Annotated in this window: 213 protein-coding genes, 4 tRNA genes, 3 pseudogenes and 1 riboswitch (2 of these 221 cut by a window edge); of the genes and pseudogenes, 84 read left to right on the top strand and 136 right to left on the bottom strand. The window is 60.6% G+C overall.

Going from position 1 to position 230686, the window contains the following annotated elements; translation table 11 throughout:
• The 28 genes and pseudogenes from ACIQAL_RS11195 to ACIQAL_RS11060 all read right to left on the bottom strand — a co-directional run.
• On the bottom strand, window positions 1–544 hold the 5' portion of the coding sequence (locus ACIQAL_RS11195; protein ID WP_401145329.1) for an SDR family oxidoreductase. It extends 221 nt beyond the left edge of the window; the window shows 544 of its 765 coding nt (coding positions 1–544); the start codon lies at window positions 542–544; its stop codon lies off the left edge, out of view.
• A gap of 24 nt (window positions 545–568) precedes the next feature.
• The gene (locus ACIQAL_RS11190) at window positions 569–1780 is read right to left on the bottom strand and encodes an O-succinylhomoserine sulfhydrylase (protein WP_166596784.1); all 1212 of its coding nucleotides are present in this window, start codon (window positions 1778–1780) and stop codon (window positions 569–571) included.
• 21 nt (window positions 1781–1801) lie between these two features.
• Window positions 1802–3310 carry an amidophosphoribosyltransferase gene (gene purF, locus ACIQAL_RS11185; RefSeq protein WP_166596783.1) on the bottom strand — a complete coding sequence of 503 codons (1509 nt, stop codon included), beginning with the start codon at window positions 3308–3310 and terminating at the stop codon, window positions 1802–1804.
• Between the two features lie 12 nt (window positions 3311–3322).
• A complete protein-coding gene (locus ACIQAL_RS11180) occupies window positions 3323–3910 on the bottom strand; it encodes a CvpA family protein (protein WP_401145191.1) in 588 nt (195 codons plus the stop codon).
• 253 nt (window positions 3911–4163) lie between these two features.
• The gene (locus ACIQAL_RS11175) at window positions 4164–4853 is read right to left on the bottom strand and encodes an SPOR domain-containing protein (RefSeq protein WP_401145189.1); all 690 of its coding nucleotides are present in this window, start codon (window positions 4851–4853) and stop codon (window positions 4164–4166) included.
• Window positions 4837–6143 (bottom strand): annotated as a pseudogene (folC, locus tag ACIQAL_RS11170) (bifunctional tetrahydrofolate synthase/dihydrofolate synthase). Before folC ends, ACIQAL_RS11175 begins: the two are co-directional and overlap by 17 nt.
• The gene (gene accD / locus ACIQAL_RS11165) at window positions 6140–7060 is read right to left on the bottom strand and encodes an acetyl-CoA carboxylase, carboxyltransferase subunit beta (RefSeq protein ID WP_166596779.1); all 921 of its coding nucleotides are present in this window, start codon (window positions 7058–7060) and stop codon (window positions 6140–6142) included. Before accD ends, folC begins: the two are co-directional and overlap by 4 nt.
• A 290-nt stretch (window positions 7061–7350) precedes the next feature.
• Window positions 7351–7971, bottom strand: a complete 621-nt coding sequence (locus ACIQAL_RS11160) for a phosphoribosylanthranilate isomerase (RefSeq protein WP_401145187.1) — start codon at window positions 7969–7971, stop codon at window positions 7351–7353.
• 59 nt (window positions 7972–8030) lie between these two features.
• Window positions 8031–8855, bottom strand: coding sequence for a tRNA pseudouridine(38-40) synthase TruA (gene truA / locus ACIQAL_RS11155; RefSeq protein ID WP_166596801.1), 825 nt, complete (start codon window positions 8853–8855; stop codon window positions 8031–8033).
• 303 nt (window positions 8856–9158) lie between these two features.
• Window positions 9159–11939, bottom strand: a complete 2781-nt coding sequence (locus ACIQAL_RS11150) for a FimV/HubP family polar landmark protein (RefSeq protein ID WP_401145185.1) — start codon at window positions 11937–11939, stop codon at window positions 9159–9161.
• Between the two features lie 117 nt (window positions 11940–12056).
• Window positions 12057–13067 carry an aspartate-semialdehyde dehydrogenase gene (locus ACIQAL_RS11145; RefSeq protein WP_401145183.1) on the bottom strand — a complete coding sequence of 337 codons (1011 nt, stop codon included), beginning with the start codon at window positions 13065–13067 and terminating at the stop codon, window positions 12057–12059.
• 87 nt (window positions 13068–13154) lie between these two features.
• Window positions 13155–13718 carry a DUF1285 domain-containing protein gene (locus ACIQAL_RS11140; RefSeq protein ID WP_401145181.1) on the bottom strand — a complete coding sequence of 188 codons (564 nt, stop codon included), beginning with the start codon at window positions 13716–13718 and terminating at the stop codon, window positions 13155–13157.
• Window positions 13719–13728: 10 nt separating this feature from the next.
• The gene (locus tag ACIQAL_RS11135; protein ID WP_401145179.1) at window positions 13729–14334 is read right to left on the bottom strand and encodes a DUF4823 domain-containing protein; all 606 of its coding nucleotides are present in this window, start codon (window positions 14332–14334) and stop codon (window positions 13729–13731) included.
• An 89-nt stretch (window positions 14335–14423) separates the two neighbouring features.
• Window positions 14424–15392, bottom strand: a complete 969-nt coding sequence (locus tag ACIQAL_RS11130; RefSeq protein ID WP_401145177.1) for a GTP 3',8-cyclase MoaA — start codon at window positions 15390–15392, stop codon at window positions 14424–14426.
• A 142-nt stretch (window positions 15393–15534) separates the two neighbouring features.
• Window positions 15535–16197 carry a TetR/AcrR family transcriptional regulator gene (locus ACIQAL_RS11125; protein ID WP_401145175.1) on the bottom strand — a complete coding sequence of 221 codons (663 nt, stop codon included), beginning with the start codon at window positions 16195–16197 and terminating at the stop codon, window positions 15535–15537.
• Between the two features lie 404 nt (window positions 16198–16601).
• On the bottom strand, window positions 16602–17390 hold the full coding sequence (locus ACIQAL_RS11120; RefSeq protein WP_401145173.1) for a TatD family hydrolase: 789 nt from the start codon (window positions 17388–17390) through the stop codon (window positions 16602–16604).
• 15 nt (window positions 17391–17405) lie between these two features.
• Window positions 17406–17762, bottom strand: coding sequence for a PilZ domain-containing protein (locus tag ACIQAL_RS11115; protein WP_037011754.1), 357 nt, complete (start codon window positions 17760–17762; stop codon window positions 17406–17408).
• Between the two features lie 42 nt (window positions 17763–17804).
• Window positions 17805–18791 carry a DNA polymerase III subunit delta' gene (locus ACIQAL_RS11110; protein WP_401145171.1) on the bottom strand — a complete coding sequence of 329 codons (987 nt, stop codon included), beginning with the start codon at window positions 18789–18791 and terminating at the stop codon, window positions 17805–17807.
• The gene (gene tmk, locus ACIQAL_RS11105; RefSeq protein WP_401145169.1) at window positions 18784–19428 is read right to left on the bottom strand and encodes a dTMP kinase; all 645 of its coding nucleotides are present in this window, start codon (window positions 19426–19428) and stop codon (window positions 18784–18786) included. The genes ACIQAL_RS11110 and tmk overlap by 8 nt, the downstream gene beginning before the upstream one ends.
• 19 nt (window positions 19429–19447) lie before the next feature.
• The gene (gene mltG, locus ACIQAL_RS11100; protein ID WP_401145167.1) at window positions 19448–20743 is read right to left on the bottom strand and encodes an endolytic transglycosylase MltG; all 1296 of its coding nucleotides are present in this window, start codon (window positions 20741–20743) and stop codon (window positions 19448–19450) included.
• A 3-nt stretch (window positions 20744–20746) separates the two neighbouring features.
• Window positions 20747–21562, bottom strand: a complete 816-nt coding sequence (pabC, locus tag ACIQAL_RS11095) for an aminodeoxychorismate lyase (protein ID WP_401145328.1) — start codon at window positions 21560–21562, stop codon at window positions 20747–20749.
• Window positions 21562–22806, bottom strand: coding sequence for a beta-ketoacyl-ACP synthase II (gene fabF, locus ACIQAL_RS11090; RefSeq protein ID WP_401145165.1), 1245 nt, complete (start codon window positions 22804–22806; stop codon window positions 21562–21564). Before fabF (ACIQAL_RS11090) ends, pabC begins: the two co-directional genes overlap by 1 nt.
• Before the next feature lie 107 nt (window positions 22807–22913).
• On the bottom strand, window positions 22914–23150 hold the full coding sequence (acpP, locus tag ACIQAL_RS11085) for an acyl carrier protein (RefSeq protein ID WP_401145163.1): 237 nt from the start codon (window positions 23148–23150) through the stop codon (window positions 22914–22916).
• 186 nt (window positions 23151–23336) lie between these two features.
• The gene (fabG, locus tag ACIQAL_RS11080; RefSeq protein ID WP_401145161.1) at window positions 23337–24074 is read right to left on the bottom strand and encodes a 3-oxoacyl-ACP reductase FabG; all 738 of its coding nucleotides are present in this window, start codon (window positions 24072–24074) and stop codon (window positions 23337–23339) included.
• 13 nt (window positions 24075–24087) lie between these two features.
• Complete coding sequence (fabD, locus tag ACIQAL_RS11075) at window positions 24088–25026, bottom strand: ACP S-malonyltransferase (RefSeq protein WP_341963323.1); 939 nt, start codon at window positions 25024–25026, stop codon at window positions 24088–24090.
• 118 nt (window positions 25027–25144) lie between these two features.
• Entirely contained in the window at window positions 25145–26152 is a 1008-nt protein-coding gene (gene plsX, locus ACIQAL_RS11070; protein ID WP_166596764.1) for a phosphate acyltransferase PlsX, read from the bottom strand.
• A gap of 4 nt (window positions 26153–26156) precedes the next feature.
• A complete protein-coding gene (gene rpmF / locus ACIQAL_RS11065; protein WP_003179396.1) occupies window positions 26157–26339 on the bottom strand; it encodes a 50S ribosomal protein L32 in 183 nt (60 codons plus the stop codon).
• Between the two features lie 13 nt (window positions 26340–26352).
• Window positions 26353–26880, bottom strand: coding sequence for a YceD family protein (locus ACIQAL_RS11060; protein WP_166596763.1), 528 nt, complete (start codon window positions 26878–26880; stop codon window positions 26353–26355).
• A gap of 106 nt (window positions 26881–26986) precedes the next feature.
• Here ACIQAL_RS11060 and ACIQAL_RS11055 point away from each other — a divergent pair.
• Window positions 26987–27564 (top strand): annotated as a pseudogene (locus ACIQAL_RS11055) (Maf family protein).
• Between the two features lie 60 nt (window positions 27565–27624).
• Here the strand turns inward: ACIQAL_RS11055 and sppA are convergent.
• From sppA to rluC, 3 genes are read right to left on the bottom strand one after another with little or no spacing between them, the layout of a single operon-like run.
• The gene (gene sppA / locus ACIQAL_RS11050) at window positions 27625–28617 is read right to left on the bottom strand and encodes a signal peptide peptidase SppA (protein WP_401145158.1); all 993 of its coding nucleotides are present in this window, start codon (window positions 28615–28617) and stop codon (window positions 27625–27627) included.
• A 6-nt stretch (window positions 28618–28623) separates the two neighbouring features.
• Window positions 28624–29301, bottom strand: coding sequence for an HAD-IA family hydrolase (locus tag ACIQAL_RS11045; protein WP_401145156.1), 678 nt, complete (start codon window positions 29299–29301; stop codon window positions 28624–28626).
• Window positions 29291–30250, bottom strand: a complete 960-nt coding sequence (gene rluC, locus ACIQAL_RS11040) for a 23S rRNA pseudouridine(955/2504/2580) synthase RluC (RefSeq protein ID WP_341963203.1) — start codon at window positions 30248–30250, stop codon at window positions 29291–29293. Before rluC ends, ACIQAL_RS11045 begins: the two co-directional genes overlap by 11 nt.
• 715 nt (window positions 30251–30965) lie before the next feature.
• On the opposite strand from rluC, the gene rne reads away from it, so the two are divergent.
• Window positions 30966–34211 (top strand): ribonuclease E, encoded by a 3246-nt coding sequence (gene rne, locus ACIQAL_RS11035; protein WP_401145154.1) that lies wholly within the window; start codon window positions 30966–30968, stop codon window positions 34209–34211.
• Window positions 34212–34326: 115 nt separating this feature from the next.
• On the opposite strand, the gene ACIQAL_RS11030 is transcribed toward rne, so the two are convergent.
• From ACIQAL_RS11030 to ACIQAL_RS10995, 8 genes are all read right to left on the bottom strand, one after another.
• Window positions 34327–34920 (bottom strand): nucleotidyltransferase family protein, encoded by a 594-nt coding sequence (locus ACIQAL_RS11030; protein ID WP_401145152.1) that lies wholly within the window; start codon window positions 34918–34920, stop codon window positions 34327–34329.
• 83 nt (window positions 34921–35003) lie between these two features.
• Entirely contained in the window at window positions 35004–36023 is a 1020-nt protein-coding gene (murB, locus tag ACIQAL_RS11025) for a UDP-N-acetylmuramate dehydrogenase (RefSeq protein WP_401145150.1), read from the bottom strand.
• A 37-nt stretch (window positions 36024–36060) separates the two neighbouring features.
• On the bottom strand, window positions 36061–36825 hold the full coding sequence (gene kdsB, locus ACIQAL_RS11020; protein ID WP_341963198.1) for a 3-deoxy-manno-octulosonate cytidylyltransferase: 765 nt from the start codon (window positions 36823–36825) through the stop codon (window positions 36061–36063).
• Complete coding sequence (locus tag ACIQAL_RS11015) at window positions 36822–37007, bottom strand: Trm112 family protein (protein WP_003174668.1); 186 nt, start codon at window positions 37005–37007, stop codon at window positions 36822–36824. The genes kdsB and ACIQAL_RS11015 overlap by 4 nt, the downstream gene beginning before the upstream one ends.
• A 17-nt stretch (window positions 37008–37024) precedes the next feature.
• Window positions 37025–38020 (bottom strand): tetraacyldisaccharide 4'-kinase, encoded by a 996-nt coding sequence (lpxK, locus tag ACIQAL_RS11010; RefSeq protein ID WP_401145148.1) that lies wholly within the window; start codon window positions 38018–38020, stop codon window positions 37025–37027.
• A complete protein-coding gene (locus tag ACIQAL_RS11005; protein ID WP_166596753.1) occupies window positions 38020–38451 on the bottom strand; it encodes a biopolymer transporter ExbD in 432 nt (143 codons plus the stop codon). The genes lpxK and ACIQAL_RS11005 overlap by 1 nt, the downstream gene beginning before the upstream one ends.
• Window positions 38448–39122: a MotA/TolQ/ExbB proton channel family protein gene (locus ACIQAL_RS11000; protein WP_166596752.1), complete on the bottom strand. Its 675-nt coding sequence runs from the start codon at window positions 39120–39122 to the stop codon at window positions 38448–38450. Before ACIQAL_RS11000 ends, ACIQAL_RS11005 begins: the two co-directional genes overlap by 4 nt.
• Before the next feature lie 93 nt (window positions 39123–39215).
• Window positions 39216–41432 (bottom strand): DNA internalization-related competence protein ComEC/Rec2, encoded by a 2217-nt coding sequence (locus ACIQAL_RS10995; RefSeq protein WP_401145145.1) that lies wholly within the window; start codon window positions 41430–41432, stop codon window positions 39216–39218.
• Between the two features lie 155 nt (window positions 41433–41587).
• On the opposite strand from ACIQAL_RS10995, the gene ACIQAL_RS10990 reads away from it, so the two are divergent.
• Window positions 41588–42103, top strand: a complete 516-nt coding sequence (locus ACIQAL_RS10990; protein ID WP_166596750.1) for a DUF2062 domain-containing protein — start codon at window positions 41588–41590, stop codon at window positions 42101–42103.
• 123 nt (window positions 42104–42226) lie between these two features.
• Here the strand turns inward: ACIQAL_RS10990 and ACIQAL_RS10985 are convergent, their stop codons facing one another.
• The 3 genes from ACIQAL_RS10985 to ACIQAL_RS10975 all read right to left on the bottom strand — a co-directional run bounded on the left by ACIQAL_RS10985 (window position 42227) and on the right by ACIQAL_RS10975 (window position 44758).
• Window positions 42227–43006: an ABC transporter permease gene (locus ACIQAL_RS10985; protein WP_166596749.1), complete on the bottom strand. Its 780-nt coding sequence runs from the start codon at window positions 43004–43006 to the stop codon at window positions 42227–42229.
• Entirely contained in the window at window positions 43003–43935 is a 933-nt protein-coding gene (locus ACIQAL_RS10980; protein WP_166596748.1) for an ABC transporter ATP-binding protein, read from the bottom strand. Before ACIQAL_RS10980 ends, ACIQAL_RS10985 begins: the two co-directional genes overlap by 4 nt.
• 199 nt (window positions 43936–44134) lie before the next feature.
• Window positions 44135–44758, bottom strand: coding sequence for a glutathione S-transferase family protein (locus tag ACIQAL_RS10975; RefSeq protein WP_401145142.1), 624 nt, complete (start codon window positions 44756–44758; stop codon window positions 44135–44137).
• Window positions 44759–45053: 295 nt separating this feature from the next.
• Here ACIQAL_RS10975 and ACIQAL_RS10970 point away from each other — a divergent pair, with 295 nt between their 5' ends.
• The 3 genes from ACIQAL_RS10970 (at window position 45054) to ACIQAL_RS10960 (ending at window position 48447) form a co-directional block, all read left to right on the top strand.
• Window positions 45054–47498: an acyl-CoA dehydrogenase gene (locus ACIQAL_RS10970; RefSeq protein ID WP_401145140.1), complete on the top strand. Its 2445-nt coding sequence runs from the start codon at window positions 45054–45056 to the stop codon at window positions 47496–47498.
• 225 nt (window positions 47499–47723) lie between these two features.
• Entirely contained in the window at window positions 47724–47927 is a 204-nt protein-coding gene (locus ACIQAL_RS10965) for a hypothetical protein (RefSeq protein ID WP_166596745.1), read from the top strand.
• Between the two features lie 109 nt (window positions 47928–48036).
• The gene (locus tag ACIQAL_RS10960; RefSeq protein WP_166596744.1) at window positions 48037–48447 is read left to right on the top strand and encodes a PA2817 family protein; all 411 of its coding nucleotides are present in this window, start codon (window positions 48037–48039) and stop codon (window positions 48445–48447) included.
• A gap of 156 nt (window positions 48448–48603) precedes the next feature.
• Here ACIQAL_RS10960 and ACIQAL_RS10955 read toward each other — a convergent pair whose 3' ends face one another.
• Window positions 48604–49620: an ABC transporter substrate-binding protein gene (locus ACIQAL_RS10955; RefSeq protein WP_401145137.1), complete on the bottom strand. Its 1017-nt coding sequence runs from the start codon at window positions 49618–49620 to the stop codon at window positions 48604–48606.
• A 279-nt stretch (window positions 49621–49899) separates the two neighbouring features.
• Between ACIQAL_RS10955 and ACIQAL_RS10950 the strand changes: the two genes are divergently transcribed.
• Complete coding sequence (locus ACIQAL_RS10950) at window positions 49900–50988, top strand: LLM class flavin-dependent oxidoreductase (protein ID WP_401145136.1); 1089 nt, start codon at window positions 49900–49902, stop codon at window positions 50986–50988.
• A gap of 225 nt (window positions 50989–51213) precedes the next feature.
• Here ACIQAL_RS10950 and ACIQAL_RS10945 read toward each other — a convergent pair whose 3' ends face one another.
• Together ACIQAL_RS10945 and ACIQAL_RS10940 are read right to left on the bottom strand one after the other, a co-directional pair.
• Complete coding sequence (locus tag ACIQAL_RS10945; protein ID WP_401145134.1) at window positions 51214–52014, bottom strand: class II aldolase/adducin family protein; 801 nt, start codon at window positions 52012–52014, stop codon at window positions 51214–51216.
• Window positions 52015–52138: 124 nt separating this feature from the next.
• Window positions 52139–53044 (bottom strand): LysR family transcriptional regulator, encoded by a 906-nt coding sequence (locus ACIQAL_RS10940; RefSeq protein WP_401145132.1) that lies wholly within the window; start codon window positions 53042–53044, stop codon window positions 52139–52141.
• Window positions 53045–53234: 190 nt separating this feature from the next.
• Between ACIQAL_RS10940 and ACIQAL_RS10935 the strand changes: the two genes are divergently transcribed.
• The 5 genes from ACIQAL_RS10935 (at window position 53235) to ACIQAL_RS10915 (ending at window position 59258) form a co-directional block, all read left to right on the top strand.
• Window positions 53235–53843 carry a cysteine dioxygenase gene (locus ACIQAL_RS10935; protein WP_166596739.1) on the top strand — a complete coding sequence of 203 codons (609 nt, stop codon included), beginning with the start codon at window positions 53235–53237 and terminating at the stop codon, window positions 53841–53843.
• Entirely contained in the window at window positions 53840–55420 is a 1581-nt protein-coding gene (locus tag ACIQAL_RS10930) for a rhodanese-related sulfurtransferase (RefSeq protein ID WP_401145129.1), read from the top strand. The genes ACIQAL_RS10935 and ACIQAL_RS10930 overlap by 4 nt, the downstream gene beginning before the upstream one ends.
• Window positions 55421–55679: 259 nt before the next feature.
• A complete protein-coding gene (locus ACIQAL_RS10925; protein WP_401145128.1) occupies window positions 55680–56690 on the top strand; it encodes an ABC transporter substrate-binding protein in 1011 nt (336 codons plus the stop codon).
• Between the two features lie 25 nt (window positions 56691–56715).
• Window positions 56716–58083 carry an LLM class flavin-dependent oxidoreductase gene (locus ACIQAL_RS10920; protein ID WP_401145126.1) on the top strand — a complete coding sequence of 456 codons (1368 nt, stop codon included), beginning with the start codon at window positions 56716–56718 and terminating at the stop codon, window positions 58081–58083.
• Window positions 58080–59258 carry an acyl-CoA dehydrogenase family protein gene (locus ACIQAL_RS10915; protein WP_401145124.1) on the top strand — a complete coding sequence of 393 codons (1179 nt, stop codon included), beginning with the start codon at window positions 58080–58082 and terminating at the stop codon, window positions 59256–59258. The genes ACIQAL_RS10920 and ACIQAL_RS10915 overlap by 4 nt, the downstream gene beginning before the upstream one ends.
• Before the next feature lie 296 nt (window positions 59259–59554).
• On the opposite strand, the gene ACIQAL_RS10910 is transcribed toward ACIQAL_RS10915, so the two are convergent.
• Complete coding sequence (locus tag ACIQAL_RS10910) at window positions 59555–61843, bottom strand: molybdopterin guanine dinucleotide-containing S/N-oxide reductase (protein WP_401145122.1); 2289 nt, start codon at window positions 61841–61843, stop codon at window positions 59555–59557.
• 49 nt (window positions 61844–61892) lie between these two features.
• Complete coding sequence (locus ACIQAL_RS10905; protein WP_401145326.1) at window positions 61893–62852, bottom strand: ABC transporter substrate-binding protein; 960 nt, start codon at window positions 62850–62852, stop codon at window positions 61893–61895.
• Between the two features lie 347 nt (window positions 62853–63199).
• On the opposite strand from ACIQAL_RS10905, the gene ACIQAL_RS10900 reads away from it, so the two are divergent.
• Complete coding sequence (locus ACIQAL_RS10900; protein ID WP_401145120.1) at window positions 63200–67288, top strand: DEAD/DEAH box helicase; 4089 nt, start codon at window positions 63200–63202, stop codon at window positions 67286–67288.
• 121 nt (window positions 67289–67409) lie between these two features.
• On the opposite strand, the gene ACIQAL_RS10895 is transcribed toward ACIQAL_RS10900, so the two are convergent.
• The 4 genes from ACIQAL_RS10895 to ACIQAL_RS10880 form a co-directional block, all read right to left on the bottom strand.
• Window positions 67410–67485: transfer RNA gene (locus ACIQAL_RS10895), tRNA-Gly, on the bottom strand.
• A gap of 4 nt (window positions 67486–67489) precedes the next feature.
• A tRNA-Glu gene (locus ACIQAL_RS10890) sits at window positions 67490–67565 on the bottom strand.
• Window positions 67566–67667: 102 nt separating this feature from the next.
• Window positions 67668–67743 (bottom strand) — tRNA-Gly (locus tag ACIQAL_RS10885).
• Between the two features lie 2 nt (window positions 67744–67745).
• Window positions 67746–67821, bottom strand: a tRNA-Glu gene (locus ACIQAL_RS10880).
• A gap of 265 nt (window positions 67822–68086) precedes the next feature.
• Here ACIQAL_RS10880 and ACIQAL_RS10875 point away from each other — a divergent pair.
• Window positions 68087–68860 (top strand): hypothetical protein, encoded by a 774-nt coding sequence (locus ACIQAL_RS10875; RefSeq protein WP_166596731.1) that lies wholly within the window; start codon window positions 68087–68089, stop codon window positions 68858–68860.
• A 229-nt stretch (window positions 68861–69089) separates the two neighbouring features.
• On the opposite strand, the gene ACIQAL_RS10870 is transcribed toward ACIQAL_RS10875, so the two are convergent.
• Entirely contained in the window at window positions 69090–69572 is a 483-nt protein-coding gene (locus ACIQAL_RS10870; RefSeq protein ID WP_341963141.1) for a GAF domain-containing protein, read from the bottom strand.
• Window positions 69569–70462, bottom strand: a complete 894-nt coding sequence (locus ACIQAL_RS10865; protein WP_401145118.1) for an ATP-binding protein — start codon at window positions 70460–70462, stop codon at window positions 69569–69571. Before ACIQAL_RS10865 ends, ACIQAL_RS10870 begins: the two co-directional genes overlap by 4 nt.
• Window positions 70463–70564: 102 nt before the next feature.
• On the opposite strand from ACIQAL_RS10865, the gene ACIQAL_RS10860 reads away from it, so the two are divergent.
• Entirely contained in the window at window positions 70565–72889 is a 2325-nt protein-coding gene (locus tag ACIQAL_RS10860) for an ATP-binding protein (RefSeq protein ID WP_401145117.1), read from the top strand.
• A gap of 42 nt (window positions 72890–72931) precedes the next feature.
• Here ACIQAL_RS10860 and ACIQAL_RS10855 read toward each other — a convergent pair whose 3' ends face one another.
• Both ACIQAL_RS10855 and msrB read right to left on the bottom strand, forming a co-directional pair.
• Entirely contained in the window at window positions 72932–73417 is a 486-nt protein-coding gene (locus ACIQAL_RS10855; protein WP_341963136.1) for a glutathione peroxidase, read from the bottom strand.
• A gap of 85 nt (window positions 73418–73502) precedes the next feature.
• Window positions 73503–73901, bottom strand: coding sequence for a peptide-methionine (R)-S-oxide reductase MsrB (gene msrB / locus ACIQAL_RS10850; protein WP_166596726.1), 399 nt, complete (start codon window positions 73899–73901; stop codon window positions 73503–73505).
• Between the two features lie 193 nt (window positions 73902–74094).
• On the opposite strand from msrB, the gene ACIQAL_RS10845 reads away from it, so the two are divergent.
• Together ACIQAL_RS10845 and htpX are read left to right on the top strand one after the other, a co-directional pair.
• Window positions 74095–75306, top strand: a complete 1212-nt coding sequence (locus tag ACIQAL_RS10845; RefSeq protein ID WP_166596725.1) for a pyridoxal phosphate-dependent aminotransferase — start codon at window positions 74095–74097, stop codon at window positions 75304–75306.
• A gap of 334 nt (window positions 75307–75640) precedes the next feature.
• On the top strand, window positions 75641–76528 hold the full coding sequence (htpX, locus tag ACIQAL_RS10840) for a protease HtpX (RefSeq protein WP_401145114.1): 888 nt from the start codon (window positions 75641–75643) through the stop codon (window positions 76526–76528).
• Between the two features lie 92 nt (window positions 76529–76620).
• On the opposite strand, the gene ACIQAL_RS10835 is transcribed toward htpX, so the two are convergent.
• Entirely contained in the window at window positions 76621–77277 is a 657-nt protein-coding gene (locus ACIQAL_RS10835) for a thiopurine S-methyltransferase (protein ID WP_401145113.1), read from the bottom strand.
• Window positions 77278–77383: 106 nt separating this feature from the next.
• Between ACIQAL_RS10835 and ACIQAL_RS10830 the strand changes: the two genes are divergently transcribed.
• The gene (locus ACIQAL_RS10830; RefSeq protein WP_401145112.1) at window positions 77384–78151 is read left to right on the top strand and encodes a DODA-type extradiol aromatic ring-opening family dioxygenase; all 768 of its coding nucleotides are present in this window, start codon (window positions 77384–77386) and stop codon (window positions 78149–78151) included.
• Between the two features lie 105 nt (window positions 78152–78256).
• On the opposite strand, the gene ACIQAL_RS10825 is transcribed toward ACIQAL_RS10830, so the two are convergent.
• Window positions 78257–79933 carry a DEAD/DEAH box helicase gene (locus tag ACIQAL_RS10825; RefSeq protein ID WP_166596721.1) on the bottom strand — a complete coding sequence of 559 codons (1677 nt, stop codon included), beginning with the start codon at window positions 79931–79933 and terminating at the stop codon, window positions 78257–78259.
• A gap of 416 nt (window positions 79934–80349) precedes the next feature.
• Here ACIQAL_RS10825 and ACIQAL_RS10820 point away from each other — a divergent pair, with 416 nt between their 5' ends.
• The gene (locus ACIQAL_RS10820; protein WP_401145109.1) at window positions 80350–81141 is read left to right on the top strand and encodes a crotonase/enoyl-CoA hydratase family protein; all 792 of its coding nucleotides are present in this window, start codon (window positions 80350–80352) and stop codon (window positions 81139–81141) included.
• 9 nt (window positions 81142–81150) lie between these two features.
• On the opposite strand, the gene ACIQAL_RS10815 is transcribed toward ACIQAL_RS10820, so the two are convergent.
• Window positions 81151–81906 (bottom strand): spermidine synthase, encoded by a 756-nt coding sequence (locus tag ACIQAL_RS10815; protein WP_401145107.1) that lies wholly within the window; start codon window positions 81904–81906, stop codon window positions 81151–81153.
• A gap of 125 nt (window positions 81907–82031) precedes the next feature.
• Here ACIQAL_RS10815 and ACIQAL_RS10810 point away from each other — a divergent pair, with 125 nt between their 5' ends.
• Entirely contained in the window at window positions 82032–83378 is a 1347-nt protein-coding gene (locus tag ACIQAL_RS10810) for a class II 3-deoxy-7-phosphoheptulonate synthase (RefSeq protein WP_166596718.1), read from the top strand.
• An 87-nt stretch (window positions 83379–83465) separates the two neighbouring features.
• Here the strand turns inward: ACIQAL_RS10810 and ACIQAL_RS10805 are convergent, their stop codons facing one another.
• Complete coding sequence (locus ACIQAL_RS10805; RefSeq protein ID WP_401145106.1) at window positions 83466–84713, bottom strand: winged helix-turn-helix domain-containing protein; 1248 nt, start codon at window positions 84711–84713, stop codon at window positions 83466–83468.
• Between the two features lie 50 nt (window positions 84714–84763).
• Window positions 84764–84997, bottom strand: a complete 234-nt coding sequence (locus ACIQAL_RS10800; protein ID WP_401145104.1) for a DUF1127 domain-containing protein — start codon at window positions 84995–84997, stop codon at window positions 84764–84766.
• A gap of 98 nt (window positions 84998–85095) precedes the next feature.
• Here ACIQAL_RS10800 and ACIQAL_RS10795 point away from each other — a divergent pair, with 98 nt between their 5' ends.
• Window positions 85096–85950 (top strand): LysR substrate-binding domain-containing protein, encoded by an 855-nt coding sequence (locus ACIQAL_RS10795; RefSeq protein WP_401145325.1) that lies wholly within the window; start codon window positions 85096–85098, stop codon window positions 85948–85950.
• A 9-nt stretch (window positions 85951–85959) separates the two neighbouring features.
• Here the strand turns inward: ACIQAL_RS10795 and ACIQAL_RS10790 are convergent, their stop codons facing one another.
• A complete protein-coding gene (locus ACIQAL_RS10790) occupies window positions 85960–86739 on the bottom strand; it encodes a sulfite exporter TauE/SafE family protein (RefSeq protein ID WP_401145102.1) in 780 nt (259 codons plus the stop codon).
• 207 nt (window positions 86740–86946) lie between these two features.
• Between ACIQAL_RS10790 and ACIQAL_RS10785 the strand changes: the two genes are divergently transcribed.
• From ACIQAL_RS10785 to ACIQAL_RS10775, 3 genes are all read left to right on the top strand, one after another.
• The gene (locus tag ACIQAL_RS10785) at window positions 86947–87420 is read left to right on the top strand and encodes a MarR family winged helix-turn-helix transcriptional regulator (protein ID WP_401145100.1); all 474 of its coding nucleotides are present in this window, start codon (window positions 86947–86949) and stop codon (window positions 87418–87420) included.
• A 349-nt stretch (window positions 87421–87769) separates the two neighbouring features.
• Window positions 87770–88189: an organic hydroperoxide resistance protein gene (locus ACIQAL_RS10780; protein ID WP_166596713.1), complete on the top strand. Its 420-nt coding sequence runs from the start codon at window positions 87770–87772 to the stop codon at window positions 88187–88189.
• Between the two features lie 26 nt (window positions 88190–88215).
• Complete coding sequence (locus tag ACIQAL_RS10775) at window positions 88216–89235, top strand: alpha/beta hydrolase (RefSeq protein ID WP_401145098.1); 1020 nt, start codon at window positions 88216–88218, stop codon at window positions 89233–89235.
• A 116-nt stretch (window positions 89236–89351) separates the two neighbouring features.
• Here the strand turns inward: ACIQAL_RS10775 and ACIQAL_RS10770 are convergent, their stop codons facing one another.
• Window positions 89352–89921 (bottom strand): elongation factor P, encoded by a 570-nt coding sequence (locus ACIQAL_RS10770; RefSeq protein ID WP_166596711.1) that lies wholly within the window; start codon window positions 89919–89921, stop codon window positions 89352–89354.
• Between the two features lie 87 nt (window positions 89922–90008).
• Window positions 90009–91142, bottom strand: coding sequence for an elongation factor P maturation arginine rhamnosyltransferase EarP (gene earP / locus ACIQAL_RS10765; RefSeq protein ID WP_401145095.1), 1134 nt, complete (start codon window positions 91140–91142; stop codon window positions 90009–90011).
• A 117-nt stretch (window positions 91143–91259) separates the two neighbouring features.
• On the opposite strand from earP, the gene ACIQAL_RS10760 reads away from it, so the two are divergent.
• The 6 genes from ACIQAL_RS10760 (at window position 91260) to dkgB (ending at window position 94890) form a co-directional block, all read left to right on the top strand.
• Window positions 91260–91655 (top strand): hypothetical protein, encoded by a 396-nt coding sequence (locus ACIQAL_RS10760; RefSeq protein ID WP_401145093.1) that lies wholly within the window; start codon window positions 91260–91262, stop codon window positions 91653–91655.
• A gap of 24 nt (window positions 91656–91679) precedes the next feature.
• Entirely contained in the window at window positions 91680–92162 is a 483-nt protein-coding gene (locus ACIQAL_RS10755; RefSeq protein WP_401145091.1) for a transcription elongation factor GreAB, read from the top strand.
• Between the two features lie 122 nt (window positions 92163–92284).
• Complete coding sequence (locus ACIQAL_RS10750) at window positions 92285–92491, top strand: hypothetical protein (protein ID WP_166596707.1); 207 nt, start codon at window positions 92285–92287, stop codon at window positions 92489–92491.
• An 89-nt stretch (window positions 92492–92580) separates the two neighbouring features.
• On the top strand, window positions 92581–93141 hold the full coding sequence (locus tag ACIQAL_RS10745) for a DUF1003 domain-containing protein (RefSeq protein WP_401145089.1): 561 nt from the start codon (window positions 92581–92583) through the stop codon (window positions 93139–93141).
• A 120-nt stretch (window positions 93142–93261) separates the two neighbouring features.
• Window positions 93262–93801 (top strand): PaaI family thioesterase, encoded by a 540-nt coding sequence (locus tag ACIQAL_RS10740; RefSeq protein WP_401145087.1) that lies wholly within the window; start codon window positions 93262–93264, stop codon window positions 93799–93801.
• A 285-nt stretch (window positions 93802–94086) separates the two neighbouring features.
• Complete coding sequence (dkgB, locus tag ACIQAL_RS10735; RefSeq protein WP_401145085.1) at window positions 94087–94890, top strand: 2,5-didehydrogluconate reductase DkgB; 804 nt, start codon at window positions 94087–94089, stop codon at window positions 94888–94890.
• A 57-nt stretch (window positions 94891–94947) separates the two neighbouring features.
• Here the strand turns inward: dkgB and ACIQAL_RS10730 are convergent, their stop codons facing one another.
• Window positions 94948–96153, bottom strand: a complete 1206-nt coding sequence (locus tag ACIQAL_RS10730; protein WP_401145083.1) for an NAD(P)/FAD-dependent oxidoreductase — start codon at window positions 96151–96153, stop codon at window positions 94948–94950.
• 364 nt (window positions 96154–96517) lie between these two features.
• Here ACIQAL_RS10730 and ACIQAL_RS10725 point away from each other — a divergent pair, with 364 nt between their 5' ends.
• The gene (locus ACIQAL_RS10725; protein ID WP_401145081.1) at window positions 96518–97075 is read left to right on the top strand and encodes an RrF2 family transcriptional regulator; all 558 of its coding nucleotides are present in this window, start codon (window positions 96518–96520) and stop codon (window positions 97073–97075) included.
• A 15-nt stretch (window positions 97076–97090) separates the two neighbouring features.
• Here ACIQAL_RS10725 and ACIQAL_RS10720 read toward each other — a convergent pair whose 3' ends face one another.
• Window positions 97091–97429 (bottom strand): DUF202 domain-containing protein, encoded by a 339-nt coding sequence (locus ACIQAL_RS10720; RefSeq protein ID WP_166596701.1) that lies wholly within the window; start codon window positions 97427–97429, stop codon window positions 97091–97093.
• A complete protein-coding gene (locus tag ACIQAL_RS10715; protein ID WP_401145079.1) occupies window positions 97426–97830 on the bottom strand; it encodes a YidH family protein in 405 nt (134 codons plus the stop codon). The genes ACIQAL_RS10720 and ACIQAL_RS10715 overlap by 4 nt, the downstream gene beginning before the upstream one ends.
• 379 nt (window positions 97831–98209) lie before the next feature.
• On the opposite strand from ACIQAL_RS10715, the gene ACIQAL_RS10710 reads away from it, so the two are divergent.
• Window positions 98210–99739 carry a diguanylate cyclase gene (locus tag ACIQAL_RS10710; protein ID WP_401145077.1) on the top strand — a complete coding sequence of 510 codons (1530 nt, stop codon included), beginning with the start codon at window positions 98210–98212 and terminating at the stop codon, window positions 99737–99739.
• Between the two features lie 33 nt (window positions 99740–99772).
• On the opposite strand, the gene ACIQAL_RS10705 is transcribed toward ACIQAL_RS10710, so the two are convergent.
• A complete protein-coding gene (locus tag ACIQAL_RS10705) occupies window positions 99773–100552 on the bottom strand; it encodes a DeoR/GlpR family DNA-binding transcription regulator (protein ID WP_401145075.1) in 780 nt (259 codons plus the stop codon).
• Window positions 100553–100753: 201 nt separating this feature from the next.
• Here ACIQAL_RS10705 and ACIQAL_RS10700 point away from each other — a divergent pair, with 201 nt between their 5' ends.
• Window positions 100754–101548, top strand: a complete 795-nt coding sequence (locus ACIQAL_RS10700; RefSeq protein ID WP_401145073.1) for an SDR family NAD(P)-dependent oxidoreductase — start codon at window positions 100754–100756, stop codon at window positions 101546–101548.
• A gap of 74 nt (window positions 101549–101622) precedes the next feature.
• On the opposite strand, the gene ACIQAL_RS10695 is transcribed toward ACIQAL_RS10700, so the two are convergent.
• The 6 genes from ACIQAL_RS10695 to ACIQAL_RS10670 form a co-directional block, all read right to left on the bottom strand.
• Complete coding sequence (locus ACIQAL_RS10695) at window positions 101623–101799, bottom strand: hypothetical protein (RefSeq protein WP_401145072.1); 177 nt, start codon at window positions 101797–101799, stop codon at window positions 101623–101625.
• Between the two features lie 112 nt (window positions 101800–101911).
• Window positions 101912–102853, bottom strand: a complete 942-nt coding sequence (locus ACIQAL_RS10690) for a diguanylate cyclase domain-containing protein (RefSeq protein ID WP_401145070.1) — start codon at window positions 102851–102853, stop codon at window positions 101912–101914.
• 162 nt (window positions 102854–103015) lie between these two features.
• A complete protein-coding gene (locus ACIQAL_RS10685; RefSeq protein WP_401145068.1) occupies window positions 103016–104305 on the bottom strand; it encodes a serine/threonine transporter in 1290 nt (429 codons plus the stop codon).
• Window positions 104306–104579: 274 nt separating this feature from the next.
• On the bottom strand, window positions 104580–105797 hold the full coding sequence (locus tag ACIQAL_RS10680) for an MFS transporter (RefSeq protein WP_401145066.1): 1218 nt from the start codon (window positions 105795–105797) through the stop codon (window positions 104580–104582).
• A 222-nt stretch (window positions 105798–106019) separates the two neighbouring features.
• Window positions 106020–107348 carry an ATP-binding protein gene (locus tag ACIQAL_RS10675; protein WP_401145064.1) on the bottom strand — a complete coding sequence of 443 codons (1329 nt, stop codon included), beginning with the start codon at window positions 107346–107348 and terminating at the stop codon, window positions 106020–106022.
• The gene (locus ACIQAL_RS10670; protein ID WP_401145062.1) at window positions 107345–108028 is read right to left on the bottom strand and encodes a response regulator; all 684 of its coding nucleotides are present in this window, start codon (window positions 108026–108028) and stop codon (window positions 107345–107347) included. Before ACIQAL_RS10670 ends, ACIQAL_RS10675 begins: the two co-directional genes overlap by 4 nt.
• Window positions 108029–108197: 169 nt before the next feature.
• Here ACIQAL_RS10670 and dsbD point away from each other — a divergent pair, with 169 nt between their 5' ends.
• From dsbD to ACIQAL_RS10650, 4 genes are all read left to right on the top strand, one after another.
• Window positions 108198–109934: a protein-disulfide reductase DsbD gene (gene dsbD / locus ACIQAL_RS10665; protein ID WP_401145061.1), complete on the top strand. Its 1737-nt coding sequence runs from the start codon at window positions 108198–108200 to the stop codon at window positions 109932–109934.
• Window positions 109934–110767 (top strand): prolipoprotein diacylglyceryl transferase family protein, encoded by an 834-nt coding sequence (locus ACIQAL_RS10660; protein ID WP_401145060.1) that lies wholly within the window; start codon window positions 109934–109936, stop codon window positions 110765–110767. The genes dsbD and ACIQAL_RS10660 overlap by 1 nt, the downstream gene beginning before the upstream one ends.
• Window positions 110764–111531, top strand: a complete 768-nt coding sequence (gene dsbG, locus ACIQAL_RS10655) for a thiol:disulfide interchange protein DsbG (RefSeq protein WP_371928572.1) — start codon at window positions 110764–110766, stop codon at window positions 111529–111531. The genes ACIQAL_RS10660 and dsbG overlap by 4 nt, the downstream gene beginning before the upstream one ends.
• A gap of 142 nt (window positions 111532–111673) precedes the next feature.
• On the top strand, window positions 111674–112240 hold the full coding sequence (locus tag ACIQAL_RS10650) for a TetR/AcrR family transcriptional regulator (protein WP_401145058.1): 567 nt from the start codon (window positions 111674–111676) through the stop codon (window positions 112238–112240).
• Between the two features lie 61 nt (window positions 112241–112301).
• On the opposite strand, the gene fabF (ACIQAL_RS10645) is transcribed toward ACIQAL_RS10650, so the two are convergent.
• From fabF (ACIQAL_RS10645) to mtnA, 17 genes and pseudogenes are all read right to left on the bottom strand, one after another.
• The gene (fabF, locus tag ACIQAL_RS10645; protein ID WP_401145056.1) at window positions 112302–113576 is read right to left on the bottom strand and encodes a beta-ketoacyl-ACP synthase II; all 1275 of its coding nucleotides are present in this window, start codon (window positions 113574–113576) and stop codon (window positions 112302–112304) included.
• 43 nt (window positions 113577–113619) lie between these two features.
• Window positions 113620–114426 carry an SDR family NAD(P)-dependent oxidoreductase gene (locus tag ACIQAL_RS10640; RefSeq protein ID WP_401145054.1) on the bottom strand — a complete coding sequence of 269 codons (807 nt, stop codon included), beginning with the start codon at window positions 114424–114426 and terminating at the stop codon, window positions 113620–113622.
• 183 nt (window positions 114427–114609) lie between these two features.
• The gene (locus ACIQAL_RS10635) at window positions 114610–114942 is read right to left on the bottom strand and encodes a ComEA family DNA-binding protein (protein WP_401145052.1); all 333 of its coding nucleotides are present in this window, start codon (window positions 114940–114942) and stop codon (window positions 114610–114612) included.
• A 187-nt stretch (window positions 114943–115129) separates the two neighbouring features.
• Window positions 115130–117124: a polysaccharide biosynthesis protein gene (locus ACIQAL_RS10630; RefSeq protein ID WP_401145050.1), complete on the bottom strand. Its 1995-nt coding sequence runs from the start codon at window positions 117122–117124 to the stop codon at window positions 115130–115132.
• A 103-nt stretch (window positions 117125–117227) separates the two neighbouring features.
• On the bottom strand, window positions 117228–118244 hold the full coding sequence (locus ACIQAL_RS10625) for a glycosyltransferase family 4 protein (RefSeq protein WP_401145049.1): 1017 nt from the start codon (window positions 118242–118244) through the stop codon (window positions 117228–117230).
• 114 nt (window positions 118245–118358) lie between these two features.
• Entirely contained in the window at window positions 118359–119732 is a 1374-nt protein-coding gene (locus ACIQAL_RS10620; RefSeq protein WP_401145047.1) for a phosphomannomutase, read from the bottom strand.
• 262 nt (window positions 119733–119994) lie between these two features.
• Window positions 119995–121437 (bottom strand): MBL fold metallo-hydrolase RNA specificity domain-containing protein, encoded by a 1443-nt coding sequence (locus ACIQAL_RS10615; RefSeq protein ID WP_401145045.1) that lies wholly within the window; start codon window positions 121435–121437, stop codon window positions 119995–119997.
• Between the two features lie 184 nt (window positions 121438–121621).
• A complete protein-coding gene (locus ACIQAL_RS10610; protein ID WP_401145043.1) occupies window positions 121622–121861 on the bottom strand; it encodes a lipopolysaccharide assembly protein LapA domain-containing protein in 240 nt (79 codons plus the stop codon).
• Between the two features lie 19 nt (window positions 121862–121880).
• On the bottom strand, window positions 121881–122180 hold the full coding sequence (gene ihfB, locus ACIQAL_RS10605; RefSeq protein ID WP_401145041.1) for an integration host factor subunit beta: 300 nt from the start codon (window positions 122178–122180) through the stop codon (window positions 121881–121883).
• Window positions 122181–122435: 255 nt separating this feature from the next.
• Window positions 122436–124121: pseudogene (gene rpsA, locus ACIQAL_RS10600) on the bottom strand (30S ribosomal protein S1).
• Window positions 124122–124242: 121 nt separating this feature from the next.
• Window positions 124243–124932 carry a (d)CMP kinase gene (gene cmk, locus ACIQAL_RS10595; RefSeq protein ID WP_401145039.1) on the bottom strand — a complete coding sequence of 230 codons (690 nt, stop codon included), beginning with the start codon at window positions 124930–124932 and terminating at the stop codon, window positions 124243–124245.
• Entirely contained in the window at window positions 124929–127136 is a 2208-nt protein-coding gene (locus tag ACIQAL_RS10590) for a bifunctional prephenate dehydrogenase/3-phosphoshikimate 1-carboxyvinyltransferase (protein ID WP_401145323.1), read from the bottom strand. Before ACIQAL_RS10590 ends, cmk begins: the two co-directional genes overlap by 4 nt.
• A 40-nt stretch (window positions 127137–127176) precedes the next feature.
• Window positions 127177–128289 carry a histidinol-phosphate transaminase gene (hisC, locus tag ACIQAL_RS10585; RefSeq protein WP_401145037.1) on the bottom strand — a complete coding sequence of 371 codons (1113 nt, stop codon included), beginning with the start codon at window positions 128287–128289 and terminating at the stop codon, window positions 127177–127179.
• Between the two features lie 138 nt (window positions 128290–128427).
• On the bottom strand, window positions 128428–129522 hold the full coding sequence (pheA, locus tag ACIQAL_RS10580) for a prephenate dehydratase (RefSeq protein ID WP_166596675.1): 1095 nt from the start codon (window positions 129520–129522) through the stop codon (window positions 128428–128430).
• Window positions 129522–130607 (bottom strand): 3-phosphoserine/phosphohydroxythreonine transaminase, encoded by a 1086-nt coding sequence (gene serC / locus ACIQAL_RS10575; protein ID WP_401145035.1) that lies wholly within the window; start codon window positions 130605–130607, stop codon window positions 129522–129524. Before serC ends, pheA begins: the two co-directional genes overlap by 1 nt.
• A gap of 108 nt (window positions 130608–130715) precedes the next feature.
• Window positions 130716–133529 (bottom strand): DNA gyrase subunit A, encoded by a 2814-nt coding sequence (gene gyrA / locus ACIQAL_RS10570; RefSeq protein ID WP_401145033.1) that lies wholly within the window; start codon window positions 133527–133529, stop codon window positions 130716–130718.
• A 305-nt stretch (window positions 133530–133834) separates the two neighbouring features.
• Window positions 133835–134911 carry an S-methyl-5-thioribose-1-phosphate isomerase gene (gene mtnA / locus ACIQAL_RS10565; protein WP_401145032.1) on the bottom strand — a complete coding sequence of 359 codons (1077 nt, stop codon included), beginning with the start codon at window positions 134909–134911 and terminating at the stop codon, window positions 133835–133837.
• A 228-nt stretch (window positions 134912–135139) separates the two neighbouring features.
• Between mtnA and ACIQAL_RS10560 the strand changes: the two genes are divergently transcribed.
• The 5 genes from ACIQAL_RS10560 to ACIQAL_RS10540 all read left to right on the top strand — a co-directional run bounded on the left by ACIQAL_RS10560 (window position 135140) and on the right by ACIQAL_RS10540 (window position 140217).
• Window positions 135140–136468, top strand: a complete 1329-nt coding sequence (locus ACIQAL_RS10560; RefSeq protein ID WP_401145030.1) for a TRZ/ATZ family hydrolase — start codon at window positions 135140–135142, stop codon at window positions 136466–136468.
• Window positions 136469–136549: 81 nt separating this feature from the next.
• Window positions 136550–137248 (top strand): bifunctional 2-polyprenyl-6-hydroxyphenol methylase/3-demethylubiquinol 3-O-methyltransferase UbiG, encoded by a 699-nt coding sequence (gene ubiG / locus ACIQAL_RS10555; RefSeq protein ID WP_166596670.1) that lies wholly within the window; start codon window positions 136550–136552, stop codon window positions 137246–137248.
• A 3-nt stretch (window positions 137249–137251) separates the two neighbouring features.
• Complete coding sequence (gene mupP, locus ACIQAL_RS10550) at window positions 137252–137923, top strand: N-acetylmuramic acid 6-phosphate phosphatase MupP (protein WP_401145028.1); 672 nt, start codon at window positions 137252–137254, stop codon at window positions 137921–137923.
• A gap of 251 nt (window positions 137924–138174) precedes the next feature.
• Window positions 138175–138921: a YciK family oxidoreductase gene (locus tag ACIQAL_RS10545; RefSeq protein ID WP_401145026.1), complete on the top strand. Its 747-nt coding sequence runs from the start codon at window positions 138175–138177 to the stop codon at window positions 138919–138921.
• A gap of 369 nt (window positions 138922–139290) precedes the next feature.
• Window positions 139291–140217 (top strand): GGDEF domain-containing protein, encoded by a 927-nt coding sequence (locus ACIQAL_RS10540; protein ID WP_401145024.1) that lies wholly within the window; start codon window positions 139291–139293, stop codon window positions 140215–140217.
• 6 nt (window positions 140218–140223) lie between these two features.
• On the opposite strand, the gene ACIQAL_RS10535 is transcribed toward ACIQAL_RS10540, so the two are convergent.
• The 7 genes from ACIQAL_RS10535 to ACIQAL_RS10505 all read right to left on the bottom strand — a co-directional run bounded on the left by ACIQAL_RS10535 (window position 140224) and on the right by ACIQAL_RS10505 (window position 148407).
• Window positions 140224–141021: an iron-containing redox enzyme family protein gene (locus ACIQAL_RS10535; RefSeq protein WP_166596666.1), complete on the bottom strand. Its 798-nt coding sequence runs from the start codon at window positions 141019–141021 to the stop codon at window positions 140224–140226.
• A gap of 36 nt (window positions 141022–141057) precedes the next feature.
• On the bottom strand, window positions 141058–143523 hold the full coding sequence (locus tag ACIQAL_RS10530; RefSeq protein WP_401145022.1) for an EAL domain-containing protein: 2466 nt from the start codon (window positions 143521–143523) through the stop codon (window positions 141058–141060).
• A 274-nt stretch (window positions 143524–143797) separates the two neighbouring features.
• Window positions 143798–145585, bottom strand: coding sequence for an ABC transporter ATP-binding protein (locus ACIQAL_RS10525; RefSeq protein WP_401145321.1), 1788 nt, complete (start codon window positions 145583–145585; stop codon window positions 143798–143800).
• Between the two features lie 43 nt (window positions 145586–145628).
• Entirely contained in the window at window positions 145629–146264 is a 636-nt protein-coding gene (locus tag ACIQAL_RS10520) for a DsbA family protein (RefSeq protein WP_401145020.1), read from the bottom strand.
• A 4-nt stretch (window positions 146265–146268) separates the two neighbouring features.
• The gene (locus ACIQAL_RS10515; protein ID WP_341963067.1) at window positions 146269–147240 is read right to left on the bottom strand and encodes a rhodanese-related sulfurtransferase; all 972 of its coding nucleotides are present in this window, start codon (window positions 147238–147240) and stop codon (window positions 146269–146271) included.
• 315 nt (window positions 147241–147555) lie between these two features.
• The gene (locus ACIQAL_RS10510; protein ID WP_166596663.1) at window positions 147556–147852 is read right to left on the bottom strand and encodes a BolA family transcriptional regulator; all 297 of its coding nucleotides are present in this window, start codon (window positions 147850–147852) and stop codon (window positions 147556–147558) included.
• A gap of 12 nt (window positions 147853–147864) precedes the next feature.
• Window positions 147865–148407 carry a DUF2059 domain-containing protein gene (locus ACIQAL_RS10505; RefSeq protein WP_166596662.1) on the bottom strand — a complete coding sequence of 181 codons (543 nt, stop codon included), beginning with the start codon at window positions 148405–148407 and terminating at the stop codon, window positions 147865–147867.
• A 263-nt stretch (window positions 148408–148670) separates the two neighbouring features.
• On the opposite strand from ACIQAL_RS10505, the gene ACIQAL_RS10500 reads away from it, so the two are divergent.
• The 3 genes from ACIQAL_RS10500 to ACIQAL_RS10490 all read left to right on the top strand — a co-directional run bounded on the left by ACIQAL_RS10500 (window position 148671) and on the right by ACIQAL_RS10490 (window position 151120).
• Entirely contained in the window at window positions 148671–150065 is a 1395-nt protein-coding gene (locus tag ACIQAL_RS10500) for a class II fumarate hydratase (protein ID WP_166596661.1), read from the top strand.
• Complete coding sequence (locus ACIQAL_RS10495) at window positions 150058–150672, top strand: NAD(P)H-dependent oxidoreductase (RefSeq protein ID WP_401145017.1); 615 nt, start codon at window positions 150058–150060, stop codon at window positions 150670–150672. Before ACIQAL_RS10500 ends, ACIQAL_RS10495 begins: the two co-directional genes overlap by 8 nt.
• A 226-nt stretch (window positions 150673–150898) precedes the next feature.
• Window positions 150899–151120 carry a DUF6316 family protein gene (locus ACIQAL_RS10490; protein ID WP_401145015.1) on the top strand — a complete coding sequence of 74 codons (222 nt, stop codon included), beginning with the start codon at window positions 150899–150901 and terminating at the stop codon, window positions 151118–151120.
• A 3-nt stretch (window positions 151121–151123) separates the two neighbouring features.
• On the opposite strand, the gene ACIQAL_RS10485 is transcribed toward ACIQAL_RS10490, so the two are convergent.
• Window positions 151124–151714, bottom strand: a complete 591-nt coding sequence (locus ACIQAL_RS10485; RefSeq protein WP_401145013.1) for a tRNA-uridine aminocarboxypropyltransferase — start codon at window positions 151712–151714, stop codon at window positions 151124–151126.
• A 12-nt stretch (window positions 151715–151726) separates the two neighbouring features.
• Entirely contained in the window at window positions 151727–152620 is an 894-nt protein-coding gene (locus ACIQAL_RS10480; RefSeq protein WP_166596657.1) for a LysR family transcriptional regulator, read from the bottom strand.
• A gap of 176 nt (window positions 152621–152796) precedes the next feature.
• On the opposite strand from ACIQAL_RS10480, the gene speB reads away from it, so the two are divergent.
• The 3 genes from speB (at window position 152797) to ACIQAL_RS10465 (ending at window position 155978) form a co-directional block, all read left to right on the top strand.
• Entirely contained in the window at window positions 152797–153747 is a 951-nt protein-coding gene (gene speB, locus ACIQAL_RS10475; RefSeq protein WP_401145010.1) for an agmatinase, read from the top strand.
• 258 nt (window positions 153748–154005) lie between these two features.
• Window positions 154006–155385 (top strand): sodium:solute symporter, encoded by a 1380-nt coding sequence (locus ACIQAL_RS10470; RefSeq protein ID WP_341963060.1) that lies wholly within the window; start codon window positions 154006–154008, stop codon window positions 155383–155385.
• A gap of 263 nt (window positions 155386–155648) precedes the next feature.
• The gene (locus tag ACIQAL_RS10465) at window positions 155649–155978 is read left to right on the top strand and encodes a hypothetical protein (protein WP_401145008.1); all 330 of its coding nucleotides are present in this window, start codon (window positions 155649–155651) and stop codon (window positions 155976–155978) included.
• Between the two features lie 91 nt (window positions 155979–156069).
• Here ACIQAL_RS10465 and ACIQAL_RS10460 read toward each other — a convergent pair whose 3' ends face one another.
• The 3 genes from ACIQAL_RS10460 to rmuC all read right to left on the bottom strand — a co-directional run bounded on the left by ACIQAL_RS10460 (window position 156070) and on the right by rmuC (window position 159654).
• Entirely contained in the window at window positions 156070–156195 is a 126-nt protein-coding gene (locus ACIQAL_RS10460; protein WP_256665300.1) for a PA1414 family protein, read from the bottom strand.
• Between the two features lie 191 nt (window positions 156196–156386).
• Window positions 156387–157838, bottom strand: a complete 1452-nt coding sequence (locus ACIQAL_RS10455; RefSeq protein WP_401145006.1) for an NCS1 family nucleobase:cation symporter-1 — start codon at window positions 157836–157838, stop codon at window positions 156387–156389.
• Window positions 157839–158289: 451 nt separating this feature from the next.
• Entirely contained in the window at window positions 158290–159654 is a 1365-nt protein-coding gene (gene rmuC / locus ACIQAL_RS10450; protein WP_401145319.1) for a DNA recombination protein RmuC, read from the bottom strand.
• Window positions 159655–160724: 1070 nt separating this feature from the next.
• Between rmuC and ACIQAL_RS10445 the strand changes: the two genes are divergently transcribed.
• From ACIQAL_RS10445 to ACIQAL_RS10435, 3 genes are all read left to right on the top strand, one after another.
• Complete coding sequence (locus tag ACIQAL_RS10445; protein ID WP_166596652.1) at window positions 160725–160949, top strand: hypothetical protein; 225 nt, start codon at window positions 160725–160727, stop codon at window positions 160947–160949.
• Between the two features lie 278 nt (window positions 160950–161227).
• Complete coding sequence (locus ACIQAL_RS10440) at window positions 161228–161719, top strand: hypothetical protein (protein ID WP_401145004.1); 492 nt, start codon at window positions 161228–161230, stop codon at window positions 161717–161719.
• Window positions 161720–161859: 140 nt separating this feature from the next.
• Window positions 161860–163158, top strand: coding sequence for an outer membrane protein transport protein (locus ACIQAL_RS10435; RefSeq protein WP_341963056.1), 1299 nt, complete (start codon window positions 161860–161862; stop codon window positions 163156–163158).
• A 379-nt stretch (window positions 163159–163537) separates the two neighbouring features.
• Here the strand turns inward: ACIQAL_RS10435 and ACIQAL_RS10430 are convergent, their stop codons facing one another.
• From ACIQAL_RS10430 to ACIQAL_RS10345, 18 genes are all read right to left on the bottom strand, one after another.
• A complete protein-coding gene (locus ACIQAL_RS10430; protein WP_166596649.1) occupies window positions 163538–164089 on the bottom strand; it encodes a glutathione peroxidase in 552 nt (183 codons plus the stop codon).
• Window positions 164090–164300: 211 nt separating this feature from the next.
• Window positions 164301–165509, bottom strand: coding sequence for an MFS transporter (locus tag ACIQAL_RS10425; protein ID WP_401145001.1), 1209 nt, complete (start codon window positions 165507–165509; stop codon window positions 164301–164303).
• A 141-nt stretch (window positions 165510–165650) separates the two neighbouring features.
• The gene (locus ACIQAL_RS10420; protein WP_401144999.1) at window positions 165651–166382 is read right to left on the bottom strand and encodes an adenosylcobinamide-GDP ribazoletransferase; all 732 of its coding nucleotides are present in this window, start codon (window positions 166380–166382) and stop codon (window positions 165651–165653) included.
• Window positions 166383–166955 carry an alpha-ribazole phosphatase family protein gene (gene cobC, locus ACIQAL_RS10415; protein WP_401144997.1) on the bottom strand — a complete coding sequence of 191 codons (573 nt, stop codon included), beginning with the start codon at window positions 166953–166955 and terminating at the stop codon, window positions 166383–166385.
• On the bottom strand, window positions 166952–168004 hold the full coding sequence (gene cobT, locus ACIQAL_RS10410; RefSeq protein WP_401144995.1) for a nicotinate-nucleotide--dimethylbenzimidazole phosphoribosyltransferase: 1053 nt from the start codon (window positions 168002–168004) through the stop codon (window positions 166952–166954). The genes cobC and cobT overlap by 4 nt, the downstream gene beginning before the upstream one ends.
• Window positions 168001–168522 (bottom strand): bifunctional adenosylcobinamide kinase/adenosylcobinamide-phosphate guanylyltransferase, encoded by a 522-nt coding sequence (gene cobU, locus ACIQAL_RS10405; RefSeq protein ID WP_401144993.1) that lies wholly within the window; start codon window positions 168520–168522, stop codon window positions 168001–168003. Before cobU ends, cobT begins: the two co-directional genes overlap by 4 nt.
• Window positions 168522–169988 (bottom strand): cobyric acid synthase, encoded by a 1467-nt coding sequence (locus tag ACIQAL_RS10400; protein ID WP_401145317.1) that lies wholly within the window; start codon window positions 169986–169988, stop codon window positions 168522–168524. The genes cobU and ACIQAL_RS10400 overlap by 1 nt, the downstream gene beginning before the upstream one ends.
• A gap of 8 nt (window positions 169989–169996) precedes the next feature.
• On the bottom strand, window positions 169997–171001 hold the full coding sequence (cobD, locus tag ACIQAL_RS10395) for a threonine-phosphate decarboxylase CobD (RefSeq protein ID WP_401144991.1): 1005 nt from the start codon (window positions 170999–171001) through the stop codon (window positions 169997–169999).
• On the bottom strand, window positions 170994–171902 hold the full coding sequence (gene cbiB, locus ACIQAL_RS10390; protein ID WP_401144989.1) for an adenosylcobinamide-phosphate synthase CbiB: 909 nt from the start codon (window positions 171900–171902) through the stop codon (window positions 170994–170996). The genes cobD and cbiB overlap by 8 nt, the downstream gene beginning before the upstream one ends.
• Window positions 171899–172549: a 5,6-dimethylbenzimidazole synthase gene (gene bluB, locus ACIQAL_RS10385; RefSeq protein ID WP_401144987.1), complete on the bottom strand. Its 651-nt coding sequence runs from the start codon at window positions 172547–172549 to the stop codon at window positions 171899–171901. Before bluB ends, cbiB begins: the two co-directional genes overlap by 4 nt.
• Before the next feature lie 190 nt (window positions 172550–172739).
• Entirely contained in the window at window positions 172740–174035 is a 1296-nt protein-coding gene (locus ACIQAL_RS10380; RefSeq protein ID WP_401144985.1) for a cobyrinate a,c-diamide synthase, read from the bottom strand.
• Window positions 174032–174643 (bottom strand): cob(I)yrinic acid a,c-diamide adenosyltransferase, encoded by a 612-nt coding sequence (gene cobO, locus ACIQAL_RS10375; protein ID WP_401144983.1) that lies wholly within the window; start codon window positions 174641–174643, stop codon window positions 174032–174034. The genes ACIQAL_RS10380 and cobO overlap by 4 nt, the downstream gene beginning before the upstream one ends.
• Before the next feature lie 106 nt (window positions 174644–174749).
• Window positions 174750–174957: riboswitch (cobalamin riboswitch) on the bottom strand.
• Window positions 174958–175318: 361 nt separating this feature from the next.
• A complete protein-coding gene (locus ACIQAL_RS10370) occupies window positions 175319–175858 on the bottom strand; it encodes a C40 family peptidase (RefSeq protein WP_166596637.1) in 540 nt (179 codons plus the stop codon).
• A 90-nt stretch (window positions 175859–175948) separates the two neighbouring features.
• Entirely contained in the window at window positions 175949–176635 is a 687-nt protein-coding gene (locus ACIQAL_RS10365) for a C40 family peptidase (protein WP_166596636.1), read from the bottom strand.
• A gap of 75 nt (window positions 176636–176710) precedes the next feature.
• Window positions 176711–177475: an NAD-dependent deacylase gene (locus ACIQAL_RS10360; RefSeq protein WP_401144980.1), complete on the bottom strand. Its 765-nt coding sequence runs from the start codon at window positions 177473–177475 to the stop codon at window positions 176711–176713.
• An 8-nt stretch (window positions 177476–177483) separates the two neighbouring features.
• On the bottom strand, window positions 177484–178188 hold the full coding sequence (hda, locus tag ACIQAL_RS10355; RefSeq protein WP_166596635.1) for a DnaA regulatory inactivator Hda: 705 nt from the start codon (window positions 178186–178188) through the stop codon (window positions 177484–177486).
• A 311-nt stretch (window positions 178189–178499) separates the two neighbouring features.
• Window positions 178500–179573 carry an AI-2E family transporter gene (locus ACIQAL_RS10350; RefSeq protein ID WP_166596634.1) on the bottom strand — a complete coding sequence of 358 codons (1074 nt, stop codon included), beginning with the start codon at window positions 179571–179573 and terminating at the stop codon, window positions 178500–178502.
• A gap of 54 nt (window positions 179574–179627) precedes the next feature.
• Window positions 179628–180698 (bottom strand): DUF2066 domain-containing protein, encoded by a 1071-nt coding sequence (locus ACIQAL_RS10345; RefSeq protein WP_401144977.1) that lies wholly within the window; start codon window positions 180696–180698, stop codon window positions 179628–179630.
• 314 nt (window positions 180699–181012) lie between these two features.
• Here ACIQAL_RS10345 and purM point away from each other — a divergent pair, with 314 nt between their 5' ends.
• From purM to ACIQAL_RS10315, 6 genes are all read left to right on the top strand, one after another.
• Window positions 181013–182071, top strand: coding sequence for a phosphoribosylformylglycinamidine cyclo-ligase (purM, locus tag ACIQAL_RS10340; protein ID WP_401144975.1), 1059 nt, complete (start codon window positions 181013–181015; stop codon window positions 182069–182071).
• Between the two features lie 38 nt (window positions 182072–182109).
• Window positions 182110–182781, top strand: coding sequence for a phosphoribosylglycinamide formyltransferase (purN, locus tag ACIQAL_RS10335; RefSeq protein WP_401145315.1), 672 nt, complete (start codon window positions 182110–182112; stop codon window positions 182779–182781).
• 14 nt (window positions 182782–182795) lie between these two features.
• A complete protein-coding gene (locus ACIQAL_RS10330) occupies window positions 182796–183512 on the top strand; it encodes a DUF3108 domain-containing protein (RefSeq protein ID WP_166596631.1) in 717 nt (238 codons plus the stop codon).
• A gap of 153 nt (window positions 183513–183665) precedes the next feature.
• Window positions 183666–185477, top strand: coding sequence for a di-heme-cytochrome C peroxidase (locus tag ACIQAL_RS10325; protein ID WP_401144973.1), 1812 nt, complete (start codon window positions 183666–183668; stop codon window positions 185475–185477).
• Window positions 185474–186640 (top strand): catalase family protein, encoded by a 1167-nt coding sequence (locus ACIQAL_RS10320; RefSeq protein WP_401144971.1) that lies wholly within the window; start codon window positions 185474–185476, stop codon window positions 186638–186640. The genes ACIQAL_RS10325 and ACIQAL_RS10320 overlap by 4 nt, the downstream gene beginning before the upstream one ends.
• Window positions 186641–186905: 265 nt before the next feature.
• On the top strand, window positions 186906–187094 hold the full coding sequence (locus tag ACIQAL_RS10315; protein ID WP_166596628.1) for a hypothetical protein: 189 nt from the start codon (window positions 186906–186908) through the stop codon (window positions 187092–187094).
• 343 nt (window positions 187095–187437) lie between these two features.
• On the opposite strand, the gene ACIQAL_RS10310 is transcribed toward ACIQAL_RS10315, so the two are convergent.
• From ACIQAL_RS10310 to ACIQAL_RS10280, 7 genes are all read right to left on the bottom strand, one after another.
• The gene (locus tag ACIQAL_RS10310; protein WP_341963026.1) at window positions 187438–187980 is read right to left on the bottom strand and encodes a DUF2058 domain-containing protein; all 543 of its coding nucleotides are present in this window, start codon (window positions 187978–187980) and stop codon (window positions 187438–187440) included.
• A gap of 26 nt (window positions 187981–188006) precedes the next feature.
• Window positions 188007–188840 (bottom strand): nucleoside triphosphate pyrophosphohydrolase, encoded by an 834-nt coding sequence (gene mazG / locus ACIQAL_RS10305; protein ID WP_401144969.1) that lies wholly within the window; start codon window positions 188838–188840, stop codon window positions 188007–188009.
• A gap of 92 nt (window positions 188841–188932) precedes the next feature.
• On the bottom strand, window positions 188933–191176 hold the full coding sequence (gene relA, locus ACIQAL_RS10300; protein ID WP_341963024.1) for a GTP diphosphokinase: 2244 nt from the start codon (window positions 191174–191176) through the stop codon (window positions 188933–188935).
• A 161-nt stretch (window positions 191177–191337) separates the two neighbouring features.
• Window positions 191338–192693 carry a 23S rRNA (uracil(1939)-C(5))-methyltransferase RlmD gene (gene rlmD / locus ACIQAL_RS10295; RefSeq protein ID WP_401144966.1) on the bottom strand — a complete coding sequence of 452 codons (1356 nt, stop codon included), beginning with the start codon at window positions 192691–192693 and terminating at the stop codon, window positions 191338–191340.
• A complete protein-coding gene (cysM, locus tag ACIQAL_RS10290) occupies window positions 192693–193595 on the bottom strand; it encodes a cysteine synthase CysM (RefSeq protein WP_166596623.1) in 903 nt (300 codons plus the stop codon). Before cysM ends, rlmD begins: the two co-directional genes overlap by 1 nt.
• Before the next feature lie 755 nt (window positions 193596–194350).
• On the bottom strand, window positions 194351–195730 hold the full coding sequence (locus ACIQAL_RS10285) for a histidine kinase sensor domain-containing protein (RefSeq protein WP_401144964.1): 1380 nt from the start codon (window positions 195728–195730) through the stop codon (window positions 194351–194353).
• Window positions 195723–196400 carry a response regulator transcription factor gene (locus tag ACIQAL_RS10280; protein ID WP_401144962.1) on the bottom strand — a complete coding sequence of 226 codons (678 nt, stop codon included), beginning with the start codon at window positions 196398–196400 and terminating at the stop codon, window positions 195723–195725. The genes ACIQAL_RS10285 and ACIQAL_RS10280 overlap by 8 nt, the downstream gene beginning before the upstream one ends.
• Between ACIQAL_RS10280 and ACIQAL_RS10275 the strand changes: the two genes are divergently transcribed.
• The 5 genes from ACIQAL_RS10275 to ACIQAL_RS10255 all read left to right on the top strand — a co-directional run bounded on the left by ACIQAL_RS10275 (window position 196380) and on the right by ACIQAL_RS10255 (window position 201550).
• A complete protein-coding gene (locus ACIQAL_RS10275) occupies window positions 196380–196523 on the top strand; it encodes a hypothetical protein (protein WP_401144960.1) in 144 nt (47 codons plus the stop codon). The two genes, ACIQAL_RS10280 and ACIQAL_RS10275, sit on opposite strands and share 21 nt — an antisense overlap.
• Before the next feature lie 169 nt (window positions 196524–196692).
• The gene (locus tag ACIQAL_RS10270) at window positions 196693–199446 is read left to right on the top strand and encodes an ATP-binding protein (protein ID WP_401144958.1); all 2754 of its coding nucleotides are present in this window, start codon (window positions 196693–196695) and stop codon (window positions 199444–199446) included.
• Between the two features lie 71 nt (window positions 199447–199517).
• On the top strand, window positions 199518–200501 hold the full coding sequence (locus ACIQAL_RS10265; RefSeq protein WP_401144956.1) for a 2-hydroxyacid dehydrogenase: 984 nt from the start codon (window positions 199518–199520) through the stop codon (window positions 200499–200501).
• 210 nt (window positions 200502–200711) lie between these two features.
• Window positions 200712–201149: a hypothetical protein gene (locus ACIQAL_RS10260; RefSeq protein ID WP_341963014.1), complete on the top strand. Its 438-nt coding sequence runs from the start codon at window positions 200712–200714 to the stop codon at window positions 201147–201149.
• Complete coding sequence (locus ACIQAL_RS10255) at window positions 201146–201550, top strand: META domain-containing protein (RefSeq protein WP_401144953.1); 405 nt, start codon at window positions 201146–201148, stop codon at window positions 201548–201550. Before ACIQAL_RS10260 ends, ACIQAL_RS10255 begins: the two co-directional genes overlap by 4 nt.
• A 275-nt stretch (window positions 201551–201825) precedes the next feature.
• Here ACIQAL_RS10255 and ACIQAL_RS10250 read toward each other — a convergent pair whose 3' ends face one another.
• Complete coding sequence (locus tag ACIQAL_RS10250) at window positions 201826–202293, bottom strand: TlpA disulfide reductase family protein (protein ID WP_166596616.1); 468 nt, start codon at window positions 202291–202293, stop codon at window positions 201826–201828.
• A 102-nt stretch (window positions 202294–202395) separates the two neighbouring features.
• Here ACIQAL_RS10250 and arsC point away from each other — a divergent pair, with 102 nt between their 5' ends.
• From arsC to ACIQAL_RS10165, 17 genes are all read left to right on the top strand, one after another.
• A complete protein-coding gene (gene arsC, locus ACIQAL_RS10245) occupies window positions 202396–202749 on the top strand; it encodes an arsenate reductase (glutaredoxin) (RefSeq protein ID WP_401144951.1) in 354 nt (117 codons plus the stop codon).
• The gene (gene wrbA, locus ACIQAL_RS10240) at window positions 202746–203351 is read left to right on the top strand and encodes an NAD(P)H:quinone oxidoreductase (protein ID WP_401144949.1); all 606 of its coding nucleotides are present in this window, start codon (window positions 202746–202748) and stop codon (window positions 203349–203351) included. Before arsC ends, wrbA begins: the two co-directional genes overlap by 4 nt.
• A complete protein-coding gene (locus ACIQAL_RS10235; RefSeq protein WP_401144947.1) occupies window positions 203344–203772 on the top strand; it encodes a DUF2069 domain-containing protein in 429 nt (142 codons plus the stop codon). The genes wrbA and ACIQAL_RS10235 overlap by 8 nt, the downstream gene beginning before the upstream one ends.
• Window positions 203773–203829: 57 nt before the next feature.
• Window positions 203830–204501 carry a DNA-3-methyladenine glycosylase I gene (locus ACIQAL_RS10230; protein ID WP_401144945.1) on the top strand — a complete coding sequence of 224 codons (672 nt, stop codon included), beginning with the start codon at window positions 203830–203832 and terminating at the stop codon, window positions 204499–204501.
• Window positions 204502–204593: 92 nt separating this feature from the next.
• Window positions 204594–205277 carry a GntR family transcriptional regulator gene (locus ACIQAL_RS10225; RefSeq protein ID WP_166596611.1) on the top strand — a complete coding sequence of 228 codons (684 nt, stop codon included), beginning with the start codon at window positions 204594–204596 and terminating at the stop codon, window positions 205275–205277.
• A gap of 268 nt (window positions 205278–205545) precedes the next feature.
• Window positions 205546–206496, top strand: a complete 951-nt coding sequence (locus ACIQAL_RS10220) for a 4-hydroxyproline epimerase (RefSeq protein ID WP_401144944.1) — start codon at window positions 205546–205548, stop codon at window positions 206494–206496.
• Window positions 206493–207638, top strand: a complete 1146-nt coding sequence (locus ACIQAL_RS10215; RefSeq protein ID WP_401144942.1) for an NAD(P)/FAD-dependent oxidoreductase — start codon at window positions 206493–206495, stop codon at window positions 207636–207638. Before ACIQAL_RS10220 ends, ACIQAL_RS10215 begins: the two co-directional genes overlap by 4 nt.
• Window positions 207631–207867, top strand: a complete 237-nt coding sequence (locus ACIQAL_RS10210) for a (2Fe-2S)-binding protein (RefSeq protein ID WP_401144940.1) — start codon at window positions 207631–207633, stop codon at window positions 207865–207867. The genes ACIQAL_RS10215 and ACIQAL_RS10210 overlap by 8 nt, the downstream gene beginning before the upstream one ends.
• The gene (locus ACIQAL_RS10205) at window positions 207864–209111 is read left to right on the top strand and encodes an FAD-dependent oxidoreductase (protein WP_401144938.1); all 1248 of its coding nucleotides are present in this window, start codon (window positions 207864–207866) and stop codon (window positions 209109–209111) included. The genes ACIQAL_RS10210 and ACIQAL_RS10205 overlap by 4 nt, the downstream gene beginning before the upstream one ends.
• Before the next feature lie 276 nt (window positions 209112–209387).
• Entirely contained in the window at window positions 209388–210137 is a 750-nt protein-coding gene (locus tag ACIQAL_RS10200; RefSeq protein ID WP_401145313.1) for a helix-turn-helix domain-containing protein, read from the top strand.
• 385 nt (window positions 210138–210522) lie between these two features.
• Window positions 210523–211341, top strand: a complete 819-nt coding sequence (locus ACIQAL_RS10195; protein WP_166596606.1) for a transporter substrate-binding domain-containing protein — start codon at window positions 210523–210525, stop codon at window positions 211339–211341.
• A 230-nt stretch (window positions 211342–211571) separates the two neighbouring features.
• The gene (locus ACIQAL_RS10190) at window positions 211572–213341 is read left to right on the top strand and encodes an aconitase X (protein WP_401144935.1); all 1770 of its coding nucleotides are present in this window, start codon (window positions 211572–211574) and stop codon (window positions 213339–213341) included.
• Window positions 213334–213999: an amino acid ABC transporter permease gene (locus ACIQAL_RS10185; RefSeq protein ID WP_166596604.1), complete on the top strand. Its 666-nt coding sequence runs from the start codon at window positions 213334–213336 to the stop codon at window positions 213997–213999. Before ACIQAL_RS10190 ends, ACIQAL_RS10185 begins: the two co-directional genes overlap by 8 nt.
• Before the next feature lie 10 nt (window positions 214000–214009).
• Window positions 214010–214660 (top strand): amino acid ABC transporter permease, encoded by a 651-nt coding sequence (locus ACIQAL_RS10180; RefSeq protein WP_401144933.1) that lies wholly within the window; start codon window positions 214010–214012, stop codon window positions 214658–214660.
• A complete protein-coding gene (locus ACIQAL_RS10175; RefSeq protein ID WP_166596602.1) occupies window positions 214653–215375 on the top strand; it encodes an amino acid ABC transporter ATP-binding protein in 723 nt (240 codons plus the stop codon). The genes ACIQAL_RS10180 and ACIQAL_RS10175 overlap by 8 nt, the downstream gene beginning before the upstream one ends.
• A gap of 183 nt (window positions 215376–215558) precedes the next feature.
• On the top strand, window positions 215559–216596 hold the full coding sequence (locus tag ACIQAL_RS10170; RefSeq protein ID WP_166596601.1) for a trans-3-hydroxy-L-proline dehydratase: 1038 nt from the start codon (window positions 215559–215561) through the stop codon (window positions 216594–216596).
• A gap of 99 nt (window positions 216597–216695) precedes the next feature.
• Complete coding sequence (locus tag ACIQAL_RS10165; protein WP_401144930.1) at window positions 216696–217613, top strand: dihydrodipicolinate synthase family protein; 918 nt, start codon at window positions 216696–216698, stop codon at window positions 217611–217613.
• A 136-nt stretch (window positions 217614–217749) separates the two neighbouring features.
• On the opposite strand, the gene ttcA is transcribed toward ACIQAL_RS10165, so the two are convergent.
• Window positions 217750–218574 carry a tRNA 2-thiocytidine(32) synthetase TtcA gene (gene ttcA, locus ACIQAL_RS10160; protein ID WP_166596599.1) on the bottom strand — a complete coding sequence of 275 codons (825 nt, stop codon included), beginning with the start codon at window positions 218572–218574 and terminating at the stop codon, window positions 217750–217752.
• A gap of 332 nt (window positions 218575–218906) precedes the next feature.
• On the opposite strand from ttcA, the gene ACIQAL_RS10155 reads away from it, so the two are divergent.
• The gene (locus ACIQAL_RS10155) at window positions 218907–219509 is read left to right on the top strand and encodes a Yip1 family protein (RefSeq protein ID WP_166596598.1); all 603 of its coding nucleotides are present in this window, start codon (window positions 218907–218909) and stop codon (window positions 219507–219509) included.
• A gap of 221 nt (window positions 219510–219730) precedes the next feature.
• Window positions 219731–220225: a SprT family zinc-dependent metalloprotease gene (locus ACIQAL_RS10150; RefSeq protein ID WP_341962992.1), complete on the top strand. Its 495-nt coding sequence runs from the start codon at window positions 219731–219733 to the stop codon at window positions 220223–220225.
• 3 nt (window positions 220226–220228) lie between these two features.
• On the opposite strand, the gene ACIQAL_RS10145 is transcribed toward ACIQAL_RS10150, so the two are convergent.
• On the bottom strand, window positions 220229–221410 hold the full coding sequence (locus ACIQAL_RS10145) for a CaiB/BaiF CoA transferase family protein (protein WP_401144928.1): 1182 nt from the start codon (window positions 221408–221410) through the stop codon (window positions 220229–220231).
• Between the two features lie 268 nt (window positions 221411–221678).
• Window positions 221679–223013, bottom strand: a complete 1335-nt coding sequence (locus tag ACIQAL_RS10140; protein ID WP_401144926.1) for a dicarboxylate/amino acid:cation symporter — start codon at window positions 223011–223013, stop codon at window positions 221679–221681.
• A gap of 345 nt (window positions 223014–223358) precedes the next feature.
• Between ACIQAL_RS10140 and ACIQAL_RS10135 the strand changes: the two genes are divergently transcribed.
• Window positions 223359–224357, top strand: coding sequence for an AraC family transcriptional regulator (locus ACIQAL_RS10135; RefSeq protein ID WP_401144924.1), 999 nt, complete (start codon window positions 223359–223361; stop codon window positions 224355–224357).
• A 175-nt stretch (window positions 224358–224532) separates the two neighbouring features.
• Here the strand turns inward: ACIQAL_RS10135 and ACIQAL_RS10130 are convergent, their stop codons facing one another.
• From ACIQAL_RS10130 to ACIQAL_RS10120, 3 genes are read right to left on the bottom strand one after another with little or no spacing between them, the layout of a single operon-like run.
• A complete protein-coding gene (locus ACIQAL_RS10130) occupies window positions 224533–225876 on the bottom strand; it encodes an ATP-binding protein (RefSeq protein ID WP_401144922.1) in 1344 nt (447 codons plus the stop codon).
• Window positions 225873–226550 carry a response regulator transcription factor gene (locus ACIQAL_RS10125; RefSeq protein ID WP_341962984.1) on the bottom strand — a complete coding sequence of 226 codons (678 nt, stop codon included), beginning with the start codon at window positions 226548–226550 and terminating at the stop codon, window positions 225873–225875. The genes ACIQAL_RS10130 and ACIQAL_RS10125 overlap by 4 nt, the downstream gene beginning before the upstream one ends.
• 57 nt (window positions 226551–226607) lie before the next feature.
• Window positions 226608–226862 carry a hypothetical protein gene (locus ACIQAL_RS10120; protein ID WP_401144920.1) on the bottom strand — a complete coding sequence of 85 codons (255 nt, stop codon included), beginning with the start codon at window positions 226860–226862 and terminating at the stop codon, window positions 226608–226610.
• Between the two features lie 224 nt (window positions 226863–227086).
• Here ACIQAL_RS10120 and ACIQAL_RS10115 point away from each other — a divergent pair, with 224 nt between their 5' ends.
• Window positions 227087–227893, top strand: coding sequence for a dienelactone hydrolase family protein (locus ACIQAL_RS10115; protein WP_401145311.1), 807 nt, complete (start codon window positions 227087–227089; stop codon window positions 227891–227893).
• A 161-nt stretch (window positions 227894–228054) separates the two neighbouring features.
• Window positions 228055–228810 (top strand): 4'-phosphopantetheinyl transferase, encoded by a 756-nt coding sequence (locus tag ACIQAL_RS10110; RefSeq protein ID WP_401144918.1) that lies wholly within the window; start codon window positions 228055–228057, stop codon window positions 228808–228810.
• A 180-nt stretch (window positions 228811–228990) separates the two neighbouring features.
• On the opposite strand, the gene fhuF is transcribed toward ACIQAL_RS10110, so the two are convergent.
• Window positions 228991–229722, bottom strand: a complete 732-nt coding sequence (fhuF, locus tag ACIQAL_RS10105) for a siderophore-iron reductase FhuF (RefSeq protein ID WP_401145309.1) — start codon at window positions 229720–229722, stop codon at window positions 228991–228993.
• Window positions 229680–230686, bottom strand: partial view of an ATP-binding protein gene (locus ACIQAL_RS10100; protein WP_401144917.1) — the 3' portion only. The gene runs 634 nt beyond the window's last position; 1007 of the gene's 1641 nt are visible here — the last part of the coding sequence; its start codon lies beyond the right edge, outside the window; its stop codon occupies window positions 229680–229682. Before ACIQAL_RS10100 ends, fhuF begins: the two co-directional genes overlap by 43 nt.

The following is a 230686-nucleotide window of genomic DNA, read 5'->3' as shown; positions in this document are numbered from 1 at the left end:
CATTGACCCGTACCTGTGGGCCAAGACTCATCGCCAGCGCATGAGTCAGCGCCAGCAGCCCGCCCTTGCTCGCGGCGTACGCCTCGGTGTCCGGCTGGGATTGTCGCGCCCGCGTTGAACTGAGGTTGACGATGCTGCCACCGTGGGCGCGCAAGTACGGGGCACAGTGCTTGGCGAGCAGCATAGGGCCCGTCAGGTTCACCGCCAGCACACGGTTCCAGTGGGCCAGATCGAGGCTTTCCAGCACCGTATTGCGAGGGTCGGCCACGGCCGCGTTGCAGACCAGCGCGTCCAGGCGACCAAACATGCCCAGTATTTCAGCGACGCCACTGGCGACCTGATCTTCGCTGGACACATCCATGCCGATGAACGACGCGTTTTCACCCAGCACACCCGCCACCGCGTCGCCGCGCTGCCGATCGACATCCGTCAGCACGACCTGCCAACCTTCAGTGATCAGCCAGGCGGCGATGCCCAACCCGATTCCCCGCGCGGCGCCGGTCACTAAGGCAACGCGGCCGTTGTGCACACCGACGGCTTCCACAACTAACTCATTCACAGGCATCACTCACAACGCGGCCAGGCCACGCGCCAGATCGGCTTTGAGGTCGGCCACATCTTCCAGACCCACCGCCACGCGGATCAGGCTGTCGCGAATGCCCGCCGCTTCACGCTCCGCCGGCGACAAACGGCCGTGGGACGTGGTGCTCGGGTGAGTGATCGTGGTTTTGGTGTCGCCCAGGTTGGCCGTGATCGAAATCAGACGCGTGGCATCGATGAAGCGCCAGGCGCCCTCTTTGCCGCCTTTGACTTCGAAGCTGACCACGGCGCCAAACGCCTTCTGCTGACGCTTGGCCAAGTCATGCTGCGGATGGCTTTCGAGACCGGCGTAATGCACCTTCTCGATACCGTCCTGCTGCTCCAGCCATTGCGCCAGTTCAAGGGCGCTCTGGCAGTGTGCACGCATCCGGATGTTCAGGGTTTCGAGGCCCTTGAGAAACAGCCAAGCGTTGAACGGGCTCAGGCTCGGGCCGGCAGTGCGCAGAAAGCCGACGACCTCTTTCATCTGCTCGCTGCGACCGACGACCACGCCCCCCATCGCACGGCCCTGGCCGTCGATGAATTTGGTGGCCGAATGCACCACCACGTCAGCCCCCATGCGCAGCGGCTGCTGCAAGGCCGGGGTGCAGAAGCAGTTGTCGACCACCAGCATCGCGCCTTTGGCATGCGCGATTTCAGCCAGTGCCGCGATGTCCACCAGCTCGGCAAGCGGGTTGGACGGCGACTCGACGAACAGCAATTTGGTGTTGGGCTTGATCGCCGCGTCCCAGCCGGACAACTCGGCCAGCGGAACGTAATCGACCTGCACGCCAAAGCGTTTGAAATACTTCTCGAACAGGCTGATGGTCGAACCGAACACGCTCTTCGACACCAGCACGTGATCGCCTGCGCTGCACAGACTCATTACGGTCGCGAGGATCGCCGACATGCCAGTGGACGTCGCCACCGCCTGCTCCCCCCCTTCGAGCGCCGCGATGCGCTCTTCGAAGGAGTGCACCGTCGGGTTGGTGTAGCGCGAATAGACGTTACCCGGCTGCTCGCCCGCAAACGTCGCGGCCGCATCGGCTGCCGTGCGGAACACGTAGCTGGAGGTGAAAAACAGTGGATCGCTGTGTTCGCTCTCCGGCGTACGGTGCTGACCAGCGCGTACGGCGAGGGTATCGAAACCCACGCCTTCCAGATCGCTGTCCAGTCGACCGGCATCCCATTGCTGAGTCATGCCGCCTACTCCTTGTCTGAATTAGTTGTTGTACAGATCGATGATCGCACTCACGGCCTGAGTCTTGACCTTCGAGGCGTCATTACGCGCCTGTTCGATCTTGTTCAGGTAATGCTCGTCAATGTCACCGGTCACGTACTTGCCGTCGAAGACCGAGCAATCGAAGTTGTCGATCTTGATCTTTTTGCTGCCACTCACGGCCTCGATCAGGTCCGTCAGGTCCTGATAGACCAGCCAGTCGGCACCGATGAGGTCGGCCACGTCCTGGGTGGAACGGTTGTGAGCGATCAGCTCGTGGGCACTCGGCATGTCGATGCCGTAGACGTTAGGGAAGCGCACGGCCGGGGCCGCGGAACAGAAATACACATTCTTGGCACCGGCTTCGCGGGCCATCTGGATGATCTGCTTGCAGGTGGTCCCGCGCACGATCGAGTCATCGACCAGCATGACGTTCTTGCCACGGAACTCCAGCTCGATGGCGTTGAGCTTCTGGCGTACGGATTTTTTCCGCGCCGCCTGGCCCGGCATGATGAAGGTACGGCCGATGTAACGGTTCTTGACGAAGCCTTCGCGGAATTTCACGCCCAGGTGGTTCGCCAACTCCAGCGCGGCGGTGCGGCTGGTGTCCGGAATCGGGATGACCACGTCGATGTCGTGCTCAGGGCGCTCGCGCAGGATCTTGTCAGCCAGCTTCTCGCCCATGCGCAGACGCGCCTTGTAGACCGAGATGCCGTCGATGATCGAGTCCGGACGCGCGAGATAGACATGTTCGAAAATGCACGGCGCGTATTTCGGATTGGTCGCGCACTGACGGGTGTGCAGCTTGCCGTCTTCGGTGATGTAAACCGCTTCGCCCGGAGCCAGGTCACGAATCAGGGTGAAACCCAGTACGTCCAGCGCAACGCTTTCCGAGGCGATCATGTACTCGACGCCTTCGTCGGTGTGACGCTGGCCGAACACGATCGGGCGGATGGCGTCCGGGTCGCGGAAACCGACGATGCCGTAACCGGTGATCATGGCCACGACCGCGTAGCCACCGCGGCAACGGTTATGCACGTCGGTGACGGCGGCGAAGATGTCTTCTTCGGTCGGCTGCAGCTTGCCGCGCACGGCCAGCTCGTGAGCGAAGACGTTGAGCAACACTTCCGAGTCAGAGTTGGTGTTCACGTGGCGCAGGTCGGATTCGTAAATCTCCTTGGCCAGTTGCTCGACGTTGGTCAGGTTACCGTTGTGCGCCAGGGTGATGCCGTACGGCGAGTTGACGTAGAACGGCTGGGCTTCGGCCGACGTCGAGCTGCCCGCGGTTGGATAACGTACGTGACCGATGCCCATGTGCCCGACCAGGCGCTGCATATGGCGCTGATGGAACACATCACGAACCAGACCGTTGTCCTTGCGCAGGAACAACCGGCCATCATGGCTGGTCACGATACCGGCAGCGTCCTGGCCGCGGTGCTGGAGGACGGTGAGCGCGTCATACAGCGCCTGATTGACGTTCGACTTGCCGACGATACCGACGATGCCACACATGCGACACAACCCCTACTTAGTGGAACTGGATTTACCGATCACATCCTGCGGCGTTACCGACGGCAGGAGTTGATCCTTGAACGGGATATCAACAGGTACGCTGATCCCGCTGGCGAGCCACTTGCTGGACATCCCGAGAATCAGGTTTTTCGACCAGTCAGCGACCATTACGAACTGCGGCAGCAATCGAGACTGCTGCCACCATTGATCCTGTTGCACCGGGCCCAGGCTCAACAGCCCGACCGCAACCACAACCAGCAGGCCTCCGCGCGCGGCGCCGAAGACCATGCCCAGAAAACGATCAGTCCCGGACAGGCCGGTGACGCGAATCAGTTCCCCGAGAAGAAAGTTGACCATGGCGCCGACCAAGAGTGTGGCGACGAAAAGAATGGTGCAGCCCGCAATCACGCGCGCCGAAGGTGTTTCGATGTAATTGACCAGATACTGGGCCAGCGAACCGCCAAACATCCAGGCTACGGCACCTGCGATGATCCAGGTCAACAAGGACAGTGCTTCTTTGACGAAGCCGCGCTTGAGACTGATCAAAGCGGAGATGGCGACAATCGCAATGATCGCCCAGTCAACCGGAGTAAATGACACGTTGCAGCCTACAGACTGATGAGGCGGCGCATTTTAGCAGAGCGCTCGCCCGGCGGTAAGCAGGGATTGTGGGTGGGGGGCAATTAAGACAAACGATTGGCTTGAAGCGCGGCGATGCCCACCTGCGCAACACAACAATCGCCCTGTCGCGGCATGACGTGCCGACGGTAGCATTTGCACGAACGCCACCGCGGCAACCCATGCTGCTACCGGTGAATATCAAACGGTAAAACCGCGTAGCGGAACCTTGATGCTATTTGTGCTCAGGCTGGAAGCGCACCACGATGCCCTTGAGCTTTTGCTGCTTGTCGAGCTGGTCGCGCAAGCGGTCAGCTTCGGCACGCTCGATCAACGGCCCGACGAAGACACGATTCACGCCATCCGACGTCCGGATGTACGCGTTGTAGCCTTGAGTGCGCAACGTTTTCTGCAGCGCGTCGGCGTTCGCCCGGTTCGACAGGCTGGCCACTTGGACAGCCCAGGTGATGGATAGACCGTTCGCATCGACACGGTTCGTGTCCTGAGCCAGCGCAGGGGGCGCGGCGGGTGCTGGAGCGGCTGCTTTTGCAGGGGCTGGCGCAGGTGCGGGCGCCGGAGCAGCCTGTTTGGCAGCAGGTGCGGGCTTGGATTGTGGCGCAGGCTTGGCTGGCGCAGGAGCAATCGGCATTGAAGGCGGCTGCGGATTGACCGGTTGCGTGGGCTGAGCCAATTCTTCGTCGCTTGGCACAGGCTCCTGCGGCAGCGGCTGCTGCTCGGGCACCGCCACCGGGTCAACTTTGATCTGCGCAGCGGCAGGCGCTTGAGGTGCCGACGGGGCGTCCACCTGAACATGGCGTGCTTCATCCTGACGCGAAAACAGCATCGGCAGAAAAATCACCGCAATGGCAATCAATACCAAGGCACCGACCATCCGCTGCTTGTACGCCTTATCCAGCAAAGCCATGTGTCACTTCCTCCGTGACGCGCCAGCAAGCCATTCCAGGGCCTCGGCTACGCAATAAAAAGACCCGAACAGAACGATTTCGTCGTCAGCCGTGGCGTGAGCGCACTGCGCTTCCAGCGCCTGCGCGACACTGGGGTAGGACGTCACGACTGCGCCAAGGTTCTGTAATGCCTCTGCAATCTCTTGTGCCGAGCGACTGCGCGGGGTTGGCAATGGCGCCACGGCCCAGCTGTCGAAACAGGCGGTCAGCTCGCTCAACACACCGTCCAGGTCCTTGTCGCTGAGCAGGCCGAATACCGCCAGACGCTTGCCCTTGACGGGACGCTGATTCAAACGCTGAGCGAGGAACACCGCTGCGTGCGGGTTGTGACCCACATCGAGCAGGACGTGCAGCGGCTTGCCCTGCCATTCGAACGAACGGCGATCAAGACGCCCCGTCACTCGCGTACTCGACAACGCTTGGCGAATCGACGCGTCGTGCCACGGCAAGCCCAGCAGCAGGTAAGCCTGCAACGCCAGTGCCGCGTTCTGCATCGGCAGATCGAGCAGCGGCAGATCGCGCAATTCAACGCGCTGGCCATCGGCACCCGTGCCGAACCAGTGCCAGCTCGATGCACCGAGGGTCAGATCGAAATCAGTGCCGCGCAGCGACAGCGGGCATTTCAAGGCGCTGGCTTGATCCAGCAATGGCTTAGGCGGGTCAATATCACCGCACAGCGCAGGACGACCTTCACGGAAAATGCCGGCCTTTTCGAACGCCACTGACTCACGGGTGTTACCGAGCCATTCGGCGTGATCGACGCCAATGCTGGTCACCAACGCCATGTCGGCGTCGATCAGGTTCACGGCATCCAGACGCCCACCCAGACCGACTTCAAGCACTACGGCGTCCAGCGCCGCCTGCTCAAACAGCCAGAACGCCGCGAGAGTGCCCATCTCGAAGTAGGTCAGAGATATATCGCCCCGCGCCTTCTCGATGACGTCGAATGCTTCACACAGCTGTTCGTCAGTGGCTTCGACGCCCTGCACCTGGACCCGCTCGTTGTAACGAACCAGGTGTGGCGAGCTGTAGACGCCCACCTTGAGGCCTTGTGCCTGAAGCAACGATGCCACGAACGCGCACGTCGATCCCTTGCCGTTGGTGCCCGTCACCGTGATGACACGCGGAGCGGGACGACGCAGGCCGATGTGCAGCGCCACCTGTCGCGACCGATCCAGACCCATGTCGATGGCCGACGGATGCAGTTGCTCCAGGTAGCTGAGCCAGTCGCTCAGAGAGCGTGCGGTCATATGTTGGCCGGTGCAGGGGGCACCACGATCGGCTCAAGTTTCGGCGCCACGAATTTAGGCGTCGGCAAACCCATCATTTGCGCCAGCAAGTTACCCAGACGCTGACGCAGCTCCTGACGGTGAACGATCATGTCGATCGCACCGTGATCCAGAAGGAATTCGCTGCGCTGGAAGCCTTCCGGCAGTTTTTCACGCACGGTCTGTTCAATGACGCGTGGACCGGCAAAGCCGATCAGGGCTTTCGGCTCGGCCACGATCACGTCGCCCAGCATCGCCAGACTGGCGGAAACGCCGCCGTAGACCGGGTCGGTCAGCACGGAAATGAACGGCAAGCCTTCTTCGCGCAGACGGGCCAGCACGGCAGAGGTCTTGGCCATCTGCATCAGGGAGATCAGCGCTTCCTGCATGCGGGCACCACCGGACGCCGCGAAGCAGATCATCGGGCAGCGTTTTTCCAATGCGTAGTTGGCAGCCTGCACGAAGCGCTCACCGACGATGGCGCCCATGGAGCCACCCATGAATGAGAATTCGAAGGCACTGCACACGACCGGCATGCCCAACAGGGTGCCGCTCATGGAAATCAGCGCGTCTTTTTCACCGGTCTGCTTTTGTGCAGCGGTCAGGCGGTCTTTGTACTTCTTGCTGTCGCGAAACTTCAGGCGGTCGACCGGCTCCAGGTCGGCACCGATCTCCTGACGGCCTTCGACGTCGAGGAAGATGTTCAGGCGCGCGCGGGCGTCGATACGCATGTGGTGGTTGCACTTCGGACAGACGTCAAGGGTCTTTTCCAGCTCTGGACGATAAAGCACCGCCTCGCAAGACGGACACTTGTGCCAGAGGCCCTCAGGTACCGAGCTTTTCTTGACCTCGGAACGCATGATCGAAGGGATCAGTTTGTCTACCAACCAGTTGCTCATGCTTTCTTTCTCCAGTACCGGTGGCCAGAACGCAGTGGCATCGAAGCCACGCGCATGCCTTTAAACTAAATTCGTGTGCAGTGCCGCGAAGTGTCCTGCAACGATCGGCGCCAACGCCTGACCTGCTGCCACGACACATTCGTCGACACTGCCCTCAACTGCTTACAGCGAAACGCTTGCACGTCTTCGCCCGTTCAATTTTGGCGACCCGCGAACCGTGGTCGCAGGGTAGTGGACGGCGACCGCCTGCCTGCCGTCACATCGGTGGCCATCACCACCGGAAAAAACGTTCAGGCCCCGTGGACCGCACTCATGAAGGCCCGGATCTTGTCGTGATCCTTGAGCCCCTTGGACTTTTCTACCCCGCCGCTGACGTCTACCGCGTAGGGACGAACCTGAGCAATCGCCTGCGACACATTGGCCGACGTCAATCCACCCGCCAGAATGATCGGTTTGCTCAACTGTTTTGGAATCAATGCCCAGTCGAAAGTTTCGCCCGTACCACCCGGCACGCCAGCCACAAACGTGTCGAGGAGGATACCGCTCGCCTTGTCGTACAGCGCGCAACTGGCGGCGATGTCGTCGCCAGCCTGGACCCGCAGGGCCTTGATCCACGGACGGTGGTAGCCCTCGCATTGTTCGGGGGTTTCATCGCCGTGGAATTGAATGAGGTCCAGGGGCACGACGTCGAGCAAGGCCTTGAGCGCCTCGCGTTCGGCGTTGACGACCAGCCCGACGGTACTCACGAATGGTGGCAATTGGGCGATGATCGCCTGCGCCTGCTCTGCCGTGACGGCCCGTGGACTCTTGGGGTAGAACACGAAGCCGATGGCATCGGCTCCCGCATCGACAGCGGCCAGCGCATCTTCTATGCAGGTAATCCCGCAGATCTTGCTGCGAACGGCTGACATGTAGTGAATACCTCAAGCCTTGCGAAAGTCACGGATGGTAGCAAATGCTGTTCCGGGCGTCAGCCGCCAAGTTCCGAGAAGCCTGTAAGAAAGTGCGGCCCGATGTAGCGTTCCGGCAACGGGAACTCGTCGCGGTATTCGACCTGAACCAGATAGAGGCCGAATGGGTGCGCCGTGACACCACCCGTACGCCGAATGCGACTTTCCAGCACTTCCTTCGCCCACTCGATGGGCCGTTCCCCTGCCCCGATAGTCATCAGCACGCCCGCGATATTGCGCACCATGTGGTGCAAAAACGCGTTGGCCCGAATGTCGATGACAATCATCTTGCCGTGACGCGTGACGCGCAGGTGGTGGAGTTGCTTGATCGGTGATTTGGCCTGGCATTGGCCGGCACGGAACGCGCTGAAATCGTGGGTACCCACGAGGTATTCCGCTGCCAGCGCCATGCGCTCGACGTCCAGCGGACGGTGGTTCCAAGTGATTTCCTGGCCCAGATGCGCGGGGCGAATCTGGTCGTTGTAGATCACGTAGCGATAGCGTCGGGCGATGGCTTTGAAGCGCGCGTGAAAGTGCGCAGGCATTTCCTTGGCCCACGTCACGCTGATGTCGTGAGGCAGGTTGATATTCGCGCCCATGGTCCAGGCTTTCATCGTGCGCACCGCCTGGGTGTCGAAGTGCACAACCTGGCCACAGGCGTGAACTCCGGCGTCGGTACGTCCGGCGCACATCAGGGAAACTGGCGAATCAGCGACTTTCGACAAGGCGTTTTCCAGGGTTTCCTGAACGGTCAGCACGCCGGTGGACTGGCGCTGCCAGCCGCTGTAGCGCGAACCTTTGTATTCCACGCCCAGTGCGATTCTGGAGAAACCTTCGTCGGCCATTTCGGAGGCCGCTGTTTCTGCCTCGGTGTCTGTAGTTGCCAAGTGCTTAAAGCCTGTCGATGTGCGCAAGGGCGGCCATTATACGGATGAAGGCAAAAGACGCCATTGGTGACCGACAAAGGCTGGGCAATCGCAGTCGTTGTAGGAGCGAATTCATTCGCGAGCGGGCCGTCTGGTCGACACATCTCTATCGCCGGGTAGATTTTTCGCGAATGAATTCGCTTCTACAGGTTTGTCCCCCCTTTATTGCCATAAACGAAAACGACCGCCGAAGCGGTCGTTGTCGATGCAGCGTGAAGGTTGTCAGACCAATCGCGACAGCATCTCGCGAGCTTCGGTCTTCTGGCCGTCGTCACCTTCAGCCACGACTTCATCGAGGATGTCACGGGCGCCATCGGCGTCGCCCATTTCGATGTAGGCGCGGGCCAGGTCCAGCTTGGTCGCCGCTTCATCGGTGCCTGACAGGAAGTCGAACTCCGGCTCGTCGTCCGCCAGCAGCGCGTCATCCTCGGTAAAGGTCGGCGCATCGTCGAACGGCTTGGCGATTGGCGGCTGTTCGAGACTGCTGGAAAGACGCTCAAGTTCAGCGTTGACGTCGTCGATCTCGGAGGCAAACGCTTCAGAAGCCTGATCGGTTTCGATCTCGTCCGCCAACGACAGGTCGAAGTCCGCGGGCAATTCGAGTTCGTCATCATGGCCCGGCTTGCTGGCGCCCAGATCGGCGGTGTCCTCGAACGGCGGCAAGTCGCTCAGTTCGTTGTCGAGACCCAACAGATAATCATCTTCGGCTTTGAGGGCGGGTTGGTCTTCCGACAGGTTAAGGTCGAAATCCGCCATGTTATCCGGTTCTGCCGCTTTCGCTTCAGTCTGTTCGCGCAGGATCGCGTCGAAATCCAGATCGTCCGCTGCCGCCCCACCAAACGGTGCGTCCAGGTCCAGATCATCAAGCCCGTTATCGGCATGAGGCGCGCTGTAATCTTTCACTTCGGCCGGAGAAGCGGCTTCCAGATCGTCCAGGCTGAGGTCGAACGCCGTGTCGAAATCGTCCGGTGGCTCAACGGCAGGTGCCGGAGTGGGTTCAGGCGCAGGCTCAGTTTCCGCCTTATCCGTCAGCAAATCCTCGACGTACCTGGCGTCCATTTCCGCAGCCAAAGCCGCCGCTGCTGCAACGCCTGCGGCCGCTGCGGCAGCCGCTGCCATGGCGGGATAGCGGGTCTTGAGCTGTTCGACTTCAGCGTGGTTCTTTCCCGTGGCCACCAGCTGCCGCTCTTGAGCGACGAAACCGGCCTGATTGTCCTGCTGAGCGTAGATTTCCATCAGTTTAAGACGCAGTTCGCTGCGCTGGGGGTCTTCTTTTATCGCCTCTTCCAGCAGTGCGGCGGCCTGGTTCGTACGGCCATAAGCGATGTGGATTTCCGCCTGGACCAGCACATCAGCCGGGCGCTCACGGGTCGGCTCGATGATGACGGCCGACAGAGGTGCCGGCTTTACCGCAGGCGGAGGCACCTCCAGACCCTCAAAACTGCTTTCAGGCATGTTCATGTCGGACGCAAAGTCGGACTCTTCGGCCAGCGCACGCGCCATTTGACGGTGTCTTTCAGCCTCAAGGATGGCGTTACGACGACGCACCAGCAGCAGGACCAGCAGCAACAAGACCAGAATGGCAGCACCACCGATCAACCCCATCAGCATCGGACTGGCGAGAATCTTGTCCAGCGAACTCTGGTTGTCGGGATTGACGGCATCAGGTGGCACCACCAACGGCTGATCAGGGGTTGCGCCAGTGACCTTGGCACCTTCGACCGGCAGCGCGTCTTCCGGCGCGATTTCATTCGGCGGCTTGCCAGCAGAATCCGGAGCAGCCGGTGGCGGCACGATCTGCGCAGGCATGGCCGGGTTCGCGGCGTTGTTCGGGTTGGTCACGCTGTTCGGGCTGACGGTGCCATTGGCATCGCTGGCCGGTGGCGGCGGAGGCACCGCAGCACCCGCCGCCTGCATCTTGGCCAGTTGATCGTTTTTCAGTTCGATCAAGCGCTGAAGCTTGTCGACCTGGCTTTGCAGATCACCCATCCGGCTTTTCAGCTCGGCGTTGTCGCGACGGGTGCTGTCCAGATTCTCCTGGGTCACCGCGAGTTTATTGCTCAGTTCGGCGTCGCCTGCCGCCCCTTTGGCGCCCGATTTGTTGCCCGAGACCAGGCTGAGGTTGTCCTTGGCGTCGATCTGCGCAGGGGCTGCACCGGCGCGGTCGCGACGGGTCGCATCCACTTGGCGGGCGCCAGTCGGTAAACGACGGCCTTCGCGCCAGGCGCGGTTCTGTTCCGCGACTTCGGCCACGGCACGCGGCTGCGGCGTGGCGGTGGCTTCCTGCGGCGACGGCAGGCGCAAGACCTGACCTTTCTTCAGCCGGTTGATGTTACCGGCGATGAAAGCATCGGGGTTCAACGCCTGAATCGCCAGCATGGTCTGTTGAACGGTGCCGCCATTGCGCACGCGCTCGGCGATCTCCCACAACGTGTCGTTGTTGGCGGTGGTGTATTGGGTATATTTCGGTTCTGGGGGCGCTGCCGGGGTTGGCGCTGGCGCCGGTGCAGGCGGTGTCTGGGTAACAGGGGCTTGAGCGGGAGCCGTCGCCGGAGCAGTTGAAGGCAGTTGAGCCGTGGCAGCGGCCGCCGCTTGCGGGGAGACCTTCGGCGGATCGAGCAACAAACTGTACTCGCGCAGCGCCCGGCCATTCGGCCAGAGCACTTGCACCAGGAATTTCACATAAGGGTCGCGGATGGGCTTGCTGGACGTGATGCGCAGAACGCTTTTGCCGCCCGGGGTCACGACGGGAGTGAACGTCAGGTCATCGAGCACTGCGGTTTTACCGACCCCCGCCTGGGCGAACTCGGCAGAGCTGGCCAGACTGGGCACCACCTGCGCTGAAGTGAGGTCCTGCACTTGCGTGAGTTCGATCTCGGCAAGCAGTGGCTGGTTCAGGCTCGACTTCACGGTCAAACCACCAAGGCCCAGCGCCTGCGCCATTCCGGATGACAACGCCGAGGCTGCAGCGATTGCTAAAACCAGTTTACGAACCTGAACCATAGCCCATCCCTTGTTTAAAATTTCCCCGGCGACCGAGAAGATAAAGCCTGCTAGGGCGTAGGGCGTTTCTACAACGCCACAGCTAGAATGATTCTTTGAATTGTTGGCAAGTATCTTTTACACAAGCTCTTTTATCAACAATTCAGCGACCTGCACAGCGTTCAGCGCTGCCCCCTTGCGCACATTGTCGGATGTAACCCAGAAGCTCAACTCGCACGCATCGTCGATACCGGCCCGCAAACGTCCTACATAGACAGCGTCCTGTCCCACCGCATCGCCCACTGGCGTCGGGTAATCGCCCGCATCCACGAGGTCGATTCCGTCCGCAGCATCCAGGGCAGACCCGACTGCAGCCAGATCGAACGCTGAAGCGGTCTGCACCGACACGCTCAGGCTGTCGCCAAAAAATACCGGCACTTGAATGCAGCTCGCGCCGACCTTGATTAAAGGCAGCGACAGCAGCTCACGCAACTCGTCGACCATACGTTTTTCCAGCGGGACGTGGCCTTGCGCATCCGGCACGCCGACCTGAGCGAGGACGTTGAACGCCATTTGCCGGTCAAACACGCGGGGTTCCAGCGGACGCACGTTGAGCAGCTCGGCGGTCTGGCGGGCCAGTTCGGTCACCCCTTCCCGCCCCAGACTGGACACTGCCATGCAGGCCGTCACGTTCACCCGACGGATGTCCAGGAGGTCCCGCAACGGCCCGAGCACCATCGCCAGCGCTGTTGCGCCGGGGCTTGGACACGCCACTTGAAAGGGTTTGGCCAGCCCGCTCAGCAACGCCCCGTTCACCTCGGGAATGAGATTCGGTGCTTGATCGACGGACAGGCCGCCCGACAGGTCGATCACCGAACAACCGGCCGCCGTCGCCCGGGGAGCGTAACTGCGAGTCACCGCAGGGCCCGCCGCAAAAAACACAAGATTCACTTTGCTGAAATCGAACGTGTCGACTTCGCGTACACGCACGTTCTTGCCTCGATACGCGACCGAACTGCCTGCCGACTCGACGCTGGCCAGCAAGTGCAGATCGCCCACAGGAAAGTCACGCTCTTCGAGAATCTGGACGATGGTTTCGCCGACAGTACCGGTGGCGCCGATCACGGCGATATCAAAGGACTGGCTCATGCAAAAACCTCAGAAAAATCGGGGGGCGGCACTTTAACCGCGAGAGGGACGCCAGGCAATTCGCCTGGCAAATACAACGCTGAACCGTCAGGGCTCCAGGCCTATCGTGAAGAACTCGCCATGGCTCCAGACGCCCAACCAGCGCTGTCCGTCAATGACGCGGGTAACCGCCAGGTCCACCAGTTGATAGAAGACGTTGCGATGGATCAGCGCCTCAAGATTGCTACGCACATGCACATAAGGCGCAGGTTCTTGAGTGACGGGGTCGATGCTGACCCGCAACGGGTGCTCGGCACTGGCGTCAATCACGTCATCGACCTGGGTGGTGAAACGCAAGATCTGTGACTCGCCCTCGCCTTCCACTTCCAGCAGGACAGCGACGAAGGGCGCATCGTCAACGGTGATACCGACTTTTTCTACGGGCGTGATCAGAAAGTAATCATCGCCGTCTCGCCGGATAATGGTGGAAAACAGCTTCACCATCGGCTTGCGGCCGATGGGCGTTCCCAGATAAAACCACGTGCCATCGCGGGCGATACGCATGTCGATATCACCGCAAAAATCCGGGTTCCACAGGTGTACAGGTGGCAAGCCTTTGCCGGTCTTGGGCAATTGCGCCAACAGGTCGTTGGCTTTTCCCGGACCACTCATACGCGACTCCTCAGCGGGCTTCGACGCCCAATAAGCTGCGAGCGTAATCCTCCATGGGTGGGCCTAGCAAATCTTCGGGCTTGGTGTCGTGCAGGGTGAGCAGGCCGCCACGGCTGTGAATGCGGGCGCTGTCGATCAGGTAACGGGTGTTGGTTTCAATCAGCATCAGTTGAATGACGCCGCTGTCGATGCCCAGACGGTCGAGGGCTTCCTGGTCGGACCACTCGTCAAAATTGCCGATACGGTCGTCTGCCTTGGCGAAACGGGTGTAGAGCAGATAATGCGCGCCTGCCGCGCGGGCTTCGTTCATGGCGTCGTCCAGTCCTTCAGGTGCGCGAGCGCGGCGGACCATCGGGAAGTATTCGATGAAGCCGTTGAACGCCTCTTCGGCAACGACGTTCGGGCGCGGGTACGCCCCACCCGGCGGGGCGAACGCACCTTGAGCGATATAAATGAAGGAGTCCGGTTGCAGGCGGAAATTGTTGATCCGCCGCGTCGAGCTGTGGTCCAGCAGACCCGCGTCGCTGAGCTCGTCATGGGCGCCCTGTGCCAGATCGCTGACGTGCATGCAGCCACTCAAGGCCAGGACAGCCAGCAGTAAAACCAGACTACGCATTGTTTCCTCCAAAGTCCGACGACGGAAAACCGGCGAATGGCCGGGTAATGCAGCTTTTGCGCCATGTCGAACAATTGGGGAAGGGCCCGTCAGCCGCCAATAATCTTCATCACCGTCGCGCCACCCGAAAACGCCACGGCCTGCTTGTCATCCAGCGCTTTGATCAACAGACGTTGCAGCGCAGGCAAGGCTTGATGGCGCGGCTTGTCCAGCAGATCACCCACGTAGTGCCGATTGCTGGAAGACAAGCAGCCATGCAGCCAGCCCGTGGACGAGAGCCGCAAGCGCGAACACGTCCGACAGAACGGCACGCTTTCGTTGGCAATCACGCCAAAATACCCCTTGCCCGGAATCCGGTAGCGCACGGCGGTCGCATCCACCGGCGCGTCCGCCTGCTGGTATTCGTGATGCGCGCCTATCAGCGACAGCAGCCGGTCCAGGCTGACGAATTGCCGATGGAAACCGTTGGCGTCGTTCGCCAGATGCCCCATGCGCATGAGCTCAATGAAGCGCAACTCGTAGCCGCGCTCAAGGCAGTAATCGAGCAGCGGGACGACCTGATCCAGATTACTGTCGAGCAAAGGGACCATGTTGACCTTGATCTGCAGCCCGGCCGCCCTCGCCTGCTCCATGCCCTCCAGCACGGTGGCCAGATCGCCGCCACGGGCAATGGCTCTGAACGCTGACGGGTCTAGCGTATCGAGGGACACGTTGATCCGGCGGATGCCCGCATCCAGCAGGATCGGCAGTTTGCGGGACAGCAACTGCGCATTAGTGGTCAGGCTGATGTCGGCCAGCCCCATGCGCCCCACCTGGCTCATGAAACGCTCGAAGCGAGGACTCACCAGTGGCTCACCCCCGGTGATGCGCAACCGCTCGATGCCCGCCGCTTCGATCAGGTATTCCACGCCCCGGATCATCGCCTCGGCAGACAGTTCATTGCGCGCAGCCACCAACCGCTTGCCGTCGGGCACGCAGTAGGTACAGGCGTAATTGCACGCAGACGTCAGACTGATTCGCAAATTGCGAAAACGTCGGCCTTGGCGATCAACGATCATGAAAGCTCCGAGAGGTTAGGCAGCGCGCAAAAGCTGACTCATAAATCAGCTTTTAGCAAGCGTCATTCCGGACAGAGACTGTCATGAAGCGAGCGAGCAACCGCAGGGTGCCCTCTGACCCGCTTCATCAAGGGAACATCACTCAGTTGCCGGGGACTTCCGGCTTGGGGTCGTGGCCGATTTCAGGGTCACGCTTGCGCTTGTTGCCCATGCGCACACCAATGTCCATCAGGAACTGGAAGAAGCCTTCCTGATCTTCCAGCACATTGCTCCAGAACGGCGAGTGATACAGCGCCACTGCGCCGTGCACCAAAGCCCAAGCGGCGCAGTAATGGAAATACGGCGGAACGTCTTCCAGCTTGCCTTCGGAAATGCGGCCTTTGATCAGCAGCGTCAAACGTTCGAAGTTCGAGGCACGGATCTTGTGCAGTTGGTCAACCATCTCAGGCACTTGATTGCCCTTGACCACTTTCTCTTCCAGACGGTCGAACAGGCGATAGCGCTGCGGATCACGCATGCGAAATTCGAAATACGCGCGGGACAATGCTTCCTTGTCCTTGTCGACGTCGGCGGAGTGCAGCAGTTCGTTCAAATCGCGCTCGTAGTCGAGCATCAGGCGCAGGTAAATTTCCGCCTTCGATTTGAAATGCTTGTAGATGGTGCCTTTGCCGATGCCCACGGCATCCGCGATCATCTCGACGGTAACGCTGTCTTCACCCTGTTCAAGAAACAGCTTTAACGCGATGTCGAGAATTTCCTGCTCACGGCGGCGAAACTCACGGACTTTACGAGGTTCTTTCTGCATAGGAAGAGACTGTCGGTTCAAAATCGAAGCCGCACATTATGCCTAATCGGTTTCAAATTGCACGGATCATCCGACGATGTTCATGTTCAAGACCGATTAAGCCGCAACAGCTGCGTTTTTGACCGGCTACGCCGCATCAGTCCTCGTTGCGAACGTTGGATGACGTGCTTTGCGGTATCAACAAACGGCTGGGTATTCCAAAACTGTTTAAAAAACGTACAGCCATGCGCTGGACGCCTGCGGAATATGACCAATACTTAACACGTCGGTGCGGCATCTCCCCCAAGTGCTGGCACCGGTAAAGACACCAATGGATAGCGTGTCTTTGTTTACTCCTAATGGTCTTAACCCGGATTCACCCCCCAGAACCCGGGTTTTTTTTGCCCGTCATTTAACACCGCGCCTCAGGCCGACCTCACCCGGGCCAGCGGGAACAGGCGCTTGAAATTGTCAGTGGTCTGCTCGGCGAAACGCTCGAAGCTCTCCCCTCTGAGCATCGCCAGAAACTCGGCCACTTCACGCACGTATTGCGGCAGGTTGGACTTGCCACGGTAGGGAATCGGCGCCAGATACGGCGAATCCGTTTCCACCAGCAGACGATCGGCCGGGACTTTGCTCGCCACATCCCGCAGCGCATCGGCATTGCGGAAGGTTACGATGCCTGACAGCGAAATGTAGAACCCGAGGTCCAGCGCGGCCTTCGCCATGTCCCAGTCTTCGGTGAAGCAATGCAGCACGCCCGCCTGAGGCAACGCGGCTTCACGCAGCAGTTCAAGCGTGTCAGACCGAGCGCCACGGGTGTGAACGATCACCGGTTTGCCTGTCCGGTTCGCAGCCTCTAAGTGCAAGCGGAAGGACGCTTGCTGCAGTTCGGCCGCTTCTGGCTCGTAGTGATAATCCAGGCCGGTTTCGCCAATCGCCACCACCCGGGGGTGATTCAACTCGCCGAGCAGCCACTCCAGCGCGAGGGCTTCGCCCGGTTTAACGTCCAACGGGTGAATGCCCACCGAACAGTCCACGTCGTCATAACGATCAGCCAGGGCTTTGACGTCGCTGGCGTTGTCGGCGCTGACACCGATACACAGAAAATGCCCGACACCCCGTCCGCGCGCCGCTTCCAGCGCATTATCGAGAGAGCCTGCGTGTTGGGTGAGATCGAGACGATCAAGGTGACAATGGGAATCTACGAGCATGGGAACCGGAACAATTTACATCGTGTGAGTGGGACGGTCGGATTTGAGGGCGCCGGCCAAGTAGTTTTCGATCATGTTGCGGGCGGTGTTGTCGCCGTCGTTGAACTGCACGCCAACGCCCGCCGCGCGGTTGCCCTGGGCGCCTTTGGGCGTGATCCAGGTAACTTTGCCCGCGACCGGGATTTTTTCAGGCTCGTCCATCAGGTTGAGCAGCATGAACACCTCATCTCCCAGCTTGTAGCTCTTGCTGGTGGGGATGAACAGGCCGCCATTCTTGATGAACGGCATGTAGGCGGCGTACAGGACAGACTTGTCCTTGATGGTCAGGGACAGGATGCCGTTACGTGGACCCGGGCTCAGGGGGACGCTCATCTCAACTTCCTCATGGGTACTGATGTCATGCAGATGGCCAGTCTACCCCTGTCCGGTCAGAGATGCCCACTGCACCAATAACGCTTCGAGCAACAAAACACGATTGAGGTTCGCTTTCGACAACACTTTCTGGCGCTGAAGCAGCACCCAGTCCTGCATCGCGAGGACTTTACCCTGTGGGGACTTCTGCGCCAGGTACTGCAACACCTTGCGCATGTCGGCCAGTCCCAGCCCGGTTTCGTCTTCGGTGAGCTGATAGCGCAGGATCAGGTTCGACCAGTCGCAGAACCAGTCGAAAAGCAGCAACAGCGGGACGTCTTTCCAGCCCTCAGCCAATTGCGTCGGCGATTGCTGGCCTTTAAGAAGCTTCTTGACCCCATCGACCACCAGTGCACGCTGTTCACGCACGCCTTGGGCCTGAAGACTGATGGCGGCCAGCGGCGAACCTGCGGCCAGGGTCAGCAGTTCGACCCGTTCTTCGTCGGTGCAGTCCGGCAACGCATCAGCCAGCCACGCGACACTCATCGCTTCGCTCGGCAACGGACAGGCCTGTTGCACGCAGCGGCTTTTGATCGTCGGCAACAGACGGCTCGGTTGATGACTGACGAGCAACAGCACGGTATCGCCGGACGGCTCTTCAAGGCTTTTCAGCAACGCGTTGGCGGCGTTGATGTTCATCGATTCGACCGGTTCGATCAGCACCACCTTGCGCCCGCCCATCTGCGCGGTTTGCACCACGAAGCTGACCAGATCGCGCACCTGATCGACCTTGATCGCCTTGTCCGCTTCTTCCGGCTCCAATACGTAATTGTCCGGATGGCTGCCGGCCGCGAGCAGCGAACAGGACTTACACTGCCCGCACGCTTCAAGCCCGGAGGGACGCTGACACATCAACAGATGCATCAGGCGCTCAGCCAGCGCCCGCTTACCAATACCAGCCGGACCATGCAGCAAATAGGCGTGGGCATGTTGAGTGCGTCCGGCCAGTTGCTGCCAGAGGTTTTGTTGCCAAGGATAGGCTTCAGCCATGCTGACGATCCGCCAGCCGCTTGAGCAGGTCCGGCACCAGTTCGTCGAGAGACGCTTGCACCTGATCCAGCGGCAGCGCGGCGTTCACCAGACGATAACGGTCAGGCGCTGCGGCAGCACGGTTCAGGTAGGTGCTGCGCACCGCGTCGAAAAACGCACGGCCTTCCTGCTCGAAACGATCCAGGCGACCACGGGCGGTGGCGCGGGCCAGACCGATTTCCACGGGCAGGTCGAACACCAGCGTCAGGTCCGGGCGCAACGCCCCTTGAACGAACGCTTCCAGCACGGCAATGCGCTCGACCGACAGGCCACGGCCGCCACCTTGATAGGCGTAGGTGGCATCGGTGAAACGATCACACAGGACCACCGCGCCCCGGGCCAGCGCCGGACGAATCACGCCTGCCAGGTGCTGCGCACGGGCCGCGAAGACCAGCAGCAGTTCAGTGTCGGCGTCCATGGTTTCGTCGCTGGGTGCCAGCAACAATTCACGAATACGCTCGGCCAACGGCGTGCCGCCGGGTTCACGGGTCAACACCACGTCGATACCGTGGCTGCGCAGGCGTTCGGCGAGGTGTTCACGGTTGGTGCTTTTGCCAGCACCCTCCGGGCCTTCCAGCGTAATAAACAAACCAGTCACAGGCAGTCCTTAATCAGAGTCATTGAGGGCGCGATTCGGCTTTATCGGCCTTGTCACTGGCCTCAGTCAGCGGCTGCGGTTTTTCAGCATTCGACGGTTCAGTCGTGGAAGGCTCAGCCCTCGACGACTCAGGCGTCGTAGTCTTTGAAGCGCCCTGCTCTGGTGGCTTCTCATCCGAAGCGGGCACTTGGGGCACCGGTGTCGGCACCGACTCCACCGCAGGCTTTTCTGTGGTCGGCACAGGATCGACGTCCGACGTTGGCACAATAGCCGGTGGCGACGCAGGCGCCGGGCTGGAGCGATAGTCCGCCCGACGTTTGATCTGGTATTCCTTGACCGCCGCATTATGGGCGTCGAGATCAGCCGAGAACACGTGACTGCCATCCCCTTTCGCAACGAAATACAGGCTGTTGCCGGCCACCGGATTCATCGCGGCATGAATGGCTTCACGCCCCACCATCGAAATAGGCGTCGGCGGCAGCCCCGAGACCACGTAGGTGTTGTAAGGCGTAGCCTCTTTCAAGAACGCCCGCGTGATCTTGCCGTTGTAACGTTCGCCCAGGCCGTAGATCACCGTAGGATCGGTCTGCAACAACATGCCCTGTTGCAAGCGACGCACGAACACCCCGGCGATCTGCCCGCGTTCCTGTGGCACGCCCGTTTCTTTTTCCACCAACGACGCCATGATCAACGCCTGATAAGGGTCGACATAAGGAACGTCGGCAGCGCGCTTGTCCCATTCCTCTTGCAGCACATCGTCGAGACGGTTGTATGCCTGCTTGAGCAACTCGACGTCGGTCATGCCGCGCACGTAGCGATAGGTGTCAGGAAAGAACCGGCCTTCCGGGAAGACGTTCGGATGGCCGATCTTGGTCATCAGTTCGCTGTCGCTCAGGTTAACGAGGGTTTGTTCCAGCTTGGGCTGCTTGGCCAATGCCGCGCGCACCTGACGGAAATTCCAGCCCTCGACCAGCGTCAGGCTGTATTGCACCACTTCGCCCTTCTGCCACAGCCCCAGCAGCGACTTGGCGTTCATGCCCGGGGTCATGCGGTATTCGCCGCTGTGCAGCGACTGGCCCGCGAGGTTGAAGCGCCAGTAAAGACGCAGCCAGAGCGCGTCCTTGAGAATGCCTTCGCTTTCCAGACGGTTGAGCACGCCGGTGGGCGACGCACCCGATGGCACGTCGAGCAGGCGCTCTTGCGTCAAATTCAACGGTTGTTGCAGCGCGTTGTTCTGCTGCCAGAAGGCCAGACCCAACAACAGCCCTGCCAGAACCACACCCGTTTCCAGCAAGACGAAAAATTTTCGGATCACGAATCAGATATCCAGAAGCCCGCGGACGAGGTTTTGCAGTTTACGGGTGACAGGGCCAACGGGCCAGTTCAGTTGCTCGAAGGCGCGCACTGGCCAGATGCCGTACACGCTGTTGCACACGAACACCTCATCGGCTTTTTGCAGGTCGGAAAGGCTCAGGTCCAAGGCACGCGCAGGGAGGTTGTTCTGCTCGGCCAAGGCCAGCAACTCTGCTCGCATGACTCCGGCCACGCCGCAGCGGGTCAGGTCCGGCGTCAACAGCACGCCGCCCTTGATCATGAACAGGTTGCTGTAGACAGCCTCGACGACACGGCCGGAGGTATCGCGCATCAGGCCTTCGGCGTGTTCGGCATCGTTCCACTCCGCGCGGGCCAGGACCTGCTCCAGACGATTGAGGTGCTTGAGCCCCGCCAACAGGGGTTGCTCAGCGAGGCGCGTGCGACAGCGAAACAACCGAATGCCGTGTTCAGCGTGAGCCGCAGGGTAGGCAGGCAACGCGCTGGATTGAAGCAGCCGCCGAGGTTGGGCACCTGAGGTCGGCGCATAGCCACGCAGACCGTCGCCACGGGTGACCATCAGCTTCATGACCCCTTCGTTCATCTGCGCCGCAAACGCCAGACACTCGCGTTCGATCAGCGGAAGATCGAGCGTCATGGCCAGGCGTTTGCCACCCCGCGCAAGACGCTCCAGATGCCGTTCGAAGAGCAGTGGCTGGCCCGCCTTGACCAGGATGGTCTCGAACAGGCCGTCGCCGTAGGCCAGGCCCCGATCCTTGACGGACAGGGCATCGGCCGGCACACCATCGATCCAGCTCGGGATCATTCCGCGAACCGACGGAACACCAGCGAGCCGTTGGTGCCGCCAAACCCGAATGAGTTGGACACCACGACATCGATCGGCATGCTGCGAGGCTCATGAGGCACGAAGTCCAGATCGCAACCTTCGCCCGGCTCATCGAGGTTGATGGTCGGAGGGGCCACCTGACCATTGATCGCCAGCACACTGAAGATCGCTTCAATGGCACCGGCTGCACCCAACAGGTGACCTGTCATGGATTTGGTCGAACTGACAGCCAGCTCACGGGCGTATTCGCCGAAAACCGATTTGATCGCACGAACTTCAGCCAGATCACCTGCCGGGGTCGAGGTGCCGTGGGCGTTGATGTACTGCACCTGATCGCGGCCGATTTTCGCATCACGCAACGCATTGGCGATGCAGCGGGCCGCGCCAGCCCCGTCTTCCGGGGGCGACGTCATGTGAAACGCGTCGCCGCTCATACCGAAACCGATCAGCTCTGCGTAGATGGTCGCGCCACGCGCCTTGGCGTGCTCCAGCTCTTCGAGCACCAATGCACCGGCACCGTCGGACAGCACGAAACCGTCACGGCCCTTGTCCCACGGACGGCTGGCACGGGTTGGTTCGTCATTGCGGGTCGACAGCGCGCGGGACGCGCCAAAGCCGCCCATGCCCAGACCGCAGGCCGCCATTTCTGCGCCGCCAGCGATCATCACGTCGGCTTCGTCGTACGCAATGTTGCGTGCCGCCATGCCGATGCAATGGGTGCTGGTGGTGCACGCCGTGGCGATGGCGTAGTTCGGCCCCTGCGCACCCAGATGGATCGACAGGAAACCGGAAATCATGTTGATGATCGAGCCCGGCACGAAGAACGGGGAAATCTTGCCCGGCCCCTGATCGTGCAGCAAACGGCTGGTGTTCTCGATGTTGGTCAGACCGCCGATACCGGAGCCCATAGCCACACCGATACGCTCGCGATTGGCGTCGGTGATTTCGATACCCGCGTTACGCACGGCCTGAAAGCTGGCCGCCAGACCGTATTGAATGAAGAGATCGAGACGCCGCGCCTCTTTGGGCGACAGGTAATCCTCGACCTTGAATCCTTTGACCGAACCGCCGAAGCGAGTCGTGTAAGCCGAAAGGTCCGTGTGTTCGATAAGGCCAATGCCACTCTGGCCAGCCAGAATGCCTTGCCAGGTACTGGGCACATCGTTGCCCAATGGCGTCAGCATACCCATACCGGTGACCACGACGCGTCTACGCGACACAGGACTCTCCTTTTTTCTATTGACGAAACGCTGCACTGTTTAAAGAAAAAACCGCACGCCAAAGGCAGTGCGGTTTTTCCCTGACAGCGAGCAACGATTACAAAGTCTTAAGCCTGATGGCTGGTGACGTAATCGATAGCAGCTTGAACAGTGGTGATCTTCTCGGCTTCTTCGTCAGGGATTTCGGTCTCGAATTCCTCTTCCAGAGCCATGACCAGCTCAACGGTGTCAAGGGAGTCGGCACCCAGGTCTTCAACGAAAGAAGCGGTGTTGGTGACTTCTTCTGCCTTGACGCCAAGTTGTTCGGCAACGATTTTCTTGACGCGCTCTTCGATGGTGCTCATACCGTGTGTTAACTCCTAGTGGACAAATTCGGGCAGCTGGCCGGTGGGTAAGTGTATAGAAGAGGTTTTGCGCATTTCAAGCTAAACGCAATTCCCGCTACGCCCATCGACCCTCTGCCCATTAATAGATTTCAGCTTTATAACGGATTTTAGACAGCCCGTATGACATTTTTTCGATACGGGAAGTCACATGTACATGCCGCCGTTAACGGGGATTGTAGCCCCGGTAACGTAGCCTGCACCTTCCGAGGCAAGAAAAGCGACCACGTGCGCGATCTCTTCGGCCTGCCCCAGTCGACCCAGTGGAATCTGGGTCGTCAGGGAATCACGTTGTGCTTCCGGCAACTCACGGGTCATGTCGGTATCGATGAAACCCGGCGTTACCGAGTTCACGGTCACTGCCCGCGAACCAACTTCACGCGCCAATGCGCGGCTGAAACCTTCCAGACCCGCTTTCGCGGCGGCGTAGTTTACTTGACCGGCGTTGCCCATGGCACCTACAACCGAACCAATGCTGATGATACGCCCCCAACGCGCCTTGGTCATACCACGCAGGACGCCCTTGGTCAGGCGGTACAGGCTGGTCAGGTTGGTGTTGATGACGTCATGCCACTCGTCATCTTTCATCCGCATCATCAGGTTGTCACGGGTGATACCGGCGTTATTGACCAGGATCAACGGTGCGCCAACGCGCTCGGTGATCTGTGCGAGAACGGCGCTGACCGACTCATCGCTACCGACGTCCAGTGCCAGGCCGAAACCTTCGATACCGTTTTCCTTGAAGTAGGCGGTAATTTTCTCGGCACCGGCTTCGGACGTCGCAGTACCAACCACGATGGCACCATTACGGCCCAGTTCCAGAGCGATAGCCTGGCCAATGCCACGGCTCGCGCCGGTGACCAGTGCAACTTTACCCTGACTCATGCAATTCTCCTTATCAGGCCAGCGCCGCACGGGTGGCGGCGAAAGCATCGGGGGTATTGAGGTTGGAAGTGTTGACGCCCTCGGCGCAACGCTTGTTCAGACCGGCCAGCACTTTGCCCGGACCGCATTCCACCAGTTGCAGCGCGCCATTGGCGGCCAGGGCCTGGATCGACTCGACCCAGCGAACCGGCTTGTACAACTGTTGCAGCAAATCGGTTTTCAGCGTTTCAAGGTCCGAAACCACGCTGGCGCTGACGTTTTGCACCAGCGGGATCTGCGGCGCCTGCCAGTCGATGGCGGCGATGGACTCCGCGAAACGCTCAGCCGCCGGACGCATCAGCTCACAGTGCGAAGGCACGCTGACGGGCAACGGCAGTGCGCGCTTGGCGCCCTTGGCCTTGCACACGTCAATGGCGCGATCAACGGCAGCCTTGGCTCCAGCGATCACCACTTGGCCCGGCGAGTTGAAATTCACGGCGCTGACCACATCCCCCTGGGCCGCTTCGGCACAGGCTGCGATGACGTCGGCGTCTTCAAGACCGAGAATGGCCGCCATGCCGCCCTGACCCGCAGGCACGGCTTCCTGCATCAACTGACCACGACGCTCCACCAGCTTGACCGCGTCAGCCAACGACAGGCTGCCTGCAGCGACCAAGGCGCTGTATTCACCCAAGCTGTGACCGGCGACGAACGCAGGACGCACGCCACCTTCGGCCAGCCACAGACGCCACAGGGCGATCGATGCGGTCAGGATGGCAGGCTGGGTTTTGTCGGTCTGATTGAGGCTTTCTTCCGGACCTTGTTGGGTCAGTGCCCAGAGGTCATAGCCCAATGCGTCGGAGGCTTCTTTGAACGTGTCCAGCACCAACGGGTACTGCGCGCCCAGCTCGGCGAGCATGCCGAGGGACTGCGAGCCCTGGCCCGGAAAGACGAATGCGACGGAAGCAGACATTAAAAAGCCCCTGATTATTGTCGTCTAAAAAAACGCTCGACCTGGCCGAACGCGAGAAAATTCAAAGTGTTACGACTGGCCAGTAGGATGACCCGCCAGTCACGAGGGTCACATTCTACTACAGCAATTCTTCCAGACGCCCATGGAGACGCTCCGGTAAATTCTCCTGAATTTCGATCAAGGCCCGCTGAATGGCGCTCTGGAAGCCCTGAACCCCTGCCGAGCCATGACTCTTCACTACAATCCCCTGCAAGCCGAGAAAACTGGCGCCGTTGTGCCGCGCCGGTGCCAGATCAGCCTTGAGCCGCTTGAGCAACGGCATCGCCAACGCACCCACGGCCTTCGACAGCACATTCTGTCGGAACAAGGTTTCAATTCGCTCACCGATCATGGTCGCCAGACCCTCGCTGGATTTCAGCAGGATATTGCCGACGAACCCGTCACAGACCACCACGTCCGCCTCACCGCGATACAGGCCGTCGCCCTCGATGAAGCCGATGTAATTGAGGCCCGGCGCGGCCTGCAACAGGCTCGACGCCAGCTTGACCTGCTGATTGCCCTTGATGTCTTCTGTGCCGACATTGAGGAGTGCGACCTTTGGCCGCGCCACGCCCAACGCTTCAGCAGCCACCGAGCCCATCACGGCGAACTGATACAGGTTCTCTGCGCTGCAATCGACGTTGGCGCCCAGATCGAGCAGCTGGCAGTAACCACGCTGCGTTGGAATGGCAGCGACCATGGCGGGACGATCAATGCCCGGCAGGGTCTTGAGGACAAAACGCGACAGCGCCATCAGGGCCCCAGTGTTGCCTGCGCTCACGCAGGCCTGCACCTTGTCCTCGGCCAACAGACGCAATGCGACACGCATGGAAGAATCAGGCTTGCCCCGCAACGCCAGAGACGGACGATCATCCATGGTGATGACTTCGCTGGCGTTCACGACGAGCAGGCGAGACCGATCGACACCAGAGTGGCGGGCGATGAGTTCTTCAAGAAGGGATTCTTGACCGACGAGGGTCAGGTGAAGCGAGGGTGTAGCGAGCAGGCAGGCAATACTGGCCTGAACAATGCTGCGGGGACCGAAGTCCCCGCCCATTGCGTCGATCGCGATGACCGGAGCGGACAAGAAATTACTCGTCAGCGCCCTTGTCGATCACTTTACGGCCACGGTATACGCCTTCTGGCGATACGTGGTGACGCAGGTGAACTTCACCGGTGGTTTTTTCTACAGACAGGGTGCTAGCCTCGAGAGCGTCGTGCGAACGGCGCATGTCACGGGCAGAGCGGGATTTTTTGTTCTGCTGAACAGCCATAATTGATTAACTCCTAAACGTTTGGGTCACGCTTTAACTGCGCCAATACACTGAACGGGTTGGACCGCGTTACCTCGTCCACGCTCGGTTCGGGCTCATCGGCGCCCGCCGGCTGCTGGCATTCTTTCGGATCATGAAGAGGCACGATGGGCAAGGCGAGCAGAAGCTCCTCCTCGATCAAGGCCTTCAGATCCAATGGATCTTCGCCGAGTTCCAGCACGTCATAGCCTTGCGGCAACGACTGGGTGTTTGCACCCTCCTTCACCACGGCGTAACTGCATTCGCTGTGGATCGGCAAGGTGACCAGCTCAAGACAACGCTGGCAAACCATTTTGACTTCAACGTCGATTTCGCTGTGGATAACCACGGCGCGTCGCTCGTCTTTTTCAAAAACGAATTTCGCCTGCACTGTACCGAGATTGTCAGCAAGCGGGTCGCAGAGTCTCTCCAAATCAGCCAGCAGCACTTCGCCCTGAAGGGTAGTGCCACGATCAGCTAATTTGCGTGGGTCAACGTGAGGTGGAATCGGGTCATTCAACATAGGCGCAGCATTCTAGGGATGACCCCGACGACTGTCAAAGGAAATTCAGGGCTGTTCGCAACCTGACCTGCTGATTACACTCGACTTTCACGTTTCGGAGAACCCCATGCTGCCTCTGCTCCTTGCCTCCAGCTCGCCTTATCGTCGGGAATTGCTCGAACGCCTGCGCCTGCCGTTCGTCTGGGCGTCGCCAGACATTGATGAAAGCCACCGCCCGCTGGAGCCGGCCTCCGAACTGGTGAAGCGCCTGGCCCGGGAAAAGCCATGGCCTTGGCCGCACAGTATCCGGATCACCTCATCATCGGCTCCGACCAGGTGGCCGTGCTGGACGAGCAGATACTGGGCAAACCTCACACCTTCGAACGCGCCCTGCAGCAGCTCAGCGACAGCAGCGGCAAAAGCGTGAGCTTCCTGACAGGCCTTGCGCTGTACAACAGCCAGACAGGCCAGTGCCAGGTCGATTGCGTGCCGTTCACCGTGCACATGCGCGACCTCGATCACGACCGCATCAGCCGCTACCTCCACGCCGAGCAACCCTACGATTGCGCGGGCAGCTTCAAGGCCGAAGGACTGGGCGTGAGCCTGTTCCGCAGCACCGAAGGCCCCGATGCCACCAGCTTGATCGGCCTTCCTTTAATAAGGCTGGTTGACATGTTGATGGCCGAGGGCGTGGCAATCCCGTAATTCTTTTTTGAATGCCACAAAAAACCCGACCAATGGCCGGGTTTTTCACACACAGCGAAATCAGCGCAGCGAGGGGCCTGCGAAACCTGCCCACATTGCGATCTGCTCGGCAACGCTGGAGCCCAGCTTCTTGGAGAAGCGGTCAAACGGTGATTCCTGAACGGTGTAATCCACCAGGTTTTTCTCGCCGATCACGTCGCGAGCGACTGAGCTGGCACTGCCTAGCCCATCGACCAACCCAAGACCCACCGCTTGTTCGCCAGTCCACACCAGGCCGGAAAACAGCTCGGGATGGTCTTTGTCTTTCAACCGATCACCTCGCCCTGCTTTCACGCTGGCAATGAACTGCTTGTGAGTCGTGTCCAGTACGGTCTGCCAGAACGCCGTTTCATCAGGCTTCGGCGCCTGGAACGGGTCAAGGAACGCCTTGTGCTCACCCGACGTGTACGTACGGCGGTCCACACCCAATTTCTCCATGGTGCCTACGAAACCGAAACCAGCCGCCGTCACACCGATGGAGCCCACGAGACTGGCCTTGTCCGCGTAAATCTGATCCGCCGCACTGGCGATGTAGTAAGCGCCCGAGGCGCCGAGGTCAGTGATCACCGCGTACACCTTGATGTCTGGCTTCTTGGCGCGCAGGCGGCGGATTTCATCGTAGATGTAACCCGATTGCACCGGACTGCCTCCCGGGCTGTTGATGCGCAGGATCACGCCCTTGGTCTTCTCATCGTCGAATGCCGCACGCAGACTGCCTACAATGTTGTCAGCACTGGCCGCTTCAGTGTCGGCGATCATGCCTTTCACTTCGATCAGCGCCGTGTGACTGCTACTGCGCGACGCGCTTTTGCCGAAGTTCATCAGCGGCGAGAACATGGCGAGCGCCACGAACAGATAAATAAAGGTCAGGGATTTGAAGAAGATCCCCCAGCGACGAGTGCGCCGATGCTCTTGAACGTTCGCCAGCAGCGTCTTTTCCAGCAGTTTCCAGCTCTTTGCATCACCTGCGTCGTCCCGCTCTTGCGAAGACGGTGATTTCCATTCATCCGACATACAGCTTTACCCCAACGAAGACTCAACAACACGCGCACCCAGCCAGGTACGCAACTCGGAAAAATGATTGATGGCCAGTCGCGGCTCGTATTGCAGCAGGGTATCCAGCGCCTGGGCGCCATACCCGACGGCGACCGAATCCATCCCGGCGTTGCGGGCCATCTGCAGGTCGAACGACGCATCGCCGACCATCAGCGCTTTTTCGGGCGCGACGCCACAGTGTTGCAGGATTTCGTTGAGCATCAGCGGGTCTGGCTTGCTGGCCGTTTCATCCGCCGCACGGGTGGCGTCGAAGTAGTCGAGCCAGCCATGGGCCTTGAGCACACGATCCAGCCCGCGTCGGGCCTTGCCGGTCGCGACTGCCATCCGGTAGCCCTCGGCCCGGAAGGCCTCCAGGGACTCACGCACACCCTCGAACAACGTCGAAGGCTCAACGTCCATGGCCATGTAACAGTCAGCGTAGTGCTGACGAAAATCGATCAGATCGTTGCCGGAAATGTCCGGGTACAACGTACGAATCGCTTCCGGCAAGCCCAGGCCGATGATGCCTTTGATGGCCAGATCGTCCCGCACCGGGCGCCCTGCCCGCAATGCGGCTTCGCGCATGGCGTCGACGATACGGCCAACGGAGTCGGACAGCGTGCCGTCCCAGTCAAAAATCAGCAGTTCGTAATCACGGCGCACTCAACAATCGCTCCACGGTCTTGGCCCACATTTCATCGACGGGCGCTTGCAGTTCCAGCTTGCCGCCATCGGGCAGCGGCACGACCAACGCGTAAGCATGCAAGAACAGACGCTTGCCGCCAAGGTCGCGAATCTCGCGGGTAAAGTCCTCGTCGCCGTACTTGCTGTCCCCAGCGATGCTGTGTCCGGCGTGCAGCGTGTGCACACGAATCTGGTGGGTACGCCCGGTGATCGGACGCGCCTCGACCATGGTCGCAAAGTCGCCGAAACGGCGCAGCACCTTGAACAGTGTCAGGGCCTCTTTGCCCTCTTCGTTCACTTCGACCATGCGCTCGCCGGAGCGTAGGTTGCTTTTAAGCAGCGGTGCACGCACCTGCTTCTGGGCCGTTGGCCAATTGCCACGGACCAGCGCCATATAGCGCTTATCCACGCCATCGCCACGCAACTGCTCATGCAAATGCCGCAACATGCTGCGTTTCTTCGCGATCATCAGCAAACCGGACGTGTCACGGTCCAGGCGGTGCACCAGCTCCAGCTCCTTGGCATCGGGACGCAACTGACGAAAGGCTTCGATGACTCCAAAACTCAGGCCACTGCCGCCATGGACCGCGATGCCAGCGGGCTTGTTGAGGACGATCAGGCCTTTGTCTTCATAAACGATGGCCGCTTCCAGGCGCTGTAACAGCCCCTGCGCCACAGGCACAGGTTCGTCGCGCTCAGGCACCCGAACGGGTGGAACGCGCACAATGTCGCCCGCCTGAAGCTTGTACTCGGGCTTGATCCGCCCCTTGTTCACGCGCACTTCGCCTTTGCGCAATATGCGGTAAATCAAGGTCTTGGGAACGCCCTTGAGGTACGTGATCAGAAAATTGTCGATGCGTTGACCGGCGTATTCCGGCGCAACCTCTACCAGCTGGACGCCGGGGGTTGGGGGGGTGATATTCGTCATGGCGCAAATCATAACAATTTTTTATGGATTTGAAGCACTTAATGATTGCTGCTATAGTCGCGAACGCCGCCAAAAGCGGCCTGGACAGCGGACAAACGGTATGACAACCGGCCCTGACCAACGCAATTCACGAGGGCGCGAGGCCGTCCTACGAGGCTTTCGGTGACAACGGAAGATCAGTGAGCGTAACGAGCGCAGGTGACATGAGGCCTGAAACAAGCCGGATCGCAGAGTGAAACACTCGCCATCGAGGCCCACGTTCAAGGCCAGTTCACAAAGTGCAGTCGCTGGCGATCGCTCCGGGCGAATGTGTCGGAAACCACGCCTTAATTTGAGCCATGAGGCGCGGACTTCCCATCGAAGTTCGCGTAAATGCAAACCCGCTGCGGATTCAGCGCGCGGCAGCACCCGAATTATCAGGGATACGTGTGGGGTGGAGACGCACAACCGTCGGACTGTGTAGCAAAAGGCTTTATAAAGACGCTTCATATCGTCCGCTACCGATGGTTGATTCCTCCTCCTGACAAAGCTTTTGCTGACAGGGTGTCATTTGTCACCACAGCAAGCAGGAAACGTCGTCGCGACGATGGCCCCTTTGGCCGGACATCGCTAGACACTGGAGTGTCCAAGCACTCCTGACGCGCCCTGACACCGACCGTGAGAAGTCGTGTGTGCCGAACGCCGTTTCCGGCAGCCCGGAAACCGACGGTACTACATGAAAAGAATGCTGATTAACGCGACTCAACCTGAAGAGTTGCGTGTTGCGCTGGTAGACGGCCAGCGCCTATACGACCTGGACATCGAATCCGGGGCCCGCGAACAGAAGAAGGCCAACATCTATAAAGGCCGGATCACGCGTATCGAACCGAGCCTTGAAGCGGCCTTCGTCGACTTCGGCTCCGAGCGTCACGGCTTCCTGCCGCTGAAAGAAATCTCCCGCGAATACTTCAAGAAGTCCCCGGAAGGCCGCGTCAACATCAAGGACGTCCTGAGCGAAGGCCAGGAAGTCATCGTTCAGGTCGAGAAAGAAGAGCGTGGCAACAAGGGCGCAGCCCTGACCACCTTCATCAGCCTGGCCGGTCGCTACCTGGTGCTGATGCCGAACAACCCGCGCGCCGGTGGCATCTCCCGCCGCATCGAAGGCGAAGAGCGCAACGAACTGCGTGAAGCGCTGAACGGCCTGGTCGCTCCTGCCGACATGGGTCTGATCGTTCGTACTGCCGGCCTGGGCCGCAGCAGCGAAGAAATGCAGTGGGACCTCGATTACCTGCTGCAATTGTGGACCGCCATCAAGGAAGCGTCCCTGGATCGCGCCGCGCCGTTCCTGATCTATCAGGAAAGCAACGTCATCATCCGCGCCATCCGCGATTACCTGCGCCAGGACATCGGTGAAGTCCTGATCGACAGCGTCGAAGCCCAGGAAGAAGCCCTGACCTTCATCCGCCAGGTGATGCCGCAGTACGCCAGCAAGATCAAGCTGTACGAAGACAGCGTTCCGCTGTTCAACCGTTTCCAGATCGAAAGCCAGATCGAGACCGCTTTCCAGCGCGTGGTCGAACTGCCTTCCGGTGGTTCCATCGTCATCGATCCAACCGAAGCCCTGGTGTCCATCGACATCAACTCGGCGCGCGCCACCAAAGGCAGCGACATCGAAGAAACCGCCTTGCAGACCAACCTTGAAGCGGCTGAGGAAATCGCCCGTCAACTGCGTCTGCGCGACATCGGTGGCCTGATCGTCATCGACTTCATCGACATGACCCCGGCCAAGAACCAGCGCGCCGTGGAAGAGAAAGTCCGCGAAAGCCTTGAAGCCGACCGCGCACGCGTTCAAGTGGGCCGTATCTCGCGCTTCGGCCTGCTGGAAATGTCCCGTCAGCGCCTGCGTCCATCCCTGGGCGAAAGCAGCGGCATCGTTTGCCCACGCTGCAACGGCACCGGCATCATCCGTGATGTTGAATCCCTGTCGCTGGCGATTCTGCGCCTGATCGAAGAAGAAGCCCTGAAAGACCGCACTGCCGAAGTGCGCGCTCAGGTGCCAATCCCGGTCGCCGCATTCCTGCTCAACGAAAAACGCAACTCGATCACCAAGATCGAATTGCGCACCCGCGCCCGCATCATCATTCTGCCGAACGATCATCTCGAAACGCCGCACTTCGAAGTGCAACGCCTGCGTGATGACAGCCCGGAAGCCCACAGCCTGCAGTCCAGCTACGAGATCGCCGCGGCCGCTGCCGAAGTGGAAGAAGTGCAGCCTACCGCCGCGACCCGCACCCTGGTTCGCCAGGAAGCTGCGGTCAAGACCGCACCGGCTCGCGCCAACGCGCCTGTGCCGACCGAAGTCGCTGCACCGGTTGCGCCAGCACCTGTCGCTCACGAGCCGAGCCTGTTCAAAGGTTTGGTGAAATCCCTGGTCAGCCTGTTCGCGACCAAGGAAGAGCCGGTTGCCCCAGCCGCCGTGGTTGAAAAACCCGCTGCCGAACGCCCTGCCCGCAACGAAGAGCGTCGCAACGGTCGTCAGCAGAGCCGCAGCCGCAACGGTCGCCGCGACGAAGAACGCAAGCCGCGTGAAGAACGTGCTCCGCGTGCCGAGCGCGAAGAACGCGCGCCTCGCGAAGAACGTGCCCCACGTGAAGAGCGTGCACCGCGTGAAGAACGCGCACCTCGCGAAGCCCGTGAAGACAGCGCTCCACGTGAAGAACGCGCACCGCGTGCTCCGCGCGAAGAACGTCAGCCACGTGCCCCGCGTGAAGACCGCAAGCCTCGTGAAGAGCGCGTGCGTGAACTGCGCGAGCCTCTGGATGCTGCCCCGGCCGTCAACGTGCCTCGCGAAGAGCGTCCTGAGCGCGCACCGCGTGAAGAGCGTCAGCCGCGCCCGCCGCGTGAAGAACGCAAGCCGCGTGAAGAGCAGACCGCTGCTGCCGAAGACGAAACCTTGCTGAACAATGAAGAGCAGCAGGACGACAACCAGGAACACGCCGAAGGCGATCGTCCTCGTCGTCGCTCCCGTGGCCAGCGTCGTCGCAGCAACCGTCGTGAGCGCCAACGTGATGCCAACGGCGATGTGATCGAAGGTTCGGAAGGCAACGAAGGCGAAGAAAACGCTGACGAAACCTCGAGCGAAGGCGTTCGTGGCGAAGGTAACCGTGCAGAAATCGCTGCAGGTCTGGCAGTGACTGCTGCCGTCGCTGAAACCGCGATCAGCGCCCACGCCGAAGCCGACGCACACCGCCAGGCTGAGCGTGCAACCGCTGCCGTTGAAACCCCGGCTGTTGAAGCAGCTCCAGTCGAGAAAGCCGACGTTGTCGAAGCACCTGCTGTTGAAGCGCCCGCCGTTGAAACACAGGCGTCGACCGCCAAGCGTTCGATCATGCCGGAAGTGGAAGTGGCTCAGTTCGATGCGTCCCTCAGCCCATTCGAGCGTCAGGTCAAAGCGGCAGCCGAACAGGTCGAACCACCTGTCGTAGCCGAAGCGCCAGCGGTCGATGAAGCGCCGGCTCCTGCGCCTGTCGCACAAGTGCAGGCACCGGTTGAAACGCCGAAAGCTGTTGAGCCGGTCGTAGAGAAGCCTGCTGTTGAAGCGCCCGCTGTCGAGGCTCCCGTAGCCGCGGCGCCTGTCGCGCCAGCACCGGTTGTCGAAGCACCCGCCGAAACGGCCGCGCCGGAAATCGTTGCCGCTCCTGTTGCTGCCGAGCCAGCGCCAGTTGCAGCCGAAAAGCCAGCACTGCCGCAAGCCAGCACGGGGCGCGCGCCGAACGATCCTCGCGAAGTTCGCCGTCGTCGTCTGGAAGCCGAGCGTCTGCAAAAGGAAGCCGAGGCTGACGCCGCTGCTGCCCCGCAAGTCGCAGAGCCCGCACCTGTCGAAGCGGCTGCTCCGGCCGTCGAGCACGTTGCCTCCACTCAGGAAGCCGTGACCGAGCACGCTGAAGCCGAAGAAAGCAAAGAGCCTAAACCGCTCTCGTAATCTTCACGAAACGAAAAAGCCCCACCTGTGAAAGCAGGTGGGGCTTTTTCATGCCTGCGTAATGGACAGGAACACGTTTGTCCGCGCTGGCGAGCCGTGCCGCCACAGGGCGGTATTACCCTTTGAAAACCAGTGCAGAGGGTACGTCGATATCCCACAACACGCCGGGATCAGTGACCACGACCTCATTCACCTTCGCGGCTTTGAACAACCGCTTCGCCCCCTTCTCCCCCGCCAATCCCATCAGCGATGACGCAAACCCGCGGCCGAACCCCACTGGGTGCCCGTACTGCCCTTGATGGACAGGCACGCTGATCATGTCGGGTTGCAACGAGTCAGCCACACGTTTGAGGGTATCCGGATGGATGAACGGCATGTCACCGAGCACGATAAGCCAGCCGCGATGATCGGGTTCCGCTGACACCGCAGCCGCGATGCTGTCGCCCATGCCGGGCGATTCCAGCACCACGACTTCGCCGCCGTGGCGCAAACCCAACTCCGCCACGCAGGAATATTGAGGACGGGTCAGCAGAACGATCTTGTCGACCACCCCGCTCAAATTTGTGAGCACATGCTCGATCACGCAACGCTCCACCCCCTCGCGTCCCATGCACTGCGCCAGAAGCTTATTGCGATGGGCGCCCGCCACCTCCCGATAGCGGGACCCCTGGCCGGCGGCAAGAACGATGGCGCACAGGGTTTCACTCATGCTAAGCCTCTGATCAGGGACGGTTCTGTTATCGGGGTGCAAGGGCCACGCCAGAACGGCCAGCCCTTTTTACAACGGTTGGTTCAGTACAGGTTGGGTTCCATTTCCAGCGACACCCCAAACCGTTCAAGAATATCGGCTTGAATGCGTTGCGCCAGGTGCAGAATATCCAAACCCGTCGCCGCACCATGATTGACCAGCACCAGCGATTGCAGGGCATGCACGCCCGCGTCGCCCTCGCGAAACCCTTTCCACCCGGCCTGTTCAATCAGCCACCCTGCCGCCAGTTTGACCTGACCGTCAGCCTGTGGATACGCCACCACACCAGGATGCGTTTCGCGAATGCGAGCCGCCAACTCGGCGGACACCAAAGGGTTCTTGAAGAAGCTGCCCGCGTTGCCGAGGGTTGCAGGGTCCGGCAGCTTCTCGCTGCGAATCGCGCTGATGGCCCGGCTGACGTGAATCGGCGTCGGGTTGGCGATGCCCTGCTCTTGCAAGCGCTGGCGCACCGGGCCGTATTCCAGGTGAAGGCGAGCGGCGAAGCTGAGGCGAAAGCGCACCCGCAGGATCAGCCACCGGCCGACCTGATGCTTGAAAACGCTGTCGCGGTAGCCAAACGCGCATTCCGACAAAGAAAACTCGCGGGTCTCGCCGGTTTCGCGATCCATGGCCACGAGGCTGTCGAAGACGTCTTTGAGCTCAACGCCGTAGGCGCCGATGTTCTGCATCGGGGCTGCGCCAACAGTGCCGGGGATCAGGCTGAGGTTTTCCAGCCCCGCCAGCCCTTGGGCCAGGGTCTCTTGCACGAAGGGGTGCCAAGGCTCCCCCGCTTCGGCCTCGACCGTCGCCCCGTCGCAATTCTCATGGGTGATGCGAATGCCCCGCGTCGCCATGCGCAGGACCAGTGCATCGATGTCACCGGTCAGCAGCAGGTTGCTCCCGCCGCCGATCACCAACAGTTCGATCTTGTGTTCTTTCGCGTACGCCAGCGCTTCACGGATGTCAGCGTCGGAGTGGGCCTCGACGAACAGCCGGGCCTTGACGTCAACGCCGAAGGTGTTGAACGGCTTGAGCGATACGTTGGATTGAATCAGCAAACCCATGAACGCACCTGCTCCTGATGACAGCGACTCATCACCCTCAACCCTCCAGCAAGCGCCGTACGCGCTCCAGATCTTCGGCGGTGTCAACGCCGGCTGGCGGTGCTTCCAGCGCATCGGCCACATGAATCCGCACGCCGTGCCACAAGGCACGCAGCTGTTCGAGGTTTTCGGTGTTTTCCAGCCAGCACGGGCCCCAGCTCACGAAGTCGTGAAGGAAACCGGCGCGATAAGCGTAGATGCCGATATGACGGCGGAACGGCACGCCCTCGGGCAGCGCGTCGCGGGTTTTGGCCAGTGCGTCACGGGCCCAGGGCAGCGGTGCGCGGCTGAACGTCAGGGCCAGGCCATTGATGTCCGAACTGACCTTGACCACGTTGGTGTTGAACAAAGCAGCCACGTCGTCGATGGGTTCTGCAAGCGTCGACATGCGCGCTTCGGGGTGCGACGCCAGATTGTCCGCGACCTGGTCGATCACCGCCGGGGGGATCATCGGTTCGTCGCCCTGCACGTTGACCACGATCGCGTCATTGGCCAACCCCAACAGCGAGGCGACCTCGGCCAGACGGTCGGTACCGGAATTGTGATCATCGCGGGTCATCAGCACTTCAGCGCCAAACGCTTCACAGGCTTCGACGATGCGCTGATCGTCCGTGGCCACCACGACACGCTGGGCACTGCTTTTGCGCGCTTGTTCCCAGACGTGCTGGATCATCGGCTTGCCCGCAATGGTTTTCAGCGGCTTGCCAGGAAAACGGCTGGAGCCGTAACGCGCAGGGATGACAACGGTGAACGCTGCAGTCATTTGTCCAGACGCTCGTCAGTGGTCAGGGTGCGCGCTTCGCTTTCCAGCATCACCGGGATGCCGTCGCGGATCGGGTAGGCCAGACCGGCGCCCTTGCTGATCAGCTCGGTTTTATCGGCGCTGAGCTTGAGCGGACCCTTGCAGATCGGGCAAGCGAGGATGTCGAGCAATTTGGTGTCCATAAGAAATCCTGAGCGAGTCATGGCAAAAGCCGGGTTAACTGCGAATCGAACCAACTGACGAAGGCCGGAGAAGGCACGGCTTCCACGGCCAGATACCACCAGTCGGGCGCCGCGAAAGAAGCACACTTCACGGCGTCTTTCTCGGTCATGACCAGTGGCAGGGCTGGCGTGAATGCCAAGGCCTCTGCACTGAACTCGGCATGATCGGCGAATGCATGGGGAACAGGCCGCCAGTGTAGTCCTTCGAGGGTGTTGAAGAAACGTTGCGGGTTGCCGATGCCCGCCACGGCGTGCACGGCCTGGCCGGGGGCAAAATGATCGACCGGCTGGGCGGCACCGGTCTTGAGGTTGACCAAAGCGGTGGGCTTCAAGGTAAAGGCGTAGCCGTCGTCACGGTCTACAAGCGCGCCGTTGTACAGCAGCGCGTCGACGCTTTGCAGCCGCTCGACCGGCTCACGCAACGGGCCCGCGGGCAGGCACCTGCGATTGCCGAGGCCCCGTGCGGCGTCGATCAGTACCAGTTCGAGGCTCCGAGCGAGGCGGTAATGTTGGAGGCCGTCATCGGACAGAATCAGGTCGAGGGGTTCGTCCGCCAGCAATGCACGCACGGCCTGCGAGCGGTTCGGGTCGATCATCAACGGCACGCCGGTGCGTTTGACGATCAGCAGCGGCTCGTCACCGGCCTGCGCAGCGTCTTGCCCGGCGCGAACCCGCCATGGAAAGCTCGGCGGCTTGGCGCCATAGCCGCGACTGACCACGCCCACGCGCAGCCCGCGCTGGCGACAGTGTTCGATCATCCACAGGATCAGCGGCGTCTTGCCGGTGCCACCTACAGTGATGTTGCCGACGACAATGACAGGCACTGGCGCCGTGTAGATGTCACCCTCGCCCGCCACGAACCGCGCACGCTTGCCATTGACCACGCGCCGATACAAGGCTTCCAGCGGTCGCAGTAGCGTCAGGGCCGGATGGCCCTTGTACCACGCATCAAGCAAGCGGTCGGTCAATGCCATCAGTTCGCCGATGCGGCCTCGACAGTGGTCATGCGCAAATGGGCGAAACCCAGCTTGCCCGCCGCGTCCATGGCCGTGATGACCGCCTGGTGCGGGGTTTTGCCATCGGCGCTGATGGACAACGGCAGGCTGGTGTCGCCACCGGATTCCTTCTGTAACGCGTCGATCAGCGTGTCCAGTTTGCTGTCGGCCAGCAGGGTGTTGTTCACCGAATAGACGCCGTCGGCGTTGATGGTGATGTCCACGTGCTTTTTATCCACATCGTCCGCCGAGGCGCCGGTGACGGCTTGGGGCAGGTCCACGCGCAATTGGGTCTCGCGGGTAAACGTGGTGGTGACCACGAAGAACAGCAACAGGATGAACACCACGTCGATCAGCGACACCAGGTTGATGTCGATGGTCTCCCGGGGTTTGCGGCGACGGAATTTCACTTCTTGCGGCCCTCGCCACGAGCGGCGGCCTTGAGGTCAGGCTTGGCATCGGTCAGGTCAACGTCGCGGTCGCCCTGCACCACTTCCACCAATTTGATGGCTTCCTGTTCCATGCCGACCACCAGTTCGTCCACACGGCTTTGCAGGTAGCGGTGGAAGAAGATCGTCGGAATCGCGACGGTCAGGCCGGACGCGGTGCAGATCAACGCCTTGGCGATACCACCCGCGAGCATGCCCGCGTTGCCGGTCATGCCGGTGCTGGTGAACGAGCTGAAAATGTCGATCATGCCGAGCACGGTGCCTAACAGACCCAGCAGCGGCGCCATGGCGGCGATGGTGCCGAGGGTCGCCAGATAACGTTCGAGTTCGTGAATGACCCGAGCGGCGGCCTCCTCGATGCACTCTTTCATGATCTCGCGACCGTGACGGGAGTTGGCCAGACCTGCGGCGAGGATTTCACCCAGCGGCGAATCGGCGCGCAGTTCCTTGAGCTTTTCGCTGCTCAGCTGTTTGTCCTGAATCCAGCGCCATACCTGACCGAGCAGATGCGGCGGCGTGATGCGGCTGGCGCGCAAGGTCCAAAGACGCTCGATGATGATTCCGACGGCGGCAATGGAACTCAAAATGATCGGTAGCATCATCCAGCCACCAGATTTGACCAGCTCCCACACAGCGACCACCCCCTGAAAAAAAGTGGCGCTACTCTAACATACGGTCGGCACATCGCATCGCTGACTGATCCTGTCCGATGAATAACCGGCTGATCACTCTCGCCAGAAACGTCGGACAGCCCGCTCGAAGTCCACCTCGCCGAAGGTCCCCAATTGCAGCGTGAGAGCCCCACGCTCCGCACTGTCATGGGTGTCGATCTTCAGCCAGCGGTAGCGCGACATCACCAACGGATGGGGATGGCCAAACGCATTATTGCGACCTCGGGAAATCAGCACACCGCGAGGCGAAACCGCCTGCAGAAAGCGTTTCGACGAAGACGTGCGGCTGCCATGATGAGGCGCTTGCAGCCAGTCGGCGCGAACGTCGAAACCGTGCTCCAGCATGGCGCGCTCGGCAGAGACGTCGATGTCACCGGTCAATAACAGCCGCTCGCCGTTCGCCTCAATGCTCAGGACGCAGGAACCCTGATTGCCCTCCCCGGCCTGCTCCCAGATCCAGGTGGCGAACGTCACGTTGTCCCACGTCCAGCTCTCGCCGTTCTGACAGCGCTCGACAGACAATTCGGGGGGCATGCGTTCGATGTCGCCGCCAAGCACTCTCGACACTGGCATGGCTTGATGGATGGCGGGCGCCCCACCCGCGTGATCGGCGTCGGCGTGGCTGAGGAGCATCAGGTCCAACTCGGCGATCCCGGCACGTCGAATGGCCGGAAGGACCACACGCTGACCGATGTCGAACTCGCCAAACCGCGGCCCGGCGTCATACAGCAGTGCATGGTTTTGCGTGCGCAGCAGGATCGCCAGGCCTTGGCCGACATCCAGCTGCGTCACTTCGACTTCGCCCAACGGGACGCTTTTCTGCGGCGCGAACACGCACAGCAGCAACATCGGCCAGCCCAGCGGGCGCAACGGCACGCCATTGGGCAGCAACAGCAGTAACGCACCCAACAGACTGAAGGGCCAGACCCAGAACGGCACGGCAGGCCCCGTCCACGCGGGTATGAGGTCGGCCATCGGGCTGAGCACCCGGAAGAGCCCCTCCATCGCGCCGCCCGCCAGCCAGAGCAAGCGCTCGCCAATCGGCGGAATCACCAGCAGAAACGTGCCGAACAGTGCCAAGGGCAGGATCAAAACACTGACCCACGGCACCGCGACCAGATTGACCAGCGGCCCGCTCAGGCTGACCGGCAGGTTCAGCGCCAGCAGCACCGGCAGCAGACCGAGCGCGATCAGCCACTGGGCGCGGGACCAACTGTGCAGCCAGTGCCAGGCGCCGAGGCGTCCACCGAAGATCAGGAGGAGAATTCCGACCGCCGCGAACGACAGCCAGAAGCCGGGGCGCAGACTGATCAGCGGCTCGGCGATCAACACGCCGTTGAGCGCGATCAGCATTGGCCAGGCCACGCCCAGATGCCGAAACCGCAGGCGCCAGAGCAGGACGAGTCCGAGCATGATGCAGGCCCGCTGCACCGGAACATCGAACCCGGCGAGAAAGCCGTAAATCAACGCACCACCCAAGGCAAGCGCACAAGCTGAGGGCAACCAAGGGATGAACCGTGGCCACAGCCCCCAACGTGCGAGCCCCGCCACCAGACCGTAAAGCAATCCCGCCAGAAGTCCGATGTGAGTACCCGAGATCACCAGCAAGTGCACGGTGCCGGTGTCTTGCAGCACTTGCCACTGTGCCGCGCTGAGGCCCGAATCGTCCCCCAACACCAACGCCGCCAGACCGCCCTCATGCCCTTGAGCATCGACCGCCAGCAAGCGCTGGCGAATACGATCCCGCCAGGGTTCTGCCGTGGCCGCGATCAACTCGCCGTCAACCACAGTACCCGTCGCCCCGATACGCTGGGCCAACAGCCAGGCCTCGTAGTCGAACGCGCCGGGGTTGGCCAGACCGCTGGGGCGTTTGAGCTTGACGGCCAACCGCCAGCGCTCGCCGCTGCGCACTTCTGGACCGCCGTACCACGCGACGCGCATGCGATCCGGCAATCGAGTGCGCCGCGAAACAGGGTCTTCCAGCTGAAATCGCACCACGCCGTCGGCGCTCTGAGGCAAACCGACGACAGTGCCTTCGAGCCACAACGTCTGGCCGTCGAGCCGTTCAGGCAAACGGTCGTTCAACGCAGACTGAGCAGAGACAGAGGCCCACGTCAGCCCGAACAGGAAAAAAGCCAGCGGATAGGTGCGAAATGGCAGCAGCATCAACGCCACCACCGGCATCGCCAGCATCAACCAGACCGGCGGTAATGCCGGTAAAAAACGCAGGACCAACAGTCCCAGTGCTAGCGCCACCATCCCTGTGCGCATGAGGCTTTCCCCTGTCGACCGATGAAATTCACCTTCATGACTTAGCGCACAGGGGGAGGCGCGCTTTTATTAATTGTCACAATGTCTGAATTTCCATACGTCACTATCCATGCATACTGGCCCGAATTTCTCGGCCAAGCCCCCGCATTTCCTGTATGCCACGCCACCTGATCAAGCGGTACATGCCCGATCCGAACAGCATCCGGGAACATAAATCCTTACGCTTTCTTGGCACCCTTCTCCACGACCCCAACCTCTGGCACCTCAATCGGCATTCCGTAGCGAGGGCGATGGGGATTGGTTTGTTTGCGGCGTTGATGCCGATGCCGTTGCAGATGCTGCTGGCGGCGTTTTTGGCAATCTGGCTACGCGCGAACATGCCGATTGCAGTGAGCCTGTGCTGGCTGACCAACCCGCTGACGATGCCGCCGGTGTTCTATGTCACGTACAAGATCGGCGCTCTGTTGCTGGGGCTGCCGCCGAGGCACTTTCCGGACGAGATGAGCTGGGACTGGATCAGCGGGCAGCTCACGACGCTGTGGCAACCGTTTCTGTTGGGATCGCTCGTGGCGGGCGTGGTGCTGGGCCTGGTGGGGTATTTCGGGACGATGGGGTATTGGCGGTGGTGGGTGGGACGGCAGTGGAAGCGGCGCGGGGCCAGGCGCGGATAGTCCGGGCGGCGCCGAATCTGTGGGAGCGAATTCATTCGCGAAAGGGCGACACATTCAATACATCCGTGTCGAATGTACCGCCGCATCGCGAATGAATTCGCTCCCACAGGTATTTCCGAGGGGTTACTGCCGCATCCCGCGCCCGCTCACCAGCAGGCGTGCGCAGCCGAGGTACAGGACGATGGTCGCCACGACCATGAACGCCAGCGCCACGCTGATTTTGATGTCTGACACGCCTAGAATCCCGAAACGGAAGGCGTTAACCATGTGCAGCACAGGGTTGGCGAGCGATACAGTCTGCCAGAACGGCGGCAGCAGGTTGATCGAGTAGAACACCCCGCCCAGATAGGTCAGCGGCGTCAGCACGAACGTCGGGATGATCGAGATGTCATCGAAGTTGCGCGCAAACACTGCGTTAATGAAGCCCAACAACGAGAAGATCGTCGCCGTCAGCACCACCACAATGATGGTCACACCCAGATGATGCACCTGCAGGTCGGTGAAGAACATCGAGAGGATCGTGACGATCACGCCCACCATCAACCCGCGCAACATACCGCCGAGGGTGTAGCCGATCAGAATGGTGTGCGGCGAGACCGGCGACACCATCAGTTCTTCCACCGAGCGCTGGAATTTCGCGCCGAAGAAGCTCGACACCACGTTGCCGTACGAGTTGGTGATCACCGACATCATGATCAGGCCCGGCACGATGTATTGCATGTAGGTGAAGCCACCCATGTCGCCGATCTGCCGACCGATCAGGTTGCCGAAGATCACGAAGTACAGAACCATGGTGATCGCTGGCGGCAGCAGGGTCTGCGGCCAGATCCGCATGAAGCGACGGACCTCACGATAGACGATGGTGTTCATGGCGATCAGGTTGGGGCGCAGCTCTGAACTCATACCGCCACCTTCGACAGATTTTTCTCGACCAGGCCCACGAACAGCTCCTCAAGGCGGTTGGTTTTATTGCGCAGGCTCAGCACCTGAACGTTTTGCAGCGCCAGTTGACCGAACAGCGCAGTGATGCCGACGGTTTTGTCCACCTGCACTTCAAGCGTGCGTTCATCCACCAGCCGCGACGGGTAGCCGGCAAGCTGCGGCGCTACGGCCATCGGGTCTTTGAGGTCCAGCAGGAACGTCTCGGCGTGCAACGTATTGAGCAGGGTTTTCATCCCGGTGTTTTCGATGATGGTGCCGTGATCGATGATGCCGATGTTGCGGCACAGCTGCTCAGCCTCTTCCAGGTAGTGCGTGGTGAGGATGATGGTGATGCCCTTCTCGTTCAGCTCGGTGAGAAAAGTCCACATCGAACGGCGCAGCTCGATGTCCACGCCCGCCGTCGGCTCGTCGAGAATCAGCAGGCGCGGTTCGTGAATCAGCGCGCGGGCGATCATCAAACGACGCTTCATGCCGCCGGACAGCGACCGCGACGGCACGTTGCGCTTGTCCCACAGCCCCAACTGGGTCAGGTACTGCTCGGCGCGTTCCTTGGCGATCTTCGGCGGGATGCCGTAGTAACCGGCCTGGGTCACGACGATGTCGAAAGTCTTCTCGAACTGGTTGAAGTTGAATTCCTGAGGCACCACACCGATCGAGCGCTTGAGCTGCGCCGGGTTGCGATCCAGGTCGTGGCCGAAGATGTTCACCGTGCCCGTGGTCTTGTTTACCAGGGTCGAGATGATTCCGATGGTGGTGGATTTGCCGGCACCGTTAGGGCCGAGCAATGCGAAGAAATCACCCTCGGCGACGTCCAGATCGATGCCCTTGAGGGCCTGGAAACCGTTGCCGTAGGTCTTGGTTAGCTGCCGGATGGACAGAGCTGAACTCATGACTGAAAACACACCAATAAAAGGAAAGAAAAGGAATAAATGATGACAAAAACCTGGCTGCCGGATCGTTCCGGGCCGCTGATACTGCGTTGCCGAAACAATCCGTTGCAAAGTGGAACGAGCGTCAATGTTGCTTGCCCACGCCGCGCAAGTACAGCGAGATCTATTGATAGTCGTTATTAATCTAACGCGGTAACGCTCACGTCAGCGCTGTCATCACAGCCTTACGAAACGCGGGACGTTGCTGTAAACGCTCGTACCAGGCTTTGAGGTGAGGCAGCCCTGCGCGTTCAATCGGCATTTCGAACCAGGCATAAATAAAGCTGCCCAGCGGAATATCGCCCATACCAAACGCGTCGCCCGACAGCCAGGGCTGGCGAGCGAGGGTTTCATCGACAATGCGCAGCAGGCCTTCGACGGTGCCTTTCGCAAGGTTGATCTGCGTCCAGTCCTGCTGATCGGCGGGCGTGCGCAACACGCCCCAGAACACGGTGCGGAATGGCCCGGCGAATGTCGACGTGGTCCAATCCATCCATTTGTCCGCTTGGGCGCGAGCCTTGGGATCGCTGGGGTGCAGCGCTGAATCCGGGGCGTATTGCGCGGTCAGGTAACGAACGATGGCGTTGGATTCCCACAACACAAAGTCACCGTCTTCGATCATGGGCACCACGCCGTTGGGGTTCTTCGCCAGGTAGTCCGGCTGATCATTGAGGCCGAACGCGCCGCCCGCACTGATCGCCTCGTACGCCAGCCCCAGTTCTTCTGCGGCCCACAAGGCTTTGCGGACGTTGGACGAGTTCTTCCTGCCCCAGATTTTCAGCATGGTTGTTGTTCTCCTGAGTGCTAAATGGCTGACGTTAGTGGCATATGCCTGCGGGCGCCAGTTTAAACCATCGGGCGGGGTGGGACGTTGATTTGGCTTTACCCCAAGGCAAAGCGCCTGAAATCCAGACCCCGGTAATGACCCCGCCAAGGGGGTATTCGAGCCACACCCTCACGCGCATCGGCCATGGCTCGAACTCCCCCGACGGCGCGGGGTCACTATCGATGCGCGGGCCAGAGCGGCTGCCCGCGATGTCGATGGCGCCCGATTTCGCCATCATCTCGGAGGGATTCTTATGCTGTTGTTGTGGATCGTGGTGCTGGTGATCGGCGTGGCCTGGCTGGCCCATCGACGTGTCGCCCCCTTCCCCGCCCTGGGTATCGTGGCGATTTATCTGCTGGTGATGGGATCGTTCAGTCATGCCCACGGCTGGATGATCATTCCATGGCTGCTGTGGCTGGCCGTCGCAGTGCCGTTGGCCCTGCCTGACCTGCGCCGCCAATACTTCAGCGCGCCGATGTTCGCCTGGTTTCAGAAAGTGCTGCCACCGATGTCGGAAACCGAACGCGATGCCATCGACGCGGGCACAGTCTGGTGGGACGGCGAATTGTTCAGCGGCCGTCCCAATTGGGACACGCTGCTGGCGTACCCGAAAAGCCAGCTGACCGAAGAAGAGCAGGCGTTCATCGACGGCCCCACTAACGAACTGTGCGCCATGGTCAGCGACTGGGAAATCGGTCAGGCCATGGACCTGCCACCTGAAGCCTGGGCCCACATCAAAGAACACGGCTTCTTTGCGCTGATCATCCCCAAAGAATATGGCGGCAAAGGCTTTTCGGCCTACGCCCATTCGCAAGTCGCGATGAAACTGGCGACCCGCAGCGGCGACCTGGCGTCCACCGTCATGGTCCCCAACTCCCTCGGCCCGGCCGAATTGCTGTTGCATTACGGCACCGACGAACAGCGCAACCATTACCTGCCGCGCCTGGCCCGTGGCGATGACATCCCCTGCTTCGCACTGACCGGCCCGCTGGCGGGTTCCGACGCGGGCGCGATGCCCGATACCGGCATTATCTGCAAGGGCCAGTGGCAGGGCGAAGAAGTCATCGGCCTGCGTCTGAACTGGGAAAAACGCTACATCACCCTCGGCCCCGTCGCGACCTTGCTCGGCTTGGCGTTCAAGGCGTTCGACCCTGAACACCTGCTCGGCGAAGAAGAGGATCTGGGCATCAGCCTGGCGTTGATTCCCACTGACACACCGGGCGTAAATATCGGTCGTCGCCACCTGCCGCTGGGCGCTGCCTTCATGAACGGCCCCAATTCAGGTAAGGACGTGTTCATCCCGCTCCAATACCTCATCGGCGGTCAGGACATGCTCGGCAAAGGCTGGATGATGCTGATGAATTGCCTGTCCGTGGGCCGTTCGATTTCCCTGCCTGCGGTCGGCACCGGTGCCGCGAAATACACCAGCCTGGTCACCGGCCAGTACACGCAGATCCGCGAGCAGTTCAACGTGCCCCTCGCCGCTTTTGAAGGTATTCAGGAAGCCCTGGCGCGCATCGGCGGCAACGCATGGCTGATGGACAGCGCGCGCATGCTGACGGCCAACGCCGTGGACTTGGGCGAGAAACCGTCGGTGTTGTCGGCGATCCTCAAATACCACCTGACCGAACGCGGTCGCGAGTGCATTACTCACGCCATGGACGTGCACGGCGGCAAAGGCATCATCATGGGGCCGAATAATTACCTGGGCCGGTCGTGGCAAGGCGCGCCGATCTTCATCACCGTGGAGGGCGCGAACATTCTGTCGCGCAACCTGATGATCTTCGGCCAGGGCGCCATTCGCTGCCATCCGTTCGTGTTGAAGGAAATGGCCCTCGCCGGACGTGAGGATCATGATCAGGCGGTGAAGGAATTCGACGGCCTGTTGATGCAACACATCGGCTTCGCCGTGCGCAACGCGGCCAGCACGCTGGTGCTTAATCTGGGTTTCGGCCATTTCGAAAGCATGCCGGGCGATCGCTTGAGTCAGGGCTATTTCCGCGCCCTCAATCGCCAGGCGGCTGCGTTCGCGATGTTGGCCGACCTGAGCATGATGCTGCTGGGGGGCGAACTGAAACGCCGGGAGCGGCTGTCGGCGCGACTCGGCGATGTGCTCAGCCACCTGTACTTGGCGTCGGCGGCCCTCAAGCGCTACCACGATCTGGATTACCCGGAAGCGCTGGCGCCCCTGTTTCGCTGGTCGATGGAAGAGGCGTTGGGCGAATCGGAGCGTGCGCTGGACGAACTGCTGAGCAACTTCCCGAACCGGATTCTGGGCGGATTATTGCGCGTGATCGTATTCCCGTTCGGGCGTCGTCACAAAGGCCCATCGGACGTGCTGGATGCGGAAGTCGCGGAGATTATCGGGCGCGCCAAAGGCGATCCGGCGCTGGAATCGGTGCTCGCCGGTTGTTATCGCCCGACTTCGGAGAGTGATCCAGTGGGGGCGCTGCAACATGCGGCTGACCTGCTGACTGACGCGAAATCGCTGCATGGGAAACTGCATCACGGGCTCAAGAGCGGTCAGGTGAAACCGGCGGGCGGTGAACATGTGATCGACGCGGCGTTGAACGCGGGCGTGTTGCAACCGGCAGAGGCCGAGAAGTTGCGGGCTGCGGAAGCGGCGCGCAGAAAGGTCATCGATGTGGATGATTTCGATAAGGAGGAACTGAAGGCTTCCGAAGGGAAAGTCCGCTAACCACGGTTCTCCCCTGTGGGAGCGAATTCATTCGCGATGCGGTGTCACATCCGACAGATATCCATCGGATGGACCACCCTCTCGCGAATGAATTCGCTCCCACAGGGTCTGCGTTCCTTCATTGATAAAGCATCAGTACTACGAATCCACCGCTCTAGCCTGCACATCTCCAAACCCTGTCCTACACTCCCCGGTAACAACAAGAAAACACCAAGGGGACGCATCATGATCGACCATCGCATGACTCATCGCTGCCTGCTTGCTGAAATCGCCTCGGGGGAGGACCTTCACAGCGGCAAACCCACCCAGACCCTGCAAACCCTTCTGCTCATCGGCTTCGTCACGCGCCAACCCAGCCCTGATCACACCTACGCCCATCTGGCCTTGACCGAGGCCGGGCATCGCTATCTCGCCGGTTTATGGCATTGAGGTAACCCACCTTTACGCGTCGACCACTGATCACCAGTCCTCCGGGGTATCGGTCACGGGTTCGGGGAACTATACTCCCGCGCCTGTTTTTGTCTCTGAGGACTTCATCATGGCCGACGCCAATCTCGACCGCACTCTCAACCTGCTGACGCACCTGCGCGGCATTCTGGTCGCGCTCGGTGAAGCCGAACAGGTGCCCGAAGAAAGTCATGCACTGTTCATCGAACGCTATGACGAATTGCTCGGCCTGCTGCCGGTTGAGCCGATCGAAAGCCAATACCTGGGCCAGGACCTGCTGTGCCAGGTGATCCAGCGCTACCCGCAAATCGCCCATCTGGTGCCACGCGACCTGCTCTGGTACTTCGGCGGCGACTGCCTGCACTTCATGCCCGACGACGAAATCGACCTGTACACCGCGCTGGAAGAACGCCGCTTCGAAGCCGAGGAGAACGAAGAACCGTTCGACTGGGATCAGGAAAAGCAATTGCTGGCGATGGGGCAAGAAGGGTCGCGGCACTGATCTGAGTGTTCGGTCGGCGCTGCTCTTTCAGGAAACGCCGATCTTTACTGTGGGAGCGAATTCATTCGCGAGAGGCCGGTACATCCGATGGAAATGCATCGTCTGGAAAACCGATCCGCGAATGAATTCGCGCCTACAGAGCTGAGCGTCAAACACCTACTTCAACAACACCCCATGGGCATTCGGAAACACCTCCCGGTCCACTAGCCCTGACACTTGCACCGCCTGCGGAAAGATCTTCTTCGCAACGAACAGATCATCGACGCCCTGCAACGCCGTCACATCCGACGCTTCCACCGGCTGCAAGGACTCAACGCCCCAACTCTGCAAACGCTGCGACACCGGCAACGGCACGTTGTTGGCCGTTGAAAATACCTGCGCGTACTGTTGCGGATTCGACTTGGCCCATTCGAACGCCTTGGCCAGTCGCTGGAGCACGTCATTCAGGGCCAGGCGCTTCACCTTGTCCGCCAGCGCCTTGTCCGAGGCGGTGATGAACGTCAGTCCGGTGTTGATACCCTCCCCGCTCAGCAACAGCCGCGCACCGTTTTCTTCCGCGAAGGCCTGATAGATGCCGAACGTCCCCCACGCGTCGATCTTGCCCGCATGGAACGCCGACAACGCATCGGTGGGCATGACGAACCCAATGTTGACGTCCGATTCCTTGACCCCGGCGTTTTCCAGGGCACGAATCAGCAGGTATTGAGAAATGCTGCCCCGCGCCGATGAAATCGACACGCTGCGGCCTTTCAGGTCGGCCACGGTTTTGATGTCCGAATCCGGCGGAACCAGAATCCCGATGCTGCGCGATTGGCCTCGACGCACGGCGACGATGCGCAGTGGCGTCCCCCCGGTAGCAGCGGCCAGCACGGGGGTGTCGCCCGCGGGTGCGAGGTCCACGGCCCCGGCGCGCAAGGCTTCGAACAGCGGCGCGGCGCCCTGGAAGTTGGCCCATTCCACTTGATACGGAACGCCGTCAAACGCCTTCGACGCCTCGACCACCGTGCGCAGCCCCTTGGCCTGATCCCCCAGAATCAGTTTGACCTTCGACCAATCCACCGCGTCCGACACCGCTGCCGGTTTGTTGCCTTCGTCACCACACCCCGCCAGCACGGCGCAGGACAACAGTAAAGCGAGCCCTCGACGGCCCAGATTCCAGCGGTTAAACCCCATTGAACGACATCCTTGCACGCCAGCTTCAAAAGAAAGCGAACTGAATGAGTCCGCCCGATGAGGGTCATCGTAAGCGCATAAAAAACCGGGGTGAAATGTCGATTGGCAATAAGCTAATGCTCAGCTTTTTTGATTTTTATAAAATGGGTAATGCATTATTTTTATAATTAGCTTAGCGCCAAATCGAATTTCACAGGGCTGACGCCTCCCCCTATGTTGCTGACTGGCCTCGCGCGATTGCACGCGCGCCCGTCTTTTCTAAAGGATAAGGAATCGCCCATGAGCGTCGAATTCATCGGTTACATCGCCACCCAGCCGTTCTCGGAAATTCACCCACGCAGCGGTCAGACCGTTCAGCCGGAGTACGTCGAAAAAGTCGCGCGCGCCCATGAAGACGCCGGGTTTGACCGAGCGCTGGTGGCTTATCACTCCAACAGCCCGGACAGCGCGTTCATTGCGTCCTACGCAGCCAGCGTGACCACCAAACTGAAATTTCTCATCGCCCACCGGCCAGGCTTTATCTCCCCCACCGTGGCAGCGCGACAATTCGCGACGCTGGACGTGTTCAACGGTGGCCGCACGGCGGTACACATCATCACGGGTGGCGACGATAAAGAGCTGCGCGCCGATGGCAGCTTCATTGGCAAGGATGAGCGTTACGCCCGCACTGACGAATATTTGAGTGTCGTGCGTCAGGAGTGGACAGCGGAAAAGCCCTTCGACCATCACGGTACGTATTACCAGTTCGAGGGGGCGCATTCGCTGGTCAAGTCGCCACAACAGCCACACATCCCGCTGTATTTCGGCGGCGCGTCCAAGGCGGCGATCGAAGTCGCGGGCAAGCACGCCGACGTGTACGCGCTGTGGGGAGAAACCTATGAGCAGGTCAGGGATATCGTCAAACAGGTCCGAGCCGAGGCGGCGAAGCACGGGCGGACGGTGCGTTTCAGCCTCTCGCTGAGGCCGATTCTGGCTGACACTGAAGAAAAAGCCTGGGCGCGGGCGGACAGCATTCTGGAACGGGCGAAGGCACAGGCTCAGGCGGCGGGCATTCAGCGCCGCGAACCGGCTAACGAAGGCTCTAAGCGTTTATTGGCGGCGGCTGCGCAAGGGGCGCGACTGGACAAACGCCTGTGGACCGGGATTGCCGGGCTGCTGGGCGCCAAGGGCAACTCGACCTCGCTGGTGGGCACCGCCGAACAAGTCGCCGAGGCGCTGCTCGATTATTACGACCTAGGGATTACCACCTTCCTGATTCGCGGGTTTGATCCGCTGGAAGACGCGATTGATTACGGCAAGAAGCTCATCCCGCTGACTCGGGCGCTGGTGGCCAAGCGGGAGCGGGAGAAGCAGGAAAAGGTGGCGTAACTGACGCGTCGTTGCTTTTGATTCTGCCCGAAGGGCGTAGGAGCATGCTTGCTCGCGATCTGCTGGGAACCAGCAGCAAAACCAGGCATCTCGGTTCTGTCAGGCAGACCGTATGCGCAGGATTTGCTGCCGCTGCGCGCCAGATCGCGAGCAAGCATGCTCCTACGCCCTCCGGGCAGAAGCGAGATCGCGATCTGACGGCCTACCTTCATTAGAATGCGCGCCTTACTCCTTATACGCCGTCCCTTGCCGATCCAGCTCGCGGATCAACGCGTTCCAGTGCCGGGCCACGCCGGGCCCGTTCCCGTCCTGGAATACCCTGGCCTGCTCCTCGACCTTCTTCACCACCTCTTCTGGCGGGAAAATCAGCTCGGCGTTGCCCGCAGCCTGCGCGGCAATCTGAATATTGCAGGCGTATTCCAGATTGTGCAGTTGCTTGAACGCGTGCTCGACGCTGATACCCGCTGTAAGCAAGCCGTGATTCCTCAGGATCATCACGCTCTTGTCGCCGAGATCCGCCACCAGCCGCTCGCGCTCGCCCAGGTCCTGAGCGATGCCCTCGTAGCCGTGATACGCCACGCGCCCGGAGAACGACAAGGCGTGCTGAGAGATCAGCAGTAGACCATTCTTTTGCGCTGATACCGCAATGCCGTCACGGGTGTGGGTATGCAACACCGCTTGCAGGTCCGGGCGAGCGGCGTGAATGGCGCTGTGGATCACGTAGCCTGCGTGGTTGATGCCGAGGCCTGTTGGGTCATCGACGATGGTGCCGTCGATGTCGACTTTCACCAGATTCGATGCGGTGATTTCGTCGAACAGCAAGCCGAAGGGATTGATCAGGAAATGCTCGTCAGGCCCTGGCACCCGTGCCGAGAAATGCGTGTAGATGTGATCGGTCCAGCGCTTGAGCGCCGCGATACGATAGGCCGCTGCGAGTTTGACCCGCACCTCCCACTCTTCGGGACTGACCCGATCCCGTACGCCGCTGGCGCTGGCTGGAACGGGCAAAGAACTGACATTGCTCATGCATGACTCCCTGTGGGTCTCGAGTAGACGTATCAAGGGAGCCTATGCGCGTTGGAAAATGTTTAAAAAGCACATTTTCTTCTAAGCTAATTATCAAGTTTTTTTATTTCTTTTCACGAAGCGCTCAGGCCGCTTCACGCGCCTCCTTCAAGGCTTCGGCCACCAGACTTCCGAACGAGGCCACCGGTGCCTGTAGATTCCCGAGGAAGCGCGGGTACATCAACCACAGGTGCATCACCGGTTTGAAGTCCTTGAGCGGCACGACCGCCAGTTGATCGTGGTGCGCGCTGCGCTCGAACAGAGGACGCGGCACCAGCCCCAACCCCATGCCATCGGCCACCAGCCCCAATTGCAGCTCAGTGCCGAACGTTTCCAGATTGACCTTGAGACCCAACCCCTGATCGGCCAGCGTGCGCTGCAACCCCGCACGAAAACCGCAACCGTCCGGATTGAGCACAAAGCCCTGGTCATAACAGTCGGCCAGCTTGATCGGCTTTTTCGGCTGACGCTCCTTGGCGCAGACTACTACCAGCTCCATCTTGCCGATGGATTCACCGATGATGCCTTCCGGGAAAATCTTGCCGGCAGGGAACAGCGCGGCGGCGGCATCCAGCTCACCTTTTTCGATCTTGCCGATCAGATGACTGCCCCAACCGGTGACGACCTGGGCGCGCAAATCGGGAAATTGTCCGCGCAAGTGTTTGAGGGCATCGAGCAGGACGACATCGCCAATGGTCTGCGGCACACCCAGCCGCAACAGGCCGCTGGGCGGGGTGTCGCTGGCGACGAGTTCACGCAACGAGTCCATTTCCCGCAGGATCGCCAGGCATTTCTGGTACACCTGCAAACCCATCGCCGTCGGCTTAAGCGGCTTGGTGTTACGGTCAAACAGCTCGACCCCAAGCGCCTGCTCGAAATTCTGCACCCGGCGCGTGATCGCAGGTTGCGTCAGGTCAAGCGACTCAGCCGCGTGGCTGATCGACTGACAGCGAATCACCGCCACGAAGGCATCGATATCATCAATTTTCATTCGGTTCGCACATGAAAAATAGGGACAAGATAGGCAAAAAGCATAATTCCAAACGCGACACATGGATAGCCCGACAACCTGCCCGGGGGTTATCAAATGCTTTTTCGTTATAACCTAATCATCAATAAATAGCATATTACACAGTCGCATTATGCTTATATTGGCTGACCGAACTTGCCGTGGAGCGCACATGACTCAACCCCGACACCCCGAACGCCTGCGGGAATTCATTGGCGCTCTGGCCGAACTGATCGACAGCAATCCCCGCGAGGGCGACCTGCTGCATCGTGGCGGAAAATTGCTGGGCCAACTGGTGCGTCACGACGACTGGTTGCCGGACGAATACGCGATTCCCGATCCGACCCGCTACCAACAGTTTCTGCTGCACGCCGACTCGCGCCAGCGCTTTTCCATCGTCAGTTTTGTCTGGGGGCCGGGTCAGACCACGCCCATTCACGACCACCGCGTCTGGGGCCTGATCGGCATGTTGCGCGGCGCAGAGTTCTCACAAGGCTTCGCCCGCAGCGCCGAGGGCCGACTGGAACAGGAAGGCCCGGCCATTCGCCTTGAACCCGGCCACGTCGAAGCGCTGTCCCCGCGCAGCAACGACATTCATCAGGTCAGCAACGCCTTCGACGATCAAGTGTCGATCAGCATTCACGTCTACGGCGCCAACATCGGCGCGGTGAAGCGTGCCGTCTATCAACCGGACGGCAGCGAAAAACTGTTCATTTCCGGCTATTCGAATGCCTATCTCCCGAACATCTGGGACCTGTCCAAAGAGAACCACGCCCAATGACTCAAAACACCCGATCATTTGCCGACATTCGCAACGCACTGCTGAATAAGGAAGAAGTCGCTCTGGTGGACGTGCGCGAAGAAGCGCCTTTTGCCGAAGCTCACCCCCTGTTCGCGGCGAACATCCCGCTGTCGAAACTGGAGCTGGAGGTGCTGTCGCGCATCCCGCGCCGCGACACCGCGATCACCCTGTATGACAACGGCGAGGGCCTGGTTCAGCCTGCCCTCACCCGCTTGTGGGATTTGGGCTACACCGACGTCAAGCTGCTGGAAGGCGGCTTGCAGGGCTGGCGCGACGCAGGCGGCGAACTGTTCATCGACGTCAATGTGCCGAGCAAAGCGTTTGGCGAACTGGTCGAACACCATCGTCACACGCCGTCTCTCGCCGCCGAGGAAGTGAAAGCCCTGCTCGACAGCAAAGCCGACGTGGTGGTGCTTGATGCCCGCCGCTATGACGAATACCAGACGATGAGCATTCCCACCGGCGTCAGCGTTCCGGGCGCCGAGCTGGTGCTGCGCGCCCGCGAACTGGCACCGGACCCGAAGACGCGCATCATCGTCAACTGCGCCGGGCGTACGCGCAGCATCATTGGCACGCAATCGCTGGTGAACGCAGGCTTGCCAAACCCGGTTTCAGCCCTGCGCAACGGCACGATCGGCTGGTTACTGGCGGGGCAAACCCTGGACCATGGTCAGTCGCGCCGCTTTGCCGAGGTCAGTGACAACACGCTGTCCGTCGCTCGCGAGGACGCCCGCAAGGTGGCCGACAAGGCGGGCGTGAAGCGCGGCAAACGCTCTGACCTGAACGCGTGGCAAACCGAAGCAGCTCGCACAACGTACCTGTTCGATGTCCGCACGCCAGAGGAATTTGAGGCTGGCCATTTACTGGGCGCACGCTCAACGCCGGGTGGCCAGTTGGTACAGGAAACCGATCATTACGCCAGCGTGCGGGGCGCAAGGATCGTGCTGGTCGACGACGACGGCGTCAGGGCCAACATGTCGGCGTCGTGGCTGGCTCAGCTGGGTTGGGAAGTGTTCGTGCTCGACGATCTGCGCCCTCAGGACTTCAGCGAGAAAGGCCCGTGGAACGCGCCGATCCCGACGCCGTGGCAGGTCGAAGAAATCACCCCCGACACCCTGCGCCAATGGCAGGCACACGGCAGCGTCGCCGTGCTGGATTTCACCGCCAGCGCCAATTATGTGAAGCAACACATTCCCGGCGCCTGGTGGACCTTGCGCGCCGACCTGTCCAGCGCGCTGCGCAAAATCCCCGCTACCGAGCAATACGTGCTGACCTGTGGCAGCAGCAAGCTGGCGCGGCTGGCGGTGCCGGAAGTCGAAGCGTTGACCGGCAAGCCCGTGTTTCTGCTCAGAGAAGGAACGGCCAGTTGGGTGAAGGCCGGCTTCGAGCTGGAGAGTGGCGAAACCCACCTCGCCTCCCCCCGCATCGACCGCTACCGCCGCCCCTATGAAGGCACCGACGCGCCGCGTGAAGCTATGCAAGCGTACCTGGATTGGGAATTCGGACTGGTGGAGCAATTGGGTCGGGATGGGACGCATGGGTTTAATGTGATTTGAACCGAGCTTCCCGATTTAAGACGCCTTGACGATCGTGCCCACTCAGAGCGTGGGTACGATCATGAGGGCGTATGTCCTTCAAACCATTAAATGCAATAAATTAATATTAAAAACCACCAAGATTAACCAAATACATAATTAGCATATAACTAAAAAATACTTCTAATGCGTTTCTTATAGGCTTAAGGTCATAACCCTAGAAGCCGACCCCTTTCCAGGCGGAGGCTCAAACTTTTTTCCGAGCCTGGAGACCCGCTTCATGTCCGCCCCTATCCTCAAGTCGCTGCGCCTCAAAAAGCTCCTGTTGGGCGCCCTGCTGACGCTGTCGTTCGGCCAATACAGCCAGGCTGCCGAAGCCCTGCAACCGCTCTTGGTTGCCAATCAGAAATCGGCATTGAAGGTGCTGCTGGAGGTCTCCGGCGAGCTGAAAGACGTGCCCTACGACATCAAATTCTCCGAATTCCCGTCCGCCTCGCCATTGGGTGAAGCGCTGAATGCGGGCGCGGTGGACGTGGGTGCACTGGGCGATGCGCCGTACGTCTTCGCACTCGGCGCAGGGGGGCCGTTGAAGGTGATCAGCATTACCCACGTCGACGGGCGCTACACCACGGCGTTGATCGTGCGTAACGACTCGCCAGTCAAATCCGTGGCTGACCTCAAGGGCAAGCGCATCGTCACCGGGCGCGGTTCGATCGGGCATTACCTGGCGATTCGCGCGCTCAACGAAGCGGGCCTGAAAACCAGCGACGTCAAATTTGTCTTCCTGCTGCCGAGCGAATCGCGACTGATCCTCGACAACGGCGACGCTGACGCATGGGCCACCTGGGCGCCGTACACCACGGTCGCCACCCAGAGCGGCGCGCGCATCCTGCCCAACGGCCCGGACCTGCTGACCAACCATTCCTACCTCGCCGCCACCAGCAAGGCGATCACCGAGAAACGCGCACAACTGGACGATTTCGTCGTGCGTCTGGACCGCGCCTACCGTTGGGTCAACGCCCATCCCAAGGAATACGCAGCCGCCCAGACCAAGGTCACCGGCCTGCCCGTCGAAGTGCATTTGGCCGTCAATCAAGACACCAAAATGGAGCGCGTCAGCATCGATGACAGCGTGATCAAGGGCCTGCAAAACACCGCCAACATCTATGAACGCGAAGGCATTCTGAATAAACACGTCGATGTCTCCAACGGCTTCGATCCTGGCTTCAACGCCATCCGCCTCGCCGCCGAGCAGGCTGCCGAGAAAACCGATTCCCAGGCTGCGCGCTAAGCGACCGACTCCAGGAGAGCACCTCATGAGCACACCCCGTCAACTCAAATTCGGCGCGATGGTCCACGGCGTCGGCCACGGCTGGGGCGAATGGCGTCACCCGGATGCGCAGGCCGATGCGAGCACTAACTTCCAGTGGTACAAGGGGCAGGCGCGACTGGCAGAAGACGCGAAATTCGACTTCGTGTTCATCGCCGACAGCCTGCACATTCACGAGAAATCCAGCCCCCATTACCTCAACCGTTTCGAGCCGCTGACCATCCTCTCGGCGCTGGCAGCGACCACCTCGAAAATCGGCCTGGTGGCAACCGTCACTGTCAGCTACACCGAGCCGTTTCAGGTGGCGCGGCAGTTCTCGTCGCTGGACCACATCAGCGGCGGTCGTGCAGGCTGGAACATCGTCACGTCGTGGCTCAGTGGCACGGCGGAAAACTTCAGCAAAAGCGAACACCCGCCCCACGCGGTGCGTTATCGCATCGCCAAAGAACACGTGTCGACGGTCAAGGGATTGTGGGACTCGTGGGAGGACGACGCCTTCACCCGCGACAAACAAACCGGAGAATTCTTCGACCGCGACAAGCTGCACCCGCTGAACCACAAGGGCGAGTTTTTCCAGGTCAAAGGCCCGCTGAATATCGCTCGCTCACGCCAAGGTCAGCCGGTGCTGTTTCAGGCGGGAACCTCGGAGGATGGCCGTAACTTCGCGGCGGAATATTCCGACGCAATCTTCGTCCATGCCGAGTCGTTCGAAGAATCAAAAGCCTACTACGCCGACCTCAAGCGTCGCGCCAAAGGCTTCGGTCGCAACCCTGATGACCTGTCGATCCTGCCCGGCATTCGCCCGATCGTTGGCCGCGATGCCGACGAGGTGGAGCGCCGCTATCAACAGGCCGTGGAACTGGTGAGCATCGAAGACGCCATCGTTGCGCTGGGTCGCCCGTTCAACGATCACGACTTCACGCAATACCCCTTGGACGCGCCGTTTCCCGACCTGGGCGACCTGGGCGCCAACAGCCAGAAAGGCGGTTCGGATCGCATCAAGCAACAGGCGCGGGAACATAACCTGACATTGCGCCAAGTGGCGCTGGATTTTTCCCGACCGCGTCGCGAGTTCGTCGGCACGCCGGAACAGGTCGCCGATCAGATTCAGCATTGGTTCGAGAACGGCGCCAGCGACGGCTTCATCATCAATTCGCTGCTGCCAGACGGCCTGAAATATTTCACCGAGCTGGTGATCCCCGTGCTGCAACAACGAGGCCTGCAACGCAGCGAGTACACAGGCTCAACCCTGCGCGAACATTTCGGGCTTGAGTTCCCGGTGAACCGCTACACGGCGGCGCGGGAAGACGCCTCGCAGCCGGTCTCGCGAGCCACCGCGCAGGCATCGACATGAACGCGGGGTTGAATCGCCAAGCCACGGTGACGGAGGTCGAGTCGGATGAAGCGTTCGTTGAACGCTTGCGCGGCATCACTCAGCGTCTGGCCGAAACCGCTGAGCATTACGACGACAGTGGTGAGTTTCCCCATGACAATTTTCGCCTGCTGCATGAGCACAACCTGCTCGGCCTGACCGTTCCTCAATCGCTGGGCGGCGGTGGCGCGGACCTCAAGCAGGCGCAACAGGTCATCAGTGCCGTGGCCCGCGGTGAACCGTCCACCGCGCTGATTCTGGTGATGCAATACCTGCAACATGCGCGACTGCAACTGACGCCCAACTGGCCGGAGCACTTGCGTCGGCACGTGGGGCTGGACGCGGTGAAAAACGGCGCGCTGCTCAATGCGCTGCGTGTCGAACCGGACCTCGGCTCACCCTCGCGCGGCGGTCTTCCAGCCACGACCGCTCACCGTACGGCAGAAGGCTGGCGCCTCAACGGGCGGAAGATTTACTCGACCGGCAGTCACGGCCTGACCTGGTTCAACGTGTGGGCGCGCAGTGACGACGACGATCCGCTGGTGGGCGTCTGGCTGGTGCGCAAGGACAGCCCCGGCGTGCGCATCGTCGAGGATTGGGACCATCTGGGCATGCGTGCCACGTGCAGTCATGAAGTGGTGTTCGAGGACGTGCTGGTGCCGCTGGATCAGGCAGTCAATGTGAGCCCTGCGCGCCTGGCACAACCGGAACTGGACGCCGCGGGTCTGCTGTGGATGTCCGTGCTGTTGTCATCGGTCTACGACGGCATTGCGCAATCGGCGCGGGACTGGCTGGTGGATTTTCTGGAGACCCGCACGCCGTCGAACCTCGGCGCCTCATTGTCGACCCTGCCCCGGTTTCAGGAAGCCGTGGGCCACATCGACACGCTGCTGTTCGCCAATCGAACCCTGATCGACGCCGCGACCCATGGCCTGACAGCTGCCAGCCACGCGCCGCAGATCAAATACCTGGTCACCGCCAACGCCATCCGCGCGGTGGAACTGGCCATCGAAGCCACCGGCAATCCCGGCCTGTCCCGCAGCAACCCGCTGCAACGGCACTACCGCAATGTCGTGTGCGGCCGGGTGCACACGCCACAGAATGATGTGGTGTTGCAGGGGGTCGGGAAAGCGGTGTTTGCGGGGAGAAAATTGTAGGCGCTGGCTTGCCTGCGATCAGCCCGGGGTCGCGCTCGACGGTAGCGGCAGTCCATTCGGTGTATGCGGATTGTCTGTCACAACGAGGCGTCTGATTTTGCTGCCGCTTCGCGACAGATCGCGAGCAAGCAACGCTCCCACGCCTTCGGCAGACGCAAATCGGGGTGGGCAACGCTTTTGATTCTGCCCGAAGAGCGTGGGAGTGCCGGGGTGGCGATCCCACGGCCCTCGGCCAGAATCAGAAGCCCGCGTGGGTATTAAAGCCTTCAACGGCGCACACGGCACCTGTCCGCCTTCTATCCCACCATCACCGGCGGCTCGAAGGCCGTGATTTCCGGCACCGCCCCCACCCATTTCTCGACCTCTACCGAGGCGGTCTGCGCCGCGCAGCCTTGTGACAGGCTCGACGACCCGATGTCTTCGGTCACGACATTGGGATTGCCGTGTTTTTCCAGGCATCGGGGCTGGGCCTTGTTCAGCGGGTCGTACCAGGCACCCGTGGCGATTTGCACCACGCCGGGCCGAATGTCGTCGGACACAATCACCCCCGCCAGAAACGCCCCACGTTCATTCCAGACCTTGACCACATCACCCTCGGAAATGCCGCGCGCCTGGGCATCCTGGCGATTGAGGGTCAGCGGTTCCCGCCCCTGCACTTTCGACGCCTGACTGTAGGCGCCATGGTCGTACTGGCTGTGCAGGCGGGTTTTCGGCTGGTTCGACAACAGGTGCAACGGGAACGTCTTGGGCGGCGTGTCGAGCCAGACCGGGTGGCCGGGACAATCGGCGTAGCCAAAGCCTGCAATCCGCTCGCTGAGGATTTCGATCCTGCCCGATGGCGTCGGCAATCGATTGACCACCGGGTCCTCCCGAAACGCCTGGAGCAGCACGGTATCGCTGGGCGGGTAATCGATCTCGAACAGCCCGTCGCGCCAGAACTGATCGTAATCCGGGAGCGCAATGCCAAAACTCTGGGCTCGCTGATGGGATTCGTCGTAGATGAAGCGCAGCCATTGACTTGCATCGCGCCCTTCGGTGAAGACGCTCTCGAAATCCAGAAGGCGGGAGAGGTCCGCCAGAATCGAATAATCGTCCCGCGATTCGCCCACCGGCTCGATGGCCTGCTTCATGGCGATCATGTAGCGGTCCGACGCCGCACTGCCAATGTCATCGCGCTCCAGCGCCGTCGTTGCGGGCAGCACGATGTCAGCGTATTTGGCCTGAGCGGTCCAGTATTGCTCGTGGACGATGATGGTTTCCGGACGCTCCCAGGCTTCCAGCAACCGGTTCAAATCCTGATGGTGATGGAAGATGTTGCCCCCGGCCCAGTACACCAGCCGAATATCGGGGTAATGCAGGCGCTGGCCGTTGTAGTCGAAGGGCGCGCCGGGGTTGAGCAGCATGTCAGTGACCCGCGCCACGGGAATGAAATCCTTCACCGGGTTCACGCCTTGAGAAAAGCGAGGACCGGAAAACGCCTTGCGCCCGCTGCCGGTGTTGTTCATGCAGCCGTAACCCAAGCCGAATCCCCCGCCCGGCAGGCCGATCTGCCCCAGCATCGCGGCGAGGGTCACGGTCATCCAGAAGGGCTGCTCGCCGTGCACCGAACGTTGCAGCGAATAGGCGATGTTGATCATCGTGCGTTTGCTGGCCATCTCTCGTGCCAGCGTGGTGATGCGCGACGCGGGAATGTCAGTCAGCGCGGCCGCCCACTCCGGGGTTTTGGCAATGCCGTCCACGCGGCCCTGGAGGTACTCGATGAAGCGTTCGTGCCCCACGGTGTAACGCTGTAAAAAGTCTTCGTGGTGCAGACCGTCGTCGACCAGCACCCAGCACAGCGCCATCATCAGCGCCGTGTCACTCCCTGGCCGAACAGCCAGCCACTCGTTGTGTTGAGGGCCGACCAGATCGTCTCGCAGCGGGCTGACGTTCACGAACCTCACCCCGGCCTCGGACATCCGCTGAATCCCGCCCTCGACCAAATGATCGCTGGCGCCACCGGGGCTGCATTGAGCGTTCTTGACCGGCAGCCCGCCAAAGGCCACGAACAGCTCGCAATGCTGCGCCAGGTTCTGCCAGGAGGTGTGCGCCGCCAGCAGCCAGTCCATGTTGCCAACGATGTGAGGCATCAGCACGCGACCGGCGCCGAGGCTGTAGCTGTCAACGCTGTACACGTAGCCGCCAAACCCATTGAGGAAGCGGTGCAGCTGGCTTTGCGCATGATGAAAACGTCCGGCGCTGCCCCAACCGTAGCTGCCACCGAAAATCGCCCGGTTGCCGTGCTCGCCCTTGACTCGGGAGAGCTCGCTGGCGACCAGTTCCAGCGCCGTTTCCCACGGCACTTCGACGAACCCTTCCTGCCCTCGCAAATGCGGACTGCGCAATGCCGGGTGATCGCCGAAGCGCTCCAGAAAACTGCGGCGTATCGCCGGGCGACGAATCCGTGTGGGCGAATCGATGGCCCCCGGAATCGAATCGCCGATGGGCGAAGGATCGGCATCCCACGACACCGGCTCCATCGCGTCGAGCCGTCCATTCACAACACGCGGGCGATAAGCGCCCCAATGCAACGATGTGAAACTCATGCCCCGAACACTCCCCCATCCTGCTCATCAAAAATCGCGTGTGGTGCCCTTAACGCTGCGCCTGCGTCGCCCCGGCCTCTGGCGTCCCGAGCACGGCACTGAACGAATCGTCGAATACATTGGCAGCCGGATACGATTTCGTCAGCCCCTCTTTGTTGAAGAAGTCGATGGTCTGCTGGGCCTGAGCGATGGATTGCGGCGAAATCGGCACCACGGTGGTCGCCGAACGCTCGAACCAGCCCCGCGCCACATCAGGATCGGCCTTGCTCAACGCCGCCCAGGCCGTGGCGTACGCATCGGTGTTCTGCTTGTTGGCCACCGACCAGGCGCGCGCTTTCTGCAAGCGCTGAATGAAGTCGGTGATCTGCGCACGTTTGTCCTTGATGGCTTTGTCATTGGCGACGATGAAACTCTGCGCCGGGATCAACGTATTGGCCGTTGCCAGCACGTGAGCGCCTTGTCGCTCCTGCTGGATGACGTAGGGGTCCCACGTGGCGATGGCGTCCACGGAACCGCCGTCCAAGGCGTGGGATGCGTCGAGCGCGCTCAGATAGCGATACTCCACGGCATCGCGCGCCACCCCGGCCTTGTCCAACGCGGTGAGCATCAACTGCTGGCTCCATGAACCTTTCCAGATCGCCAGACGCTTGCCTTTGAGGTCTGCCACCGATTTGATCGGCGAATCCTTGCCGACGACGATCGCCACGCCTTCCAGATTCTGCCGGGAAATGCCGATGACCTTGATCGGCGCCCCCAACGCGCCGAGAAACAGAACGGGCGCGTCGCCCAACAGGCCCACGTCCAGCGCGCCGACGTTCAAGGCCTCGGCCACCGGAGAACCGGCCGTGAATTGCTTCCACTCCAGCGAATACGGCAGGTCTTTCAGCACACCGGCTGCCTCCATGACGGTGCGGGCGCCGTAGCTCTGATCGCCAACGGTCAAGTCGGCGGCATGGGTAGACGCTATAAAAGCAGATAAGAGAAAGGCAGGTAACGCGTTGCGCAGCAGACGGGATTTGATCGACACGAGTGGCCTCCACAGGGTTCCATCAGAACCGGTTCATGAACATGAATACCGGTCCGCCTGTGCGGTCGCCGACTGATCGCCTCGGGCCAAGCGCGAAGCTCAGTGCGGCGGGATAGAACCATAACATCGCGCACAACATTAAATAAATTCATTATTGTTATAAGCAAATATGCCAATTCATCAACACACCTGCGATGCCCATGGAGACTTCCCTGAGCAGGCCTCAATGGATTGCTGATCGACAAGACTCTGCCAGTGATGAAAAATGTCGCTTTTGTCTCGGGACACGCTCTTCTCCCCCGACGACCCATCGCGTCACGAGGTCTTGCATGCCCACGCCCGTCATCACTCAGGAACACCTACCCGATTACTGCATGGCGATCCTCTTCGGGTTGGTGACGGCGTTTCCCGGCAAAGGCAGGACGTCGCTGCTCAAACTGGTGCGCGCAGTGGGCGTCCGCGATGCCGATGGCCATCTGATCGACGCCGACAGCCTGATGCCAATACTGGAATCCCTGGAGGATGCGGGTTGGGTCATGTTGGAGGAGCGGCACGAAGGACGCTATTACGCCGTCACCGCAGCGAAACGAAACCGGGTGTTGAGGAGCTTCCTGGAATCGCCGGACTACGGTCTCTGGATGCAGGAGATTTTCGACAGCCTGCCGCAGCTCAGTGCGTGGCAGACCCCTACCCGGTCACGAATCCTGCAAGATCTGTGGTTTCACCTGCTGGGCCACAACCTCGGAGGGCTGTCGGACTCACTCTCCGTGGCATCCCCCCTCTTCACCCTCGCCCAATCCCCGGCTGAACACCCGATGTATGCGCTGCAACGCGATCCGGACGGACTGCATGTGTTCGATGAGTTCAGCGAAGACATGCGACGCCTGCTATTGGAGGATCACCTCAGCCTGCTCAATTTCTATCTCGGCCCAGCGGGGCAAAGCTATTCGCTGGCACTGCGCGAGATGGAAGCCCGACCCCATCCGTCATTGGGGGTCGAGTTGGCACTGCAGGCGCTATGGCGCGGCGATTGGGACACCCTTGAATACGTCGAGATGGAAGAGACAGCGCTGCTGCAACACGTGATTCACCTGACGCTGCGAGGCCAGGTGAGCGACACGCTGGTTCTGCTGCGCGCCTGGCTGGCGGAAATGCGCAAAATCACCAAAAAGCGCAAGATTGATCTGCCACCTATCCTCAATGCGTTCTACTGCCTGACGCTCTTTGCAGAAAACGATCCCAAGCAACGCGCCTCGCTCAAGCAGGCCGTAGCGCTGGGCAACAAGGAACGATACGGTGAGGCCTACGAGGTTTTCCCCTACCTGATGGCCCAGCTCGCGGGAGAAAAATCCCCCCCACTCACGTCCTTCGCCCACATCACATTAAACGGGCTGGATGGCCTGCTGGTGGCCATCACGCTGTACTGGCTCGACTCGCCCCATGCGCGCACCGACGCCTGGCGCATCAAGCTGGAGGACTGCCGCGACGAGCTGCAACGCGATCAGTACCTGTGGCTCGCCGCTGAATTCGACGCGTTGATCGCCGTGCAATTCGGCACGCCCCGGCAATTCGCCGAGCTGCATCAGGCCGCTGGCCTGCGCCCACTCGTCACGCTTCTGCACCGCCAGGAAGCCTGGGAGCACGCCCTGAGTGCCCTGAGCCAGCTTCGCCCCGGCAAGACAACCGCAACACCTGCCGCCGATGAAAAAAACACGCGCCTGGCCTGGCACGTGCTTCTCGACGGCTATTGGGAAAAAGTCGAACCCCGGGAACAGAAGCGCAATGCCAAAGGGCAATGGAGCAGCGGGCGTGCTGTCTCGCTCAAACGTCTGGTGGAAGATGGCCCGGCCATGGACTTCCTTTCCGAGCAGGACCGTCAGACCATCGGCGTGATTCAGGTGAGCTATCAGTACAGCAACCCCGAATACGAACTCCCCGCGTCCAAGGCTTTGCCGCGACTGGTCGGCCACCCAGCGGTGTTCTGGCGAGACGCCCCCGACGTGCGCATCGACTTGCAGGCAGGCCAGGCGTCACTGCACCTGCACGCCAGCGCCGAGAAAATTCGCGTGCACCTTGAGCCCCTGGGTCTGCTTGAAGCGAGTGAAACCTTCGTCCAGAAGGAAACCACCACGCGCCTGCTGATTTACCCGATCAGCCGCGAGTTGCGGAAAATCGCTGAAATCGTCGGCGAGGGGCTGGTCGTGCCCGCGTCGGCCAAAGAACAGTTGATCGAAGTGGTAAGCGCCATCGCCCCGCTGCTGCCGATCCATTCGGACATGCCAGAGCTGACCGGGCACCTCGACCGCGAACCCGCCGACACCCGCCTGTACGCCCATCTGCTGCCATTGGCCGAAGGTTTGCGTCTGCAGTTGTTGGTACGCCCGCAGGCCGATGGCAGCTGGTTCCGCCCCGGCCAGGGCGCCGAGAACCTGCTCACCGAACGTGATGGCAAGCCTCTGCAAGTCTGCCGGGATCTGGCGGCTGAGCGACGCGCTCTGGAGCAGGTGCTGCTCGCGTGCCCGGGCCTCGCCAACGCCGACAGCGACGGCCAGGAATGGCAGCTGGATCAGCCGCAACACGCCCTGCAATTGTTGAGCGAGCTGCACGCGCTGGACGGCGAACACCTGCACTGCATCTGGCCGGAAGGCGAGCGGATGCGGATCAAGGCGCGATCAGGCCTGAAAAACCTCAATATCGGTCTGCGCCAGCAGGGTGACTGGTTCGTGGTACAGGGCAACATCACCCTTGATGACGGCCGCGTGCTTGAACTTCGTGAGCTGCTCAAGCTGATGGAAGCCAGCCCCGGCCGCTTCCTCAAGCTCAACGAGCGCGACTGGCTGGCCCTTGATGACAGCCTGCGAAAACGCCTCGATGAACTGGCGCACCTGGCTGACCGGGTCACCGATCAGGGCTTGCGCCTCAGCGCGCTGACCTCGCCCCTGTTGGCCGATCTGGCGCAGGAGGTCGGCCAGTTCGAAGCGGATGCAAGCTGGCAATCGCACCTTGAGCGGCTGCAATCCTTGCGCGAGTACCAGCCGCAAGTGCCTGGCACGCTGCAAGCCGAATTGCGCGACTATCAACACGACGGGTTTGTCTGGCTTTCACGTCTCGCCCACTGGGGCGTCGGCGCGTGTCTGGCGGACGACATGGGGTTGGGCAAAACCGTGCAGACCCTTGCGCTGTTGTTGCAGCGCGCCAGTCTCGGCCCCCAATTGGTGGTAGCGCCGACGTCGGTCACGCTCAACTGGCAGGCGGAAAGCCTGCGTTTCGCCCCCAGCCTTAACGTGCGGGTTTATCAACAGCAGCGCAGCCTGGCTGACTTGGGGCCGGGGGACCTGGTCATCGTCAGCTATGGATTGCTGCAACTCGACGCGGAACTGTTCACGGCTCAACGCTGGAGCAGTGTCGTGCTGGACGAAGCGCAAGCGATCAAGAACGCTCAAACCAAGCGTTCGCAATCCGTCATGACGCTGGAGTCCGATTTCCGCATGGTCGCCACCGGCACCCCATTGGAAAACCACCTCGGCGAGCTGTGGAACCTGTTCCGCTTCATCAATCCGGGGTTGCTTGGCAGCCAGGACAGCTTCGCCGCCCGCTTCGCCACCCCCATCGAACAGGGTGACGTCGGTGCGCGTCGGGCACTCAAGGCGCTGATCCAGCCGTTCATCCTCCGTCGCCTGAAAAGCCAGGTGCTCGAAGAGCTTCCGGCCCGCACCGAGATCACCTACAAGGTGCCGCTGTCCGACGAAGAAGCTCATCAATACGAAGCGTTGCGTCGACAGGCGGTGGATCACCTGTCCCGCCTTGATCCAAAGGCGGGTAAATCCATGCAGGTGCTGGCGGAAATCACCCGCCTGCGCCGCTTCTGCTGTCACCCGTCGCTGGTCCTGCCGGGCTCAACCTTGCAAAGCAGCAAGCTGGAAGCCTTCAAGGAAATCGTCGATGAGTTATTAGAGAACCGCCACAAGGCGCTGGTGTTCAGCCAGTTCGTCGACCACCTGAGCATCGTCCGCGCCTGGCTCGATCAGCAGGGCATCGCCTATCAATACCTCGACGGCTCCACCCCGCCCAAGGAACGGCAAAGCCGGGTTAACGCTTTTCAGGCAGGCGTCGGCGACATCTTTCTGATCAGCCTGAAAGCGGGCGGCAGCGGTTTGAACCTGACCGCGGCGGATTATGTGATCCACCTCGATCCTTGGTGGAACCCTGCTGTGGAAGACCAGGCCAGCGACCGCGCTCATCGCATGGGCCAACAACGCCCCGTGACGATCTACCGCCTGGTGACCGAAAACAGCATCGAAGAACAGATCGTCGGGCTGCACGGGCACAAGCGCGATCTGGCTGACAGTTTGCTGGACGGCGGGGAAATCAGCGCGAAGCTGGATGCAGATGCGCTGTTGGAATTGCTGAAAGGCTAGATGCAAGGGTGAGGGCTTCGGTTAGGCCCTCACCTTTTCAACGATCAGGGCTGACGACACAGCGCCCCAAAAAATGCGCATAAAAAAACGCCGCTCTGTTGAGCGGCGTTTTTTTTGAATTTGGAGCGGGAAACGAGACTCGAACTCGCGACCCCGACCTTGGCAAGGTCGTGCTCTACCAACTGAGCTATTCCCGCAATATGGCGTCCCCTAGGGGACTCGAACCCCTGTTACCGCCGTGAAAGGGCGGTGTCCTAGGCCACTAGACGAAGGGGACACTGCCTGAAACACCATGGTGTTGTGTTTCAGTTCCAGACTCACACCCGAAGATGCGTTCTGGTTTCACTCAACCTTGCCCTTAGGCAACGCTGCTTAAAATTGGAGCGGGAAACGAGACTCGAACTCGCGACCCCGACCTTGGCAAGGTCGTGCTCTACCAACTGAGCTATTCCCGCATTGGCGTCCCCTAGGGGACTCGAACCCCTGTTACCGCCGTGAAAGGGCGGTGTCCTAGGCCACTAGACGAAGGGGACACGCTACAACATTCACTCCCTGCTGCGCTTCGCTGTGTGCTTTACGCTGCAAGTGGCGCGCATTCTATGGATGGTTGGAAGGGTCGTCAACCCCTCTATGAAAATTTATTCAAATCAATGACTTCGCCCTCTATTTCAGTCAACCATGGCCGATAGCGGTGTAGGCGAAAGCGCTTCTATATAGAGTGGCGCGACCAGCGCCCTTTCCGTGCCAGTGCATAGCCACTACACTCGGCGCAAAATCAATTAGATCGAGGTTTGTACGGTGACACCACTGATTATCACCCTGATGGTTGTAGCAGGCATCGTACTCCTGGTCGCAATCGGCTATCTGAATCACGTCGCCGAGCAGAAAAAGGTCGAGCGCGCTCGAACCCTCGTCGAACTCAATGACCGCCTTCGCCGTTGCAGCGAGTTGTCCGAAACCTTCCCCGGTCAACTCATGAGCCCTGCGCTCAAGCTGCTGCTGGTGCGGCTTGAATTGAACGTGGTCAAGCGCCTGATTGCGCTGGAGCGACGCAATAATCCTGGCATTCAAGAGCACGAAAAAGAGCTGGAAGCGCTGATCGCCCAAGGCGACAACATCAAGATCAGCAACCCGACCAGCCCGATTCAGACCGAAGCCAAGGCCAAGGACGTGCGCTTTCTGCTGGAAGCGATGCACGGCCAGGTCACTCGCGCCGCCCACGACGGTTTTTTACAGACCGCCGAAGCCAAGCATTGGGTTCGCGAGATTCGCAGCATGCTGGTGCTGCTGCACATCGAGTTCTTCAACAACCTGGGGCAGCAGGCGCTGAATCAGGATCAGCCGGGTCAGGCGCGTCTGGCGTTCGAGCGTGGCGTGCAGTATCTGAAGAATCAGCCGGAACCGGCTCCGTGGAAAACCCATCTGCAAGCGATGGAGCGTCAATTGGCGCGGGTCAACGCGATGGTGCTGGACCAGATCGCACCGACCGAAGACGACAACAACGAGCTGACGGCGGGTTTGAAAGCGGACGAGGTCGACGCCGAATGGAAGAAGAAGGCCATCTACGACTGATGGCTTTCTCCGTGTCGTGAATGCATTCGCTGCCACTGAAGTCCGGCATTGGCTCGGGATGCTGGCCTGACGCTGGTTCAACTGTGGGAGCGAATTCATTGTGAGCGGCATTCCGACAAGAGGCCGGTACAGACGCTGCATATTTGGCGCCTGAACCACTGCATCGAGAATGAATTCGCTCCTACAGTGCCATTCGCGCCAAACCTCAGATAAAGCGCCGCACGCGATCTCAGCAGTCAGTCAATCTCAGAAAAATCGCCGCCAACGCTTCGATCCCTGCCTGATCTGCTTCGCTGAAACGCGCCAGGCTCGGACTGTCCAGGTCCAATACCCCGATCAAACGCCCCTCCTTGACCAATGGCACGACCAGTTCGCTGTTGGACGCGCTGTCACACGCGATGTGGCCTGGGAATTCGTGCACGTCGAGCACGCGTTGGGTCTCGCGAGTCGCTGCCGCAGTACCGCATACGCCCTTGCCGAACGGAATGCGCACACAGGCGATTTGCCCTTGAAATGGCCCCAACACCAGTTCTTCGTTGCGGTTGAGGTAGAAGCCGGCCCAGTTCAAATCTTCCAGCTGGGTATACAGAAACGCTGAAAACTGCGCGGCATTGGCGATGAAGTCGCGCTCGTCCGCCAACAGGGACTCCAGTTGTGCCGTGAGCAGGCGATAGCCGTCGAGGCCCTCGCCCGCTGCGTTCAAATCGATCATGGATGTTGCTCCAGCATTTTCAAACCCACCCAATAACGGGCGAACTGATAGGCGCAGCGGCCGTTGCGGTTGCCGCGACCGGTTGCCCAGCGCACGGCCAGAATGTCGAGTTCGTGATCGCGCTGCCACTGCAACCCGGCCTTGGCCGCCAGTTCACCGACCCAATGTTCCACTACGTCCAGGAAGTGCTCCTGAGTGAACGGGTAGAACGACAGCCACAGCCCGAAACGGTCGGACAGGGCAATCTTGTCTTCCACGGCTTCGCTCGGATGGATTTCGCCATCGTCGCCGCGCTGCCAGTGGGCGTTGTCGCTCTCTTTTTCCGGAACCAGGTGGCGGCGGTTGGAGGTGGCGTACAGCAGGACGTTATCGGGCGCCTGCTCCAACGAACCATCGAGTACGCTTTTGAGCACGCGATAATCGCCCTCGCCGGACTCGAACGACAGATCGTCGCAAAACAGCACGAAACGCTGCGGCAGCTTCTGTAATTGCTCGACCACTCGCGGCAAATCCCCGAGGTGATCCCGCTCGATCTCGATCAGTCGCAGACCGACCTTGGCGTGTTCGGCGAGCAAGGCGCGCACCAGCGACGATTTGCCTGTGCCCCGCGAACCCCACAGCAAAGCGTGGTTGGCAGGCAGGCCGTCGATAAACTGCTGGGTATTGCGGCCCAGTTGCTCGCGCTGCAGATCGACCCCGATCAGGTCGGACAGACGCATGTCTAGCGTCACGTCCAGCGGCATCAGATAACCGCTGCGCCCTTCGCGCACCCACCGTGCTGCAAGGGATGTTTCCCAATCCACCGGCTCACGAACGGCTGGCAAGAGCGGTTCAAGTCGCGCCAGAACCGATTCGGCGCGCTCCAGAAATGCGTTCAATCGAGAATCCACGATTTCTCCTTGATTTAACGGGTTAAAGGCGTTGTGCGATCAGCTATGCTTGGCCCGCAATGGACACAAGATGTGCACGTGCCCCATGGATCAAGCGCCCCTATGGATATTCGACTTACCCACCGACTGTCGTACAAACAGGTCCGTTTGACCGTCCTGCTCGGCTTTCTATTGGGAACGCTGTTCAGCCTGATACAAATTGCAATCGATTATGCCAGCGAAGACGCTTCTATCGATCGTGAAATTCGCTCGTTGCTGCAAATCAGCCACAACCCGGCGTCACGCATCGCCTACAACATCGACGCCGAACTCGCGCAAGAACTGACCCTCGGCCTGCTCCACTCCCCGGCCGTCATCAGTGCACGGTTGGTGGACAACAACAATGTGTTGCTGGCTTCGGTGACCAGGCCATTGGCAGAAAGCCCCTATCGCCTGATCAGCGACGGCCTGTTTGGCAAGAGCCGTGAGTTCGTGGATGTCCTTCACCTGGATCACATGCCGAACGAAGCCATTGGCGCCCTGTACCTGGATGTCGACACCTACGCGTTCGGCAGCCATTTCCTGCAACGGGCAGTCGTGACACTGCTCACCGGCTTTGTTCGCAGCCTGGTGTTCGCGGGCATTCTGATGGGGTTGTATTACCTGACGCTGACCAAGCCGCTGACCGGGGTCATCCGCGCCCTGTCCAGCCGCGACTCCCGCAGCCCCACACAAACGCCACTGCCCTGCCCGCCCGGCCATGAAAACGACGAAATCGGCGTGTTGGTGCAAGTGGCGAATCAGCAGTTCGAAAACGTGGCGAGTGAGTTCTGCCGTCGTCGAGACGCTGAGAACCGCTTGACCGAGCACCTCAACGAGCTGGAAAACGTGGTCTCCGCCCGCACCCAAGAGCTCAAGTCCAGCAACGCGCGCCTCAGCCAGTCCAACGAGGAGCTACAGCTTGCCCGCAGCACGGCACTGGACATGGCCCACGCCCGCTCGGCCTTTCTGGCGCACATGAGCCATGAGATCCGCACCCCGCTCAACGGTCTGCTGGGCATGCTGGCGTTGTCACTGGACGGCCCGCTCAGCGCGGAACAACGTCAGCAACTGTCCATCGCCCATGACTCGGGCAAGGTGCTGGTGGAGCTGCTCAACGACATCCTTGACCTGTCGAAATTCGACGCGGGCCAGTTAGAGCTGGAGCGCATCCCGTTCGATCTCGGCACCCTGATCGAAGACACCGCCAATCTGCTCTCGCAAAACGCAGCGCCCAGCGTTGAGCTGACATGCCTGATCGATCCCCGCTTCCCGGCGTTGGTCATGGGTGACCCGACACGCGTACGGCAGGTGGTTAGCAATCTGCTGTCCAACGCGCTGAAATTCACCCGTGCCGGGCGTGTGGACGTGCGCCTGAGTCAGCAGGGCGGCAAAGTGCGCATCGAAGTGTGCGACACCGGCATCGGCATCCCTCAGGACGCACAGGCGAAGATTTTCGAGCCATTCACCCAGGCCGAAGCCGCCATCACCCGCCAGTACGGCGGCACTGGGCTGGGGCTGACCCTGACCCACAATTTGTGTAAAGCGATGGACGGGCAACTGAACATCGAATCCACCCCCGGCGTCGGCAGCCGGTTCTACGCCGACCTGCCGCTACCGGCCCACACGCCAGCACCCGTGTGGCCCGCGCTGAAAGGCCATGTGGTGGTAGTCAGCGCCAAGGGCAGCGGCCTGACGGAGCTGCTGAGCCGGTTACTGCCAGAATGGGGCATTGATTACCGGCACTTTTCGGCGAACCACCCACAATCCAATGTACAGCCTGATCTGCTGATCACTGACTGCCCGGAATGCCTGGTGGGGATGCGCCCTGGAACGGGCATTCCGATTCTGCTGGTGACGGCGTATGGCAATTTCATGCCAGCTGATCAGGTCATCGCCCTGGCGCCACTGCATCAACAGGCGCGCCCCCTGTCGCGGCAGATCTTGCATCAAGCGTTGCGGCGAAGTCTGCACGTCGAGGACGTTTTGAACGGCGAACGTCTGCCCAGCTTGAAACCCGTGGCCCACCGTGCGCGCATTCTGTTGGTCGAAGACAACCCGGTGAACCAATTGGTCGCCAAAGGTATGTTGAGCAAGCTGGGGTGTGACGTGGTGGTCAGCAGCCACGGCGGCGAAGCGATACAACAACTCGAGCGCAGTCACTTCGATCTGGTGCTGATGGACTGCAACATGCCGGTGCTCGATGGCTACGAAGCGACACGCCTGATTCGCCAGAGCGGGAAATGGCCCGACCTGCCCATCATCGCCCTGACCGCCAACGCCATGCCCGAAGAGCGGGAGCATTGCCGGAACGCGGGGATGAATGACTATCTGGCCAAGCCGTTTCACAAGGAAGAGCTGGTAACCCTGCTGGATCAGTGGACAGCAGCTTCGACCGTCAAGCTTTGAGCCACAAGCTGATCAGCGCCAGGCTTGAGGCTCGCGGCTGCTTTATCTGAGCAGCGCCTCGATGTCCGACTTCAGCTCTTCCGGCTTGGTCAGCGGCGCGTAACGCTTGACCAGCTTGCCGTCGCGACCCACGAGAAACTTGGTGAAGTTCCACTTGATGCGCTCGGACCCCAACAGCCCGGGCGCCTGTTTCTTCAATTGCACGAACAGCGGATGAGCGTCGCTGCCGTTGACGTCGATCTTCTTGAACAGCGGAAAACTGACCCCGTAATTCAGCTCGCAAAACTCGGAAATCGCGCCTTCGTTGCCGGGTTCCTGTTTCCCGAACTGGTTGCAGGGGAAGCCCAGCACCACCAGCCCACGATCTTTATAGGTCTGCCACAGCTCTTCGAGCCCCTTGTATTGCGGAGTGAAGCCGCACTTGCTGGCGGTGTTCACGACCAGCACCGCCTTGCCTGCGTAATCGGCAAGGGTCTTTTGCTCGCCCTTGATCGTCTGCACCGGGATGTTCAGCAACTGTTCGCTCATGGCCGCGTCTCGAAAAGATCAAACCGCCAAATTAGCGCGCCAGTGGTTGGCGCGCCATTCAATTGTTCAGCGTGATATCACGGCATCAGGCAGCGCGGGGCACCAGGTCCAGGCATACCGAGTTGATGCAGTAGCGCAGCCCGGTCGGCGGCGGGCCGTCAGGAAAGACGTGGCCCAAGTGAGCGTCGCACTTGGCACACACCACTTCGGTGCGAATCATGCCGTGGCTCACGTCGCGCACTTCCACCACCGCGCTGCCTTCGAGCGGCGCGTAAAAACTCGGCCAGCCGCAGCCTGAATCGAACTTGGTGGTTGAGTCGAACAACGCTTCGTTGCAGCACACGCAGTGGTAGACGCCATCGGTCTTGGTGCTGTTGTATTTACCGGTGAACGGTCGCTCGGTGGCCTTCAGACGGCAGACCTGGTACTGCTCTGGGTCGAGCATCTGTTTCCATTCTTCGAGGGATTTTTCCAGCTTGTCCACGGGTACACCTCCACCATTCAAAAAGCCCGATCTGTGTCTTTTCCACGGGTCGGGTGGCACGTATGATTGCGCCTTCGTTGGACGCCAGTCTGTCACCGGCCTTCAAGGCATACAAATTCATTTTGATGGCGTCGTGCTCAGCGGTTCGCGCTCCTCTCTCACGACGAACCCTTTTATTGTCGGGATCAATCACATGCAGTTCAGCAAATCGAACAAGCTCGCCAACGTCTGCTACGACATTCGCGGGCCCGTGCTCAAGCACGCCAAACGCCTGGAAGAGGAAGGCCATCGCATCCTCAAGCTGAACATCGGCAACCCGGCGCCGTTTGGTTTCGAGGCGCCGGACGAAATCCTGCAAGACGTGATCCGCAACCTGCCGACCGCACAGGGCTACAGCGACTCCAAGGGCCTGTTCAGCGCGCGCAAGGCCGTGATGCAGTACTACCAGCAAAAGCAGGTCGAGGGTGTCGGTATCGAAGACATCTACCTGGGCAACGGCGTGTCCGAGCTGATCGTGATGTCGATGCAGGCACTGCTGAACAACGGTGACGAAGTGCTGGTGCCGGCCCCTGACTACCCGCTGTGGACCGCAGCGGTTGCCCTGTCCGGTGGCAGCCCCGTCCATTACCTCTGTGACGAGCAGGCCAACTGGTGGCCTGATCTGGACGACATCAAGGCCAAGATCACGCCGAACACCAAGGCGATGGTGATCATTAACCCGAACAACCCGACCGGCGCCGTCTATTCGAAAGAAGTGTTGCTGGGCATGCTGGAAATCGCTCGCCAGCACAACCTGGTGGTGTTCTCTGACGAAATCTACGACAAGATTCTGTACGACGACGCCGTGCACATCTGCACCGCGTCGCTGGCGCCGGATTTGCTGTGCCTGACCTTCAACGGCCTGTCGAAGTCCTATCGCGTGGCCGGTTTCCGCTCCGGCTGGATCGCCATTTCCGGTCCGAAGCACAACGCCCAGAGCTACATCGAAGGCATCGACATCCTGGCCAACATGCGACTGTGCGCCAACGTGCCGAGCCAGCATGCGATCCAGACCGCGTTGGGGGGCTATCAGAGCATCAACGACCTGATCCTGCCGCCAGGCCGCCTGCTGGAACAGCGCAACCGGACCTGGGAACTGCTCAATGACATTCCCGGCGTCAGCTGCGTGAAGCCGATGGGCGCGCTGTACGCGTTCCCGCGCATCGACCCGAAAGTCTGCCCGATCCACAACGACGAGAAGTTCGCGCTGGACCTGCTGCTGTCCGAGAAGCTGCTGATCGTTCAAGGCACGGCATTCAACTGGCCGTGGCCGGATCACTTCCGCGTGGTGACCTTGCCGCGTGTGGATGATCTGGAAGCGGCCATTGGCCGGATCGGTAATTTCCTCAAGACGTACAAGCAATAATTCACGCCTGTCGATCGTGTCCGCGCTCTGCGTGGGCACCATCGGCGTAACGTTGCGTTTGCAGGAGCCGGCTTGCTGGCGAACCGCAGTGTCAGTCACCCTTCGCGTAGCTGACCCACCCACGTTCGCCAGCAAGCCGGCTCCTACAGTCCCACACTCCGCTCCGACAAAGAACTGATCGCACTTCTGCGCACCCCCACGCCGATGGCCCATAATCAACCTGCCCACGCAAAACGACACAGTTTGAAATAGTCGCCCGGTTGAATACCCACCGACATCACCTTATATACCCCGCAACGCGTTACACATTCTTCACGAGGAGAAATTCCACACCATGATGCGCATCTTGCTGTTCTTGGCCACTAACCTTGCGGTCGTGCTGATTGCCAGCATCACCTTGAGCCTGTTTGGCTTCAATGGGTTCATGGCGGCCAACGGAATTGACCTCAACCTCAATCAGCTGCTTATTTTCTGCGCCGTTTTTGGTTTCGCTGGCTCGCTGTTCTCGCTGTTCATCTCCAAGTGGATGGCGAAGATGAGCACCGGGACCGAAATCATCACCCAACCCCGCACCCGCCATGAACAATGGCTGCTGCAAACCGTTGAACAACTGTCCCGCGACGCGGGTATCAAGATGCCGGAAGTCGGGATTTTTCCGGCCTACGAAGCGAACGCCTTCGCCACTGGCTGGAACAAGAACGATGCATTGGTCGCTGTCAGCCAGGGCTTGCTGGAGCGCTTTTCGCCCGACGAAGTGAAAGCCGTGCTGGCCCACGAAATCGGCCACGTCGCCAACGGTGACATGGTGACGCTGGCGCTGGTTCAAGGCGTGGTGAACACCTTCGTGATGTTCTTCGCGCGGATCATCGGCAACTTCGTCGATAAAGTGATCTTCAAGAACGAAGAAGGCCGTGGCATGGCGTTCTACATCGCGACCATCTTCGCCGAGATCGTCCTGGGCTTCCTGGCCAGCGCCATCGTCATGTGGTTCTCGCGCAAACGCGAATACCGGGCAGACGACGCCGGTGCTCGCCTCGCCGGAACAGGCGCGATGATCAGCGCTTTACAGCGCCTGCGTTCGGAACAAGGCGTGCCAGTACAGATGCCCGAAAGCCTGACGGCGTTCGGCATCAACGGCGGCTTGAAGCATGGCCTGGCGGGCCTGTTCATGAGCCACCCGGCCCTGGAGGACCGCATCGAGGCGTTGCGTCGTCGGGGTTGATACGGCGCACCGCAGGTACAAGAAAGGGCGACTTCGGTCGCCCTTTTCTTTTGCCATGAAAACCGGTCTACGGCCGACGCAGGCCTCCGTTGTTACCGACGAAACAGCCGGTAGGCGTACTCCATCAACCGCGTCGCGCCCGCCTGCTTGAACTTGGGGCTTTGCTCCAGCACGTCACCCTCGCCGACCATTTTCACTCGCCATTCCGGCGACAAAAGCTGCTGCACTTCATCTTCATCCACCGAAAACGGCGGGCCGTCGATCTGAGACTGATCGTAGTCCAGGGTGATCAGCAGACCGCGAGAGTCTTGGGCCATGAGGCGATTGATCTGCTCGACGTAACGCCAGCGCATGTCTGACGGCAGCGCAATGATAGCGGCTCGGTCGTACCACGCAGTGCAATGCCCGACGTCCTTCGGTTTGAGCGCGAAGAAATCACCGCACCAGATTTCGACGTTCTTGTGGGCGTAAACCTTGAACGCACCGCGGGTTTCGATCTCAGGTAAAAACCCGTTTTCACTGAACCAGGCCTGGACCGCCTTCTCGGAAAGCTCGGCACCGAGCACCTGCAGTCCTTGATCGGCCAACCAATTGATGTCGACGGTCTTCCCGCACAGCGGCACCAGAACGCGCTCGCCGGGCTTTACGTTCAGCTCGGGCCACAGCTTCACAAGATACGGATTCACCTCTGACTGATTGAAGCCAATCTGATTGATCGCCCAACGTTCATGCCAAAACTGCGGCTCCATAAATGCTCCTGATATTTCGATCAAACGGCACTAAAACTTATATTAGATTTAGATCAATGATCTGCCTGATCATGGCCACTATCTTATACGCTCAGGACGCCCGCACATGTTCCCTAGCCTGTTCATTTCTCATGGCTCCCCAATGCTTGCGCTGGAACCCGGCGAGAGTGGCCCGGCGTTGCAGCGTCTGGCGGCTTCCATGCCTCGACCAAAAGCTATCGTGATCGTTTCCGCGCACTGGGAAAGCAATGACTTGCGCGTCAATGGCAACCCACGGCCGGAAACCTGGCATGACTTCGGCGGTTTCCCCGCTGCGCTGTTTGCCGTGCAATACCCCGCGTCCGGCCATCCCGAGACAACGCAACGAGTGGTGGATTTATTGGCAGCCGCTGATTTACCTGCCGTTGTGGACAGCCGCCGCCCCTTTGACCACGGCGTCTGGGTGCCGCTGTCGCTGATGTACCCACAGGCCGACATTCCGGTCGTGCAGGTGTCGCTGCCAACGCGCATGGGGCCTGAGCTGCAGACTCGCGTCGGCAAAGCGCTGAGCCAATTGCGCGAAGAAGATGTGTTGGTGATCGGCTCGGGCAGCATCACCCACAACCTGCGTGAGCTGGACTGGCACGCCGGACCGGAAAGCGTCGAGCCATGGGCATTGACCTTCCGTGACTGGATGGTGGAAAAGCTGGCGGCCAATGATGAAAACGCCCTGCACGACTACCGCCGCCAGGCGCCGAATGCTGTGCGTAATCATCCGAGCGATGAGCATCTGCTGCCGCTTTATTTCGCCCGGGGTGCCGGAGGTGAGTTCAGCGCCGCGTATCAGGGCTTCACCATGGGCGCGTTGGGGATGGATATTTACCGATTTGGGTAATTAATTGCCCGCTCCTCATTGATCACGGCGCACGCCAAAACCCGGACAAAAAAATCCCCGAACCAGTCGGGGATTTTTTCGTTCAGACGATCAGCTCAACGCCAATCAGTCTTCGCGATAGCGACGCAGTTTCAGCTGCTTGCCCGCAACGCGGGTGTCTTTCAGCTTGGCCAGCAGACGCTCAAGGCCGTCTTCCGGCAGCTCGACGAGGCTGAAGCTGTCACGCACCTGGATGCGGCCGATGGCTTCGCGGGCCAGACCGCCTTCGTTGAGGATGGCGCCCAGCAGGTTTTTGGCAGCGATACCGTCACGCGCACCCAGCGCGGTACGGCAACGTGCACGGCCTTCAGCCAGTGGCATCGGCGCACGACGCTCGCGGTCACCACGATCAGGACGGTCGCCCGACGGACGATCGGCACGGTCGCCACGCGGTGCATTGTTCGGCACCAATGGACGCTCTTTCTCGATGGCAGCGAGGGTCAGCGCCTGGCCGTTGGTGGCCTTGCGCAGCAGTGCGGCAGCCAGGGCACGCGGAGTGCAACCGATGTCGGCAGTCAGACGGTCCAGCAGCTCGCCATGGCTGGCTTCGGCATCGGCCACAAGTGGCGCGAGGCTGTTGGTCAGTTTCTTGATGCGGGCATCGAGAACGGCTTGCGAGTCTGGCAGACGAACTTCGGCAACCTTCTGACCGGTCACACGCTCGATCACTTGCAGCATGCGGCGCTCACGCGGGGTCACCAGCAGCAGCGCACGGCCTTCGCGACCGGCACGACCGGTACGGCCGATACGGTGAACGTAGGATTCCGGATCGTACGGCATGTCGACGTTGAATACGTGAGTGATGCGCGGAACGTCCAGACCACGGGCAGCGACGTCGGTCGCGACAACGATGTCCAGGCGACCATCTTTCAGCGAATCGATGACGCGCTCACGCTGGTTCTGGGCGATGTCGCCGTTCAGCGCGGCAGCCTTGTAGCCTTTGGCTTCCAGAGCGCTCGCCAGGTCCAGAGTGGCCTGCTTGGTGCGGACGAACATGATCAGGGCGTCGAAATCTTCGACTTCCAGTAGGCTCAGCACGGCAGAGGTCTTCTGGTCAGCGTGAACCAGCAGGTGAGCCTGCTCGATCGCGGTGACGGTCTGGGTCTTGCTCTGGATCTTGACGTGTTTCGGGTCTTTCAGGTGACGCTCGGCGATCGCACGGATCGACTGCGGCAGGGTCGCCGAGAACAGCACGGTCTGGCGAGTTTCAGGCATGGCCTTGAAGATGACTTCGAGGTCGTCCATGAAGCCCAGCTTCAGCATTTCGTCAGCTTCGTCGAGCACCAGGTGGTTCACGGTCGCCAGGACTTTTTCGTCACGACGCAGGTGATCGCACAGGCGGCCCGGGGTAGCGACGACGATTTGCGCGCCGTTACGGATGGCTTTCAGCTGTGGGCCCATCGGCGCACCGCCGTAGACGGCCACGACGGTAACGCCTGGCATTTGCTTGGCGTAGGTTTCGAACGCGGTGGCGACTTGCAGGGCCAGTTCGCGGGTCGGCGCGAGGATCAGCGCTTGCGGCTCGCGTTTTGCCGGGTCGATGCGGTTCAGGATAGGCAGTGCGAAGGCCGCGGTTTTACCGGTACCTGTCTGCGCCTGACCGATCATGTCGTGACCGGCAAGGATAATCGGGATCGATTGCTGCTGAATGGCCGAAGGCTCTTCGTAGCCGGTAGCGATAACGGCTGCAACAATATTCGGATGAAGGTCGAGAGCGGCGAAGCCGCCGGTTTCCTGGGTCATGGGTCTGCCTCTGAGTGCATCCGCAAAGACCCATGCTTCAAAGCTGCGCGTGCCGTGTAAGACCCTAGAGTCACCCTGGCTGCTTTGTCGGCGGGGATTTGCGAAAACGTATTGATGAATGGATCGTCAAGGATAGTTCGTGTTGGAACCAGCCTGCGAAGAAGGCTTCGCAAACCCATACCGTGACGAGGGCCCTATGAAAGGCCGGCGCGCACTATACCGGAAATGCCAAAAAAAGTGAGTATTTTTTTCACACAAAGAAGTGCTTGCGTCCAACTGTCACAGGCTTTGCGCAAACCTGTGTCAGTGTCTATTTTTTTAAAGCCCGGTATTACTGGCGGCGGGGGCTTAAACGATTCACCTCATCAGTCAGGCAGCCCACCCTCCTCTTCTCCTCAGCCTGCAGGAATAGCGACATGACCTCTTCGATCAAAGGCCACGTCAGCCGGGAACAACGCGGCGCCATCATGCTCATCGGGCTCGACCGGGTGGCCAAGCGCAACGCCTTCGACATGGACATGCTCAATCAGCTCAGCCAGGCCTACGGTGAGTTCGAACGTAACGATCAGGCGCGGGTCGCCGTGGTGTTTGCCCATGGCGAGCACTTCACGGGCGGGCTGGACCTGGCGGACACCGGCGAAACACTGATGAACGGCTGGCAGTTGCCGGAAGGCGGCTACGACCCATGGGGCGTTTTCGCAGGGCCGCGCGTCACAAAACCGGTGATCGTCGCGGCGCAAGGCTACTGTTTCACGCTTGGCATCGAACTGATGCTGGCCGCCGACATCAACCTGTGCGCCAGCAACACCCGCTTTTCGCAGCTTGAAGTGCAGCGCGGCCTGTTCGCGTTTGGCGGCGCAACCTTGCGCATGCACCAGATCGCCGGGTGGGGCAATGCCATGCGCTGGCTGTTGACCGGCGATGAGTTCGACGCCCATGAAGCGTTGCGCATGGGGCTGGTGCAGGAAATCATGGCGTACGAGGATTTGCTGCCGTGTGCGCTGCATCTCGCAGGTCGCATCGCCGAACGCGCGCCGCTGGGGGTTCGTGCGACGTTGGCGTCGGCCCGTCAGGCGGTGCGTGAAGGGGAAGACGCGGCAGCCCGACAGTTGCCGACGCTGATGAAACAGGTGATGTCCAGCGAGGACGCCAAGGAGGGCCTGCGCGCTTTGATCGAGCGCAGGCCGGGGCATTTCACCGGGCAATGAACGCCTTGGTCAGGTCGCCGGGCGCACGGTCTTGATCAACGGCAACAGCGAGTAACCCAGTTGCGGCGCGAGGGTTTCGGCGCGCTCGACCAGCGCGTCCATGTCCAGCGTCTGGTCCAGATCAGAAGGCACGATGAGGATGACGTTGCCTTCTTTGACCGGCAACTCCCAGTAATGGCGGTGATACAGACCGCGCAACAACGCCGCCCCCAGCGGTTTGCCATCGTCCGAGGCCCACTGGTTGATGATCAGCCAGCCGCCCGGATTGAGGCGCTGTTGGCATTTTTCCAGAAAGCCCCACGCCAGATGCCCCACCGCCGGCCCTGTGTCGGTGTAGAGGTCGACGAAGATCAGGTCGGCGCTTTCAGCAGTGGGCAGCAATTCCAGCGCATCGCCAATACGGATATAGAGGCGCGGATCGTCCGCCAGCCCCATGTATTCCATGGCCAGGCGCGGCACATCCGGACGCAACTCGATGGCCTCGACGTCGTCCAGCGGCAGAAACTTGAGGCACGCCTGGGTCAGCGTGCCTGCGCCGAGGCCCATGAATAGCGCACTCTCTGGCGCTTCGTGGCACAACGCGCCGATCAGCATCGCGCGGGTGTAGTCATATTCCAGCCACGCAGGATCAGCCGTGAACGTGCAGCTTTGCTCGATGGCGTCGCCGAATTCCAGGAAGCGGTAATCCTCCACTTCCAGCACGCGAATCTTGCCGAAGTCATCGTGGACTTCCGCCAATACGCGCTCAACACGCTCCTCGGTCATTGCTGTTCTCTCGGTCAATCGAATTTGGCGCGCGGATTGTCGGCCAAGCGCACCCCGCAGGTCACGCAAATTATCGGGGCGAACTGCTAACATGACCGTCCGATTGCACTGACTTCGAGTTCACCATGAGCCAACCCTGGAGCCCCGACAGCTGGCGGAGCCTGCCTATCCAGCAACAACCCCAGTACCCCGACGCCGACCATGTTCGACGTGTCGAACAGTCGCTGGCCAGTTTCCCGCCGCTGGTGTTTGCCGGTGAAGCCCGCGAGTTGCGCCGTCAGTTCGCCGAGGTGACCCAGGGCCGTGCGTTTCTGTTGCAGGGTGGCGATTGCGCCGAGAGTTTCTTCGAATTCTCAGCGGCGAAGATCCGCGACACCTTCAAGGTGCTGCTGCAAATGGCGATCGTCATGACCTTCGCGGCCGGCTGCCCGGTGGTCAAGGTCGGGCGCATGGCGGGGCAATTCGCCAAGCCGCGTTCGTCAAATGACGAGACTGTCGATGGCGTGACACTGCCGGCGTACCGCGGCGATATCGTCAATGGCATCGGCTTCGACGAGAAGAGCCGCGTGCCGGACCCGGATCGTCTGTTGCAGGCCTATCACCAGTCCACCGCGACGCTGAACCTGCTGCGAGCGTTTGCTCAAGGTGGCTTCGCGGACTTGCACCAAGTGCACCAGTGGAACCTCGATTTCATCGCAGGCTCCGCGCTCTCGGACAAATACAGCCAGCTCGCCGACCGCATCGACGAGACCCTGGCGTTCATGCGCGCCTGCGGCATGGACACCTCGCCGCAACTGCGCGAAACCAGCTTCTTCACCGCCCACGAAGCGTTGCTGCTCAATTACGAAGAAGCCTTCGTTCGCCGTGACAGCCTGACTAACGACTTCTACGACTGCTCCGCGCACATGCTGTGGATCGGCGATCGCACGCGTCAGCTCGATGGCGCGCACGTGGAGTTTCTGCGTGGGGTGAAGAACCCGATTGGCGTGAAAGTCGGTCCGAGCATGAACACTGACGACCTGATCCGCCTGATCGACATCCTCAACCCGGACAACGACCCGGGTCGCTTGAACCTGATTGCGCGCATGGGCGCCAACAAGGTCGGCGATCACTTGCCAGGACTGATTCGGGCCGTCGAGCGCGAAGGCAAGCAGGTGCTGTGGAGCTCGGACCCGATGCACGGCAATACGATCAAGGCCAGCAGCGGCTACAAGACCCGCGACTTCGCGCAGATTCTGGGCGAGGTGAAGCAGTTCTTCCAGGTGCATCAGGCCGAAGGGACGTACGCGGGCGGGATTCACATCGAGATGACCGGGCAGAACGTCACCGAGTGCATCGGCGGCGCGCGTCCGATTACCGAGGATGGCTTGTCGGACCGTTACCACACCCATTGCGACCCGCGGATGAATGCGGATCAGTCGCTGGAGCTGGCGTTCTTGATTGCCGAGACGTTGAAGCAGGTTCGGCGGTAAATCGACCCAAGTGCCCTGCGCGCAGATTTGGCTGAGCGCAGAGTCATTGCGGGAGCCGGCGCCCGCCGCCGACATGGCGTCAATCCGTCAGACGCGTCGCAACCCCACGTCGACAAACGCCACACGCAGCCGCGCCGCACTGGCGCGGGGGCAGTTGATCAGCACTTCCGGCAGACCCAGCCAGTCGGCCAGTCGCCGCAGGTTAACGGCCAACGCGTGCATCCCCTCCTCGTCCAGCCCCGGTTCTTCCTCGTGAACGGCGTGCACGGCCAGCCTTCCTGCCGCCCGCTCCGCGCGCAAATCGATGCGAGCCGCGATGCGCTCGTCGTACAGGAAGGGCAGCACGTAATAGCCGTACACCCGCTTGTGTGCCGGGGTGTAGATTTCCAGCCGATAGTGGAAATCGAACAGGCGCTCGGTCCTGGCCCGCTCCCAGATCAGGGAATCGAAGGGTGATAGCAGCGCACTGGCCGTTATTTTTCGGGGAACGCTGAAATCCGGCAGGGCATAGGCAGGCTGTTTCCATCCCTTGACCTGAACCCGTTGAATCGCGCCCGCCTCCACCAGCTCGGCCAAGCCCTGCCTCGCCGGTAAGGGGTCTTGGCGGAAGTAATCGCGAATGTCTTTCTCAGTGCCCACACCCAACGCGTGAACCGCGTGCAGCAGCAAATCGCGCTGCGCGTCCGTTTCGGCCAGTTCGGGGTGGTTGATGATGGCTTCGGGCAATACCCGCTCCGGCAGATCGTAGAGACGCTCGAACCCTCGACGCCCGGCCACGGTGACTTCGCCCGCCGCGAACAGCCATTCCAGCGCAAGCTTCTCCTCGCTCCAGTCCCACCAGGGACCAGCCCGCTCCTGACGGGTATTGAGCGTGCCCGCTCCCAGTGCGCCCTGTTCGCGAACAGCCTGCAACACGCGGGCAATGGTCGCCTGCTCTTCCCGTCCAAACTTGGCCATGTGCTGGTAGATGCCCTCGCCTTGCGACGCCCGTTGCATGCGCCAGCGCATCAGCGGGTACAGCTCGACCGGCAACAGCGACGCCTCATGCCCCCAGTATTCGAACAGCTTTCGGTGTCGGCCCTGACTCCACGCGGCCTGATCCAGCAGTTTCTGCGGATAGTTACCCAAGCGGGAATACAGCGGCAGGTAGTGCGAGCGCACCAGCGCGTTGACTGAATCGATCTGCAGCACCCCAAGGCGCTCGATCAATCGGGTGACGTGGCGAGCCGTAATCGTCACGGGCGGCTGACGGCTATTGAAGCCTTGGGCTGCCAGTGCCAGACGACGGGCTTGTTTGATGGACAGGTGTTGCGAGATCGGCAGTTCTGCAGGCATTCAGGACCTCCTGGACGATCTGCAAAACTACCCGATCCCGCCCCGCTCTGTCAGTGCTTAAGTGGATCGTCCCAGAACGGTCTTTCGATTTCGACAAGGACATCGGCGCGCGACAGCCCAATGTCCTTGAGCGCGTCATCGCTCAAACTCGCCAGTTGAACCCGCTCATGATGCAGCTTGCGCCAGCGGGCGACGCGGGCCGCAACCGCATGCCAGGCGCGGTCCATCATGGAGTCGTGGGACAGGGTTTTCAGCACCAGTACATAACCTTTTTGACCTTTCATCGTCTTGCCCTCCAAGTGGGGATGGCGAGATTGTCTGCCCGGGCTTAAGATCAATCCAACGAATGTTTCTGATGCAGTGCATCTGGGAGATTGATGCAATGGCCACGTACCCGAGTATCGACAGCGAGCTGCTACGCACCTTTGTGGCTATCGCCGATCAGGGCGGTTTCACTAAGGCTGGCGAGGTCGTAAATCGCACGCAGTCGGCGGTCAGCATGCAGATGAAACGACTTGAAGATGACGTGGTTCAACGCCCGCTGTTCCAGAAAGACGGACGCGTGTTGAACCTCACGGCAGAAGGGCAAGTGCTGCTGGGCTATGCGCGACGCATCCTCAAACTGCACAGCGAGGTGTTCAACACACTGCGCGAACCGCACATGGTCGGCACCGTGAAAATCGGCACGCCCGACGATTACGTGATGCGGTTTTTGCCCGGCATTTTGTCGCGGTTCGCGCAGGCGTATCCGCTGATTCAGGTGGAAGTGCATTGCGAGTCATCGGCACAACTGCTGCAACGTCAGGACCTGGACCTGAGCATCGTCACGCGCGAGCCGGGGAAGGAAATCGGCCAGATTCTGCGTCAGGAGCGTTTTGTCTGGGCCGAAGCTGCGGGATTCTGCCCACACGAACGGTCGCCGATTCCCCTGGCGATGTTCAACAGCGACTGCTTCTGCCGGTTGTGGGCCTGTAACGCGCTGGATACGGTTGGCCGCGAATACCGGGTGGCGTACACCAGCGCCAGCCTCGCGGCGATCATGGCCGTGGTCAGCGCCGGGCTGGCAGTGACGGCTCAACTGGAAAGCCTGATCACCTCGGATTTGCGCGTGCTCGGCGAGGCCGAAGGGCTGCCGCAATTGCCCTCGGCAAGCATCGTCCTGTTACGCAATCCGAGCAATCCTTCGCCCATCACCGAATGCCTCGCCGATCACATCGCCGAGGGCTTCAAGCTGTGATTTTCGCGGCTACACCCGGAAGCACAGCATGATGGCGCAGATCACCAGGAACACGCAAAACAGCGAACGCAACAGACGCTCCGGCATGCTGTGCGCAAGGGCGACGCCCCAACTGATGCTGGCCAGACCGCCAATCGCCAGCGGTATCCCCATCAGCCAGTTCACATGACCGTGCAAGGCATAGGTGGTCATGGTGATCAGCGTCGCCGGGGCCGCCAGCGCCAGTGCCAAGCCTTGAGCAGCGACTTGTGTCGCGCCAAAGATACCGGTGAGGATCGGCGTTGCGATGACCCCGCCACCGACACCGAACATGCCCGCCGTCACACCCGAACCTACTCCTAGCACCCACAACCATTTGCTGTGACGCAACTCGGCGCCGGCGTCGCCTTTGCGCCAATACATCTGGATCAAGTTGAACAGGGTGAGCACGATGAGAAACCCGACAAAACCGACCCGCATGCTTTGGGCATCAATCTGCACGGCCCACAGCGACGTTAGCCAGGAAACCGTGAAGCTCGGGACGATCAGCATCATCGCGTTGCGCACCGAAATCCGGTTGCGCTGGTTGTAGCGCCACAACGCCAATAGTACGTTGGGCAGCACCATCAACAGCGCCGTGCCTTGGGCCAGTTGTTGGTCGAGGCCAAACAACACCCCCAAAGCAGGAATCGCCACCAGCCCGCCGCCGATCCCGAACAGACCGCCCAACGTGCCCATGGCCGCGCCCAACAACAGATACCACACCACATCAACGATCACACCCGGCCCTCTTTTCAGTCCTGCGCGCATGCTACGCAGTCAGGGGAATGGAGGAAATCCACAGACCGCCATTGGCGTCAACGAATCGTGATGAGTCGATTCACGAATCGTGTTTTAGACATGTCAGCGGCGTCCTTGATAGTCAAAGGCCTGATCAACGATTAGCCAATTTATCTGGTGCATTAAAGATCATGGCACTAAATTAGTGGGCATTGACGATCAACTGAGGATGTACCCATGAATGCCGACGATAGCGCCACCAAGGCGGGCGCTGGCAGTTGCGACGAGTTGCTGCTGGACAATCAGCTGTGTTTTGCCCTGTATTCCACATCGTTGATGATGACCAAGGTGTACAAACCACTGCTTCAGGAACTGAATCTCACTTATCCCCAGTACCTGGCGATGTTGGTGCTGTGGGAAAAGGACGGATTGACGGTCGGAGAAGTCAGCACGCGCCTGTTGACTGACCCTGGCTCCCTGACGCCACTGCTCAAACGCCTGGAAGTCGAAGGTTTGATCAGCCGTACCCGCAGCAAGGACGACGAACGCGTCGTGCTCTTGCACCTGACTGAACAGGGCAAAGCCTTGCACCAAAAGGCCCAGAGCATTCCTCACTGCATTCTTGCCGCAAGCGGCATCTCCGTGGAACAGCTGCAAGCATTGCAGCGAGATTTGCTGGGGTTGCGAGGGAATCTGCATCAGAGCCTCTGATCCCTTCTCATCTCACCTCAAAGGTCAGCCCGCGCTGGCCTTTTTTATTTCTGGGGATGGGGATGATGTGCCGAGTCTGGCTTTACGACCGCCGCTCCTCCCTTGACTCATTGCTTCGAGCAACCCGGTGAATGCCCAGGCGCCCGTATAAACGAAAGCTCACATCCAAAAATAAATTTCCTTATGAATCAATGAGTTGATCGAATTTTCGTCAATTATCAAAAATTCTCTGGAAATTTATCTTGCGCGCTAAACATTAGCGCAGTACATTTCATCTCACTTGCTTAGCGCACAAACATTTAGCGCAAAGCTAAACGACATAACCCAACGTCATCAGTGAGGAAATATCATGCAAACTCTCTATACCGCAGTCGCAACCGCAACCGGTGGCCGTGATGGCCGTGCCGTTTCCAGCGACAAGATTCTCGACGTGAAACTGGCCACTCCGAAAGAATTGGGCGGCGCTGGCGGTGAAGCCACCAACCCTGAGCAACTGTTCGCCGCCGGCTACTCGGCCTGCTTCATCGGCGCGCTGAAATTCGTCGCCGGCCAAAGCAAGCGCAGCATTCCAGCTGACGCCTCGATCACTGCTCATGTCGGCATCGGCCAGATTCCTGGCGGCTTCGGTCTGGACATTGACCTGCACATCAGCCTGCCAGGTCTGGAGCAAGCGGACGCCCAAGCGCTGGTCGACGCCGCTCACCAGGTCTGCCCTTACTCCAACGCCACCCGCGGCAACGTTGACGTCCGTCTGCACGTGACTGTCTAACTCATCCGCTCGCCAAGGAGAAAAACATGAACACGTTCGGCAAGATTCTGGCTGGCTCACTCCTCGCGCTGTCCATCGGTAACGCCTTCGCCGCCACCGACACCGGCGTCGAGCACAGCACCCAAGCGTTTCTCGATGCCCTGAATGCGGGGACGGGCAAACCGATGGAGCAACTGTCGCCCAAAGATGCGCGCGCCGTGCTGACCGGGGCTCAGGCAGGGGTCAAACTGACCCTGCCCAACGCTGATGTCAGCCAGAAGACCGTCACGGTTGACGGCCAGACCATCAGCCTGACCATCGTGCGTCCGGCGGGCGTCAAGGGCACCTTGCCTGTGTTCATGTACTTCCACGGCGGCGGCTGGGTGCTGGGCGACTACCCGACCCACGAGCGTCTGGTGCGTGACCTGGTCGAGGGTTCCGGTGCAGTGGCGGTGTTCGTCAACTACACCCCTTCGCCTGAGGCGCACTACCCGACGGCGATCAACCAGGCCTATGCGGCGACTAAATGGGTGGCCGAGCATGGCAAAGAGATCAACGTCGATGGCAAGCGTCTGGCCGTGGCAGGCAACAGCGTCGGTGGCAACATGGCGGCAGTCGTCAGTTTGATGGCGAAGGACAAGGGCACACCGGCGATTCGTTACCAAGTGCTGCTGTGGCCTGTGACCGACGCCAACTTCGATAACGGCTCTTATGAACAATTCGCCGAAGGCCACTTTCTCACCCGCAACATGATGAAGTGGTTCTGGGACAACTACACCACCGATCCGAAGCAACGCGCCGAAATCTACGCCTCTCCACTGCGGGCGACGACGGATCAATTGAAAGGCCTGCCGCCCGCGCTGGTGCAGACCGCTGGGGCCGACGTGCTGCGCGACGAAGGCGAAGCCTACGCCCGCAAACTGGATCAGGCAGGAGTGCCCGTCACGGCGGTGCGCTACAACGGCATGATTCACGACTACGGGTTGTTGAACGTCATCAGCCAAGTGCCGGAAGTGCGGTCTGCGATGTTGCAGGCTTCCCAAGAGCTGAAGACTCATCTGAAGTAGGCCGACCGGCTTCTGGAGGCAGGACCATGAATTGGTAAATGCGTGAAACCATCGCCCACAAAAAAGCCCGACTCGATGGTCGGGCTTTTTCGTGTCCAGCGTTACAAGTGCAATGCTTACTTAGCACGGCCTTTGTAGGAACCGCCTTCACGGGTATCGATCTCGATCTTGTCACCGATTTCGATGAAGTCAGCCACTTGCAGCTCAGTGCCGTTGGCCAGCTTGGCAGGCTTCATGACCTTGCCGGAAGTGTCGCCGCGAGCGGAACCTTCGGTGTAGTCAACGACGCGCACGATGGTGGTCGGCAGCTCTACGGAAACCAGACGCTCTTCGAAGAAGATCGCTTCGCAGACATCGGTCATGCCTTCTTCAACGAATGGCAGAACGGCTTCGATGTCTTCGGCGTTCAGCTCGTACATGGTGTAGTCAGTGGTGTCCATGAACGTGAAAGTGTCACCGCTGATGAAAGACAGGGTGGCTTCTTTACGGTCCAGGATCACGTCGTCCAGCTTGTCGTCGGCGCTGTAGACGGTTTCAGTCTTGTAGCCGGTCAGCAGGTTTTTCAGCTTGGTCTTCATGATTGCGCTGTTACGGCCCGACTTGGTGAATTCAGCTTTCTGAACCAGCCAAGGATCGTTGTCGATACGGATCACGGTGCCGGGTTTGAGCTCTTTGCCAGTTTTCATTACGTATATCCGAATTTGGATTGAAGTTCTTTCTAAGCCCTGTACGAAAAGCCACTTTTCGTACAGGGCTTACTACAAGGGCGCGTATCATAGCCAATTTCGGTAAAACCTTACCAGCGCAGTCGTCAGATCGTCCTGCAAGGCTCGTTCCAGACACCAGCGCTCGGCATGCGCCGCCAGTTCACTTCGGTGTTTTTCCAGCGCGGCCCAGCTGTGTGTCATGTCTTGTCCGGCACTCCAGTTGCGCCATACTTCGGTCAGCGCCTGCCCCGCTGCGTCGGACAACCCTGCCAGGTACAACTCCAGAAACGCATCGAGCTTGGCCCAATGGGCGTCATCGTCCTGCTCATAGATGTGCCAGATAAAGGGCCGCCCCGCCCACTGCGCCCGGACGAACGAATCCTCGCCGCGCACCACGTTGAAAGCGCAGCACCACAACAGCCGGTCGTAATCCTCCTGACGCACGAAGGGCAAGACCTGAATCGTCAGTTGATCGCGAACATGCAGCGCGCCCGCCCTGAGGCCCTCGACCCCCAACCAACCCTCGACGTCGCTGATGATCCGCCCTTCCGGCACCAGCAGATGCGTCGGATGCCGATCCTGAGCCAGGCAGGTCAGCCATGATCCCAACCCCGCATGCTCATAGGCAAACAGCGACATCAGCCGCGCGCCGGGTTGTGGATAAACGCCCAGATCGGCCAGAAACGCCTGTTGCGCCGTCGGGTTCTGCTCGAAGGCGTGGCGCCGTTCGATCAGTCCCGCCTCACGCAAAAGGCCTCCCGTGCTCTCCCTGAATCCGGGAAAGAAGAAGAACTTCTGAACGCCGCTCGATTGCAGCGACGGCAGGCCGTGACAGCCGGTGACCCATTCTTCGGCGCTGAGGTAGTCGAGGTTCAGCCACAGGGGACGCGGCTCGCGGGCTTTCATCGCATCGATCTGCGCAGGTGGCAGATGACAGCCGAAGGCTTCGATGACGACATCGGCCGGTTCGACCGACTGCCAGTCCTTGGGCCAGACATGCACGCTGACCCCGTCCCGCCATTGCTGGGGCGCCTCGGCATCGGCACCGGGGCACAGGCGTGCGAAGGCCGACAGGTCGTCGATCCACAGGCGCACATCCATGTCGTGTTCGGCGACCAACTGCCGCGCCAGGCGAAACGTCACGCCGACGTCGCCAAAGTTATCCACAACGGTACAGAAAATATCCCAAGAGGCTTTCATCCCGGCTCCTTGAGGATGTTCAAAAAAACGGATTGTCCTTTATAACGGTGCAGAATCGCCAGCCTTGGTCGTGCGACAATCGGCGGCATCGACCGTGTGCAAGTGGGGAAGTCTGCCATGTACGTCAATCACCGCGAACTGTCTGTCACGCTCCGCCCGTTGAAGCTCATTGTGTCCATCGCTGTCGGCATCTGGCTGGGTTTTCTGGCCGTTGCTCTCACGGCCTGGCTGATCTACAAAGCCCTGCCCGCCGAACAGACGCAGGCCGTCAACAATGCCGCTGCGCAACTGACGACCCCGTCTGCGGCCAAGCCCCAACCGCCAAGCGACAACCCGATGTTCGATCAATACCGACAGATCCTCCGCGACAGCGAAGTCCGCCAGGCCCAGGAAGCCGAACAGGCCGACCGGCAGCGCAGCTTCAATGGCCCCAAATGCCAGTTCTGGATGCAACAGAACCAGACCGCCCCCAGCGAAAAGAGCCGCGCGGCCATTTATCAGTTCTGCGGCTGACACCTGACGAGACACAGCAACGACATGAACAAGGAACAGGTCCTACACGGGATCATCGAGAAACTGACGGTCGATCTGGACGTCGCGATTCGTGCCGCACAAACCGCCTACGAAACCGCGACCCACGAAGAAAACATCGCCGAGAACAAGTACGACACGCTGGGCCTCGAAGCTTCGTACCTGGCCGCCGGGCAGGCGCGTCGGGTCGAAGAGATTCGCCAGGCGCTCGTCGCCTATCAAAAGCTGACGCTCAAACCATTCGAGGAAAAACGCGGGATTCAATCGGGCGACGTCGTCACCCTCGAATCGGCCAGCGGCGTCGAGCAGCACCTGTTTCTGGGGCCAGATGCGGCGGGCCTGAAGGTTCACGTCGAAGGCACACTGATCACCGTCATCACCCATCGTGCGCCTCTGGGGCAAAACCTGCTGGGCAAGTTCGACGGCGACGATCTCGACATCAACGTCAATGGCAGTCGTCAATCCTTCGAGATCACCCGCGTACTGTGATCCGTTGATCATTTGCAGGGTTGAAGGGTCTGACGTGTTGTGGGTATGGTGCGTTGTCGCACGACAAACGGTAAACCCGGAATATGGAACCGGGCACAAGGATTTAACCAAGGAGATATTTCATGACGAACGTCATTACCTTCCCTGACGCCCATGAACGTGATCGCCTCAAGTCCAGTGACCACAAAGGGTTGAGATACCTGAACAAGAAAGAGCGACAACTGATCGACTGCCTGCGCATGACCAGCCACGCGGGCCGTCAATATGTGTACGACTACGCGAACATCATGCACCGGTCCAAGCCGTTGTATCCCGACCAGGACGATTGAAGGGTCAGGGCGTTCAGCGCAGGTTCAGTACAAAGCCCGCGGGCGCGGGCCTATAGTGGGCATCTCTTTTTTGCCTGCGAGAACGCCCCATGCCTGTCGACGTGCCTGAACCCGCCGCTTCGAGCCCCGCCACCGAACCCAAGCCTGCAAAGGTCGATCATCTGCGCTTTCACAAAGCCCACGCGCATCTCGGGCCGACCTTTGGCAATGACGCCTTCGCGTTGAAAGCCGAGGCGTTCGCTCGGTTCTTCGGCACGCCGACGTTTCTGGGGGCGCAAACCCTCCTGGTCCTGTTGTGGGTGGGCGCCAACCTGAGCGGGCTGGTGAAGTTCGACGTTTACCCGTTCATCCTGCTCAACCTCGCCTTCAGCCTGCAATCGGCCTATGCCGCGCCTCTCATTTTGCTGGCTCAGACCCGTCAGGCTGCGCGTGACAAAGCCAGCGCCGACGCGGATGCCCAGCACCGTGAAGCTTTGGCCGTGGCCAATGAAGAACGCATGGCCCGCGCCACTCAAAACACTGCGCAGCTGCTGGAGTTGATGGAGCAGAACACCCGCCTGACCGAGATGACCAAGGCACTGACCGAGCGGGTCGAAGCCCTGACCGCCGATATGCACAAGCACTTCGTGAAACGAGACGGCAGCGTCTGACTGGCAGTTTCGGGCAGTGGCTGGACATTTATGATATTGCGGTCGTCATGGATGCGCGGGATTATGGTTGTAATTTTCCCTCATCCGACAACCCGTCGAATGCCTCCGGAGCGTACGCCCATGCACAGCACCCCTCGCGAAGAAACCCTGGCCCTCTGGCACGATCAGGAAGCCGCCATCCGCGCCCGCCTGGGCAAATCCGGCAGCATGAATCTCGCGGAGGTCGCGCAGCTTACGCCTCAGGAATTTTTCGACGGCATCGGCAACGGCGTTTACCCGCACCCACCCATCGGTGAACTGATGGATTTCGTACCCATCGAGTGGACACCCGGCACGTTCATTTTTCAGGGCACTCCCGGCCCGCAGCACTACAACCCGCTGGGCATCGTCCACGGCGGTTATGCCGCGACGCTGCTCGACTCCTGCATGGGTTGCTCGATTCACACGCAATTGAAGAAGGGTCAGGGTTACACGACGCTGGACCTGCGCATCAGTTACATCCGGGCGCTGACCAACAAGACCGGCCCGATTCGGGCTGAAGGCACGGTGGTGCACCTGGGCCGTTCGACGGCATTGGCCGAGGGCAAGATTTACGACGCTGACGGTCGCCTCTTCGCCACCGGGACCACCACCTGTTTGATCATGGACATGAATCGGTAGATCAGCGGCAACTCAGCCATTTTTCGCGAATGAATTCGCTCCCACCGAGATCGTGAATACCAGCGCAGGCGCGGTCGAAGCCGGACCTGTGGGAGCGAGTTCATTCGCGATGGCGTTTTTTCATTCACCTGTATTTGACTGAACCATCCCCCTCCGCGCCTGCTCTACCTTTCCAGCGCATTCATGCCGCCCACTCAAAACTCCCTTGCTCCGCCCCCGGTTTTTCCGCCGGGCCCGGACCGGGATACTGGGCCTTACTTTTCACCTTCGCACTGGAGACTTTTCATGACTGTTCCTGCATTTGGCCTCGGCACGTTTCGTTTGAAAGACCAGGTCGTCATGGACTCGGTGAGCAACGGCCTGGACCTGGGCTACCGCGTCATCGACACCGCGCAGATCTACGGCAACGAAGCCGAGGTCGGCACGGCCATTGCGCAAAGCGGCGTGCCCCGCGACGAGCTGTTCATCACCACCAAGATCTGGACCGACAACTACCCCGCCGACAAGCTGATCCCTAGCCTGAAAGAAAGTCTCGCCAAGCTGAAAACCGACCACGTTGACCTGACCCTGATTCACTGGCCTTCACCGGGCGGCAAGGTGTCGGTCGCCGAATTCATGGGGGCGTTGCTGGAAGCCAAGAAACAAGGCCTGACCCGCGAGATCGGCGTGTCCAATTTCACCGTCGCGTTGATGAAAGAAGCCATCGCAGCGGTCGGCGCCGAGCACATCGCCACCAATCAGGTGGAACTGCACCCGTACCTGCAAAACCGCATCGTGGCGGACTTCGCCAAACAGCACGGCATCAAGATCACGTCGTACATGACCCTGGCTTACGGAGAAGTGCTGAAAGACCCGGTCATCGAGGCGATTGCCAAGCGCAATAACGCCACGCCCGCTCAAGTGACGCTGGCGTGGGCCATGCAGTTGGGTTACGCGGTGATTCCCTCGTCCACCAAACGCGCCAATCTGGAGAGCAACCTGAAAGCGGTCGATCTGAAACTGAGCGATGAAGACATGGCCGAGATCGCCAAGCTGGATCGCGGCCATCGCCTGACCAGCCCGGGCAGCCTCGCGCCGCAGTGGGATTGACTGCCCTGCAACGCAAAAAAAAGGCGCCCAAGGCGCCTTTTTTTCGGGTCGGTTTTCTTATGCGACGACAGGAATCAAAGGGTCCGCCGCCGCCAGCGCTGCTTCACGCTCGGCAACAGGCGGGTAGATCCACACAGAGTTGATCTGCTGCTTCACCGTCTTGCCTTCCTGCTTCGTCAGTTTCACCTGACGATCCCAGCCCTCAGTGAACACCGCGCCCCAGGCGCCGAGGTCCAGACAGGTGACGTATTTGACCTGGCTGTAAGGGATCGGCGCCTCACCCAGCAGGTCCGCCGCAACGTTGTTGCCGGCCGAGCGCCCCAGCGCAATGGCGTGCTGACAGGTCATCAGCGCAAAATTTCCCGCGTCGTCCGTGGCGGCATAGGCGGTGTCGCCCGTGGCAAAAATGTCTGACTGACCGATTACCTTGAGATTGCGGTCCACGTGCAGGCGGCCGGAAGCATCGCGCTCGCCCGGAATCTGTTCGGTCAACGAACTGGCGCGCACACCAACAGTCCAGACCACGGTGCTGGCGTCGATACGACGACCGTCCGCCAAGGTCACGCCGTTGCTATCGACGGCGGCCACCGACGCATTCACCACCCACTCCACGCCCAGTGTTTCCGTCGCCTCGACGATGGACGGGCTGATGTTCTCGCCCAGCGCCGCACCCACTTTCTCACCGCGATCAACGATGATGACGCGAACGTTGGCATCGGCACCCAGAGCCGCCCGCAGACGCGCCGGCATTTCAGTGGCGGTTTCGATACCGGTGAAGCCGCCCCCTGCCACCACGACAGTGTTGCGTGTATCGGATTCGGGCTGCTTCGCCAGCGCTTTGATGTGCTGTTCCAGGCGAATCGCTTCGGCCATCGCATCGACGTCGAACGCGTGTTCAATGCCAGGAATCGACGCCGGACGCACGACACGGCTGCCCGCGGCCAGAACCAGTTTGTCGTAGTTGATCGAAAGTTTATCGCCGTTGGCACCGGTGTAGCTGACCGATTTGCCATTCACATCAAGGGTGTCGGCCGTGCCTTTGATGAACGTCACGCCCACTGCATCGAACAACGGCCCCAGCGGCGACTGCATCTGATGCACGTCCTGCTCGTAAAAACGGGGGCGCACACCGAGTACCGCTTCCGGCGCCAATACGGTCACTTCCACGTCGTTGCGGTCGTGCTTGTCCAGCAAACGCGTGGCGCTCAGCGCACTCCACATGCCACCAAAACCCGCACCGATAATCAGAATTCGCTTTTTCATTGTGTGCTCCAAAAAAAGTAACAAGCCGCTTTCAAGGTGGGTCGCAGTGGCCAAGGCAGGCAATCGCTCCACGGAGACCTGTGAAGGTTCGGATGAGTCGGAGTTTGCAGCCGCCTCAAAACAACTACGACTCTATTGATCGTAGTTGTTTTGAGCAAGCGGTATTTCTAGATCGAGGGACGTTATCTTGCCAAAATATTCAATAAAAACGTTATAAATTAGATATTTGACGAATATTACCGGCTGTCCACTTTGTCACGACCGAGCGAATACCGCCTGCCACCGGTCATCTGGAAGCGCTGTTTCTTGCAGTAATCCACGCAAATTGTTAGCTTCTGCACGATCAATTCAGTCGGAGATTCGAATGTCTCTTTACAGCGCCGGTGTCGAGTACGGTATTCACTGCCTGCTGTATCTGGTGGACGAACGTGGCGACAGCCGTGAGGCGAGCGTGCGTGACCTCGCCGAGTTGCAGGGCGTGCCGCAGGAATACCTGGCGAAAGTGTTCACCAAACTGGCGAAGGCCAAGTTGGTCGTCGCGACCGAGGGCGTGCGCGGAGGCTTCAAGCTGGGCCGTCCTTCAGATGAGATCACCCTGCTGGACATCGTGACGGCCATCGATGGGCGCAAGCTGATCTTCGATTGCCGTGACATCCGGGGCCGCTGCGCGGTGTTCGACGGCTGTGCGCCGAGTTGGGCAACAGAAGGCGTTTGCGGGATCAACGCGGCCATGCTGACGGCGCAAAAACGCATGGAGGAAGCGCTGGCGCAACAGACCATTCTCGACCTCGCGCGCCGCACAGGGCGCAAGGCGCCGCCTGGATTCGGCGGTCAGATCAACGATTGGCTCAGCGAGCGCAAGGAAAGCCGTGCAGCGGGCAGTGACAATCAGAACATTCCGGTGGTCGCGGTCGAAAAGTGATGCCCGGTCTAAACCTCATGCGAACCCGACCGCGTACAGCCCCATCGCACTGAGCACGATCACCGTGCCGCCCAGCACCACCACTTCTCGCAGCGGCGCGGGGATGCGCTCTTGTTTCAGGCCTTTGGCACTTTTGCGATAGCGGGCGTTGAGGGCGATCTGAATGAGCAGCGCCGCCATCAGCGAGAAGACGATGGGCATCAACGCGATCAGCCCGAAACGCGGTATCCAGCGCAGAAAAATCGTACACACCACCAGCAGGGTCATCAGCGTGCGACGCCACGCCAGCAATGTACGCTCTGGCTGTAACCCCGGATCGTCATGCCCCAGCGTCTGCGGCCCGCGACGGCTCACGACGCGCCATAAATGAGAAAGACGATCAGCCCCATCGCCACCAGCGCGCCCCCCAGCGAGAGGATCGGCACCAGCACCGGCAACGGCAGTGGTTTGCGCAGACGCATGGCCCGCTCAACCTTCAACCAGCGCAGGCACGCACTGGCACTGACCAGCAACGCCAACACCAGCAGCGACAACGCCACCGCACGGCGCAGGCCCGGCGTGAAGACCTCCCCGGTGAACGCTTCCACGGCGATGCCACCGGCAAGAAACGCCAGCGCGGTGCGAATCCACGCCAGAAAGGTGCGTTCGTTGGCGAGGGTGAAACGTGGATCGGGTTCGCAACCACCGCCCAGCAGGGATGCAGACAGGCGATCGCGATCAGGAGAAGGGGCTTTGCCGGAATCCGGAGAATTCATGTCGCACCGTGGTCGGGTAGATGCCGATGATCATACCGGTCATGACCCGCAAACGCCCGCATTGGCAGCGACATGAGGATGTCTGTGGCCGCAAGCGCTGCCGCGCGGTGGCAGCGGATTATTGAGCTGACATCAGGCTGAAAACAGACGCGGCGTGAGGGTGGGTCCAAAGGAGGAGATACTTACGAATGACTTCGCTGCTACAAGAGGCTTACTTTCCAGATAAATGACCTGGGCCTTACGATTTTTCCCTTCAAAATCCCTGACTTGTCCTACGCTACGTGTCAGACGGTCGCAGTTGCGAAACCGGGTGCGGCGAATAATGGAGCGTTCGTCACCAGGGTTTGTCTTAAATCGTAGACGTCAACGAGGGCGGGGCTTGAGACAAGTAGAAGGAACGGACTTCAACGCCAGGAATCGGCGTCTGAAGCGTATGCCTGTGCTGTGGCTGGCGGGATTTTTTACCGTACTGGTGTGTTTTTCGATCACCAGCATTACGTTGTGGCAGTTGCGCCAGACCCGTAATCATGAACTGGACATCGCGGACACCACGGCCGCCAATCTGTCACGCTCAATGGCGCAGCAGGCGGACGACACCTTCGATCAAGCCGACATTCCCGTGGCCGGCATCGTCGAACGGCTCAACTACGACGGTTTTGCGTCCGCCAAAAGCCCACGCATGCATGACTACCTGCGCGCCACTGCGGCCAGTGTCGAGCAGATTCAGGGTTTGTTCATCTACGACAAGGACGGCAACTGGGACGCGACGTCGCTGAATCACATGCCCGCCAACGCCAATAACGCCGACCGCGAGTATTTTCAGTTTCACAAATCCATCGACAGCAACCTGCCGCACATCGGGCAGGCCATTCGCAGCCGTACCACCGGCGACTGGATCATCCCGGTGTCCCGTCGCGTCAACGACGCGCAAGGTCAGTTCGCGGGCGTCGTGCTGGCCACCATTGAGCTGGCTTACTTCGAGCGCTTCTTTGATCGCTTCGACATCGGAAAACGCGGCGTCATCACCTTGACCACCGCTGACGGCACCGTGCTGGCCCGCCGCCCGACGCTGGAGAACCTTGGCAGCGTGTCGATTGCCGACGGCGAGCTGTTTCGCAAGTACCTGAAAGAGCATTACGAAGGCACCGCAACGGTCCGCTCGATCATTGACCATGAGCTGCGCCTGTACGGCTACAAGCGTCTGGACCGTTATCCATTGGTAGTGCTGGCGGGACTTTCGGAACAAGAGGTGCTTGAGGAGTGGCGGCAATACGCCTGGCGCTCATTGGCGATCATCATCTGTGTCGTGATCGCCAACCTGCTGTTCGGCGTGCTCCTGTTCCAACAGATTCGCTTTGGCCTCAACGCCGAATCCCAGCTGCGCATCGCCAGCCACTCGCTGGAAAAGTTGGCCTTGCAGGACGGCCTGACCGGTCTGGCCAACCGCCGCCACTTTCAGGAAATCCTCGGTCTGGAGTTCGTCGCCGGTCAGGCGAACCTGCACCCATTGAGCCTGATCATGATCGATATCGACTACTTCAAGAGCTACAACGACAACTATGGGCACGTGGCTGGCGACAAATGTATTGTCGCGGTGGCTGAATGCATACGCAGCAACCTGAACCGCACAGGGGACCTGGCGGTGCGCTACGGCGGTGAAGAAATGGCCGTGTTCCTGCCGTACAGCGATGCCCACGGCGCCTTTGCACTGGCGGAAAAAATTCGTCTGAGCGTGCTGGCCCGTGCCATCGAGCACAAAGGCAATCCCGATGGGGTCGTCAGCATCAGCCTCGGCGTCTACGGCTGCGCGGCCCATCAATGCCCGACCATGGAAGCGTTCGTCGAACGTGCTGACATCGCGCTTTACACTGCCAAGCATGAAGGCCGCAACCGGACCGTGATGGGCTGAAACCGTCAACGTTTCGATCAGTCTCCAAGGTCGTCAGCTTACCTGTGCGATCACGATCTGCGCGACCTTCCCGCGAAACAGCTGCAAACGGTCTTCCGGCGCATCCGCTTCGACCACCAATGCGCCGACGTCTTCGCAAGACGCCACTTGGTAATGCGCAATGCTCGCCAGCTTCGTGTTGATCACCGCCACCGCGACCTGACCGCTGCGCGCCACCACGGCCCGCTTGAACTCCGCCACCTCCATGTCAAACGCCGTCACGCCCTTCACCGCATCCAGCGCGCAGGCCCCGAGGAAGCACAGGTCAAAATTGAAATGGCTCAATTGCTGAATCGTGGTGAAGCCATACGCACTCCCCGCCACCGGACTCAAGCGCCCGCCCAGGAGAATGACCTCGACCTTCGGCAGCTTCATCAACTCGACGGCGATCAGCGGCGCGTTGGTGGTGATCGTCAGGGCCATGTTCGGGTCGATGGCCCGGGCAATGGCGAGATTGGTCGAACCGCCGTCGATGAACACATGCTGTCCAACTCCGATGAGGTTCGCAGCGGCGATGCCAAGTGCGCGCTTACGATTAGGCTCATGCTCGATCCGCGCCGTGATCGGTCCATCAGAAGCCAGCGAAATCGCACCGCCGTACACCCGTTTGCACAGCCCCGCCGCTGCCAGAGCCCCGAGGTCCCGACGAATCGAATGCTCGGAAACGTTGAACTCCGTCGCAAGGTCTACGGCAATCACGCGCCCTTGTGCAGCCAGGCGTTCAGTGATCTGACGCTGACGCTCGCCGGGGAAAACTTCGGGACTGGCAGACATAAAGGCCTCGACATCAAGCGGAATCGGTCATGAACGAGCAGGATCATGATTGCGGTTGGGGGTGGTGTCAAACCAGAGGTTGCCTATGCTCACAGGCCTGAGGAGGGCGTCAACGAAAACGCGATTGCCCGCGTGATCCCCCTGAACCCCTCTCGGTTTCAGCACTCCATCTTTCTTTCGACCTTAACGGAGACATCCCACATGAAAATCGATTTGACCGGCAAGACAGCCCTGGTAACCGGTTCGACGTTGGGCATCGGTTACGCCATTGCCAAGGGCCTGGCGGAGACAGGCGCCGAGGTGATCGTCAACGGACGCAAAAAAGACGCGGTGGATGCGACCGTGGCGCGCATCCAGAGCGAAGTGCCGGGTGCGAAATTGCGCGGGGTGGCGACGGACGTGGGCACGGCGGAGGGCTGCGAGGCCTTGGTGAAGGCGGTGCCGAAGGTGGACATTTTGATCAACAACGTCGGCATCTACGGTCCGCAGGATTTCTTCGACACCCCGGACGACGTGTGGCAACGCTTTTTCGATGTCAACGTGATGTCGGGGGTCCGTCTGTCTCGCGCCTATGCCGATGACATGGCAAAAAACGGCTGGGGCCGGATTGTGTTCATCTCCTCGGAGTCGGGCCTGAACATTCCGGCGGACATGATTCACTACGGTTTTACCAAAACCTCCAATCTGTCGATTTCACGCGGGCTGGCCAAGCGTCTGGCAGGCACGGGCGTCACGGTCAATGCCGTTTTGCCGGGTCCGACCCTTTCCGAAGGCGTTGCCGACATGCTGAAAGACGAAGTGAAAAAATCCGGCAAATCCCTGGAAGAATGCGCAGCTGATTTTGTAATGGCCCATCGTCCCAGCTCGATCATTCAGCGGGCGGCGACCATCGAAGAAGTGGCAAACATGGTGGTGTACGTGTCGTCGAAACAAGCGTCGGCCACCAGTGGCGCGGCCCTGCGTGTGGACGGAGGCGTTGTGGATACCATCGCCTGATCAGCGCTGAAACGTCGGTGACCAGGGGCGCACAACCGTGACACCCCTGGTCTTTCTCGGCGGTATCAAGGTGTCTATTCCTCCTCTTCTTCCTCGTCGTCCACTAACGTGAACCAGGGTTTCAGTTCGCTGAGCTCGAAGGTGTCTGACTCCGCTCTGGCTCGCCCGATGCGGGGAAAGTCAGTGGGTTTGAATGAAACGGACGAGTCCCGAAATTCCGCGCTCGCCGATACTACGGATTTGTCAGCCATGTTTGAGCCTCCCTGTCCAAAGATGCGCGTAAGAACGCCGGAAGACTATAGACCAGCCTTGCGAACCACTCGTCGATTCGCGACCCACCGGTCATAAAACACCGTCAGCGCCTCAAAACTCGCCGTATTCAGCGCGCATCCGACCGTTGCGCTTGACGTGGTACAGCAGCCCATCCACCTGTTCGATGAAGGACACCGCGCTGGCTTCAGCACCCGGCACCGTGGTGCCAACGCCCAGGCTCAGCGTCAGCAATGGCGAAACCTCTGATTTTTCATGGGCGATCTGCTGCTGACGGACCAATTGCATGCACTTGTCCGCCACCTTGCGTGCGGCCTCCTGATCGGTGTTCGGCAACAGCCAGACGAACTCTTCACCGCCGATGCGGGCAATGAAATCGCCGGGATTGTTGGCCGCCAGCGACAGCGTCTTGGCCACCGTGCGCAAGGCTTCATCACCCTTGATGTGCCCGTAACGGTCGTTGTACTGCTTGAAGTAATCGATATCCAGAATGATCAATGACAGTGGCTGACCGGTCTCTTGAGCACTGGCCCACTCGCGCTCCAGCACCGTGTCGAACATGCGTCGGTTGGCGATGCCGGTCAGGCCGTCTTGATAGGAAAACGCCTCCAGTTGCTTTTGCAGGCGCACCAGGTGCTCCTCGGTTTTCTTGCGCTCGCTGATGTCGAACATGAAGCCCACCAACGCCTCGACTTCGCCATTCTTGCGCACCACATGGACCACGTCGCGAATCCACACGTACTCGCCATCCTTGGTCAGCGCGCGGTAATCGGCCTCGTGATCGACGCCCGCCTTGGACTGCGAGACGCAGAAATTCACCACGTAATCGCGATCATCCGGGTGCATGCGTTCCACCCAGTCATTGATACCCACCCAACTGCCCTGCTCCCAGCCCAGCAATTGCTCGATCTGCGGACCGATATAGCTGAAGGTCATGCTCTGCCAGTCGATTCGCCATGGAATCGCCTTCGTCGACTCAAGCAGGGTTTTGTAGACATCGCTCTCAGTGCCAGACGGCGGAATTGAATCGCTCATGATCGGCCACGTGTGCAGGTTGAAAAGGTGGTGAGAGCATGTTGCCACTACGCCGTGTGCGCAATAGCCGACACAGGCGAGCGTCGGGATTTCGGATCATCGGCAGCGGACGGTCCACCAGCGGCGCCCGATGGGGCACTCGGACGCCGGAAAAAGACAAACCTAAGGCATCAACGAATAGACCAGCGCCGAAATCGACACCAGCCCCACCACCACGACAAACACGTTGGAGAGCTTGCCCGCGTATTGACGCATCGCTGGCACCTTGCGCACGGCGTACATCGGCATCAGGAACAGCAACGCCGCGATGACCGGCCCGCCCAGGGTTTCGATCATGCCGAGAATGCTCGGGTTGAGGGTCGCCACCAGCCAGCAGACCACCAGCATGAAACCAGCGGTCAGACGGTCCAGCGCACGAGGCGAAGGACGACGGCCGCTTTTGATCACCAGCCCCTTGAGGCCTTCACTGGCGCCGATGTAATGGCCCAGGAACGATTTGGTGATCGCCACGAACGCAATCAGCGGCGCAGCGAACGCGATGGTCGGGTTGCTGAAATGGTTCGCCAGGTAGGACAGGATCGACAGGTTCTGCGCCTTCGCCTCGCTCAGTTGCTCGGGCGACAGGGTCAAGACGCAACTGAACACGAAAAACAGCACCATGACCACCATCAGCCCGTGGGCGCGAGCGAGGATCTGCGAACTGCGCTGCTCGGCCTGTTCGCCGTATTGGCGCTTCTGATCCACGGCGAAGGCGGAAATGATCGGTGAATGGTTGAACGAGAACACCATCACCGGGATCGCCAGCCACAGCGTGTGCAGCAAAGCAGACGGCGCAGGCACGCTGGTCGCGGTGGTGAGGATGCCGCCGGTCCAGTGAGGAATCAGAAACACGGCGAGAAACAGCAGCGCGACGATGAACGGATAGACCATCAGGCTCATGGCCTTGACGATCAGTTGCTCGCCGCAACGCACCACGGCCAGCAGGCCAATGATCAGCACGAACGCCAGGACGGCCCTAGGCGGCGGCTGAACGTGCAATTGGTGTTCGAGAAAGCTGGTCACGGTGTTGGTCAGCGCCACGCTGTAGATCAGCAGGATCGGGAACACCGCGAAGAAATACAGCAGCGTGATCAGTGCACCAGCCTTCTTGCCGAAATGCTGCTCGACCACCTCGGTGATGTCGGCGCCTTCACGACCGGACAACACGAAGCGGGTCAAGCCGCGGTGCGCGTAGAACGTCATGGGGAACGCCAGCAACGCCAGGATCAGCAAGGGCCAGAAGCCGCCGATGCCTGCGTTGATCGGCAAAAACAGCGTGCCTGCACCGATGGCGGTGCCAAACAGCCCGAGCATCCAGGTGGTGTCCTGACGCGCCCATTTGGTCATGCCCGTGGTCGCGCCTACGGGCGCGGCGTCGAGGGTTCGCTCGACGCTGTTGGCCTGATCGTTCATCCGGTCGATTTCTCCGTTGCCGGTGATAGCTACAAGGTCAAAAGCGCGTCGAAAAGCTCGGCAGTCAGCGCCCCTGACCGGTTCTCTACAGGGAAAGGGGCGCGATTGTCCGGGATTAGGGAACAGAATCAAAGGGTTGTCGGAGGGATGGTCATGCTTTCAGAGATTTCTGACGGGTGAACGCGACGAAATTCCGCATTCGCTTTCATCCGTTTTGAGAATGCCCAGCCTTGGTGGCGTCGCAACTCACCATCCCTATAGATGCTACCGGGTCCTAATCAGCCTTGGGAACGGCAGACGAAAGGGAAGACGGCGTTGCCTCGCTCGGCACTTCCCCACCCGGTATTACACCCCGTGCAATCCTGCGCGCCGCCAGTTCCGAAAAGACCAGCGCAGCACCCACCAGGACCGCCGCGATGAGACTCAGGCTTTGCCCGCCAAACAGTTTGATCCCGGTCGCGCCTGCCAGGCCTGCGACGGTGGCGCCGAGGAAGGTCGCGGAGTTGTTCAACCCAATCACGATCGGCGCAATCGGCGGCGCGATGCCGATGATCCGGTGCTGCTGCGGAACCGAGATGCCCCAGCCACATGCGCCCCACAGCAGCACTGCCACGGTGGCGGTCCAGAGGTTGACGCCGGTCCATGGCAGCAGCAGGAAGTTCACCACGACCAACAGCAGCATCGTGTTCAACACCCTGCGCGAACCGATCCGGTCCACCAGTCGCCCGGTCAACAGGTTGGAGACGGTGCCCGCCACGCCCCACAGGACCAGCAAGCCACCGAGGATGATCGGGCTTCCTGAAATGGCCTGCTCGAACACCAGTGAAAAGTAGGTGTAGATCGTGAACACGCCACTGAAAAACAGCAGCGTTGTGAATAGGGTGAGACCGATGCGCGCGTCGGCCAACGGCGCGAGGCGCTGGGTCAGCGACACCGCGGGCAGCAGGGGAATGTCCGAGAGCAGGATGAGGACACCTACACCCGCCACGGCAGCGAGCGCCGCGACGAACAGCATGGTCAGGTGCCAGTCACCCAGGCCGCCGATGACTGCGCCAATGGGCGACCCCAGGGCCGTGGAGATTGTCATCCCCGCCACCAGAATCGAGATGGCAAACCCTCTGCGCTCTGGCGGCATAAGGGTGACGGCGGTGCTGGTCGCGGTGGGCGAAAACATCGCGCCGCCGAGACCGGCGAGCGCTCGGGTCGCCAGGGCAACCGTAAAGGTCGGGGCCATCGCCGTGCCGAGGTTGGCGATCACAAAAATCGCCAGTCCCGAGAGCAACAGTTGTTTGCGCGGTACCGAGGCCGCGAAGGTCGCGATCAGAGGCGCGAGCAAGGCATAGGTCAGGGCGTAGACAGTCATCATTTGCCCGGCGGCGGCGAGGCTGATGTCGAAACTGTGAGCAATTTGCGGCAGCACGCCGGCCACGACGAAGCTGTCGGTGCCGAGCGCGAACATGCCGAGGGCGAGAATCAAGAGTCGCTGATCCATGTTGAGGACGCCTATGGTCGAATGCGGAACGAAGCGGATCAGCGCCTGAGCGTTGAACCGTTTGAGGAGTGGACGACGACCAATGTAACGACGAGCCCCAACGCTCGGTATGACCAGAAATGTCACCTTTGGGATGAGTTGCGCCACGCACCAGCCCCTGCTGCACAGGGCACGAAAAAGGCGCCTGCAAGGGGCGCCTTATTCGGCTCTCATCAGGAAGGATCAGGCGCCGGACCGCCGCAATGGCACGCTCAATTCCACACGCAACCCGTCACTGCGGCTGTCGAATTTCAGCGAACAATCGCAGCGCTGAACGATGGCCTGCACGATGGCCAACCCGAGCCCCGCACCCGGGCTTTTGCCGTTGCGCCAAAAGCGCTGGGTCAGTTTGTCGAGGTCCGGCTCAGGAATCCCCGGCCCGTAATCCCGCACGCGGAAATGCGCATGACCGTTGAATGTTTCCACGCTCAATTCGACCCGTGCGCCTGCCTGGGTGTGGCGCAGGGCGTTGTCCAACAGGTTGCGCAATGCCGCCACGGCCAGCGCAGCCGGCATTTCGACCGGTGCTGTGGATAACTGCGACGGCAGGATCAGCTCGATGCGCGAGTCATCGCCATGGTTGGCGTCATGGATGGCCAGCCGCGCGACCTTTTCGGCATCGCACTGCACGCCATCGTCGAACGACAGACTGCCCTCGACCCGTGCCAGCAACAGGAGCTGTTCAAGGGTCCGGTGCATGCGGTCGGCGCCCTCTTCCGCATGAGCCAGCGACCTGTCGCGCTTTTCACCCTCGGTCATGCGCGCCACTTGCAGGTGGGTCTTGATGGCAGTCAGCGGGCTGCGCAGTTCGTGAGCCGCGTCCCCCGTCAGCCGGCGTTCGCGCTCTAGCGTCTGAGCAATGCGCTGGAACAGCTGGTTCTGGCTGACCAGCAAGGGCTGCAGTTCGCTGGGCAGATTGGGCACATCCAGCGGCTCCACGGAATCGGCGCTGTGTCGGTTCAGCGCATCCCGCATTCGGTTCAACGGCGCCAGCCCTCGGCCGATGCCGAACCAGACCAGAATCAGACTGCCGAACAGCGCCACCAGCACCGGCACCGAGGCCGCGAGCAGCACCGAATGGCCGAGGACATCCCGCTCGATCTGCCGGTCCGCCGTACTGACCCGCACGTTGCCGTGCATCATCGTGTACACGCGCCAATGCTCGCCGTTGATCATCTGATCGACGAAGCCGCTGGAGTCGGCTTTCAACGGCTCCGCAGGCGAACTTTCGGTGCGCGCCAGCACTTGGCCGCGCAACGAACTCAGCTGGCAGGCCATGCCATTGGGAATGCTCAACTCCCCGGCGCGCAGGGTTTTGCCATCGCCGTCGGTGGGCATCTGCATCTGTTCGAGCAGCCCGGCGACCATGCGCGCCGAGGCTTCTAGCCGCTGGTCGAGGGATTCCATCATCTGCATGCGCAAGTCGCGCAGCATCCACGCCGCCGCCAGCACCCAGATGACGATGAACGCCGAGCCCAGCGTCAGGCTGAGGCGGGTTCTCAAGCTCATCATCGTTGTGGCTCCGGCACGTCTCCAGCCGGCCCCAGCCGGTAGCCCAGGCCACGAACCGTTTCGATGATGCCGCCGCCGAGTTTGCGGCGCAGGTGGTGAATGTGCACGTTGAGAGCGTTGCTTTCGACTTCGTCGCCGAACCCGTACACGCAGTCCTTGAGCTGTTCGCTGGAGAGCACACGGCCATTGTTGTTGAGCAGGGCTTGAAGCAGCGCCTGCTCGCGGCGCGAGAGGTCCACTGGCTGACCGGCGAGGCGGGTTTCGCGGCTGCTGGGGTCGTAGGTCAACACACCGTGTTCGATGACATTGACACTGCGCCCGGCCATGCGCCGCACCAGCGTGTGCAGGCGCGCGCTCAGCTCGCGCAGGTCAAAGGGTTTGAGCAGGTAATCGTCGGCCCCGGCCTGAAGGCCATCAACGCGGTCGGTGACGGTGTCGCGTGCGGTAAGGATCAGCACGGGAATGTCGGTGCCCTGCTGGCGCAACTGGCGCAGCAATTTGAGGCCGTCTTCGTCGGGCAGACCAAGGTCCAGCACCATGACGTCGAAATGCGCCGCCGCCAGCATCGCCCGCGCTGCGGACGCCGTCGCCACCCGATCCACCGTCAGGCCTTGGGCATCCAGACCGGCCACTATACCGCTGGCAATCAGGTCGTCGTCTTCACAGAGCAGTACGTGCATGAGGCGGCCTCGAAAAAAGGCGATTGGAACAGGGTGGGATTAAGGGTGGATTATGCACGATCCCCGCCTGCGGCCAGAAGCGGGAAGGGATCGCGATCACGCCACCGTTAATCAGGCCTTAATCACCTCCCTTCACCCTCACGCCATCAATAATCGACCGAGGTTGGGCATGCGCAGGTTGTGGGTTCTGGTGCTTCTGTTAATTCCATTGTTGGCTCAGGCGCTACCGGGCGGGGATCTTTTCAACAAGAAGCCTGATTTTCTGCCGGTCGGACAGGCGTTCATGTTCAGCTCAGAACGCCTGCAATCCGGCGAAACCCGGCTGTTTTGGCAGATCGCCGACGGTTATTACCTCTACCAGAAACGCCTCAAATTCGACGGTCTGAAACCCGACCAGCAACCGACGCTCCCGACGGGCGAAGACCACAACGACGAGTATTTCGGCCAGCAACAGGTCTATCGACAAGGCCTGGAACTGGTCATCCCCGCGTCTGCCACCGGCCAAGTGAAAGTCGGCTGGCAAGGCTGTGCGGATGCAGGGTTGTGCTATCCGCCGCAAAGCCAGACGGTCGACCTGGGCGGCGGCAACGCCAATGTTGTCGACGGCCAGGCGCAGGATCAGGCGCTGGCCAGCACCCTTCAGGAACGCTCGCTGGGCTGGAGCCTGTTGATCTTCTTCGGGCTGGGCCTGCTGCTGGCGTTCACCCCTTGTTCCCTGCCGATGCTGCCCATCCTGGCGGGCGTGGTGGTGGGCAGCGGTGCCCGACCTCGCCGGGGCTTCGCATTGGCCGGAGTGTACGTGCTGAGCATGGCGCTGATCTACGCCGGGCTGGGGGTGGTCGCGGCGCTGCTCGGCGGCAATCTGCAATCGACCCTGCAACAGCCGTGGTTGCTGGGCAGCTTCGCCGGGCTGTTCGTTCTCTTGTCACTGCCCATGTTCGGTTTCTTCGAACTGCAACTGCCCGCTTTTTTGCGCGACCGGCTGGAAAACGCCGGGCGCCAGCGTCAGGGCGGCAGTCTGGTTGGCGCGGGGGTTTTGGGCGCGTTGTCAGGCTTGATGGTCGGTCCGTGCATGACGGCCCCACTCGCGGGCGCCTTGCTTTACATCGCGCAGAGCGGCAATGCCCTGCACGGCGCGCTGGTGCTGTTCGTGATGGGCTTGGGCATTGGTCTGCCGCTGCTGCTGATCGTCACCTTGGGCAATCGCTTCCTGCCGAAACCGGGGGCATGGATGGATCTGGTGAAAGGTGTGTTTGGCTTTTTGCTGCTCGGCACGGCGTTGATCATGATCCGTCCGCTGCTGTCGGAAAGCCTTTGGCTAGCGCTGTTTGGTGGCCTGCTGCTGATCGTTGCGTACAGCGCCATTGTGCAGACCCGGACGTTGAAACGCGCCGCGCTGATCGCCGCACCTGTCGGTCTGATACTGGGGCTGTGGGGCGCAATGATGTTGGTCGGCGCAGCCGGTGGCGGCGACGATCCGTGGCAGCCCTTGAAGGTTTACAGCGGGTCTCGGTCCGGCGGCAGCGCCGAACGTCACGACGCCTTCACCACCCTCAAAGACCCCGCCGCGCTCGACCGCGAGTTGGCGGACGCCAAGGCCAGCGGTCAATGGGTGCTGGTGGATTACTACGCCGACTGGTGCATCTCCTGCAAGATCATGGAGAAAACCGTGTTCGGCAAAGACGAGGTGATTCAAGCGTTGAGCGGCGTGCGCCTGCTGCGGCTGGACGTGACGGCCGACAACGACGCCAGCCGTGAATTGCTCCAGCGCTACCAGGTGCCCGGTCCGCCGACGCTGCTCTGGATCGGTCCCGATGGAATTGAACGCCGCGAACGACGCATCACCGGCGAAGTCGATGACAAAGCCTTCACCCGGCAATGGCAAGCCACGCGGGAGCACGGCTGATGCTGAGCGTCGCCCTCGGCCCTTTCGCACTGGCGATTGATCACCTGCTGTTGCTCGGCGCGTTGGCGCTGGCAACGCTGGTGGGCTGGCTCTTCGGACGCAGGCGGAAGGTGAATCCCGAGCGCGCGATCTTTGGCCTGTTCGTGGTCGGCGTGCTGGTCGCGCGGCTCGGTTTCGTGATTGCCTACTGGAGCCAATACCGGCGCCACCCCTTCAATATCATCGACATCCGTGATGGCGGGTTTCTGGTCTGGCCCGGGCTCGTGACGGTTCTGATCGGCACCGTGATCTGGGGCTGGAACCGGCCCGCCGTGCGAAAGCCGTTGGGGGCAGGCGTGGCGAGCGGCCTGCTGTTCTGGTGGCTGGCAGGATGGGGGATGAGCGTGTTGCACGCGGATGCCCGGCTGCCTGACATGGCCGTGCTCAACGCTGCGGGCCAGCCGGTGCACGTCCGGGATTTTCAGGGCAAGCCGCTGGTGGTCAACCTCTGGGCAACCTGGTGCCCGCCCTGTCGCCGCGAAATGCCCGTCTTGCAGGCCGCGCAACAGGCCAGCGCCGACGTGACTTTCCTGTTCATCAATCAGGGGGAAACGCCCCGCGACGTCGCGACTTTTTTCGCGAGCCAAGGTCTGCATCTGGACAACGTGTTGTTCGACGTCAACGGCCAATTGGCGGAGCACGTGGGATCAGCCGCCCTGCCGACCACCCTTTTCTATACCCCTGACGGACGCCTGTCGGGGACGCACATGGGCGAACTGTCCAGCGCCAGCCTCCGGCATTCTCTGGACGTCATCAGCGAACCACCGCCCTCTCTTTCAAGGAGCATTCAATGAGTTTCATGCGACTTTCCGTTTTGGCCGCCTCGGGCTTGATCGCGCTGCAAGGCGCTTGGGCACAGGCCGAAGAATTGCCCGCACCGATCAAGGCGCTGGAAGCCAAGGGCGCCACCATCAAAGGCACGTTCGATGCGCCGGGCGGGCTGAAAGGCTATGCCGCGCAGTACCAACAACAGGCCATGGCGTTCTACCTGACGTCCGATGGTAAACACGTACTGGCCGGGAACCTGTTCGATGAGAAAGGCGAAGACCTGAGCGAAGCGCCGCTGCAAAAACTGGTCTATGAGCCCATGACCAAGGAAATGTGGAGCCAGATGGAGAACAGCACCTGGATCGCCGATGGCGCCAAAACCGCGCCCAAGGTCATCTACCTGTTCAGCGACGCCAACTGTCCTTACTGCAACATGTTCTGGGAACAGGCGCGGCCATGGGTCAAATCCGGCAAGGTCCAGTTGCGCCACATCATGGTCGGCGTGATCCGCGAAGACAGCGCAGCCAAGGCCGCCACCCTCCTTGCCGACGCCAACCCTGAAACCGCACTGCAAAAACACGAGCAGGCAGGCCAGAGCAGCACCCTCAAAGCAATGTCCACGATTCCCAAGGACATTCAGGCCAAGCTCGACGCCAACATGAAGCTGATGACCGACCTCGGCCTGTCAGCGACCCCGTCGATTTTCTACAAGGACGCCGCCGGCCATCTGCAACAACAGCAAGGCGCGCCGCGGCCCGAAGTGCTGGCGAAGATGATGGGGCCGAAGTGAAACCAACGTTCTGACGCTGACCTTCTGAGTGTGACCTTCTGACCAATGGCAACCTGGCTCGAAAAGTGGATACTGCATCGGCGCACCATACGTGTAAAAATGTCGATCACCATTTCAAGAGCCAAAGCGGGAGGCTCGTTCAATGCGTTACGCCGAAGATCATAAAGCCCAGACCCATCAGCGCATCCTTCACGAAGCGGCTTCACGCTTTCGTCGTGACGGCATCGGCGCCACCGGTTTGCAGCCATTGATGAAGGCACTGGGCCTGACTCATGGTGGCTTTTATGCCCATTTCAAATCCAAGGACGATCTGGTCGAGAAAGCACTGCGGTGTGCCGTCGACCAATTGAATGAATCACGGGCCGCAAAGCTGGCGGGAGACGAATCCGCCGCAGCGTTCATCGACATGTACCTGGCACCCGAGCACCGGACTCAACCGGAAGAAGGCTGCCCGTTGACCACCATGTCGTCGGAACTGGGCCAGCGCGGCCAGCCGAGCGAGATCACCGACGAACTGATCCACCGCATGCTGTCCACCCTCGAAACCGGCATGCCGACCCAACAGGAGAGCAGCGGTAAAAGCGTGATGATCATGGCGGGTCTTGTTGGGGCGATGGTGCTCGCTCGCAGTGCAAAAGACCCGCAACTGGCCGAGCGCATCCTGCAAACCACCCGCGAGCAACTGAAGCAGCAAATCGCCGAAGCTTGAAATCGCCGAAGCCTGATATGAAAAAGCCCCTGACATGACCGTCAGGGGCTTTTTCGTTGCCTCAAGGATGCCAGCGTCGGAACAGCGCGCTGGCGTTCACCCCGCCAAAGCCGAACCCGTTCGACAATGCGTACTCGATCGCCATCGGGCGTGCCTCGCCGTGCACGATGTCGATCCCCGTGGCGGCTTCGTCCGGATTGTCCAGATTGAGCGTCATCGGGGCGATCTGGTCACGAATGGCCAACGCAGTGAAGATCGCTTCGATCCCGCCCGCTGCACCCAACAAGTGCCCGGTTGCGGATTTGGTAGAAGTGACCGCGATGCCATTTTGGTCGCCGAACAGCGCTTTGATCGCCGCCATTTCTCCTTTGTCACCCACCGGCGTGGAGGTGGCGTGCGCGTTGAGGTGCTGAATGTCTGACGGTTTGATGCCCGCCTGACGAATCGCCGCCTGCATCGCCCGACGCGCCCCGCTGCCATCTTCCGGACCTGCCGTCAGGTGATAGGCATCGGCGCTGGTGCCGTAACCCACCAGCTCGACGATGGGTTTCGCACCCCGGGCCAGCGCGTGCTCCAGGGTTTCGATCACGACGATGCCTGCGCCCTCGCCCATGACAAACCCGTCGCGATCACGATCAAAGGGGCGGGACGCACGCTCTGGCGTGTCGTTGAAGTCGCTCGACAACGCCCGCGCCGCCGCAAAGCCGCCCAGCGCCACGCGATCAACACAGGCTTCAGCGCCGCCACAGATGGCGACGTCGGCCTCACCCGCCAGAATCATCCGCGCCGCGTCGCCAATGGCTTGCACCCCAGCGGCACACGCCGTCACCGGTGCGCCCAACGGACCTTTGAAGCCGTGCTGAATCGACACATGCCCCGCGGCCAGGTTGACCAGAAACGACGGGATGGTGAACGGCGACAGTCGGCGCGGGCCACGGGCATCGGTGGTGCGTACGGCATCCGAAATGGACACGAAGCCGCCGATGCCGGAGCCGATGATCGTTGCCGTGCGCTCACGCTCCTCTTCTGTCGAAGGGGTCCAGCCTGCCTGCGCGACCGCTTCCTGAGCCGCCGCGAGGGCGAACAGAATGAAGCGGTCCATTTTCTTCTGTTCTTTGGGGGGCGCTGCCTTGTCGGCGTCGAACCCCGCCTCGGGGTCGTCAGCCAGCAGTGGCACGACGCCACCCACTTTGCCAGGTAAATCCGCCACGGTTTCGTCAGGCAACCGGACGATGCCGGAACGCCCTTCAAGCAATCGGCGCCATACAGCCTCGACCCCGGTGCCCAATGGCGTCACCAGTCCCATCCCCGTCACTACAATGCGACGTTCGCTCATGCGTTCACCTTTTCAGCTTTCAGTACGTAGACCCGACGCCCATTCAAGCGCCTGGCGTTTTGTAGCGCGCTGCCGCGTGCTGCAACGAAAGATTCGGACCCAGTGCCAAGCGCGCGTTGACGAAAGCATCCCAGTCGGCAGCGTTGGCCAGCGATGGAATGGTCACCAGCTCTTTCTGATCGAATCCGGTCAGGGCCGCGTCAACCATCTCGTTCACGTCCATCACCATCTCAGGGGGAAATGCGTTCAGATCCATGCCTGCGCGCTCCCAGATTTCGGTGCGCGTCGCCCCAGGCATGACGGCCTGGACCTGCACGCCCTTGTCGCCAATCTCAGCGTTCAACGACTGGGTCAGGCTCAGGACATAGGCCTTGCTGGCGGTGTACACGGCGTTGAAGCGTTCGGGGATCATCGGCACCACCGAGGCGATATTGACGATAGCGCCACGGCCACGCGCCAGGAAGCCAGCCGCTGCGGCCGACGCCAGGTGAGTCAGCGCCACGATATTGAGCTGAATAAGGCGATTGACCTCGTTCAGGTCGGCCTCTGCCAACGGACTGTTGGAGGCCACACCCGCATTGTTCAACAGCAGCGTGATCGAAGCGTCGTTGCGCAAGCGTTGCTCGACCGTGGAAATATCCGACGCGTCGGTGAGATCGGCCTTGAGCACTTCAACGTTGACGGACGTGGTTTTGCGCAGATCGGCGGCCAGCGCCTCAAGCCGTGTCTGATCCCGTGCGACCAACAACAGGTTGTATCCCCGTTTGGCCAACCGGTTCGCGTACGTGGCACCGATGCCTGAAGAAGCGCCGGTGATCAGGGCTGTACCTTGGGTGTGGGTCGTGCTCATGGGGTTTCTCCGTGGACAGTGAGAATAGCAACGAGCGCATATTACGCCCATAATTTAGAAAATTATATGTTGAACGACATTTTCAATGTCAACCCCTTGCCGCTCCGCCACAGAGACAAGCCCCGATCTACGGCAAAAAAAAAAGACCGATCAATGATCGGTCTTTTCCATGCCCTGCAGCGGTCAGTCGATGGCGAGCTTATCCCGGTTTTTGTCCAGCAATGCCTTGCCGATACCTTTGACTTCGATCAACTCATCGACCGATGTAAACGCGCCGTTTTCGTCACGATAGGCGACGATCGCCTCCGCCTTGGCTGCACCGATTCCTGACAGCGTTTTTTGCAGGGCTTCCGCAGAGGCGGTGTTGAGGTTGATACGCTCGCTCTGCTCCGAAGGTGCAGCAACCGCAGGCGCGGGGGTAGTGGGAGTTGCCGAAGTGGCGGGTGCCGCGTTGATGGCAACGGAAGTGCTGGCCAGCAGGCCGAACAGGAGGGACGACAGATAGGACATACGCATGATTAACGCTCCATGACATCGTGGGTGGGGAAACAGCATTCCTGAGCTGTTTTCCAAACCTAGACGATGGTCATGAAGGGTCAATGCGGGGATGAGTGACGGGATGTGTAACGCCCGCAAGCCTAAGCAATACGGGCGCTACAGCGATTAAGCAGAGGAAATCACAGCGTAAGCGGAAGTGTCGGACTCACGGCTCGTGACGGCGCTGTAGGTGAATCCAGTCGACGATTTCACCTTCCGGTGCGTAGCCGCTGACCGTATCGCCCAGGATCTGGCGCACCTTGTCGTAATCATCGTCATCCAGCGCCTTGAGCAGCAGCGTCAGGCTCTGCTTGAACGCATCCCACGACAGATGATCCTCTTGAGCGCTCATGATCATCGGGTGACTGGTCACCGCCACGTTGTCGCCGATCAACAGCTCCTCGTAAAGCTTCTCACCCGGACGCAGCCCGGTGAATTCGATGGAGATGTCGCCCTGAGGGTTCTTGTCTGAACGGATGCTGAGCCCCGACAGATGAACCATTTTCTCGGCCAGTTCGATGATTTTCACCGGCTCGCCCATGTCGAGCACAAACACGTCGCCGCCCTGCCCCATCGAACCCGCCTGAATCACCAATTGCGCGGCTTCTGGAATGGTCATGAAGTACCGGGTGATTTTCGGGTGCGTAACGGTCAGGGGACCGCCGGATTTGATCTGCGAGTGGAACAGCGGAATCACCGAGCCGGACGAGCCCAGCACGTTGCCGAAGCGCACCATGATGAATCGGGTCTTGTTCACCTGGTGCACGTTCGCCCGATCGCCGAACATCACCGGCGCTGTTTCGCGGCTCAATGCCTGCAAGATCAGCTCGGCCAGCCGCTTGGTGCTGCCCATGATGTTGGTGGGCCGCACGGCCTTGTCGGTGGAGATCAGCACAAAGTTGGAAACCCCCGCCTGCAACGCCGCCTGCGCCGCGTTCAGCGTCCCCACCACGTTGTTGATCACGCCTTCGGCAATATTGTGCTCGACCATTGGCACGTGTTTGTAGGCCGCAGCGTGGTAGACAGTGTCCACTTGCCAGGTCTTCATCACGTCCAGCAACTTGGCATGGTTACGCACGGAGCCAAGGATCGGCAGCACTTTGACCTTCAGGGACTCCCGCGCAATGCGTCGCTCCAGCTCCGAGAGGATCGTGTAGAGGTTGAACTCGCTGTGATCCAGCAGCAACAGCGTGGTGGGTTTGTGCAACACGATCTGACGGCACAGCTCCGAACCGATCGAGCCACCCGCCCCGGTCACCAGCACGCATTGATTCTTGATGCAGTGCTCCAGCAGGTCTTCCTGGGCAGGAACGGCATCGCGTCCCAACAGGTCAGCGATGTCGACTTCCTGAAGGTCATCGACTTTCACCCGGCCAGCGGCCAGATCGGAAAAATTCGGCACACTGCGCACGTGAAGCGGGAACCCTTCCAGAAACCCGAGGATTTCCCGACGACGCGCTCTGGCCGAGGACGGGATTGCCAGCAGTATCTCCTGCGCCCCGGTCACGTCGATCATTTGCTGGATGTGCTTAGGCTTGTACACCTGCAGCCCGGAAATCACCCGATTGGAGATGGAATCATCGTCGTCGATGAAGGCCACGGGACGCATTGAGCGGCCCATCCGAAGCGCCGCCACCAACTGGTTGCCTGCTGCGCCTGCGCCATAGATCGCGACTTTCGGCAATCCGTCGTCCCGCGTAGCGAAAGGCACATGCTGCACGGCGGAGAACCAGTCGCCCAAAAAATACTGACGCATTGCGAGGCGCAGGCCACCGATCATCACCAGGCTCAGCCACCAGTAGTTGAACATCACCGAGCGCGGCACGACGTGCTGATGGTTGCTGTAGAGATACACGACAACGCCCAGAATCAGCGCCGACAGGCTGACCGCCTTGATGATCGCCACCAGCGCGTCATTGCCGAAATAGCGCATGACCGCCCGGTACATGCCAATTCGGATGAACAAGGGAATGGCAATGACAGGCGCGCTAGCAAACAGCCAGGTGTGAATGGTCAGTGGATTGATCAGGTCGTCGATGCCGAGGCGGACCACGAAGGCCATCCACAGCGCGAACCAGACCAGGCAGACGTCTGTCGCGACCTGAATGATTCGTTTATAACGACGCGGCAACGCGAGCAACATGACGCGCAACTTTTCCATGAATCCCTCGATCACGAGTTCAATCTCCTATCGACCTGAAACATGGGTGCTTGATTCCAGCATTACGCAAGAAATACACCACCCCTGCCGCCCGACGGGGCATTCAGCTCCGTTCAAGTTGTCCTGCCCTGAACCCGATCGCCAGGATCACCAACGGGACATAGGCGACGATCAGGCCGGTCGCCCCATCGACACCGAAGTGGGTGACCGCAATGGCGACCGGCAAAAGCCAGAACAGGTTGATTACACCGACTGCGGACGTCACTGGAAGGTGCTTGCCATATTTGCGCGAGGCGAATTGGTAAGCATGACTTCGGTGAGCCTCATAGATCTTGTCTCCTCGGACGAGGCGACGGATGAGGGTAACTGTAGCGTCTACGATGAAAACCCCGAGAAGAATAAGCCATGCCCAGAGTAACTGCGAGGAAATCCACGCGGCCTGCAGTGACAGAACGCCCAATATGATGCCCAAAAAACCGCTTCCGGCATCCCCCATGAAGATTTTCGCAGGGGGAAAGTTCCAGATCAGGAAACCGAAAACCGCAGCTGCCAGCAGCAACGGTTGCCACGTCATCTCGGCATGGTCACCCAAGAGGTAGATCAGCGCGGCCCCCAGGCACACGCAGACCGCTTCGACACTGGCAATGCCATCGATGCCGTCCATGAAGTTATAGAGGTTCAGCAACCACACCAGAAAGAGCGCCGCCAGCCCATGGCCGATCCAACTCAACTCAAACGTTGCACCGAAAAAGGTCACCGGCGGCAGCCCGCCCAGCCAGCACAATGCCCAGATGGCGGCGAAAAAATGGCCCAGAAGACGCCAACGCGCAGCGACATGCCCGTGATCGTCCAGAAAACCAAGAGCTGCGATACCCAGACCAGCCCCCGCCATGGCCGCAAACGCCGCTGAACTCAGCACGCCTTCACCGAACAGCACCGCGAGCGCCACCAGGTAGCTCACGACAATGGCTACACCGCCGCCACGAGGCGTCGGGACGGTATGCGAGCTTCTCCCATTGGGAATATCCAGCAGGCTTTTATGCAATGCATAGCGCCGAAGCCAGTAGGTACACGCGAAAGAACAACCGATTACAGCGACCGCCAACCACCCATGATTCATTTTTGATCCGTTATAAAAAGGTCGACCGCCTGATTGCCGCTACCACTGTCATTTCAATAAAAAAACAGCGACGGCCCCGGATGCCGGGAGCATCAGGGCCACCACCGTGTTCGATCAGCCGCCGTTGAGCAGTTGCTCGATTTCCTTGACCTTGGCCTCGACCAGCTGTGGGTCGCGTCGGCTTTCGACGTTCAGGCGCAGCAGCGGCTCAGTGTTGGAGCCGCGCAGGTTAAAGCGCCATTCGGGGAATTCAAGGCTGATGCCATCCGTTTTGTCGATGTTCGAGCACATCGGGGTGTAATGGTCCAGCACTTTGCCGATTATGGCTTTGACGTCCGTCACCTTGTAGTTGATCTCGCCGCTGCACGGATAGGCGGCCATGCGTTCATCCACCAGTTGAGAGAACGTCTTGCCGGAAACGGACATCAGCGCCGTTACCAAGAGCCAAGGGATCATGCCGCTGTCGCAGTAGGCGAAGTCGCGGAAGTAGTGGTGCGCGCTCATCTCGCCGCCGTACACCGCGTCTTCCTTGCGCATGCGTTCTTTGATAAAGGCGTGACCGGTCTTGCACAGCACCGGCGTGCCACCCGCCAGATTGACCTGATCGATGGTGTTCCAGGTCAGGCGCGGGTCATGAATGATCTTCGAGCCTGGGTGCTGTTTGAGTAGCATTTCCGCGAGCAGACCGACCAGGTAGTAGCCTTCGACGAAACGGCCGCGCTCATCGAAGAAGAAGCAGCGGTCGAAGTCGCCATCCCACGCGAGTCCCAGGTCACACTTGTGTTCGAGCAAGGCATCACGGGTGATGCTGCGGTTTTCGGGCAGAAGCGGGTTGGGCACGCCATTGGGGAAATTGCCGTCGGGCTCGGCGTTGATGATCACCCATTCGAAGGGCAACTGCGATTTGATCGCTTGCAGCGCAGGGCCGACGGCGCCATTGCCAGGGTCCGCGAGGATTTTCAACGGACGCAATTCGGCGCCTTCGACATAGTTGAGCAGGTGCTTGATGTAAGCGCCTTTGTCGGGCCATGATTTGACGCTACCTGACTGTGCGGCGACCGTGCCGAGGTCGCCGGCGTCTACTCGCTGGCGAATGGCATCGAGGCCGGTGTCGCCACTGATCGGACGGGATTCGCCCTTGACCAGTTTCATGCCGTTGTAACCCTTGGGGTTATGACTGGCAGTGACCATCACCCCGCCATCTGCGGCGTAGTGGCTGGTCGCAAAATAGACTTCTTCGGTACCGCACAAGCCGATGTCAATCACGTCCGCGCCAGCGTCCAGGATGCCTTGGGTCAAGGCCTGGGCCAGCGCCGGACTTTCGAGACGCATGTCTCTGCCGACCACGATATTTTTGGCACCCAGTTCGACCACCATGGAGCGCCCAATCCGATAGGCGATGTCTGCGTCCAGATCATTGGGGACCTGGCCACGGATATCGTAGGCTTTGAAGCAACGGGTCTGAATAACGGGATAGTCGGGATTCATGTGTAAAAACCTATGCGACGAAAAAACCCGAAGGTTCCTCTGTTCAGTATGAAGCAGCCCATCCATCGGACTGCACGCTACCCTCGCGCACAACAGCTTGAGGCGAGGGTTAGGCAGTAAAAATCGAGTTTTGTTAATCACTGAGACGTAATTATCTTCGAAACGGAGAAAACCGTCTCGAATGATTTGATAAAGCCATCCCACGCCATCAAAACGATACAGGCCATTCAGTGACGGTGTGATGAGCGTCGCAAGACATGCATCACGTCACCACGGGACGATGCGAACGATGGGCACTGCCGGCTTCCAGCTTCTGCTTGAGCTTTTTTTTCGCCTCCGGCTCGCCGTGGACCAGCCGGATTTCGGACGGCAACACGTCCATGCCCATGACGAAGTCCACCAGACCTTTTTGGTCAGCATGGGCAGAGTAGCCACCGAGGTTTTCCACACCGGCCTTTATCTCATAACGTTGTTTGTCGAGCTCGACGTAGCCACCTTTTGGCCCATAAGCCTGAATGGCCGCCCCGGGGGTGCCCTTCGCCTGATACCCCGTGAACACTACGTTGTGGCGCGGATCACCCAGCATGACCTTGAGGTAATCAACGATTCGTCCACCCGCGCACATCCCGTGACCGGCAATGACAATCGCCGGCCGCCCTGTACTTGCCAGATAATTCACGGTTTGCAGATGCTGGGCGTGGCTGTTGATCGTGATCAACTGTTTGAAGCCGAGGGGCTTACGGCCGCTACCGAGCCGCACGACGGCTTCCTCATCCCACATGTCATCAAAGGACTGATACACCTGAGTCAATCGCTGAGCCAGCGGCGAATCGAGGATCACCGGCAATAGCGGCCAATTGACCGGCAGTGCTGTGTCCACCGAGGAGGATACCTCGCTCAGGCCCGATAACGCCTTGCGGTGCAGGATATCTTCAATTTCATACAGCAACTCTTGAGTCCGCCCCACACTGAATGCCGGGATCAGCACGGTGCCATGGTCTGCCAACGCCTTGTCAATGACGGCTTCAAGACGGACTTGCCGGGTGGCGCGGTCTTCATGCAGACGATCGCCGTAAGTGCTTTCCAGCACCAGCACGTCGGCGCACTCGGGAGATTGGGGATCGGGCAAAATCGGCGTGTGGGATGAACCCAGGTCTCCGGAAAACACCACACGCTGGCGACGCTGCTCAAGGGGGTAACTGACATCGCATTCGACATAGGCCGAACCCAGAATATGACCGGCGCGCTGTAAACGGATACGACAAGTGACTTCGGGGGTTTCAACAACGCTGAACCAAGTATCGAACGGAACCGCAACGACGCGTTCATTGATCAGCTTCAGGTAACGGTCGATCTGTTGCTTATCGCGACCCAATTCCAGCCTGAAGCCATCCTCAAGCACCAAAGGCAGCAATTTGGCAGAAGCCTCACTGCAAAGGATTGGCCCTTTGAAACCCGCTGCCAACAACTGGGGAATGCGGCCGACATGATCAGCGTGGACATGCGTCACGATCAGCAACTTCAGGGTCTCGACAGAAAATTCGACCGCCGCCGACATGCCGATACGTTCCCGGAAACCCGCTTCAAGACCTTGAAACAAACCGCAGTCAATCAACAGGCCATGAGCGGCATCCAGCTGCAATTGGTGACAGGAGCCTGTGACCCCCTCCCCTGCGCCGTGATGAATGATGTCTGGATAAATCATGAGCTTCCTTCCCTATCCGCTGGCTGAAAAGCGGCGCAGCTTAACCGTGCCGAATACAGGCTTCAGCCGTTAAGGTTTTGCGAGAGTTTTCGGAAGCATTCGGGAATACATTTCCTGACAGGAAATGTTAGTGCGTATGAAATACCGCACTCCTGGAAATTCAGGCGGCCCCAGGCCGCGATATTCAGGCCAAGCGTGACGATTTGGATTTCCGGCGAAGCCGTGTGGCCCACGCCAGAAAAGGACCGATCAGCATCCCCACCAAGAGCGCGAAGATCACCGGCACAGCCACCGACAGTTCAGGGGCCGCCCAGCCAAAAAACACCAACGCCACTGGCTGTTGGTTTTCAAGCATGAACACAACCGTCGCTGCCACGATCAGCAGCACGACGACAAAAAATATCAAACGTTTAAGATTTCGCATCGAGTATTCCCTCCAACGGCTATTGGAGTTCCTGTTCCTCGTCTTCGTTCACCCGGTCGCGCAGCTCTTTGCCCGGCTTGAAATGAGGAACGAACTTGCCGTCGAGGCTGACGGACTGCCCGGTCTTGGGGTTGCGACCCACGCGAGGCGCGCGGTAATGCAGGGAGAAACTGCCAAAGCCCCGTATCTCAATACGGTCGCCGGTGGCGAGGCACTGCGACATCTGCTCAAGCATGGTCTTGATGGCCAGCTCCACATCTTTGGATGAGAGCAGTCCTTGATGGGTGACAATTCGATCGATCAACTCCGACTTCGTCATATTTTTCCCTTCTTTTTCAAGCAGCTAGGTAAAGCGCTTTGAAGGTTTTAGCACGACCTAAGGTTTTTGAACAGCCCATGTTTCCACTTATGTGAACAGCGTTTCCAGGCAAGAGGCCATTATCCAGTCCAGGCCTTGTCAATCCGGGGCTTGGCGGAATACACCCATTGGCGCTTCGAGGGGCTGTTCCCCCATAAACCATCGCCCACAAAAAAGGGCGACCGAAGTCGCCCTTTTTCAATGGTCAGACAGAACTCAGTTCTGTTTTTCCATTTGAGCACGCAGCAGGTCACCCAGAGTGGTAGGACCTGTGTTCTCAGCGGTTTCAGGCTTGCTACGCAGGCTCTGAATCGCTTCTTTCTCGTCTTCAACGTCTTTCGACTTGATGGACAAGCTGATTACGCGGCTCTTGCGGTCGACGCTGATGATCTTGGCTTCGATCTCTTCGCCTTCCTTCAGAACGTTACGCGCGTCTTCAACGCGGTCACGGCTGATTTCGGAAGCTTTCAGAGTGGCTTCGATGTCGTCGGCCAGAGTGATGATGGCGCCTTTGGCGTCAACTTCTTTAACGGTACCGCGAACGATAGCGCCTTTGTCATTGACAGTGACGTACTCGGAGAACGGATCGCTTTCCAGTTGCTTGATACCCAGCGAGATGCGCTCACGCTCAGGATCAACCGACAGGATCACGGTGTCGAGCTCGTCGCCCTTCTTGAAGCGACGCACGGCTTCTTCGCCCACTTCGTTCCAGGAGATGTCGGACAGGTGAACCAGACCGTCGATGCCGCCGTCCAGACCAATGAAGATACCGAAATCGGTGATCGACTTGATGGTGCCGGAGATCTTGTCGCCCTTGTTGAACTGGCCAGAGAAATCTTCCCATGGGTTAGATTTTCACTGCTTGATGCCCAGGGAGATACGACGACGCTCTTCGTCGATGTCCAGAACCATGACTTCCACTTCGTCGCCGACTTGTACGACTTTCGAAGGGTGGATGTTCTTGTTGGTCCAGTCCATTTCGGAAACGTGTACCAGGCCTTCCACGCCTTCTTCCAGCTCTGCGAAGCAGCCGTAGTCGGTCAGGTTGGTAACGCGTGCAGTGACGCGAGTGCCTTCTGGGTAACGTGCCTTGATAGCAACCCATGGGTCTTCACCCAGTTGCTTCAGGCCCAGGGAAACACGATTGCGTTCACGATCGTACTTCAGGACTTTTACATCGATCTCATCGCCAACGTTGACGATTTCCGATGGATGCTTGATGCGCTTCCAGGCCATGTCGGTGATGTGCAGCAGGCCATCGACGCCACCCAGATCGACGAATGCGCCGTAATCGGTGAGGTTCTTGACGATACCTTTGACTTGCTGACCTTCCTGCAGGGATTCCAGCAGAGCTTCGCGCTCGGCGCTGTTCTCGGCTTCCAGGACACTGCGACGGGAAACGACAACGTTGTTGCGCTTCTGGTCCAGCTTGATGACCTTGAATTCCAGCTCTTTGCCTTCCAGGTGCGTGGTGTCGCGCACTGGACGGACGTCAACCAGAGAACCTGGCAGGAACGCACGGATGCCGTTAACGTCGACAGTGAAGCCGCCTTTAACCTTACCGTTGATAACGCCCTTGACCACTTCTTCAGCTGCGAAAGCGGCTTCCAGAACGATCCAGCACTCAGCACGCTTGGCTTTTTCGCGGGACAGTTTGGTTTCGCCAAAGCCGTCTTCGACCGCGTCCAGCGCAACATGTACTTCGTCACCGACCTTGATGGTCAGTTCGCCAGCATCGTTGTAGAACTGCTCGAGCGGGATGACGCCCTCGGACTTCAGGCCAGCGTGTACGGTAACCCAGTCGCCGTCGATGTCGACAACGATACCGGTGATGATCGCACCCGGCTGAAGATTGAGGGTTTTCAGGCTTTCTTCAAAGAGTTCTGCAAAGCTTTCGCTCATTTTAATTCCTGTTGATAAAGGCGAAGAATCCGCCTATCTGCCACGCTCCAGACAACGTGGGTTTCGTTCATATGAAAGGAAGCCTGCGGGACTGTGACTGGTCTCCCACATGGCTCCTTGGTCATCCAGCGAGATCGCGAAGCGCGACTTCACTCAGGATGCGTTCCAGCACCTGCTCGATGGACAATTCGGTGGAATCCAGCTGGATGGCGTCATGCGCCGGTTTGAGCGGGGCTACCGCTCGCTGGGTGTCGCGCTCGTCGCGGACACGTATCTCATCTAGCAGACTCGACAGACTAACATCGTCCCCTTTCGCCTTCAACTGCAAATATCGGCGACGGGCACGCTCTTCGGCACTGGCCGTCAGGAAAATCTTCAGCGGCGCGGCGGGAAAGACCACCGTGCCCATGTCGCGGCCATCGGCGATCAGGCCCGGAAACTCCTGAAACGCACGCTGGCGCTGGAGCAGCGCTTCACGCACCGCTGGCAGCGAGGCCACCTGCGAGGCGCCACTGCCGATCTGCTCGTTGCGGATGGCCAAGGTCACTTCTTCGCCTTCGAGAATGATGCGCTGACCGTGATCGTCCGTCGCGGCCTCGAATTGCACGTCCAGGTGCGCAGCCAGCAGCTTGAGTGCCTCTTCGTTGGTCAAATCGACCCCATGATTGCGGGCCGCAAATGCCAGCAGACGATACAGCGCGCCTGAATCCAGCAAGCACCAACCCAGACGTTTGGCCAGCAGACCGGCTACTGTTCCTTTTCCGGAACCGCTTGGTCCGTCGATCGTAATGACCGGAGCTTGAGCTTTCACGATTGCCCCTCTTGCGCTACACGAATACCCACCTGGCCGCAGAGCGCCAGGAAATTGGGGAAAGACGTCGCCACATTGGCGCAGTCCCGGATACGAATCGGGGCTGACGCGCGCAACGACGCGATACTGAAAGCCATGGCAATACGATGATCACCATGACCGTTGACTTCACCGCCGCCGATCTTGCTGCCTTCAATAATGAGGCCATCGGCGGTCGGTTCAACCCTCACGCCCAAGGCGGCGAGACCCTCGGCCATGACCTGGATGCGGTCGGATTCCTTGACGCGCAATTCTTGCGCACCTCGCAATACGGTTCGCCCTGTGGCGCACGCAGCGGCGACGAAGATCACGGGAAACTCGTCGATGGCCAGCGGCACCAGCGCCTCGGGAATCACGATGCCCTTGAGCGCAGCGTGACGCACGCGCAGATCAGCCACGGGTTCGCCACCCACTTCGCGCAGGTTCTGCACGGAAATGTCCGCGCCCATCAAGCGGAGGATGTCGATCACGCCAGTCCGTGTCGGATTGACGCCCACGTGTTCGAGCAACAGGTCAGAGCCTTCGGCGATCGACGCAGCGACCAGGAAAAACGCCGCCGAGGAAATGTCGGCGGGCACTTCGATGCGCGTCGCCTTGAGCGTGCTGCCCGCTTCGACCGACGCGGTCGCGCCATTGCCCGCGACTGGGTACCCGAAACCACGCAGCATACGCTCAGTGTGGTCGCGGGTGGGCGCAGGCTCAGTGACGGTTGTCGTGCCGTTGGCGTACAAACCGGCCAGCAGCAGGCAGGATTTGACCTGCGCGCTGGCCATCGGCATCACGTAAGAAATACCTTTCAACGACTGGCCGCCGCGAATGGTCAGCGGCGGGCGACCGTCGGCGGCGGTGTCGATCACGGCCCCCATTTCCCGCAACGGTTCGGCCACTCGCCCCATCGGGCGCTTGGACAACGACACGTCGCCCGTCAGCACGCTGTCGAAACGCTGCGCCGCCAGCAAGCCGGAAAGCAGGCGCATCGAGGTGCCGGAATTGCCGAGATAGATAGGACCCGGCGCAGGCTTCAGCCCGTTGAGGCCGACACCGTGAATGGTCAAACGCCCATGGTGCGGGCCTTCAATGACCACACCCATGTCGCGGAAGGCCTGTAACGTGGCCAGCGCGTCTTCACCTTCCAGAAAGCCTTCGACTTCCGTGGTGCCTTCGGCGAGGGAACCCAGCATGATTGCGCGGTGGGAAATCGATTTGTCGCCCGGCACACGGATCTGGCCACGCACGCTGCCGCCCGGCTGAGCCACAAACGTCAGGTCATCCGCAGCCACTTTCTCGACATAAGCACGGCGTGCGAGGATTTTGCCGAAATGTTCGCGGGCCACGCGAGCACGGGTGAATACGCCGAGCAGTTGATGGCCGTCGCCCGCATCCACGGCGTCTCGCAATGCATCGAGGTCATGACGGAAAGTGTCCAGGGTGCGCAGCACGGCCTCGCGGTTGGCGAGGAAGATGTCGTGCCACATGACCGGATCGCTGCCCGCGATTCGGGTGAAGTCTCGGAAGCCGCCCGCTGCGTAGCGGAAGATTTCCAGGTTTTCGTTGCGCTTGGCCAGCGAATCCACGAGACCAAAGGCCAGCAAATGTGGCAGATGGCTGGTCGCCGCGAGGACTTCGTCGTGCCGCTCGACCTGCATGTGCTCAACGTCGGCCCCCAACGCCGACCACATCCGGTCAACGAGCGCCAACGCAGCGGGATCGGTTTCAGGCAGCGGGGTGAGGATGACCTTGTGCCGACGGAACAGCTGAGCGTTCGAGGCCTCGACACCGCTCTGCTCGGAGCCGGCAATCGGGTGGCCCGGCACAAAACGCGCAGGCATCGCACCGAACACCTCGCAAGCGGCGCGCACGACATTGCCTTTGGCGCTGCCCACGTCGGTCAGCACGGCATCACCGAGGTCGAGGGTCGCGAGCACGCCCAGCAGTTTTTCCATCGCCAGTATCGGCACGGCCAATTGGATGACATCGGCACCGACGCAGGCGGCAGCAAGATTGTCTTCACAGCGATCAACGACACCCAGTTCGACGGCCAGCTTGCGCGATTGAGGGTCGAGATCGACGCCTACTACCTCGCGACACAGGCCGCTTTCTTTCAAACCTTTGGCGAACGACCCCCCGATCAAACCGAGCCCGACCACCACCAGGCGGCCGATCATAGGCGCAGTCGATTGCACTGCCGTGACATCCGACATGACATCAACCACGCGCCAGAACCTTGCTCAAGGCTTCAAGGAAGCGGGCGTTCTCGGCGGGCAGACCAATGCTGACGCGCAGATGGTTGGGCATGCCGTAACCCGCCACCGGACGCACGATCACGCCCTCGCGCAGCAGCCCCTCATAAACGGAGCCCGCTTCACGGCCCAGATCGACGGCGATGAAGTTGGCCTTGGACGGAATCCAGCCCAGGCCCATTTGGCGCAGAGCTTCTTCCAGTTGCTGCATGCCGGCTTCATTCAGGCGACGACTTTCTGCAACGAACGCCACATCGTCCAGCGCGGCACAGGCTCCGACCAGCGCGAGGCTGTTGACGTTGAACGGCTGACGAACACGGTTCAATACGTCGGCCACGACCGGCGAAGACAGGCCGTAGCCCACACGCAAAGACGCCAGGCCGTAAGCCTTGGAAAAAGTCCGCGAGACCAGCAGGTTCGGGTAGTCGGCCAGGAAACTCAGGCCGTCCGGCAACTCAGTGCCTGAGGCGTACTCGATGTAGGCCTCGTCCAGCACCACTAGCACGTCTTTGGGCACGGCAGCGAGAAAATCGGCCAGCGCCTGCGGGCCAAACCAGGTGCCGGTCGGGTTGTTCGGGTTAGCGATGAAGACCACTCGGGTATTGCTGTCGATGGCGGCGAGCATGGCCGGGAGGTCATGCCCCCAATCCTTGGCTTTTGCCACGCGAGCATCGGCGCCGACGGCCTGGGTGACAATCGGGTAGATCGCGAAGGCGTGTTCGCTGAACACCGCGTTCAGGCCGGGAGCCAGATAGGCACGGGCAACGATTTCGAGGATGTCGTTAGAGCCGTTGCCCAGCGTTACTTGATTGGGTTTGACGCCGCAACGCTCGGCCAACAACTGCTTGAGGTCAAAGCCGTTGCCATCGGGGTAACGGGTCAGCTCGGCCAGCGCTTCACGAATCGCTGTCAGCGCTTTCGGACTGCCGCCCAGCGGGTTTTCGTTACTGGCCAGTTTGATGATGCGAGCCGGATCGATATCCAGTTCACGCGCCAGTTCGTCCACCGGCTTGCCGGGAACGTAAGGCGATAGTTTTTGCACACCGGCCTGCGCCAGCGCGAGGAAGTCGCCGCTCATTTACCGCATTACCTCTTAGTAAAACAACAATCGCGCAGTCTCAGGCCGAGGCAACCCGGCGCAGAGACGGTGGCGATTTCAAGTCCGTCACCGCCGACAAGCCGGGCTGCTACAGAAATCGTGTGCGATCAGCGCCGCTTAGAGAACGGCTTTCGGATAGGAACCCAGCACCTTGAGCGCCACGGCTTCCTGGCTGATCCGCTCCAATACCGCCTTTATCAGCGGGTCCCGGTGATGGCCGACGAAATCGATGAAGAACACGTAGGTCCATTTACCGCTGCGCGAAGGCCGGGTCTCGATGCGGGTCAGGTCGATGCCGTTCTCATGGAAAGGCACCAGCAACTCATGCAGCGCACCCGGCTTGTTGCTCATCGACACGATGATCGACGTCTTGTCGTCGCCGGTTGGCGGCACTTCCTGGTTGCCGATCATCAGGAAGCGCGTCGAGTTGTCCGGGCGGTCTTCGATCTTCTCGGCGATGCGCGTGAGGTTGTACAGGCCCGCAGACATGTCACCCGCGATGGCTGCGGAATTCCACTCGCCCTTCACGCGCTTGGCAGCTTCGGCGTTGCTGGAAACCGCGACACGCTCGACGTTCGGGTAATGCGCGTCCAGCCACTTGCGGCACTGGGCCAGCGACTGAGCGTGGGAATAAATGCGGCTGATGCTGTCGGTCTTGGTGTTTTCGCCCACCAGCAAGTGATGGTGAATGCGCAACTCGACTTCGCCACAGATGACCATGTCGTGTTCGAGGAAGCTGTCCAGCGTGTGGTTGACCGCGCCTTCGGTGGAGTTTTCCACTGGGACCACACCGAAGTTGACTGCACCGGCGGCCACTTCGCGGAACACTTCGTCGATAGCGGCCATCGGCTTGCTGATCACGGCATGGCCGAAGTGTTTCAGCGCCGCCGCCTGCGTGAACGTGCCTTCAGGGCCGAGATACGCGACCTTGAGCGGCTGTTCCAGCGCCAGGCAGGACGACATGATTTCGCGAAACAGCCGCGCCATCTCTTCATTGCTCAGCGGGCCACGGTTGCGCTCCATGACGCGCTTCAACACGGCAGCTTCACGCTCGGGGCGGTAGAACACCGGCTCCTCGCCTTCTGCCAGGCTGGCCATTTTCACACGCGCCACTTCCTGCGCGCAGCGAGCACGTTCGCTGATCAGCTCCAGAACCTTTTCGTCCAAGCTGTCGATGCGGACGCGCAGCGCCTTGAGTTCTTGTTCAGACATCAGCCGTGTTCCTTCTCGAATTCAGCCATGTAGGCCACCAGCGCTTCGACGGCGTTCAGGCCCAGGGCGTTGTAGATCGAGGCGCGCATGCCGCCCACCGAACGGTGACCCTTGAGGTTGAGCAGCGCACGCTCTTCGGCACCGGCCAGAAACGCCTTGTCCAGACGCTCGTCCGCCAGACGGAACGGCACATTCATCCACGAACGGGCGTTGTGGCTGATCGGGTTGGTGTAGAAGTCGCTGGCATCGATGAAACCGTACAGACGGTCTTTCTTCGCCCGGTTGCGCTTCTCCATCGCATCAACACCGCCCTGCTCTTTCAGCCACTCGAAGACGAGGCCCGACAGGTACCAGGAATAGGTGGCCGGGGTGTTGTACATTGAGCCGTTGTCGGCGGATATCTTGTAATCGAGCATCGTCGGGCAACTGCTGCGGGCTCGACCCAGCAGGTCTTCGCGAACGATCACCACCACCAGGCCGCTCGGGCCGATGTTTTTCTGGGCACCGGCGTAGATCAGGCCGAACTGCGAGACGTCGATCGGGCGCGACAGGATGTCCGAAGACATGTCGACCACCAGCGGAACGTCGCCAGTCTCAGGCACCCAGTCAAACTGCAGGCCGCCAATGGTTTCGTTGGAAGCATAGTGAACATAAGCGGCGTTTTTGGTCAGGTTCCATTCGTTCTGGCCAGGAATCGCCAAGTAGTCGAATGGCTTGGCGCTGGCCGCGACATTGACATTACCGAAGCGACGGGCTTCTTCAATGGCCTTTTTCGACCAGATGCCGGTTTCGATGTAATCGGCCGTGCCGTTTTCCGGCAGCAGGTTCAGCGGAATCTCAGCGAATTGCTGGCTCGCGCCACCTTGCAGGAAGAGGATTTTGTAGTTGGAGGGGACGGACAGCAGCTCGCGCAGGTCTTGCTCAGCCTTTTCGGCGATGGCGGTGTAGTCGTCGCTGCGATGACTCATCTCCATCACTGACAAGCCCTTGCCGTGCCAATCCAGCATTTCAGCCTGGGCGCGCTGCAGAACAGCATCAGGAAGCGCGGCAGGGCCGGCGCAGAAGTTAAAGGCTCGCTTGCTCATATCCACTCTCGTCAACTCGTAGAATTCGAAACGGCCTGGCCACCAGGCTTGCGCAAGGGCTGGCCAAAGCCAAGAGGGCCCTGCAAGGGCCCTCAAGTACAACGTCTATCAGTCCTGCGGTTCTTCGTCGGAAGCAGCATCGGCTTGCAGATCGCTGGCCGATTCGTCAGCGTCGGCCTCGGACAGATCGACAATCTCGCCGTCCAGCACGCTGCCGTTCAACGCTTCGCCTTCCAGCTCTTCGCCTTCGAGCTCTTCACCTTCGACTTCGGACGGCTCCTGAACACGCTCCAGGCCGACCAGTTTCTCGTCTTTCGCCAGTTTGATCAGGGTCACGCCCTGAGTGTTACGGCCCAGACTCGACACTTCGTCGACACGGGTGCGAACCAGGGTGCCCTGATCGGAGATCAGCATGATCTCTTCGCCGTCCTGCACCTGAACCGCGCCGACCAGACGGCCGTTACGCTCGTTGCTGACCATGGCGATAACGCCCTGACCGCCACGCTTGTATTCAGGGAACTCAGTGATTGCCGTGCGCTTGCCGTAGCCACGTTCGGAGGCGGTGAGAATCTCGCTGCCTTCTTCCGGGATCAGCATGGAAATCAGCTTCTGCCCTTCGGCCAGACGCATGCCACGCACACCGCGTGCCGTACGGCCCATGGCGCGAACGTCGGATTCCTTGAAGCGGGTGACCTTGCCGCCGTCGGAGAACAGCATGATTTCCTGCTCGCCGTCGGTGATGGCTGCGGAAATCAGGATGTCGCCTTCGTCCAGCTCCAGCGCGATCAGACCGACGCTGCGCTGACGGCTGAACGCCACCAGCGGGGTCTTCTTGACCGTACCGTTGGCGGTGGACATGAAGATGAACGGAGCCTTCTTCTTGTCTGCGGCCTTGATACGCGCCTTACGCTCTTCTTCGGTCTCGTTGCTGTTCTCGATGTCTTCGACATCGGTTTCCACGCCTTCGGCCTCTTCTTCGTCAGCCTGCTTGCGCATGGCCTCCAGATCGACCGGCAGCATGGTGGTGATGTATTCGCCTTCGCTCAACGGCAGCAGGTTGACCAGCGGACGACCACGGGCCGCGCGGGACGCTTCCGGAATCTCGTAGGTCTTGAGCCAGTACACCTTGCCTTTGCTAGAGAACATCAGCAGCGTGGTGTGGCTGTTGGCGACCAGCAGGTGAGCAATGTAGTCCTCATCCTTGACGCCGGTAGCCGATTTGCCTTTGCCGCCGCGACGCTGAGCCTGATAGACGGCCAGCGGTTGAGTCTTCGCATAACCGCCGTGGGAGATGGTCACGACGCGCTCTTCTTCCGGAATCATGTCGCCCAGGGTCAGGTCCAGACGCGCATCGAGAATCTCGGTGCGGCGGACATCGCCGTATTCGGCACGGATCAGTTCCAGCTCTTCGCGGATGACTTCCATCAGGCGCGTGGAGCTGTTGAGGATGCGGATCAGCTCGCCGATCTGGGTCAGGATTTCCTGATACTCGGTCAGCAGTTTTTCGTGTTCCAGACCGGTCAGACGGTGCAGACGCAGTTCCAGAATCGCCTGTGCCTGTTCCGGCGACAGGAAATACTTGCCGTCACGCAGACCGTATTGCGGGTCGAGGTTTTCCGGGCGGGACGATTCGGCGCCTGCGCGCTCGACCATCTCGACCACGGCGCTCGATTCCCACGGCGTGTTGATCAGGCCTTCCTTCGCTTCGGCGGGGGTCGGCGACGCCTTGATCAGTTCGATGACCGGGTCGATGTTCGACAGGGCAACGGCCTGGCCTTCGAGGATGTGACCACGCTCACGGGCCTTGCGCAGTTCGAACACCGTGCGACGGGTGACGACTTCGCGGCGGTGACGAATGAAGGCTTCCAGCAGGTCCTTGAGGTTCAGAATCCGTGGGCGGCCGTCGATCAGCGCAACGATGTTGATGCCGAACACACTTTGCAGCTGGGTCTGGGCGTAGAGGTTGTTGAGGATGACCTCAGGCACTTCGCCGCGACGCAGTTCGATGACCACGCGCATGCCGTCCTTGTCGGACTCATCGCGCAGCTCGGTGATGCCTTCGAGTTTCTTCTCTTTCACCAGCTCGGCGATCTTCTCGATCAGACGCGCCTTGTTCAGCTGATACGGCAGCTCGGTGATGACGATCTGCTGGCGACCGCCGACCTTGTCGATGTCTTCGACGAGGGAGCGGGCGCGCATGTAAATGCGGCCACGACCGGTCTTGTAGGCTTCGACGATACCCGCACGGCCGTTGATGATCCCCGCCGTCGGGAAGTCAGGGCCGGGAATGTACTGCATCAGTTCGTCAACGGTCAGGTCGCCGTTGTCGATCAGCGCCAGGCAACCGTCGATGACTTCACCGAGGTTGTGCGGCGGAATGTTGGTCGCCATGCCCACGGCAATACCGCTGGAGCCGTTGACCAGCAGATTGGGAATACGGGTCGGCATGACCGCCGGGATCTGCTCGGTGCCGTCGTAGTTGGGCACCCAGTCGACGGTTTCCTTGTGCAGGTCCGCCAGCAGTTCGTGGGCCAGCTTGGTCATACGCACTTCGGTGTATCGCATGGCCGCGGCGTTGTCGCCGTCCACCGAACCGAAGTTGCCCTGACCGTCTACCAGCAGGTAGCGCAGGGAGAAAGGCTGGGCCATACGTACGATGGTGTCGTAGACCGCAGTGTCACCGTGAGGGTGATACTTACCGATGACGTCACCGACCACACGGGCGGATTTCTTGTACGGCTTGTTCCAGTCGTTACCCAGTTCGCTCATTGCGTACAGTACACGCCGGTGCACGGGCTTCAAGCCGTCGCGCGCATCGGGCAGAGCTCGTCCGACGATGACGCTCATCGCGTAGTCGAGGTAGGACTGCTTCAGCTCGTCTTCGATATTGACCGGTAGGATTTCTTTGGCCAGTTCGCCCATGAGAAGCTCGATTCCTTTTTCTGGTGAAACCTCGCACATCCATCCGGGATGAACGAAGCTCGCCGCCGCCGGCGATTGCCTGGCGACGACTTACGACAAATCAGCGAGTTAAGCCATGGATTTGCGCAGTGAAGGGGGCCGCAATGCGCCCCCTTGGAAACCGCCGGATGTTACCACAAACGTCGTCGGACACGCAGCATTTGAGCGCTCTGCAAACACGCCATTTCGCCATCAGCGGCCTGAGAAGCGCTCACAGGCCCCTTTAGCGCTGACCCGGCTGGCCGGTAGCGCCTGCGACAAAGTGATCAATGCAAGCGTTTACGGCACATCAGCTGGGCCATTTTTGCTGTGTCAGGACGTTCGACGATGCCTTTTTCAGTCACGATGGCGTCGATCAGGTCCGCAGGCGTCACGTCGAACACCGGATTGAACGCGTCGACCTCGGCGCCGAGGCGCTGGCCGCCTACGTTCAGAATCTCGCTGCCGTCGCGCTCCTCGAGGGGAATGTCTTCACCGGTGGCGAGGTTCAAGTCGATGGTCGAACTCGGCGCGACCACCATGAAACGCACGCCATGGTGCATTGCCGCGACGGCCAATTGATAGGTGCCGATCTTGTTCGCGACATCCCCGTTGGCGGTGATGCGGTCGGCGCCGACGATGACCCAGGTCAGGCCCTTGGTTTTCATCAAGTGCGCGGCAGCCGAATCGACGGTCACGGTCACCGGGATGCCTTCATTGGCCAGCTCCCAGGCGGTCAGGCGAGAGCCTTGCAGCCATGGGCGGGTTTCGTCGGCGTACACGCGCTCGATCATGCCTTCTATATAGGCAGCGCGAATCACGCCGAGGGCCGTGCCGAATCCGCCCGTCGCCAGCGCGCCGGCGTTGCAGTGGGTCAGCACGGTTTGTAGGTTGCCCTGATGCTTGCGAATCAGGTCCACGCCGAGCTGCGCCATGGTCAGGTTGGCTTCACGGTCGCTGAGGTGAATCGCTACCGCCTCGGCTTCCATGGCCGGACGCGGGTCGTCGCCCTCTTTGATCCGATACAAGCGCTCGCGCATGCGGTTCAGCGCCCAGAACAGATTGACAGCCGTGGGTCGGGCGTTGACCAATAGATCGAAATCCTCTTCCAGCGCCATTTGCCAGTGGCCGCCCCGGGCGTAGCGCTCGAACACACCAAGAACCAGGCCATAGGCCGCCGCGATGCCGATGGCGGGCGCGCCGCGCACGACCATACTGCGGATGGCTTCGGCGACCCCTTCAGCGGTGTGATACGCCAGCCAGGTCTGCTCAAAGGGCAGGACGCGCTGGTCCAGCAGGTACAGCGTGCCATCCCGCCACTCGATGGCCTTGACCTTTTCTGCGGCCAGTAACTGATCGCGCATTGCACACCCCACATGATGAATTTTGAAGACCAGGGCGCTCAGAACATTCGAATCATTGCGGTGATCGAACCTTGGCTTTCGCGAGCTCGCTCGCTCCCACAATTTGTTTCGGATGCCAGAAATCAAAAGGCCAGCAGCTGAAAAAGCCGCCGATTATAGCGAGCCGCCCGCCAAGACGCTCGGGTATACTTCGCCGTCCCTGTATTGCGCCACTGGAAGCCCGTCCCCATGCCTGATTCCGCTGCCCCGCTCGACCTCTTGCTCCTGCCGGACTGGCTGGTGCCGGTCGAACCCGCTGGCGTCGTGTTGCAAAAACACGGAATCGGCATTCGTGACGGCCTCATCGCGTATATCGGCCCCAAGGCCGAAGCCTTGCGGCAAAACGCCCGGGAAGTGCGCGAGCTGCCCGGCATGCTGCTCAGCCCCGGTCTGATCAACGCCCACGGCCATGCGGCGATGACCCTCTTCCGCGGGCTGGCCGATGACCTGCCGCTGATGACCTGGCTGCAGGACCACATCTGGCCAGCCGAAGGCAAGTGGGTCGACGAAGACTTCGTGCGCGATGGCACCGACATCGCCATCGCCGAGCAGCTCAAGGGCGGCATCACATGCTTCTCTGACATGTATTTCTTCCCGAAAGTCGCCGCCGAACGCGTGCACAACAGTGGCATTCGCGCACAGATCACAGTGCCGGTGCTGGATTTCCCGATACCCGGTGCCCGCAATCCCGATGAAGCGCTGCACATCGGCATCGAACTGTTCAACGACATGGCCCATCACGACCGCATCCGCATCGCCATGGGGCCGCACGCGCCCTACACCGTCAGCGATGAAAACCTGGAAAAAATCCGGGTCATCGCCGACGAACTCGACGCTGCCATTCACATGCACGTTCATGAAACCGCCTTTGAAGTGAGCGAGGCTGTTCAACAATGCAATGAGCGGCCATTGGCGCGGCTGCATCGCCTGGGCCTGCTGGGCCCGCGTTTTCAAGCCGTGCACATGACCCAGATCAGCGATGACGACCTGGCCATGCTGGTAGAAACCAATTCCAGCGTGATTCACTGCCCCGAGTCGAACATGAAGCTGGCCAGTGGCTTTTGTCCGGTCGAGCGGCTATGGCAAGCGGGCGTCAACGTGGCGATCGGCACCGATGGCGCGGCCAGCAATAACGATCTGGATTTGCTCAGCGAAACCCGCACTGCCGCGTTGCTGGCCAAGGCCGTCGCCGGTTCCCCCACCGCGCTGGACGCCCACAGGGCGCTGCGAATGGCGACATTGAACGGCGCGCGCGCCCTGGGCATCGAAGACCAGACCGGGTCGCTGCAACTCGGCAAGGCAGCGGACATGACCGCGTTTGACCTGTCGGGTCTGGCGCAGCAGCCGGTGTACGACCCGGTGTCCCAGTTGATCTACGCCAGTGGGCGGGATTGCGTGACCCACGTGTGGGTCGGCGGCAAACAATTGCTGCAAGACAAGCGCCTGACACGCATGGATGAAGACGCGCTGATCAGGACCGCCAAGGCCTGGGGCAACCTCATCGCCGCCAAGGGCTGACGACGGGCGCACACCTTTTTTCACGATCAGGGCCACGCGCCGTGATCGGACACCGAATTTCACGTTTTAGAGGGATCACACATGAGCAACGTCGACCACGCCGAAATCGCCAAATTTGAAGCGCTGGCCCATCGCTGGTGGGACCGCAACAGTGAGTTCAAGCCACTGCACGACATCAACCCGCTACGGGTGAACTGGATCGACGAGCGCGTCAGTCTGGCGGGCAAGAAGGTGCTGGACGTCGGTTGTGGCGGCGGCATTCTCAGCGAGGCGATGGCCCTGCGCGGCGCCACGGTGACCGGCATCGACATGGGCGAAGCGCCGCTGGCAGTTGCCCAGTTGCATCAGCTGGAATCCGGCGTCAGCGTCGAATACCGCCAGATCACTGCCGAAGCCCTGGCTGAAGAAATGCCCGAGCAATTCGATGTCGTGACCTGTCTCGAAATGCTGGAGCACGTGCCCGATCCGTCCTCGGTGATTCGCGCCTGCTACAAGATGGTCAAGCCGGGCGGCCAGGTGTTTTTCTCCACCATCAACCGCAATCCGAAGGCGTACCTGTTCGCGATCATCGGCGCGGAATACATCATGAACCTGCTGCCTCGCGGCACCCATGACTTCAAGAAATTCATCCGCCCTTCCGAATTGGGCGCATGGAGCCGTCAGGCAGGTCTGGAGGTGAAGGACATCATTGGCCTGACGTACAACCCGCTGACGAAGCACTACAAACTGGCTTCGGACGTCGACGTCAATTACATGATCCAGACGCTGAAGGGGGCTTGAGTCATGCGCCTCAGAGCGGTTCTCTTCGACATGGACGGCACGCTGCTCGACACCGCACCGGACTTCATCGCGATTTGTCAGGCGATGCTCGCCGAGCGTGGATTCCCCCCGGTGAAAGACAAGCTGATTCGTGATGAAATCTCGGGCGGCGCCAAGGCCATGGTCGCGGCGGCGTTTGCGATGTCGCCGAATGAGCCGGAATTCGAGGCGCTGCGCCTGGAGTTTCTGGAGCGCTATCAGAAGGATTGCGCCGTCCACAGCCGGTTGTTCGACGGCATGGCCGAATTGTTGGCCGACATCGAAAAAGCCAAGCTGATCTGGGGCGTGGTGACCAACAAACCGGTGCGTTTCGCGCAGCCGATCATGGATCAGTTGGGGCTCAGCGGACGCTCTGCGGTGCTGATCTGCCCGGACCACGTGACCAAGAGCAAGCCGGACCCCGAGCCGTTGCTGCTGGCCTGCAAGATGCTCGATCTGGACCCGGCGAGCGTGCTGTTCGTGGGCGATGATTTACGCGACATCGAGTCGGGCCGCGACGCGGGCACCAAAACGGCGGCTGTGCGCTACGGCTATATTCATCCCCACGACAACCCCGACCACTGGGGCGCGGACGTGGTGGTGGATCACCCGCTGGAATTGCGGCGGGTGCTGGACAATGCGCTGTGCAGTTGCTGAGGGCTTTCAGTGGCGTAGGCCGCTTCTGATTCTGCCCGAAGGGCGTGGGAGCAAGCTTGCTCGCGATCTGCCGGGGTCGCGCTCGACCGCAGCAGTCGTAAAACCTGACACCTCGGTTGTATCAGATGTACTGCATCCGCCGGTTTTGCTGCCGCTTCGCGCCAGATCGCGAGCAAGCTTGCTCCTACGCCTTCGGCAGAAGCAGACTGCGGCGCCCCACACTTCAAGGACATACCCAAAGCGAGGCTCCCATGTTCAATTACTCCGCCCGCCCCGAGCTGCTCAAGGAACGCATCATTCTGGTGACCGGCGCGGGCCGTGGCATCGGGGCTGCTGCCGCGAAAACCTATGCGGCCCACGGTGCGACGGTGCTGCTGCTGGGCAAGACCGAAGCGAACCTGACCGCTATTTACGATGAGATCGAAGCCGCAGGCCATCCTCAACCTGCCGTGATTCCCTTCGATCTGGAAACCGCCCTGCCCCATCAGTACGACGAACTGGCGGCGATGATCGAAACCGAATTCGGACGCCTCGACGGCCTGCTGCACAACGCGTCTATCATTGGCCCGCGCACGCCCATCGAACTGCTGTCCGGCGAGCACTTCATGCGGGTGATGCACATCAACGTCAACGCGATGTTCATGCTCACGGCCGCGCTGCTGCCCTTGCTCAAACTGTCTCAAGATGCCTCGGTGGTGTTCACCTCCAGCAGCGTCGGGCGCAAGGGCCGTGCGTATTGGGGCGCCTATGGCGTATCGAAATTCGCCACCGAAGGGTTGATGCAGACCCTGGCTGACGAGCTGGAAGACGTGGCCTCGGTGCGCGCCAACAGCATCAACCCCGGCGGCACCCGCACCGACATGCGCGCACAGGCCTATCCTGCGGAAAACCCGCTGAACAACCCGACGCCTGAAGAGATCATGCCGGTGTACCTGTACCTGATGGGGCCGGACAGTTCGGGGATCAATGGCCAGGCGTTCGATGCGCAGACCAAATAGCCATCAGCTACAGGCTGCGGCCCCCTGTGGGAGCGAATTCATTCGCGAAAAATAGACCAGGCGATAGAGATGCTTCGCCTGGCCTACCCTTCGCGAATGAATTCGCTCCCACAGAAAGTCCCGATGCCAACCTGAGTCCGCGCGGTCGGCTCGTTGCCAACCCTCCTCTCGGCGGTTTTCCGTCGCCTCTTTGTAGTCCCTCGGCCTGTGATCCGGTACGTTAGTCAATTCCAAGGCGCGAGTGAGCTGTCCATCAGCCCTCCTTGACGCTAACCGTCTGATTTCTATGATGATCCGACCGAACGTTCGAATTGGCATGACTTTCGCTCTGTCAACGTCAGGCCCGAAGAGAGGCGCAGGAGCGAAAACATGAGTTTTCCAACAAGAACCAATGCCATCGATTTTGACAGTGCAAGGCTGCAACGCTTTGGGTTCGCTCACGCGCAGACGCCAGCGCAGCCGCTTCTGGACTATGACCAGCTGCAACGTCGCCTCGCCCTGCAACTGCAGACCAGCCTCGAAGCAGACAAGATTCTCTCGATGTTTTTTCACAACGTGAGCCAAGTCATCCCCCTCGACGCGCTCATCTACAAGCACCTGGGCACGGACCTGCGTCTGGAGTTCGGTGAGCGGGCACGGCACAACGCCAACTACCGCATGACGTATGAAGGCGAGCAGATGGGCGAGTTGGCGTTTCAGCGGGATCAACGTTTCAGCGAAGACGAACTGGCTCAGCTTGAATCCCTGCTGACCAGCCTGCTGTACCCGCTGCGTAACGCTCTGCTGTATCGCAGCGCCAGCCTGAGTGCGCTGCGCGACCCGCTGACGGGCGCGGGCAACCGGATTGCCATGGAGCAATCCCTGACCCGGGAAATCGAAATTGCCCGACGTCAGCAACAGCCGCTGTCGGTGCTGATGCTGGACATCGATCATTTCAAAGGCATCAACGACACCCATGGCCATGCCACGGGCGATGAAGTCCTGAGAGCGGTCGCGGATGCGATCAAGGACCGCCTGCGCAACATCGATCAAGTGTTCAGATTTGGCGGGGAAGAATTTCTGATCGTGCTGACCAATACCGGTCGTGAGTCAGCCGCACTGGTAGGCGAACGCCTGCGTCATGCGGCACTGCAACTCACGTACCCGGTCAACGGAAGCCCGGTGGAACTGACCGTCAGCCTGGGCTGCTCGACGCTGCTGCCGGGGGAATCCACCGACAGCCTGGTGCGTCGCGCTGACACGGCCCTGTACGCTGCAAAGCGCCAAGGCCGCAATCGCCTCGAAATGGCTGGCTGATCAGGCTCAGGCGCGAACAGCGAATCGGCGATCGAACGCAGGGGCTTTCGCTTCCTGCGGCCGTTCCAACACCATGCACCGTTCCAGGAACAGGTACATGTACTCATAACTCTTGCAGATCGCCATCCTGAGGTCCGCCTGCAATTGCTCGCTGGGGTGATTGCCGGCCAGCGTACAAATGATTTCCAGGGCTTCCCAAGGGTGGGAATCGTCATATTGAGCGTGCATTTTCAGCCACTTCATCGCGCGCTTTCGCAACTCCGGCGGGAACAAATCTGCGTATGTCTCTTGTGAGCATACGACAGCAGACCACTCACCGGTCGCGCCTTCGATGGCATAGTTAGTCGCTGCGATCGCGACGACCAGCGGCTCCGACGAACAGCTGTGCCAGCACCAGTGATTCAGTGCGTGCAACTCCGACGGAACGCGCTGCGCTTGCAGGTCCTCCAGCGTGACCCCATGGGCCGCGCTCCAATTTACCCAGTAATCGGCATGATTGAGTTCAACCCGAATATTGCGCATCAACCAGCGACGCGCCATGTCTTCGCCGGGATGACGGGCGAAACGGGTTTTGGTCAGGTTATGCGCCATGTAAACCGCAAACTGTTCAACGACAGGCCATCCGCCAATCAGATACTGGCGCATGGTCTTCGAACTCAGCTGACCATCTCGCATACGTTGATAAAGTTCATGCCCTACCACGCGTGCCTTGGCGTCACTGCAATCCTCGATCAATTGCTGTGCCCAAGCGGGGTAACTGCTGGCATCCATCAGCGGACCGGTTCTAATGAACATATCGATCACTGTGTAGCTCCTTATGTTTGTGTTGCATCGGGTTATTCAGCGAAATGTCCCGGGTGCGCTGAATAACATTGGGGTCTGCCTCGCGGGCCGTGCGTGCAGACATTCACAGGTGAATAATTGCGGTCGCTCGATAACGTACCCCTGAGCGTAGTCCACACCGATTTCCAATAACGCCTGCTCTATCTGGGGGCTTTCGACGAACTCAGCGATCGTCTGTTTGCCCATCACGTGCCCGATATGGTTGATCACTTCCACCATCGCCCGGTTGACCGGATCGTCGAGCATGTCTTTTACGAAACTGCCATCAATCTTCAAGAAATCCACAGGCAAGTGTTTCAAGTAAGCGAATGACGACATGCCTGCACAGAAGTCATCCAGAGAAAAACGGCATCCCAGACTTTTGAGTTCGTTAATGAACCGAATAGCACTGCCCAAATTAGCGATCGCACTGGTTTCGGTGATTTCGAAACAGATAAGTTCAGGAGGAATTGCGTAGATTTGGAACTGCTGTCGCAAATATTCGAGGAAGGCGTCATCGCCGATACTGGTGCCGGACAAGTTGATTGCACAGACCGCCATCGGGCCCTTGCGGTGATTGTCATTCAAACACTCGGAGATGATCTTGAAAACGTTCTGCACCACCCAGCGATCCAGGGTCGTCATCATGCCGTAGCGCTCGGCAGCAGGGATGAAATTGTCGGGCAGGATCAGGCGACCGGATTCGTCGCGCAACCGTAGCAGGATCTCTACGTGGCCATTGCCATGGGCCGCCTCTCGACTTAACGGCGCGATTTCCTGCGAGTACAGGCAGAAACGGTTGTCGTCCAGTGCCATGTGCAGGCGTTGAATCCAGGCCATTTCACCAAAGCGCGTGGAAAGCTCCGAATCGTCGTCGTGATACACCTGCACCCGGTTCCGGCCTTTTTCCTTGGCCATGTAGCACGCCATGTCGGCGGAGCGCAGCGAGGCTTCCAGGGTCGTAGGCGTGTCGGAAATGTGCACCATCCCCACGCTCACGGTGGTCACGAACGGACGCCCCTTCCACACGAAGTGCAGGCTTTCCACGGTCTGACGCAGGCCTTCGGCGATCCGCTCCGCCGCGTCGGGCGCGCAATGTTCCAGCAGAATGCCGAACTCGTCACCGCCCAGCCGCGCCAACGTGTCGCCTTCGCGAATCCCCTGTTGCAGCAATGCGCAGATGTGCCTGAGCAATTCGTCGCCCGCTGCGTGGCCGCTGGTATCGTTGACCAGCTTGAACTGATCCAGATCGAGGAACATCACGGCATGATTGCCCGGATGATGCCCGAGACCGCTTAACGCCAGTTCAAGCCGGTATTCGAACTCGCGGCGGTTGGCCAGGCCGGTCAACGCATCATGGGTCGCTTGCCACGAGAGATTGGCGATGTATTGCCGCTCTTGGGTCATGTCGTGCAAGACCAACACGGCGCCGCTGACCTTCCCTTCGGTGCGGATCGGCGAGCCCACCAGCGCGACCGAGACCGTGCTGCCGTCCAGACGCTGGATCAGCTTGGCGTTTTCGCTGCCGCCCCCCAATTTGCCGCTGAGAATGTGGTCGATAAGGGTCGCGCTCTCCTTCTGATCGTTCTCATCGATCAGGTTGAACAGCGCGGCGAGCGGAAGACCGGTGGCCTGCCCGGTCTTCCAGTGCGTCATTTGTTCGGCAGCGGGGTTCATGTAGGCAATGGACCCGTCGACGTCGGTGGTGATGACGCCGTCGCCAATGGACTCCAGCGTGATTTGCGCCCGCTCCTTCTCGGTTTGCAGAGCAAGGGCAAACGCGTGGCGTTGTTCCAGCAACTTATGAGTGCGAAGGAGCGCGAGCAGAATCAGGAAAATCGCGGTAGTCAGGTTGACCACCACCAGAATCCGCAAGATGACCCGCGAACCTTCTCCGAGGGCATCGCTGAACGCCATCGCGGCAGGGGTGACGCCCTCGTTGATGGCGTTGATCCGGTGTCGCCACTCCATCACGTCAGCGTTGGTGGCACTGCCATCGACAATGCGCCCGTGCATCTCGCGAGCGACTTCGTCCAACTGCACCAGATAGCTGTCGCCGATCTTCCACAGGTCGATGGCTTTTTCCAGGTAGCTGAAATGGCGGAAATTCAGGTAGAGCCAGATGATGCCCTGAGCGTCGTCGGGATGGTTACCACCCTGCAGAATCCCCGCGTTGGCGCGGGCAATGTCCGGTTCGGGTTGATCCATCGCGACCCGCAGGTCGTGGCCGCCCTGGGGAATGGCGATGGCTTTCTGGTATTTCTGGTAATTGAGTTCGTCGCGGCTATTGGCGTAGAGGTTCAGGTAATAAATGGCGTCCTTTTGCCCTTTGGACCAGAGACTCTCTCCACCCACGTAGCTGCGCACCGCCGACATCATATAAAGGCTGACGCAACCCAAGAGCGCCTGTAACAGCACCACAGCGATAAATGGCCAAACGATGCCCAGAAGACGGGGCTTCTCGAGAATCCGCTTTTGCTTCATGGTGTCCCTTTCATCAGCACTGCCAGATACTCACTTCCCCGGCCCAGGCGCCTGCCTGAAGCTCAAGAGACTCGGCTAATTTTCCACGATGCAGCGGTCAACTCTCACCCCTTCAAGATAGCCGCTTAAACAGCAATCGGAGAAGCGAGAGACGTAAATATGACGCTTTTCACATTTTCATTGAACACAGCGCTCAAGCGTAGCCCAAGAATTGACGTGTTCCAGTGGCGATACGCCATTTGAGACAACATGTGTGAAAAACCGACCAGCTGTATCAGAGCTGTTGCAGGTGCCCATACAGCCGTGCATAGAGGCCGCCATCGGCAATGAGCTGCTGATGATCGCCGTCTTCAGCGATTCGACCACCGTCGAAGACTAATACTCGATCGGCTTGCTTAACGGCAGACAGACGGTGGGCAATGATGAGCGTCGTACGACCGCTGAGAAAGCGGTTCAGGGCTTGATGAAGGTTGTACTCGGTCGCCGCGTCCAACGCTGAGGTGGCTTCGTCGAGAATGACAACCTTGGGGTCGGCCAGCACCATGCGAGCAATGGCCAGTCGCTGCCGTTGCCCACCGGACAGCCGCACACCCGAACGTCCCACGACGCTGTCCAGCCCGAGCGGCAAGGCACGAATCGTGGCGTCCAGTTGCGCGATTCCCAGCGCTTGCCAACAGGCCTCGTCCGTGCGCTCGCGGCCCATTGCGAGGTTGGCGCGGACCGTATCGTTGAACAGCGCCGGGTGTTGCAGCACGATGGCGACGTTTTCCCGCACCGTTTCCAGGCCAATGTCTTCGAGGCGTGCGCCGCCAAAGCGGATGGTCCCGGATTGCGGACTGTAAAGCCCCAGCAACAGCTGCACCAGCGTGCTTTTGCCTCCACCACTTGCGCCGACGATGGCGACTTTTTCGCCAGGCTGGATGGACAGGTCGAGTTGGTCCAGCACGCGCTCTTCGTTGTAGCCAAAGCACACACCGTGAACATCGATACTGACGGTGTCGCGCCCCGCGAACGGGTTCACACCGCCCTCGTACTGCGGCTCGTCGGCGCGGGCGAGCAATTCGTTGATCCGGGTCAGCGCGCCGCCTGCGGCGTAAAACGCGTATTGCAGGTTCAGCAGTTGCTCGACCGGACCGATCATGAACCACAGGTAGCTGAACACCGCGAGCATGTGGCCGATCGACAGGTCGGAAAACAGCACGGTGAGCATCGCGGCGGCGCGAAAAATGTCAATGCCGAACTGAAACAACAGCCCGCTGGCACGGCTCGACGCATCGCTTTTCCACTGCGACGCCACGGCGTAGTCCCGCACTTCCCGGGCGCGCCCACCAAGCAGGCCGAGGAAATAGCCCTGGCGATTGCCCGCTCGGATCTCCTGAATGGCATCGAGGGTTTCGGTCAGCGCCTGAGTGAACCGCGAGGTGCTGTCATTTTCCAGCTTCTTGAGGTGTTTGACGCGCTTGCCCAGTTTGACCGTGGCGAAAATCACCAACGGATTGAACAACAGAATCAACAAGGCCAGTTGCCAGTGCATCCACACCAAAATCGCGGCGGTACCGGTCAACGTGAGCATGGCGACGAGGAATTTGCTCAGGGTTTCGCCAACGAACTTGTCCAGCGTGTCCAGGTCGGTCACCAAGTGCGCCGTCACCGTGCCGCTGCCCAGGCTTTCGTATTCGCCGAGGGAAATCCGCTTCAAACGTTCGATGAGGCGAATGCGAATGCGATAGACGATGTCCTTGGCCAGCCCGGCGAACGAGCGCGCCTGAATCACGTTGAACACCAGCGCCCCGAGCCGCAGGCACAGCGTGGCGACCAGCATCAGCCCGATGTAACCCACCGGTTTGTGCAGGCTGTCCGGCAGGAAGCGCTGCATGAACAGCAACGCGGCATCGCCCTTGCCCAGCAGGACTTCGTCCACCAGCAACGGCAGCAAGAGAGGGATCGGCACCGAACACAGCACCGCCAGGACGGCTACGCCATTGGCGATCCACAAGGCCTTCTTGTGATGCAGCGCCAGTGCGCGGATCTGCGCCCAATCAAGCCGATCCACTTTGGCCAGTGGGTTCTCGGCGTTGGGGAGCGGGCGTTCTATCTCGACGTCATCACGCACGGGTGGCGCGCTCCAGCCAACGGCTGAGCAATGGCGCCAGTGTCTCCAGAGGTTGATAGCCGTTGGTCAGCAACGCGAGCTGGCCGTCACGCTCGGCCAGCAGGGTGGGGAACCCAGCGATGCCGAGGTCTTGTACCCATGAGAAATCCGAGGCCGTCGCGGCGTGCTGTTCGGCGCTGTCGAAGGCCTCGGCGAATTCGATGCGGGGCAGCCCGGCGTTTTCAGCCAGCTCGGCCAGCACCGAAGCGCTGGTCGTGTCGCGGCCTTGCAGGTAGAACGCCTGCTGAATTTCCTTCACCAGTTTCCATGCGATGTCCGGCGCCAGGCTGCGCGCCGAGACGATGGCGCGACAGGCCGGCTCGGTGTCGTAGATGAACCCGTCCGGCAAGGCATCTTCGAATTTGAAGGTTTGGCCCGTGGTGTCCTGCACCGCATGCCAGTGTTCGAGAATGTAACGCCTGGTGGTCGGTTCAAGGGCCGCGCCGCTGCCGGTGCGCAAACCGCCCACCACCAGATGCAACGGCACCCCGGCCGCACTCGCCTGCTCGACCAATGCTTCGGCAACCGGGGCAAAGCCCCAGCACCACGAGCACATCGGGTCCATTACATAAAGCAGGCGGGTGTTCATGAGATCAGGCCTCGTTCGTGTGCGTTTCGTCAGGCTGCGCGTCCAGCAGACGGTAGTTGCGGCCGATCGGGTGCGGCTGATTGCGCGCCTTCGCCAGCTCGATCTGCTTCTGCCGGTCGATGGCGCTGCGGCGGGTCTTCTCGCTCAGCGTGTCCCAGCAATGCGGGCAGCTGACACCGGGCGAGTAGTGCTCGCTGGCGCGGTCTTCGGCGCTGATCGGGGTGCGGCAGGCATGGCACTGATCGTAGTCACCTTCGGTCAGGTCATGGCGCACGGTCACGCGATTGTCGAACACGAAGCAGTCGCCGCGCCACTGACTTTCTTCCTGCGGGACTTCTTCGAGGTATTTGAGGATACCGCCCTTGAGGTGATAAACCTCTTCGAAGCCCTCGCCGAGCATGTAGCTGGAGGCCTTTTCACAGCGAATGCCGCCGGTGCAGAACATCGCGACCTTCTTGTGCTTCGAAGGATCGAAGTTGGCCTTGATGTACTCCGGGAACTCGCGAAAGCTCGTGGTCTTCGGGTCGATGGCGCCTTCGAAGGTGCCGATGGACACTTCGTAGTCGTTGCGGGTGTCGATCAGCAGCACTTCCGGGTCGGCGATCAGCGCATTCCAGTCCTGCGGCTCGACATAGGTGCCCACGGCCTTGTTCGGGTCGACGCCTTCGACGCCCAGGGTCACGATCTCTTTCTTGAGCTTGACCTTGGTGCGGTAGAACGGCTGCTCGTCGCAGTACGACTCTTTATGGTCGATGTCGATCATGCGCGGGTCGTTCTTGAGCCAGGCCAGCAGGCCGTCGATGCCCTCACGGCTGCCGGAAACCGTGCCGTTGATGCCTTCTTCGGCAATCAGCAGGGTGCCCTTGATGCCGTTATCGACCATGGCGTTAAGCAGGGGCTCACGCAGTTCGACGTAGTCCGAGAGGGTGACGAATTTGTACAGCGCCGCGACGACGATGGGTGCGGTTTGGGTCATGTTGCGTCTCCAGGTGGTGACCCTCGCAAAGGGCCTACCGGATAAAAAATTCAGATGAACACGTGCCGACCGGGCAACGCGGCGCGGATTCTAGCAAAAATCAGAGGTCAGCAGACAGGGCGGGTGATCGGTGGGGAATTGATGCAGGTCAATGGCAAGGATATCGGCACACCGCAGATCCCCTGTGGGAGCGAATTCATTCGCGAATCGGTGGGGAGGACGATGCGGCTCTATCGCCTGGACTGATTTTCGCGAATGAATTCGCTCCTACAGGGGTGCGCATTCATCCACGAAAACGGCAGGGAGTCAGTTGACTCAGTCATGCCCCCCGGCACAGGTCGGCGACGCAGGCGCAGCGCCGATTTTCGCCCACTCTTCCGGGGTATAAGTGTGCAGCGCCAGGGCATGGAACTCACCCATCAGGCCACCGAGCAGGCCGTAGACCTTCTGGTGGCGCTTGACGGCGTTGAGGCCAGCGAACTGCTCGCTGACCACCACCGCCTTGTAGTGAGTGTCCGTGCCGCGACTGTGCATGTGGCTTTCATTGAGCACCTGGAGGTACTCGGGCTGAAAGACCGTCAACGCGGATTCGATTCGCTGTTGCATGCTCATGTCAGGCTTCGCTTATGGCTTCTTGGCAGGGGCTGCCGGGGCGGTACCCTTGCCGGCTGCACCGGCTGGCACCAGTTCCTTGGTCATGGACTCCAGCAGACCGGTCACCACAGGGACGGCCGGTTGCAGCTTGTCCTGAGTCATCTGGAACGATTGCTGGCTGATCTGTGGCATCTTGGCCTGGACTTTCTTGCCCAGCGGCGACTGATAGAAGGCCACCAGATCTTTCAGCTCTTGCTCGCTGAAGTTGTCGGTGTAGAGCTTGACCATGTCAGGCTGCAGCTTGTCCCAGCCAATGGCCTTGTCCAGCGCGGCGTTGGCCTGGGCCTGGTATTTTTCCAGCACGGCTTTCTTGGAATCTGGCGCTTTGGTTTCGGCGAAACGCTGGGCGAACATTTGCTGCGCTTGCATGTAGATCGGCGCACCCAACTGATCGGCGTGAGCCAGTTTGAGGAACGCAACAGCACTGGCCTCGTGGCTGGCGGTGGCAGCAAGAGCCTGGCCGCTGGCACATACCAGAGCGACCGCAGCACAGATGGCGCGAAGACGGGTCATCGAGTTTCCTTATCTAGCAGGCGAGGCTGAACCCCAAGGCCGCACATTCTGCGCCCCTTTCCGTGCTGCGCTCAACCCCCGGCGCTACGAGCGGTCGAATCAGCTCCGCACGACAATCGAAGGCAGCAAAGGTTTCACACGACCCCGCTCGCCCTTTTGTCGCACACTGGCCACTCTTGTCCTTGCCGCGCAGCCGTTAGCGGGAACCGAACCGGGCTGCGGGGTACTAAACTGCGCTATTTCGATCTTAAGGAGTGAGTCCAGTGAGCCGTACCGAAACCGATAGCATAGGTCCGATCGAAGTCCCTGAAGACGCTTACTGGGGGGCGCAAACCCAACGTTCGCTGATCAATTTCGCCATTGGTCAGGAGCGCATGCCATTGCCGGTCCTGCACGCGTTGGCGCTGATCAAGAAAGCCGCTGCGCGGGTCAATGACCGCAATGGCGACTTGCCCGCCGACATCGCCCGCCTCATCGAACAGTCCGCCGACGAAGTGCTGGGCGGCAAGCTGGACGACCAGTTCCCGCTGGTGGTGTGGCAGACCGGCAGCGGCACGCAGAGCAACATGAACGTCAACGAAGTGATCGCCGGGCGCGCCAACGAGCTGTCCGGCAAGGGTCGCGGCGGCAAGTCGCCGGTGCACCCCAACGATCACGTCAACCGCTCGCAAAGCTCCAACGACTGCTTCCCGACGGCCATGCACATCGCCGCCGCGCAAGCCGTCAAAGAGCAGTTGCTGCCCGCGATTGCCGAGCTGTCTGCAGGCATCGCCGAGCAGTCCTCGCGCCACATGAAGCTGGTGAAAACCGGTCGCACCCACATGATGGACGCCACGCCGATCACCTTCGGCCAGGAACTGTCGGCCTACGTCGCGCAGTTGGAGTACGCGGAAAAAAGCATTCGCGCCGCCCTCCCCGCTGTCTGTGAATTGGCGCAAGGCGGCACCGCCGTCGGCACGGGCCTGAACTCGCCCCATGGCTTCGCTGAAGCCGTGGCCGCTGAATTGGCAGCGTTGTCGGGCCTGCCATTCGTGACGGCACCGAACAAGTTCGCTGCACTGGCGGGGCATGAGCCACTGACGGCCCTCTCTGGCGCGCTGAAAACCCTCGCCGTGACGCTGATGAAAATCGCCAACGACCTGCGCCTGCTCGGTTCCGGCCCGCGCGCCGGTCTGGCCGAGGTCAAGCTGCCCGCCAATGAACCGGGCAGTTCGATCATGCCGGGCAAGGTCAATCCGACCCAGTGCGAAGCGCTGTCGATGCTGGCCTGTCAGGTCATGGGCAACGACACCACCATCTCGTTCGCGGCGAGTCAGGGTCACCTGCAATTGAACGTGTTCAAGCCGGTGATCATCCACAACCTGCTGCAATCGATCCGCCTGCTGGGCGATGGCTGCCGCAATTTCAACGAGCATTGCATCGCGGGCATGGAGCCGGACGCGGGCAAGATGGCTGAGCACCTGGAACGCGGCCTGATGCTGGTGACGGCGCTGAATCCGCACATCGGCTACGACAAATCGGCGCAGATCGCCAAGAAGGCGTACAGCGAAGGTTTGACCTTGCGCGAAGCAGCCTTGCAGTTGGGGTTCCTCACCGACGCCGAGTTCGACGCGTGGGTACGTCCCGAGAAGATGCTGGAGGCCGGCAGCAATGGCTGAGCCGATCAGCGGCGCCACGCCACTGGAAGGCTATGGCAAACGCATCCTGATGGTCATCGGCTCGCCGAAGACCGTCAGCCTCTGCCACGCCCTGGGCGACGCATACGCTCAGGGCGCACGCAGCCAAGGCCACGTGGTGCGGGTACTGAAGCTGGAAGAACTGGACTTCGACCCGACGCTGCACAACGGTTATGCATCCAGCCAGACTCTGGAACACGACCTGCTGGAAGCCCAGCGCGAGATTCACTGGGCGCAGCATCTGGTGTTCGTCTACCCGGTCTGGTGGGGCGGGCTGCCGAGCCTGCTGAGCGGCTTCTTCGAGCGCGTGTTCATGCCCGGTTTCGCGTTCAAAGCCCACGGCCGTCATCACCCGTCCAACGAACTGCTCAAGGGCCGAACCGCAGAAATGCTGGTGACGCTGGACACGCCTTCGCGGTACTTCCGCTGGGTGTTCAAGGCGCCTGCCCATCGTCAGATCAAGCACGCGATTCTGGAATTCTGCGGGATCAAGACCACGCGTTTGACTGAGTTTTCGCCGGTCAGGACGGCCACGGAAGAACAGCGCCAGCAGTGGATTCATCAGGCCGAGGCGTTAGGTAAGCGCTGAGGGTGTTTTTGGGGTGGGTCAATGGATTCGTCAGTTGACTGATCCGACGCTTTCGCGATAGGTCAGCAACGCATTCCCAGCTGACCCGCCGCATGTTTTGGAGTAAAGTATCGAACGTTCAGCCAACCTTTCCGTCTCACGCTGTGGAAACGTCATTTGGCTGTCGTACCCCCAGGTTTAGCCGTCCTGAATCGTTTCCGAACAGACTCCCAGACCGGAGAAGGCTATGTTGAGCAAGCGTGAGCAAGACCCCGAGACCGCCGTGCGTTTCCGCAGCGACCGCGTCTCCCGCGTCAACGGCATGTATTTCTTCAGTACCCGCGAAAATACCCTTGAAGGCCCCTTTTTCACCAAGGAAGACGCCGAGCGGGAAACCGACGCCTATATCCGGCGCATGCAGGCCGGGCACCTGTCTTCGTCCGAGCCACCAACGTCGTTGAACGGCTGACGGTCAGCTGTGATTGCGGCGAAAGGTCTCATCGCCCATCGCCGCGATCTGTCCTTCGATCAAAGCCTCGAACGGCCGCAACAACGCCGCAAATGAACAATCCGGCTCCAGCGTGTGCAGGGCGTGTGTGATCGCTTCCAGCGTCGACAACGCATCCGGCCCCGGCGCCTTGCGCAAGCGGTAACGGGATGACGGCATGTTTTCCAGCGTGACCCTCGGCAGCGCCGCCAACAGCGGGTTCAAATGCAGCAACTTGCGGGCCTTGCGCCATGTGCCGTCGGGCACCACCAGCAGCGTAGGCGACGAATCCGAAGTCTGGGCCGTGAGCGCCACAGCCTCTTCGCCGGGAAATAACAGCCGGGCCTGATAACCCGGCACGTTCAGCAGGTCCGCCAACCCTTCGAACACCTCCCCCACCACCAACTGCGCATTGCTCAGTCCCAACGCTGCCAGCCGCGCCGTGTTCAGCGCGTGATTGACCTCACTGGGATGTTGCAAAATCAGCACGCGAGTGCGGCTGTCCAGACGGGGAATCAACGCGCAGAGGCAATGATCTTGCGGGCGATGACAGCGGTCGCAACGGGCACGGGACATGTTCGGGCCCTCCTAGAGCGGGTTGAGCTGGGCTTTGAGCAGGTCACGGAACGTCTGAATCAACGGCTCGCGACTGCGGCCCCGACGCAGGATCATCGAGAACGGCGCCTGATAGCCAAATGTGGCAGGCAACAGCACGCGCAAGTGTTCAGAATCGACCCAGGATTGTGCGTAATGCTCGGGTAAATAGCCGATGTACGCACCGGAAAGCACCAGAATAAGCTGGGCTTCCATACTCTCCACGGTCGCAGCGCTGTGCTTGAAGCCGTGCCGTGCCAGTTCCGCCTGACTCCAATAACCACGACCGACCATGCGCTGCTGGGTAATCACCGGCTCCGGAATGCGCCGCTCGTTGAACAGCGGATGCCGATTGCTGCAATACAGCCAATGCTGTTCGCGGTACAGCGGCTGATACAGCAAGCCGTTCATGCGGGTGGAAAACGAGCCGATCGCCAAATCCAGCCGGTTGTCCAGGACCCCCAATTGCAGCTCGTAAGGGCTCATGACCGAGAGGTGCAAATGCACCGCCGGATGTTCTTCGCTGTACGCCCCGATCACTTCGGCGAACGGCAACGCCCGGTCGCTGACGGTGGAGTCCAGCACCCCCAGATTCAGCGTCCCGCGCAGTTCGCCTTTGAGTGCGGCTGCGTAGAGTTCAAAGCCTTCTAGCTCTCCTAGCAAGCGCAGGGTTTCCTGATGAAACAGCTCGCCCTTGCTGGTCAGGCTGAACCCACCACGGCCGCGGTGGCACAGCACGATACCCAGCGTCGACTCCAGCTGACTCATGTAAGTGCTGATCGCGGAGGTCGACAGGTTCAATTCTTGCTGCGCACTGGCGAAGCCCTGATGGCGGACCACGCAGGTGAAGATACGCAGCAGTTTCAGATCGGGTAATGCGCTGGCCATGAGGGGTCCGGAAAAATCAGAGTGCCTGTCATGGGCGGCAGCTTAACCTGATTTTCTGGATACTTCAGAAATCTCTGAACTAAGTATTTTGCCTCAGCGATTGTTCACCAGGCCCCCGGTTCGCAGAATCCGCCCAGTGCTAACCACTATTAATCACCCACCGATGAGGCAATCCCGTGGACAAGATTTTCCACCAACCACTGGGCGGCAACGAAATGCCGCGCTTCGCCGGCATCGCCACCATGATGCGTCTGCCCCACCTGCAAACGGCCGCTGGCCTCGATGCCGCCTTCATTGGCGTGCCGCTGGACATCGGCACCTCGCTGCGGGCAGGCACCCGTTTCGGACCTCGTGAAATCCGCGCTGAATCGGTGATGATTCGCCCCTACAACATGGCCACGGGGGCAGCGCCTTTCGATTCGCTGTCGGTTGCCGACATCGGCGACGTCGCCATCAACACCTTTAACCTGCTGGACGCGGTGCGCATCATCGAAGAGGCCTACGACGGGTTCCTCGAACACGGCATCATTCCGCTGACCCTGGGCGGTGACCACACCATCACCCTGCCGATCCTGCGTGCCATTCATAAAAAGCACGGCAAGGTCGGTCTGGTGCACATCGACGCCCACGCGGACGTCAACGATCACATGTTCGGCGAGAAGATTGCCCACGGCACCACCTTCCGCCGCGCGGTGGAAGAAGGCTTGCTGGACTGCGACCGCGTGGTGCAGATCGGCTTGCGTGCACAGGGCTACACCGCCGAAGACTTCAACTGGAGCCGCAAACAAGGATTCCGCGTGGTGCAGGCCGAAGAGTGCTGGCACAAGTCGCTGGCGCCGCTGATGGCCGAAGTGCGCGAGAAAGTGGGCGGCGGTCCGGTGTACCTGAGCTTCGACATCGACGGCATCGACCCGGCGTGGGCGCCAGGCACCGGCACCCCTGAAATTGGCGGCCTGACCACCATTCAGGCCATCGAAATCATCCGCGGGTGCCAAGGGCTGGATCTGATCGGCTGCGACCTGGTGGAAGTTTCGCCACCGTACGACACCACCGGCAACACCTCGCTGCTGGGGGCCAACCTGCTGTACGAAATGTTGTGCGTGCTGCCGGGGGTTGTTCACCGGTAACGCTCGGAGTTTGCCTTTTGCTGGGGCTGGCGAAACCCGGGCCCCTCTGCAGGAGCGAATTCATTCGCGAAGAACAGTACAGACGATGGAGATGCATTGTCCGCACAGGCCTCTCGCGAATGAATTCGCTCCTACAGGTCCAGCGCATACCCCACGTTCTTATTTCAACTGAATAACAAACTCACCCGCTGACTGCCTGCGTCACTTCAGCCGGATGATTCGCGACTCACTATAAAAACAATGATCGGAGACACCTCCATGGCTTTAGATATTTTCGTCGTGCTGATTTACGCGGCCGGCATGCTGGTACTGGGCTGGTACGGCATGCGCAAGGCCAAGACCCACGAAGACTACCTCGTTGCCGGACGCAACCTTGGCCCTAGCTTGTACATGGGCACCATGGCGGCCACCGTGCTGGGCGGCGCCTCTACTGTCGGCACCGTACGTCTTGGCTACGTCCACGGCATTTCCGGGTTCTGGCTCTGTGCCGCGCTGGGCGTCGGCATCATCGCGCTGAACCTCTTCCTCGCCAAACCACTGCTCAAACTGCGCATCTTCACCGTTACCCAGATCCTCGAAAAACGCTACAACCCCATGGCCCGCCAAGCCAGCGCCGTGATCATGCTCGCCTACGCGCTGATGATTGGCGTGACCTCGATTCTCGCCATTGGCACGGTCATGCAAGTGCTGTTCGACCTGCCGTTCTGGGTCTCGGTGATTTTGGGCGGCGGCGTGGTCGTGGTGTACTCCACCATCGGCGGCATGTGGTCGCTGACCCTCACCGACATCGTGCAATTCGTGATCAAGACCGTAGGCCTGATGTTCATCCTGCTGCCGATCTGCCTGTACCGAGTCGGTGGCTGGGACGAACTGGTCGCCAAGCTGCCCGCGTCGAGCTTCAGCTGGACCACCATCGGCTGGGACACGATCATCACCTACTTCCTGATCTACTTCTTCGGCATCCTGATCGGCCAAGACATCTGGCAACGCGTGTTCACCGCACGCACCGAGAAAGTCGCCAAGTACGCGGGCTCCGTTGCAGGGGTGTACTGCATCGTCTACGGCCTGGTCTGCGCACTGATCGGCATGGCGGCTCACGTGTTGCTGCCGGACCTGGCAAACGTCAACACGGCGTTTGCCGCCATCGTCAAAGCCTCATTGCCGGACGGTATTCGCGGCTTGGTGATCGCCGCTGCACTGGCTGCGATGATGTCCACCGCCAGCGCTGGCCTGCTCGCCGCATCAACCACATTGACCGAGGACCTGCTGCCGAAACTGCGAGGCGGCAAGCAATCGAGCCTGGGCATCAACCGCCTTTTTACGGCCTTGACCGGCCTCGTCGTGTTGGCCATCGCGCTGGTGGTGAACGACGTGATCAGCGCGCTGACCCTGGCCTACAACCTGTTGGTGGGCGGCATGCTGATCCCGCTGATCGGCGCCATCTATTGGAAGCGCGCCACCACGGCGGGCGCCATCACCAGCATGAGCCTGGGCTTCATCACTGCGCTGGCGTTCATGCTCAAAGATGGTCTGGACGCCAACACCCCGATCTACTACAGCCTGGCGGTTGGCCTGGTGAGTTTCGTGGTCGTCAGCCTTGTATCGCCTCGCTCCGTAGCCGTGGCACGGGCGGTCTGACTGGAATAGCTCCAGACGTAACGTTACTGAAACAGATCAAGGGCGCCCTCGGGCGTCCTTTTTTATGGGCCGTTACACAATTTCATCTCGAACCCGCCAGTCGACTCGGCGAAATCTGGGCTAGCCTTAGCCAAGACAGCACTGGAGGCAATGTGCCTAAACGGGGTCATATCAAGGAGCGAAGCACGATCAGCTGTCAGGCCGCAAACCTCTGTGAATGAAGTCGGGGTTAGTTCGAACACATCTAGGCAGAGGACTCCCCTATGACGCGCAGCGAAGTCGAGCAGCACATTTTCGATACACTCGGGAAAATCCTCGTCGACAAATCAGTCATTCAGGAACAGCCCGCCCCCTTGATGAGCGAGCTCTTCCTTGATGACGAGGACTTCAACACTTTTTTCACAGATCTCCATACCGATTTCGATATCAATCTCCCCTCTCAAATCAAATCCGACCTTTCCCACCTGCCTGACAACTCGGACTACCGGCAACTGACATTGCAAGGGCTTGTCGATTTGATTCTCGTGAAGATGGAAGACGGAAGCCGCATGGATCGGGCACGTAGCAATGGGGAGAACGGCGACAGGCTCTGAATCGAAAGGCGCAGAACGCCAAAGCGGGCTATCGAGTGATAGCACCGCCGTTTCAGGGATGGGTCAATCGAAGGTGACGAAGGCCGAAGGCTTAGCGGCGCGGGCGGCGACGCTGGTCATCGTCGGTGCGAACGGGAATGGGCTGTAGCTTCGGCCGTTCGATCAAACCGAGAGCAACGCCTACATCGTGAAGCCATTCTTGCAATTTGCTGTTCATATAACGCCCCCTTCAGGGAAATGCCGGCAGCCAACTTCTGGTCCGCTTACCGCAGATCATAGTGCTAAGTCGCACTTTACGCCTGCTACGGAGTGTCGCGGCAGGAAATTTTCGCTTTCTTTACGTTGAGACATTTCAAAGCGGCCATCCCCAGCCTTCACCCGACCAACGGCACTCCCTCAAGCGCCCGATCAGTTGGCCACGGCAGGCGTCAGTGCAGCGGATTCATGGGCCTGAGTGCGCCGGGCGAAGACAAAGAACAACGCCCCACCCAAGAAACATCCGGTAAACCATGCAAAGTTCGCCATCGGTTGCAAGGCCGGTACGAAAGTGATCGCAATGCCCACCAAGGTCGCCAGAACAAGCGCCTTGACCGCCGTGTAATTCACGCCTCCGGTGTACCAGTAGCGACCGCTGGGGCCGTCGTTGAACAGCGAATCCACGTCGATCTGCTGTTTTTTGATCAGGTAATAGTCCACCAGCAGGATGCCGAACAAGGGGCCGATAAAGGCCGCCAGTACATCCAGGGTGTAATGGATCACGGCCGGGTTGTTGAAGAGGTTCCACGGCGTAATGAAGATCGAGGCAACAGCGGCGATCATCCCACCCACACGCCAACTGATCTTGCTCGGGGCGACGTTGGCGAAATCAAAAGCCGGGGAGACGAAGTTAGCGACGATGTTTATGCCGATGGTCGCCGTCACGAATGCAAAGGCCCCCAAGAGCACGGCCACGCTGTTGTCGATGCGGGCAACAGTGGCAATCGGGTCATGCAGCATCTCACCGAACACCGGCAAGGTGCCGGACACAATGACGACTGTGACCAGAGAGAACGCGAGAAAATTAACCGGAAGGCCCCAGAAATTGCCGCGACGCACCTCGGACATGCTTCGGCAGTAGCGACTGAAATCACCGAAATTTAGCGTAGGACCGGAAAAGTACGACACCACCAGCGCAGTGGCCATGATCACTTGGGCTATCGCGTCCCAGCCGGTCAGGGACTTTTCGGACAGCGTAAAACTGATGTTGGCCCAACCGGCTTTCCAGACGATCCAGCCCGCCAGCAGGAACATCACGGCGTAGACCACCGGCCCTGCCCAATCGATGAACCGTCGAATCGAATCCATGCCGGTCCAGAACACCGCAGCCTGTACCAGCCAGAGCGCGAGGAAACCGAACCAGCCGAGGTAGGACAACCCAGCGAAATGCGGTTCCGCATAGACCGACATCTGTGGGAAAAATCGCAGAACCACGATGATCAACGCACTGGAGGCCAGGTAAGTCTGTACGCCGTACCACGCCACGGCGATCAGGCCGCGAATCACCGCCGGGATATTCGCGCCGAAAACGCCGAACGCCAACCGACAGATCACCGGATAAGGCACTGCCGCCTGCTGGCTCGGTTTGGCCAGCAGGTTGGCAATCACTTGAATGATGCAGATCCCCAAGAGCAGCGCGATCAGTACCTGCCAACTCGCCAGCCCCAATGCAAAGAGGCTTGCAGCGAACACGTAACCGCCCACGCTGTGCACGTCACTCATCCAGAACGCAAAAATGTTGTACCACGTCCACTTCTGCGGCACGGGTCCCAGGTCTTGGTTATACAGGCGGGGGCTGTAGCCCTTGGGCATTGGCTCGGTCATCGCATATCTCCCTGAGAGAACAGGCTGGCTCCCGAGGCAGAGAGGTGGAAGACACTGCGTACGGGAGCAAGCACGGGTTGTATACGAACCAATAGGCAGAATGCGTGCCATTGCAATTTTCTCGCGTGCAGAATGACGCTAAATGGCGGTTTTATAAGGGATGAAAGTGGGAGTAGTAGCAGTGAGACAGTATTCTTCAGCAGACCCTGCGCGCCCGCTGACAGTGCAGCATTGCTTGATCAAGGTGCGTTTTTCAGCGTGAAGGGTCGCCAACAAACTATATGTATACAAAATTCAGATCTATTGTCCTCTACAATTCTTGATTACCAGCGCCACTGATCTGTGGGAGCGAATTCATTCGCGAAAAATCGTCCATGCAATAGAGAAGCATCGCCTACTCCGGCCATTCGCGAATGAATTCGCTCCCACAGCTGTTCAGCATCGCCTCACATCACTCCGGCAACTGCACGACACCATCTTCATCGGTGAGCGCTCGCTCCAGCAGATCAGCCGGCAGGTTTTTGCTCGCCCTCGCTCCCAGCAATTTGAGCTGCTCGCTGCGACTGACGAGGTTGCCGCGCCCTTCGACCAGCTTGTTGCGCGCGGCGCCATACGCCTTGTCCAGCTGTTGCAAACGACTGCCGACTTCGTCGAGATCCTGAATAAAGAGCACGAACTTGTCGTACAGCCATCCTGCCCGCTCGGCAATTTCCCGAGCATTCTGGCTCTGACGCTCCTGCTTCCACAGGCTGTCGATCACGCGCAGCGTAGCCAGCAATGTTGTCGGGCTGACGATCACGATGTTGCGGTCAAACGCCTCTTGAAACATCGTGGGTTCTGCCTGCAACGCTGCCGAAAACGCCGCCTCGATAGGCACGAAGAGTAAAACGAAATCCAGACTGTGCAGACCTTCGAGGCGTTTGTAATCCTTGCCCGACAAGCCCTTCACATGGTTGCGCAACGAAAGCACATGCTGCTTGAGTGCGACCTGACCGATCACTTCATCGTCGGCCGACACGTACTGCTGATACGCCGTCAGGCTGACTTTGGCGTCCACCACCACCTGCTTGTCGCCGGGCAGCATGATCAACACATCAGGCTGGAACCGTTCGCCATCCGGCCCCTTGAGACTGACTTGAGTCTGGTACTCGCGGCCTTTTTCAAGCCCGGCATGTTCCAGTACTCGCTCCAGAATCAGCTCGCCCCAGTTGCCCTGGATTTTCTGCCCTTTCAGCGCACGCGTCAGGTTGGTGGCCTCGTCGCTCAAGCGCTGGTTCAGCAGCTGGAGGCGCTCCAGCTCCTTGCCCAGCGAGAAACGCTCGCGGGCTTCCTGTTGATAGCTTTCTTCCACGCGCTTTTCGAAGGACTGGATGCGTTCCTTGAGTGGGTTGAGCAACTGGCCCAATTGCTGTTGGCTGGTCTCGGCGAAACGTTGCTCACGCTCGTCGAAGATTTTGCCCGCCAGTTCAGCAAACTGCGCCCTCAATTCATCGCGAGAACCTTGCAAGTCGTTCAGGCGCTGCTGATGACCTTCCTGCTGCTCGCGCAACTCGGCGCTCAGCGACGCACATTGCGCGTCCAGCCGACGCAGTTCTGCTTCTTTAAGCGTGCGCTCATGACCCCATCCTTCCTGAGCCAACCGCGCCGCATCGTGCTGCTGCCGCAGCAATTCCACTTCACGCCGCAATGCGGCCAGATCGGCCTGCTTCACCGTATTGGCCTGACCCAGGTCGCTGATTTCGTCTCGGCAGGCATCAAGCTGGGCATTAAGACCGTCATGTGCCATCTGCGCATTGCTCAAGCGCTCGTCGAGCAGCGCAACCTCCGCTTCGCGCAAGGTGTTCCGACGTTGCAACTGCCACGCCAATGCCAGCAACGGTACCGCCGCTGCCCCCAACCCCAGCAACAGGCTGGTGAGGTCCAAAGCCATAAACATTTCCCGACTCCACAATCGATGCTGGCGGCATTATGCGCACAAGCGGCGCTGTCGTCAGATCAGGATCAAGGGTTCGATGAGGCGTGTGGTCGCCACATTGTGAATTCGCAGAGCCGCGGGCTAGAGCAAGCGCTTGGGACAATCCACAGAACCTGTGGATAACTCAGTGGACAACACCCCCTGAACCCCCGCAAACGTAGGCAGAATGGGGCCTGCGTTCAAACTGACGATTTTTTCACCAATGAAAAAAAGCGATGATTTTCATTGACTTAATAATTCGATACATGAAATCAAGCTGTTAGGGCCGATTGTGACAGTGAGATGGCAGCTAACCGATCTAATGTGCACAAGTCAATTTCCAATCGCTATATAGCCACCCCGAAAACATGCCTAAGCGTGTAGGATCGGTCTGAAAAGAGGCAGACGGCCAGCATTCAGCCCCTTCCTCACCGCTGAACCTGCGCTGAACCGAATTTGCGTTCTCCGGACCAGACTTGCTTTGTCTCCCGGCATCGGATAGCATTGCTGCCGTTAGTACCAAGCTGCAAGTCAATTCTGATCGAACAAATCCCTCAATCCACATTTGCCAAACTGCAGATGGACTGAAAAAAGGGATCGATCACCTCGATGGTTTCCAGACATGAACTCGCACAGCCTGCCGAACGATCGGAGGTGTGGAGAAGCAATCATGGCCTGCTCAAACCAGCCTGCAAATTGATCAGGATCTTCACCCCGAGCATCGAACCTTTGCTCCTGTTGTGTCGCCTGCCCTCCGAAGTACCTACCAGTCAGCCCAGCGCCACATGATAACCGCGCTTCCACTGGCTGCTTTTGTTCCAGACAGGTTCTGCGCCCTGCCTTGACTCGCTTTCGAGCACCGGCCCGCGTTTACTGGAACGTTTTTATTTTGCACGCCTCTTATTGCGTGTCGATTCAGGAAACACCATTACATGACTACTCATATCCAGACTCAGGATGCCATCCGCACCCTCACCAATGCCTTTGCTCCGATGGACTGCCTGATCATGGCCGCCCGCAAAGGCTGCTTCAGCTTCACCATCGTCAACGAACACGGCATCGCCCGTCACAGCGAACGTCTTTACCCGGATCAGTACTCCAGCGCCGAACCGCTGCAAGCCGTGATCGACCGTACACGTCAGGCTCTGATCGCCTGATACCGTTCGTCGGGTAAAAACACCCCCGCCAAGCCTCACCCCTAAAACGGTGGGGCTTTTTTGTGCCTGTTTTTCATATGAAAAAGCCGCTGTGTTCATTGCCAGATGAAATATGCACAGCGTTACAGATCGGGAAATATTTTAAAAACAGTCTTTTACACCGCAAATATGAGACTACGCTTCAACTCAAGCGGTCTGAGCCGCTTCCGGTGGGCCCGGATTCCATCTCCGCTGCCAAGCGTCAGGGTCCGCCGGCTCATTAACCTCCCGAGGGTGTTATGGGAATCGCCGCCAGTGAATTGCGCCGTTATGTGATCCGCCCCACGCTGATCTATCTCGGTCGCCAGCATCCAGGAGCAGAAGCCTTTCTGCTCGCCGTCGCCGCCAGCCAGTCCGCACTGGGCGCAGAGCTGGACACCCAGCGTGGACACGGACTTTACGGCATTTCCGACGCTCGCCACTACCAGCTCTGGGATGGCTACCTGGCGAAAGACCCCGATCTCGCCAGCCTGGTCAGAGGCCTCGCAAGCCAACATGCATTTCTCACCGGACCGGATCTGGAGCTCACCGTCAACCTTCGATACTCCACGGCCATTGCCTGGATGATGGTTGAGGCCAGCCGACTCACCCTGCCTGCCGAAACCGATGTGAAGGGAATGGCGCGTATTTGGCGCAGGATATTTCAGCCTCAGGGCCGTTTGCAGGATTTCACGACGGCCTGGCAAACCACGGTTCGCCCTTTATATCAGGGCGAACCAGCCATTTTGTGACCCAGCGGTTTCGCTGGAGATCGCAGCACGTTTACTCGGATTGTCCTACAAAAACTGCTCTAACTCGGGTGATCCAGCCTATAGCGCGCTATGAAAAATATTGGTAATTTCCGCGCGGTGATCAACAAGGAGTTCTAACAATGAAAAAAACAATGATCAAATCCAGCCTCAGTCTCGCCATTACTCTTGCCTCCACCCAAGTTTTCGCATCCGGTTTTGCCCTGAACGAACAAAGCATCAGCGGCATGGGGACCGGCTTTGCGGGCCGTTCCTCGTCCGTCGACGACGCTAGCATCGTTTATGGCAACCCGGCCGGCATGTCGCGGCTCAAGGGCCAACAAGTCACCGTCGGTGTCGCCGCCATTGATGCGTCGACCGACATCAAGGACGTCAGCGGTCGCAGCTCCGGTACCAATAAAGGCGACATGGTGCCGTTCACCGCAGTTCCCATGGGTTTCTACGTCAACCCTGTGGATGATCACTGGGCATTCGGCCTGGGCGTCTACGCCCCGTTCGGCCTGGTGACCGACTACGAAAGCAGCTTCCAGGGCCGTAACTTCGGCAGCAAGAGCATCGTGAAGGTCGTGACCTTCCAGCCGACCATCAGCTATGCCTTCAACGATAAAGTGTCGATCGGTTTCGGCCCGACCATCAACCGCATCTCCGGTGCGTTGGAGTCCAATCCGAACCTGAGCGGCGTGACCGCGCCAATCACCGGTCGTCCTGCGGGCGACGGTCGCGTGCAGGTCAAGGGCGATGACGTGGGCTACGGCTTCAACGCCGGTATCCTGGTCCAGGCCACCGACACCACCACGCTCGGTCTGACCTACCACTCGAAAGTGACCTACAAACTGGAAGGCCACACTGAGGTGACGCCAGGCGCTGGCGTACCGCCTGCCCTGCTGAGCGCAGGTCGTTATGACGCCAAACTGAGCCTGGACACCCCTGAGTCGGTGGACTTCTCGGTCACGCAGAAAATGAACGATGCGTGGAAGCTCTACGCCGGTGCGACCTGGACCCGCTGGAGCCGTCTGCAAGACATCACCGTCAAGAACTCGGGCGTGAGTGGTGGTGCACTGGCACCTCGCCTGTTCGGCACCATTACTGAAGAGCAGAACTGGCATGACACCTGGGCTTACGCCATCGGCACGTCGTACCAGTTGAACAAGGCATGGGTGCTGCGTACGGGCCTGACCTTCGATCAGTCGCCAACCAACAACGACAACCGTTCTCCGCGTATCCCGACGGGTGATCGGACCATCTTCAGCCTGGGTGCCGGTTACAGCCCTACCGACAACATCACGATCGATGTCGCCTACTCGTATTTGAAAGAAGAGCCTGTGAAGGTGCGTGACGTCAGCCCGCTGGGTCAGACGTACAACGCCAAATACGAAAACAGCGCCAACGGCTTCGGCCTGGGCCTGACTTACCGCTTCTGATGCAGTTGGCGGGACAAGTCGATCACCTGTCCGCCATACAGAAAACCCCGCAGCCAGCGATGGATGCGGGGTTTTTCGTTCAGGGGTGCCGCGGTCACTCGGAAAAATAGGCTAGCAGCACGGCGTGTCGCGAAGGGCCATCTTCGCGGTGGATGCCATGTGCGAACCTGCACCCGTGCACGGACCCCACTGTGGGAGCGAATTCATTCGCGAAGGGCCGATACATTCGGCGCATCTCCATCGCCTGAACGTCATTCGCGAATAAATTCGCTCCCACAGGGATTCGGCGGCGTGCCGGAAATCGGGGAACGACGCGGTGCTGCTTCAAAGCAGGACCGGGATCAGCGTCAACCAACGCATCCACACACAGCCTCAAACCTCACGGTTTCGAAGCAATCGCCTTTTCCACAGCCGAAATAAGCTCAGGATCATCCGGTTTGGTCATGCTGGAAAAACTCGCCACCACGTTCCCCTTCCGGTCCACCACGTACTTGTAGAAATTCCACTTCGGCGCATTGCTCTGTTCCGCCAGCACCTTGAACAGGTTGATCGCATCCGAACCCCGCACCGGCTGCGGTTCGGTCATGGTGAAGGTCACGCCGTAATTCACGTAACAGACTTTGGCGGTCTCGGCGGCGTTATCCGACTCTTGCTTGAAGTCATCCGACGGCACGCCCAACACTTCCAATCCCTGCCCCTTGAACCGTTGATTCAGCGCCTCCAGCCCTTTGAACTGCGGCGCGAAGCCACAAAAACTCGCGGTGTTCACCACCAGCATCGGCTTGCCCGCGAACTGTTTGCACAGGTCGATATCCTGCTTGGCTCGCAGCTTCGGCAGCTCGCCCTGTAATAAAGGAGGGCAATCAGCGGCCATGGCGACACCGCCCATGGCGAGCAGAAGAACAGGAAGGGAAATCCAGCGAAGGTTCATGTCGGCATCCATTCAAGGCAGAGAGTCGGGCGTTAGAAACCACACGCTACTCTCTGTCGTCATCGATGCCTAGGGACGACCAAGAACGCCCAGGCTCAGCAGGTCATACCCAATTGCAGAGCGCCCAGCCCAACGCTGTGCCAGCCCCACCAGGCCAGCGCCAGCAGCGTCGCTACAATGGCAACGCCCGCCAGCCAGGGCGTCAACCGGGTCACAGTGCCACCGGCTGGAGCTGCAGGCGCGCCACGGGCCGCTCGCGTACCGGCCAGTTGAGGGCGGCCGCCATCAGGCTCAACGCAATCGAGACGTGCCAGATCATGTCATAACTCCCGGTATGGTCATACACCACGCCCCCCAGCCAGCCGCCCAAAAAGGCGCCCAACTGGTGGAAGAGGAACACGATACCGCCGAGCATCGACAGGTTACGCACGCCGAACAGCGTGGCGACGGTGCCATTGGTCAACGGAACTGTGGACAGCCAGAGCAGCCCCATCGCCATGCCGAACAGGTAAGCGGTGGTCTGGGTCAGTGGCGCCCAGAGGAACAGCACAATCACCACCGCCCGCAGCAGGTACAGCGCCGTCAGCAGTCGCGGCTTGGACATCCGCCCGCCCAACCAACCCGCGACGTAGGTGCCGAACACGTTAAACAACCCGATCAAGGCCAGCACGGTGGTGCCCACGGTGGCGGGCAAATGCTGGTCCACGAGATACGCAGGGAGGTGAACGCCGATGAACACCACTTGAAACCCGCAGACGAAGAAACCGAACGCCAGCAGCCAGAAGCCCGAATGCGTGCAGGCCTCTCGCAAGGCCTCCTTCAAGGTTTGCTCACCCGCGACGACGGGAGCGGGTTTGTCCTTGAGCATCGCCACCAACGGCAGGATGAACGCCACCAGCAAGCCCAACGCGACCAGCGCCATGGACCAGCCCAGCCAGCCGATCAACCCCAGGGTGCCGGGCAGCATGGCGAACTGCCCGAATGAACCCGCCGCGCTGGCGAGGCCCATGCCCATACTGCGCTGTTCGGGTGGCAAAGCGCGCCCGACCACCCCGAGGATGACCGAAAAGGTCGTGCCTGAGAGCCCGATGCCGATCAGCAATCCTGCACTCAGAGACAGTGTCGCCGGTGAATCGGCCATGCTCATCAACCCGAGCCCCACGGCATACAGCACGCCACCCACCAGTACGACTTTGGCAGCACCGAAGCGATCAGCCAGCGCGCCAGTGAAGGGTTGAGCCAGTCCCCAGATCAGGTTTTGCAGGGCAATGGCAAAGGCAAAAACTTCGCGCCCCCAGCCGAACTCCGCGCTCATGGGAGGCAGGAACAGCCCGAAGCCATGACGCGTACCCATTGAGAGGGCCAAAATCAGGGCACTGCCCAACAAGACCCAGCCGCTGGTACGCCAGATAGATGTCATTTTTGCTCTCCGAACAGGCGAACGCAAAATTAGATGCATATGCCATTAATTAGACACGGCACGCTACTCGGGAGCATCAAGGGTGTCAATCGAGGTGACGGAAACGGATAAGACCGGTTCGCTGGACGGTCGTATTTTGGTTCAGCGCAACGCCAACGTTACGACCACCAGCGTCTCCAGCAGCTCCAGCAACGCCCCGGCGGTATCGCCCGTGCTGCCGCCCAGCCGCTGGATCATCAATCGACGAAGCCCAAAAAACCCGACCGTCGCGAGCAGTACCGACCACAACCCGGCCCAGCCCGCCACCAGTACACAGGCCAGCGTCGTCAACGCCAGCACTTGCGCCCCAAGACGACGCGGGAGGTGATCCGCCAGCGCCTGGCCCAATCCCCCCGCTCGCACGTAAGGCGTAGTGAGGAACAGGCCCAGCATCGAAGCTCGTCCGATGACGGGGGCCAACAGCAGGCCAACGCTGTGGTGCTGCTCGACCAGCGCCAGTACGGCGGTGAATTTCAGCAGCAGCACGATCACCAGTGTGACCACGGCAATCGGCCCACTGCGAGGGTCTTTCATGATGGTCAGGGTGCGTTCGCGGTCGCCGAAACCGCCGAGCCACGCATCGGCGCTGTCCGCCAGCCCGTCCAGGTGCAGGCCGCCGCTGAGCAGCACCCACACGGCCAGTAGCAAGGCGGCGTGAAGCAGAAGAGGAGCGCCGTCGAGCAGTAAGTTCAGGCCCATCAGGATCGAGCCGAACAGCACGCCCACCAGTGGATAAAACAGCAGCGATCGCCCCAACGCTTGAGGCGCGGGCATGCCCGGCAGGCGAATGGGCAGACTGCTGAGAAATTGCAGGGCGATCCAGAACGGCAGCATTTACACCTCCGTCAGCGCGCCATCCGCGTCGACATTGACCCCGATCAGGTCGCCATGACCGACGACCACCTGCAGCAACTGTTTACGGGGCAAACCGCGAGCCTGGGCCAGCAACAGGCGCATCACCCCGCCATGGCTGATCAGCAGAATCCGCTCGCCCTCGTAAGCCCCATGAAGACGTCGGACCGCGCCATGCACACGCTGGGAAAACCTCGACACTGGCTCGCCATTGGGCGGCGTGAAGGTGTAGGGGTTTTCCCAGAAGCGACCCAGCCCTTCGGCGTCGGTCTCCATCAGTTGCGCGGTGCTCACGCCTTCCCAGTCGCCAAAATGCAGCTCTTGTAGATCGGGTTCGAGTTGCAGCGGCAAGGACAAGCGCACCGACAGCTCTTCTGCAAAGCGTGCACAGCGCTGTAACGGGGAGCTGACAATTTGGTCCCACTCGCCACGCAGTGCCACGGCATCACGCATCTGCTGCCAGCCAGTCGGGGTCAAGGCGTCATCCAGACTGCCGCGCAAGCCGCCACCCTGTTCGGTTTCGCCATGACGCAGCAGGTCCAGGCGCAACGTCATGCCGGGCGATCCGCCACTGCGGCTTCAGCGAACGTCGCCATGCCGTTGTGCAGCTCGCACGCCAGACGCAACAGCGGGACCGCCAACGCAGCACCACTGCCCTCGCCCAGCCGCAGGCCCAGTTCCAGCAAAGGCTCGGCCTGCAAGGTCTCCAGCACATGGCGATGACCCGGCTCAGCGCCGCGATGGGCGAAGAACAGCCATTCGCGGCACGACGGGTTCAAGCGCACGGCCACCAACGCCGCCACGGTGCAGATAAAGCCGTCCACCAGCGCGGCAATACCCTCTTGAGCGCAGGCCAGGTACGCGCCGACCAACGCGGCCACTTCGAAACCACCCAGCGCACGCAAGCTGCCCAGCGCATCGCCGGAATGTCCCGCATGCCGTTGCAGCGCCTGTTCGATGACATGAGCTTTATGGTTGATGCCTTGCGCGTCCAACCCGGTACCTGGCCCTACCAACAGCGGCGCGGGGCAGTTCAGCAACGAGCAGGCGACTGCGCTCGCGGCCGTGGTGTTGCCGATGCCCATCTCACCGCCGATGAACAGCTCAGTGCCAACGGCTTTGGCGCGCAACACGCTGTCACGCCCGCCTGCCAACGCACCTTCCAGCTGTTCCTGAGTCATCGCCTCGGCCTTGGCGAAATTGGCGGTGCCCGCGCCAAGGTTCAGGTGACGCACACCCGGCAGGTTCAGCGGCGAGACGGTGCCGAGATCGACCACATCCAGCTGTGCCGAAAGCTGTTTCGCCAAGACGCTGATCGCCGCGCCGCCCATGATGAAGTTGTGCAGCATCTGCCCGGTGACTTCCTGGGGATAAGCCGACACCCCTTCCGCGACGACGCCATGATCGCCTGCGAAGATCGCGATCCAGACCTTATCCAGCGTGGGTTTGACCTGGGCTTGCAGACCGGCCAGTTGCACGGCGACCGCTTCCAGCTGGCCCAGCGAGCCAGTCGGTTTAGTCAGTTGCTGCTGCCGGGCCAACGCCTGCTCACGGCTGGCTTGATCGACTTCTCGGGACGGCGCGAGCCACCAGGCATTGCTCATAGCGGGGTTCCTTTCAGGGTCATGGGCAGTCCGGCGACGGTAAACACCACACGCTGGCACCGTTCGGCCAGCGCCTGATGCAGCCAGCCGGCTTCATCGACATAACGACGGGTCAGCTCACCGAGGGGCACGACGCCCAGCCCGGTTTCGTTGCTGACAAAAATGATATCGCCCGGCAGTTGCGCCAGGCAGTCGAGTAGGACGTCGCGCTCCTTCGCCAGTCGCTGCGGATCGTCCAGCATCAGCAGATTGGTCAGCCACAGGGTCAGGCAGTCCACCAACAGGCAGGTGCCCTCCCCTGCGTTTTCTTTCAGTACGCGGGCCAGCTCAAGCGGTTCTTCGACCAGCCCCCACGTGTCCGGGCGACGTGCGCGGTGCGACGCCACCCGTTGATTCATCTCGCCGTCCAGCGGCTGGCTGGTGGCGATGTACACGACATCGAGGCCACTGTCGCTGGCCAGCTTTTCCGCCAGCCGACTCTTGCCGGAACGCGCACCGCCGAGGATCAGTTGCAACATCAAACAGGTTCCAGTCCGCAGAGTTGGCGCAGCAGTTTGCCGTCCAGGTGTTTCTCAACCAGATCGGCCAACCGCTCGATGTCGCGCTCGCGCAGACCGTGATAATCGACCGGCTGTACGTTCTGCACGCCGGCCCAGCGCAGCAAGGCGCTGCTGGACGCCGGGTTTTCGAACAAACCGTGCAAATAGGTGCCGAGCACTTGGCCATCGGCGCTTTGCGCGCCATCGCATCGGCCGTCGCTGAGCTGCACCAATGGGCGCTCAAGCGCGGGCCCGGTGGTCACGCCCGCATGAATTTCATAGCCGCTGACCTCGGCGTCTTCCAGGGTCAAACGCCCGGTGACGTTGCGCAGCTGCTTTTCCTTTTCCAGCACGGTGCTCAGGGCGAGCAGGCCGAGACCGGGGCTAGACCCTGCCGCGCCTTCCAGCCCCAGCGGGTCATGCAGCGCTTCGCCGAGCATTTGCAAACCGCCGCAAATCCCCAGCACTTTGCCGCCGTAGCGCAGATGCCGGGCGATGGCCGTGTCCCAACCGTTGTTGCGCAGGTAGGTCAGGTCGCTGCGCACGCTCTTCGAACCCGGCAGGATGATCAGGTCGGCGGGGGGAATCGCTTGACCCGGCCCGACGAATTGCAGATTGACCTGCGGGTGTAGACGCAGCGGGTCGAAATCGGTGTGATTACTGATGCGCGGCAGCACCGGCACGACGACGTTAAGCACCTGTTCGGCCTTGTCGGTCTGACGCTGATCGAGGCCGTCTTCGGCCTCCAGATGCAGGTCCATGACATACGGCAGAACGCCCACCACCGGTTTGCCGGTGCGCTGTTCAAGCCAGTCCAGACCCGGTTGCAGCAAGGCGATGTCGCCCCGGAAACGGTTGATGATGAAACCCTTCACCCGCGACTGTTCGCTGGGGGACAACAATTCCAGGGTGCCCACCAAGTGCGCGAAAACACCACCGCGATTAATATCGGCCACCAGCAATACCGGGCAATCCACAGCCTCGGCAAAGCCCATGTTGGCAATGTCGCCCGCCCGCAGATTGATTTCCGCTGGCGAACCCGCGCCTTCGACCATGACCACCGGCCAGCCTTCGCTCAACCGTTTATGAGAGGCCAGCACCGCCTGCATGGCGATGGCTTTGTAATCGTGATACGCCACAGCATTCATGGTAGTCACCGCGCGCCCGTGGATGATCACCTGCGCGCCGGTGTCGCTGTTGGGTTTGAGCAAGACCGGGTTCATGTCGGTGTGGGGTTCGAGGCCACAGGCTTGGGCCTGAACGGCTTGTGCCCGACCAATCTCACCGCCGTCGGCGGTCACGGCGCTGTTAAGCGCCATGTTTTGCGGTTTGAACGGCACCGTGCGCACGCCCTGGCGGGTCAGCCAGCGGCACAACGCGGTCACCAGCGTGCTTTTCCCGGCGTCCGACGTGGTGCCTTGCACCATGAGGGTTTTGCCGGCCATCGGATGATTCATGCACGCTCCCCGGAAAATTCACTCAACGCCCGCTCAAGTCGCTGCCAATCCGCTTCATCCCGAGGCAGACCAAAACGCAGGCTGCTGTGAGCCGGGCTGTTGTTGAGGAAGATCCGCAGCAGAATCCCGCGTTGGGCGCAGAACTCGTGCAGCTCAACAGCCAGCGGCGTCACCAGCCACTGGAACAACGCGCAGCCCCCTTGAGGGGCGAAGCCGTGCCGGGTCAACAGCTCGACCAGACGTTCGCTGGCTTTTGCCGTGCGTGCTCGTTGCACACGATGACCTTCAACATCGTCAAAGCAGGCCTTGCCCAAAACGCGTGTAGGACCGCTCACCGACCAAGGTCCGATCTGTTTGGCCAGGACTTTGAGAAAACGCGACTCGGCCAGTACGAAACCCAGGCGCACGCCTGCCAGACCGAAGAATTTCCCAAACGAGCGCAGCACGATCAGACCGGGGCGTTGGGTTTCGGCGGCGAGGCTTAAGTGGGGTGTGTTGTCCATGAACGCTTCGTCCACCACCAGCCAGCCGCCGCGTTGCGCCAGCCGCGCATGCCATTCCAGCAAGCGTTCCTGGGTCAGGCTCAGGCCTGTGGGGTTGTTCGGGTTGACCACCACCAGCACGTCGAGGACGTCGATGAAGCGATCAACCTCATGTTCCAGCACTTCGCGCACCAGAAATCCGTTGCTGCGCCAGGCCTCGGCGTGTTCGGCGTAACACGGCGACAGCACGCCGACCTTGCCCGCCTGACGCAAACGCGGCAGCGCCTGAATCGCGGCTTGGGAACCGGCCACGGGAAGCAGATCCGGCACGCCGTAATAAGCACAGGCGGCCGCTTCGAGGCCGTCATCGGTTTCAGGCAAACGCGCCCACGCTGAATCCGGGATCGGCGGAATCGGCCAGGACCAAGGTGAAATCCCGCTGGACAGGTCGAGCCAGTCGGCCTCGTCGATGCCGTATTTCTGTACCGCACCCCGCAACCGACCGCCGTGTTCAAGCATAGAATTCAGTCCCCAGACACAACATCAGCAACCACAGCCAGACGCCACGCTGCACCAGTTGCCAGCCTCGATCAATGGAATTCGCATCGGCCGGTGCACCTTCGCCTAACTGCGGACGCTGGTGCAGCTCGCCATGGTAAATCGCCGCGCCGCCCAGTTCGACGCCCAAGGCACCGGCACCTGCCGCCATGACGGGACCTGCGTTCGGGCTGTCCCATTTGGGGGCCTGCGTCCGCCAGCAGCGCAACGCCAGTCGGGTTTTGCCGAGCACTGCGTAGGTCAACGCCACCAGACGCGCGGGAATGTAATTGAGCAGGTCGTCAATCTTTGCCGCCGCCCAACCGAAACGTTCGAAGCGTTCGTTACGATAGCCCCACATCGCGTCGAGGGTATTGCTCAGGCGATAGAGGATCACGCCGGGCGCGCCCAGCACGACGAACCAGAAGATCGCGGCAAACACGGCGTCGCTGCCGTTTTCCAGCACCGATTCGGTGGCGGCGCGGGCGACCTCGGTGGCGTCCAGTTCAGAAGTCTGGCGACTGACGAGGAAACCCACGCGACGCCGCGCTTCTTCCAGGTCATCGCTGCGCAAGGCCTGCGCCACCGGCGCCACATGTTCGCCCAGGCTGCGCAGGCCAAGGGCACAGTACAGCGCGGCGACTTCCACCAGCCAGCCGATATAAGGCAGCCAACTGAGGAAGGTCACCAACAGGGTCAGCGGGATGACCGCGATGAACCACGCCGTGACGCCATGGCTGCGCCAGCCGCGACCGCCGCCGTTGAAACGTTGCTCGATGCGCTCGGCATATCGGCCGAAGGCCACCAGCGGGTGGTTTCGTTTTGGCTCGCCCAGCAGCGCATCCAGCGCGACCCCGGCGACGCTCAACAACGCCACGCTCATGCGCTCACTCCCCATGTGTTTTCGTAGACCAACTCTTGCAGCGGACGCGCCTGCGCCCACCCCTCCAATACCAGCATCGGCGCCGGGTAAAATTCCTTGACCGGGCCCAGACACAGGATCGCCAAAGGTTTTGAACCGGTTGGCATCTCCAGCAGGTCGGCCAGCGCCTGAGGTTCGAATAATGAGACCCAGCCCATGCCCAACCCTTCGGCCCGGGCCGCGAGCCACAGGTTTTGAATCGCACAGGACAACGACGCCATGTCCATCTCCGGCAACGTGCGACGGCCGAAAATGTGCTTCTCGCGATCGTCCATCAAGGCCGCGACCAGCACTTCGGCGCAGTCGTTGATGCCTTCGACCTTGAGTTTCATGAAGTCGTCGGAGCGCTCGCCCAAGGCTTCAGCGGTGCGGATGCGCTCTTCTTCAACTTGGGCCTGAATCTGGCGGCGCAGCTGACGGTCACTGATCCGTATGAAGCGCCACGGCTGCATCAGACCGACGCTTGGCGCGTGGTGTGCCGCCTCCAGCAGACGCGCCAGCAACTCCGGTGCCACGGCGCCACCGGTGAAATGCCGCATGTCCCGGCGTTCGGCAATGGCCCGGTAGACCGCCGCACGTTCGGCGTCGCTGAAGGCATGACCAGTCACGAGCGCACCTCGCCATGGCTGACCATACGTGCACCTGCTGTGGGAGCGGATTTATTCGCGATGCGCAGGCACAGCCGATAGAAAGGCTTCGGATGTACCGCCCTCTCGCGAATGAATTCGCTCCTACAGGAAACTGCGTTCCCACGGGAAAATCGGGTCAGTCCTGCGATGGAGAACACCGGCAGACACGTCATGGCAAAAACAGCGCCGCCATCGCCTGTGGGTTGGAAGGGAAATAGAAGTGCACGTACGACGCCGTCATCCGCCCTTCCCGGTACACCGCTTCCGCGCCGCGTCCGCCGTTGGGGCTGACGCCACGGGCAATCGGGGTCAGTTCGGTGCTGGTCAGCGAATGATGATAGGTATGCCCACGCAAGGTCCCTTCCGGCAATTCGACCGATTGCAGGGCCAGGGCCGCCAGACGTTTCTGCATCACCGCCTCGCCGTCCAACAGGCCCACCAGTTCGGCGCGTTGACCGTCTACGTCGGTCAGGGCGTTCAGCAGATAAAGCATGCCGCCGCACTCCGCGAGCAACGGTTTGCCGGCGGCGTGGTGAGCGCGAATGGCGTCGAGCATCAAGCGGTTCTGGCCGAGCGCCACGTGATGCAGCTCCGGATAACCACCGGGCAGGTACAGGCTGTCTGCGTCTGGCAACTGGCTGTCGCGGATCGGTGAGAAAAACAGCAGTTCCGCACCCATCGCCCGCAACAGGTCGAGGCTGGCGCCGTAGGTGAAGGCGAACGCTTCATCAAGGGCGACGGCGATGCGCACGTCGGCCAACAGCGGTTCGGCGAGCAGGGTATCGGGCGCTTCAAACGTCACGGCGGGCGGCAAGGTCGAATCGCAGGTGCTTGCCAATGCATTGGCGGCCGCGTCGAGGCGCACGTCCAGGTCGTTCAGTTCGCTCGCCTGAACCAGCCCCAGATGGCGGCTCGGCAGTTCGATGCCGGTTTCCCGCGACAACGCGCCATACCAGCGCAAGCCTTCAGTCAGGCTGCCTTCGAGCAACTGGGCATGACGCACGGTGCCGACGCGGTTGGCCAGCACGCCCGCGAAGGGCAGGTCCGGTTGATAGCGCGCGAGGCCCAACGCCAGCGCCCCGAAGGTTTGTGCCATGGCCGTACCGTCGATCACGCCCAGCACCGGCACACCAAAACGCCGCGCCAGATCCGCGCTGGAAGGTGTGCCGTCGAACAGCCCCATCACGCCCTCGATCAGGATCAGGTCGGCATCGGCGGCGGCTTCCCACAGCAGGCGTCGGCTCTCATCCTCGCCCACCATCCACATGTCCAGCTGGTACACGGGGTTGCCGCTGGCGCGTTCGAGAATCATCGGGTCGAGAAAATCCGGACCGCATTTGAACACTCGAACGTTACGACCCTGATTGCGATGCAGACGGGCTAACGCCGCTGTCACAGTGGTTTTGCCCTGGCCAGACGCAGGTGCCGCGATCAGGACCGCAGGGCATTGACGAGCCTCACTCACAGCTCAATGCCCTTCTGCGCCTTGATGCCCGCCTGAAATGCGTGCTTGACCACGCCAATCTCCGACACCGTGTCAGACAGGTCGATCAATTCCTGCTTCGCGCCACGGCCGGTGACGACCACGTGCTGCATCGGCGGACGCGCCTGGAGGTCGCTCAACACCTGTTCCAGATCGAGGTAGCCGTGTTTGAGGGCGATGTTCAGTTCGTCGAGGATCACCAGGCCGATCTCGGGATCACGCAGGAGTTCTCGGGTCACGACCCACGCCGCCTCGGCCGCCGCGATATCACGCTGACGGTCTTGGGTCTCCCACGTGAAGCCCTCGCCCATGACGTGATAGCGCACTTGTTCGGGGAAACGGCGGAAGAACAGCTCTTCGCCCGTGGCATTGCGGCCTTTGATGAACTGCACCACGCCGCACTGCATGCCGTGGCCCATGGCCCGCGCCAGCATGCCGAACGCCGAACTGCTCTTGCCCTTGCCGTTGCCGGTCAGGACCAGCAACAGGCCGCATTCATTGGGGGCGCTGGCAATGCGCTCGTCCATCACCGCCTTTTTGCGCAGCATGCGCGCCAGGTGGCGTTCGTCACGTTCGGGGGATTCGCTCATCTCAGCTCTCCGCTTGAGGGCAGGTGTGGCAAACGGAGGGCACGGACAAAGGCTGACAGCAGGCACCGGACAAACGCCGAGCCTGCGCAGAGCATCGCCCTCCGTGATGCTGTTGAATGGATCAGGCCGGTCTCCGGACTCATGAGCGAAACAGGGGCGGCGCGCCTTCCCATGTTCATCGAACACAGTGGCATCGTGCGCAGCCTTGACTCATTTACCGTTGCGGAGGCAGCGCCGGAATTGATCGCAAAGGCGTTCGCACCGGCTTCCCTGTTTCACCCTTTTTAGCGGGCACCTGAAACAATCGGCGAAGGTTAGAGGGTTGACTACCGAGCGTCAATCGAAGCGGCGCAATGGATAGGCGCGCCAATCTCAAAAGCACAGCGGATCTACTTCTGCCGAAGGCGTAGGAGCGCTGCTTGCTCGCGATCTGCCGGGAACCGGCAGCAAAACCGGATACCCCTGTGTGTCAGGCACACCGGGGAGGCAGGATTCGCTGCCGCTTCGCGCCAGATCGCGAGCAAGCAGCGCTCCTACGCCTTCGGCAGAAGCCTGACCGCATCGCACCACGCTGCACTGCATGCTCGCAGGGGAATGAGCACGAATGTCAGAGGAGAAATGTCGAGTCAGGTGTTTGCTGCGCAACAGCCACGCAGCAAACCACAGGGAAAAGGATCAGTTGCTGCGGGCGAGATTCGACGGCTGGATCACACGTTTGGCGTTCAGCCAGGCTTTCTGCCAGTACGGCTTGTCGAGGCTGTCGAGCTTGACGGTGCCGCCGGTGGCAGGCGCATGAACGAAACGGCCTTCACCGACATAGATCCCGGCATGGCTCACGTTCGAGCCGCCGCCCGTGGCGAAGAACACCAGGTCGCCAGTCTGCAACTGGCTGCGGTCGATGTCCGGGCCACGCAGGGTAATCATCTCGCGGGTCGAGCGCGGCAGGGTGATGCCAGCGGCGTCGTGATAGACGTAGCCAATCAGGCCGCTGCAGTCGAAGCCAGAATCAGGCGTATTGCCGCCCCAACGATACGGCGTGCCAACAAGGCCGATGGCACGTAACAGCACGTCATCCGCAACGGGAGAATTGAATTGAGGGGGAGCAGCGATCACAGGCCGATAGGCGACCTTGGGGGGAGATGGCGGCGGAGTGCTGGAACAAGCGGCTAGCAATGCAGCCAGTGAAGCAACAGCCAGGCGAACCGTAATCGACATAAACACAACAACCTTCCTAGGATGCGGCTTACTCTGCCGGAGGCCGGAACCTTGCGCAATCAGGGTTTCCCCTAACTGCGCGGCCCGTATTTAACGGTGTTGGCGCTTGATTGTAGTCGAGGTCATGGCGGTCGTGGTTTCTGGAACCTGGGAAGGTGCCATGGCCAGCGCGCGCTTGGCTTCGATGAACGTACGGGCCCAGTAAGCATCGTCAAGACTGTCGACGCGCACACCGCCACTGCGACGGCTGCTGGAGTGGATGAACTGGTCATCGCCCAAATAGATGCCGGCATGGCTGACGCGGCCGCGGCCTGCGGTGCTGAAGAACAGCAGGTCGCCAGGCTTCAGGTCGTTACGCTTGACCAGAGGAGCATCGATATTGATCATTTCGCGGGAAGAACGCGGCAGGCTCATGCCCGCCTCTTCGCGGAACAGGTAGCCAATAAAACCGCTGCAATCGAAGCCGGACGTGGTCGAGGTGCCGCCGAAACGGTAGCGAGTCCCGATCAACGATTTGCCACGCTCCAGAATGCTGTCAGCCAGGACCGGCAACTGATACGGCTTATTGTCGGAGAACTGGGCCAATTCGTCTTCGGTGGCGATTTCATCATCCAGTACGGAAGAGGAGTAATCGGCACGCTTGGCGGTTTGTGCGGTGGCAGAGTCCCGGAATTGCGGGTTCTGCGACTGTTGTTGCGACGCTGGCATCTGGGCCGCGCAGCCGAACAGCAGCGTTACGAGTGCGAGAGGCACGAGGGGTGCGAAGCGATTCAGCATGGGCACGACCGTGGCGGATGTGTAAAGAAGCCGAGACTATGCCCTCAATCGTCATCATTTGCAAATTCAATCGAATCAAATGTGACTTACCAGGTCCTCCATCACATCTAAGGCTCTACACCTCAGAAATGCATCCGTGTGAATGGAGTGATCGGTCGACGAGGGGTTGATCTCGGCGGTAAAGCCTCCTGCCACCCGCGTGCGAAACATCGGCTCGTGGATATAAGGGAAGCTGGCAGTGGTTCCGATGCTGAGCACAGCGTCAAAGCCTTTTGCCATCTCTTCGTACAGCACATTCAATGCCAGCTCTGGCAACATTTCCTCAAACAAGACGACCGGCGGTCTCAGTACGCCATGGCACTGCGTGCATAAAGGGGGCAAGGGCCGTTGCAGGTGCTCGCTCAACTGTGGGTCTTCAGCGCCACAGGACTGGCAATAGAGCGGCGCCAGTTGGCCGTGAATCTCGATCAACCGCTCCGGTGGACTCCCCGCCGCACGGTGATAGCCGTCAACGTTTTGCGTCAGTACCCAACATTCCGGTTTGCGCCGCTGCAACTCAGCGATGGCGTAATGCGCCGCATTGGGCTGTCCACCGAGGCACGCGCTGCCTAATTGGGCAATGTATTTCCAGCACAGGGCGGGGTCGCGACGTAGCATCGGGCCGGACAGCGCCATTTCAATGGGCAGCCCGTCGTCGGTGTGACCGTTGTAAAGGCCGCCCACACCGCGATAAGTCGGCAGACCGGAATCCGCCGACAGCCCGGCACCGGTGATGATCAAAATACGCTTGGCATGACGCAGAGCCGCTGCGGTCTGCAGGACCAGCGCCGGATCGACCACCGGCGGATTCACCAACCCAAGGTCTCTTTAAGGAAAGGAATGGTCAGCTTGCGCTGGGCCTGCAAGGACGCCTGATCGAGTTCTTCGAGCAGATCGAACAGCGCACTCATGCTGCGCTTGCCCCGGGTGAGGATGAAATGCCCGACTTCATCCGTCAGGTGCAAGCCACGGCGGGAAGCGCGCAATTGCAGGGCACGGAGCTTTTCTTCGTCGGACAGCAGGCGCATCTGGAACACCAGCGCCATGGTCAGCCGCGACTTCAGGTCGGCCAGCTTGACCGGCAACTCGCGAGGGGAGCACGACGCGGCGATCAGCAGACGGCGGCCGCTGTCACGCAAGCGGTTGAATAGATGAAACAGCGCTTCTTCCCATTCAGGCTTGCCGACGACGGCCTGAATGTCGTCGAGACACACCAGCTCATATTGCTCAAGGTGATCGAACAGCTCGACGCCTTCATCGATGACTTCAGCCATGGGCAGGTAAACAGCAGGTTCGCCCATCTGTTCGAAACGCAGGCAGGCCGCTTGCAACAGATGAGTGCGCCCTACCCCGTGCTTGCCCCATAAATAGATGAGGCTTTCAGTCCACCCGGCCTCGGCTTCGCACAGGCGCTCGACGTAGCCGAGTGCAGCGGCATTGGCGCCTGGATAGTAATTGATGAAGGTGGCGTCATCACGCAGACGCACACTCAGGGGCAGCTGAACTGGTTTCATGCTGGCTGAACGGCTCGATGAAGAACCGCCAAGGGGCCTCTGTGTAAAGTGTGCAAAGTTTATACCCGCAGGACGGGCCGCACAATGCGCCAGAGGGCGTGCAAAATCAAAGGCTTGCGTCTATCCCGGGCCAGGCCGCGGATTATGCGGGGTCATCGGATATAAAAAGCTGCGCTCTGGATATCCGGGTGACGAACCCTGTTGGGGCGAATTCATTCGGGATGAGGCCGTAAAGGCAACCTCTCTCGCGGCGCCTGTCCCCTCCTTCGGGCATGAATTCGCTCCTACAGATCCGTCAACGCTGCGACTTCCTACAAATCCGGATCTTCCATCCCGCCGTAGATATCCGACTCTTTATACAAATCGTGCACATGCCGCACCAGCACCATGATCACCGCCGCCACCGGCAGGGCCAGCAGGATGCCGGTGAAACCGAACAGTTCGCCACCGGCCAGGATCGCGAAGATAACCGCCACGGGATGAAGGCCGATCCGGTCACCCACCAGCAACGGCGTCAGCACCATCCCTTCCAGCGCCTGACCGACCATGAACACCGCGACAATCCCCAGCATCGGGTACAGATCACCGCCGAACTGGAAGAAACCCGCCAGAATCGCCGAGCCGATGCCGATCACGAAGCCCATATAAGGCACGATGGCTGCCAGACCCGCGATTACCCCGATCAACAGACCAAGCTCAAGGCCAACCAGCATCAGGCCCGCCGCGTAAATCACCCCAAGCGCCACCATCACCAGCAGCTGACCGCGAATGAACGCGCCCAGCACTTCATGGCACTCATCGGCCAGCGCCACGATCTTCTTCTCGCGATGACGGGGGAGCAGGCTGCGCACCTTCGCCATCATCACGTCCCAATCACGCAATAAATAGAAGCAGACCACCGGGATCAGCACCAGATTGGTCAACCAGCCGATCAGCGCCAGGGTCGACGTCGTGGCTTGGGCCAGAATGATTCCGACGATGTCGCCGGTCTGCCCCATGTGTTCGGAGATCGCCGCCTTGACCTTGTCGAATTTCCAGAACCCGTCCGCCAGCCCCAATTTCGCCTGAGTCCACGGCAGCGCGGTGTGCTGCAACCAGTCGAGTATCTGCGGCGCCAGTTCGTACAAGCGGTACAGCTGCTTGGCGAGCATCGGCACCAGCACCAACAACAGCCCCATGAAAATGAGGGTGAAGAATACGAAGACCGTCACCACACTCCAGGTGCGTGAGAATTTCAGTTTTTCCAGCCGATCCGCCAGGGGATCGCCCATGTACGCCAGCAGCAATGCCACCAGGAACGGCGTGAGGATGGCGTGCAGCAGCCAGACAAACAGGCACAGCAGGACAACCCCGCCCAGCCAAAACCAACGACGCGTATCAGTCATTACCGCCCCTCAACCCAAAATAAAATGCTTCACGCAACGCCGTTATGAACCCGCTCACCAGCGGAAGTGCAGTGTTTGTGTGGCGACAGGCGCGGGGACCGGCGCAGGTGCACCCGGCGCAGCACCGGCTGCAGGCAATTGTCCGGCATCGACCGGCGCTGCAGCGACCTCACCCACGGGCACCTCCTGCAACTTCGCCAGGGACAATTGCGAGCGCAGCTGGTCGGTGCTGCCGCTGACGTCGAACGTCACCCGATCCGCGTCCACCGATTTGAGGCGGCCACCAAACGGTTCCAGCAAACGGCTCAATTGCGCGTAACGCTCCAGAGTCATGCCCTGCACTTCCAGCGCCATGCTGGACGACGCACCCGGTTTGACCACGAAACGCGGCGCCAGACGCTGACTCACCGACAACAGCACGGCGTCGGCCAATTCGGCGGAACTGGCGCCGCTGGCGCTGCCCTGCTCCATCTTGTCGCCCAGCCACAGGTGCCATTTGCCCTGCCACTGGCCGCCATTTTCCTGTGCGTGAACGGCAAGAATGGCGTCAGAGCCATAACGCTCGGACGCCTGCTTCAGCGGCGCGACGTCATTGCCATCCAGGGTTTTTGCGTTGCCGATGCCCTGTTCGCCCAGGTCCGCCAGCGGCAGACGCAACGGCAAACCCCGGTGCTGGGCAGCGCGACGCAACGGTTCTGCACTTGGCTGGCCGTCACCGACCAGATTGGCGCCATCGGTGGCGTCGTTCAGCCACCAGGCCATGATCACCGGGCGGTTCGAACCCCATAACGACAAGCCGGCCTGACGCAATGCCCGGTCAGTACTCGCCGGATCGAAATCCACCTGCAACGACTCCGGCGGTCCTGCGTCGTAGCCGTACTGGCTGATGATCTGCTGCGGGTCCTTGCGCACGTCCGCAAGGCCTGCCCCTTGAGCGGCCTTCGGGTCACCGGTCAACCGAATGACCAGGGTTTCCAGTGCAGCCTGGGTCGCACGGGTTTTCTCATCGGGGCTCTGCCCGCTGACCGGCTCGCGCACCTGATAGAGATTGTTCACCGTCTCGGCCAGGGCCGGGAGGCTCATGAGGGACAGACAACCTGCGAACAGGCAGTTTTTAAGGCGCATAAGAATTCCCACGAAACGAATATCGCAGCCTGATAAATAGCTGCATGAACATGACTGGCTCGACTGAGACCGCACGGCGGTCCGAATCGCTCACTCTGGAGACGAACTTACACCTTTTAGGGCGACCGACGAACGGCTAAACCCTGAACGAACGGGTTATTTTTTCTTCATCCATGGCCCTGCCCGTCGGCCCAAGGATGGCCGCTTGAGCCCAACCCTGATAAAATCGCGCGCCTTCGCAGACCGGCGATGACACGGCCACGCGCCGCACCCACCTCGGTCGTTACCCCGAATCCCCCCTAAAGGCCTGGATCATGAGCAAGCAACCCTCCCTGAGCTACAAAGACGCCGGTGTAGACATCGACGCCGGTGAAGCATTGGTCGAACGCATCAAGAGCGTCGCCAAGCGCACCAAGCGCCCGGAAGTGATGGGCGGCCTGGGTGGCTTCGGCGCGCTGTGCGAAATCCCGGCCGGCTACAAACAGCCGGTCCTGGTCAGCGGCACTGACGGCGTCGGCACCAAGCTGCGCCTGGCCCTGAACCTGAACAAACACGACAGCATCGGCATCGACCTGGTCGCCATGTGCGTCAACGACCTCGTCGTCTGCGGCGCAGAGCCGCTGTTCTTCCTCGACTACTACGCCACCGGCAAACTGAACGTCGACACCGCCGCTCAGGTCGTGACCGGCATCGGCGCAGGCTGCGAATTGGCGGGTTGCTCGCTGGTCGGCGGCGAGACCGCTGAAATGCCTGGCATGTACGAAGGCGAAGACTACGACCTGGCCGGTTTCTGCGTCGGCGTCGTGGAAAAATCCGAAATCATCGATGGCTCGAAAGTCATCGCGGGCGACGCCCTGATCGCCCTGCCGTCTTCCGGCCCGCACTCCAACGGCTACTCGCTGATCCGCAAGATCATCGAAGTCTCCGGCGCCGACATCGAAACCATCCAGCTGGACGGCAAACCGCTGACCGACCTGCTGATGGCACCGACCCGCATCTACGTCAAGCAACTGCTCAAGCTGATCAAGGACACCGGCGCGGTCAAGGCCATGGCCCACATCACCGGCGGCGGTCTGCTGGACAACATCCCGCGTGTCCTGCCAGAAGGCGCACAGGCCGTGGTTGACGTGGCGAGCTGGACTCGCCCTGCCGTGTTCGACTGGCTGCAAGAGAAAGGCAACGTCGACGAGCACGAGATGCACCGCGTCCTGAACTGCGGCGTCGGCATGGTCATCTGTGTGGCGCAGGAACACGTCGAAGCCTCGCTGAACGCCCTGCGTGAAGCCGGCGAGCAGCCATGGGTCATCGGCCAGATCGGCGTCGCGGCCGAAGGTGCTGCACAAGTCGAGCTGAAAAACGTCAAGGCACATTGATGTCCGACGTGGCGATGCCGGAAGCGTTGAAGCCTGACATGCCTCAACCCTGCGATGTGGTGGTGCTGCTGTCCGGCACTGGCGGTAACCTGCAAGCGATGATCGACCGCTTTCAGGACGGTTCGAGCCCGGCTCGCATTCGCGCGGTGATTTCCAACCGCGCCGATGCCTACGGGCTTGAGCGCGCGAAGAACGCGGGCATCGACACCCGCGTTCTCGATCACAAAGCCTACGAAGGTCGCGAGGCCTTCGACGCGGCGCTGATCGAACTGATCGATTCGTTCTCGCCGAAACTGGTGGTACTGGCCGGTTTCATGCGCATTCTCACCCCGGGTTTCGTGCGTCACTACCACGGCCGGCTGCTGAACATACATCCGTCACTGCTTCCCCTGTATAAAGGCTTGCACACCCATCAACGGGCGCTCGAAGCGGGCGATGCCGAACATGGGTGCAGCGTGCACTTCGTCACTGAGGAACTCGATGGGGGGCCTCTGGTCGTACAGGCTGTTGTTTCGGTAGAGTTGCACGACACGCCTGCCACGCTGGCACAACGGGTTCACGCTCGGGAACACCTGATTTACCCATTGGCTATCCGCTGGTTCGCTGAAGGCCGTCTGGCCCTGAGCGAACAGGGAGCGACCCTCGACGGTCGGCCATTGGGCTCAAGCGGCCATTTGATTCCGGCCATTCAATGTGGCCCCTCACTGTAAAGACGGGAGAAATTATGCGTCGCGCTTTGCTCTTCGCCCTCGCTCTGTTCGCAATTCCTGCGGTCAACGCGGCAGACCTTCAACCTTTCGCCGCCAGCTACACTGCTGATTTCAAACAGCTCCCGGTCGGCGGCGGCAGCGCCACCCGCAGCCTGGAAAAAAACGCCAACGGCACCTGGACCCTGAGCTTCAAGGCCTCGATGATGATCGCGAGCCTGACGGAGGTCAGCACCCTCAAGGTGGACAAGGATCAACTGCTGCCACAGACCTACCACTTCGAACGTGGCGGTTTGGGCAAGAGCAAAACGGTTGACCTGGTGTTCGACTGGCCCACCAAGTTCATCACCGGCACCGACCGTAACGACGCGGTGAAAATCCCGCTGAACACCGGTGTTCTGGACAAGTCCACCTATCAACTCGCCCTGCAGCACGACGTGGCAGCGGGCAAGAAGAGCATGACCTATCAGGTTGTCGACGGTGACGAAGTCGATGCCTACGATTTCCGCGTGCTGGGCACCGAGAAGGTGGCCACCAAGGTCGGTTCGGTCGATGCCATCAAGGTCGAGCGCGTGCGTGACCCGACGCAGAACAAGCGCACCACCGTGATGTGGTTTGCCAAGGATTACGACTATTTGCTGGTGCGTCTGCAGCAGGTCGAGACCGACGGCAAGGAATACAACATCATGCTGCAGGACGGCACGGTGAACGGTAAGTCGGTCAAGGGCAGCTGATTTTTCGCTCCTGCCATTGACCTCGAAAAGCCCGCTGACATCAGCGGGCTTTTTATTGCATGCTCGACCGTCGGGGGTTAAAGCGTCGCGTCACTTGCCATGGGATTGGCGTGATGTCATAAGGACACCAAAAAACGGACAAGGATGGTTATCTTGCGCATATTTCGCCGTGCATTGCTGCTGTTGCTCGCCGTGGTCGTGCTGATCCTGGCGGTGGTGATTTATTACATCATCAACCCGAAACTGCCTGAATACACGCCTGTCGAGCAGGTGCAGTATCAACAGCAGTGGGACGACAGCGATCGTCAGACCTATTACTTCACCCCTCAGGGGACGCAAGTCAAAGGGCTGCACTACAACTGGTTCACGGCGTTGGAGATGCCATTCTCCGAAGACCGCTTCGCCGCGCCCGAGCACCTCGCCCGTTTCGGGTTCCTGGTCGATCCCAAGCAGGTCGCCACCGCGCTGAACCCCGGCAACCTGCCCGTCGGTTTCACCCGCCATCAGAACCCTGACCATACCGTCGAGTACCTGGACATCACCTGCTCCGCGTGCCACACCGGCGAATTGCATTTCAAGGGGCAGGCCCTGCGCATCGATGGGGGCAGCGCGCAGCATGTCTTGCCGTCCAGCGTGCCCACCCTGCGCGGTGGCAGTTTCGGCCAGGCGCTGGTGGCCAGCCTCGTGGCGACTTATTACAACCCATGGAAATTCGAACGTTTCGCCCGCCGCGTGCTGGGCGATCGCTACGATGCCTCCCACAACCAGTTGCGTGACGAGTTCAAGCAGTCTCTGAACACCTTCGCCAGCACTGCGTGGAACGACACCCATCGTGGCCTCTACCCCACCGAAGAAGGGCCGGGACGCACCGATGCCTTCGGTCGCATCGCCAACGCCACCTTCGGCGACGCCATTTCCCCCGACAACTACCGCATCGCCAATGCCCCCGTGGACTATCCGCACCTGTGGGACATCTGGACCTTCGACTGGGTGCAGTGGAACGGCTCGGCTAAACAGCCAATGGCGCGCAACGTCGGGGAATCCCTCGGTGTTGGCGCGACCCTGACGTTCTTCGACGCTGCAGGCCAGCCGCTCAAGGTGGCTGACCGCTACCCTTCCAGCGTCCGGGTGCGCGACCTCGACACCATCGAACGAGCCTTGCAGCGCCTGAAGCCACCGGTCTGGCCGGAACCGCTGTTCGGCCCGGTGAACAAGCCGCTGGCCGCGCAGGGCCGCGCCTTGTTTGCCGAAAACTGCGCAGGCTGCCACGTCCCGCCCCACAGCGTGGTGGATGGCCGCACGGTGCAATACCTGAACATGATCCCGGTGATGGAAGTCGGCACCGACCCGAACACGGCCAATAACATCGCCGACAACCACTACGACGTGAGCGCGCTGAAGTGGACTCAGGACGAACTTGACCACCTCACCAACGTTCATCTCGTCCCTAAACAGACGACCCCTCTGGACACGCACAACGTCACCTCGGCCAAGGCGTTGGCGTACATCACTGCTTACGTCGAAAACAACGCCTACAACGCGGCCAATGTCCCCGTCGCCGATCGCCCTGCCATGGACGGATTCGGCCTGCCCATCGCGGTTCAGGAATTGCGCGCGTACAAAGCCCGACCACTGGACGGGATCTGGGCCACCCCGCCCTTCCTGCACAACGGCTCGGTGCCGACGATCTATCAGCTGCTCTCGCCTCAGGACGAGCGCAGCACGACCTTCTACAAAGGCACCTTCAACTACGACCCCTTGCACCTGGGCTTCGAAACCGCTGCCTTTAAAAACGCCTTTCTGTTCGACACGAAAATCTCCGGCAACCACAACAGCGGTCACGAATTCCGCGACGGCAAGCGGGGCAACGGCGTGATCGGACGCGGCTTGCTTCCTCAAGAGCGCTGGGCGTTGGTGGAATACCTGAAAGTGCTGGGCGGACCGCTGGAGCAACAATTGCCATGATCACTCGACATCGCGACACGCAACACACCTGGCTCGGACGGCTCTGGCTGCGTCTGGGTTCATTTCTGGGCAAGACCCTGCTGTGGCTCATCGGGCTGGGCCTGTTGGGCTGGGCGGTATCAAGCGTCTGGTTCGCCTGGCAGCACCGTGGCCCGGTACCCGTGGAAGAACAGATTCCGCCCGGTGAAGCGGCCATGAGCCAAGGCATCATTCAGACGGCGGTGCGCATCGTCGACCAGCACCGCGAACCCACTCGCTACCTGCGCGACGCCCATGCCAAGGCCCACGGCTGTGTGAAGGCCGACGTGACTGTCCTCAAAGACCTCGACCCGGCCTTGCGCCAAGGGGTGTTCGCCGAGCCGGGCAAAACCTGGCAAGCGGTCATGCGCCTGTCCAACGGCAACGCCTATCCCCAGTTCGACAGCATTCGGGATGCGCGGGGCATGGCGCTCAAACTGCTGGATGTGCCAGGCAAACAATTGCTGGCAGACCAACAAAGCCGAGCGGAACAGGACTTCGTGATGTTCAGCCACCCGAACTTCTTCGTCAGCGACGTGGCCGAATACGCACAGAACATCGGGGCCCAGGCCGACGGCCAGAAAGTCCTGGCGTTCTTCCCCAGCCTTGACCCACGAAGCTGGCAAGTGCGGCACCTGTTCATCGCGTTGGCAACGCTGTCGCCTGCCCCCGCCAGCCCGACGGAGACTACGTATTACTCGGTCTCCCCTTACAAGTTCGGCACCGCCAACGCCAAGTTCCGGGTCGCGCCGGACCCGCAAAGCTGCCCGCCGTACACCCTGCCCAAACAGAACCGGGACCTGCCGAACTTCTTGCGCACGGCCTTGAATCAGCAGTTGTCCACCGACCGCGTCCCCGCGTGTTTCGTGTTGCAGATTCAGCGACAGAATCCGCAAACGTTCATGCCGATCGAAGACACCAGCATCGAATGGAAGGAAAGCGATGCCCCGTTCGACACCGTGGCGAAGGTCAGGGTCGCGCCTCAGGATTTCGATACACCCGAGCAAAACCTGGCGTGCGACAACCAGTCCTTCAACCCGTGGTTTGGCGTAGAAGCGCACCGCCCCATTGGCGGCATCAACCGTCTGCGCAAAGCGGTGTATGAAGCCGTCAGCGACTACCGCCACAGCCGTAACGCGCCTTAGGAAAATAGAGGCTTGGGGATCGAGGCATAGCGCCGGTTTCGTGGCGTATTTTGTTCCCCAGGCCTTTATGAAAGATTCTTCATGCCCCTCAACCAAGTGCGACAAAACGCCGCACACCCTTCAAAAACAGCCATTTGCATCACTGTTACGGAATCAGCAAATAACTCTTGCAGAAATCGGTCGTTTACTTAGCAAGCTACCCAATTCTATAAAGGAACCACTGCGACGTCCTGCCGCAGATTTCAAAGAGTCAGGAGTTTCCGATATGACTGTAACTGTAAGTGAACGCGACGACGCCCACATTTCCCACGAAAGCATCGCTGACGGCATCCAGATCTTCGAAGTGCGCCAACAAGATCAACTGGTAGGCCTGTTCCATCACGAATCGGACGCCCAGCGTTACGCATCAGAGCTTGCAGAACAAGAAGCCAAGAAAATGGCAAGCAACACGTAGTCCAGGCAACACGTCACTACTGAATCGCATCAAAACAAAACCCGCCGAGGCGGGTTTTGTCGTTTTACAGCGATATTCAGCAAACCCCGATCGCCCCTGTGGGAGCGAATTCATTCGCGAAGCGGGCGCACAGATGACACACCTCTATCGCCTGATCCATCTTTCGCGAATGAATTCGCTCCCACAGGGAATGTGCGAACACATCAGACATATGTATGGCGCGGAACCTGTGGGAGCGAATTCATTCGCGATTCGGTGTGACAGTCACGAAGCTACGTCGGATGTACTGGCCTCTCGCGAATGAATTCGCTCCAATGGGGTTCACCGTTTACAGGTGTCCGAGTTACCACATCAGATCGTCAGGGATTTTGTACGCCGCGTACGGGTCGTCGCCATCCGGCTCTTCCGTCGGCTCGCTGAGCAGCACGATACGGCGTGGGTCGCGCTCCTGCACTTTCAGCGCGGCCTCGCGAGGGATGACTTCATAGGTGCCGCCGTGGTGAACGATGGCCAGCGAACCGTTGCTCAGCTTGCTGCGCATCAGTGAGTTGACCGACAGGCGCTTGACCTTCTTGTCATCGACGAAGTTGTAGTAATCCTCGGTGGTCAGCTTCGGCAGACGGGTCGCCTCGATTAGCTGCTTGACCTGCGCGGTACGGGCCTTCTGCTCAGCCTTTTCCTGCTGCTGGCGATTCAGCTCCTGATCGCGCCTGGCCTTTTCGGCCATGGCGTCCTGGGCGGCGCGCTGGGCGGCATCGTCGGCAACGGCCTGGCCCTTGTGCACCAGACGTTGCTCTTTCTGCTTGTTCTTGGCGACCTGTTTGGCCTGCTTCTCGTTGACCAGACCTGCCTTGAGCAACTGGTCACGAAGGGAAATACCCGCCATTTATCTTCTCTCTCTCAATGATCGACTCAACCGCAGTTGGGCGTGTTCTTTTCCTGGCGCTTGGCTTCGCCCCAGAGCGCATCCATTTCTTCAAGGCTGCAATCTACGATGGGGCGGCCGGTCTCGCGCAAGGCGTGTTCGATAAAACGAAAGCGCCGCTCGAACTTGCCGTTGGCGGCGCGCAGTGCATTTTCCGGATCGACCTTGAGATGGCGTGCCAGGTTGACCACCACGAACAGCAAATCGCCGATTTCCTCGTGGATGCCTGCCTGATCGTTGTCGGCCATGGCTTCAAGGACTTCCTGCAGTTCCTCGCGCACCTTGTCGACCACCGGCAGCGCTTCGGGCCAGTCGAAACCGACCTGCGACGCGCGCTTCTGCAATTTGGCAGCGCGGGACAAGGCAGGCAAAACATTCGGCACGTCGTCGAGCAACGACAACTGCTCCGGGGCCTGGGCCTTTTCGGCGCGTTCCTCGGCCTTGATCTCTTCCCAGCGGTGCTTCACCTGGTCTTCACTCAGGCGTGGCGTTTCCAGCGGGGCGTACAAATCCCCGGTGGGGAATACGTGAGGGTGACGGCGAATCAGCTTGCGGGTGATGCCATCAACCACGCCGTCGAATTCGAACCGCCCTTCTTCCCGTGCCAGTTGGCAGTAGTACACCACCTGAAACAGCAGATCGCCCAACTCGCCGCGCAGGTCATCGAAGTCACCGCGCTCGATGGCGTCGGCCACTTCATAGGCCTCTTCGAGGGTGTGCGGCACGATGGTCGCGTAATTCTGCTTCACATCCCATGGGCAGCCGTATTGCGGATCGCGCAGGCGGGCCATCAGGTTCAGCAGATCATCCAAGGTATACATTCAAAAAATCTCTTCACTCTTAGCGGCAAGCCGCAAGCCGCAAGCTGTACACAGACAACTTGCAGCTTGCAGCTCAAAACTCACCGCTGCTGCTAGGGCGTGCGATTACGCCGCGTCTCGATGATGTTCGGCAGCTGCGAAATCCGCCCCAACAGGCGACCCAGCGCATCCAGCCCCGGAATTTCGATGGTCAGCGACATCAGCGCGGTGTTGTCTTCCTTGTTCGAGCGGGTGTTCACCGCCAAAACGTTGATGCGCTCGTTGAGCAGCACCTGAGAGACGTCTCGCAACAGGCCGGACCGGTCGTAGGCGCGGATGATGATGTCCACCGGGTAGGTGAGGACCGGCACCGGCCCCCAACTGACCTGAATGATCCGCTCAGGCTCGCGCCCGCCCAGTTGCAACACCGAGGCGCAGTCCTGACGGTGAATGCTCACGCCACGGCCTTGAGTGATGTAACCGACGATGGCGTCGCCCGGCAACGGCTGGCAGCAGCCGGCCATTTGCGTCATCAGGTTGCCGACGCCCTGAATCTGAATGTCGCCGCGCTTGCCCGGCTTGTAACCGGTGGCCTTGCGCGGAATCAGCTCCAGTTGCTCGTTGCCCCGCTCCGGCTCGACCAGTTGCTGCGCCAGATTCATCAATTGCGCCAGACGCAGGTCGCCCGCACCGAGCGCGGCGAACATGTCTTCAGCGATCTTCATGTTGGCCTTTTCGGCCAGCTTGTCGAAGTCCACCTGCGGCAACGCCAGACGCGCCAGTTCGCGCTCCAGCAACACCTTGCCCGCCGCGACGTTCTGGTCGCGCGCCTGCAGTTTGAACCAGTGAACGATCTTCGCCCGTGCCCGCGAGGTCGTGATGTAACCGAGGTTCGAGTTCAGCCAGTCGCGGCTCGGGACCCCGTGCTTGCTGGTAATGATCTCGACCTGCTCGCCGGTTTGCAGGCTGTAGTTGAGCGGCACGATGCGCCCGTTGATCTTGGCGCCCCGGCAGTTGTGGCCAATTTCGGTGTGCACGCGATAAGCGAAGTCCAGCGGTGTCGCGCCCTTCGGCAGGTCAATGGCGTGACCGTCCGGGGTGAACACGTACACCCGGTCCGGCTCGATATCGACGCGAAGTTGCTCGGCCAGACCGCCGATGTCGCCCAGCTCTTCATGCCACTCCAGGACCTGACGCAGCCACGAGATTTTCTCTTCGTAGTGGTTGGAGCCGGACTTGACGTCAGTGCCCTTGTACTTCCAGTGCGCGCAAACGCCCAGTTCGGCCTCTTCGTGCATGGCGTGGGTGCGGATCTGTACTTCCAGCACTTTGCCTTCCGGGCCGATCACGGCGGTGTGCAGGGAGCGATAGCCGTTTTCCTTGGGGTTGGCGATGTAATCGTCGAACTCTTTGGGGATGTGTCGCCACAGGGTGTGGACGATGCCCAGCGCGGTGTAGCAGTCGCGCATTTCCGGGACCAGCACGCGTACGGCGCGAACGTCGTAGATCTGGCTGAATTCCAGACCCTTGCGCTGCATTTTGCGCCAGATCGAATAGATGTGTTTGGCCCGGCCACTGATGTCGGCCTTGACCCCGGTAGCCAGCAGTTCGTTTTCCAGCTGCGACATGACGTCGGTGATGAAGCGTTCGCGATCCAGGCGGCGCTCATGCAGCAGTTTGGCGATCTGCTTGTACTGTTCCGGCTCCAGATAGCGGAAGGACAGGTCCTCCAGCTCCCACTTGATGTGACCGATACCCAGTCGATGTGCCAGCGGTGCATAAATGTCGAAGACTTCCCGGGCGACCCGATTGCGCTTTTCGTCGTCGGTGTTCTTCACGGCGCGAATGGCGCACGTCCGTTCAGCCAGCTTGATCAGCGCGACACGCACGTCATCGACCATCGCCACCAGCATCTTGCGCAGGTTTTCCACCTGGGCCTGCGTGCCGAGAACGAGTGATTGGCGGGGGCTGAGACTGGCGCTGATGGCGGCCATGCGCTGCACGCCGTCGATCAGCTTGGCCACCGTCGGCCCGAAACGCTGGCTGACGTCGGGCAGAGGAATCTTGCCCTCGCGTACGGCGCGGTAAATCACGGCCGCAATCAGGGAGTCCTGGTCGAGCTTGAGGTCGGCCAGAATTTCAGCGATTTCCAGGCCCGTCTGAAAACTCGACGTGCCTTCCGCCCAGAGGTTCTTGGCGGCGTTGTCCTGTTGCTCGGCTTCCCGGGCAAATTCACAAGCTTCCTTCAAAGCCTGTCGGTCCACTGCGAGGTCGACGCTGACCACATGATCAAGCCATGCGTCGAGGTTGATACTGCCGTCTGTGTTTATCGGCTGGTGCGCTCTCACCTGTACCATGTTGCTTACCTTCCCTAAGGCGCGATGAAATGCGCCATCAGTCGCCGGCCTTCTCAGCGCATGCTCCTTGCGGGCCTTGCAAGGTCTCGCATGCGCGGGCCAGTCGGATTAAACGAGTTTCCCTGTGAGACGTCGGCTTGCTTCCTGAAGCCCTGCTTGTCTCACTTACTCGCTTCAAATAACGCCATTGCCTCGACATGTGCTGTCTGCGGGAACATATCGAGAATTCCGGCACGTTTTAATCGGTAGCCCTGCCTGATCAATTCGACCGTGTCGCGCGCCAAAGTTGCGGGGTTGCACGACACATACACCAACCGTTCGGCACCCAGTTTCCTGAGTTTACCGACCACCTCGAACGCCCCGTCACGCGGGGGGTCGAGCAGGACCGCGGAAAAACCTTCCGCCGCCCACGGCGCTTTGTCCAGTGGTTGCGACAAGTCCGCCTGATAAAACTTCACGTTGTGCAAATCGTTGCTCGCCGCGTTCTCGGCAGCCCGTCGAACCATGACGTCGACCCCCTCCACCGCCACCACTTCGCGCGTGATTTGCGCCAGCGGTAGAGCGAAGTTACCAAGCCCGCAGAACAAGTCCAGCACTCGTTCATCCGAACGAGGCGCAAGCCACGAAAGTGCCTGTGCAATCATCGCTTCGTTGACCTGTGCGTTGACCTGCACGAAGTCCCCGGGCCGGTACGCCAGCTCAAGATTCCACGGCCCCAGGTGAAAACCCAATTGAGCTGCAGGGTCGGCAGGCTGCGGCTCGCCCTCGCCGTGCAACCAGAGTTGTGCGCCGTGGGTGTCGCAAAATGCCTTCAGGGTGTCCAGGTCCTTTTCTGCCAGCGGCGCGGTGTGGCGCAACAGCACAGCGTTTGCCGAACCGCTGAACAGCTCGACATGCCCCAACGCCTGAGGTTTACTCAAGCTGCGCAACATGGCCGGTAACGCCGTCATGATCGGTTGCAAGGCCTGTACCAGCACCGGGCATTCGTCGATGGCGATGATGTCCTGACTTGAGGCCGCGCGGAACCCGACCTCCAGCTGTTTCCCCTTCGCGTCCCAGCGAACGGCGACGCGCGCGCGTCGGCGGTAGGCGAATTCATCACCGGTCAACGGAGCAGCCCACTCTTCGGGCTCGACGCCTGCGACCCGGCTCAACTGCTCGGCGAGCATGCGCTGTTTGAGGGCAAGTTGTTCGTCGTGGGGCATCTGCTGCACGCTGCAACCGCCGCAGCGACCGAAGTGCTTGCAGGGTGCGGGGCGGCGCAACGGGCTGGCGTGGAACACGCGCTCGGTACGCGCCTCGACCACTTTGCCGTGGGCGCCCAATACGCGTGCTTCGACTTCTTCGCCGGCCAGACTGCCCGCGACAAACCACGTCCGACCCTCGACGAAGCCGATGCCGCGCCCGTCGTTGGCCAGTCGTTCGATGCTCAAACGTTGCTTTTTACCGGTCGGGACCTGCGTTGTCCGGGTGCCGCCACTGGGCTGGAAACGCAGGCCTGTCTCACGCTTGGCCATCAGTTGGGCGCATCGTAGACACCGGTCGACAGGTAACGGTCGCCACGGTCACAAATGATCGCGACCATGACCGCATTCTCGACTTCCTGAGATAGACGCAACATGCCCGCTACCGCGCCGCCCGAAGACACGCCGCAGAAGATGCCTTCTTCGCGGGCCAGACGACGCATCACGTCCTCGGCTTCGCTCTGAGCCATGTCCACGATGCGGTCGACACGGTCGGCCTGATAGATTTTTGGCAGGTACTCATGGGGCCAGCGACGGATGCCGGGAATCGATGCGCCGTCCATGGGTTGCAGGCCGACGATCTGAATGTCCGGATTCTGTTCCTTGAGGTAACGCGAGGTGCCCATGATGGTCCCCGTGGTACCCATGGAACTGACGAAATGGGTGATGGTGCCGCCGGTCTGCCGCCAGATTTCCGGGCCGGTGCCGACGTAGTGCGCCTCAGGGTTGTCGCCGTTGGCGAACTGGTCCAGCACCTTGCCACGGCCTTCGGCCTGCATGCGCTCGGCGAGGTCGCGGGCGCCTTCCATGCCTTCTTCCTTGCTGACCAGAATCAGCTCGGCGCCATAGGCGGTCATGGCGGCCTTGCGCTCGGCGCTGGAGTTGTCCGGCATGATCAGGATCATGCGATAGCCCTTGATCGCCGCAGCCATGGCCAGGGCGATGCCGGTATTGCCGGAGGTCGCTTCGATCAGGGTATCGCCCTGGTGGATCTGACCGCGCAGCTCGGCACGGGTAATCATCGACAGCGCCGGACGGTCCTTCACGGAACCGGCCGGGTTATTGCCTTCGAGCTTGAGCAGCAACGTGTTGCTGGTGTTCCCGGCCATGCGTTGCAGACGCACCAGCGGGGTGTTGCCGACGCAATCGGCGATGGTTTGATACTGCAGGGTCATGGCGTGTTCGAGGTCCAGACGTGCGGGGGTCGCCTATCATACCGGCAATCGCCCCAAGCCCATATCACGCAAAGTGAGCTGGATATAACCAAAGGGCATAAAGCAGGGGTCAGTGTTTGGGCTTGATCGCAAATTCCCCTGTAGGAGCGAATTCATTCGCGAGGCGGGCGTACAGACGACACATCTCTATCGCCTGACCCTCTTTCGCGAATGAATTCGCTCCCACAACAGGTTTTGCGCCGTATACATCTCTGATGTGTTCGCGAATCCCCTGTGGGAGCGAATTTATTCGCGAAGCGGGCGTACAGACGACACATCTCTATCGCCTGACCCTCTTTCGCGAATGAATTCGCTCAAGGTTTTGCGCCATATACATCCCTGATGTGTTAGCGAATCTCCTGTAGGAGCGAATTTATTCGCGAAGCGGGCGTACAGACGACACATCTCTATCGCCTGAGCCATCTTTCGCGAATGAATTCGCTCCCACAACAGGTTTTGCGCCGTATACATCGCTGATGTGTTCGCGAATCTCCTGTGGGAGCGAATTTATTCGCGAAGCGGGCGTACAGACGACACCTCTCCATCGGCTGATCCATCTTTCGCGAATGAATTCGCTCCTACAGGTTTTGCGCCATATACATCTCTGATGGGTCCGCGAATCCCCTGTAGGAGCGAATTTATTCGCGAAGCGGGCGTACAGACGACACTTCTCCATCGCCTGATCCATCTTTCGCGAATGAATTCGCTCCTACAGGTCAGGTGACGAGCTGTGTTTCTTTGGCAGGCAAGCGCATGATCATCCGCAACCCCCTCTGGGTGTTCTCGGCCCACATGTCGCCGCCCTGCAAGCGCAAGGAATTGCGGGCGATGCTCAACCCCAACCCAAACCCTCCATCCCCGGGCCGGGCGCCATCGAGGCGGATGAACGGCGCGAAGATGCGCTCAAGGTCGCTTTCGTCCACCCCGCCGCCCTGATCCTCCAGCCACAACAGCCAGTCTTCGCCCTCCCGACGCCCACCCAAGCGCACGATACCGTCGGAGGGTGAATGACGAATCGCGTTGCGCAGGATGTTTTCCAGCGCCTGCGCCAGAGTATTGAGATGCCCCCGGACCCAACAGTCGCTGTCCAGATCGCAGACAAACTGCCGCGAAGGCCAGCCGCTTTCGAAACCGGCGTTGTCCACCAGCATGTCCCACAGCGCCAGCATCTGAATGTCTTCGTCTGGCAATTTTTCTCGCTCGGCATCCAGCCAGGCCAGATGCAGGGTGTCGTCCACCAACCGACGCATGCCGTCGACTTCCCGGCTCAAGCGTTCGCGCAGCTCCGGCAGGCTCTGCTCACTGTCACAGGCCACTCTCAATCGGCTCAGCGGTGTGCGCAGTTCATGGGACAGGTCGCGAAGCAACTGCTGCTGAATCTGCACCGTCGATTGCAGGCGGGCCGCCATGTGATCGAACGCACGGTTGAGTTCGCCTAATTCGTCCTGCCGTGAGGTCATCTGTGGCGACAGGCGATTGGACAGACGGTCCGCCCGCCACGCGTTGGCCTGCTCTCGCAGCTGGTTGAGCGGGCGGATGAGCAACCGATACAGCCCGATGCACAGCAGCAAAGTGAACAACGCCGGAATCACGACATTGGTCAGCATCTGCCAGACCAGCGCATAACGCCCTGGCTTGAAGCGTTCCGGCAGTTCGATGATCAGGCTGCCGACGCCGGGGTCATTGGGAAAGGGGATCTTCAGCCAGGGGGTATTTTTTTGCCGACGACTCATGGGCCAATCGACGCCGCGCATGAAGGTCAGGCGCTGCATCTGGTTGTCGTCGAGAGGAATGCTGCTCAGCGATTGCAGGTCGTGGCCGATGACGCCCACCCAGCCGGGCTCATGGCGCCGGAGTTCACGCAGCCAGTCATCGATGCCCTTCTCGTTGCCCACCGCCCAGGCGTGTTCCGCTTCGGCGGCATAACCGTTGAGCACGCGTCGGGCTTCAGGGGAAAGAAAGGCATTCTGGGTTTCGACGTAACGCCCCCAATACCAACTGAGCCAGATCATCAGCAGGCAAAAACCCACCAGCAGAAAGGCCAGTTTCCAGAACAGCGAATGCCTGCCCGGCAAACGGGAACGACGATCAGGCATCCGCTTCCGCCGCCGTCAGCACGTAGCCCTTGCCCCACACCGTGCGCACCTGATGCGCTTCGTAGCCAATCGCCTTGAGTTTGCGGCGGATCTGGCTGACGTGCATGTCGAGGCTGCGGTCATGCTGGGAATACCCGCGCTGCAACACATGCTGATAAAGGAAAGGTTTGCTCAGTACGTCCTCGGGGTTGCGCCACAGGGTTTCCAGCAGGCGGTATTCGCTGCGGGTCAACTGCGCGGCCTTGCGACCAAAGGTGACATCGCACAGGCTCTCGTCGAACGTCAGTTCATTGATGCTCAGTGCCACCGGTACGTCGATCACGGTGTTGAAACGGCGCTCCAGTTCAACCCGCCGCAGGATGGCTTCGATGCGCACCCGCAGCTCATCGACGCTGAAGGGTTTGGGCAGGTAATCGTCGGCGCCATGGCGAAAGCCGGTGATGCGGTCCGCTTCAGCGCCCAACGCCGACATCAGGATGATGGGCATCGCATGGCGACGACGAAGGTGAATGAGAATGTCCAACCCGTTCATGCCTGGCAGCAAAATGTCCATCAACACCACGTCGAAGACCTGTTTCTGCGCACGTTCGAGTCCTTCCGAGCCGTTCTGGCACCAGGTGACGTGAAAGCCGCAACGGTCCAGTTGATCATGGACGAACGCGCCGAGCACGGGATCATCTTCAATGGCGAGTATGCTCGGGCGGTGGATGCTGGCGGGATTCATTGGCGTCTGCGATTGATTCTCAAGGCGGCGATTATTGGTGATTGCGCGCTGGTCGGCAATGGCGACTGATCGGAGATGTGCGTAGGAGCGTTCTGTATTGACCATTTAGCCGGGAAGGCCCGCGCGCAAGTGGCTACACTGCGCAGATTACCCAAAGTCGAAAGGCAACCCTGGCGCAGGTCTTGCTGCAATCACGCGCAAGACATGGGCATATGAACGAGATTGCCGGAGAAAAAGTGTGCTGAACAAACTGGGCATCAAAGGCCGCGTATTGCTGCTGACCCTGCTGCCGACGTGCCTCATGGCGGCGTTGCTGGGGGGCTATTTCACCTGGATGCAGCTCTCGGAACTGCAAACCCAGTTGCTCAAGCGCGGTGAAATGATCGCCAACGAGTTGGCCCCGCTGTCAGCGGCGGCCCTGGCTGCGGCGGACAAACCGATGCTGGAGCGCATCGCCGGTCAGGTACTGGAACAGGCTGACGTTCGCGCCGTGTCCTTCCTCGACGCCGACCGCGCCATGCTCGCCCATGCCGGTCCGACCATGATCAACCAGCCGCCCATCGGCAACAGCACCCACATGTTGCAGCGGTCCGACAACGACGCCACGCGCTACTTGATGCCGGTGTTCGGTCGCAGCCGCCATTTGACCGGCGAGGTGATACCCGACGAGGCCGATCGCCTGCTGGGCTGGGTCGAACTGGAGCTGTCCCACAACGGCACCCTGCTGCGCGGCTACCGAAGCCTGTTCGCCAGCCTGCTGCTGATCGGCGCCGGTCTGGGTCTCACCGCCATGCTTGCGCTGCGCATGAGCCGCACCATCAATGCCCCCATCGCGCAGATCAAGCACGTGGTCGCGCAATTAAAGGACGGCAATCTGGAAGCGCGACTGCCGCCCATGGGCAGCAACGAGCTGGACGAACTCGGCTCGGGCATCAACCGCATGGCCGCGACGTTGCAAAACGCGCAGGAAGAATTGCAACACAGCATCGAACAGGCCACGGAAGACGTGCGCCAGAATCTGGAGACCATCGAAATCCAGAACATCGAGCTGGACCTGGCGCGCAAGGAAGCCCTTGAAGCGAGCCGTATCAAATCTGAATTCCTGGCCAACATGAGCCATGAAATCCGCACGCCGCTCAATGGCATCCTCGGCTTCACGCACCTGCTGCAAAAAAGCGAGATGACGCCACGTCAGTACGATTACCTCGGCACCATCGAAAAATCCGCCGACAACCTGTTGAGCATCATCAACGAAATCCTCGATTTCTCGAAGATCGAGGCGGGCAAGCTGGTGCTCGACGCGATCCCGTTCAACCTGCGGGATCTGTTGCAGGACACGCTGACCATCCTCGCCCCCGCCGCCCACGCCAAACAGCTGGAGCTGGTGAGTCTGGTGTACCGCGACACACCGCTGTCGCTGGTGGGTGACCCGCTGCGGCTCAAGCAAATCCTGACCAACCTGGTGAGCAACGCCATCAAGTTCACCCGCGAGGGCACCATCGTCGCCCGCGCCATGCTGGAGGACGAGCAGGACGACAAGGTGCAATTGCGCATCAGCGTCCAAGACACCGGCATCGGCCTTTCGAATCAGGACGTGCGGGCGCTGTTTCAAGCCTTCAGCCAAGCCGACAACTCACTGTCCCGGCATTCGGGTGGCACTGGCTTGGGGCTGGTGATTTCCAAGCGTCTGATCGAGCAGATGGGCGGCGAAATCGGCGTGGAAAGCACCCCGGGAGAGGGCTCGGAATTCTGGATCAGCCTGACCCTGCCAAAAACCCGCGACGACCTCGAAGACTTGCCCGCCCCACCGCTGATCGGGCGCCGGGCGGCGGTGCTCGAACATCACGACCTGGCGCGTCAGGCCCTGGAACACCAATTGGAAGACTGCGGCCTGCAACCCATGGTGTTCAACAATCTGGAAAACCTCATCAATGGCGTCACCGTGGTGCATCAAACACCCCACGCCATCGAAATGGCGGTGCTCGGCGTGACCGCCCATGAGCTGCCGCCCGAGCGCCTGCGTCAGCAAATCTGGGACCTGGAAAACCTCGACTGCAAAGTGCTGGTGCTGTGCCCGACCACCGAGCAGGCGCTGTATCAGGTGTCGGTGCCGGACCTTTACAGCCAATTGCAGGCCAAGCCGGCGTGTACCCGCAAACTGCGGCGCGCCCTGTCGGAGCTGGTAAGCCCCAAACAGCTGCGCACCGAAGTGCCCGAGCCGGTGTCCAGCCGCCCGCCACGTATCCTCTGCGTGGACGACAACCCGGCCAACCTGTTGCTGGTGCAAACCCTGCTCGAAGACATGGGGGCCAAGGTGCTGGCGGTGGACAGCGGCTATGCAGCGGTTCAGGCGGTGCAAGACGAAACGTTCGATCTGGTACTGATGGACGTGCAGATGCCGGGCATGGACGGTCGCCAGGCGACCGAAGCGATTCGCGGCTGGGAAACCGAGCGCCAGATCACCTCGCTGCCCATCGTCGCCCTCACTGCCCACGCCATGGCCAACGAAAAACGGGCGCTCTTGCAAAGCGGCATGGACGATTACCTGACCAAACCGATCAGCGAGCGGCAACTGGCTCAGGTGGTGTTGAAGTGGACCGGCCTGGCCCTGCGCAATCAAGCGCCAGAACGTCATCATGAAATCAGCCACGGCAGCCTGAACATGCAGGTGCTGGATCATGAGGAAGGCTTACGCCTGGCGGCGGGCAAGGCCGATCTGGCTGCGGACATGCTGGCGATGTTGCTGGCCTCGCTGAACACCGACCGTGAAGCCATTCGCTCGGCCCGCGAAGCGAACGATCATGTCGCGTTGATCGAGCGCGTCCATCGTCTGCACGGCGCGACCCGTTACTGCGGCGTGCCGCAACTACGGGCCGCCTGCCAACGCAGCGAAACCCTGCTCAAACAGGATTCGCCGGACAGCGACAAAGCGCTGGATGAGCTGGAAAAGGCGATCACACGGCTGGAGATCGAAGCGCGGGTGAGTGCTTGATGTGGGTCAATTGCCTATAAGCAGTGTCACTGTAGGAGTGTCAGTCATGAACTCCGTTGGAAGGAACCACGATGCGCACCCTCCTCTACAGCAGCCAGACCTATGACCGCGACAGCTTCCTCGCCGCAAAAGCCCCAGCGGGTATCGACCTGCACTTCCAGCCCGCACGCCTGACGCTTGACACCGTGGCACTGGCCAGCGGTTACCCGGTGGTGTGCGCTTTCATCAATGACGACCTGAGTGCGCCTGTACTTGAGCGCCTGGCCACTGGCGGCACGAAGCTTATTGCCTTGCGCTCAGCAGGTTTCAACCATGTGGACCTGCCGACCGCCCAGCGTCTGGGCATCAGCGTCGTGCGCGTCCCGGCCTACTCGCCCCATGCGGTGGCGGAGCATGCCGTGGCGTTGATTCTGGCGCTGAATCGCCACCTGCATCGCGCCTACAACCGCACCCGCGATGGCGATTTCACCCTCCACGGCCTCACCGGCTTCGATCTGGTGGGCAAGACGGTGGGCGTGGTCGGCACCGGGCAGATCGGCGCCACATTTGCGAAGATCATGGCGGGGTTCGGCTGCCAACTGCTGGCCTACGATCCCTTTCCCAATCCGCAGGTCGAAGCGCTCGGTGCACGCTATTTGCCGCTGGATGAACTGCTCGCCAGCGCGCAGATCATCAGCCTTCATTGCCCGCTCAACGAACACACCCGGCATGTGATCAACGAGGCGTCGCTGTCGCAAATGCAGCGTGGCGCGATGTTGATCAATACCGGGCGCGGCGCGCTGGTCGACACCCCGGCGCTGGTCGACGCGCTGAAATCCGGCCAGTTGGGCTATCTGGGGCTGGACGTCTATGAAGAAGAGGCGCAGCTGTTTTTCGAGGACCGTTCGGACTTGCCGATGCAGGACGACGTTTTGGCGCGGTTGCTGACATTCCCCAATGTGGTGATCACCGCCCATCAGGCTTTCCTGACCCGCGAGGCGCTCGGCGCGATTGCGCAGACGACGCTGGAGAACATCGCGGCGTGGGCGAGTGGCAGTCCGCAGAATCTGGTCTGAACGCCGCTCCCCCTGTGGGAGCGAATTTATTCGCGAAGCGGGCGTACAGACGGCACATCTCTATCGCCTGATCCATCTTTCGTCGGTATGCCGCCCAGAATGAATTCGCTCCCACAGGTCGTGCGTCACCCTTGCTCTGCGCTCGGCCGTCGACCGGCGCGGGCAGTTCAGTTCTAAAGTGTTAGCATGCGCGCCTATTTGGAGACCCCCATGGCCGAACACGATTTTCGCTACAGCATGCTGACCCCGCACCATACCCTGATCGAATGCCGCAGCCTGGCGGTCGGTCGCTACCAAGTGACCGGCAACGGTGGCTCGATCAAGCACGACGACGTGCTGCTCGTCACCGTCAAAGGCAGCAAAGACCTCTACATGCGCCTGAACGTCGAAAAAGTCCGCCACCTGATCAACCCGCCCGGCCAGTGGGTCGCAGTGGCCAACGGCCCGGCGTTCACCGAGCTGGCGATTCACCAATGGAAGGTCAACTGCAACGGCTGTGGCAAAGAGCAGGACATCGAGTTCATGGTCGACGCCAAAGAAGGCAAGAAAGCCCTGAAGCCCGCCGCCACCGCGCGCATCGCCGAGTTGGGTTGGAAGACCGTCGGCGAGAACCACCTGTGCCCGGCCTGCGCCAAGAACGCTGCATGAAAACGCTCTGGCTGACCCTGATGGCCGCGACCTTGCTGACGGGTTGCGCCACCGACACCGACGCCCTCAAGCGTAACCACGGATACGTGCTGGAGTGGATCGGGGAACGTCCGTTGATCGACAGCAGCCACCTGACCATGACCCTGGGCAAGGATGGCCGGGCGTATGGCAATGCGGGTTGCAATCACTGGTTCGCCGGGTATCGGCTGGGGGGCGACTCGATCACGTTCGGCCCGGTCGGCAGCACCCACAAACTCTGCGCCCCGGCGTTGATGGAGCAGGAACACCGGTTCCTCGAAGCGTTGGGCAAGGTTCAGCATTGGGACGTGTCGGAGGTTGAGCAGCTGGAGCTGTGGCCTGCCGAGGGTTTGCCGTTGCGGTTCTGGCTGGAAGAAGGCTGAGGGACTGACGAAAATCCGCTCCTGGCCCAGTGCCGTGGGGCATCGGGGCAACACGATCGGGCTTTTGATTCTGGCCGGAGGCCGTAGGAGCCGGCTTGCCTGCGATCTGCTGCGAAGCGGCAGCAGAACCAGCGCCCTTCGTTTGCCTGGCACACCGCATGCATCGGTTTTACTGCCGGCTCCCGGCAGATCGTAGGCAAGCCAACTCCCACGGCCTCCGGCCAGAATCAAACGCGCGCGTAGCGTCCGATCAAGATGCAGTTCACGCGCAGCGCTTATCCCTTCCCTTTCAACTCCGCCAGTTTCTGCGTCACGCCCGCCGCCGTCTGTTCGCCCATCAACTGCTCACGCACTTTGCCTTTGTCGTCGATGATGTAAGTCACCGGCAGCGCTTCGCTCTTGGGGATGTCGTATTGCTCGGCGGGGTCCTGGGCCAAAACGGTGAATTTGATCCCCAACGCGTTGGCCGCGTTTTTCAGATCTTCACCCTGCAGATTGTCGAAGTTAACCCCGAAGACGCTGACGTTCTGCCCTTTCAACTGCTCGGACAGTGCGTTCAATTCCGGGATTTCCGTGCGGCACGGGCCACACCATTCAGCCCAGTAATTGACCACCAGCCAATGCTTGTCGATTCGATCACTGGCGACTTTCTGACCGTTCTGGTCAGTGCCCAGGTCCACGCCGCACCCGCTGAGCAACACACTCCCGATAAGCGCTACCGCTGCTGCCAACCGCCTTGCCATGATGCTTGTTCCTTTCGTTGAAAACGCGATGCGGACCTGATGTTGGTCTTTACCGAGACGCCTGTAGAATACCCGCCACCTCACGAAAGATGCGACCCGCAAATGACCGATCTGACGCTTTATCACAACCCGCGCTGCTCCAAATCACGTGGCGCGCTGGAATTGCTCGAAGAACGCGGCCTGACGCCGACCGTCGTGCGCTACCTCGAAACCCCGCCAAGCGCCGCGCAATTGCGTGATCTGCTGGGCAAGCTCGGCATCAATGCCCGCGCCCTGCTGCGCACCGGCGAAGACGAATACAAAACCCTGAACCTGGCTGACAGCAGCTTGAGCGACGAGGCACTGATCGACGCCATGGCCGCCCATCCGAAGCTGATCGAACGGCCGATCCTGATTGCAGGCGACAAGGCTGTGATCGGCCGTCCGCCAGAGAAAATCCTGGAGCTGCTGCCGTGAGCGCGCCGTACATTCTGGTGCTGTTTTACAGCCGCAACGGCTCGACCAGCGAAATGGCGCGGCAGATCGCCCGTGGCATCGAGATGGGCGGGATGGAAGCGCGGTTGCGCACCGTCCCGGCGATTTCCACCGAGTGCGAAGCCGTGGCGCCGAGCATTCCAGAGACCGGCGCGCTGTACGCGACCCTCGACGATTTGAAGAATTGCTCGGGCCTCGCGCTGGGCAGCCCGACGCGCTTTGGCAACATGGCGGCGCCGCTCAAGTATTTTCTCGACGGCACCAGCAACCTGTGGCTGACCGGCGCGTTGGTCGGCAAACCGGCAAGTGTGTTCACCTCCACCGCCAGCCTGCACGGCGGTCAGGAAACCACGCTGATGTCGATGCTGCTGCCGTTGCTGCACCACGGCATGCTGGTCACCGGTCTGCCGTACAGCGAAGCGGCGCTGATCGAAACCAGCGGCGGCGGTACGCCGTACGGCGCCAGCCATCACGCGGGGGCCGACGGCAAGCGTCCGCTGGACCAGCACGAGACCGCGCTGTGTCGCGCGCTGGGTCAGCGTCTGGCCAAGACTGCGCTGTTACTGGAACCTTCCCGTGGCTAAAAAGCCCAAGGTGCTGCCCCCGCTGCACTGGCTGGAACCTCGGGTTCGCTGGAGCCGGGTGGCGGCGCTGTCGTGCTTTTTGGGACTGATCGCGTTGCTGGGCGTTTATTACCTGGTCATCGCCGACCTGCACGGCGCGCGGCCGGGGGTGATTCTCGCAATTGAGCTGGTGCCTCTGATTCTGTTGGCGCCCGGCATGTTCGTCGGCAGCCCTCGGGGGCATTCGTGGACCTGTTTCGTGGTGAACCTGTATTTCATCAAAGGCGCACTGGCCGCGTTCGACCCCAACCGCGTCGGGTTCGGCGTGTTGGAAATGCTGGCCAGCCTCGCCGTGTTCACCAGCGCGCTGCTGTATACACGCTGGCGGTTTCAGTACGACCGAAAATTAATTGAAACGCGCGCCTACAGCGTTAGCGGTTAGCCAGAAGGCTCGGGTGAACATTCAAATCCGGCCATGAAATTTCGTTTTGGAGAGGGCATGCAAGACTACAAATGGCTCCATGAATACTGCCTCAACCGCTTTGGTTCCGCCGCCGCGCTCGAAGCGCACCTGCCCACCCCCGCTACCCCGAAGAAGCTCAAGGCCATCAGCGACGACCGCTACCTGTCGACCATGGCCCTGCGCGTTTTTCGTGCAGGCTTGAAACACAGTCTGGTGGACACCAAATGGCCCGCGTTCGAGCAGGTGTTCTTTGGTTTCGATCCGGAAAAAGTCGTGCTGATGGGCGCCGATCACCTGGAGCGGCTGATGCAGGACGCGCGCATCATTCGCCACCTCGGCAAGCTCAGGAGCGTGCCGCGCAATGCCCAACTGATCCTCGACCTCGCCAAGGAACACGGCAGCTTCGGCCATTTCATCGCCGAGTGGCCGGTGACGGACATCGTCGGCTTGTGGCGTTACCTGGCCAAACACGGCAACCAGATGGGCGGGCTGTCGGCGCCGCGTTTTCTGCGGATGGTCGGCAAGGACACCTTCATCCCCAGCGAGGATGTGGTGGCAGCGCTCAATGCACAGAAGATCGTCGATAAAGTGCCCAGTAGCCAGCGCGATCAGGCGGCGGTGCAGGCGGCGTTCAATCAGTGGCACGCCGAAAGTGGCCGCCCGCTGTGCCAGTTGTCGATGATGTTGTCGTATACCGCCAACCATTGATCTTTTTTTCGTGCGCGGCACGCAGACACAGCGCGACACAAATTGGACGTCGTATACAATATCCGACATTCGCCCTTGCCTGAGTCTCTCGCGTGCCTTTCCTTCTTTCTGACGCCCCCAATCTCGGCGTTGCGCCATCCGCGTCCGAGGTCATCGCCACGTTCCTGCGCGAGTCGATCATTTCCGGCCAGTTCGCCGAGGACGAGCCGATCCGTCAGGACGACATCGCCCGCGTGTTCAACGTCAGCAAGATCCCGGTCCGGGAAGCGCTAAAACGCCTTGAAGCCGAAGGCCTGGTGCAGTTCCAGCGCAACAAGGGCGCGGTGGTCACGCGGATTTCCGAGCCGGAACTGGCGCAGATTTTCGAAGTGCGGGTATTGCTGGAAGTGCAGGCGATTCGTCTCGCGGTGCCAAGGCTGACCCAAGCGCAGATCGACCGCGCCAGCGCCATCTGCGATGAATTCGTGGGTGACGATGACATCGGGCGTTGGGCCGAGCTGAACTGGGCGTTTCACACATGCCTCTACGAAGCGGCGCAACGGCCGTTTCTGCTGAACATGATTCGCTCGATTCACGACAAGGTCGAACGTTACCTGCGCGTACAGATGAGCTTTGACGAAGGCAAGGAGAGAGCCGATCTGGAGCATCGGGAAATCCTCAAGGCCTGTGCCGAACGAGACGTGGACAAAGCCGCCGAGTTGATCGAGCACCACATCATTGGCGTCTGTCGCACCCTCTACGCTCACTTGCCCAATGCCGTGCTCAGCGAAATCTGACACCCGCGACTGTGCCGATTTCGTCATTTCACGGGACGAAATCGGTCAAGACCCGTATCCCTGTTCCCGCCAATCTGGTGTCAGAACAGTCCTTGGCCGTAGGTGACTAATCCCTGTGGGAGCGAATTCATTCGCGAAAAATCGTACATCCGATAGAAACGTGTCGGACATACCACCGCATCGCGAATGAATTCGCTCCCACAGGGATGCCTACTAGCCACAGGCTTGCACAGTCCAGACCTCTGTCTGACCACTTGGGGGTAACCACATGAAACGCATCCAGATCCTCGATTCCCACACCGGCGGCGAGCCCACGCGGCTGGTGCTCGACGGTTTCCCCGACCTCGGCAAGGGCAGCATGGCGGAACGTCGCCAAGTGCTGGCCGATGAATTCGACGATTGGCGTGCGGCAACAGTGCTGGAGCCTCGGGGCAGCGATGTGCTGGTCGGCGCGCTGCTGTGCGAGCCGGTGGACCCCGAGGCCTGTGCCGGGGTGATCTTCTTCAACAACGCTGGCTACCTCGGGATGTGCGGCCACGGCACCATCGGGCTGGTGGTGTCGCTGGCGCATCTGGGCAAGATCGGGCCGGGGGTGCATCGCATCGAAACGCCGGTGGGCACGGTGCAGGCCACCCTCCACGAAGACCGCTCGGTGAGCGTCAACAACGTGCCCTCCTATCGCTATCGCAAGAACTTCATCGTCGAGGTCCCGGGCCTTGGCAACGTGACCGGTGACATCGCCTGGGGCGGCAACTGGTTCTTCCTCATCGCCGACCACGGCCTGAGCGTCACCGGCGACAACCTCGACGCCCTGACCGATTACACCTGGAAAGTGCGCCAGGCTTTGGAAAACCAACGCATTCGTGGCGAAGACGGCGGCATCATCGACCACATCGAACTGTTCGCCGACGACGATCACGCAGATAGCCGCAACTTCGTGCTCTGCCCCGGCAAGGCCTATGACCGCTCCCCATGCGGCACCGGCACCAGCGCCAAACTGGCGTGCCTGGCCGCCGACGGCAAGCTCGAACCCGGTGCGCTCTGGCAACAGGCCAGCGTGATCGGCAGCCAGTTCGAAGGCAGCTTCCAGTGGCAGCACGGCGAGCGTCAGATGGGCGACCGGATCATCCCGACCATCCGTGGCCGCGCTTACATCAGCGCCGAAGCCACGCTATTGCTGGATGAGGAAGACCCGTTCGCCTGGGGCATTTGTTCTTGATCCCAAATGCCACGTCCGGGGGCGCCGCCGACGTGATCGTCATCGGTGGCGGCATCGTCGGGGCGGCCTGTGCGGACGAGCTGGCGAGCCACGGGCTCAACGTTCTGGTCCTCGATTGCCAGCGCCCGGCCGCCACCGCAGCGGGCATGGGCCACTTGGTGGTGCTCGATCACAGTCCCGCCGAACTGGCCCTGGGCGAATATTCGGTGCGCCTGTGGCGCGAACTGGCACCGCACCTGCCGGACAACTGCGCCATGCGCAACAACGGCACGTTGTGGCTGGCCTGCAACGAGGGCGAGATGGCCGAGGCCGAGCGCAAGCATGCCGCACTGAACGCCTTCGGGTTGAGCTGCGAATTGATGAGCGGCGAGGCGCTGGCGAAGGCTGAACCTTCATTGCGTCCCGGTCTGTTTGGCGCATTGAAGGTCACCGGCGACGGCATTCTCTACGCCCCCAATGCGGCGCGCTGGTTGTTGCAACGTCAGCCTCGGCTCGTGCGTCAACAGCAGGCCGAAGTCGTGGCGGTGGAAGGCAATCGCGTGCGGCTGGCGGACGGCCAGTGGTTGCAGGCCGAGGCCGTGTTGCTCGCCAATGGCATCTACGCAAAAGACCTCTGCCCGGAACTGCCGCTGCAAGCCAAGAAGGGCCATCTGTTGATCACCGATCGCTACCCGGCGCAGATCACCCACACGCTGGTCGAACTCGGCTACGTCACCAACGCCCACAAGGGCGACGGTCCGTCGGTGGCGTTCAACCTGCAACAGCGGCCCACCGGTCAATTGTTCGTTGGCTCGTCCCGGCAGTTCGACAGCCACGACCCGGCCATCGACGCCGCGATGCTGGGCCGGATGCTGCGACGAGCGATGGAATTTCTGCCCGATCTGGGCCACCTGAACGGCCTTCGCAGCTGGACCGGATTTCGCTCGGCCAGCCCCGACGGTCAGCCGCTGGTGGGCGAACACCCTGATCAACCCGGCTTGTGGCTAGCAGCCGGGCATGAGGGGCTGGGCGTGACCACCGCCACCGGCACAGCCAAATTGCTGGCCGCGCAACTGTTGAGCACCCCGCCGCCCATCGAGCTGCAAAACCATCTGCACGCTTACTTGCCACAGCGTTTCATCGGAGCCCACGCCCATGCCTGAATTACGCATCGACGGCCAGCCGTTTCGCTTCGCCCAAGGCACCACCGTCGCGGCGGCTTTGATGGCCTGCGGTGATCGTTGCAGCCGAACGTCAGTCACCGGACAGCGCCGGGCGCCGTTGTGTGGCATGGGGATTTGCCAGGAATGCCGAGTGAGCATCGACGGCCTGCGCCGCTTGGCCTGTCAGACGATCTGCCGCGACGGCATGCAGGTGGAGACGCAGCCATGACCGATCACGTCGACCTGCTGATCGTCGGCGCCGGGCCTGCCGGAATGGCCGCTGCCCTTGCCGCTGCGCCTCAGGGCATCCGCATCGCGATCCTCGACGACAACCCGCTGCCGGGCGGGCAAATCTGGCGCGATGGACCACAGGCGCAACTGCCTGCACGGGCCAGCGACATGCGGTCACGACTGCAACAACAGGCCAATATTCAGCTGCACAGCGGCACCAAAGTCGTCGCCCTGGCAGGCCCGAAACAGCTGCTGCTGGAAGACGCCGAGCGCGGTTGGGTGCTGAGCTACGACCGGCTGATTCTGTGCACCGGCGCCCGTGAACGGCTGCTGCCCTTCCCCGGCTGGACCCTGCCCGGCGTCACCGGCGCGGGGGGATTGCAGGCGTTGATCAAAGGTGGCTTGTCGGTGGCGGGCGAGCGCATCGTGATTGCCGGCAGCGGGCCGTTGTTGCTCGCGTCGGCCGACACCGCGAAGAAGAACGGTGCTGAGGTGGTGCGCATCGCCGAGCAGGCGTCGTTGGGAGCGGTCAGCCGTTTTGCAGCGGGCTTGTGGCGCTGGCCGAATAAGGCGATTCAGGCCGCGACGCTGGCCAGTGCCGCGTATCGAACATCGGCCCATGTACTGGAGGCGCTGGGTTCGGGTCGACTGGAAGCGGTGCGCGTTCAGCTGGGGAGTCGGGTCGAGGACGTGCCCTGTGATCGGCTGGCGTGCGGGTTCAGCCTGGTGCCGAACGTGGAACTGGGCACGGCCCTGGGCTGCCGGATCGAGGATCGCGCGATCGCCGTGGATGAGTGGCAGACCAGCAGTCTGGCCGATCATTTTGCCGCCGGGGAATGCACGGGGTTTGGTGGCAGCGAGCTGGCGTTGGTCGAGGGCAAGATTGCCGGGCTGGCCGCGACGGGTCAGCAGGAGCAGGCGCGTCAGCTGTTTGCGGAACGTCGGCATTGGCAGAAGTTTGCGGACCGGTTGAATCACGCGTTCGCCCTTGATCCTGCGCTGAAACAGTTGGCGCGGCCGGACACGCTGGTGTGCCGCTGCGAGGACGTGCCTTACTCGGCGCTCGCCGTTCATGAGAACTGGAACACCGCCAAGCTGAACACCCGTTGCGGCATGGGCGCCTGCCAGGGACGCCTCTGCGCCACGGCGGCGCAGACGTTGTTTGGCTGGGAATCGCCGCTGCTACGGCCGCCGTTCAGCCCCGCGCGGATTGCAACGTTGGCGTGTTTGGGTGATCCATAATCCTGTTCTGAAGCGGCACGGGCACGGCCTATGATTCTGGCCGAAAGGCCGTAGGAGTTGGCTTGCCTACGATCTGGCGCGAAGCGGCAGCAAGTCCGGTAAATGCGGTGGGTCAGGCACACCGCGATGTCAGGTTTCACGACTGCTTCGCAGCCGATCGCGAGCAAGCAACGCTCCCACGGCCTTCGGCCAGAAGCGCGATCTCGACTAGGCGTCACACTTCATATACCGCATCATCGACCTCGTCCCTCTGATGCCGCGTGCTCCCCCGTGAACATGATCGACCTGCTACCCACTTCGTCCCTGCACGATCTCGATCATCTGCTCACCAGCCTTGATCGGGTCGCCCCGTTGCTCGATGCCATTCCGGGCGTGGTGTTTTTCGTGAAAGACGCGCAGGCCCGTTACGCGATGGTCAATCAGACGCTGGTGCAGCGCTGCGGCTTCAAGGAAAAACACGATCTGCTGGGCCGCACCGCCGAGGATGTATTCCCCGCCCGTTTCGGCCCGTTGTACACCGCGCAAGATCGGCGCGTGCTGGCGGATGGCAGGCAGCTGAACGATCAACTGGAGCTGCACCTGTATTACAGCAATCAACCGATCTGGTGCCTGACCCACAAGATTGCCTTGCGCGATGACCAAGGCGTGATCATCGGCCTGGCGGGCATCTCGCGGGACCTGCAAATCCTGCAATCGCACCCGGCGTATCAGAAGCTGGCCGAGGTCGATGCCTACATTCGTGAGCACTTTTCCCGACCGATCACGCTCCACGAACTGACCGCCATCGCCGGGCTTTCCATTGCGCAACTGGAACGGCACTGCAAACGCATCTTTCAGCTCACGCCCCGGCAGATGATTCACAAGGCCCGGCTTGGGGAGGCTTCGCGCTTGCTGCGTGAAGACCTGTCGATTACCGACGTGGCACTGCGCTGCGGGTACACCGATCACAGTGCGTTCAGTCGGCAGTTTCGCGCGCTGACCGGGGTGTCGCCGAGTGAATACCGTGAGTCGCAGAGTGACCCTTGATTCTGGGCGAAGCCCGTAGGAGCTGGCTTGCCTGCGATCTGTTGCGAAGCGACAGTGAAACCTGATAACTCGGGTTAGCCTGGAACGCCGCGTGCGCAGGATTTACTGCCGGTGCCCGGCAGATCGCAGGCAAGCCAGCTCCCACGGGCTCCTCCTGGAATCCCGGCCTTGGGCTTTCGCAACGTGCATCTATGAAGCACTCCCCAGATTTTTGCTCCTTTATGTAACACCCGCGTCCCATACAAAAATCACTCACCGCTCACAACCCACTGATTCAAAGCGCCTACGCTCGTAGTGGCCAAACGGGCACGCCCCATGCATAGAAAATATCGTATACGAAATTACTTATCCGGCCGTTTCCTTACTTGCATCCAACGAGGCTTCTATGAAAAAGCATGCTGTTGCAGTAGCCCTCCTCGCCGTCATGAGTTCCTCCTTCATCAACGTGGCCTTCGCCGACAAGCTCGATGACATCATCGACTCCGGGAAATTGCGCTGCGCGGTGACCCTGGATTTCCCGCCGATGGGCTCGCGGGATGACAAGAACAACCCGGTCGGATTTGACGTCGATTACTGCAACGATCTGGCGAAGGTGCTGGGGGTGACGGCCGAAGTGGTCGAGACGCCGTTTCCGGATCGTATTCCAGCGTTGGTGTCCGGGCGCGCCGACGTGATCGTGGCCTCGACCTCCGACACCCTCGAACGCGCCAAGACCGTGGCGATGACCATTCCCTACTTCGCGTTCCAGATGGTGGTGCTGACCCGCGACAACACCGGCATTACCAAATACGAAGACCTCAAGGGCAAGAACGTCGGCAACACCAGCGGCACCTATGAAGCCATTGCCCTGGAGAAAGACCAGAAAGCCTGGGGCACCGGCAGCTTCCGCGCCTATCAGACCCAGAACGACACCATCCTCGCCGTCGCCCAAGGCCACATCGATGCGACCGTGGTCACCAACACCGTGGCCGCCGCGACCCTCAAATCCGGCAAATACAAAGGTCTTAAAGTCGCGGGCAATGCGCCTTACGTGATCGATTACGTGTCGCTGGCGGCCAAGCGTAACGAATATGGCCTGATCCATTACCTGAACCTGTTCGTCAACCAACAGGTGCGCACCGGTCGTTACGACGAATTGTGGAAGAAGTGGGTGGGTGATGAAATCAAACCTGCCAACTTGACCGTTCCCGGGGTTTATTACTGATCGAGGCGATCCCCCCGACAGGATCGTTCCCGCGCTCTGCGTAGGAACGATCAAAAGCGGCGCGTGGGAACGATCGCAATCGAACCTGTGGGAGCGAATTCATTCGCGATGGGCCGGTACAGCCGACGCAGAAATATCGTCTGTGCCCTTTTTTCGCGAATGAATTCGCTCCCACAGATTGATGATTCACCGCAATACTCCGGTGGCCCATCCCTTCTTAGGAGCCCACGATGTCTGAAGTTTCGTTGAACGGTCGGTGTCTGGTGGCAGGCAGTGCCCAGGGCGCGTTGTTGTACGCCGACATGGGCCTGAGTTTCTGGGGCGGGGTCGAGCCGTTTACCGGAGAGGTGATCGACCGGCATCACCCCCTCAGCGGCCAAATCATCACTGGCAAAGTGCTGGCGATTCCCAGCGGGCGCGGGTCGTGCACCGGCAGCAGCGTGTTGCTGGAACTGATCCTCAACGGCCATGCCCCCGCCGCGTTAGTGTTCGAACGGGTCGAGGACATTCTGACCCTCGGCGTGCTGGTCGCCGAGCAGATGTTCGGGCATTCGATCCCGGTCATCAGCCTCGGCGAAGCGGGTTTTGCCGCCTTGCGTGAGGTGAAATTCCTACGCGTCGAAGACGCGCGTGTCACCGCTTTCGACAGTGCTCCGCCTGCAATGGCACCCCGTTCGCCCGTCCAGAAAACCGCGCTGCACAGCAAGATCACCCTGACCGAAATGGACCAGGGCTTTCTCGACGGCGCCTACGGCAAGGCCGCGCAAGTGGCGATGGGCATCATCCTGCGCATGGCCGAGCTGCAAGGCGCGACCGAATTGCTGGACATCACCCAGGCGCACATCGACGGCTGCATTTACACCGGTCCTGCCAGCCTGCGCTTCGCCCGGCAACTGGTGGACTGGGACGCGAAAGTCCGCGTTCCGACCACCCTCAACTCCATCTCCGTGGACAAGCGCCGCTGGCGCGAGCTGGGCGTGGACCCGGCGCTGGGCGAGCCGTCCAGCCAACTGGGCGACGCCTATCTGGATATGGGCGCCCGCGTCAGTTTCACCTGCGCACCCTACCTGCTGGACAGCGCGCCGGAGCTGGGTGAGCAAATCGTCTGGGCCGAATCCAACGCGGTCGTCTACGCCAATAGCGTGATCGGCGCGCGCACTCTGAAATACCCGGATTACCTCGACATCTGCATCGCCCTCACTGGCCGTGCGCCAAAAATCGGCTGTCACCTGACGCAACAACGGCTGGCAACGCTGCGCATTGACGTGCCCGATGTCGGCGAGCTGGACGACAGTTTCTACCCGTTGCTCGGCTATCACGTCGGTCTGCTCTGCGGCGCCAACATCCCGGTCATCTGCGGCCTGGAACACAAGGCGCCGACCCTCGATGACCTGAAAGCTTTCGGCGCGGCCTTCGCCACCACGTCCGCTGCACCGATGTTTCATATCGCAGGCGTTACCCCGGAAGCGGCCACCGTTGAACTGGCCCTTGGCGGACATCCGCCAGACAAGGCATTCAGCATCAGCGACCTTGACCTGCTGCACAGCTGGCGCGAACTGAACAGCGCACAAAGCCCCGACGTGGACGCCGTGACCTTGGGCAATCCGCATTTCTCTCTGAGCGAATGCGCCACCCTCGCCCGCCTTTGCCAAGGCCGGCGCAAGCTCGACAGCATCGCGGTGGTCATCACATGCGGCCGGGCGACCCTCGAACGCGCACAACAGGCAGGCCATGTCGCGACGCTGGAAACCTTCGGCGTGCAGTTCGTGACCGACACTTGCTGGTGCATGCTCGGTGAACCGGTGATTCCTCCGAAAGCGCGCAACCTGATGACCAACTCTGGCAAATACGCGCACTACGCACCGGGTCTGGTGGGGCGTCGCGTGCACTTCGCCAGCCTGGCCGAATGTGTCGAGAGCGCCTGCACGGGCGTTGCGAGCGGGCGCCTGCCGGTGTGGTTGCACGCCGCCGAAAAGGCGGAGGCGCTGGCGCATGTTTGATTACAACTTCCACTGGCGCGCTGCGTTCAAAGCCTTGCCGGACATGCTCGACGGCGCTGTCGTCACCTTCCAGACGGCGGCCCTGTCGATGATTCTCGGGGTCACCATCGCGCTGTTTCTGGTGTTCATGCGTCAGGGCAAAAACCCGATATTCCGGGGCTTCGCCGCCACCTGGATCTCGATTGCCCGCAACACCCCGTCGCTGTTTCAGGTTTACATCCTCTACTTCGGTCTGGGCTCGTTCGGCTTGCACGTGAGTTCGTGGGTCGCGCTGCTGGCGGGGATCACCATTAATAACGCGGGTTATCTGGCGGAAAACTTCCGTGGCGGTTTGAAGGCCGTGCCGGATACCCAATTGCGCGCCGCCCGCTCGCTGGGCATGAGCGCACCCCAGGCCTACCGGCTGATCGTCATCCCGCAATTGCTGCGCATCGTCTACTACCCGCTGACCAACCAGATGGTCTGGGCCGTGCTGATGACGTCCATGGGGGTAATCGTCGGCCTGAACAACGACCTCACTGGCGTGACCCAGGACTACAACGTCAAGACCTTCCGCACCTTCGAGTTCTTCGCCATCGCGGCGGTGCTGTATTACCTGATCGCCAAACTGATCGTGGCCGTGGCGCGGCTGCTGTCGTGGCGCCTGTTCCGGTATTGAGGGATCGACCATGTTCAACAGCACATTCAGTTGGGGCGATCTACAGTTCATGCTTCAAGGAGCGTGGATCACCATTTTGCTGACCATCGTCTCGATGCTCATTGGCACCCTGGCCGGGGTCGTCTGCGGCATGGCCCGGGCGTTGCTGCCACGCAGCACGATTCCATTGGCGTGGCTGCTCGACGTGTTTCGCAGCGTGCCGTTGCTGATCCAGTTCGTGTTGTTCAACGCTCTGAAAAGCATCGCCGGGCTTAACTGGAGCGCCTTCACCGTCGCGTGCATCGTACTCGGTCTTTACGTCGCCGCGTACTGCACCGAGATCGTCCGCAGCGGCGTGCTGTCGGTCCCGCTCACGCTACGCCGCGCCAGTCGTTCGCTGGGCCTGAGTTACTGGCAGGACCTGCGCCAGATCGTCATGCCGATGGCGACCCGAGTGGCCTTCCCCGGTTGGGTCAACCTGTTGCTGTCAGTGATGAAGGACACCGCGCTGGTGATGTGGATCGGCATTGTCGAACTGCTGCGCGCCTCGCAGACCATCGTCACGCGCATTCAAGAACCGCTGCTGGTGCTGTGCATCGCAGGCCTCATTTACTACGTCATGAGTCTGGTGATCGCCCGCCTGGGTGCGCGCCTGGAAACGAGGTGGCAGGAAAATGATTGAGATCGACAACGTACACAAATCCTTTGGCGAGCTTGAAGTCATCAAGGGCGTGAGCTTGCAGGTGGAGAAAGGCGAAGTGGTGTCGATCATCGGCGGCTCGGGTTCGGGCAAGTCGACGCTGCTGATGTGCATCAACGGCCTGGAGTCGATCAAGAGCGGCAGCATTCGCGTGGACGGCACCGAAGTGCACGCCAAGAGCACCGACATCAACAAGCTGCGGCAGAAGATCGGCATTGTCTTTCAGCAGTGGAACGCCTTCCCGCACCTGACCGTGCTGGAAAACGTGATGCTCGCCCCGCGCACCGTGCTGGGCAAAAGCAAGGAAGAGGCCGAGGCGCTGGCAGTCAAGCAGCTGAAACACGTGGGCCTGGGCGACAAGCTCAAGGTCTTCCCCGGCAAGCTTTCCGGTGGCCAGCAACAACGTATGGCGATTGCCCGGGCGCTGGCGATGTCGCCGAATTACATGCTGTTCGACGAGGCCACCTCGGCCCTCGACCCGCAGCTGGTGGGCGAAGTGCTGGACACCATGCGCATGCTCGCCGAAGACGGCATGACGATGATTCTGGTGACCCACGAGATTCGGTTCGCCCGCGATGTGTCGGACCGTGTGGCGTTTTTCCGTAACGGGCTGGTGCATGAAATCGGCACGCCGGATCAGGTGATTGGCAATCCGCAACGGCCTGAAACGGCGGATTTTTTGCGGTCGATTAATTGAAGAAACCAATGCCTCGCTGCACAGGCGTGTGGAGATCAAACCTGTAGGAGCGAATTCATTCGCGATTGGCCGGTACAGCCGACACAAAAATTTCGTCTGTACCCTTTATTCGCGAATGAATTCGCTCCCACAGGTGGTGCAGTTTCGTCAGACCAACCGAGTTCGACAGGAGGGCTTTAAAGCATGCGCTCATCGAAAGTGATCCACGTAGTCAGTTGTCACGCCGAAGGTGAAGTCGGCGACGTCATCGTCGGCGGAGTCGCCCCACCACCGGGCGATACGATCTGGGAGCAGTCGCGCTGGATCGAGAAGGACAACGTGCTGCGCAATTTCATGCTCAACGAGCCGCGCGGCGGGGTGTTCCGTCACGTCAACCTGCTGGTGCCGCCCAAGAACCCGAAGGCGCAAATGGGCTGGATCATCATGGAACCCGCCGACGTCCCGCCGATGTCCGGCTCCAACTCGCTGTGCGTCGCGACCGTGCTGCTGGACAGCGGCATCCTGCCGATGACCGAGCCGGAAACCCGCCTGATTCTGGAGGCGCCGGGCGGGCTGATCGAAGCCATCGCCCAATGCCGTGACGGCAAGGTCCAGAGTGTCGAAGTGCACAACCACCCCTCCTTCGCCGATCAGCTCGACGTGTGGATCGAGGTGCCGGGGCTGGGGTCGATTCAGGTCGACACCGCCTATGGCGGCGACAGCTTCGCCATTGTTGACTCGACGAAACTGGGCTTTTCGCTGACCGCCGACGAGGCCAAGGACCTGGTGGAAACCGGCCTCAAAATAACGAAGGCCGCCAACGAACAACTGGGCTTCACCCACCCGCTGAACAAGGACTGGAACCACATTTCCTTCTGCCAGATCGCCGCGCCCGTGAACTACGACGGTGGCGTGGCCAATGCCGCCAATGCGGTGGTGATCCGCCCCGGCAAGATCGACCGCTCGCCCTGTGGCACGGGGTGTTCAGCGCGACTGGCGGTGCTGCATGCCAAGGGTCAGTTGAAGGTGGGCGAGCGCTTCATTGGCCGCTCGATCATCGGCTCGGAGTTTCATTGCAAGATTCAGCGCGTGACCGAAGTCGCCGGACGGCCTGCAATCGTCCCGAGCCTGTCGGGGCGTGCGTGGATCACAGGGACCCATCAGCACATGCTCGACCCGAGCGATCCATGGCCGGAGGGTTACAAGCTGACCGATACCTGGCCGGTGGGTCTCAAACTTTAGATAAACCCCAACGTCCGGCGTCACAGATTTTTAACCGGGCGTTTTACGCCCAAACCAAAACGTATACGAAATACTTTCCATCCCGAAAAGGAGTCAGTCATGAGTCAATCCGTATCCTGGAACGGTGTCTTCCCTGCCGTCACCACACAGTTCAACGAAGATTTTTCCCTCAACCTGGAGGCGACCCACAAGGTGATTGCCAACCTGGTACGGGATGGCGTGTCGGGGTTGGTCATTTGCGGCACGGTGGGTGAGAACACATCCCTCAGCGTGTCGGAGAAAATCAGCCTGGTCGAAGCCGCGAAAGACGCGTCGGCGGGTCGGGTGCCGGTGATTTCCGGGATCGCCGAGTTCACCAGCGCCAACGCCAGCATCGTGGCAAAAGACGTGCAGAAGGCCGGGGCCGACGGGATCATGCTGATGCCCGCGCTGGTGTATTCCTCCAAACCCTTCGAAACCGCCGCGCATTTCCGCACCGTCGCGGCCGCCTGCGACCTGCCGATGATGGTCTACAACAACCCGCCCATTTATAAGAACGATGTGACGCCGGACATCCTGATTTCCCTGGCCGACTGCGACAACATCGTCTGCTTCAAGGATTCGTCGGGTAACACCAACCGCTTCATCGACGTGCGCAACGAGGTGGGCGACCGCTTTGTGCTGTTCGCCGGGCTGGATGACGTGCTGGTGGAGAGCGTCGCCGTGGGCGCGGTGGGCTGGGTGTCGGGCATGTCCAACGCCTTCCCGAAAGAGGGTGAAACCCTGTTCCGTTTGGCCAAGGCCGGACGTTTCGCTGAGGCGATGGCGCTTTACGAGTGGTTCATGCCGCTGTTGCACCTGGATGCACGCCCGGACCTGGTGCAGTGCATCAAGCTGTGCGAAGCCATCATGCAACGCGGCAGCGCCCTCACCCGCCCACCGCGCCTGGCGCTGCCGGACAGTGATCGTGAGTACGTGGAGGGGCTGATGAAGACGGCACTGGCGAACAAGCCGGTGTTGCCGGAGGTAGGGTTGTAAGACCTGACAGTCAGACGACGGTAAACCCTGTGGGAGCGAATTCATTCGCGATGCGGAATATCATCCGATACCTCTCTATCGGCTGTACCGACCTCTCGCGAATAAATTCGCTCCCACTGGGGATATGTCTTGTTGCTTAGATATTCACCACATTCACAAAACGCGACGCTGCGGTTTCGTCGATCTTCAGGCTCGTGAAGTCGAACAGGTTGCGGTCCGCCAGTTGCGACGGCACGACGTTTTGCAGACTTCGGAAGATCATTTCCGAACGGCCCGGGGTCTTGCGGTCCCATTCCTGAAGCATGTCCTTGACCACCTGGCGTTGCAGGTTTTCCTGCGAGCCGCACAGGTTGCACGGGATGATCGGGAATTGCTTCATGTCCGAATACGCCTGGATGTCTTTCTCCGCGCAGTAGGCCAGCGGGCGAATCACCACGTTACGGCCATCGTCGGCGCGCAGTTTTGGCGGCATGGCCTTGATCGTGCCGTTGAAGAACATGTTCAGAAAGAAGGTCTCGACGATGTCATCGCGGTGGTGACCGAGGGCCATCTTGGTCGCGCCGATTTCATCCGCGAAGGTGTAGAGCGTGCCGCGACGCAGGCGCGAACACAGCGAGCAGGTGGTCTTGCCTTCCGGAATCAACTCCTTCACGACCGAGTAGGTGTCTTTCTCGACGATGTGATACTCGACGCCCAGCTCTTTCAGATAAGCAGGCAGGACGTGCTCGGGAAACCCCGGCTGTTTCTGGTCCATGTTCACGGCGACGATGGAGAACTTGATCGGCGCGACTTTCTGCAAATGCAGCAGCACGTCGAGCATGGTGTAGCTGTCCTTGCCGCCAGACAGGCAGACCATCACCTTGTCGCCCTCTTCAATCATGTTGAAATCGGCCACTGCCTCGCCTGCAAGCCGACGCAGACGTTTCTGCAGTTTGTTCTGATTGACTGAAAGGGTGCCCATGGCGCTGTGGTCCGCTCGCTGTGACGTGGGGGAAGAAAGGGCCGGTATTTTACGCATAAACGTTACGACTGGTAATGCCTGTCGGTCCTGTAACACGATGGACGATGAACCACGCCGTTCATCCGGTCACACTGGTCGGCTGATCACCTTCCGCTATTAACACCCGCCTTGAACGCGCCAATTACTCTAACGCCCCGGTTTTTCCAGCCTCTCAGGTTCCTATACTCCCAGAGAGGTCGCAGCCATGCATTTCCCCTTGTTGAGATTGTGGCCTTGCCCTGACGGCATCAGGCAATCAGGCGCGACGGCATCCATGATGAGGAGTTACGGGCATGATCCATCACGTTTTGGGGCTGTTCACACACCCCGATCAAGAATGGCAACAGATACGTGGCGAGGAAGAAGAAACCATCGGCCACATGTACCTCACCCACACCCTGATTCTGGCGGCGATCCCTGCCGTGTCTGCTTACATCGGCACCACGCAGGTGGGCTGGGTCATCGGCAATCGTGCGCCGGTGATGCTGACCAGCGAAAGCGCGGTCTGGATGACGCTCATGTCCTACATCGCCATGCTGGCCGGGGTGGCGGTGATGGGCGGGTTCATTCACTGGATGGCCCGCACCTACGACGCCAGCCCCAGCCTCGCCCGCTGCGTGGCCTTTGCCACCTACACCGCGACACCGCTGTTCATCGGCGGACTCGCGGCGCTCTACCCCCACATGTGGCTGGGGATGATGGTCGGCCTGGCGGCGGTCTGCTACACGGTTTACCTGCTGTACGTGGGACTGCCGGTGTTCATGAATATCCATCCGGATGAAGGCTTCATGTTTTCCAGTTCCGTGCTGGCGGTGGGTCTGGTGGTGCTGGTGGCAATCATGGCGTTCACGGTGGTGCTGTGGGGCGTCGGAGTGGGGCCTGAGTATACGAATTGATCGCCAGTTTCTCGATGGACCTGTAGGAGCGAATTCATTCGCGAGAGGCCCGTACATTCGATGGATATTTGTCGGATGTATGACCGTCTCGCGAATGAATTCGCTCCTACAGGTCGTGGGATGCCGACAAATCGGGTGCTCTGAACGACCATTCGGCAGCTTCAGTTTTCGGCCTGCCCCTGCTTTGCGGCATACTCGCCTCCTCTGGAGACCGATGAAGCATGCTTGAGCAACTCAATACCCGCGTCGAATCCTGTTACCAACAAGCCGAAGATTTTTTCAAACGCCCCTTCAAACGCCCTGTCGTCAGCCTCAAGCTGCGCGGCCAGAAGGCGGGTGTCGCGCATCTGCATGAAAACCTGCTGCGCTTCAATCCGCAGCTGTACCGCGAAAACAGCGAAGATTTCCTGCGCCAGACCGTGGCCCACGAAGTCGCGCACTTGGTGGCCCATCAACTGTTCGGCGACACCATTCAGCCCCACGGCGAGGAATGGCAGCTGATCATGCGTGGCGTGTACGAACTGCCGCCCAACCGTTGCCACACCTACGAAATCCAGCGGCGCAGCGTCACCCGCTACATCTACCGCTGCCCGTGCCCGGAAAGCGATTTCCCGTTCTCGGTGCAGCGGCACAAGCTGGTCCGCAAGGGGCGCCGTTATCTGTGCCGTCGCTGCCGGGAGATTCTGGTGTTCAGCGGCGAGACACGGGTGGAATGACCGTCACGCCACGGCACCCGCTGCCCGCAACGCGCTTATTTCCTGCTCGCTGAACCCTGCTTCCCGCAACACCTGATCGCTGTGCGCGCCCACCGAGACGCCAATGTGCCGGGGCGCGGGCAAGCCTTCGGAAAACTTCACCGGGCAGGCCATCTGCGGCTGCGAAGTGCCATCGCCCCGAGGCACCTGCGTCACGACCTGCCGCGCCTGCAATTGTGGATGCTGCGCGGCCTCGGACAGGCTCAACACCGGCTCGACGCACGCGTCCACCCCAGCGAATAGCGCCTCAAGTTCGTCGAAGCCGCGTCGCTCGAATTCGATCTGCAATTCCCGTTTGAGGGCCCGATGATCCACCGGCTCGGGGGATAAACCGAGCTTCGCCAATTCGGGTCGGCCTAGCGTCTCGCACAGCGTCCGCACAAATGCGGGTTCCAGGCTGCCGACCGAAAACCAGCGCCCGTCTCGGCTGCGGTAGTGGTCGTAAAAGCCGCCGCCGTTGAGCCAGTTGCCTTCAGGCTGAGGCTCAACGTTAGCGGCCAGCGCCCCGGCCCCTGCCAGGGCATTCAGGCTGAAGGCGCAGTCAGTCATGCTGATGTCGACGAACTGCCCCAACCCGGTTTGCTGCCGCGCCACCACGGCCGCCAATAAACCGATCACGCCGTGCAGCGAGCCACCCGCAATGTCAGCCACTTGCATGCCTAGTGGCAACGGGCCGCTGTCTTTGCGGCCGGTGTAGCTCGCCAGCCCCGCGATGGCCAGGTAGTTGATGTCGTGCCCGGCACGCTGACGGTACGGCCCTGTCTGCCCGTAACCGGTGATCGAAACGTAAATCAGCTTCGGATTGATCGCCCTGAGGGCTTCATACCCAAGCCCCAGCCGCTCCATGACGCCAGGACGAAACTGTTCCAAAACAATGTCGTACTGTGCGACCAGCCGCTTGACCACCGCCACCGCCTCGGGCTGCTTAAGGTCCAGCGCCAGGCTGCGCTTGTTGCGATTGAGGTAGGCGTGGCTTGCGGAAACGCCTTGATCGTGAGGCGGCATGACGCGCACCAGGTCGGGCCGGGTCGGGGATTCGATGCGCAACACCTCAGCGCCCATGTCCGCCAACAACAGCGAGGCAAACGGGCCGGGCAGAAGCGTAGAGAAATCGAGGATGTTGAGCGAGGACAACGGACCGTGCATGCGAGCTTCCCTTGGCATCAGTGATGTGGGACAGCGTAGGTCGGCGCATTCAATGGGGCAATGAGGCCTGTGGAGGCAAATCCCTGTGGGAGCGAATTCATTCGCGAAGCGGTTGTACATCCGACAAAAACCCATCGAATGTACCGGCCTCTCGCGAATGAATTCGTTCCTACAGGGATTGCGCATTATTTTGAATCGGTCATCCAACAAAAAGCCCGCCCCCGGTTTCCCGTGGGCGGGCTTTTCAGTTCAGCGCGAGGCTAACTGATTAAGAACGGCCTACCGAAGCAGGGCCTTCGGCCACGCCCAGGTCGTCTTCAGGGCGGGTTTCTTCGATGGCACGGCCACCGGAGGCCAGCTCGGCCTGCATTTGCGGCACGTCCAGCTCTTTCACCCACTTGGCGACTACCAGGGTGGCAACCGCGTTACCCACCAGGTTGGTCAGGGCGCGGGCTTCGGACATGAAGCGGTCGATACCCAGGATCAGCGCCAGACCGGCCACCGGCAGGTGACCGACAGCCGACAGGGTCGCGGCCAACACGATGAAGCCCGAACCGGTGACACCGGCAGCGCCTTTGGAGGACAGCAGCAGAACGGCCAGCAGGGTGATCTGGTGGGTGATGTCCATGTGGGTGTCAGTCGCTTGAGCGATGAACACGGCCGCCATGGTCAGGTAGATCGAAGTACCGTCCAGGTTGAACGAGTAGCCGGTCGGGATGACCAGACCCACGACGGATTTCTTCGCGCCCAGACGCTCCATCTTGATCAGCATGCGAGGCAGTGCGGACTCAGACGAGGAAGTACCCAGCACGATCAGCAGCTCTTCGCGGATGTACTTGATCAGTTTCAGGACGCTGAAACCGTGTGCGCGAGCGATAGCGCCCAGCACCACCAGCACGAACAGCAGGCACGTGATGTAGAAGCACAGCATCAGTTGGCCCAGTTGCACCAACGAGCTCACACCGTAAGCGCCAATGGTGAAGGCCATGGCGCCCAGTGCACCCAGCGGGGCCAGCTTCATGATCATGTTGATGATGTTGAACATGACGTGAGCGAAGCGGTCGATGAAGTCCAGCACCGGCTTGCCGTAGGCACCCAGGCGATGCAGGGCGAAACCGAAGATCACCGAGAACATCAGCACTTGCAGGATATCGCCGTTGGCGAACGCGCCGACGATAGTGCCCGGAATCACGTTGAGCAGGAAGTTGACGACGGTCTGATCCTTACTCGCGGTCACGTAGGAAGCGATTTTCGACGCGTCCAGAGTGGCAGGGTCGATGTGCATGCCAACGCCCGGCTGAACGACGTTGACCACGACCAGGCCGATGATCAGCGAGATGGTCGAAACGATTTCGAAGTACAGCAGCGCGTAACCGCCGGTCTTGCCCACGGATTTCATGCTCTGCATGCCAGCGATACCGCTGACGACGGTGCAGAAGATGATGGGGGCGATGACCATTTTGATCAGTTTGATGAACGCGTCACCAAACGGTTTGAGCTGAACGGCAGTTTCGGGATACCAGTGACCGAGTGCGATACCAATGATGATTGCAACGATCACCTGGGCATACAGGGATTTGTAGATTGGCTGACGAGTCGTCATTGCAGTTTCCTCAAGAGCATCGCGCGTGTCATTCCTGATACACCGACGCCTAAAGTGCGAACCCACCTGCTCGGAGGGATTTGTTTTTGTCGAGCTGCGCGCGGCAGACCTCTGCGCCCTCTATCGCAATCACCGTGCCATCTTTCTAAAAATCACCGGAAGCCCCGAACGGCATGGACTGCTCGATTAACGGTAGCCAACAATTCGATTCAGCGGTGGCGGATTTCCGCCCATTCCCGACAAAATAGCCCGGTCATTGGCGGGTATCCGCCTTGTGACATCCCTTTGCCACTGCCTACTATCGGCCATTCATCCGTTCGCCACGTGAAGATCAACGGGCCTGTCATGCGCCATCGAACCATCGCCAGCCATTTCGCCCGCGCCGTGCTTCAAGGTGCACAGCGCTATCAGCTCGATTGCGCGCCGATTCTCGAGCAGGCGGGCATTCAGCCCGAACTGTTGAACGAGCCTCGGGCGCGGATCGCCCCGGAGCAGTTCGCACGTCTGATTCAACGGGTGTGGCGGGCGCTGGACGATGAATTCATGGGGTTTGGGCTCGCCCCGAGCAAACGCGGCACCTTCGCGATGATGTGCCACGCGGTGATTCACTGCCGCACCCTGGACAAGGCGCTGCAGCGGGGCTTCTTGTTTTATGGACTGTTTCCGGACGCCCCACGCTTGAGCCTGGAACGGGATGGCGACGGGGTCCGGTTGTGTCTGGACGACTCAAGCCTGCGCGATCCGGCGCACTTTCTCAGCGAGTCGCTGTTGGTCATCTGGCACCGGCTGGCGAGTTGGCTGATCGGGCAACGCATCCGGTTGGAACAGGCCACGTTCGCCTACCCCGCCCCCGCCCACAGCGCCGAATACGACCTGCTGTTCTATTGCCCGATCCAGTTCGATGCCCCGCAAACCGCGCTGACCTTTCACGCCCGCTACCTCGACCTGCCGCTGTTACAGGACGAGCGCACGCTGAAGCGCTTTCTCGAACGCTCCCCCGCTGACTTGTTGGCGCGTCCGGACGAGGGCGACAGCCTCAGCAGCCAGTTGCGTAGATTGCTAAGCCGGGACTGCCATCGCTGGCCAGACCTGGAAACCGCCGCCGATCACCTGCACATCAGCCCCCAGACCCTGCGCCGCCACCTGCGCGAAGAAGGCACGAGCTTTCAGGGGTTAAAGGACGAGTTGCGGCGAGACATGGCGATTTATCACCTGGGGCAGGCAGACCTTTCCCTGCAGGAGATCGCCGAGCAATTGGGCTTTTCCGAGCCGTCGGCGTTTCATCGCGCGTTCAAGAAGTGGACCGGGCTGACACCGGGGGCGTATCGCGCGCAGGAGATTTAACGCTCATTCACCCTGAAGGAGCGACCTGAGAGATGTCTGCAGGTTTACGCCATACCTGTGGGAGACGCCGGAGGTTACGACGGCAGCGAAAGCGATGGATCAGACAGAACGCCGTCGCTGCCGTCGTAACTTCCGGCATCTCCCAAAAAGACTACGCGTGATCGCGGCCCTCGCGTCAAATCGCAAACTGAATCCTGAACGCCGCGCCCCCCAGATCCGACTCGCCCAGCGTCAACTGCGCGCCGTAGCTTTCGATGATGTCCTTGACCACCGCCAACCCGATCCCCTGCCCCGGATTCTGCCGGTCTAGCCGCTCACCGCGTTCCAGAATCCGTGCACGCTGGCTTTGCGGCACACCGGGACCGTCGTCTTCGATGAGCAACACGTCGCCCATCACCGACGGCTGCCAGCTCACCCGCACTTCGCCCAAGCACAGGCGATAGGCGTTTTCCAGCAGGTTGCCGAGCATTTCCAGCAACGCGCCCTCCTCCATTTGCACCTGGCTGTCGTCCGGCAAGTCAAACGTGACATTGACCCGTTTGTCGCGATAGACCTTCTCCAGCGTGTTGCACAAACTCTCGACCACAGGCTTCAAGGCCACGTGATGGCGTACCAACCCACTCTTGCGCAAGCTCGCGCGTTGCAATTGATAGCCGATCTGTTGGCTCATGCGCTCGATCTGTGACTGCAGAATGCGCGCTTGCTCAAGGTCTTCCCGGCGCTTGGCGATGTTCTCGCTGACGCCCTGCAACACGGCCAGCGGCGTTTTCAGGCTGTGGGCCAAGTCACCGAGGGAGTCGCGGTAACGCGTCCGCTGCTCGCGCTCGCTGCGCAGCAGGCGGTTGAGGGAGCCGGTCAAGCGCAGCAGTTCGCTGGGGTGCTTTTCACTGAGACCTTCCCGCGAGCCCTCTTCGACCTGGTCCAGTTCCTGACTCATGCCCTTGAGCGCCCGGAGACTCCACGTCAGGCCGACCCACAACAAAATCAGCAACACCAACAAGGCGCCGCCAAAGCCCAGGTACAGCTTCTCGCGCAGGCCGGAAATGGTTTGTTGGTATTCGCGAACGGGCTGCACGGCCACGATGCTGTAGGCCGCATTGCGCCCGCCGAGCAGCTTGATTTCCACGTCATACACGAAGAATTCTTCGCCGTCCGCCTGACGGATCTTGGCGAACTCGGTGCCCAGCCCGTCGTAGCGCGGCTGGTAGTCGATGGCTTCGTCTTCGGTGGCGCGAGAACGCCAGACCAGTTTGCCGGCCCGGTTATAGATGTACCCGAGCAGGCGGCTGTCGGGCAGGCTGAATTGTTCGCCGGGGAGCAGCGTCGGCATCATCAGCCGATCGTCTTCGACCCGGGCAGCGGAAATCAGCGTCGTGACGTCCGACGCCAGGCGTTTCTCGATGGAGCTTTCGAGCGCCAGGCTGAAGGCGCTCTGTAACGCAGGCAACATCAACAGCATGAAGATGACCGCCAGGGTGGCGGCGGCCAGCATCAGCCGGACGCGGAGCGATCGAATCATCGACAGCGCTCAGTGAACAGGTAACCCAGGCCTCGTACGGTGTCGATAGGCTTGAAGCCGTCAGCGCCTTCGAGCTTGCGGCGCAGGCGCCCGACCAGCACCTCGATCACGTTCGGGTCACGCTCGTCGTCGTCCGGGTACAACTGCTCCATCAGACGCTCTTTCGGCACCACCTGTTGGTGGTGGCGCATGAGGTATTCAAGAATCCGGTATTCGTAAGCGGTCAGCGCCAGCGGCTGTTCGTCCATCGACGCCTGCTTGCGATTGAGGTCCAGCGTCAGTGGCCCGGCAATGATCGTCGATTGGGTGAAGCCGCTGGACCGACGCAGCAAGGCGTTCATGCGCGCTTCCAGTTCCTCGAACTGAAACGGCTTGACCACGTAGTCGTCAGCGCCTGCGGCCAGCCCTTCGACCTTGTCCTGCCAGTTGCCGCGCGCGGTGAGAATCAGGATCGGAAAGGCCTTGTTTTGCGCACGCAGCTGACGAATCAGGTCGAGCCCGCCTATGCCCGGCAGGCCAAGGTCGATCACCGCCAGATCGTGATTGAACTGCCCCGCTTGATACAGCGCCTCTTCAGCATTGCCCACCGCTTCGACCACGTGACCGCTTTCGGTCAGGCGGGTCTGCAAGTGATGGCGCAACAGGGCTTCATCTTCGACAACCAGCAGTTTCATGACGCACTCCCAGGCACATTCATACCTCTCGCTTGATGATCCTTGAACGCTGACGGCTTACAACCGGTGATGAACGGGCAAATAATTGTCCGGCCCTTGAGTCAAGCTGGCCGACTGCGATACGTAGGCCCCGCTCATCGCCGGTGCGGCGTCGGACAGTTTAGTCGCGCTCGGCATCATTATCCCGCTCAGTTTCTTGCTGTTTCTCGCCGTATCGGCACGGGACACGTCGGGACGGGCTTCGGTGGCGTGTGCGGCGGCGGTGCCACCCAGAAACGCCAGCGCCAGAAAGAGCTTGTTCATCGTCGGCATGTGCAGGTCCTCCGGCGCCAGGCGCCTTGGTGGGTACGGGGCCGAGAATACGCAGCCAGCGCTGAACCCCTCCTGAACACGTTCTGAACCTCGGCTGAACACATATGTACCGCACGGGTCGGAACCTGTACGGCACAATCGTCTAGGCTCAACGCCAGGCGAAGCCCTCAAGATCAAGCCCTCTAAAAGGGGACACCCCCGAAAAGGAGAGAGACATGCGTTCCATGCGTTTACTGATGGCCCTCACGCTCATGTGCCTGGCTGGACTGGCCCAGGCCGAAGTGAAAACCCGCACCCTCGACTATCAGGCCGCCGACGGCACCAGGTTGGTGGGCTATTACGCTTACGACGACGCGATCAAGGGTCCGCGTCCGGGCATCGTGGTGGTGCATGAATGGTGGGGCCTGAACGATTACGCCAAGCGTCGCGCCCGCGATCTGGCCGTATTGGGCTACAGCGCCATGGCCATCGACATGTACGGCGAAGGCAAAAACACCGAACACCCGAAAGACGCCATGGCCTTCATGCAAGCTGCCACCGCAGACGCTGGCGCTTCGGCCAAGCGCTTCGACGCGGGCCTTGAGCAGTTGAAGAAGCAGCCTGAAACCAATCCGCAAAAAATCGCCGCCATCGGCTACTGCTTCGGCGGTGGCGTGGTATTGGACGCGGCACGTCGTGGGGAACCCTTGGCCGCCGTCGTTAGTTTCCATGGCGCGCTGACCACCAAAACCCCAGCCAAGGAAGGGGTGACCAAAACGCCGATGCTGATTGAACACGGCAATGGCGACACCATGGTCACCCCGCAGAACGTCGCGGACTTCAAGAAGGAAATGGACGCCGCCAAGGTTGACTACAAATTCGTCGGCATCGACGGCGCCAAGCACGGTTTTACCAATCCCGACGCCGACAAGCTGAGCCACGGCGACCATGGCGGTCCGGACATCGGCTACAACCAGACCGCCGACATGAGCTCGTGGGCTGACATGAAGGCGTTCCTGAAAGAACAGTTTGCGAAGAATTCGACGTTGTAAGTCGATCCGAGATTCGGATTGAATCTCGTCTCTGTGGGCGTGAGCTTGCTCGCGAAAGCGCCAGTGCAGTCAGTGATTTTGGGGCAACTGGAATATCGCCTTCGTGAGCAAGCTCACTCCCACAGGCTGATCTCTGCCATTGGGCTCAATGCCCGGTTCCCATGACAACCAAACGATCCCACGGCACAATGCCGCCCATGACGCCAAACCTCCCTGACTGCTGCCCTACCCTCACCGCTCACTGGCCGCTTCCATTTCCATTGGCCAACGTGGTTTTGGTCAGCACCCCGTTCGACCCGCAAAAGCTCGTCGACGGCGACTTCCAGCGCTGCTTGATCGAACCACCCGCCAACATTCAACGCTCGGTCGCCAAACGTCAGACCGAATTTCTCGCGGGACGCCTCTGCGCACGGGAAGCGATGTACCGGCTTGACGGCCGTCAGCACGTGCCCTTGATTGGCGAAGATCGCGCCCCGATCTGGCCGAACGACCTGTGCGGCTCGATCACCCACAGCACCGGGTGGGCCGCCGCCATCGTGGCGAACACACAGCACTGGCGCGGGCTGGGCATGGACGTCGAACAGTTAATGACCCGCGAGCGGGCCTCAAGACTCGCCGGGGAAATCCTCACTGCCGACGAACTGCAACGCATGGCCGCCGGCCCCGAACACCAGATCGCGCTGCATGTGACCTTGACCTTCTCCCTCAAGGAAGCGCTGTTCAAGGCACTTTACCCCATCGTGCTCAAGCGCTTCTATTTCGAAGATGCTGAATTGTTGGGCTGGACGGAAACGGGCACGGCCAGGCTGAGATTGAAGATTGAGTTGTCGGAGGAATGGCGCAGTGGGAAGGAACTCGACGCGCAGTTCAGCGTGGAGGGGGGGCAGTTGTTGAGTCTGGTGGCGATAGCTGCTTGATTTGATTCTGGCCGAAGGCCGTAGGAGCTGGCTTGCCTGCGATCTGCCGGGCACCGGCAGCAAACCAGACGACTCGGTTGGATCAGATACACCCCGCTAGCCGGATTTACTGCCGCTGCGGTCGGACGCGACCCTGGGCCGATCGCAGGCAAGCCAGCTCCTACGGTCTTTAGGGGGGGGTCATCCCAACGGGCAATGCTCACACCGCCCGACCCAGTCCACCCGGTGGCTCAAACAACAACTGCGCCGCTGCCGAACCGGCGGCCCATTAGTCACTTCTTTATAGGTAATCGTGTTGTAGAGCGGATTGCGCGTCCCATCGGACCGAAACCGTTCATGCAACAAGCGATACCCCAACCCCGCAGCCGCAGCATCAACCTGCACTAGTTGCCGCAAACAGGTCTCCAGATAATCCCCGGCGCTGCTCCACAACACCGCCGATGCGAGGCCGCCATAGGCACTCAGCCGCTCGATCACCTGTTGCAGGTTATCCAGCAATGGGGCAAAACGCTCGAAGGGGTCTTGCGAATTGGACGTTTGGAAAGCCTCGCCCTCAAACCTCACGCCATCCAGAACACCCCGCTCATGCAGGGCAAACGCCAGTTGATCCAGCGCCAAGGGCCAGCTCACCCTCTTCACCAGACTCGCCACCACGACCGGAGGAATCAACTGCATGGCGTAGAACTTGAACCACTGCGACACCAGCACCGGGAGATTCTCGGGCATCAGTTCCGGGCCGTAGACCTGCATCAGCAGCCGATCCAGCATCTCGTCGCACAACAACTCCGGCAGCGGAATCACAGGGCGCGCACCATCCTGCACCCAGGTTTTGCCGAATCCCGCGAAAGGCCCTTCAAAGATGTCCTGCGTCACACATCCCCCTGCTGGCGGGGCCAGGTCAGGCTGAAACAGGCGCCGCCCAATGCCTGGCTGCGACCTATCAACGCCCGTCCGCCGTGCCAATGCACGATGCGCCGCACGATCGACAGCCCCAACCCATGGCCACCCGACGCCCTCGTCCGGCTGTCGTCCAGGCGCATGAACGGCGTAAAAATCCGCTCCCATGCGGTTTCCGGGACACCGGGACCGTCGTCTTCAACATCGATGCGGCAACGCGCCTGACTCAATTGAAAGCCGATACGCACCTCGGACTCAGCGTGACGCATCGCGTTGCTCACCAGATTCTGCAAGGCCCGGTGCAGATAACGCGGTTCGGCCTCGACCCAGGCTTCATCGCCTTCCAAGGCGTCCTCGTTGACGGAAACACAAATCCCACGCGACACCCGCACATTGGCGCGCAGCGGCGCCAGTTCGGTGATGACCTGATCGATCAAGGCTTCGAGGTCGACACGCTGAAAACTCAGGGTCGGCGAACCCTGCTCCAGCCGCGCATAGGTCAACATCTCGTCCACCAGCTTGTCGAGGTCCTGAATGTCGTTGTCCATCCCGACCAGGTACTTGTGCCGCGCTTCCGGGGTGCTGGCATCGCTGATCATCTCCAGGCCGAAACGCAGGCGGGCCACCGGCGTGCGCAGCTCGTGAGACACAGCACGCACCAGTTCGCGCTGAATGGTCAATGAACGCTGCAAATGCTCGGCCATGCCATTGAACGCCGAGGCCAGCCGCCCCACCGAGTCGGCGCCGGTTTCCGGCACGCGGGTTTCCAGGCTGCCCTGGGCGATCTGCGTGGCCGCCGCTTCCAGCCCTCGCAGACGACGCTCCAGCCGACGCACCAACAGGTACACCACCAAACCGATCAGACACAGCCCAAGGAATGCGATCAGCACCAGCAGCTCGGGCGGATAGGGATTCATCTGGTACAGCGGGCCAATTTCCAGCACCCACGGGGTTTCGCCAACGCCGGACAGGACGCGGA

This window comes from Pseudomonas sp. NPDC088368, assembly GCF_044753445.1.
GTDB lineage: Bacteria > Pseudomonadota > Gammaproteobacteria > Pseudomonadales > Pseudomonadaceae > Aquipseudomonas > Aquipseudomonas bambusae.
Note: the sequence above shows the minus strand (reverse complement) of the source record. Positions and strands in the feature narration are given on the sequence as shown.

Coding starts and splice junctions, on each gene's coding strand:
- ACIQAL_RS11190 (WP_166596784.1), bottom strand. CDS start 1,780: ATGACTCAGCAATGGGATGCCGGTCGACTGGACAGCGATCTGGAAGGC.
- purF (WP_166596783.1), bottom strand. CDS start 3,310: ATGTGTGGCATCGTCGGTATCGTCGGCAAGTCGAACGTCAATCAGGCG.
- ACIQAL_RS11175 (WP_401145189.1), bottom strand. CDS start 4,853: ATGGCTTTGCTGGATAAGGCGTACAAGCAGCGGATGGTCGGTGCCTTG.
- accD (WP_166596779.1), bottom strand. CDS start 7,060: ATGAGCAACTGGTTGGTAGACAAACTGATCCCTTCGATCATGCGTTCC.
- ACIQAL_RS11160 (WP_401145187.1), bottom strand. CDS start 7,971: ATGTCAGCCGTTCGCAGCAAGATCTGCGGGATTACCTGCATAGAAGAT.
- truA (WP_166596801.1), bottom strand. CDS start 8,855: ATGGCCGACGAAGGTTTCTCCAGAATCGCACTGGGCGTGGAATACAAA.
- ACIQAL_RS11150 (WP_401145185.1), bottom strand. CDS start 11,939: ATGGTTCAGGTTCGTAAACTGGTTTTAGCAATCGCTGCAGCCTCGGCG.
- ACIQAL_RS11145 (WP_401145183.1), bottom strand. CDS start 13,067: ATGAGCCAGTCCTTTGATATCGCCGTGATCGGCGCCACCGGTACTGTC.
- ACIQAL_RS11140 (WP_401145181.1), bottom strand. CDS start 13,718: ATGAGTGGTCCGGGAAAAGCCAACGACCTGTTGGCGCAATTGCCCAAG.
- ACIQAL_RS11135 (WP_401145179.1), bottom strand. CDS start 14,334: ATGCGTAGTCTGGTTTTACTGCTGGCTGTCCTGGCCTTGAGTGGCTGC.
- ACIQAL_RS11130 (WP_401145177.1), bottom strand. CDS start 15,392: ATGATCGTTGATCGCCAAGGCCGACGTTTTCGCAATTTGCGAATCAGT.
- ACIQAL_RS11125 (WP_401145175.1), bottom strand. CDS start 16,197: ATGCAGAAAGAACCTCGTAAAGTCCGTGAGTTTCGCCGCCGTGAGCAG.
- ACIQAL_RS11120 (WP_401145173.1), bottom strand. CDS start 17,390: ATGCTCGTAGATTCCCATTGTCACCTTGATCGTCTCGATCTCACCCAA.
- ACIQAL_RS11115 (WP_037011754.1), bottom strand. CDS start 17,762: ATGAGCGTCCCCCTGAGCCCGGGTCCACGTAACGGCATCCTGTCCCTG.
- ACIQAL_RS11110 (WP_401145171.1), bottom strand. CDS start 18,791: ATGGCTGAAGCCTATCCTTGGCAACAAAACCTCTGGCAGCAACTGGCC.
- acpP (WP_401145163.1), bottom strand. CDS start 23,150: ATGAGCACCATCGAAGAGCGCGTCAAGAAAATCGTTGCCGAACAACTT.
- fabG (WP_401145161.1), bottom strand. CDS start 24,074: ATGAGTCAGGGTAAAGTTGCACTGGTCACCGGCGCGAGCCGTGGCATT.
- fabD (WP_341963323.1), bottom strand. CDS start 25,026: ATGTCTGCTTCCGTCGCATTCGTCTTTCCGGGCCAGGGCTCGCAGTCC.
- rpmF (WP_003179396.1), bottom strand. CDS start 26,339: ATGGCTGTTCAGCAGAACAAAAAATCCCGCTCTGCCCGTGACATGCGC.
- ACIQAL_RS11060 (WP_166596763.1), bottom strand. CDS start 26,880: ATGTTGAATGACCCGATTCCACCTCACGTTGACCCACGCAAATTAGCT.
- sppA (WP_401145158.1), bottom strand. CDS start 28,617: ATGTCGGATGAATGGAAATCACCGTCTTCGCAAGAGCGGGACGACGCA.
- rluC (WP_341963203.1), bottom strand. CDS start 30,250: ATGACGAATATCACCCCCCCAACCCCCGGCGTCCAGCTGGTAGAGGTT.
- rne (WP_401145154.1), top strand. CDS start 30,966: ATGAAAAGAATGCTGATTAACGCGACTCAACCTGAAGAGTTGCGTGTT.
- ACIQAL_RS11030 (WP_401145152.1), bottom strand. CDS start 34,920: ATGAGTGAAACCCTGTGCGCCATCGTTCTTGCCGCCGGCCAGGGGTCC.
- murB (WP_401145150.1), bottom strand. CDS start 36,023: ATGGGTTTGCTGATTCAATCCAACGTATCGCTCAAGCCGTTCAACACC.
- kdsB (WP_341963198.1), bottom strand. CDS start 36,825: ATGACTGCAGCGTTCACCGTTGTCATCCCTGCGCGTTACGGCTCCAGC.
- ACIQAL_RS11015 (WP_003174668.1), bottom strand. CDS start 37,007: ATGGACACCAAATTGCTCGACATCCTCGCTTGCCCGATCTGCAAGGGT.
- lpxK (WP_401145148.1), bottom strand. CDS start 38,020: ATGGCATTGACCGACCGCTTGCTTGATGCGTGGTACAAGGGCCATCCG.
- ACIQAL_RS10995 (WP_401145145.1), bottom strand. CDS start 41,432: ATGCGCACAGGGATGGTGGCGCTAGCACTGGGACTGTTGGTCCTGCGT.
- ACIQAL_RS10990 (WP_166596750.1), top strand. CDS start 41,588: ATGCCACGCCACCTGATCAAGCGGTACATGCCCGATCCGAACAGCATC.
- ACIQAL_RS10985 (WP_166596749.1), bottom strand. CDS start 43,006: ATGAGTTCAGAGCTGCGCCCCAACCTGATCGCCATGAACACCATCGTC.
- ACIQAL_RS10980 (WP_166596748.1), bottom strand. CDS start 43,935: ATGAGTTCAGCTCTGTCCATCCGGCAGCTAACCAAGACCTACGGCAAC.
- ACIQAL_RS10975 (WP_401145142.1), bottom strand. CDS start 44,758: ATGCTGAAAATCTGGGGCAGGAAGAACTCGTCCAACGTCCGCAAAGCC.
- ACIQAL_RS10970 (WP_401145140.1), top strand. CDS start 45,054: ATGCTGTTGTTGTGGATCGTGGTGCTGGTGATCGGCGTGGCCTGGCTG.
- ACIQAL_RS10965 (WP_166596745.1), top strand. CDS start 47,724: ATGATCGACCATCGCATGACTCATCGCTGCCTGCTTGCTGAAATCGCC.
- ACIQAL_RS10960 (WP_166596744.1), top strand. CDS start 48,037: ATGGCCGACGCCAATCTCGACCGCACTCTCAACCTGCTGACGCACCTG.
- ACIQAL_RS10955 (WP_401145137.1), bottom strand. CDS start 49,620: ATGGGGTTTAACCGCTGGAATCTGGGCCGTCGAGGGCTCGCTTTACTG.
- ACIQAL_RS10950 (WP_401145136.1), top strand. CDS start 49,900: ATGAGCGTCGAATTCATCGGTTACATCGCCACCCAGCCGTTCTCGGAA.
- ACIQAL_RS10945 (WP_401145134.1), bottom strand. CDS start 52,014: ATGAGCAATGTCAGTTCTTTGCCCGTTCCAGCCAGCGCCAGCGGCGTA.
- ACIQAL_RS10940 (WP_401145132.1), bottom strand. CDS start 53,044: ATGAAAATTGATGATATCGATGCCTTCGTGGCGGTGATTCGCTGTCAG.
- ACIQAL_RS10935 (WP_166596739.1), top strand. CDS start 53,235: ATGACTCAACCCCGACACCCCGAACGCCTGCGGGAATTCATTGGCGCT.
- ACIQAL_RS10930 (WP_401145129.1), top strand. CDS start 53,840: ATGACTCAAAACACCCGATCATTTGCCGACATTCGCAACGCACTGCTG.
- ACIQAL_RS10925 (WP_401145128.1), top strand. CDS start 55,680: ATGTCCGCCCCTATCCTCAAGTCGCTGCGCCTCAAAAAGCTCCTGTTG.
- ACIQAL_RS10920 (WP_401145126.1), top strand. CDS start 56,716: ATGAGCACACCCCGTCAACTCAAATTCGGCGCGATGGTCCACGGCGTC.
- ACIQAL_RS10915 (WP_401145124.1), top strand. CDS start 58,080: ATGAACGCGGGGTTGAATCGCCAAGCCACGGTGACGGAGGTCGAGTCG.
- ACIQAL_RS10910 (WP_401145122.1), bottom strand. CDS start 61,843: ATGAGTTTCACATCGTTGCATTGGGGCGCTTATCGCCCGCGTGTTGTG.
- ACIQAL_RS10900 (WP_401145120.1), top strand. CDS start 63,200: ATGCCCACGCCCGTCATCACTCAGGAACACCTACCCGATTACTGCATG.
- ACIQAL_RS10870 (WP_341963141.1), bottom strand. CDS start 69,572: ATGATCGATTTGAACGCAGCGGGCGAGGGCCTCGACGGCTATCGCCTG.
- ACIQAL_RS10860 (WP_401145117.1), top strand. CDS start 70,565: ATGGATATTCGACTTACCCACCGACTGTCGTACAAACAGGTCCGTTTG.
- ACIQAL_RS10855 (WP_341963136.1), bottom strand. CDS start 73,417: ATGAGCGAACAGTTGCTGAACATCCCGGTGCAGACGATCAAGGGCGAG.
- ACIQAL_RS10845 (WP_166596725.1), top strand. CDS start 74,095: ATGCAGTTCAGCAAATCGAACAAGCTCGCCAACGTCTGCTACGACATT.
- htpX (WP_401145114.1), top strand. CDS start 75,641: ATGATGCGCATCTTGCTGTTCTTGGCCACTAACCTTGCGGTCGTGCTG.
- ACIQAL_RS10835 (WP_401145113.1), bottom strand. CDS start 77,277: ATGGAGCCGCAGTTTTGGCATGAACGTTGGGCGATCAATCAGATTGGC.
- ACIQAL_RS10830 (WP_401145112.1), top strand. CDS start 77,384: ATGTTCCCTAGCCTGTTCATTTCTCATGGCTCCCCAATGCTTGCGCTG.
- ACIQAL_RS10825 (WP_166596721.1), bottom strand. CDS start 79,933: ATGACCCAGGAAACCGGCGGCTTCGCCGCTCTCGACCTTCATCCGAAT.
- ACIQAL_RS10820 (WP_401145109.1), top strand. CDS start 80,350: ATGACCTCTTCGATCAAAGGCCACGTCAGCCGGGAACAACGCGGCGCC.
- ACIQAL_RS10815 (WP_401145107.1), bottom strand. CDS start 81,906: ATGACCGAGGAGCGTGTTGAGCGCGTATTGGCGGAAGTCCACGATGAC.
- ACIQAL_RS10810 (WP_166596718.1), top strand. CDS start 82,032: ATGAGCCAACCCTGGAGCCCCGACAGCTGGCGGAGCCTGCCTATCCAG.
- ACIQAL_RS10805 (WP_401145106.1), bottom strand. CDS start 84,713: ATGCCTGCAGAACTGCCGATCTCGCAACACCTGTCCATCAAACAAGCC.
- ACIQAL_RS10800 (WP_401145104.1), bottom strand. CDS start 84,997: ATGAAAGGTCAAAAAGGTTATGTACTGGTGCTGAAAACCCTGTCCCAC.
- ACIQAL_RS10795 (WP_401145325.1), top strand. CDS start 85,096: ATGGCCACGTACCCGAGTATCGACAGCGAGCTGCTACGCACCTTTGTG.
- ACIQAL_RS10790 (WP_401145102.1), bottom strand. CDS start 86,739: ATGCGCGCAGGACTGAAAAGAGGGCCGGGTGTGATCGTTGATGTGGTG.
- ACIQAL_RS10785 (WP_401145100.1), top strand. CDS start 86,947: ATGAATGCCGACGATAGCGCCACCAAGGCGGGCGCTGGCAGTTGCGAC.
- ACIQAL_RS10780 (WP_166596713.1), top strand. CDS start 87,770: ATGCAAACTCTCTATACCGCAGTCGCAACCGCAACCGGTGGCCGTGAT.
- ACIQAL_RS10775 (WP_401145098.1), top strand. CDS start 88,216: ATGAACACGTTCGGCAAGATTCTGGCTGGCTCACTCCTCGCGCTGTCC.
- ACIQAL_RS10770 (WP_166596711.1), bottom strand. CDS start 89,921: ATGAAAACTGGCAAAGAGCTCAAACCCGGCACCGTGATCCGTATCGAC.
- earP (WP_401145095.1), bottom strand. CDS start 91,142: ATGAAAGCCTCTTGGGATATTTTCTGTACCGTTGTGGATAACTTTGGC.
- ACIQAL_RS10760 (WP_401145093.1), top strand. CDS start 91,260: ATGTACGTCAATCACCGCGAACTGTCTGTCACGCTCCGCCCGTTGAAG.
- ACIQAL_RS10755 (WP_401145091.1), top strand. CDS start 91,680: ATGAACAAGGAACAGGTCCTACACGGGATCATCGAGAAACTGACGGTC.
- ACIQAL_RS10750 (WP_166596707.1), top strand. CDS start 92,285: ATGACGAACGTCATTACCTTCCCTGACGCCCATGAACGTGATCGCCTC.
- ACIQAL_RS10745 (WP_401145089.1), top strand. CDS start 92,581: ATGCCTGTCGACGTGCCTGAACCCGCCGCTTCGAGCCCCGCCACCGAA.
- ACIQAL_RS10740 (WP_401145087.1), top strand. CDS start 93,262: ATGCACAGCACCCCTCGCGAAGAAACCCTGGCCCTCTGGCACGATCAG.
- dkgB (WP_401145085.1), top strand. CDS start 94,087: ATGACTGTTCCTGCATTTGGCCTCGGCACGTTTCGTTTGAAAGACCAG.
- ACIQAL_RS10730 (WP_401145083.1), bottom strand. CDS start 96,153: ATGAAAAAGCGAATTCTGATTATCGGTGCGGGTTTTGGTGGCATGTGG.
- ACIQAL_RS10725 (WP_401145081.1), top strand. CDS start 96,518: ATGTCTCTTTACAGCGCCGGTGTCGAGTACGGTATTCACTGCCTGCTG.
- ACIQAL_RS10715 (WP_401145079.1), bottom strand. CDS start 97,830: ATGAATTCTCCGGATTCCGGCAAAGCCCCTTCTCCTGATCGCGATCGC.
- ACIQAL_RS10705 (WP_401145075.1), bottom strand. CDS start 100,552: ATGTCTGCCAGTCCCGAAGTTTTCCCCGGCGAGCGTCAGCGTCAGATC.
- ACIQAL_RS10700 (WP_401145073.1), top strand. CDS start 100,754: ATGAAAATCGATTTGACCGGCAAGACAGCCCTGGTAACCGGTTCGACG.
- ACIQAL_RS10695 (WP_401145072.1), bottom strand. CDS start 101,799: ATGGCTGACAAATCCGTAGTATCGGCGAGCGCGGAATTTCGGGACTCG.
- ACIQAL_RS10690 (WP_401145070.1), bottom strand. CDS start 102,853: ATGAGCGATTCAATTCCGCCGTCTGGCACTGAGAGCGATGTCTACAAA.
- ACIQAL_RS10685 (WP_401145068.1), bottom strand. CDS start 104,305: ATGAACGATCAGGCCAACAGCGTCGAGCGAACCCTCGACGCCGCGCCC.
- ACIQAL_RS10680 (WP_401145066.1), bottom strand. CDS start 105,797: ATGGATCAGCGACTCTTGATTCTCGCCCTCGGCATGTTCGCGCTCGGC.
- ACIQAL_RS10675 (WP_401145064.1), bottom strand. CDS start 107,348: ATGATGAGCTTGAGAACCCGCCTCAGCCTGACGCTGGGCTCGGCGTTC.
- ACIQAL_RS10670 (WP_401145062.1), bottom strand. CDS start 108,028: ATGCACGTACTGCTCTGTGAAGACGACGACCTGATTGCCAGCGGTATA.
- dsbD (WP_401145061.1), top strand. CDS start 108,198: ATGCGCAGGTTGTGGGTTCTGGTGCTTCTGTTAATTCCATTGTTGGCT.
- ACIQAL_RS10660 (WP_401145060.1), top strand. CDS start 109,934: ATGCTGAGCGTCGCCCTCGGCCCTTTCGCACTGGCGATTGATCACCTG.
- dsbG (WP_371928572.1), top strand. CDS start 110,764: ATGAGTTTCATGCGACTTTCCGTTTTGGCCGCCTCGGGCTTGATCGCG.
- ACIQAL_RS10650 (WP_401145058.1), top strand. CDS start 111,674: ATGCGTTACGCCGAAGATCATAAAGCCCAGACCCATCAGCGCATCCTT.
- fabF (WP_401145056.1), bottom strand. CDS start 113,576: ATGAGCGAACGTCGCATTGTAGTGACGGGGATGGGACTGGTGACGCCA.
- ACIQAL_RS10640 (WP_401145054.1), bottom strand. CDS start 114,426: ATGAGCACGACCCACACCCAAGGTACAGCCCTGATCACCGGCGCTTCT.
- ACIQAL_RS10635 (WP_401145052.1), bottom strand. CDS start 114,942: ATGCGTATGTCCTATCTGTCGTCCCTCCTGTTCGGCCTGCTGGCCAGC.
- ACIQAL_RS10630 (WP_401145050.1), bottom strand. CDS start 117,124: ATGGAAAAGTTGCGCGTCATGTTGCTCGCGTTGCCGCGTCGTTATAAA.
- ACIQAL_RS10625 (WP_401145049.1), bottom strand. CDS start 118,244: ATGAATCATGGGTGGTTGGCGGTCGCTGTAATCGGTTGTTCTTTCGCG.
- ACIQAL_RS10620 (WP_401145047.1), bottom strand. CDS start 119,732: ATGAATCCCGACTATCCCGTTATTCAGACCCGTTGCTTCAAAGCCTAC.
- ACIQAL_RS10615 (WP_401145045.1), bottom strand. CDS start 121,437: ATGATTTATCCAGACATCATTCATCACGGCGCAGGGGAGGGGGTCACA.
- ACIQAL_RS10610 (WP_401145043.1), bottom strand. CDS start 121,861: ATGCGAAATCTTAAACGTTTGATATTTTTTGTCGTCGTGCTGCTGATC.
- ihfB (WP_401145041.1), bottom strand. CDS start 122,180: ATGACGAAGTCGGAGTTGATCGATCGAATTGTCACCCATCAAGGACTG.
- ACIQAL_RS10590 (WP_401145323.1), bottom strand. CDS start 127,136: ATGATCGGCCGCCTGGTGGTGGTCGGGCTCGGTTTGATCGGGGGGTCG.
- hisC (WP_401145037.1), bottom strand. CDS start 128,289: ATGAGCGGCGACTTCCTCGCGCTGGCGCAGGCCGGTGTGCAAAAACTA.
- pheA (WP_166596675.1), bottom strand. CDS start 129,522: ATGTCTGAACAAGAACTCAAGGCGCTGCGCGTCCGCATCGACAGCTTG.
- serC (WP_401145035.1), bottom strand. CDS start 130,607: ATGAGCAAGCGAGCCTTTAACTTCTGCGCCGGCCCTGCCGCGCTTCCT.
- gyrA (WP_401145033.1), bottom strand. CDS start 133,529: ATGGGCGAACTGGCCAAAGAAATCCTACCGGTCAATATCGAAGACGAG.
- mtnA (WP_401145032.1), bottom strand. CDS start 134,911: ATGCGCGATCAGTTACTGGCCGCAGAAAAGGTCAAGGCCATCGAGTGG.
- ACIQAL_RS10560 (WP_401145030.1), top strand. CDS start 135,140: ATGCCTGATTCCGCTGCCCCGCTCGACCTCTTGCTCCTGCCGGACTGG.
- ubiG (WP_166596670.1), top strand. CDS start 136,550: ATGAGCAACGTCGACCACGCCGAAATCGCCAAATTTGAAGCGCTGGCC.
- mupP (WP_401145028.1), top strand. CDS start 137,252: ATGCGCCTCAGAGCGGTTCTCTTCGACATGGACGGCACGCTGCTCGAC.
- ACIQAL_RS10545 (WP_401145026.1), top strand. CDS start 138,175: ATGTTCAATTACTCCGCCCGCCCCGAGCTGCTCAAGGAACGCATCATT.
- ACIQAL_RS10540 (WP_401145024.1), top strand. CDS start 139,291: ATGAGTTTTCCAACAAGAACCAATGCCATCGATTTTGACAGTGCAAGG.
- ACIQAL_RS10530 (WP_401145022.1), bottom strand. CDS start 143,523: ATGAAGCAAAAGCGGATTCTCGAGAAGCCCCGTCTTCTGGGCATCGTT.
- ACIQAL_RS10520 (WP_401145020.1), bottom strand. CDS start 146,264: ATGAACACCCGCCTGCTTTATGTAATGGACCCGATGTGCTCGTGGTGC.
- ACIQAL_RS10515 (WP_341963067.1), bottom strand. CDS start 147,240: ATGACCCAAACCGCACCCATCGTCGTCGCGGCGCTGTACAAATTCGTC.
- ACIQAL_RS10510 (WP_166596663.1), bottom strand. CDS start 147,852: ATGAGCATGCAACAGCGAATCGAATCCGCGTTGACGGTCTTTCAGCCC.
- ACIQAL_RS10505 (WP_166596662.1), bottom strand. CDS start 148,407: ATGACCCGTCTTCGCGCCATCTGTGCTGCGGTCGCTCTGGTATGTGCC.
- ACIQAL_RS10495 (WP_401145017.1), top strand. CDS start 150,058: ATGGCTGAGCCGATCAGCGGCGCCACGCCACTGGAAGGCTATGGCAAA.
- ACIQAL_RS10490 (WP_401145015.1), top strand. CDS start 150,899: ATGTTGAGCAAGCGTGAGCAAGACCCCGAGACCGCCGTGCGTTTCCGC.
- ACIQAL_RS10485 (WP_401145013.1), bottom strand. CDS start 151,714: ATGTCCCGTGCCCGTTGCGACCGCTGTCATCGCCCGCAAGATCATTGC.
- ACIQAL_RS10480 (WP_166596657.1), bottom strand. CDS start 152,620: ATGGCCAGCGCATTACCCGATCTGAAACTGCTGCGTATCTTCACCTGC.
- ACIQAL_RS10470 (WP_341963060.1), top strand. CDS start 154,006: ATGGCTTTAGATATTTTCGTCGTGCTGATTTACGCGGCCGGCATGCTG.
- ACIQAL_RS10465 (WP_401145008.1), top strand. CDS start 155,649: ATGACGCGCAGCGAAGTCGAGCAGCACATTTTCGATACACTCGGGAAA.
- ACIQAL_RS10460 (WP_256665300.1), bottom strand. CDS start 156,195: ATGAACAGCAAATTGCAAGAATGGCTTCACGATGTAGGCGTTGCTCTC.
- ACIQAL_RS10455 (WP_401145006.1), bottom strand. CDS start 157,838: ATGACCGAGCCAATGCCCAAGGGCTACAGCCCCCGCCTGTATAACCAA.
- ACIQAL_RS10445 (WP_166596652.1), top strand. CDS start 160,725: ATGACTACTCATATCCAGACTCAGGATGCCATCCGCACCCTCACCAAT.
- ACIQAL_RS10440 (WP_401145004.1), top strand. CDS start 161,228: ATGGGAATCGCCGCCAGTGAATTGCGCCGTTATGTGATCCGCCCCACG.
- ACIQAL_RS10435 (WP_341963056.1), top strand. CDS start 161,860: ATGAAAAAAACAATGATCAAATCCAGCCTCAGTCTCGCCATTACTCTT.
- ACIQAL_RS10430 (WP_166596649.1), bottom strand. CDS start 164,089: ATGAACCTTCGCTGGATTTCCCTTCCTGTTCTTCTGCTCGCCATGGGC.
- ACIQAL_RS10425 (WP_401145001.1), bottom strand. CDS start 165,509: ATGACATCTATCTGGCGTACCAGCGGCTGGGTCTTGTTGGGCAGTGCC.
- ACIQAL_RS10420 (WP_401144999.1), bottom strand. CDS start 166,382: ATGCTGCCGTTCTGGATCGCCCTGCAATTTCTCAGCAGTCTGCCCATT.
- cobC (WP_401144997.1), bottom strand. CDS start 166,955: ATGACGTTGCGCCTGGACCTGCTGCGTCATGGCGAAACCGAACAGGGT.
- cobT (WP_401144995.1), bottom strand. CDS start 168,004: ATGAGCAATGCCTGGTGGCTCGCGCCGTCCCGAGAAGTCGATCAAGCC.
- cobU (WP_401144993.1), bottom strand. CDS start 168,522: ATGTTGCAACTGATCCTCGGCGGTGCGCGTTCCGGCAAGAGTCGGCTG.
- ACIQAL_RS10400 (WP_401145317.1), bottom strand. CDS start 169,988: ATGGCCGGCAAAACCCTCATGGTGCAAGGCACCACGTCGGACGCCGGG.
- cobD (WP_401144991.1), bottom strand. CDS start 171,001: ATGCTTGAACACGGCGGTCGGTTGCGGGGTGCGGTACAGAAATACGGC.
- cbiB (WP_401144989.1), bottom strand. CDS start 171,902: ATGAGCGTGGCGTTGTTGAGCGTCGCCGGGGTCGCGCTGGATGCGCTG.
- cobO (WP_401144983.1), bottom strand. CDS start 174,643: ATGAGCGAATCCCCCGAACGTGACGAACGCCACCTGGCGCGCATGCTG.
- ACIQAL_RS10370 (WP_166596637.1), bottom strand. CDS start 175,858: ATGTCGATTACGGTTCGCCTGGCTGTTGCTTCACTGGCTGCATTGCTA.
- ACIQAL_RS10365 (WP_166596636.1), bottom strand. CDS start 176,635: ATGCTGAATCGCTTCGCACCCCTCGTGCCTCTCGCACTCGTAACGCTG.
- hda (WP_166596635.1), bottom strand. CDS start 178,188: ATGAAACCAGTTCAGCTGCCCCTGAGTGTGCGTCTGCGTGATGACGCC.
- ACIQAL_RS10350 (WP_166596634.1), bottom strand. CDS start 179,573: ATGACTGATACGCGTCGTTGGTTTTGGCTGGGCGGGGTTGTCCTGCTG.
- ACIQAL_RS10345 (WP_401144977.1), bottom strand. CDS start 180,698: ATGCGCCTTAAAAACTGCCTGTTCGCAGGTTGTCTGTCCCTCATGAGC.
- purM (WP_401144975.1), top strand. CDS start 181,013: ATGAGCAAGCAACCCTCCCTGAGCTACAAAGACGCCGGTGTAGACATC.
- purN (WP_401145315.1), top strand. CDS start 182,110: ATGCCTCAACCCTGCGATGTGGTGGTGCTGCTGTCCGGCACTGGCGGT.
- ACIQAL_RS10330 (WP_166596631.1), top strand. CDS start 182,796: ATGCGTCGCGCTTTGCTCTTCGCCCTCGCTCTGTTCGCAATTCCTGCG.
- ACIQAL_RS10320 (WP_401144971.1), top strand. CDS start 185,474: ATGATCACTCGACATCGCGACACGCAACACACCTGGCTCGGACGGCTC.
- ACIQAL_RS10315 (WP_166596628.1), top strand. CDS start 186,906: ATGACTGTAACTGTAAGTGAACGCGACGACGCCCACATTTCCCACGAA.
- ACIQAL_RS10310 (WP_341963026.1), bottom strand. CDS start 187,980: ATGGCGGGTATTTCCCTTCGTGACCAGTTGCTCAAGGCAGGTCTGGTC.
- mazG (WP_401144969.1), bottom strand. CDS start 188,840: ATGTATACCTTGGATGATCTGCTGAACCTGATGGCCCGCCTGCGCGAT.
- relA (WP_341963024.1), bottom strand. CDS start 191,176: ATGGTACAGGTGAGAGCGCACCAGCCGATAAACACAGACGGCAGTATC.
- rlmD (WP_401144966.1), bottom strand. CDS start 192,693: ATGGCCAAGCGTGAGACAGGCCTGCGTTTCCAGCCCAGTGGCGGCACC.
- cysM (WP_166596623.1), bottom strand. CDS start 193,595: ATGACCCTGCAGTATCAAACCATCGCCGATTGCGTCGGCAACACCCCG.
- ACIQAL_RS10285 (WP_401144964.1), bottom strand. CDS start 195,730: ATGCCTGATCGTCGTTCCCGTTTGCCGGGCAGGCATTCGCTGTTCTGG.
- ACIQAL_RS10275 (WP_401144960.1), top strand. CDS start 196,380: ATGGACGAACGCGCCGAGCACGGGATCATCTTCAATGGCGAGTATGCT.
- ACIQAL_RS10265 (WP_401144956.1), top strand. CDS start 199,518: ATGCGCACCCTCCTCTACAGCAGCCAGACCTATGACCGCGACAGCTTC.
- ACIQAL_RS10260 (WP_341963014.1), top strand. CDS start 200,712: ATGGCCGAACACGATTTTCGCTACAGCATGCTGACCCCGCACCATACC.
- ACIQAL_RS10255 (WP_401144953.1), top strand. CDS start 201,146: ATGAAAACGCTCTGGCTGACCCTGATGGCCGCGACCTTGCTGACGGGT.
- ACIQAL_RS10250 (WP_166596616.1), bottom strand. CDS start 202,293: ATGGCAAGGCGGTTGGCAGCAGCGGTAGCGCTTATCGGGAGTGTGTTG.
- arsC (WP_401144951.1), top strand. CDS start 202,396: ATGACCGATCTGACGCTTTATCACAACCCGCGCTGCTCCAAATCACGT.
- ACIQAL_RS10230 (WP_401144945.1), top strand. CDS start 203,830: ATGCAAGACTACAAATGGCTCCATGAATACTGCCTCAACCGCTTTGGT.
- ACIQAL_RS10220 (WP_401144944.1), top strand. CDS start 205,546: ATGAAACGCATCCAGATCCTCGATTCCCACACCGGCGGCGAGCCCACG.
- ACIQAL_RS10210 (WP_401144940.1), top strand. CDS start 207,631: ATGCCTGAATTACGCATCGACGGCCAGCCGTTTCGCTTCGCCCAAGGC.
- ACIQAL_RS10205 (WP_401144938.1), top strand. CDS start 207,864: ATGACCGATCACGTCGACCTGCTGATCGTCGGCGCCGGGCCTGCCGGA.
- ACIQAL_RS10200 (WP_401145313.1), top strand. CDS start 209,388: ATGATCGACCTGCTACCCACTTCGTCCCTGCACGATCTCGATCATCTG.
- ACIQAL_RS10195 (WP_166596606.1), top strand. CDS start 210,523: ATGAAAAAGCATGCTGTTGCAGTAGCCCTCCTCGCCGTCATGAGTTCC.
- ACIQAL_RS10190 (WP_401144935.1), top strand. CDS start 211,572: ATGTCTGAAGTTTCGTTGAACGGTCGGTGTCTGGTGGCAGGCAGTGCC.
- ACIQAL_RS10185 (WP_166596604.1), top strand. CDS start 213,334: ATGTTTGATTACAACTTCCACTGGCGCGCTGCGTTCAAAGCCTTGCCG.
- ACIQAL_RS10180 (WP_401144933.1), top strand. CDS start 214,010: ATGTTCAACAGCACATTCAGTTGGGGCGATCTACAGTTCATGCTTCAA.
- ACIQAL_RS10175 (WP_166596602.1), top strand. CDS start 214,653: ATGATTGAGATCGACAACGTACACAAATCCTTTGGCGAGCTTGAAGTC.
- ACIQAL_RS10170 (WP_166596601.1), top strand. CDS start 215,559: ATGCGCTCATCGAAAGTGATCCACGTAGTCAGTTGTCACGCCGAAGGT.
- ACIQAL_RS10165 (WP_401144930.1), top strand. CDS start 216,696: ATGAGTCAATCCGTATCCTGGAACGGTGTCTTCCCTGCCGTCACCACA.
- ttcA (WP_166596599.1), bottom strand. CDS start 218,574: ATGGGCACCCTTTCAGTCAATCAGAACAAACTGCAGAAACGTCTGCGT.
- ACIQAL_RS10155 (WP_166596598.1), top strand. CDS start 218,907: ATGATCCATCACGTTTTGGGGCTGTTCACACACCCCGATCAAGAATGG.
- ACIQAL_RS10150 (WP_341962992.1), top strand. CDS start 219,731: ATGCTTGAGCAACTCAATACCCGCGTCGAATCCTGTTACCAACAAGCC.
- ACIQAL_RS10145 (WP_401144928.1), bottom strand. CDS start 221,410: ATGCACGGTCCGTTGTCCTCGCTCAACATCCTCGATTTCTCTACGCTT.
- ACIQAL_RS10140 (WP_401144926.1), bottom strand. CDS start 223,013: ATGACGACTCGTCAGCCAATCTACAAATCCCTGTATGCCCAGGTGATC.
- ACIQAL_RS10135 (WP_401144924.1), top strand. CDS start 223,359: ATGCGCCATCGAACCATCGCCAGCCATTTCGCCCGCGCCGTGCTTCAA.
- ACIQAL_RS10130 (WP_401144922.1), bottom strand. CDS start 225,876: ATGATTCGATCGCTCCGCGTCCGGCTGATGCTGGCCGCCGCCACCCTG.
- ACIQAL_RS10125 (WP_341962984.1), bottom strand. CDS start 226,550: ATGAAACTGCTGGTTGTCGAAGATGAAGCCCTGTTGCGCCATCACTTG.
- ACIQAL_RS10120 (WP_401144920.1), bottom strand. CDS start 226,862: ATGCCGACGATGAACAAGCTCTTTCTGGCGCTGGCGTTTCTGGGTGGC.
- ACIQAL_RS10115 (WP_401145311.1), top strand. CDS start 227,087: ATGCGTTTACTGATGGCCCTCACGCTCATGTGCCTGGCTGGACTGGCC.
- ACIQAL_RS10110 (WP_401144918.1), top strand. CDS start 228,055: ATGACAACCAAACGATCCCACGGCACAATGCCGCCCATGACGCCAAAC.